Source organism: Collinsella aerofaciens (assembly GCF_015546965.1).
GTDB classification, from domain to species: domain Bacteria; phylum Actinomycetota; class Coriobacteriia; order Coriobacteriales; family Coriobacteriaceae; genus Collinsella; species Collinsella aerofaciens_X.
Map to the genome: position 1 here is coordinate 183251 of NZ_JADMUF010000002.1, position 163027 is coordinate 346277.

Annotated in this window: 157 protein-coding genes and 6 tRNA genes (1 of these 163 only partly in view); 86 read left to right on the top strand and 77 right to left on the bottom strand. The window is 58.5% G+C overall.

What is annotated here, in order from left to right:
- From I1M21_RS02490 to rsfS, 9 genes are all read left to right on the top strand, one after another.
- Positions 1 to 438, top strand: the final stretch of a protein-coding gene (locus tag I1M21_RS02490) for a YcjF family protein (protein ID WP_006236071.1). 492 nt of this gene lie to the left of the window's left edge; only the last 438 of its 930 coding nucleotides appear in the window; the start codon falls outside the window, past its left edge; it ends in the stop codon at positions 436 to 438.
- 10 nt (positions 439 to 448) lie between these two features.
- A complete protein-coding gene (locus I1M21_RS02495; protein ID WP_195192290.1) occupies positions 449 to 2326 on the top strand; it encodes a TIGR03960 family B12-binding radical SAM protein in 1878 nt (625 codons plus the stop codon).
- Positions 2323 to 3135, top strand: a complete 813-nt coding sequence (locus I1M21_RS02500) for a TIGR03936 family radical SAM-associated protein (protein WP_195192291.1) — start codon at positions 2323 to 2325, stop codon at positions 3133 to 3135. The genes I1M21_RS02495 and I1M21_RS02500 overlap by 4 nt, the downstream gene beginning before the upstream one ends.
- Before the next feature lie 67 nt (positions 3136 to 3202).
- Entirely contained in the window at positions 3203 to 3577 is a 375-nt protein-coding gene (gene rplU, locus I1M21_RS02505) for a 50S ribosomal protein L21 (protein WP_035138585.1), read from the top strand.
- Between the two features lie 33 nt (positions 3578 to 3610).
- Positions 3611 to 3868 carry a 50S ribosomal protein L27 gene (gene rpmA, locus I1M21_RS02510; RefSeq protein ID WP_089573443.1) on the top strand — a complete coding sequence of 86 codons (258 nt, stop codon included), beginning with the start codon at positions 3611 to 3613 and terminating at the stop codon, positions 3866 to 3868.
- Positions 3869 to 3953: 85 nt separating this feature from the next.
- The gene (gene obgE, locus I1M21_RS02515; RefSeq protein WP_195192292.1) at positions 3954 to 5420 is read left to right on the top strand and encodes a GTPase ObgE; all 1467 of its coding nucleotides are present in this window, start codon (positions 3954 to 3956) and stop codon (positions 5418 to 5420) included.
- Positions 5421 to 5423: 3 nt separating this feature from the next.
- Complete coding sequence (gene nadD, locus I1M21_RS02520; RefSeq protein ID WP_195192293.1) at positions 5424 to 6101, top strand: nicotinate-nucleotide adenylyltransferase; 678 nt, start codon at positions 5424 to 5426, stop codon at positions 6099 to 6101.
- Between the two features lie 87 nt (positions 6102 to 6188).
- Positions 6189 to 6722 (top strand): bis(5'-nucleosyl)-tetraphosphatase (symmetrical) YqeK, encoded by a 534-nt coding sequence (gene yqeK, locus I1M21_RS02525; protein WP_171025201.1) that lies wholly within the window; start codon positions 6189 to 6191, stop codon positions 6720 to 6722.
- Between the two features lie 27 nt (positions 6723 to 6749).
- The gene (rsfS, locus tag I1M21_RS02530) at positions 6750 to 7205 is read left to right on the top strand and encodes a ribosome silencing factor (RefSeq protein ID WP_195192294.1); all 456 of its coding nucleotides are present in this window, start codon (positions 6750 to 6752) and stop codon (positions 7203 to 7205) included.
- A gap of 93 nt (positions 7206 to 7298) precedes the next feature.
- On the opposite strand, the gene dinB is transcribed toward rsfS, so the two are convergent.
- Positions 7299 to 8552 carry a DNA polymerase IV gene (dinB, locus tag I1M21_RS02535; protein ID WP_195192295.1) on the bottom strand — a complete coding sequence of 418 codons (1254 nt, stop codon included), beginning with the start codon at positions 8550 to 8552 and terminating at the stop codon, positions 7299 to 7301.
- Between the two features lie 201 nt (positions 8553 to 8753).
- Between dinB and rpsP the strand changes: the two genes are divergently transcribed.
- From rpsP to I1M21_RS02665, 26 genes are all read left to right on the top strand, one after another.
- A complete protein-coding gene (rpsP, locus tag I1M21_RS02540; protein WP_022094749.1) occupies positions 8754 to 9095 on the top strand; it encodes a 30S ribosomal protein S16 in 342 nt (113 codons plus the stop codon).
- Between the two features lie 42 nt (positions 9096 to 9137).
- Entirely contained in the window at positions 9138 to 9383 is a 246-nt protein-coding gene (locus I1M21_RS02545) for a KH domain-containing protein (protein ID WP_171021534.1), read from the top strand.
- Positions 9384 to 9417: 34 nt separating this feature from the next.
- The gene (rimM, locus tag I1M21_RS02550; protein WP_226812527.1) at positions 9418 to 9909 is read left to right on the top strand and encodes a ribosome maturation factor RimM; all 492 of its coding nucleotides are present in this window, start codon (positions 9418 to 9420) and stop codon (positions 9907 to 9909) included.
- Between the two features lie 10 nt (positions 9910 to 9919).
- On the top strand, positions 9920 to 10678 hold the full coding sequence (gene trmD / locus I1M21_RS02555) for a tRNA (guanosine(37)-N1)-methyltransferase TrmD (protein ID WP_195192296.1): 759 nt from the start codon (positions 9920 to 9922) through the stop codon (positions 10676 to 10678).
- A 2-nt stretch (positions 10679 to 10680) separates the two neighbouring features.
- The gene (gene lepB, locus I1M21_RS02560) at positions 10681 to 11244 is read left to right on the top strand and encodes a signal peptidase I (RefSeq protein WP_195192297.1); all 564 of its coding nucleotides are present in this window, start codon (positions 10681 to 10683) and stop codon (positions 11242 to 11244) included.
- 59 nt (positions 11245 to 11303) lie between these two features.
- Complete coding sequence (locus I1M21_RS02565) at positions 11304 to 12215, top strand: glycine--tRNA ligase subunit alpha (RefSeq protein ID WP_006236091.1); 912 nt, start codon at positions 11304 to 11306, stop codon at positions 12213 to 12215.
- Positions 12216 to 12218: 3 nt separating this feature from the next.
- Positions 12219 to 14315, top strand: coding sequence for a glycine--tRNA ligase subunit beta (glyS, locus tag I1M21_RS02570; protein ID WP_195192298.1), 2097 nt, complete (start codon positions 12219 to 12221; stop codon positions 14313 to 14315).
- A gap of 34 nt (positions 14316 to 14349) precedes the next feature.
- Positions 14350 to 15216, top strand: coding sequence for a pyruvate, water dikinase regulatory protein (locus I1M21_RS02575; RefSeq protein ID WP_195192299.1), 867 nt, complete (start codon positions 14350 to 14352; stop codon positions 15214 to 15216).
- A 250-nt stretch (positions 15217 to 15466) separates the two neighbouring features.
- A complete protein-coding gene (gene ppdK, locus I1M21_RS02580) occupies positions 15467 to 18217 on the top strand; it encodes a pyruvate, phosphate dikinase (protein ID WP_271762419.1) in 2751 nt (916 codons plus the stop codon).
- A gap of 209 nt (positions 18218 to 18426) precedes the next feature.
- The gene (rplS, locus tag I1M21_RS02585; protein WP_117583231.1) at positions 18427 to 18768 is read left to right on the top strand and encodes a 50S ribosomal protein L19; all 342 of its coding nucleotides are present in this window, start codon (positions 18427 to 18429) and stop codon (positions 18766 to 18768) included.
- Positions 18769 to 18861: 93 nt separating this feature from the next.
- Positions 18862 to 19650, top strand: a complete 789-nt coding sequence (gene rnhB, locus I1M21_RS02590; RefSeq protein ID WP_195192300.1) for a ribonuclease HII — start codon at positions 18862 to 18864, stop codon at positions 19648 to 19650.
- Positions 19651 to 19839: 189 nt separating this feature from the next.
- Entirely contained in the window at positions 19840 to 20325 is a 486-nt protein-coding gene (locus tag I1M21_RS02595; RefSeq protein WP_195192301.1) for a YraN family protein, read from the top strand.
- The gene (locus I1M21_RS02600; RefSeq protein WP_195192302.1) at positions 20325 to 21848 is read left to right on the top strand and encodes a YifB family Mg chelatase-like AAA ATPase; all 1524 of its coding nucleotides are present in this window, start codon (positions 20325 to 20327) and stop codon (positions 21846 to 21848) included. Before I1M21_RS02595 ends, I1M21_RS02600 begins: the two co-directional genes overlap by 1 nt.
- Positions 21848 to 22780, top strand: a complete 933-nt coding sequence (locus I1M21_RS02605; protein ID WP_195192303.1) for a DNA-processing protein DprA — start codon at positions 21848 to 21850, stop codon at positions 22778 to 22780. Before I1M21_RS02600 ends, I1M21_RS02605 begins: the two co-directional genes overlap by 1 nt.
- A gap of 14 nt (positions 22781 to 22794) precedes the next feature.
- The gene (gene trmFO / locus I1M21_RS02610; protein WP_195192304.1) at positions 22795 to 24132 is read left to right on the top strand and encodes a methylenetetrahydrofolate--tRNA-(uracil(54)-C(5))-methyltransferase (FADH(2)-oxidizing) TrmFO; all 1338 of its coding nucleotides are present in this window, start codon (positions 22795 to 22797) and stop codon (positions 24130 to 24132) included.
- An 8-nt stretch (positions 24133 to 24140) separates the two neighbouring features.
- Positions 24141 to 25049: a tyrosine recombinase gene (locus tag I1M21_RS02615; protein ID WP_229025549.1), complete on the top strand. Its 909-nt coding sequence runs from the start codon at positions 24141 to 24143 to the stop codon at positions 25047 to 25049.
- A gap of 225 nt (positions 25050 to 25274) precedes the next feature.
- The gene (gene rpsB / locus I1M21_RS02620) at positions 25275 to 26003 is read left to right on the top strand and encodes a 30S ribosomal protein S2 (protein ID WP_006236109.1); all 729 of its coding nucleotides are present in this window, start codon (positions 25275 to 25277) and stop codon (positions 26001 to 26003) included.
- Positions 26004 to 26048: 45 nt separating this feature from the next.
- Positions 26049 to 26918 carry a translation elongation factor Ts gene (gene tsf, locus I1M21_RS02625; RefSeq protein ID WP_022094736.1) on the top strand — a complete coding sequence of 290 codons (870 nt, stop codon included), beginning with the start codon at positions 26049 to 26051 and terminating at the stop codon, positions 26916 to 26918.
- Between the two features lie 117 nt (positions 26919 to 27035).
- A complete protein-coding gene (pyrH, locus tag I1M21_RS02630) occupies positions 27036 to 27758 on the top strand; it encodes a UMP kinase (protein WP_195192305.1) in 723 nt (240 codons plus the stop codon).
- A 2-nt stretch (positions 27759 to 27760) separates the two neighbouring features.
- Positions 27761 to 28297: a ribosome recycling factor gene (frr, locus tag I1M21_RS02635; RefSeq protein ID WP_022094734.1), complete on the top strand. Its 537-nt coding sequence runs from the start codon at positions 27761 to 27763 to the stop codon at positions 28295 to 28297.
- Between the two features lies 1 nt (position 28298).
- Positions 28299 to 29093 carry an undecaprenyl pyrophosphate synthase gene (gene uppS, locus I1M21_RS02640; RefSeq protein WP_195192306.1) on the top strand — a complete coding sequence of 265 codons (795 nt, stop codon included), beginning with the start codon at positions 28299 to 28301 and terminating at the stop codon, positions 29091 to 29093.
- Between the two features lie 2 nt (positions 29094 to 29095).
- On the top strand, positions 29096 to 30010 hold the full coding sequence (locus I1M21_RS02645) for a phosphatidate cytidylyltransferase (RefSeq protein ID WP_271762430.1): 915 nt from the start codon (positions 29096 to 29098) through the stop codon (positions 30008 to 30010).
- The gene (dxr, locus tag I1M21_RS02650) at positions 30010 to 31197 is read left to right on the top strand and encodes a 1-deoxy-D-xylulose-5-phosphate reductoisomerase (RefSeq protein ID WP_195192307.1); all 1188 of its coding nucleotides are present in this window, start codon (positions 30010 to 30012) and stop codon (positions 31195 to 31197) included. The genes I1M21_RS02645 and dxr overlap by 1 nt, the downstream gene beginning before the upstream one ends.
- 25 nt (positions 31198 to 31222) lie before the next feature.
- On the top strand, positions 31223 to 32584 hold the full coding sequence (locus I1M21_RS02655; protein WP_195192308.1) for a M50 family metallopeptidase: 1362 nt from the start codon (positions 31223 to 31225) through the stop codon (positions 32582 to 32584).
- 13 nt (positions 32585 to 32597) lie between these two features.
- Positions 32598 to 33680 (top strand): flavodoxin-dependent (E)-4-hydroxy-3-methylbut-2-enyl-diphosphate synthase, encoded by a 1083-nt coding sequence (ispG, locus tag I1M21_RS02660; protein ID WP_195192309.1) that lies wholly within the window; start codon positions 32598 to 32600, stop codon positions 33678 to 33680.
- Positions 33681 to 35402: a proline--tRNA ligase gene (locus I1M21_RS02665; protein WP_229025535.1), complete on the top strand. Its 1722-nt coding sequence runs from the start codon at positions 33681 to 33683 to the stop codon at positions 35400 to 35402.
- A gap of 179 nt (positions 35403 to 35581) precedes the next feature.
- Here the strand turns inward: I1M21_RS02665 and I1M21_RS02670 are convergent, their stop codons facing one another.
- A complete protein-coding gene (locus tag I1M21_RS02670) occupies positions 35582 to 36346 on the bottom strand; it encodes an aminoglycoside phosphotransferase family protein (RefSeq protein ID WP_195192310.1) in 765 nt (254 codons plus the stop codon).
- Between the two features lie 88 nt (positions 36347 to 36434).
- Positions 36435 to 39083 carry a bifunctional acetaldehyde-CoA/alcohol dehydrogenase gene (gene adhE, locus I1M21_RS02675; protein ID WP_195192311.1) on the bottom strand — a complete coding sequence of 883 codons (2649 nt, stop codon included), beginning with the start codon at positions 39081 to 39083 and terminating at the stop codon, positions 36435 to 36437.
- 330 nt (positions 39084 to 39413) lie between these two features.
- On the opposite strand from adhE, the gene I1M21_RS02680 reads away from it, so the two are divergent.
- Positions 39414 to 40190: a transposase gene (locus tag I1M21_RS02680; RefSeq protein ID WP_195192312.1), complete on the top strand. Its 777-nt coding sequence runs from the start codon at positions 39414 to 39416 to the stop codon at positions 40188 to 40190.
- A 196-nt stretch (positions 40191 to 40386) separates the two neighbouring features.
- Here the strand turns inward: I1M21_RS02680 and rpmB are convergent, their stop codons facing one another.
- Positions 40387 to 40575, bottom strand: a complete 189-nt coding sequence (gene rpmB / locus I1M21_RS02685; protein ID WP_022094725.1) for a 50S ribosomal protein L28 — start codon at positions 40573 to 40575, stop codon at positions 40387 to 40389.
- Between the two features lie 452 nt (positions 40576 to 41027).
- Here rpmB and pyrR point away from each other — a divergent pair, with 452 nt between their 5' ends.
- The 42 genes from pyrR (at position 41028) to hflX (ending at position 86825) form a co-directional block, all read left to right on the top strand.
- Positions 41028 to 41612 (top strand): bifunctional pyr operon transcriptional regulator/uracil phosphoribosyltransferase PyrR, encoded by a 585-nt coding sequence (pyrR, locus tag I1M21_RS02690; RefSeq protein ID WP_195192313.1) that lies wholly within the window; start codon positions 41028 to 41030, stop codon positions 41610 to 41612.
- Between the two features lie 4 nt (positions 41613 to 41616).
- Positions 41617 to 42561 (top strand): aspartate carbamoyltransferase catalytic subunit, encoded by a 945-nt coding sequence (locus I1M21_RS02695; RefSeq protein ID WP_138340350.1) that lies wholly within the window; start codon positions 41617 to 41619, stop codon positions 42559 to 42561.
- Positions 42545 to 43834 carry a dihydroorotase gene (locus tag I1M21_RS02700; protein WP_195192314.1) on the top strand — a complete coding sequence of 430 codons (1290 nt, stop codon included), beginning with the start codon at positions 42545 to 42547 and terminating at the stop codon, positions 43832 to 43834. Before I1M21_RS02695 ends, I1M21_RS02700 begins: the two co-directional genes overlap by 17 nt.
- A gap of 116 nt (positions 43835 to 43950) precedes the next feature.
- Positions 43951 to 44718: a dihydroorotate dehydrogenase electron transfer subunit gene (locus I1M21_RS02705; RefSeq protein WP_195192420.1), complete on the top strand. Its 768-nt coding sequence runs from the start codon at positions 43951 to 43953 to the stop codon at positions 44716 to 44718.
- A gap of 14 nt (positions 44719 to 44732) precedes the next feature.
- Positions 44733 to 45641: a dihydroorotate dehydrogenase gene (locus I1M21_RS02710; RefSeq protein WP_195192421.1), complete on the top strand. Its 909-nt coding sequence runs from the start codon at positions 44733 to 44735 to the stop codon at positions 45639 to 45641.
- A complete protein-coding gene (gene pyrF, locus I1M21_RS02715; RefSeq protein ID WP_195192315.1) occupies positions 45635 to 46351 on the top strand; it encodes an orotidine-5'-phosphate decarboxylase in 717 nt (238 codons plus the stop codon). Before I1M21_RS02710 ends, pyrF begins: the two co-directional genes overlap by 7 nt.
- Before the next feature lie 239 nt (positions 46352 to 46590).
- Positions 46591 to 46899 carry an integration host factor, actinobacterial type gene (gene mihF, locus I1M21_RS02720; protein WP_006236130.1) on the top strand — a complete coding sequence of 103 codons (309 nt, stop codon included), beginning with the start codon at positions 46591 to 46593 and terminating at the stop codon, positions 46897 to 46899.
- Positions 46900 to 47469 carry a guanylate kinase gene (gmk, locus tag I1M21_RS02725; RefSeq protein ID WP_006236131.1) on the top strand — a complete coding sequence of 190 codons (570 nt, stop codon included), beginning with the start codon at positions 46900 to 46902 and terminating at the stop codon, positions 47467 to 47469. It abuts the gene before it with no gap.
- Between the two features lie 5 nt (positions 47470 to 47474).
- Positions 47475 to 47756 carry a DNA-directed RNA polymerase subunit omega gene (locus I1M21_RS02730; protein ID WP_035138532.1) on the top strand — a complete coding sequence of 94 codons (282 nt, stop codon included), beginning with the start codon at positions 47475 to 47477 and terminating at the stop codon, positions 47754 to 47756.
- Positions 47757 to 49001 (top strand): tRNA uracil 4-sulfurtransferase ThiI, encoded by a 1245-nt coding sequence (thiI, locus tag I1M21_RS02735; RefSeq protein ID WP_118289040.1) that lies wholly within the window; start codon positions 47757 to 47759, stop codon positions 48999 to 49001.
- 213 nt (positions 49002 to 49214) lie between these two features.
- A complete protein-coding gene (locus I1M21_RS02740; protein WP_195192316.1) occupies positions 49215 to 49928 on the top strand; it encodes a helix-hairpin-helix domain-containing protein in 714 nt (237 codons plus the stop codon).
- Positions 49925 to 52228 (top strand): DNA internalization-related competence protein ComEC/Rec2, encoded by a 2304-nt coding sequence (locus I1M21_RS02745; protein ID WP_195192317.1) that lies wholly within the window; start codon positions 49925 to 49927, stop codon positions 52226 to 52228. The genes I1M21_RS02740 and I1M21_RS02745 overlap by 4 nt, the downstream gene beginning before the upstream one ends.
- 78 nt (positions 52229 to 52306) lie before the next feature.
- Complete coding sequence (gene holA / locus I1M21_RS02750; protein WP_195192318.1) at positions 52307 to 53269, top strand: DNA polymerase III subunit delta; 963 nt, start codon at positions 52307 to 52309, stop codon at positions 53267 to 53269.
- A 133-nt stretch (positions 53270 to 53402) separates the two neighbouring features.
- Complete coding sequence (gene rpsT, locus I1M21_RS02755; protein ID WP_022094714.1) at positions 53403 to 53669, top strand: 30S ribosomal protein S20; 267 nt, start codon at positions 53403 to 53405, stop codon at positions 53667 to 53669.
- Between the two features lie 96 nt (positions 53670 to 53765).
- Entirely contained in the window at positions 53766 to 55577 is a 1812-nt protein-coding gene (lepA, locus tag I1M21_RS02760) for a translation elongation factor 4 (protein WP_055285150.1), read from the top strand.
- Positions 55578 to 55581: 4 nt separating this feature from the next.
- On the top strand, positions 55582 to 56625 hold the full coding sequence (gene dusB, locus I1M21_RS02765) for a tRNA dihydrouridine synthase DusB (RefSeq protein ID WP_195192319.1): 1044 nt from the start codon (positions 55582 to 55584) through the stop codon (positions 56623 to 56625).
- A 2-nt stretch (positions 56626 to 56627) separates the two neighbouring features.
- Positions 56628 to 57860: a radical SAM family heme chaperone HemW gene (gene hemW, locus I1M21_RS02770; protein ID WP_195192320.1), complete on the top strand. Its 1233-nt coding sequence runs from the start codon at positions 56628 to 56630 to the stop codon at positions 57858 to 57860.
- Positions 57861 to 57918: 58 nt separating this feature from the next.
- Positions 57919 to 59022: a DnaJ domain-containing protein gene (locus I1M21_RS02775; protein WP_195192321.1), complete on the top strand. Its 1104-nt coding sequence runs from the start codon at positions 57919 to 57921 to the stop codon at positions 59020 to 59022.
- Between the two features lie 81 nt (positions 59023 to 59103).
- Entirely contained in the window at positions 59104 to 60252 is a 1149-nt protein-coding gene (gene dnaJ, locus I1M21_RS02780) for a molecular chaperone DnaJ (RefSeq protein ID WP_195192322.1), read from the top strand.
- 9 nt (positions 60253 to 60261) lie between these two features.
- On the top strand, positions 60262 to 61554 hold the full coding sequence (locus tag I1M21_RS02785; RefSeq protein ID WP_195192323.1) for a MiaB/RimO family radical SAM methylthiotransferase: 1293 nt from the start codon (positions 60262 to 60264) through the stop codon (positions 61552 to 61554).
- On the top strand, positions 61535 to 62521 hold the full coding sequence (locus I1M21_RS02790; RefSeq protein ID WP_195192324.1) for a PhoH family protein: 987 nt from the start codon (positions 61535 to 61537) through the stop codon (positions 62519 to 62521). The genes I1M21_RS02785 and I1M21_RS02790 overlap by 20 nt, the downstream gene beginning before the upstream one ends.
- Positions 62518 to 63027, top strand: coding sequence for an rRNA maturation RNase YbeY (gene ybeY / locus I1M21_RS02795; RefSeq protein WP_117654802.1), 510 nt, complete (start codon positions 62518 to 62520; stop codon positions 63025 to 63027). The genes I1M21_RS02790 and ybeY overlap by 4 nt, the downstream gene beginning before the upstream one ends.
- Positions 63028 to 63036: 9 nt before the next feature.
- The gene (locus tag I1M21_RS02800) at positions 63037 to 63414 is read left to right on the top strand and encodes a diacylglycerol kinase family protein (RefSeq protein WP_117797781.1); all 378 of its coding nucleotides are present in this window, start codon (positions 63037 to 63039) and stop codon (positions 63412 to 63414) included.
- A 12-nt stretch (positions 63415 to 63426) separates the two neighbouring features.
- The gene (gene era, locus I1M21_RS02805) at positions 63427 to 64494 is read left to right on the top strand and encodes a GTPase Era (RefSeq protein WP_195192325.1); all 1068 of its coding nucleotides are present in this window, start codon (positions 63427 to 63429) and stop codon (positions 64492 to 64494) included.
- 12 nt (positions 64495 to 64506) lie between these two features.
- A complete protein-coding gene (recO, locus tag I1M21_RS02810) occupies positions 64507 to 65256 on the top strand; it encodes a DNA repair protein RecO (RefSeq protein WP_195192326.1) in 750 nt (249 codons plus the stop codon).
- 138 nt (positions 65257 to 65394) lie between these two features.
- Positions 65395 to 65673, top strand: a complete 279-nt coding sequence (rpsO, locus tag I1M21_RS02815) for a 30S ribosomal protein S15 (RefSeq protein ID WP_006235963.1) — start codon at positions 65395 to 65397, stop codon at positions 65671 to 65673.
- Positions 65674 to 65823: 150 nt separating this feature from the next.
- Positions 65824 to 68070 (top strand): polyribonucleotide nucleotidyltransferase, encoded by a 2247-nt coding sequence (locus I1M21_RS02820; protein ID WP_022094703.1) that lies wholly within the window; start codon positions 65824 to 65826, stop codon positions 68068 to 68070.
- Between the two features lie 637 nt (positions 68071 to 68707).
- Positions 68708 to 70378, top strand: coding sequence for a ribonuclease J (locus I1M21_RS02825; RefSeq protein WP_195192327.1), 1671 nt, complete (start codon positions 68708 to 68710; stop codon positions 70376 to 70378).
- 1 nt (position 70379) lies between these two features.
- Positions 70380 to 73160, top strand: a complete 2781-nt coding sequence (locus I1M21_RS02830) for an FtsK/SpoIIIE family DNA translocase (protein WP_229025537.1) — start codon at positions 70380 to 70382, stop codon at positions 73158 to 73160.
- Positions 73160 to 74665 (top strand): helix-turn-helix domain-containing protein, encoded by a 1506-nt coding sequence (locus tag I1M21_RS02835; protein ID WP_195192328.1) that lies wholly within the window; start codon positions 73160 to 73162, stop codon positions 74663 to 74665. The genes I1M21_RS02830 and I1M21_RS02835 overlap by 1 nt, the downstream gene beginning before the upstream one ends.
- A gap of 26 nt (positions 74666 to 74691) precedes the next feature.
- Positions 74692 to 75189 carry a YajQ family cyclic di-GMP-binding protein gene (locus tag I1M21_RS02840; RefSeq protein WP_117770334.1) on the top strand — a complete coding sequence of 166 codons (498 nt, stop codon included), beginning with the start codon at positions 74692 to 74694 and terminating at the stop codon, positions 75187 to 75189.
- A 26-nt stretch (positions 75190 to 75215) separates the two neighbouring features.
- Complete coding sequence (gene rimO / locus I1M21_RS02845; protein ID WP_195192329.1) at positions 75216 to 76565, top strand: 30S ribosomal protein S12 methylthiotransferase RimO; 1350 nt, start codon at positions 75216 to 75218, stop codon at positions 76563 to 76565.
- Between the two features lie 99 nt (positions 76566 to 76664).
- A complete protein-coding gene (pgsA, locus tag I1M21_RS02850) occupies positions 76665 to 77213 on the top strand; it encodes a CDP-diacylglycerol--glycerol-3-phosphate 3-phosphatidyltransferase (RefSeq protein ID WP_229025554.1) in 549 nt (182 codons plus the stop codon).
- Between the two features lie 12 nt (positions 77214 to 77225).
- Positions 77226 to 77756 carry a CinA family protein gene (locus tag I1M21_RS02855; protein WP_195192331.1) on the top strand — a complete coding sequence of 177 codons (531 nt, stop codon included), beginning with the start codon at positions 77226 to 77228 and terminating at the stop codon, positions 77754 to 77756.
- Between the two features lie 257 nt (positions 77757 to 78013).
- The gene (recA, locus tag I1M21_RS02860; protein ID WP_271741986.1) at positions 78014 to 79162 is read left to right on the top strand and encodes a recombinase RecA; all 1149 of its coding nucleotides are present in this window, start codon (positions 78014 to 78016) and stop codon (positions 79160 to 79162) included.
- Between the two features lie 11 nt (positions 79163 to 79173).
- Positions 79174 to 79866 (top strand): regulatory protein RecX, encoded by a 693-nt coding sequence (locus tag I1M21_RS02865; protein WP_195192332.1) that lies wholly within the window; start codon positions 79174 to 79176, stop codon positions 79864 to 79866.
- 268 nt (positions 79867 to 80134) lie between these two features.
- A complete protein-coding gene (rny, locus tag I1M21_RS02870) occupies positions 80135 to 81685 on the top strand; it encodes a ribonuclease Y (protein ID WP_115596193.1) in 1551 nt (516 codons plus the stop codon).
- 1 nt (position 81686) lies between these two features.
- Complete coding sequence (locus I1M21_RS02875; protein WP_156062775.1) at positions 81687 to 82772, top strand: ATP-binding protein; 1086 nt, start codon at positions 81687 to 81689, stop codon at positions 82770 to 82772.
- Between the two features lie 74 nt (positions 82773 to 82846).
- On the top strand, positions 82847 to 83164 hold the full coding sequence (locus I1M21_RS02880; RefSeq protein WP_195192333.1) for a stage V sporulation protein S: 318 nt from the start codon (positions 82847 to 82849) through the stop codon (positions 83162 to 83164).
- Positions 83165 to 83227: 63 nt separating this feature from the next.
- A complete protein-coding gene (gene miaB / locus I1M21_RS02885; protein ID WP_195192334.1) occupies positions 83228 to 84598 on the top strand; it encodes a tRNA (N6-isopentenyl adenosine(37)-C2)-methylthiotransferase MiaB in 1371 nt (456 codons plus the stop codon).
- Entirely contained in the window at positions 84598 to 85536 is a 939-nt protein-coding gene (miaA, locus tag I1M21_RS02890) for a tRNA (adenosine(37)-N6)-dimethylallyltransferase MiaA (RefSeq protein ID WP_195192335.1), read from the top strand. The genes miaB and miaA overlap by 1 nt, the downstream gene beginning before the upstream one ends.
- On the top strand, positions 85536 to 86825 hold the full coding sequence (gene hflX, locus I1M21_RS02895) for a GTPase HflX (RefSeq protein ID WP_195192336.1): 1290 nt from the start codon (positions 85536 to 85538) through the stop codon (positions 86823 to 86825). The genes miaA and hflX overlap by 1 nt, the downstream gene beginning before the upstream one ends.
- Here hflX and I1M21_RS02900 read toward each other — a convergent pair.
- Both I1M21_RS02900 and lexA read right to left on the bottom strand, forming a co-directional pair.
- A complete protein-coding gene (locus tag I1M21_RS02900) occupies positions 86810 to 87514 on the bottom strand; it encodes a heparan-alpha-glucosaminide N-acetyltransferase (RefSeq protein WP_195192337.1) in 705 nt (234 codons plus the stop codon). The two genes, hflX and I1M21_RS02900, sit on opposite strands and share 16 nt — an antisense overlap.
- Complete coding sequence (gene lexA, locus I1M21_RS02905; RefSeq protein ID WP_195192338.1) at positions 87514 to 88158, bottom strand: transcriptional repressor LexA; 645 nt, start codon at positions 88156 to 88158, stop codon at positions 87514 to 87516. Before lexA ends, I1M21_RS02900 begins: the two co-directional genes overlap by 1 nt.
- A 163-nt stretch (positions 88159 to 88321) precedes the next feature.
- Here lexA and I1M21_RS02910 point away from each other — a divergent pair, with 163 nt between their 5' ends.
- Genes I1M21_RS02910 through dut form a run of 3 tightly spaced genes read left to right on the top strand, consistent with a single transcriptional unit; the run spans position 88322 to position 89714 of the window.
- Positions 88322 to 88771 (top strand): LysM peptidoglycan-binding domain-containing protein, encoded by a 450-nt coding sequence (locus I1M21_RS02910; RefSeq protein ID WP_229025538.1) that lies wholly within the window; start codon positions 88322 to 88324, stop codon positions 88769 to 88771.
- Between the two features lie 51 nt (positions 88772 to 88822).
- A complete protein-coding gene (gene nrdR, locus I1M21_RS02915; protein ID WP_055285168.1) occupies positions 88823 to 89266 on the top strand; it encodes a transcriptional regulator NrdR in 444 nt (147 codons plus the stop codon).
- A 4-nt stretch (positions 89267 to 89270) separates the two neighbouring features.
- Positions 89271 to 89714 (top strand): dUTP diphosphatase, encoded by a 444-nt coding sequence (dut, locus tag I1M21_RS02920; RefSeq protein WP_195192340.1) that lies wholly within the window; start codon positions 89271 to 89273, stop codon positions 89712 to 89714.
- A 453-nt stretch (positions 89715 to 90167) separates the two neighbouring features.
- On the opposite strand, the gene I1M21_RS02925 is transcribed toward dut, so the two are convergent.
- Positions 90168 to 91469 (bottom strand): MGDG synthase family glycosyltransferase, encoded by a 1302-nt coding sequence (locus I1M21_RS02925; RefSeq protein ID WP_195192341.1) that lies wholly within the window; start codon positions 91467 to 91469, stop codon positions 90168 to 90170.
- 119 nt (positions 91470 to 91588) lie between these two features.
- Between I1M21_RS02925 and I1M21_RS02930 the strand changes: the two genes are divergently transcribed.
- Positions 91589 to 92527: an NAD(P)/FAD-dependent oxidoreductase gene (locus I1M21_RS02930; protein ID WP_195192342.1), complete on the top strand. Its 939-nt coding sequence runs from the start codon at positions 91589 to 91591 to the stop codon at positions 92525 to 92527.
- Positions 92528 to 92681: 154 nt separating this feature from the next.
- A complete protein-coding gene (locus I1M21_RS02935) occupies positions 92682 to 93293 on the top strand; it encodes a DUF1836 domain-containing protein (RefSeq protein ID WP_195192343.1) in 612 nt (203 codons plus the stop codon).
- A 72-nt stretch (positions 93294 to 93365) separates the two neighbouring features.
- Here I1M21_RS02935 and I1M21_RS02940 read toward each other — a convergent pair whose 3' ends face one another.
- From I1M21_RS02940 to I1M21_RS02965, 6 genes are all read right to left on the bottom strand, one after another.
- Positions 93366 to 94232, bottom strand: a complete 867-nt coding sequence (locus I1M21_RS02940; RefSeq protein ID WP_195192344.1) for a DegV family protein — start codon at positions 94230 to 94232, stop codon at positions 93366 to 93368.
- Between the two features lie 178 nt (positions 94233 to 94410).
- Complete coding sequence (locus tag I1M21_RS02945) at positions 94411 to 95526, bottom strand: coiled-coil domain-containing protein (protein ID WP_195192345.1); 1116 nt, start codon at positions 95524 to 95526, stop codon at positions 94411 to 94413.
- A 32-nt stretch (positions 95527 to 95558) separates the two neighbouring features.
- On the bottom strand, positions 95559 to 96089 hold the full coding sequence (locus I1M21_RS02950; protein WP_195192346.1) for an adenine phosphoribosyltransferase: 531 nt from the start codon (positions 96087 to 96089) through the stop codon (positions 95559 to 95561).
- 40 nt (positions 96090 to 96129) lie between these two features.
- A complete protein-coding gene (gene ftsR, locus I1M21_RS02955) occupies positions 96130 to 97008 on the bottom strand; it encodes a transcriptional regulator FtsR (protein WP_195192347.1) in 879 nt (292 codons plus the stop codon).
- Positions 97009 to 97011: 3 nt separating this feature from the next.
- The gene (locus I1M21_RS02960; RefSeq protein ID WP_195192348.1) at positions 97012 to 97446 is read right to left on the bottom strand and encodes an FHA domain-containing protein; all 435 of its coding nucleotides are present in this window, start codon (positions 97444 to 97446) and stop codon (positions 97012 to 97014) included.
- 65 nt (positions 97447 to 97511) lie between these two features.
- A complete protein-coding gene (locus I1M21_RS02965) occupies positions 97512 to 98216 on the bottom strand; it encodes a CDP-alcohol phosphatidyltransferase family protein (protein ID WP_195192349.1) in 705 nt (234 codons plus the stop codon).
- Positions 98217 to 98881: 665 nt separating this feature from the next.
- On the opposite strand from I1M21_RS02965, the gene I1M21_RS02970 reads away from it, so the two are divergent.
- Positions 98882 to 99673, top strand: coding sequence for a 7beta-hydroxysteroid dehydrogenase (locus I1M21_RS02970; RefSeq protein ID WP_006236005.1), 792 nt, complete (start codon positions 98882 to 98884; stop codon positions 99671 to 99673).
- Between the two features lie 1145 nt (positions 99674 to 100818).
- On the opposite strand, the gene I1M21_RS02975 is transcribed toward I1M21_RS02970, so the two are convergent.
- Positions 100819 to 101244 carry a hypothetical protein gene (locus I1M21_RS02975; protein ID WP_195192350.1) on the bottom strand — a complete coding sequence of 142 codons (426 nt, stop codon included), beginning with the start codon at positions 101242 to 101244 and terminating at the stop codon, positions 100819 to 100821.
- A gap of 1 nt (position 101245) precedes the next feature.
- Positions 101246 to 103060: an ABC transporter ATP-binding protein gene (locus I1M21_RS02980; protein WP_229025539.1), complete on the bottom strand. Its 1815-nt coding sequence runs from the start codon at positions 103058 to 103060 to the stop codon at positions 101246 to 101248.
- A 220-nt stretch (positions 103061 to 103280) separates the two neighbouring features.
- On the opposite strand from I1M21_RS02980, the gene I1M21_RS02985 reads away from it, so the two are divergent.
- Positions 103281 to 103904 carry a DUF1648 domain-containing protein gene (locus I1M21_RS02985; protein WP_195192352.1) on the top strand — a complete coding sequence of 208 codons (624 nt, stop codon included), beginning with the start codon at positions 103281 to 103283 and terminating at the stop codon, positions 103902 to 103904.
- Between the two features lie 911 nt (positions 103905 to 104815).
- Here the strand turns inward: I1M21_RS02985 and I1M21_RS02990 are convergent.
- The 36 genes from I1M21_RS02990 to I1M21_RS03170 all read right to left on the bottom strand — a co-directional run bounded on the left by I1M21_RS02990 (position 104816) and on the right by I1M21_RS03170 (position 134285).
- Positions 104816 to 104892, bottom strand: a tRNA-Pro gene (locus I1M21_RS02990).
- An 80-nt stretch (positions 104893 to 104972) separates the two neighbouring features.
- Positions 104973 to 106187 (bottom strand): bifunctional phosphopantothenoylcysteine decarboxylase/phosphopantothenate--cysteine ligase CoaBC, encoded by a 1215-nt coding sequence (gene coaBC, locus I1M21_RS02995; RefSeq protein WP_229025540.1) that lies wholly within the window; start codon positions 106185 to 106187, stop codon positions 104973 to 104975.
- A 2-nt stretch (positions 106188 to 106189) separates the two neighbouring features.
- Positions 106190 to 106909 carry a zinc ribbon domain-containing protein gene (locus I1M21_RS03000; protein ID WP_195192353.1) on the bottom strand — a complete coding sequence of 240 codons (720 nt, stop codon included), beginning with the start codon at positions 106907 to 106909 and terminating at the stop codon, positions 106190 to 106192.
- On the bottom strand, positions 106906 to 107715 hold the full coding sequence (locus tag I1M21_RS03005) for a Nif3-like dinuclear metal center hexameric protein (protein WP_195192354.1): 810 nt from the start codon (positions 107713 to 107715) through the stop codon (positions 106906 to 106908). The genes I1M21_RS03000 and I1M21_RS03005 overlap by 4 nt, the downstream gene beginning before the upstream one ends.
- A complete protein-coding gene (locus I1M21_RS03010) occupies positions 107712 to 108890 on the bottom strand; it encodes a cysteine desulfurase family protein (protein ID WP_195192355.1) in 1179 nt (392 codons plus the stop codon). Before I1M21_RS03010 ends, I1M21_RS03005 begins: the two co-directional genes overlap by 4 nt.
- A 6-nt stretch (positions 108891 to 108896) precedes the next feature.
- A complete protein-coding gene (rpe, locus tag I1M21_RS03015) occupies positions 108897 to 109568 on the bottom strand; it encodes a ribulose-phosphate 3-epimerase (protein WP_195192356.1) in 672 nt (223 codons plus the stop codon).
- Between the two features lie 18 nt (positions 109569 to 109586).
- Positions 109587 to 110594, bottom strand: a complete 1008-nt coding sequence (locus tag I1M21_RS03020; RefSeq protein ID WP_195192357.1) for an NAD(P)H-dependent glycerol-3-phosphate dehydrogenase — start codon at positions 110592 to 110594, stop codon at positions 109587 to 109589.
- A gap of 9 nt (positions 110595 to 110603) precedes the next feature.
- Entirely contained in the window at positions 110604 to 111287 is a 684-nt protein-coding gene (gene plsY / locus I1M21_RS03025; RefSeq protein WP_195192358.1) for a glycerol-3-phosphate 1-O-acyltransferase PlsY, read from the bottom strand.
- Positions 111280 to 112614: a ribosome biogenesis GTPase Der gene (gene der / locus I1M21_RS03030; RefSeq protein ID WP_195192359.1), complete on the bottom strand. Its 1335-nt coding sequence runs from the start codon at positions 112612 to 112614 to the stop codon at positions 111280 to 111282. Before der ends, plsY begins: the two co-directional genes overlap by 8 nt.
- Positions 112615 to 112624: 10 nt before the next feature.
- Positions 112625 to 114067, bottom strand: a complete 1443-nt coding sequence (locus I1M21_RS03035) for a DUF512 domain-containing protein (protein WP_195192360.1) — start codon at positions 114065 to 114067, stop codon at positions 112625 to 112627.
- A gap of 2 nt (positions 114068 to 114069) precedes the next feature.
- The gene (locus I1M21_RS03040) at positions 114070 to 114966 is read right to left on the bottom strand and encodes a 4-hydroxy-3-methylbut-2-enyl diphosphate reductase (RefSeq protein ID WP_195192361.1); all 897 of its coding nucleotides are present in this window, start codon (positions 114964 to 114966) and stop codon (positions 114070 to 114072) included.
- A gap of 2 nt (positions 114967 to 114968) precedes the next feature.
- Positions 114969 to 115697 (bottom strand): lysophospholipid acyltransferase family protein, encoded by a 729-nt coding sequence (locus I1M21_RS03045; RefSeq protein ID WP_195192362.1) that lies wholly within the window; start codon positions 115695 to 115697, stop codon positions 114969 to 114971.
- Positions 115698 to 115700: 3 nt separating this feature from the next.
- A complete protein-coding gene (cmk, locus tag I1M21_RS03050) occupies positions 115701 to 116387 on the bottom strand; it encodes a (d)CMP kinase (protein WP_195192363.1) in 687 nt (228 codons plus the stop codon).
- Between the two features lie 66 nt (positions 116388 to 116453).
- Positions 116454 to 117425 carry a pseudouridine synthase gene (locus I1M21_RS03055; RefSeq protein ID WP_195192364.1) on the bottom strand — a complete coding sequence of 324 codons (972 nt, stop codon included), beginning with the start codon at positions 117423 to 117425 and terminating at the stop codon, positions 116454 to 116456.
- Positions 117412 to 118131 carry an SMC-Scp complex subunit ScpB gene (scpB, locus tag I1M21_RS03060; protein WP_195192365.1) on the bottom strand — a complete coding sequence of 240 codons (720 nt, stop codon included), beginning with the start codon at positions 118129 to 118131 and terminating at the stop codon, positions 117412 to 117414. The genes I1M21_RS03055 and scpB overlap by 14 nt, the downstream gene beginning before the upstream one ends.
- 11 nt (positions 118132 to 118142) lie before the next feature.
- Positions 118143 to 118952 (bottom strand): segregation and condensation protein A, encoded by an 810-nt coding sequence (locus I1M21_RS03065; RefSeq protein ID WP_195192366.1) that lies wholly within the window; start codon positions 118950 to 118952, stop codon positions 118143 to 118145.
- 84 nt (positions 118953 to 119036) lie between these two features.
- Positions 119037 to 119720 (bottom strand): site-2 protease family protein, encoded by a 684-nt coding sequence (locus tag I1M21_RS03070; protein ID WP_195192367.1) that lies wholly within the window; start codon positions 119718 to 119720, stop codon positions 119037 to 119039.
- A 9-nt stretch (positions 119721 to 119729) separates the two neighbouring features.
- Complete coding sequence (locus I1M21_RS03075; RefSeq protein ID WP_164473297.1) at positions 119730 to 120026, bottom strand: hypothetical protein; 297 nt, start codon at positions 120024 to 120026, stop codon at positions 119730 to 119732.
- Positions 120013 to 122046, bottom strand: a complete 2034-nt coding sequence (locus I1M21_RS03080) for an ABC-F family ATP-binding cassette domain-containing protein (protein ID WP_195192368.1) — start codon at positions 122044 to 122046, stop codon at positions 120013 to 120015. Before I1M21_RS03080 ends, I1M21_RS03075 begins: the two co-directional genes overlap by 14 nt.
- Before the next feature lie 75 nt (positions 122047 to 122121).
- Positions 122122 to 122194, bottom strand: a tRNA-Ala gene (locus I1M21_RS03085).
- Between the two features lie 498 nt (positions 122195 to 122692).
- Positions 122693 to 122768 (bottom strand) — tRNA-Ile (locus I1M21_RS03090).
- Positions 122769 to 122966: 198 nt separating this feature from the next.
- Positions 122967 to 123039, bottom strand: a tRNA-Ala gene (locus I1M21_RS03095).
- Positions 123040 to 123584: 545 nt separating this feature from the next.
- The gene (locus tag I1M21_RS03100) at positions 123585 to 124742 is read right to left on the bottom strand and encodes a putative endonuclease domain-containing protein (protein ID WP_195192369.1); all 1158 of its coding nucleotides are present in this window, start codon (positions 124740 to 124742) and stop codon (positions 123585 to 123587) included.
- Between the two features lie 394 nt (positions 124743 to 125136).
- Positions 125137 to 125211, bottom strand: a tRNA-Val gene (locus I1M21_RS03105).
- A 138-nt stretch (positions 125212 to 125349) separates the two neighbouring features.
- Positions 125350 to 126138: a DUF3825 domain-containing protein gene (locus tag I1M21_RS03110; protein ID WP_195192370.1), complete on the bottom strand. Its 789-nt coding sequence runs from the start codon at positions 126136 to 126138 to the stop codon at positions 125350 to 125352.
- A gap of 45 nt (positions 126139 to 126183) precedes the next feature.
- Entirely contained in the window at positions 126184 to 126699 is a 516-nt protein-coding gene (locus I1M21_RS03115; protein ID WP_195192371.1) for a Fic family protein, read from the bottom strand.
- A gap of 301 nt (positions 126700 to 127000) precedes the next feature.
- The gene (locus tag I1M21_RS03125; protein WP_195192373.1) at positions 127001 to 127309 is read right to left on the bottom strand and encodes a type II toxin-antitoxin system RelE family toxin; all 309 of its coding nucleotides are present in this window, start codon (positions 127307 to 127309) and stop codon (positions 127001 to 127003) included.
- A 2-nt stretch (positions 127310 to 127311) separates the two neighbouring features.
- Complete coding sequence (locus I1M21_RS03130; RefSeq protein WP_195192374.1) at positions 127312 to 127680, bottom strand: hypothetical protein; 369 nt, start codon at positions 127678 to 127680, stop codon at positions 127312 to 127314.
- Positions 127681 to 127765: 85 nt separating this feature from the next.
- Complete coding sequence (locus I1M21_RS03135) at positions 127766 to 128455, bottom strand: helix-turn-helix domain-containing protein (RefSeq protein ID WP_195192375.1); 690 nt, start codon at positions 128453 to 128455, stop codon at positions 127766 to 127768.
- Complete coding sequence (locus tag I1M21_RS03140) at positions 128436 to 129104, bottom strand: DUF3990 domain-containing protein (protein WP_195192376.1); 669 nt, start codon at positions 129102 to 129104, stop codon at positions 128436 to 128438. The genes I1M21_RS03135 and I1M21_RS03140 overlap by 20 nt, the downstream gene beginning before the upstream one ends.
- A 197-nt stretch (positions 129105 to 129301) precedes the next feature.
- Entirely contained in the window at positions 129302 to 129601 is a 300-nt protein-coding gene (locus tag I1M21_RS03145) for a nucleotidyltransferase family protein (RefSeq protein WP_195192377.1), read from the bottom strand.
- 154 nt (positions 129602 to 129755) lie between these two features.
- Positions 129756 to 130433, bottom strand: coding sequence for an RloB family protein (locus I1M21_RS03150; protein ID WP_195192378.1), 678 nt, complete (start codon positions 130431 to 130433; stop codon positions 129756 to 129758).
- Complete coding sequence (locus tag I1M21_RS03155; RefSeq protein WP_195192379.1) at positions 130426 to 131721, bottom strand: AAA family ATPase; 1296 nt, start codon at positions 131719 to 131721, stop codon at positions 130426 to 130428. The genes I1M21_RS03150 and I1M21_RS03155 overlap by 8 nt, the downstream gene beginning before the upstream one ends.
- A gap of 372 nt (positions 131722 to 132093) precedes the next feature.
- Positions 132094 to 132459, bottom strand: a complete 366-nt coding sequence (locus tag I1M21_RS03160) for a hypothetical protein (RefSeq protein WP_195192380.1) — start codon at positions 132457 to 132459, stop codon at positions 132094 to 132096.
- Between the two features lie 130 nt (positions 132460 to 132589).
- Positions 132590 to 133402 carry an Abi family protein gene (locus I1M21_RS03165; protein ID WP_195192381.1) on the bottom strand — a complete coding sequence of 271 codons (813 nt, stop codon included), beginning with the start codon at positions 133400 to 133402 and terminating at the stop codon, positions 132590 to 132592.
- Positions 133308 to 134285, bottom strand: a complete 978-nt coding sequence (locus tag I1M21_RS03170; RefSeq protein WP_195192382.1) for a hypothetical protein — start codon at positions 134283 to 134285, stop codon at positions 133308 to 133310. Before I1M21_RS03170 ends, I1M21_RS03165 begins: the two co-directional genes overlap by 95 nt.
- 150 nt (positions 134286 to 134435) lie before the next feature.
- Between I1M21_RS03170 and I1M21_RS03175 the strand changes: the two genes are divergently transcribed.
- The gene (locus tag I1M21_RS03175; protein WP_195192383.1) at positions 134436 to 135437 is read left to right on the top strand and encodes a DUF3644 domain-containing protein; all 1002 of its coding nucleotides are present in this window, start codon (positions 134436 to 134438) and stop codon (positions 135435 to 135437) included.
- Between the two features lie 375 nt (positions 135438 to 135812).
- Here I1M21_RS03175 and I1M21_RS09990 read toward each other — a convergent pair whose 3' ends face one another.
- From I1M21_RS09990 to I1M21_RS03305, 26 genes are all read right to left on the bottom strand, one after another.
- Positions 135813 to 136304 (bottom strand): S1 family peptidase, encoded by a 492-nt coding sequence (locus I1M21_RS09990; RefSeq protein WP_411160863.1) that lies wholly within the window; start codon positions 136302 to 136304, stop codon positions 135813 to 135815.
- Positions 136301 to 137437 (bottom strand): reverse transcriptase family protein, encoded by a 1137-nt coding sequence (locus I1M21_RS03185; protein WP_195192385.1) that lies wholly within the window; start codon positions 137435 to 137437, stop codon positions 136301 to 136303. Before I1M21_RS03185 ends, I1M21_RS09990 begins: the two co-directional genes overlap by 4 nt.
- Before the next feature lie 596 nt (positions 137438 to 138033).
- The gene (locus I1M21_RS03190) at positions 138034 to 139101 is read right to left on the bottom strand and encodes a hypothetical protein (protein ID WP_195192386.1); all 1068 of its coding nucleotides are present in this window, start codon (positions 139099 to 139101) and stop codon (positions 138034 to 138036) included.
- 476 nt (positions 139102 to 139577) lie between these two features.
- A complete protein-coding gene (locus I1M21_RS09995; RefSeq protein ID WP_195192387.1) occupies positions 139578 to 139877 on the bottom strand; it encodes a type II toxin-antitoxin system RelE/ParE family toxin in 300 nt (99 codons plus the stop codon).
- Positions 139874 to 140149 (bottom strand): type II toxin-antitoxin system RelB/DinJ family antitoxin, encoded by a 276-nt coding sequence (locus I1M21_RS03200; protein ID WP_055310766.1) that lies wholly within the window; start codon positions 140147 to 140149, stop codon positions 139874 to 139876. Before I1M21_RS03200 ends, I1M21_RS09995 begins: the two co-directional genes overlap by 4 nt.
- 188 nt (positions 140150 to 140337) lie before the next feature.
- Entirely contained in the window at positions 140338 to 141462 is a 1125-nt protein-coding gene (locus I1M21_RS03205; RefSeq protein ID WP_195192388.1) for a hypothetical protein, read from the bottom strand.
- Between the two features lie 303 nt (positions 141463 to 141765).
- Positions 141766 to 142296 (bottom strand): hypothetical protein, encoded by a 531-nt coding sequence (locus I1M21_RS03210; protein ID WP_195192389.1) that lies wholly within the window; start codon positions 142294 to 142296, stop codon positions 141766 to 141768.
- 30 nt (positions 142297 to 142326) lie between these two features.
- Positions 142327 to 143232, bottom strand: coding sequence for a hypothetical protein (locus I1M21_RS03215; RefSeq protein WP_195192390.1), 906 nt, complete (start codon positions 143230 to 143232; stop codon positions 142327 to 142329).
- Between the two features lie 687 nt (positions 143233 to 143919).
- Complete coding sequence (gene rfbB, locus I1M21_RS03220; RefSeq protein WP_195192391.1) at positions 143920 to 144939, bottom strand: dTDP-glucose 4,6-dehydratase; 1020 nt, start codon at positions 144937 to 144939, stop codon at positions 143920 to 143922.
- A 2-nt stretch (positions 144940 to 144941) separates the two neighbouring features.
- Complete coding sequence (rfbA, locus tag I1M21_RS03225; RefSeq protein WP_195192424.1) at positions 144942 to 145829, bottom strand: glucose-1-phosphate thymidylyltransferase RfbA; 888 nt, start codon at positions 145827 to 145829, stop codon at positions 144942 to 144944.
- Positions 145830 to 146007: 178 nt separating this feature from the next.
- Entirely contained in the window at positions 146008 to 147006 is a 999-nt protein-coding gene (locus I1M21_RS03230; protein WP_195192392.1) for an NAD-dependent epimerase/dehydratase family protein, read from the bottom strand.
- Between the two features lie 2 nt (positions 147007 to 147008).
- Positions 147009 to 148220: an ATP-grasp domain-containing protein gene (locus I1M21_RS03235; protein ID WP_195192393.1), complete on the bottom strand. Its 1212-nt coding sequence runs from the start codon at positions 148218 to 148220 to the stop codon at positions 147009 to 147011.
- A complete protein-coding gene (locus I1M21_RS03240; RefSeq protein ID WP_195192394.1) occupies positions 148217 to 149356 on the bottom strand; it encodes a DegT/DnrJ/EryC1/StrS family aminotransferase in 1140 nt (379 codons plus the stop codon). The genes I1M21_RS03235 and I1M21_RS03240 overlap by 4 nt, the downstream gene beginning before the upstream one ends.
- Before the next feature lie 75 nt (positions 149357 to 149431).
- The gene (locus I1M21_RS03245) at positions 149432 to 150892 is read right to left on the bottom strand and encodes a lipopolysaccharide biosynthesis protein (RefSeq protein ID WP_195192395.1); all 1461 of its coding nucleotides are present in this window, start codon (positions 150890 to 150892) and stop codon (positions 149432 to 149434) included.
- Position 150893: 1 nt separating this feature from the next.
- Positions 150894 to 151916, bottom strand: coding sequence for a glycosyltransferase (locus I1M21_RS03250; RefSeq protein WP_195192396.1), 1023 nt, complete (start codon positions 151914 to 151916; stop codon positions 150894 to 150896).
- 404 nt (positions 151917 to 152320) lie between these two features.
- Complete coding sequence (locus I1M21_RS03255; RefSeq protein ID WP_195192397.1) at positions 152321 to 153439, bottom strand: EpsG family protein; 1119 nt, start codon at positions 153437 to 153439, stop codon at positions 152321 to 152323.
- 11 nt (positions 153440 to 153450) lie between these two features.
- Complete coding sequence (locus I1M21_RS03260; protein ID WP_195192398.1) at positions 153451 to 154518, bottom strand: glycosyltransferase; 1068 nt, start codon at positions 154516 to 154518, stop codon at positions 153451 to 153453.
- A 53-nt stretch (positions 154519 to 154571) separates the two neighbouring features.
- Positions 154572 to 155756, bottom strand: a complete 1185-nt coding sequence (gene wecB, locus I1M21_RS03265) for a non-hydrolyzing UDP-N-acetylglucosamine 2-epimerase (RefSeq protein ID WP_195192399.1) — start codon at positions 155754 to 155756, stop codon at positions 154572 to 154574.
- A gap of 4 nt (positions 155757 to 155760) precedes the next feature.
- Entirely contained in the window at positions 155761 to 156978 is a 1218-nt protein-coding gene (locus I1M21_RS03270) for a polysaccharide biosynthesis C-terminal domain-containing protein (RefSeq protein WP_195192400.1), read from the bottom strand.
- A 1-nt stretch (position 156979) separates the two neighbouring features.
- A complete protein-coding gene (locus I1M21_RS03275; RefSeq protein ID WP_195192401.1) occupies positions 156980 to 158038 on the bottom strand; it encodes a polysaccharide biosynthesis protein in 1059 nt (352 codons plus the stop codon).
- Positions 158031 to 159251: a glycosyltransferase family 4 protein gene (locus I1M21_RS09955; protein ID WP_195192402.1), complete on the bottom strand. Its 1221-nt coding sequence runs from the start codon at positions 159249 to 159251 to the stop codon at positions 158031 to 158033. The genes I1M21_RS03275 and I1M21_RS09955 overlap by 8 nt, the downstream gene beginning before the upstream one ends.
- Positions 159251 to 160024 carry a sugar transferase gene (locus I1M21_RS03285; protein WP_195192403.1) on the bottom strand — a complete coding sequence of 258 codons (774 nt, stop codon included), beginning with the start codon at positions 160022 to 160024 and terminating at the stop codon, positions 159251 to 159253. Before I1M21_RS03285 ends, I1M21_RS09955 begins: the two co-directional genes overlap by 1 nt.
- Before the next feature lie 67 nt (positions 160025 to 160091).
- Complete coding sequence (gene loaP, locus I1M21_RS03290) at positions 160092 to 160637, bottom strand: antiterminator LoaP (protein ID WP_271762495.1); 546 nt, start codon at positions 160635 to 160637, stop codon at positions 160092 to 160094.
- A 772-nt stretch (positions 160638 to 161409) separates the two neighbouring features.
- Positions 161410 to 161485: transfer RNA gene (locus tag I1M21_RS03295), tRNA-Ala, on the bottom strand.
- Positions 161486 to 161555: 70 nt separating this feature from the next.
- Positions 161556 to 162197, bottom strand: coding sequence for a thiamine diphosphokinase (locus tag I1M21_RS03300; protein WP_195192405.1), 642 nt, complete (start codon positions 162195 to 162197; stop codon positions 161556 to 161558).
- 9 nt (positions 162198 to 162206) lie between these two features.
- Positions 162207 to 162896 (bottom strand): HAD family hydrolase, encoded by a 690-nt coding sequence (locus I1M21_RS03305; protein WP_195192406.1) that lies wholly within the window; start codon positions 162894 to 162896, stop codon positions 162207 to 162209.
- Positions 162897 to 163027 lie beyond the last annotated feature (131 nt).

Genomic DNA, 163027 nt, shown 5'->3' on the forward strand with positions numbered 1-163027 from the left:
ATCACCTCGTGCGCGCTCACCAATATGGCGACCGGTGCGCTGGTGTTTTTGCCGGGCGCCGATTATCCCGTTATGGCGCTGGCGCAGGTGGGCATGCTCTTTGAGCTCGCTGCCGTCTTTGGACGCGGCATTAAGCCTGAGCGCGGCTACGAGGTCGCTGGCGTGCTTGCCGGCGGTCTTGTGATCCGCGCGGTCACCCGCGCGCTCGTCAAACAGACGCCGCATATTGGGTTTGCCGTCAAGGCGCTCACTGCTGCTGCGGGCACCTATGGCATGGGCCGTGCGCTCGTTTCGCTCTACGAGCGCGATGTCGACTACAGTCGTGCCAACGAGGTGGTCACTGCCACGTTCTCCCGCGTTCGCGATCTGGTGACCACGGTCGCGGGCGCTACCCGTCCTATGGCGTCCTATCAGGACGCATCAGATCTCGCTGCTTAGGGGTTTTCCGTTGCGCGTTGCATACCAAGACTGTTTTCATCTAATTGAGCCGTTGCTCGCCAAGGTCGAGAAGCCGAGCCGCTATATCGATCACGAGTGGGGCACGCTTTCCAAACCCGATGCCGACTACCGTTGCTGCCTGATTTATCCGGATGTGTACGAGGTTGGTCTGCCCAACCAGGGCATCGCCATCCTCTACAACATCCTTAACCAGGCCGAGGGCATCTCCTGCGAGCGTGGCTATGTGCCGTGGCCCGATATGGGTGACGCCATGCGCGAGGCGGGCATTCCGCTGCTCTCGCTCGAGGGTGCAGCGCCGGTCGCTTCGTTTGATATCGTCGGTCTGCATGTGCCGCACGAGATGGCGGTGACGAACTTCCTCGAGGCTCTCGACCTCGCTGGTATTCCGCTGTTGGCGGCCGACCGAGGCGAGGACGACCCCATTATCATCGCCGGCGGCCCCTCGGTGTACAACCCCGAGCCGTACGCGGCCTTCTTCGATGCCATCCTCATCGGCGAGGGCGAGGAATCGCTGCTCGAGACCTGCCAGCTGCATCGCCGCCTGCGTGACGAAGGAGTCCCGCGCGCGCAGATTGTTGAGCAGCTTGCATCCATTGCCGGCAACTACGTGCCGTCGCTCTATGAGGTTCGTCACGACGAGCCCTGCTCGCCGCATGGCTACACCGTGCCGCGTGAGGGCAAGGATGCGCCGACCGTGGTCTACAAGCGCGTCGTCGAGGATTTCGGTGCCACGAATCCGCTGTCGCAGTCGTGCGTGCCCTATGCGCAGCTGGTCCACGACCGCCTGTCTATCGAGATCCTGCGCGGCTGCGCCCGCGGCTGTCGTTTTTGCCAGGCCGGCATGACGTATCGCCCGGTGCGCGAGCGCTCGGCCGACCAGATCGTCTCGTCGGTGATTCAGGGTCTGGAAAAGACCGGCTATGACGAGGTGTCGCTGACCTCGCTCTCCACGACCGACCATTCCTGCATTCGCGACGTGCTCGGCAGGCTCAACCGTCGCCTGGAGGATACGGGTATTCGCGTGTCCATTCCGTCGCAGCGTCTGGATTCGTTTGGCGTGGATATGGCCGAGTCGGTCGCCGGCGAAAAGAAGGGCGGCCTGACGTTCGCGCCCGAGGCCGGCAGCCAGCGCATGCGCGACATCATTAACAAAAACGTGACCGAGGAGGACCTGGACCGTGCGGCCAAGGCAGCCTTCGAGGCCGGCTGGAACCGCATGAAGCTCTACTTTATGATGGGCCTTCCCGGCGAGCGCGACGAGGATATCGTGGCCATCGCCAATCTGGCCGATCACGTGCTGGAGCTCGGTCGTTCCGTGGTGCCCAAGGCTCGTCGCGGCTCGATCTCGGTGTCCATCTCGGTTTCGGTCTTTATCCCCAAGGCTGCCACGCCGTTCCAGTGGTGCCCGCAGCTCGACTACGACGACGTCAAGCGTCGCCAGAAGCTGCTTGTCACGAGCGTTCGCAACCGTGCCGTCCGCGTGCATTACCACGATGCCGAGACCTCGCTCATTGAGGCCGCACTGTCCCGCGCCGGTCGTGACATGACGCCCGTCATCATCGATGCTTGGCGCGCGGGCTCTCGCTTTGACGCCTGGGTAGAGCATTTCTCGCTCGATAACTGGAAGGAGGCTGCTGCGAAAAACGGCATCGACCTCAATGAGCTTGTGCACCTGCCCTACGAGTTGGACTGGCGTCTGCCGTGGGAGCATGTGAGCCCCGGCTGCACGCGCGGCTTCCTCGAGCGCGAGTACCGTCGCTCGCTCGAGGGTGTCACGACTCCCGACTGCACCCGCACGTCGTGTACCGGCTGCGGTATCTGCCCCACGCTCCACGCCAAGAATGTATTGATGGGTGATCGCGCATGAGTGAGCGCCTGACCGACAACCCCTCGCTCTTTAGGCTTCGTGTTCGCTATGGCAAGCGCGATCGCCTTAAGTACCTGGGCCATCTCGAAGTAATCCATACCATTGAGCGCATCGTGCGCCGTGCGGGACTTCCCTATGCCGTCACGCAGGGCTTCTCTCCGCACATGCGCGTGGGCTTCTCTTCGGCGCTACCGGTTGGCACGTCGTCGACCTGCGAGTGGTATGACCTGTTTATGACCGAGTTCGTGGCGCTCGACGAGGCGTTTGGGCGCCTGTCTGCGGCGTCTCCGGCCGATCTGGCGCCCATCGAGGCCGCGTACATCGACGTGCGCACGCCGGCGTTGACGGCGCAGCTCACGCGCCTGTCGTATCGCATCGACCTGCACTTGGATCCCGAGGCGCCCGTAAGCGCCGACGAGGTGCGTCGTGCGATCGACACGTTGCGCGCGGACCATGGCATCGACTACGCGCGCGGAAAAAAGAGCAAGCGCTTGGATTTGGATCACACGCTCGTTGGCTATGAGCTCACGGCGGGGGAGCGCCCGGACCATTTGGTACTCATGCTCGACACCCATGCCGACAACGAGGGCTCCATGCGTCCGGAAATTTTGCTTTCCGCTGCTGATGTTTTGTTGCAGGGCTTGACCCCGGGCGTGGATGCACCTATTGTTTCCACCGGTATGCAAGACCTCGTGACCATCTGCTCCTACGATGTCGAGCGTCAGAATCAAGCATGCGAGGACGACGAGGGCCGACTCGTCAGCCCCATACCTGTGCGAACTTGTGGATTTGCTCCACATACTCGTTGACGGGGGTATTTTCGCCTGCTACTATATTCGGCTGTTGCACTAACTGATGCATGAAGGGCAAGTAAACATGTACGCAATCGTTAACACGGGCGGCAAGCAGTACAAGGTCGCCACCGACGATGTCATCACCGTCGAGAAGATCGAGGGCAATGAGGGCGACAAGGTCACCCTGCCGGTTATCTTCCTCAACGATGGTAAGAAGATCGTCACCGATCCCGACAAGCTGGCCAAGGCCAAGGTTACCGCTCAGATCGTTGAGCAGTTCAAGGGCGAGAAGCAGCTGGTCTTCAAGTTCCACAAGCGTAAGCGCTATCGTCGTCTGAAGGGTCACCGTCAGCAGCTCACCAAGCTGAAGATCGTGAAGGTCCAGGCTACGTCCCGCGCCAAGAAGGCTGTCAAGGCAGAGGCCGAGGCTGTTGCCGAGGCTCCCGTCGCCGAGTAGATTACACTCGTAACGAAAGAGTAGGTATACACAATGGCACACAAAAAAGGACTCGGTTCCTCCCGTAATGGCCGTGACTCCCGCGGTCAGCGCCTTGGCACGAAGCGCTTCGCCGGCCAGACGGTAACCACGGGCACGATTCTCGTCCGTCAGCACGGCACGCACATCCACCCGGGTGAGAACGTTGGCCGTGGCAAGGACGACACGCTGTTCGCGCTGGTCGACGGTACCGTTGAGTTCCACAAGGGTATCAAGCACAGGGTCAGCGTACGCCCGCTCGCGAACGCGTAATTCACCCTTCATAGAGCACATATGTGGGAGGCACTTGAGTTTTAGGATTCAAGGGTCTCCCTCTTTTTTGTAGGAGGCGATTCTGTTGTCACAGTTCACCGATATCAGCCGCATCAACGTGTGCGGCGGCGACGGCGGAGCCGGATGCATGTCGTTTAGGCGCGAGGCATTTGTTCCCAAGGGCGGCCCCGATGGCGGCGACGGCGGTCGTGGCGGCAATGTCGTCATCCAGGCCGACGCTCAGCTTTCCTCGCTGATCGATTACCGCTTTAAGCATCACTTCCGCGCCGAGCGCGGCACGCACGGGCAGGGTGCCCGTCGTAACGGTAAGAGCGGCGAGGATCTGATTCTCAAGGTCCCTATGGGTACCGTGGTACGCGAGCTCGACCCCGAGACGCAGACCCCGATGTTCGAGATTGCCGACCTGGTGCACGACGGCGAGCGCGTCGTCGTGGCGCCCGGCGGTGCCGGCGGTCTGGGCAACACGCACTTTGTGACGTCGGTACGCCGCGCTCCGGCCTTTGCCCAGCTAGGCGAGCCGGCCGAGGAGCACTGGATTGAGCTTGAGATGAAGCTCATGGCCGATGCCGCGCTCGTGGGCTTTCCCTCGGTAGGTAAGTCATCGCTCATTGCGCGCATGAGTGCCGCCCGCCCCAAGATCGCTGACTACCCGTTTACTACGCTCGTGCCGAACCTCGGCATGGTGCGTGCCGGCGAATATTCTTACGTCGTTGCCGACGTCCCCGGTCTTATCGAGGGCGCGAGCGAGGGCAAGGGCCTGGGTCACCAGTTCCTGCGCCACATTGAGCGTACGGCCCTGATCATGCATGTCGTCGACATGACGGGCGGTTTTGAGGATCGCGATCCGGTTGAGGACTATCGCATCATCAACCGCGAGCTCGAGCAGTATGGCGCCGAGCTTTCGGAGCGTCCGCAGATCGTCGTTGCCAACAAGTGCGACGCGCCGGGCACGGCCGATAGGATTGCCGACCTCAAGCGCGCAGCGCTCGACGATGGACATATGTTCTTTGCCGTGTCTGCTGTTACGGGCGCCGGTCTCAATACGTTGATGCTTGCCGTAGGTGAGCAGGTGGCCAAGCTCCGCGCCGAGCTGGCGGTCTCCGATGAACCGGTCGACCTGCGCGACGATGAGTGGGAGCGCCGCCGCCTGCAGCGTGAGAAGCGTTTCCGCATTGTCCAGGAAGAGCCCGGTGCCTTCCGCGTGGTCGGTCGTGCCATCGAGCGCATGGTCATTCAGACCGACTGGGAAAATGAGGAAGCCGTCATTTACCTGCAGCATAAGTTTGCGCGTATGGGTGTTGACGACGCGCTCGAGAAGGCCGGTTGCCGTGCGGGCGACGAGGTTCGCATTTGCCAGCGCACCTTTGACTTTGAGGGCGCCGAGGACTTCTCGGAGTACGAGGAGCTTGAGGATGCTGGCGAGGACGTTGCCGTTGAGGCCATTGACGTAACTGATGCTGCGGATGAGGGCGTCGAGGTTGTCGATGCGGCGGATGCCGAGGACGATGCCGAGACCTCGGAGGGCGAGTAAGCCATGTCGTTGCGCGGTGGAATCGGTTTGCCCGAGCTTCCTCTAGAGGACGGGCAGGAGTTTAGGCTCGGCATTATGGGTGGCACCTTTGATCCCATCCATTACGGGCACCTGGTGACCGCCGAGCAGGCGCGCGAGTCGCTCGACTTGGACGCTGTGCTCTTTATGCCGGCGGGCTCTCCTGCCTTTAAGCTTGACAAGCCGGTGTCGCCTGCCGAGGACCGTTATGCCATGACGGTCCTCGCCACCGCCGCGAACCCGGCCTTTTTGGCGAGCCGGTTCGAGATCGACCGTCCGGGCGTAACCTATACGGCCGATACGCTTCATGCCCTTCGCGACTTTTACCCGCCGCAGGTAAAGCTCTACTTTATTACGGGCGCCGACGCGATTATCGATATTGTGACCTGGCATGATGCCGAACGAATCGCTGAGCTTGCTACCTTTATTGCGGCGACACGACCGGGCTTTGATATCGATACGGCGCGTGCCCGAATCAAAGAGTCGGGGCTGCCGTTCGACGTGCGCTATATTCAGATTCCGGCGCTGGCGATCAGCTCGACGAACATTCGCAAGCGAGTTGCCCGCGGTATGAGCGTGCGCTATCTTACGAGCGAGTCCGTGCTCGGCTACATTCGCAAACGCAGGCTATATGCCGATTTGGGCCAAGAAGATTTTGAGTGATGGGGGTCTACGTTGTCGGTAGAGGATCAGTTTGAGGGCGATGAGCACGCGCTGCTCAAGCACATTCAAGAGCTGCTCGATGTTCGCATGAAGGATAAGCGCAAGCGCTATGTGCATTCGCTGGGTGTTGCCGAGACCGCACTTCATCTGGCCGAGGTCTACGGCGTTGACCGCTTTGATGCCGCTGCTGCCGGTCTGATCCACGACTGGGACAAAGTGCTCTCCGACGACGAGCTGGTTACGCGCGCTCTGCATTACGGCATTAAGATTGCCGGCTCTCCTTCCGCCGCGACGCCGCTTTTGCATGGTCCTGTTGCCGCCTATGAGCTTCCGCAGCTTTTCCCCGAGCTGTCGCCGGCCGTTTTCCAGGCTGTCGACCGTCACACCGTGGGTGCCTGCGACATGACGCCGCTCGATATGGTGGTCTTTGTGGCCGATGCCATTGAGCCCAACCGCCACGGCGACTATGCCCATGCGCTGCGCAAGATGGTGGGGGAGTCGACGCTCGACGAGTTGTTCTTCTCCTGTTTTGCGCAGGGTTTGGTCTATGTGATCCAGTCCGGGCGCTATCTTTATCCCACGGCTATTTCGATTTACAACCATTACGCCCAGCTACGCTAGCTCGGGCTGTCTAGAAAGAGGTATTCCATGGCCGACGAGACCATGACCGACGAACAGATTCTTGAACGTGTGGAGCACAAGAGCTTCGCCGCCACGTCCGACCGCACTGCCGCCTCGCTGTCCGCGAGCGGTGTCGCCGCCGAGGATGTCGCCCGCGCCGCCGCGCAGGCCGCCTACGACAAGAAAGGCGAGGACGTTCAGGTGCTCGACCTGACTGAGCTTTCCGATGTGTGCGACTACTTTGTCCTTGCTACCGGCACCAACAACCGCCAGGTTGATTCGATCGTCGACGAGATTGAGGAGAAGGTCGCCGAGGCTTGCGGCGAGCACCCGTTTTCCATCGAGGGCCGCGAGCAGAAGACCTGGATGCTCATGGACTACGGTTCGGTTGTCGTCCACGTCTTCACTCCCGAAGCCCGCGACTTCTACCGCCTCGAGAAACTCTGGGGAGACGCCCCCCAGCTCCCCCTCAACCTCCTCTAGGAGCTCATTTGGGACGGGGCTATTTAGCTACCTTCTATCGTTCGCCGGGCAGTTGCACCATTCGCAGCTGCCCGGCTTTTTTTGCCTTAGGGACTAATCGTCGAAGCGGGATTGGCGGCCGAAGGATAGGGCGGTGTCGCCGAACTTGTCTCGGACGGCGTCGATAGCGACGGAGAGGTCGCGACGGTCGCTCGATTGGGCTCCGCGGTCGTCGACTTCGCAGAACAGGTCGGTTTGGATCCCGCCTTGGTGGTCGAAGTCGCTCATGCCGATGCCCGCCAGGCGCACATGCATGCCTTCCTGCCAGATGTTGTCGAGCAGATCGAGCGCTACGGCAACAAAGATATTCTCGTCATCGGTGGGGTGTGGAAGTCGACGCTGCGCCGTTCGCCCGCTTCCATACGAATACTTGAGCTTGAGCGTCACCGTGGCGCCTGTTAGTCCCTGACGGCGCAGACGGCGTCCCACTGACTCTCCCAACAGCGCAATCGCCGCCTCAATATCCCCACGCTCAGTCAAATCTTTAGCAAAGGTGCGTTCATTGCTGACCGACTTGACCTCGCGCTCTTCATCGAGGCTCGTGACTTCGGAGATTTCGAGTCCCAGCGCACGCTGACGCATGCGCTCGCCGTTGACGCCAAAAATAGAGGCCAAGGTGGATTCCGGTGCACGTGATAGCTCGCCGAGGGTGTAGATGCGCATGCGGCGCAGTCGCTCCTCGGCCGAGCGACCGATGCCGCTCATGGCAGATACCGGCAGCGCGGCCAAAAAGCGCTGCTCGGTTCCGGGGCGCACGATGGTCAGCCCAAACGGCTTATCCCGCTCGCTTGCGATCTTTGCGACCGTCTTGTTGCAGCCCACGCCGATGGAGCACGTCACTCCCAGCGCTGCCACGCGGTCGCTTATACGCCGCGCAACTAGCAGCGGGTCTTCGGGCGCAAAGCGGCCCGGTGTGATATCGATAAAGGCTTCGTCGATGGATACGCGCTCCACGCGCGGCGTCTCCTCGGCAAGAATCGCCATGACCTGCGCGCTCACCTCGCGGTAGCGATCAAAGTGCCCGTGCGTCCAAATGGCTTGCGGGCACAAGCGCCGCGCCTCGGCCGAGGCCATGGCAGAGTGCACGCCAAAGCGACGTGCCTCATACGAACACGTGGACACGACGCCACGCGAATCGGCGTCTCCGCCCACGATGAGCGGCTTTCCGCGCCATTCGGGATGATCGAGCATCTCCACGCTCGCAAAAAACGCATCGAGGTCCATGAGGCCCACCGCCGGACCCGTCCAGGGAGGCGGCGTGACGCCCATGGCATCCTCATAACCGTATGTATGTTCGCGTCTTTCCATGTCATGAGTATACCGCGCAGCTCATGTGGGGTGCGTGTATGTGCTTGCAAATCCCGAATTCTTGTCTAAGATATGGATTTGCCCTCGACTACACCGAAGAAGTTGGTCTCACGGACTTCACCTGCCCGCGTCGATGGCGTATTATGTTCAACTGTTTGTTTGTAGTTGCAGCCTAAAGCTGCTTGGTTGGAGGAGTTTCCTTTGGCAGTCAAGATTCGCCTTGCTCGTCACGGCGCTAAGAAGCGTCCGTACTACCGTGTCGTCGTCGCCGATTCCCGCGCCCCGCGTGACGGTCGTATCATCGAGGAGGTTGGCCGCTACAACCCGATGACCGCCCCCAAGACCATCAACCTCGACCTCGAGAAGATCGCCGACTGGCAGTCCAAGGGCGCTCAGCTCACCGACGCCGTCGCCGCTCTGGTCAAGGCCGCCAACGAGGGCGAGAAGACCGAGACCGTCGTCAAGAAGTCCAAGAAGCAGCTCGCCAAAGAGGCCGAGGCCGCTAAGGCTGCCGCTGAGGCCGCTGAGGGCGCCGAGGAGTAAATCGTGCCTGAGGTTGACGCTGCACAGCTCGAGGGTGAGGCAATGCTCTCAGATCGCATCGCCGATCTCGTCGAATATCTCGTTGTTCAGATCGTCGACGACCCGGATTCCGTGAGCCTTGAGGTCATCGACGGTGACGACGCCTCTACGATTGAGGTTTCGGTCGCCGAGGATGACGTCGCTAAGGTCATCGGCCGTCGTGGCCGTACCATCAAGGCCATTCGCACGCTCGCCCGTGCACTGGCCGCTCGCCTCGACACTGCTGTCGAGGTAGAGGTTCTGGGCTAGGACCTTGAGGTCCCAGTACAAAAACATCGCCCGTGTGGTCAAGCCGCACGGAAGGAAGGGGGAGGTCCTCGCGCAGCCGCTGCGGGGGCTTCCTTCTGTATTAGAGCCGGGTATGCGCGTCGCCCTGACGCCGCCGGCGCTCAAGCGCGACCGCTTTTGCACGGTCGTGTCCGTCACCGATACGGGCGATGGCGATCTGGTCTCGTTTGAGGGCATTGACGATTTGACGGCCGCCGAGGGCATCACGGGATGCTACGTGCTGGCAAATCGTGACGACTTTGAGCTCGATTCGCTTGACGCTGCCTATACCGACCTGATGGGTCGCGAGGTGGTCGACGAGCGCTTCGGTTCGCTCGGCACGATCGTCGAGATTATGTCGACGCCCGCTAACGATGTTTGGGTTGTCGAGGGTGATCGGTACGGCGAGGTACTGATTCCCGTGATCGAGCAGGTCGTGCTCGATCTTCCCGACACAGGAACAATTTCCGTCCACGTTATGGACGGCCTGATCGATATGGACAAGTAGGGAGGAAAACATGCTGATCGAGACCCTTTCGGTCTTTCCCGAGATGTTTGAGCCCGTCATGTCCACGTCGATCTTAGGCCGCGCCCGCAAGGCCGGCCTTTTTGATTTTAAGGCGTATAACCTGCGCGACTGGACGCACGACCGCCATCGTACCGTCGATGACGAGCCGTACGGCGGCGGGCAGGGCATGCTCATGAAGGTCGAGCCTATCGCAGAGGCCATCGAAGCCATTAGCGCAGAGGGTCCCAAGCCCACTGTGGTGTTCTTTACCCCCTGTGGCGAGCCTTTTACGCAGCATGTGGCCGAGCGCCTGCTCAAAAACGAGCGCCTGCTGTTTGTGTGCAGTCGCTACGAAGGCGTCGACGAGCGCGCGTATGCGTATGCCGACGAGCGTCTGTCGATCGGCGACTATGTGCTTACGGGTGGCGAGCTACCCGCCATGGTCGTTGCCGATGCCGTCGTGCGTCTCATTCCCGGCGCCTTGGGCGACGAGATGAGCAACGTAGACGAGTCGTTCTCGACTGCCGAGGACGGTGGCCTGCTGGAGTACGCGCAGTACACCCGTCCCGCCGAGTTCAAGGGCGAGGGTGTGCCTCCGGTACTCGTGAGCGGCGATCACGCCAAGGTCGATGCCTGGCGCCGCAAGAATGCCATCGAGCGCACCTGCCGCTGGCGCCCCGATCTTCTCGAGACGGCGCGGCTTACGCCCGAGGAACGTGCGTTTGCTCAGGAAATCCTGGACGCTTCGTATTCGCAGAGCGAGGAGTGAGTATGGTTCCATCGCAGCATTCCGCGCTGAGGGGCGCTTTTGAGTGGATTGCGGTCATCGTAATCGCGCTCGCCGCCACCTTTTTGATCCGCACGTTTGTGGTCGAGCCCTTTGTGGTGCCCACCGGCTCTATGGAGGACACGATCGAGATCGGCGATCAGATTCTGGCACAAAAGGTCTCCCTTGAGTTCGGTCAGCCCGTCAAGCAGGGTGACATCGTGGTGTTCCACAACCCTGATGGCACCTCCGAGCATGATGTGCTCGTAAAGCGCGTTATTGCCACGGCCGGCCAGACGGTCGATCTGCAGGACGGCAAGGTGGTCGTTGACGGCCAAGCGCTTGACGAGGACTATACGACGGGCATGAGCTGGCCGCTTTCGGTTCAAGCGCCCAGCGCCCAGGTGAGCTATCCCTACACCGTCCCCGATGACTGTGTGTGGGTGATGGGCGACAACCGAGAGAACTCAGCCGACTCCCGCTACTTTGGGCCGGTCGACCGCTCCGATTTAATGGCCGTGGCACTCGTTCGCTACTGGCCGCTCAACCGCATCGGCGCTATCGACTAAAAACCGCTATAGTACAGTACCTAACCGTGTAATCGTTTCGACGAGGGGATATTAGAGGCATGAACGCTTCATCGCTTTCCTTCCAAGACATCATCCTGCGCCTCCAGCAGTACTGGGGCGAGCAGGGCTGCGTCATTATGCAGCCCTATGACTCCGAGGTCGGTGCCGGTACCTTCCATACCGCGACCACGCTGCGCTCGCTCGGTCCCGCCGAGTGGCGCACCTGCTATGCGCAGCCTTGCCGCCGTCCCGCCGACGGCCGCTACGGTGAGAACCCCAACCGCATGCAGCACTACTATCAGTTCCAGGTGCTCATCAAGCCCTCGCCGGTCAACGCCCAGGAGCTCTACCTGGGTTCGCTGGCCGCCATTGGCCTGGACCCCAACGACCATGACGTCCGCTTTGTCGAGGACGACTGGGAGAGCCCGACGCTCGGCGCCTGGGGTCTTGGCTGGGAGGTCTGGCTCAACGGCATGGAGGTCACGCAGTTTACGTACTTCCAGCAGGTGGGCGGCATCGAGGTCGACCCCGTGCCTGTCGAGATCACCTATGGCCTGGAGCGTATCGCCATGTATGCGCAGGGCGTCAACTCCGTCTACGACCTGGTGTGGAGCTACCTGCCCGACGGCACGCCCATGACCTATGGCGACGTGTTCCTCGAGAACGAGCGCGAGTTCAGTGCCTATAACTTTGAGGTCGCCAACGTCGAGATGATGCGTCAGAAGTTTGACGACTACGAGGCCGAGTGCCATTCCTGCCTGGAGCGAAAGCTGCCGCTGCCGGCGTACGACTGTGTCATGAAGTGCAGCCACGCTTTTAACCTGCTCGATGCCCGCGGCGCCCTGTCCGCGGTCGAGCGTGCCAACTACATCCTGCGCGTCCGCGCCGTCGCCAAGGCGTGCTGCGAGGCCTACATGGCCGAGGTCGCCGGAGTCAACGAGAATGCCGACCAGGAAGGCGAGGTGGCGTAAGCCATGGCAGACGCTAAGGATTTCCTGTTTGAGATCGGTACGGAGGAAATGCCCTCCGCGCCGCTGAACAATGCCGTCAAGCAGCTTGGCACCATGATCGCCAAGGGTCTCGACGAGGCCGGTCTGGCCCACGGCGAGGTCCGCGTGATCTCGAGTCCGCGTCGCCTGGCTGCGCTCGTGGCCAGCGTCGCCACCGCGACCGATGAGGTCCATGAGGTCAAGCGCGGTCCCGCGGCAAACATTGCCTTCGACGCTGACGGTAACGCCACCAAGGCCGCCCAGGGCTTCGCCCGCAAGTGCGGTGTGGCTGCCGAGGACCTGGTCCGTCGCGAGGACACTGACGGTCGCGAGTATGTGTTCGCAGAGAAGAACATTCCCTCCGCACCGGCTACGCCGATTCTGACCGCTCTGTGCGAGAAGACCATCGCCGGCCTGCAATGGCCCAACTACCGCTCCCAGCGCTGGGGCCACGAGCACGCGACGTTCGTTCGTCCGGTCCGCTGGATCTGCTGCCTTCTGGGCGAGGATGTTGTGCCCGTGTCTTTTGCCGACGTGACGAGTGGGAACACCACGCGCGGTCATCGCGTACTTGGCCCTGGTGACCATGTGGTTGCCAGCCCCGCCGTCTACGAACAGGTGCTCGAGGACGCCGGCGTGCTTTCTGCCGAGCGTCGTCGCGAGGCCATCCTCGCCGGTATCGCTGAGGTCGAGGCTGCCCGTCCCGGCTGCCATGTCGATACGCCCAAGAAGGTCTTCGAGGAGGTTATCAACCTCTGCGAGTGGCCGACGGTGCTCGTCGGCACCTTCGACGAGGAGTTCCTCAAGGTCCCGCATGAGATCATCTGCGAGTCCATGCTCACCAACCAGCGCTACTTCCCGATCTATGACGGCGAGGGCAAGCTCACGCGTGAGTTCGTGGTCGTCTCCAACAGCAAGCCCGAGAATGCCGAGCGCGTGATCGACGGTAACGAGCGCGTCGTGCGCGCCCGTCTGGACGACGCAAAGTTCTTCTACGAGGAGGACCTGAAGATCTCCCTCGACGAGTTCCGTGAGCGTTTGGCCAAGGTCGCCTTCCAGGAGAAGCTCGGTAGCGTGCTCGCCAAGTCCGAGCGCATCGAGCAGCTCGCGCTCGCTATCGCCCGCGAGGCTCACCTGGGCGCCCATCTTGCCGCCGACGCTGCTCGCGCCGCGCACCTGTGCAAGGCAGACCTGGTGTCCAACGCCGTCGTCGAGTTCACGAGCCAGCAGGGCGTGATGGGCGGTTACTACGCCACCGCGATGGGGGAGAACGACGAGGTCGCCCATGCTATTCGCGATCACTATCGTCCTCGCTTTGCCGGTGACGAGCTGCCCGAGGGCACCGCTGGCTGCATCGTCGCCTGCGCCGACAAGCTCGATACCATCGCCGGTATCTTTGCCATCGGCGAGCCCCCGACCGGCTCCTCCGACCCCTACGCGCTGCGTCGTGCCGCTATCGGCATCATCAACATCCTGCGCGACCGTCTGCCGATCGACCCCACGTCGCTCATTGACTTCGCTCTCGAGCTCTATAGCGAGCAGGGCATTGAGTTCAATGCCGCCGAGGTCGCCCAGCAGGTCCGTGACTTCTTCCATGGCCGCTTGGTGAGCATGGCCCGCGACGAGAAGATTCCTGCCGATACCGTCGCCGCCGTCTCCGCGGTGCACATCATCGCCCCGTCCGTCTTCTTCGCCCGCTGCGCCGCGCTCGACGAGGCCCGCAAGAACGATGCCGAGACCTTCGACAACCTGGCTACCGCCTATGCCCGCGCCGCGCACATCTCCAAGCCCGAGCTGGGTGCGGAGTACGATCGCAGCCTGATGGGCGAGGCCGAGCTCGCGCTTGCCGATGCGTCCGAGGCTGCCCAGACCGCTGTCGATGCCGCCCTTGCTGCCGAGGATTACCCGGCCGCATTTGCCGCCCTTGCCGCCCTGCGTGCCCCCATCGACCGCTTCTTCGATGAGGTCATGGTCATGGACAAGGACGAGCAGCTCCGCGATAATCGCCTTAAGCTGCTCAACCGCTTCGAGGCCGTTTTCTCCGGCATCGCCAACATCGGTGAGCTTGCCCGCAAAAAGTAAGCCAGCCTGCGCATAAGCGCAAAAGGAGCCCCGCATGGATTGCCCGGTCACCGCTCGTCCCACCGTTATCGTTATCTCCGACTCGCTCGGTGATACCGCTTGTGAGGTGGTGCTTGCGGCGTCCGGGCAATTTGATGAAGGGGCTTTTCGCGTTTTGCGCCTGCCCAAGGTGGCCTCCGTGGAGCAGGTCAGGTCATTTGTGGGGCCGCGCGTCGATTCCGACCATCGCGATATCGCCGTGTTCCACACCATTGTCGATCCGGCCCTTCGTGCTCGTGTGCTCGACTACTTGGGCATGCTGCACATTCGCTCGGTCGACCTGATCGGTCCGACGCTCGCCGTGCTGTCGTCGCTTATCGGTGTGTCGCCCAAGGGCGTTGCGGGTGTGATTCACAAGACCGATGACCGCTATTTCCATCGCATCGAGGCCATGGAGTATTTCGTTGAGCACGATGATGGGCGCGGCTGCGACGATCTGTCGGGTGCCGATATCGTGCTGCTGGGTGTATCCCGTACGTCCAAGACGCCGCTGTCGATGTATTTGGCCTATCAAGGTTATAAGGTTGCCAATGTTCCTTTGGCCCATGGCATGGAGCCGCCGAAGTCGATTTACGAGGTTGACCCGATGCGCCTGTTCGGCCTGATTTCGACCGTCGATGTGATTTCCGAAATTCGCGATAGCCGCTTGGGCGATGACTACGCTCGTGCCGTTGCCGGCTCTTATGCCGAGCCCGAGAGCGTGCGCAGCGAGCTCGAGGAAGCTCGTGCCCTCATGAAGCGCCTAGGCTGCTTTGTGGTGCGTACCGACGGCAAGGCCATCGAGGAAAGCGCTGCCGAGATCATTAGCCACTTGGAGGAAATCCAAGAAGCTCGCGCCCGCCGCGCCGCCCGTCGAGCCTAATATTAGTAGCATTTTGATAAAGCGATTTAGCAAAAACATCGCATCTGACCTGCTTTTTTATTGTAGTGGTATCTTCATAAGGTAACCAACTTTACCTACCGTTTACCGCCAGTTTTAGCACGTTTACCAAACCGCGTATCCTCTGCTCAAGCCCGTTCAAATCCGGCCGTATAGTTCCCTCACGGCCCGCATCCGGCGGGTCGATTCGTTACCACGGTCGTGCGCGTAAGCGCATGGAAGGGGAAGTATCGTGAGCGATTGCAAGAGGGTTTACCGTTTTGGAACCGACGCCCAGGGCACCTGTGTCACCGAGGGCGACAAGTCCATGAACTTCGTGCTTGGCGGCAAGGGCGCAAACCTTGCCGAGATGAGCCGCATCGGCCTGCCGGTTCCCGGTGGCTTTACTATTACCTGCCAGACCTGTGTCGAGTACTCCGGTGCCGGCAACGTCTGGCCCGAAGGCGCACTCGATGAGATTGTTGCCGCCGAGGCAGACCTCGAGGCCCGTTGCGGCAAGAAGCTCGGCGACGCCTCCGACCCGCTGCTCGTGTCGGTCCGCTCGGGCGCTCCGTTCTCCATGCCCGGTATGATGGACACAGTCCTCAACCTGGGCCTCAACGACGATTCGGTCCAGGGCCTTATCGCCCAGACGCAGAATCCGCGCTTTGCCTGGGACAGCTATCGTCGCTTTATCCAGATGTTCTCCAACGTCGTCATGGGTGTTGACGCCGACCTGTTCGAGAACGCCCTGACCCAGGCCCGCCTGGTCGCCGGAGTTCGCGTCGACTCCGAGCTTTCGGTCGAGGACCTGCAGGAGCTCGTCGAGACCTTCAAGGGCATCTTCTCTGATAACGTCGAGGCCGCCCTGTATCCCGAGCTTGAGGTTGCCGACGGCAAGCCCGTCTTCCCGCACGATCCGGAGCTTCAGTTGCGCCTTGCCATCCAGGCCGTCTTTGGCAGCTGGATGAACGAGCGCGCCTGCATCTACCGCAAACAGCACGGCATCTCTGACGAGCTCGGTACTGCCGTCAACGTCCAGGCCATGGTCTTTGGCAATAAGGGCGAGACCTCTGCGACCGGCGTCGCCTTTACGCGCAACCCGGCAGACGGCACCAAGGAGTTCTACGGTGACTTTTTGGTTAACGCCCAGGGCGAGGACGTCGTCGCCGGCATCCGCAACACCGAGCCCATCGCCGACCTCAAGGCCACCCCGGGCCTTGAGTCCGCGGGCGAGGAGCTCGAGCGCGTCTTCCTGACGCTCGAGGATCACTATCGCGATATGTGCGATATTGAGTTCACCATCGAGCAGGGCAAGCTCTGGATGCTCCAGACCCGCGTGGGCAAGCGTACCGCCACTGCCGCCCTGCGCATCGCTATCGAAATGGTCGAGGAGGGACTGATCACCCGCGAGGAGGCCGTAAGCCGCATCGATCCTGCGCAGCTTGACCAGCTCCTGCACCCGCAGTTTGACGCCTCCAAGAAGTACGAGGCGCTGGCCTGCGGTCTTAACGCCAGCCCTGGTGCCGCCGTGGGCGAGGTCGTGTTCTCGAGCGACGATGCCGTCGCGCGTTCCGCCGAGGGCCGCAAAGTCATTCTGGTTCGCTGGGAGACCAACCCCGACGACCTGAAAGGCATGGTCGCCGCCGAGGGCATTCTGACAAGCCACGGTGGCAAGACGAGCCATGCCGCCGTTATCGCCCGCGGCATGGGTACGCCCTGCGTCTGCGGCGTTGAGCGCTTCCACATCGACGCCGCCGAGAAGGTCGTGCGTATCGAGGGCAGCGATCGCGTGCTGCACGAGGGCGACATCATCTCCATCGACGGCACCCAAGGCATCGTCGTCGACGGCGCGGTCGACTTGGTCTCTGCAGAGCTCACCGGTGACCTGGACACCATCCTGTCCTGGGCCGACGAGATCCGTCTGGACGAGACCGACGGTCACGCCAACCACGTGCGCGTCAACGCAGACAACCCCGAGGATGCCGCACTCGCGCTCGAGTTTGGCGCCGAGGCCATTGGCCTGTGCCGCACCGAGCACATGTTCCTGGGTGACCGCAAGAACATTATCCAGAGCTTTATCCTGTCTGACGATGAGGCCGTGAAGCAGCAGGCCCTGGCCGACCTACTCAAGGTTCAGACCGAGGACTTCCTGGCGATGTTCAAGACCATGTCCGGTCGCGATGTGGTCGTCCGCCTGCTTGATCCGCCGCTTCATGAGTTCCTGGATAATCCTCGCGAACTCGAGGTCGCCATCACCAAGAAGGAAGCCGCTGGCGCCAGCGAGGAAGAGCTTGCCGTCCTGCGCACCCGCCTGCGTCGTATCGACGGCATGGTCGAGTCGAACCCCATGCTCGGCCTACGCGGCGTGCGCCTGTCCGTCGTCTTTAGCGATCTGCCGCTCATGCAGGTCCGCGCCGTCGCCACGGCTGCCGCCCGCCTTATCAAGGAGGGCGTCGACCCGCGCCCCGAGATTATGGTCCCGCTCGTTTCCATTACGGCCGAGCATGTCCAGACCCGCGAGGTCATCGAGCGCGTGATCGCCGAGGTTTCCGCCGAAGAGGGCGTCGAGCTCAACATTCCCGTGGGCACGATGCTCGAGCTGCCGCGCGCCTGCATGGTCGCCGACGAGATCGCCCAGCATGCCGACTTCTTCTGCTTTGGCACCAACGACCTTACGCAGACGACCTTCGGCTTCTCCCGCGACGATGCCGAGGCCAAGTTCATCTCGCTGTACATGCACAAGAAGATCTTGAAGGACAACCCCTTCGAGACCATCGACGCGGCGGTGCTCGAGCTGGTGCGCATGGCCGTCGAAAAGGGTCGCGCCATCAACCCCGACATGCACTTTGGCGTGTGTGGCGAGCACGGCGGCGACCCCAAGTCCATCAAGGGCCTGTTTAACGTGGCCGATGTGGACTATGTGTCCTGCTCGCCCTACCGCGTGCCCCTCGCACGCCTGGCTGCCGCCCAGGCCAAGCTCGAGGCGAAGCGCTCCGCCTAACGTTTTGGGTATAGACGCCTAGCGTAGCCCCCTTCATGCCGCCCGCCTCATTCGTGAGGCGGGCGGTTATCATGTGCGGGTTTTGTCTTTTTGTCTGCGTAAAAAATTGTTCTTGCAGCAGAAACCCGCGCGTGTATACTCGAATACGTTTGTTCAACTACGTGCCGGCCAAGGTGGTACGGCACCTCTAGAAGAGTAAGGAATTGCACATGGATTACATCCGCGCAATCGAGCGTCAGCAGATCCGCGAGGACATCCCGCAGGTCCGCGTTGCCGACAACGTCAAGGTTCACTACCGCATTAAGGAAGGCGACCGCGAGCGCATCCAGGTTTTCCAGGGTGACGTCATCCGCATGGCCGGCGCCGGTGCCCGTGAGACCTTCACCGTCCGCAAGATTTCCTTCGGTGTCGGTGTTGAGCGTACCTTCCCGCTTCACAGCCCCAAGATCGCCAAGCTCGAGGTCGTCCGTCATGGTCGCGTCCGTCGCGCCAAGCTGTACTACCTCCGCGACAAGGTGGGCAAGGCTGCTCGCATCCCCGAGAAGCGCTAAGAAGATCGCAGCGTCTGTCCACTCGTTTGGACAAAAGGGTCACCTTCGGGTGGCCCTTCTTTTTATCTGATTTGCATGCAAGGAGGCCCCGATATGGCCAATATGACGAGCTCGGTTTCGGCATCGCAGGTTGCCGGCGAGCTGGCGAGCGCCACGTTTGAGGAGATTCCCGCCCTCGTGGAACATTATCGTGAGGATCCGCGCCAGCAAGTGATCAAGGCTTGCGAGCGTGCTCTTAAGCGCCATGCCAAGGAACTTGCCGAGCGCGAGCGCGTCAACGGCATGTACGAGCTGATGCGCGAGCTCGGTGGGGATGGCGTGGTCGTGGGTGTTGACGAGGTGGGTCGTGGCTCGGTGGCCGGTCCTTTGACGGTGTGCGCCGTATGCCTTCCCATGGAGCCGCGCGTCTGGGGCATCAATGATTCCAAAAAGCTCACGCCGGCGCGCCGCGAGCTGCTCTCGGTGAAGATTGCCGAGGTCGCGACGGCGATTGGTTTTTGCCATATCGCACCTGCGGATATCGATGATATGGGCATGGCCCGCGCCATCCGCGCTGCCGTCGCGGGCGCCGTGGCCGATACGGGACTCGAGCCCGATTGCGTGCTTATGGACGGTAACCCCTTGGGTGCCGTTCCCAACGAGCGCGACGTGGTGAAGGGCGATGCCAAAATCGCCTGTATCGCCGCGGCGTCCATCATGGCCAAGGTCACGCGTGACGAGATGATGGTCGAGTACGACGCCGAGTATCCCGAGTATCATTTGGCCGAGTCGAAGGGCTACGCAAGCCCCGAGCACATCGAGGCGATCCGCAAACACGGACTTTGTCCGCTGCACCGCGTGAGCTTTTGCGGAAACTTTCTGCAGACTGAGCGCCTTTTTTAGGTCAATTGTGGAGACGGGGACCTCTGGCGTTTTATAAACCTGCTGGTAGCGGGCCGTGTGCAACGTGATTGTTGCGTACGGCCCGTTTTTTGTCGGCATTTGGTCAGCTTTTGGTTTGCTTCCGGTACTTACCCGCATGAAAGGTGCCCTCATCATCGGGGCAATGCAGTGTGCGGGAAAGGAGACCCCATGTGTGCCGCAAGCAAAAAGAGCAAGACGCAGCAACTCAAGGAACGCTGGGAAGACGGCGAGCTCGACTGCGGGGCGATGACGCCCGAGTTTATCAAGGGGCTCAGTCCCCGCGAGCTCGGCATGCTGGGCGAGCTGATCACCATCGATTACTTTAACGAGCGTGGATACACCTTGTTGGAGCAGGGCTATCGTTGCATTGAGGGCGAAGCCGATCTGGTGCTGCTCGATGAGCTCGACGATGTCGTGGTGATGGCCGAGGTCAAGACGAGGCGCGTCGCCCTGGATTGCGCCACGCGGGTCTTTCCCGAGGAGGCCGTGGACGCCCAAAAGCAGCGTCGGTATCGCCGTATCGCAAGTTGCTATCTCATGGAGCACTATCCGCTCAGGTCGATTCGCTTCGATGCCGTGGGCGTCACCATCCGCGGCGGGCATATCGCCGAGATCGAGCACCAGTACAATGCGTTCGATTGGCAGGTGTCGTGATGGCGTTCGAGACGTTTGCCGTACACGCGGCCTGCATCCGCGGCGTCGAGGCAATTCCCGTCACCGTCGAGGTCTCGCTTGCCGGTGGCGTTCCGGGCATCCAGATGCTCGGCATTCCGAGTATGGAGGTGATGGAGTCACGCGGGCGTATCCGGTGTGCCATGCGCTCGGCCGGCTTCGAGATCCCTCGGTCTGGCATTACCGTCAACCTGGCACCCGGCGATATCCGTAAAACCGGCAGCGGTTTTGACCTGCCGATTGCCATCGCGGTTCTGGCGGCCGACGGGCAGATTCCCCGTGACAACCTCGATCGCTGCCTTATCGCAGGTGAGCTTGGTCTGGACGGCACGGTGCTGCCCGTCAAGGGCGAGGTGGCGTTTCAGCTGTTGGCGCGCGATATGGGGCTTTCCTTTATCGCCGGTAGGTCCGATCAGCATGTGCCGCTTGCAGGCGTTGACTGCGGCTTTATCGAACACCTATCTCAGCTTGCCCATGGCATGGGGGATGCCGCACGGCATTACCTGGATTCTGAAGTGCTCGAGGCGACCTTTGAGCCCGAGCTCGATTATGCCGACGTGCTGGGGCAGGAGGTCGCCAAGCGCGGCATGGCGCTTGCGGCCGCCGGCGAGCTCGGCCTGCTCATGATCGGCTCGCCCGGTTCGGGCAAGACCATGCTTGCGCGGCGCATGACAGGCATTTTGCCCGAGCTTTCTCTCGAGGATCAGCAAGAGGCACTGTGCATCCATTCGGTCTTGGGCGAGAACATCGATGGACTGCTTGCGGGGCATCGCCCCTTCCGCAGCCCCCATCACAGTATTTCGACCGCGGGACTCATCGGCGGCGGGCGTCCGGTGCATCCGGGCGAAATTAGCCTAGCTCATGGCGGCGTGCTCTTTTTGGATGAGCTCGCCGAGTTTCCCACCGGCGTGCTGCAGACGCTGCGTCAGCCCATCGAGCGCGGTTACGTAAGGATCGTGCGCGTTGACGGGGCCTTTACGTTCCCGTCGCGCTTTCAGCTGCTAGCTGCGAGCAATCCCTGCCCCTGCGGATTTTTGGGAGATCGCGAAGTGCCGTGTCGCTGTTCCGCGTCGATGGTCGAGCGCTACCGGGGCAAGTTGCGCGGTCCTTTGGCTGATCGTATCGACATGATGATCGATGTGACCCGCCCCGATCCTCAGGTGATCATTGAGGGCGCGGAGGGTATGTCATCGGCCGAGCTGCGCGATTACGTCGTGCGTGGGCGCGCCTTTCGCGCCTGGCGTGAATCCCGTATGGACGATGCGGACACCGAGGCCGAGGAAGACGAGTCGCGGTCCATTGACGGCGTCGTTTCGACCTTTGGGCTTGATGAGGCTGCCGAGAAATGCGTGCTCGGCCTGTCGAGGCGCACACATCTCACGGGTCGCGGCATCGTGCGCCTGGTACGTATCGCACGCACGATCGCCGATGTCGCCGAAAGCGAACGGGTATCGCTGGATCACGTGCTCGAGGCGGCGATGTATCAGGGAAGGAGGGACCAATAATGGGCGAGAAGAGCTTTGAACTGCATCCCACGGATGCGTTGTATCCCGACACCGTATTGGAGCTTCCGGATGTGCCCGAGACCCTCTACGTTCGCGGCGACCCTGCCGTTTTATCGACGCCCGCGCTTTCTATCATCGGTGCTCGCAAGGCATCGCCGTACGGTCTCGCCGTGGCAGAGCTTGCGGCAAAGGTGGCGGTGGAGGCGGGGGTGACGGTGGTCTCGGGCGGTGCGGTCGGCTGTGACCAGGCGTCAGGTTGGGCTGCGGTCAACGCCGGGGGCAAACACGTCGTGGTACTGGGGACGGGTGCCGATGTTGTCTATCCGCGCTCGAGTGCCGGCCTCATCACGCGCACACTCGATACGGGCGGCGCGGTCGTTTCGATTTCGCCGTGGGGTATGGGACCGCGTAAGTTCGCCTTTCCGCGGCGCAATCGCGTAATCGCCGCCTTGTCGCAGGCGCTCTTTGTTTCCGAGGCGGGCATGCCCTCGGGTACATTCTCCACGGCGGAGGCCGCTATGGACTTAGGCCGAGAGCTCCTTGCGGTGCCGGGCTCTATCCTTTCGCCCGAGTCGCGCGGGACTAACTATCTCATCGCTAACGGAGCCTGCTGCATCATCGATGAGGAATCAATCGAGATGGCCATCTCGCGCATCTACGGCACGCTGCGCTACTCGCGTCCCGATGCACCTGGCATTGCCGATCTGGACCCAACACAGCAGACCGTGATGCACGCGCTTATCGCCTCGCCGCTCAAGGTCGACGACATTGCCGCGCTCGTCTCGCTTGATGCTGTCGGCGTGCTCAAGCTTTTGGGCTCGCTCGAGCTCGAGGGTCTTATCGAGCGCATGATGGATGGAAGGTATGCGCCCTCAAAGTTTGCGCTTCACGCCCAGACGCCCTTCGGTCACAATGGAAAGCGTGTCAATTAGAAAGGTGTTTGCAGATGCAGTTCGATCAGGTGACGGTTATCGGTGGCGGTCTGGCGGGTTCGGAATGTGCGATCCAGCTGGCAGATCGCGGGTTTGCCGTAAAGCTGTGCGAGATGCGCCCCCAGGTGAGCTCTCCGGCCCACCATACCGACCACCTGGCCGAGCTCGTCTGCTCCAACTCGTTTAAGTCGACCCGTCCGGACTCTGCGGCGGGCCTGCTGAAGGCCGAGCTCGAGCGCATGGGCTCGGTGCTGCTCGATTGCGCCCATCGTGCGGCCGTTCCCGCCGGCGGTGCCCTGGCAGTCGACCGCGTCAAGTTTTCCGAGCTTGTCGAAGCCGAGGTTGCCGCACGCCCCAACATCGAGGTCGTTCACGGTGAGGTGACCCAGATTCCCGAGGGTCATGTGGTCATTGCCGCGGGTCCGCTGTGCTCGCCGGCGCTGAGCGAAGAGGTCATGAAGCTCGTCGGTGGTGACGCCCTGGCGTTCTTTGACGCGGCAGCCCCGATTGTCGACGCCTCCACCCTCGACATGGACGTTCTGTTCTCGCAGTCGCGCTACGAGGAGCAGGGGAGCGGCGACTATCTCAATGCTCCGCTCAACAAGGAAGAGTACGAGGCCTTTATCGAGGCGCTCACCACGGCCGACCGCGTGGTGCTCAAGGATTTTGAGGGCGGCGACCTATTCCAGGCCTGTCAGCCCGCCGAGGAGGTTGCCCGCACCGGCAAGGACGCCATCCGCTTTGGCGCTATGAAGCCCGTCGGACTCACCGACCCGCGAACTGGTCGTCGGCCCTGGGCTGCGATTCAGCTGCGCGCCGAGAACAAGGAGAAGACCGCTTATAACCTGGTGGGCTTCCAGACCAATCTGACCTTTGGCGAGCAAAAGCGCGTCTTCCACATGGTCCCCGGTCTCGAGAACGCCGAGTTCTTCCGTTATGGCGTCATGCACCGCAATACCTTCGTCGATGCGCCCCACGTGCTCGACGGGACCTTTGCCGTGCCCGGCACGAACGTGCGCCTTGCCGGCCAGATCACTGGCACCGAGGGGTACATGGAGGCGGTTGCGACCGGTCTGCTCGCGGCAATCAATACCTATGCCGAGGCTATCGGGGCCGCCCCCGTCGAGCTGCCGCGCGTGGGCGCCTTAGGCGCGCTCGTGGGCTATGCGACCGATCCGGCAACCGTGGGCTACCAGCCCATGCATGTCAATTTTGGCCTAGTGCCGCCGCTCGAAGACGGCAAGCGCCGCAGTAAGCGCGACCGCTACCAGGCATATGCGGATCGCGCCCTCGAGGCCCTCGATGCCTACTTGGCCACGCGTTCCGACTTGTTTGGAGGCGACCGGTCATAGCCTTTGACCTGTACGATACCGTCGACTCGTTTATCGCCTACATCGCACGTGTCGAGGGGCTCTCTCCCAATACGGTGACTGCCTATGGATCGCGGTTGGAGCGCTTTGCTGCCTGGTGCGAGCGTACGGGTGTCGATGCGCGTATGGCCGACGTGCGTACCGTCCGCGCATATTTGGCCGAGTTTTCGCGCGAGCAGGTGGCGCCTCGCACCATTGCCGCGCATTTGTCGGCTATTCGGTCGCTCTATCGTTGGATGGCTGCCGAGGGGATTGTCGAGGGCGATGCGGTCTCGGCGATCGCGTCGCCCAAGCTGCCGCGCGACCTGCCCGGTGTGCTGACGAGCCAACAGGTCGAGGCGCTGCTCAAGACGCCTGATACTTCGACGCCCGTGGGACTGCGCGATACGGCGATGCTCGAGCTGCTCTATGCCTCGGGTGCCCGCATCTCGGAGCTTGCCGCGCTTAACGTGGAATCCATCGCTTGGTCGGAGCGCGTGGTTCGCCTTTGGGGCAAGGGGAGCAAGGAGCGCATCGTTCCTCTGTATCGTCGCGCACTCGAGGCGACGCGCACCTATGTCGAGGAGGGGAGACCGGTGCTGCTCGCCCAGGCAAAGCACCGCGACGCCGCAGCCGGTCTGCATCCGCTGTTTATTTCTGCGCGCGGTAATCGCATGAGTGCCGCTATGCTCAGGCGACGGTTCCATATGCTGGCGACGTGCGCCGGCATTCCGGCCGACATCGCGCCTCATGCGATGCGTCATACGTTTGCGACCGATCTGCTCGAGGGCGGCGCGGATCTGCGTTCGGTTCAAGAGCTGCTGGGGCATGCGAGCCTGTCCACGACGCAGATCTACACGCATCTTACGCCCGATCGGCTTAAGCGTGCCGTTGCTCAAGCTCATCCCCGTGGCGAATAGCCTTTCGCGCCCGAGGACGTCGACGCACATTCAGGTGTGTGGTTTTGATTGCGGGTTGGCAGAAAGAGGCAATCCTGCTATCATTCATCGGGTTGCTTCACGGCAACAGGTTTTTATCACGCACGCGCGGCTACTTCATACCGTGGTGCCCGGGCTTTGGTAGCACATGTCCGGGTTGGTTTTGGAGGATGACCCCGCGCGGAGGCAAACCACAGGAGGTTTAACATGGCTACCAAGATTAATATCCGCACCCTGCTCGAGGCCGGCTGCCACTTCGGTCACCAGACCCGTCGCTGGAACCCCAAGATGAAGCCGTTCATCTTCGGTGAGCGCAACGGAATCTACATCCTCGACCTCAAGCAGACCATCCTTGACGCCGACCAGGCCTACACCTTCGTCAAGAACGTCGCCAAGGGTGGCAACGTGCTGTTCGTCGGTACCAAGAAGCAGGCTCAGGAGGCCGTCAAGAACGCCGCTGAGCGCGCCAACATGCCTTACATCAACCAGCGTTGGCTCGGCGGCATGCTGACCAACTTCGTCACCATCCGCTCCCGCATCAACCGCATGGAGGAGCTCGAGGCCATGGTCGAGGACGGCCGCATGGCAGTGCTCCCCAAGAAGGAGCAGGCTGTGCTCGGTAAGGAGCTTACCAAGCTCCAGACCAACCTCGGTGGCGCCCGCGACATGAAGGGTCTGCCCCAGGCTCTCTTCGTTATCGACACGAAGCGCGAGGAGAACGCCATCAAGGAGGCTCAGCGCCTGAACATCCCCGTCGTCGCTCTGATCGACACCAACTCCGATCCCGACGAGGTCGAGTACGGCATCCCCTGCAACGATGACGCTATCTCCGCTGTCACCCTTATGTGCGAGCTCATGGCTGACGCCTGCCTCGCTGGCTCCGGCAAGGAGCAGGTCTCCGAGGCCGAGATGGCCGCTGAGCCCAAGGCCGAGTAAATCAGTCTTAGTTAATTCTTTTTCATCTCTTTGAAAGGAACCACAATGGCCCAGATTACCGCCGCTATGGTCAAGCAGCTCCGCGAGATGACCGACTCCCCGATGATGGAGTGCAAGAAGGCTCTCGTCGAGGCTGACGGCGACATGGACGCCGCTGTCGACGTTCTGCGCAAGAACGGCCTCGCCAAGGCTGCCAAGAAGGCTGGCCGTGAGACCAACGAGGGCGCTGTCGCCGCGTTCGTCTCCGAGGACGGCAAGACCGGCGCTCTGCTCGAGCTCTCCTGCGAGACCGACTTCGTCGGCTCCAATGCTAAGTTCACCGGCTTTGCTTCCAAGGTCGCTGAGGTTGTCGCTACCACCGAGCCTGCTGACGTCGACGCTCTGCTCGAGAAGCCGATGGGCGAGGAGACCGTTTCCTCCGAGCTCACCGAGATGATTCACATCATGGGCGAGAACATGAAGATCTCCCGTTTCGCCGCCCGCAAGGCCGAGAACGGCGCTCTCGCTTCTTACATCCACATGGGTGGTAAGATCGGCGTTCTCGTCGAGTTCGCTTTCGAGAAGGCCGAGACCGCTCAGGCTGAGTCCTTCAAGACCTTTGCTCACGACGTTGCGCTTCAGGTTGCCGCCGTCGCCCCGATCTGCGCTACCCGCGATCAGGTTCCGGCTGAGACCGTCGAGCACGAGAAGCAGATCTACATGGCTCAGGCTGCCGAGTCCGGCAAGCCCGAGGCTATCCAGGAGAAGATGGCTGTTGGCCGTCTGGAGAAGTTCTACAAGCAGTCCGTGCTCACCGAGCAGGAGTTCATCAAGGACAGCTCCCTCACCATCAAGAAGTACGCTGAGCAGGTCTCCAAGGAGCTCGGCGACACCATTACCGTCGTTGCCTTTGACCGTCTGGTCCGTGGCGAGTAAATAAGCTCTTGTAGCTGGTAATGAGCAGGCTGTGGGTTTTACTCACAGCCTGCTTTTTCATGGCTCTCCGTTAAGCCTTTGATATTATGTTATGAGTCTAATTAAAGGAGGATCGCTTTGTCCGACATCCGATATAAACGCGTGCTTCTGAAGCTCTCCGGTGAAGCGCTGATGGGCGATGGCAACTACGGCATCGACCCCAAGGTTACCGATCATCTTGCCAAGCAGGTCAAGGAGCTGCTCGCCGTTGGTCATGAGGTTGGCGTCGTTGTCGGCGGCGGCAATATTTTCCGCGGCATGGCCGGCGCCGCCGGTGGTATGGACCGCGCCCAGGCCGATTACATGGGCATGCTCGCTACCGTTATGAACGCGCTTGCCCTGCAGGATGCCTTCGAGCACAACGATGTTCCCTGCCGCGTGATGAGCGCTATCCAGATGAACGAGATCTGCGAGCCCTATATTCGCCGTCGCGCCATCAACCACCTGTCTAAGGGCAACGTCGTTATCTTTGCCGCCGGATCGGGTAATCCGTACTTTACGACTGACACCGCCGCGGCCCTTCGCGCCTGTGAGATCGGTGCCGAGATTCTCATTAAAGCCACCAAGGTTGATGGCATCTACGACAAGGATCCCGTCAAGTGCGCCGACGCCGTCCGCTTTGACAAGATCACCTATCATGAGGTGCTCGTTCGCGGCCTGCAGGTTATGGATTCCACGGCTACGTCTCTTTGCCAGGACAACCGTATGCCCATTTTGGTCCTCAACATCGATGGCGAGGACACCGTCAAGCGCGCGCTCGCGGGTGAGCCCGTCGGCACGCTCGTCTATCAGGAGGATTAAGCATGGCAGAGAACATCACCGCCCACATGGACAAGTCACTCGAGTCCCTCAAGCATAACTTCTCCAAGGTCCGCACTGGCCGCGCCAACGCTAACATTCTGTCCGACATCACCGTCGACTACTACGGTGTTCCCACGCCCGTCACGCAGGTTGCCGCCGTTAAGACACCCGAGGCCCACATGCTGCTTATCGAGCCGTGGGATAAGGCGCTCATCAATGCCATCGTCAAGGCTATCAGTGCCTCCGACCTGGGCATTACCCCCAACTCCGATGGTACCGTCGTGCGTCTGCCGTTCCCGGCTCCCACCGAGGAGCGTCGTCGCGAGCTCGTTAAGGAGTGCCGCGAGTACGCCGAGCAGGCCAAGGTCTCCATCCGCAACATCCGCCGCGACTTTAACAACAAGCTTGAGCGCGACGAGGAGCTCACCGAGGACGATGTTCGTCGCGAGCAGGCCAAGGTTCAGAAGCATACCGACGAGTATGTTGCCAAGGTCGAGGAGCTTCTGAAGGAAAAAGAAGCCGAGGTCATGGAGATCTAAGGTGCAATACGACGAGCATAAACTGGTCGAGTACTTTGCCGACGCCCCTGCGGGCGTCGGTTTTTCCGACCTTGACCTCAATAACATTCCGCACCATATTTCGTGCATCATGGACGGCAACGGCCGTTGGGCCACGTCGCGCGGTCTTGCCCGCACCGAAGGCCACAAGGCCGGCATCGTCTCGCTGCGCGAGATCATTACCGCCTGCGTGCGCCTGGGTGTCGACGTGCTTTCGGCCTATGCGTTTTCGACCGAAAACTGGAATCGCCCGCAGCACGAAGTCAACGTTCTGATGCACCTGTTTGCCAAGACGTTTATCGATGAGCTGCCGCTGCTTAAGCGCGAGAATGTTCGCGTTGTCTTTTTGGGCGATATTTCCGCGCTGCCCAAGAAGACCCGCGACGTCTTTGAGCGCGGCCTTGCCGAGTGCGCCGACCATACCGGTATGACGCTGGCGCTGGCCGTTAACTACGGTGCCCGTGCTGAGATCACCCGCGCTGTCCGCCAGATCGCGCTTGATGCGACTGCCGGCAAGATCGATCCTGCCGCTATCGACGATGATATGGTGTCTTCGCACCTGTACACCGCTGGGCTGCCCGATCCGGAGCTTGTGATTCGCACCTCCGGCGAGCTTCGTCTTTCGAACTATCTGCTGTGGCAGGTTGCCTATTCCGAGTTCTATGTCACCGATACCTATTGGCCCGACTTTGACCGCTGGGGCCTTGTCGACGCCATTTTGGCTTTCCAGGGTCGCGACCGCAGGTTTGGTGGACTGAGTAAGACCGAGGAGGCTTAATCGTGTCCGAACGTCCCAAGGCTTCCGCTCCCAAGGCGCCTACTTCCGCGACGCCCGCGCGTAAGGCTGCCCCTGCAGGGGCGCCTGCAGCGAAGGGCAGCTCCGGTTCATGGCTGGCGGGCTTTATCACCCGTGCCGCCGCCGGTATCGTCTATGCCGTTGTCTTTATCCTGTGCCTGGTTTTGGGTATTGTGCCCACGGCCATCTTCGTGTCCGTCATGAGCGGTCTGTGCTGCTACGAGTTCTTCCGCATGACGAGGCTCGACGGCAAGGTTGCCAACGAGCGCCTTGGTATCGCTGCCGCCGTGCTCTTTCCGCTCTCGGCACTGGGCGATTCGCTGCTGTTGAACGCCCTGCTGTTCGCTTTGATGCTCGCGGTTGGTATCTGGTACGTCTGGTCTCCGCGCACCCGCATCTCTGACGTTGCCGTGACGCTCATGGGCCCTATCTACACTGGCTTTATGCTGTCGGCTATCGTGCTGCTGCGCGATGCCGTGCCCGGTTTTGCCGGCGCCCTGCTTTCGGTGGGCGTTTGTGCGTCCCTTTGGGTCTCCGACTCGTTTGCCTACATCGTGGGCAGCCGCATCGGTAAGCATAAGATGGTTCCTAAGATCTCTCCCAAAAAGAGCTGGGAAGGCTTTGTCGGCGGCATTTTGGGCTCGGTTCTCATCTGGCTCATTTTATGGGCGACGCATTTCTATAAGCTGAGCTTGCCCTATGCGCTGCTGTGCGGCGTGGTCGTCTCCATCCTGGGCGTTATCGGCGACCTCATCGAGTCGCGTATCAAGCGCGGTGTGGGCGTCAAAGATTCCGGCAATCTCATACCGGGCCACGGCGGCATGCTCGACCGCAGCGATTCGCTCATCTTTGGCTGCATTACCGCGCAGCTGCTGCTGATGATCGGAGGCGTGCTGTAATGGCTTATCAGACCACCTACGGTCCCGATGGGCGTCTTCGTGTTGCCATTCTGGGCTGTACGGGTTCTATCGGCACTCAGGCGCTCGACGTGTGCCGTCAGCATGCCGATCGTCTGCAGGTTACGGCGCTGTCCGTCAACTCCGGCACCCCCGAGCTCGTTGCCGCTGCCCGTGAGTTCTCGGTCCCGGCGGTTGCCGTGGCGGACGCCTCCCATGGCGCCGACGCGGTACTGCAGGAACTGCCCGAGGGCACGGAGCTCGGCGTTGGCGCGCAGGCCGTGTGCGAGCTCGCATGCCGCGATGATGTCGACTGCGTGCTCGTTGCCATCGTGGGCGCTGCCGGTCTCGAGGCGAGCCATGCTGCTCTGACCTCGAACAAGCGCCTTGCCCTGGCCAACAAGGAGTCGCTCGTCGTCGGTGGCGATCTGCTTATGCCGTTGACGCAGCCGGGCCAGCTTATCCCGGTCGACTCCGAGCATTCTGCCATCTACCAGTGCTATCTTGGCGAGAATCCGCGCGAGGCTCACTGCATTTGGCTTACCTGCTCGGGCGGCCCGTTCTTTGGCCGCACGCGTGACGAGCTCGATCGCGTGACGCGCGCCGATGCCCTGGCGCATCCTACGTGGGCTATGGGTGCAAAGATCACGATTGACTCCGCCACCCTCATGAACAAAGGTCTGGAGCGTATCGAGGCCATGCATCTGTTTGGATGCGATCTCGATTTCATTAACGTGGTCGTGCAGCGCCAGTCCAAGATTCACTCCATGGTCGAGTTTGCCGACGGCTCCGTGATGGCGCATCTCGGTGCCTCCGACATGCGCATTCCCATCCAGTTTGCTTTCTCGTATCCCGAGCGTTGGGATACTCCGGCTCCGCGTATCGATTTCCGCGAGTTGGGACAGCTTACCTTTGACGCGGCCGATATGGATACCTTCCGCTGCCTTGCGCTGGCCGAACGTGCCGGCAAGACGGGCGGCACCATGCCGTGCGTGCTCAATGCCGCCAACGAGGTCGCCGTCGATGCCTTCCTGCATGATGGCTGCAGCTTTACCGATATCGACCGCATTGTGGAATCCTGCATGGATGCTCACGATGCGCAGACGGTCGATTCGTTTGAACAGCTTCGCGACATCGATGCGTGGGCGCGTGAAAAGGCCGCGCAGGTGCTCGCCGCAACCCGTTCTTAACCCATAAGGATTGCTTTTTCGTTTTATGGATACTGTTCTGAGCGTTCTCTCATCGGTCTTTTGGGGCCTGCTGATGCTTTCCGTCCTCGTGTTTTTGCACGAGGGCGGCCACTTTTTGGCGGCGCGTGCCTGCGGCGTCCGGGTGACTGAGTTCTTTTTGGGTCTGCCGTGTCGCTTTGATATCCACCACACGTCTCGTCGTATCGGCACCAAGTTTGGCGTGACCCCACTGTTGCTGGGTGGGTATGCTGCCATCTGTGGCATGGATCCGACCGATGTCTCGTGTGCCGATCGCGTGCTTGCTGCCGTCTATCGCCACGGCCGTGTGACGGTGGCCGATCTTGCCGTCGAACTCGAGCTGTCCGAGGAGGATGTGCTCGAGGCCTGTGCTTTGCTGTTGGGCTGGGGCTCCATCGCTCCCTGGTATGAAGAAGGAGAAAAACCTTCGCCCAGTTACTATCCCACCAAGTACCAGACCCTGCCGCGTGATGCGGCGGGTTATACCACCTTTGATGGCCGTCGGTTCGATCGCGAGCACGCGACTGCCGAGGGCGATGTATGGGAGCTGCCGTGCGGCGAGGCCGAATTCCTTGCACGCGAGCGCTCGCACACCTATTTGGGCCAGGGCTTTGTCAAGCGTGCCTTTATGCTGCTTGCGGGCATTATCGTCAATATCCTGACGGGCTTTTTGCTCCTTATGAGCATCTATTCCATCGCGGGTGTCACGGTGCCGGTGGATACCAATGTTATCGGCCAGGTTGACGAAGGCTCGATTGCCGCCGCGGCGGGAATCGAGGGCGGCGATGCGATCCTTTCGGTCGACGGAGTATCGTGCTCTACCTGGATGGACGTTTACGATGCCATCGGTAAGGCTGCCGGTAAGGACGATATCGCCATCGAGTACGAGCGTGACGGTAAACAGCATACGACCACGGTTGCGCTCAAAGAGGACGAGCGTCTGGGTGTGTATGCCTCTACGCAGGTGGTCCGTTTAGACCCCATCACGTCGGCTCGCCTGTCGTTCTCCTATGTCGTGCAGACAGCGGAGGGTGTGATGCGCCTGCTCCAGCCGCAACATACGATGGAGATTCTCGATCAGTCCTCTTCGATCGTGGGTATTAGCGTTATGTCCTCACAGGCTGCTGCTGCCGGCCCTGCCACGTTCCTTTCGTTTGCCGCCCTCATTTCGTTCTCGCTTGGCTTTATGAACCTGCTGCCCATCCCACCGCTCGATGGCGGCAAGCTGGTCATCGAGATCATTCAAAAGATTGCGGGCCGCGAGCTTCCGCTCAAGGTCCAGACGATTGTGAGCTATGTGGGCATTGCGCTCTTTGCGCTGCTGTTTGTCTATATGCTTCGTTCCGACATCCTTCGATTTATTCTGTAGGGGAGTGTTTGGATTGTCTTTATCCCATCCTTTACCTCGCGAGCTGACGCGTCCCGTACATGTGGGCGGTGTGCAGATCGGTGGCGGTGCGCCGGTGGTGGTCCAATCCATGACCTGCACCGATACCGCTGATGCCCAGGTAACACTTGCGCAAGTGTGCGCGTTGGCGCAGGCTGGCTGCGATATCGTGCGTGTGAGCGTGCCCACCGAGGCCGCGCTTGAGGGTTTCCGCACCATCTGTGCCGAGTCTCCGGTGCCAATCGTTGCCGATATCCACTTTAACCACAAGCTGGCCATTGGCGCTGTGGAGGCCGGTGCTGCCAAGCTCCGCATCAATCCCGGCAACATTGGCGATTGGGCCAAGGTCGATGCCGTGATCGATGCCGCGGGCGCCGCTGGGTGCGCGATTCGCATTGGCGTGAATGCGGGCTCGCTTGAGCAGGATATCGCCGAGCGCGAAGACCTCACGCAGCCCGAAAAGCTCGTGATGTCGAGCGAGCGTTTCGTCAAGCATTTTGAAGACCGCGGCTTTACGAACATTGTGCTTTCGGCCAAGGCCCATAGCGTGCAAACGACGCTCGATACCTATCGAGCCCTGTCGCGTGAGATTCCTCACGTTCCGCTTCACTTGGGCGTAACCGAGGCGGGTACCAAGCTTCAGGGCACCATTAAGAGCTCGGTGGGCCTTGGTATTCTGCTGTCTGAGGGTATCGGTGACACCATGCGCGTCTCTCTCACGGCCGATCCGGTTGAGGAGCCGCCGGTTGCCTGGGGTATTCTGCAGTCGCTGGGCCTGCGTCGCCGTGGCCCCGAGATTGTCTCGTGCCCCACGTGCGCCCGCTGCCAGGTTAACCTCATTCCCATCGCCGAGGAGGTCACCGAGCGGCTTAAGAACTACTCCGCGCCGCTTTCTATCGCTGTGATGGGATGTGCCGTTAATGGCCCCGGTGAGGCTTCTGATGCCGACCTGGGCGTTGCTTGCGGACGTGGTCAGGCCTTGCTCTTTTCGCATGGCCAGATCATTGGTAAAGTAGCTGAGGACCAAATTGTCGACGCGCTTATGGCAGAGGTCGACAAACTTATTGAGGAGAAATAAATGACCCGAGCAATGTATATGTCTAAGCTCTATGCGCCGACGCTTAAAGAGGATCCGGCGGACGCTGAGCTCGCCAGCCACCGCCTGCTGCTCCGTGCCGGAATGATTCGCAAGGAGGCCGCCGGTCTGTATTCCTACCTGCCGCTCGCATGGCGCTCGATTCGCAAGATCGAGAACATCGTGCGCGACGAGATGGATGCCGCCGGCGCCCAGGAGCTCATGATGCCCATTATGGTCGACGCTGAGCTATGGCGCGAGTCCGGCCGCATCGACGCCTATGGCAAGGAACTCGTGCGCTTTGATGACCGCCACGGCCGCGAGTTCGTGCTGGGCCCCACCCACGAGGAGACTGTCACCGCCCTGGTGCGCAATGAACTGCGCTCCTATAAGCAGCTTCCCGTCAACCTCTACCACATCCAGGACAAGTTCCGTGACGAGTTCCGTCCCCGCTTTGGCCTGATGCGCGGTCGCGAGTTCATCATGAAGGATGCCTACAGCTTCTCTGCCACGCAGGAGAGCCTGCAGGAGGAGTACGACAAGATGAAGCAGGCCTACGCCAACATCTGCGAGCGCTGCTACATCAAGGCCCTGCCCGTTGTTGCCGACTCCGGTGAGATCGGTGGCGATACCTCCGTCGAGTACATGGCTTTGGCCGACGCCGGCGAGGCTTCGCTCGTCTACTGCGATGAGTGCGGCTTCGCTGCCGACGATGAGGCCGCAAGCACCAAGGTCGTTGTGACCGAGGGTCCTGGCGATGGTACGCTTACCAAGGTCGAGACTCCGGGCATGGGCACCATCGAGGCCGTTTCAAAGTTCTTCGGCTTCCCCGAGAACGGCACGCGCAAGTCGCTGGCACTCATCGACGCCGAGGGCAAGCCCGTCGTGGCCATTGTCCCGGGCGATCATGAGCTCAATGACTGCAAGGCCGAGCACGTCTTTGGCAAGGGCTATCGTATGATGACCGATGAGGAGCTCCAGACCTACGGTCTGCATAAGGGCTTTATCGGACCGGTTAACCTGCCCGAGGGCATTCGTCTGGTGTGCGACGAGAGCCTGCGCGAGTCCAAGCAGTGGGCCTGCGGTGCCAACGAGGTCGATTATCACTTTACCGGTGCCTGCCCCGAGCGCGACTTTACCGTCGACGAGTGGGCCGACTTGGTAACCGTCGTTGCCGGCGATCCCTGCCCGCACTGCGGCAAGCCGCTCTCTGCTGCTCGCGGCATCGAGGTCTCTCAGGTCTTCCAGTTGGGCACCAAGTATTCCGAGGCCATGGGTGCCACCTTTATGGACGAGGACGGCAAGGAGAAGCCGCTGATCATGGGTTGCTACGGCGTGGGCGTTTCTCGCTCGCTCGCTGCCGTCGTGGAGCAGCACAACGACGAGCACGGCATCGTCTGGCCAGTCTCCGTTGCCCCGTACGAGGTTGCGGTGATTCCGCTTGATCCCAAGAAGGAAGAGTGCGCTACCGTTTGCGACCAAATCGTCGAGGGCCTGTGCGCCGAGGGCATCGAGGTCGTCGTCGACGATCGCGATGAGCGTCCCGGCTTTAAGTTTGCCGACAACGACCTTATGGGCTTCCCGTATCAGGTGGTGCTCGGCAAGCGCGGCCTTAAGAACGGTACCGTTGAGCTCAAGGACCGTGCTACGGGCGAGCGTGAGGACGTGGCGATTGACGAGGTCGTCGCCAAGGTTGCCGAGCTTGTTAAGGCGGCCCGCCGTTAATCGACGATTTCGCTTGTAGTTCGATATACGGGACGGCCCCGCATTTCTCCAGAACGGGGGGATGCGGGGCCGTCCTTTTATCTTGTAGCATCCTCGATATCTAAAAGGAAAACCCCACAGCCCATATGAGCTGCGGGGTTTTCCTTTGTGCCTCCGATGCGAAATAAATCGCTCAGATATTACTGATAATCGACGACGTCGATCCAGTTCTTCAGGAACTCATCGTTCACGTTGCGCTTACGAGCGAGCTCGGAAGCGGCGACGATGCTCGTCCACTGACGCACGACCTGCATGGGCATGTCGGCGCGGTCGCAGTAGAGCTCCAGGTAGGCCTCGGCCTGGTCCTTGCTGTTGAGGGCGAAGAGCAGGTAGGTGGTGGCAACGTCGGCAGCAGGGGAGCCCTGGGTGGCGTGTGCCCAGTCGCACACATAGAGCTGGCCGTCGTCGCCGACGATGACGTTGGAGGGGTTGAAGTCGCCGTGGCAGACCTTGAACTCCTTGGTCATGCCGTCCAGGCGCTCCTGAAGGTTGTAGCGCGTGGTGGCATTGAGCTGATCAAGGCTGTCGATCATGCGGGCGAACTTGTCGCGTTGACGGTTGAGCAGCGGGGAGGTGTAGCCGTGGATCTCGATCTGGAGGTCGACGAACACCTCGAGGTGCTCACCAAAGCGCTGGGGCTCGGCAGTCATCTTCTCGGCAAGGGTGGTGCCCGGAACCTTCTCGGTCACGAGCGCCCAGCCGTTGGCGTTCTCGAGCTGGGAAACCTCGAGAGCCTTGGGGCTGCGGATGCCGCACTCATTGATGCGGGCAAGATTCAAAGCCTCGTTGAACACGTCGGAGACAGGCTTGGTCTCGTTAAAGACCTTGACGATCTTGTCGCCCAGGTCGTAAACGACCTTGTTGCCACGGCGGACGAGCTCGGTCTTGGAATCGGGTAGCAGCATGGTTGCATCCTTTCAACGATGCGATAGAAGCGACGGCGGGGGTGTGTGAAACACCCGTGCACCCCCGCCGTTAAAAACCGTGCTAAAACTAGCAGACGGCGTAGTCCTGAGGCTCGCGGCCGTAGTAGGCGTCCAGGTAGAGCTCCTTGATCTCGCTCATGAGCGGGTAGCGCGGGTTAGCGCCGGTGCACTGGTCGTTGAATGCCTGCTCGGTCATCTCGTCGAGGGTGTCGAGGAAGTACTGCTCGTCAACACCGTAGTCGGCGATGGTCTTCTTGACACCGATGAAGTCCTTGAGCTCCTCGAGCTTCGTGATGAAGTTCTCGAAGACCTCCTTGTCGTCCTTGCCCTCGATGCCGCAGTACTTGGCCATCTCGGCGTAGTTGTGCAGCGCGTTGGGGTAAGGATACTGGGAGAACGTGCCCATCTTGACGGGAGCCTCGGCGGCGTTGTAGCGCATGACGCGGGTCAGGATGACGGCGTTTGCGAGGCCGTGGGGCAGGTGATGGAAGGCGCCGAGCTTGTGGGCCATGGAGTGGTTGAGGCCCAGGAAGGCGTTGGCGAAGGCCATACCGGCCATGCAGGAGGCGTTGTGCATCTCCTCGCGGGCATGCGGGTCCTTGGCGCCGTTCGTGAAGCTGGAGGGCAGGTTCTCGAAGACGAGCTTAGCAGCGCGCTCGGAGAGGCCCTTGGTGTAGTCGGAAGCCATGATGGAGACGTAGGACTCGATGGCGTGGGTCATGACGTCGATGCCGGAGGCGGCGGTCAGGCCGCGCGGGGCGGTCATGCAGTTGTCGGCGTCGACGATAGCCATGTTGGGGAGCAGCGCGTAGTCGGCGAGCGGCCACTTGATGCCGGTCTCCTTGTCGGTGATGATGGCGAACGGCGTGCACTCGGAGCCGGTACCCGAGGAGGTCGGGACGGCGACGAAGTAGGCCTTCTTGCCCATCTCGGGGAAGGTGAAGATACGCTTGCGGATGTCCATGAAGTCCATGGCCATGTCCTCAAACTTGCACTCGGGGTGCTCGTACATCATCCACATGATCTTGCCGGCGTCCATAGCGGAGCCACCGCCGACGGCGATGATGACGTCCGGCTCAAAGAGAGCCATCTGCTTGGCGCCACGACGTGCGCACTGCAGCGACGGATCGGGCTCGACGTCGTAGAAGCAATCGTGGGCGATGCCCATCTCGTCGAGCTTGGCCTCGATGGCGCGGGTGTTGCCATTCTTGAAGAGGAACTGGTCGGTGACGATGAAGGCGCGCTTCTTGCCCATGACATTGCCCAGCTCGTCGAGGGCGACGGGCGTGGAACCCTTCTTGAAGTAGACCTTCTCGGGAGCGCGGAACCACAGCATGTTCTCGCGGCGCTCGGCCACAGTCTTAACGTTGATCAAGTGCTTCACCCCAACGTTCTCGGAGACGGAGTTGCCGCCCCAGGAGCCGCAGCCCAGGGTCAGAGACGGCTTCATGCCAAAGTTGTACAGGTCACCGATGCCGCCGTGCGAGGACGGGGTGTTGATGACGATACGGCAGGCCTTCATGACGTGCTCGAACAGGCTGATCTTCTCGGCCTGGGCGGGGTGCACGTACAGAGAGGCGGTGTGGCCCGGGCCACCGGCGAGCACCAGTTGCTCGGCCTTGTCGACGGCCTCCTGGAAGTCCTTGGCGTGGTACATGGCCAGGACCGGGGAGAGCTTCTCGTGGGAGAACTCCTCCTTGGCGGGGTCGGTGGAGGTGACCTCGGCGATCAGGATCTTGGTCTTGGCGGGAACCTCGATGCCGGCGAGCTCGGCGATCTTAGCGGCAGCCATGCCGGGGATGCGGTGATCGAGGGCGCCGTTCTTGAACATGGCGGCACGCAGGGCCTCCATCTCGGCACCCTGCTTGACGAAGTAGCAGCCGCGCTTCTGGAACTCAGCCTTAACCTGGTCATAGATAGTGTCGATGACGGTCACGGACTGCTCGGAAGCGCAGATCATGCCGTTGTCGAAGGTCTTGGAGTGGATGATGGAGTTGACGGCGAGCAGCACGTCGGCGGTGTCATCGATGACGACCGGGGTGTTACCGGCGCCAACGCCCAGGGCGGGCTTGCCCGAGGAGTAAGCGGCCTTGACCATGCCCGGGCCACCGGTGGCGAGGATGATGTCGACGTCGCGCATGACCATGTTGGTCAGCTCGATGGAGGGGACATCGACCCAGCCGATGATGCCCTCGGGGGCGCCGGCCTTGACGGCGGCGTCAAGCACGAGCTTGGCAGCGGCGATGGTGCACTTGGCGGCAGCCGGGTGCGGGGAGATGATGATGGCATTGCGGGTCTTCAGGCTGATCAGTGTCTTGAAGATCGCGGTGGAGGTGGGGTTGGTCGTCGGGATGACGGCGCCCACGATGCCGATGGGCTCGGCGATCTTGGTGATGCCGTAAGCCTCGTCGCGCTCCAGAACGCCACAGGTCTTGGTGTTCTTGTAAGCGTTGTAGATGTACTCTGCGGCGTAGTGGTTCTTGATGACCTTGTCCTCAAGAACGCCGCGGCCGGTCTCCTCGATGGCCATCTTCGCCAACGGGATACGAGCCTTGTTGGCGGCCATGGCGGCCTCATAGAAGATCTTGTCGACCTGCTCCTGCGTGTACGTAGCAAAAAGCGCCTGGGCCTCTCGCATCTGAGCGAGCTTAGCCTCAAGCGCCTCTACGTTGTCCACAATTGCGGGAGTAGTGTTTTCCGGTGACTTTTTCACCATTTGTGTCTCCTTGCGATCGGAGATTTACCCTACGCCTTGCATGATAGCAAGAAATAATTCGGTGAACGGTCAGATTCCTCTAAAAGGCACACTAAAACGCTTCAATCAAATGAACCGTTTCAACTAAAACTATCTGCTTGCCATCGCCCCGCTCATTAGGGACAGACTTACATGAGTGCTTTCACTTATTTGGGACAGACATCGATTTGCCATTTTGCCGTTCTGGGCCTGTTATTGCCGCTTATTGGATATAAATAGGTTGCAGGCTCAGCATTTCGCGTTGCTTCTCTCCTTTTAGGTGTTGCCTGAACAGTTTTGAAAGGAGAGATTATGCCCCGATGCGCCCGCCCCGTTTCGATCACCGGCTATTACCACGTCTTTGACCGCGGCAACTCCAAACAGATTATTTTTGAAGATGACTCCGACCGTTATCGTTTCTTATCGGATATCTCGGACAGGTTTGCGCGCCATGAAGTGGCGGTGTTGGCTTGGTGCCTTATGGACAATCACTTCCATTTGATGGTTGATGACCCATTTGACAACCTTTCAAAGGCAATGCAGTGCGCGCTGACGGCATATGCTAAGTATTTCAATGGGAAAACGGGGAGAACGGGGCATCTGTTTAACAATCGCTATTCGCGGGTCGCGGTTGAGTCCGACATGCAGGCGGTGCAGCTGCTCGATTATATCCATCTCAATCCGGTGAAAGGTGCGATCAGCTCACTCGAGGTGTACCGTTGGTCAAGTTACAAGGCATACCAGCTGGGCTACGATCCCTTTGACATCTGTGATGCGGCCCCTATGCTCGATATTGTCGGCGGGTCTCGTCGATATTGCGAGCATCTCGAGGAAGTTGCCGGGCGCATCTGGTCAGTGGAGGTTCTTCCACGCCGGCGGATCCCCGATGAGGAGGCCTTTTCCGTTGCGCGCGAAGTCCTGCCGAGCATAGATCCTGCGCTGCTCAAGGCCCTGCCACGCCCCGAACGCGATGCCTGCCTGCTGAGGCTCAGGCGGGCACATCTCACGGTTAAGCAAATTGCTCGTATCACCGGTATCGGCGCCACGAGCGTGACCAAGGCAACTGCAGGCTGGAAGGATGCAGCGTGAGGCAGGGGCCGGAGCCAGTCGGTGTGCCGCTTGCGTGCGCCATGTCTGTCCCCAATGCGTGCAAACACTCATGTAAGTCTGTCCCCAATGAGTGCAAAAAAGCGCCCTCCGTAGGGGAGGGCGCCTTTGGTAAGTTCTATGTGAACGCGAGGTCTTTGACCCGGAGAGTCCGAGGTACTTGTTGGTAAGACCTTATTTAAGAGCGCGCAACCTTGCCGGACTTGAGGCAGGTGGAGCAAACGTTCATCTTGCGACGGTGACCATCGACGACGACGTAGACGCGCTGGATGTTGGGGCGGAACTTACGGTTGGTGACGCGGTGAGAGTGGCTGATGGAGCGACCGGCAACGGGGTGCTTACCGCAAACTTCGCAAACTTTGGACATAACTGACCCTCCTTGGGCGACAAACGAACATGTCGCGTTAACAAACAAGCCTGAACTATAGCACAGAAGCAGCTCCCTGTGCGTAATCTACACAGAGATATTCCTCTTTTGGCGATAGTGCTCACGCTACGGCCCTGGACGTAGATCCGATTTGCGTGCAGCAGAGGGGATTATGCCAGCTCGTGCGTGCGTTTTCAAGCTCGTCCCACAAATATATATAGGTTTATTGAGCGTTGGGCTCCGTTTACGGATTGCTCTGTATTTATGCTCGCAATTAAGCTCGAGGTTGGCTACACTATCCCTTGACCATTAAAGGGGTACGAGATACCCACATGGAATTACATAGCTGCCATAGAGCAGCCCTTCCTTGTGGGTGTCTGGTCCGCTTTGAGCGGTCGGGCATCTATTTTTTTGACTGTGTCAGCAGTCAAGACATGTGAGGAAGGAGATCGATGGGCACGACTTCCCCCAAGGCGGTCATCATGGACGAGACCGCCGTCAACCGAGCGATGACCCGCATCGCGCACGAGATTCTCGAGCGCAACGAGGGCTGTGAAGACCTCGCTCTGGTCGGCATCGTCACGCGCGGCGACCTTCTGGCAAAGAAGCTCGCCGAAGAGATCAAGGAGATCGAGGGCGTCGAAGTTCCGCTCGGCAGCCTCGACATCAGCTTCTACCGCGATGACTATGCGACCAATTTCGCTCCCGCGATCCACGCTACCAACATTCCCTTCAGCGTCGACGGCAAGCGCGTCGTGCTGGTGGACGACATCCTGTACACGGGTCGTACCATCCGCGCCGCTCTGGACGCCGTCATGGACCTGGGCCGCCCGAGCCGCATTGAGCTGGCAGTTCTCGTTGACCGCGGTCACCGCGAGCTTCCCATCTCGCCGGACTTTGTCGGCAAGAACGTTCCCTCGTCTCACGAGGAGAACGTGCACCTATATATGAAGGAAGTCGACGGCCGTACCGCTGTCGAGATCAGCGACGTCGCGCCGGGTTCCCACGTGGGCTCCGCGCCGCTGGGAGGTGAGTAGTACCGTGGCGTTCAACCATAAACACCTGATCGACATTACCGAGTACTCCGAAGAGGACATTAAGCTCATCCTCGAGACCGCCAAGGCGTTCTCCGAGGTCAACGAGCGTGCGATCAAGAAGGTCCCCACGCTCAAGGGCAAGACCATCGTCAACATGTTCAACGAGCCCTCGACGCGTACCCGCAGCTCCTTCGAGCTCGCTGAGAAGCGTCTTTCGGCCGACAGCCTCAACTTTGGCGGCTCCTCGACCTCCACGGTCAAGGGCGAGAGCCTCGTCGATACCGTCGAGACCCTCAACGCCTACAAGATCGACTGCATCGTCGTGCGTGACAAGCACGCCGGCGCGCCCTACATCGTCACGCAGAACTCGCCCGCGAGCGTTATCTGCGCCGGCGATGGCAAGCATAACCACCCCACGCAGGCCCTGCTCGACCTGTACACCATTTGGCAGCACAAGGGTGACTTCCATGGTCTGAAGGTCGCCGTCGTCGGCGACATCTCCCACTCCCGTGTCTGCGGCTCGCTGATCCCCGCGTTGAAGATCATGGGCTGCGAGACCTACGCCGTCGCCCCCGGCACGCTGCTGCCGCCGGCACCCGAGGTCCTGGGCTGCGACCACGTGACGAGCGATCTCGATTCCGTCCTGCCCGAGCTGGACGTCGTCTACATGCTGCGCGTGCAGCAGGAGCGCCTCGAGGGCGCACCGTTCCCCACGATTCGCGAGTACCACAAGCTCTTCGGTCTGACCAAGGACCGCGAGAAGCTCATGAAGCCCGATGCGATCATCTGTCACCCGGGCCCCATCAACCGCGGTGTCGAGTTCGACTCCTACATGGCCGACCACCCGCAACGCTCCGTCATCCTGGAGCAGGTCTACGCTGGCATCTGCGTGCGTATGGCTATCCTGTATCTGCTGCTTGGAGGTGCCGATAATGGCCTTGCTTCTTAAGAATGCCCACGTCGTCGATCCGTCTGTCGAGCTTGACGGTGTCGTCGACGTCCTGATCGACGGTGACAAGATCGCCGAGGTCGGCGAGAACCTCGCCGCCGAGGGAGTCGAGGTCCGCGACCTTTCCGGCAAGTACCTCGTCCCCGGCCTGGTGGATATGCACGTTCACCTTCGCGAGCCCGGCTACGAGGTCAAAGAGGACATCGAGAGCGGCACCCGCGCAGCTGCAAAGGGCGGCTTTACCGGCGTGTGCTCCATGCCCAACACCGATCCCGTTACCGATAACGGTACCGTCGTGGAGTTCGTTAAGTCCCGTGCTGCCGAGGTCGGTCACTGCCGCGTCTATCCGTCGGGCGCCATGACCCGCGGTCTTAAGGGCGAGGCCATGTCCGAGATGGGCGATATGGTCGCCCACGGCGCCGTCGCCTTCACCGACGATGGTCGCGGCGTGCAGGGCGCGGGCATGCTCCGTCGCTGCATGGACTACGGCAAGATGTTCGGCAAGGTCTTTATGAGCCACTGCCAGGACGAGGATCTGGTCGGCCACGGCCAGATCAACGAGGGCAAGGTCTCGACCCGTCTGGCCCTCGAGGGCTGGCCGGCCGCCGGCGAGGAGCTTCAGATCGCCCGCGACATCGAGATCGCCAAGCTGACCGGTGCCAAGCTGCACATCCAGCACATCTCCACCGCTCACGGTCTCGAGCTCGTGCGTGCCGGTAAGGCCGCCGGTGTCCAGGTGACCTGCGAGGCCACCCCGCACCACATGTTCCTGACCGAGAACGACTTGGACGAGACCTACAACACCTCGCTCAAGGTCAATCCGCCGCTGCGCACCGACGAGGACGCCGAGGCCATTCGTCAGGGTGTCATCGACGGTACCGTCGACGTGATCGTTACCGATCACGCTCCCCATACCCCGTGGGAGAAGGCCCGCGAGTTCGAGCTTGCGCCCTTTGGCATGATCGGTCTCGAGACCTCGCTGTCGCTCGTGCTCACCGAGCTGGTCAACACGGGCAAGATGAGCATGGGCCGTATGGTCGAGCTCATGGCCATCAAGCCGCGTGAGATCCTGGGCCTCGACCAGGTTCAGGTTAAGGCGGGCTCCGTTGCCGACCTGACTGTCTTCGACGCGTCCGCCACCTGGACGGTCGGCGAGGACGGCTACGAGTCGCGCGCCGAGAACTCCGGTTTCGCCGGCCGCACGCTTACCGGTCGTGCCACCGATGTGTTTGTCGGCGGTAAGCAGACGCTCGCCGACGGCTGCATCTGCTAGCATAGCCTTATCGCTTTTGTGCGCGGCGCCCTTGCGGTGCCGCGCTTTCTGTTCGTTTGGACCATGCAACCGCATGGGGGATTGGAGCGTCTATGCCCACACCTTCCACTGCACGCATGCACGACTTCGAGGTCGTCTCGAACCAGGAGATCGCCGATGGCATCTTCTCGCTCGTCATCTCGGCCCCCAAGCTTGCAAGTGCGCTCAAGCCCGGTCAGTTTGTGAACATCGCCGTGCCCGGCGATGCGTCCTCGCTGCTTCGTGTGCCCCTGAGCTTCTATCGCGCCGACGCCCAGGCCGGCACCGTCGAGCTGTGGTACGCCGTCGTGGGTGACGACACCCGTCGTCTGTCGCAGATGGCCCCCGGCTCCAAGTCCAACCTGTTGGGCCCTGGCGGCCGCGGCTGGCTTGTTCCCGAGGGCACCAGGAAGGCCCTGCTCGTCGCCGGCGGCATCGGCGTTCCGCCTGTGCTGTGTCTTGCCGGTATGCTTGCCGAGCAGGGTGTTGATGTGGACGTATGCCTGGGCTTTGGCACCGCTTCCAAGGCCGTGGGCGTCGATGAGTTCCGCGCTCTGTGCGATACGGTCGACGTATGCACCGACGACGGCTCGTTGGGCACGCACGGCTTCTGCACCGATCCTGCCGCCGAGCTGCTCGGCGAGGGCGGTTATGACTACGTCGCCAGCTGCGGTCCCGCCGTCATGATGAAGAAGGTCGCCGCCGCTGCCGCCGAGGCCGGTGCGTACTGCGAGGTGTCGCTCGAGCGTATGATGAGCTGTGGCTTTGGCGCCTGCAACACCTGCAATGTAGAGACGGTCGACGGTATGAAGGGCGCCTGCATGTGCGGCCCCGTGTTCGATGCTTCCAAGGTGGTGGTCTTCTAGTGGGTACCGTGAACATGGCCGTCGATTTCGGCGGCGTCAAGATGCAGAACCCCATCAACACCGCAGCCGGTACCTTTGGCTACGGTTGGCAGTTCCAGAACTTCTTTGATGTCTCCCAGCTGGGCGCCATCACCACTAAGGGTTGTGCTGCCGAGCCCTGGCCCGGCAACCCCGCGCCTCGCATGGCCGAGATCCCGGGCGGCATGATCAACTCCGTGGGGCTTCAGAACCCCGGTGTGGCTGCCTTTGCCCGTGAGTCCGGTCCGTGGCTCGAGCAGCTCTCCAAGGACGGCTGCCAGGTCATCTGCCAGGTCGCCGGTCACTCCGTCGAGGAGTTTGTCCGCGCGCTCGAGATGTATGTCGAGCTGTGCCCCTGGGCTGCCGGCTACGAGATTAACGTCAGCTGTCCCAATATCGCCGCCGGCGGTGCCGCCATGGGCTCCACGCCTGAGGGCGCCTCTTCCGTTATGGCTGCCTGCCGCAAGGTGACCGATAAGCCGCTGTTCGTGAAGATGGCGCCGGTCAACGTCGCCGAGATCGCCAAGGCCCTCGAGGCTGCCGGCGCCGACGGCCTTTCGGTCATCAACTCCATCCAGGGCATGGCCATCGATGTGCACACCCGCAAGTCCCGCGTTGCCAAACCCAAGGGCGGCCTTTCGGGCCCTCTTTGCCACCACATCGCCGTGCGCATGGTCTGGGAGGTCGCCCAGGCCGTCGATATCCCCATCAACGGTGTCGGCGGTGTCATGACCGGCGGGGATGCGGCCGAGTTTATTCTGGCCGGCGCCACCTGCGTGTCGGTCGGCATGGCCAACTTCGTCGATCCGTGCGCTTCGCTCAAGATCGCGAACGAGCTCGAGGCCTGGGCAGAGTCCCAGGGCGTAAAGGACATCAACGAACTGGTAGGTGCGTTCGAATGCTAGAGACCGATGCCCGCGACCGTGTTATCGTCGCTCTCGACTGCGACCGTGAGCGTGCGCTCGAGCTTGCCCACGAGCTTTCGGGCCATGCCGCCTGGCTCAAGGTTGGCATGACGCTCTATTACGCCGAGGGTCCTGAGATCGTCAAGACGTTCAAGGATTTGGGCTTTAGGGTCTTCCTTGACCTTAAGTTCCATGATATTCCGCATCAGGTTCGCGGTGCCGCCCGTTCGGCCTCGCTTGCCGGTGCCGACCTGCTTTCGGTTCACGGCTTGGGTTCGGGCGCCATGCTCGCTGCCTGCCGCGAGGGTGCCGAGGAGGCGCGCGAGGACCGCGCCAAGCTCGTCGCCATCACCGTTCTCACGAGCATGAATCAGGATGCCCTGAGCGAGATCGGCGTCGAGTCGCCCGTGTCCGAGGAGGCCGCCCGCCTGGCAAAGCTCGCTCAGGCCAACGGTATCGATGGCATCGTGTGCTCGCCGATGGAGGCTCACGACATGCGTGAGCTGCTGGGTCCTGAGGCCCTGATCGTGACTCCGGGCGTGCGTCCGGTGGGTGCCGCCCTTGGTGACCAGTCCCGCGTGGCGACGCCTTCCCAGGCTATCGAGCGCGGTGCAAGCCACATTGTGGTGGGCCGTCCCATCACCGGTGCCGACGATCCGGTTGCCGCCTTTGACGCCATCGTCACCGAGCTGGTCGAAAACGTCGCGTAAAAGATTCCCCTAAGTCACCACTTTTGGGTCTCATTAGCACAAAATAGCCCCTGTGCCTGCGTAAACTTTCCCATCCTTTGTGTGGAATCGCAGGTCAGGGGCTTAACTTTGGGCGCAGTATATTGCACTTTTTGCGGGTATCGTCTAACCTATGGAGCCGCGATTGGGCATTTTGTACGTTCTACGTGCTAAAATGCCAATTATTGAATCAGATATAACCCAACTTTTTGGAGGTACGAATGGCACTCCCTCAGCTTACCGATGAGCAGCGCAAGCAGGCTCTTGAGAAGGCTGCTGCCGCACGTCACGCCCGCGCTGAGCTTCGCGAGCAGATCAAGAAGGGCGAGAAGTCCCTCGAGTCCGTGCTCAACTCCGATGACCCCATCGCTTCCCGCATGAAGGTTTCCACCCTCATCGAGTCTCTCCCTGGTTATGGCAAGGCCAAGGCCGCCAAGATCATGGAGGAGCTCGGTATCTCCGCTACCCGTCGCGTCCAGGGCCTCGGCGTCCGTCAGCGCGAGCAGCTCCTCGAGCAGCTGACCAAATAAGTGAGCGCTCAGGATTCCAAGCTCTTTGTGATTTCTGGACCGTCAGGCGCAGGCAAGGGTACGCTCGTCACTCGTGTGCGCGAGCGCCGCTCGAACCTGGGCCTGACGGTTTCGGCTACCACGCGAGCACCACGCAAAGGTGAGGTCGACGGCGTCAACTACTTTTTTCTGACGCGCGAGGAGTTCGACCGCCGCGTGGCAAACGGTGAGTTTGTTGAGTGGGCCGAGGTCCACGGTAACTGCTACGGCACGTTGGTGAGCGAGGTCACATCCAAGCTCGCCTCTGGCGCATCTCTGATTTTGGAGATCGATGTCCAGGGCGCCCTGCAGGTGAAGGAGCGTTTCCCCGAGGCCGTGCTGATCTTTATCAAGCCGCCTTCGCTTGAGGTACTCCGCGAGCGTCTGGTCGGTCGCGGTACCGAGACGCCCGAGACGATTGAGCTGCGTATGGCAAACGCCGCCGATGAGCTTGCCCTTGCCGACCGCTACGACGACGTCGTGGTTAATGACGATCTCGACCGCGCGACCGATGAGCTCGTTCGCGTTCTCGATATGCATGAAAGGATCTGAGGTCCGTGTCCGTTGTTAAGCCTTGCATTGACGATCTTCTGGAGAAGACCGATCACAACCGCTTCCTGCTTGCTTCGCTTGCCTCCAAGCGCGCCTGCGACATTAACAGCATGCTGCGTGGCCAGCACAACCGCGTGCTTGCCGTCCAGGATGTCGATGACATCACCATCGGGCTTTCCGGTGCCGATACCATCTCGATGGCTATGGACGAGATTGTCGACGGCGACATCTCTTACGACGAGGCCCGTTACGAGAAGGCACTCGGCCACAAGGTTGCTGAAGCCTAAATGGCGGCTCGCGTCTGCCTGGTCCACTATCACGAGGTTGGACTGAAGGGTAAGAACCGCGCACATTTTGAGCATATCCTCATGGATAACATCAAGGCGGCCTTGGCCGCCTTTTCCGTGAATGCCGTGTCTCGAATTTCCGGTTATATCCTCGTGACCTTTAACGAGCATCAGGCCGACGATGCGGCGCGTGTCATTCGCACCGTTCCCGGCGTTGCTCGCGTGTCTTTGGCGTATCACACCAATCGCGACCCTCAGGAGTACTGTGCCGCCGCCGTCAAGGCGCTGCGCGAGTTTGGTTCTTTCGATTCGTTTAAGGTGCATGCCAAGCGCTCCAATACCGACTATGAGCTCACTTCGATTGACATCAATCGTCAGGTGGGCGAGGTGTTGTGTGAGGCCTTCCCCGATAAAAAGGTTCAAATGCACGACCCCGATGCCATGGTGCACGTACTGGTGGTTCAGGGTAGCGTTTATGTGTACGCGCGCTCCGAGCGCGGCGTGGGCGGTCTGCCGGTGGGTTCTGCCGGCAAGGTCGTGACGCTGCTGTCGTCGGGTATCGATTCTCCGGTGGCGACTTGGATGCTCGCGCGTCGCGGTGCGGTGTGCGTGCCGGTACATTTCTCCGGTCGTCCGCAGACGCCCGATACGAGCGAGTATTTGGTGCAGGACATCATCCGTGCGCTTGAGCCGGGTGTCCAGATCGGCCGCCTGTACGTGGTGCCGTTTGGCGACTGCCAGCGTGAGATTTCGGTCACCTGTCCCAGCAACCTGCGCGTGATCATGTATCGCCGCATTATGTATTCGGTTGCCGAGCGCATTGCACACATCGAGGGCGCCAAGGCCATCGTTACGGGTGAATCGCTTGGGCAGGTTGCCTCCCAAACGCTTGAGAACATCATGGCCGTCAACGAGGCCGTGAAGATCCCCGTGTTCCGTCCTCTCATCGGTTCGGACAAGCAGGAGATCATCGCGCGCGCCGAGGAGATCGGTACGTTCGATATCTCGACTGAGGCCGCTCCCGACTGCTGCACGCTGTTTATGCCGCGCCGTCCCGAGACGCACGCTAAGCTCGATGCCGTGCATGAGGCCTGGGAGCTGTTCGATCACGAGGAGATGATCGAGCGCCTGCTCAAGCAGACCGAGTACATCGACTTCGAGAGCAACACGTATAAGGCCCCTAAGACCTTAAAACGTAAACATTCGGAGCTTGCTCCGCGTGAGATTTACCAAGATCACGAGTAAATTTGTGCATAGACCGACGATGCGCTTGCATCGTCGGTCTTTTGCTATCTGGGCATTTTGCGACTAAGTGCTCATTTGCTGACGTGTGCCTGAATAAATGGACATTATTTCGCAAGGTTTTGGTCGGCTTTTGGTTTGACCGCGAAAACCGGTTTTGGAGAATGGCTGTTGCAGGACTCTTTTCCTGACACGATGTTGTTGGGAGGTTTTGCTATGGCGCAGCGCGAACAACACGAACGGGTCAAACGGATGGACCGCTTGGCGGACAAGCTGCTCGGTCATAAGGCAGTGGTGATGGCGATACTGGTCGTCATTGCGATGGCGAGTGGACTGGCGATGGCGAACCTTGGCGGCGGTGCCGGCAGTGTGTCGTTTGAGCACACTGATGGTTCGGGTTCGTTAGTGGAGCCGGGATCCGGCGATGCCTCGAGCGGAAAGACATCCGAAGGCTCTTCGCCTAAGGCGTCTGCCGCGGCAGAGGTTTATGTCGATGTTGATGGCGCCGTTGTGTCGCCCGGTGTATATCGTCTCAAGGACGGCGCGCGGGTGGCTCAGGCGATTGATGCCGCCGGCGGGCTGGCGCCCGAGGCAGACGTTACGGGGCTCAATCGGGCATCTAAGGTCGTCGATGGACAGAAGATTCACGTTCCAACGGTAGGGGAGCAGCAGGCGTCCATTGCGGAAGTTGGTGTTGATGGTGGGGCTTCCGCATCATCGGGCGTGAGTGGCGCAACAGGCCTAGTAAATATTAATACGGCAAGCGCGGCAGAGCTGCAGACGCTCTCTGGCATCGGTCCCTCCATGGCCCAGTCGATTATCGATGAGCGGACAAAGAACGGTGCTTTTGCCTCGGTTGACGATCTGATGCGTGTGTCGGGAATCGGCGAGAAGAAGCTTGCCAAAATCAAAGATTCCATCTGCGTATGAGTGCGACCGAGCGCGAGCATGTGATGCCTCCGCGGCCTCTGATGCCGTGGACGATGGCCCTGTGTGCCGGCATGTGCATGAGCTGCGCCTTGGTGCTCAACGTGGCCGCCGATGCGCTGCTGTGGGAGCGGGCTTCGGCGGTCGGGCCGCTATGGGCCATTCCCGTTACGGCGGCGGTATTCGTTGTGCTGGCTCAATCTTGTGCGCGGCTTGCCCCTTGGAAGCGGTGGCTGTATGCCGCGTCCGTCGGTCTCGTGGCGGGAGCGGTCGTCTCGGCGTGGTGGGCTGTGGGCGTGCTAAGCGCCTCGAAGGCGCTCGACGGTCGAGCGGCAAGCAGCCTTGAGTTTGTCGTGCAGGGTGACCCATCCATAAACGACGACGTGTATTCCTATACCTGCGAGGCACGCGCGGACGGTAAGAACTTGGCAATGGTTCGCCTATCGTGCGACCTCGAGCTCAAGGTCGGGGCGCACGTGCGTGTTATCGGTCGCGTTTCACGTTTTGAGAACGATGCGTATGGACGATCGCGCGTGCTCCGAGGCGAGGTGCGCAAGGTTAAAGTCGTTCGGATTTTGTCGGTCGATGAGGACTCTCCGGGGTCGCTTCTTCGGATGCGAAATGGGCTGCTTGCGTCCATCGCGCCTGCGACCGACCCGGCGCGTGCACTTATAGCCGGTGTCGTCTGCGGTCGTTCGGCCGAGCTGCGCGCCCAGCCGGCGGGCGACTGGTTTTCGGTGACGGGAACGGCGCATCTTATCGCCGTCTCGGGCAGCCACTTGGCAATCGTGGGGTTTGTAATCGAGGGTGTATTGCAAAAGACTCGGTGCTCACGCGGTCTTCAACGGGCGATATTGGCGATAACGCTTGTGGGCTACGCTGCCTTTACGGGCGCGTCTCCCTCGGCCGTGCGCGCGTGCTGCATGGTGTTCGCGACGCTTGTCGTAAACGGCGCGGGGCGGCGCCGGCATGGCGCATCGGCGCTCTTCGTAACCATGTCCATCTTTGTGCTGCTGCGGCCGACGGTTCTGTTCGAGATGGGCTTTCAGCTTTCATGTGCCAGCGTCTTAGCCATTCTGTGCTTTTGCCCCTATGCGACCTACGCTTTGGGTGAGCTGGGTGTGCCATCAGACGTTGCCAGCATGCTTTCCGTCACGCTGTGCTCGCAACTGGCGACACTTCCCATTACCATTCCTGCCTTCGGTACGTTCTCGCTCATTGCTCCGCTGGCAAATGCGGTCATCGGTCCGGTGGTGAGCGTACTGCTTGCCGTGTCGATCGTGCTGGTTCCCTTTTCGCTCGTGGCACCGTTGCGGACTTGGGCGCTCGTTGTGCCCATGATTGCCTCCCGTTGCGTGCTGTTCTTCGAGCAGCTGTTTGCCGCCGTGCCGGGTGCATCCGTGAGCGTGCCGCCCGATAGCATGTGGATTTATCTAGTGCCGTGTTTGCTGGCGGTGCTGCTGGTCTGGTGGCCGCGTCCCCGTGCACGTCCTGTGGCGGTGGGGCTTGCATGTCTGGTGTTCCTGGCTGCGATTCCGTACGTCTACTGGGATCGATTTGCTCCGCCTTCTGTGACGGTGCTCGATGTGGGCCAGGCCGATGCGATTCTTATCCGCCAGGGCGGTGCAGTGGCACTCGTCGACTGCGGGCTCGACGAGCGCGTGGTGGCGGCGTTGGTTCGCAATAACGTGCACCATATCGATGCCGTCTTTGTGACGCATTGGGATGAGGATCACTGGGGTGGTCTGCCTGCCGTGCTCGAACAGTTTTCGGTCGGTACGATTGCCGTGGCGGCGGATGCGCTGGAGGATGCTCCTGCCGAGGTATTGAACCGACCTGGCGTGGAGTATCGGCAGGTGCGCCGTGGGGATACGGTCGATATCGGCTCATTTTGCGCCCGCGTGATGTGGCCATTCGAGTCCGTGGATGGCGAGGGAAATGAGGACTCGCTTGTCCTGCTGCTCTCATATGTTCAGGAAGGCAAGGGCCTGCGTATGCTCCTCACCGGTGATGCCGAGATCGACCAAGAACGGGAATTCGTGCAGGAGGTGGGGGATATCGATGTCCTTAAACTTGGGCATCACGGCTCCAAGGTTTCAGTCGATGGTGAGTTGCTGGACGTCCTGAAGCCCGAGCTTTCCCTCGCGAGCGCGGGCGAGGGGAATCGATACGGCCATCCGTCCGATGCCTGCATCGATGCCGTTAAGGAAGCGGGCGGCGTGTTCGCGTGCACCATCGAACACGGCGACATTACCGTCACGCCGACTGCGAATGGCTTTGCGATGCGATGCCAGCGACCGTGACGACGTCGTTGGCGTGTGGTGGGCCCCTGGGCTAGAATGGCACGGAACGAATATGAAGGCCTGCGGGAGGGGAGCGCAATGTCCGAAACCGGTCTGCTGCCGGCATATCTGATTGTCGGTACCGACGGAGTCAAGCGCGATCACGCCGTCTCGCGTATGAAAGCGCGTCTGAAAAAGTCGGGTATGGTTGAGTTCAACCTCGACGAGCGCGACATGACCAAGGACCCCGATATCGAGTCCATTATCGGATCGCTTAACACCTTTCCGATGGGCAGCGAGTTTCGCCTGGTAATCCTTGACGGCTGCTCAAAGCTCGCCAAGGCGGTCTCGGAGCCGCTCGTCGAGTATCTGGCGAGTCCCAGCCCCACAACGGTCTGCCTCATCATCGCCGACTCGCTTGCCAAGAACACGCGCCTGTATAAGGCGATCGCCAAGATCGACAAGAAGGCTGTGATCGATTGCTCCGGCACCAAGCGCTGGGAGCTACCGCGCCGCGTGCAGCAGATGGCGACGCAGCACGGCAAGTCGATCTCGACGGCCGCCGCCGAGGAGCTCGTTTCGCGCTCGGGCGAGAACACTCGCATGCTCGATAACGACTTGGCCAAGCTTGCCCAGATGGTCGAGGCGCCGCAAATTGAGCTTGCCGATGTGGAGCGCTGGATCGTGCGCACGGCCGAAGTCCAGCCCTGGGACTTTCTCAATGCGGTCTCGGCCCGTGACATGCGCCGCTCGCTCGAGCTCTTCAATCTACTGCCCGCCAAGAGCTACGTGTGGATTTACACATTGCTGTGCGGGCGCATTCGCGAGCTTATCGTTGCCAAGGCGCTCGATGCGCGCGGACAGGGTCGTGAGCTGGCCGCAACACTTAAGCTCCAGTCCTGGCAGGTCAAGAATCACCTGACCTGGGCACGTCGCTTTTCGATGGCAGAGCTCGTTGCCGCGCTCGAGGGCGCGGTCGATGTGGAGCTCGCGCTGAAGGGTTCGGCCGATTCTCAGACCGCGCTTTTGCTCTGGATTACGAACATCTTGAGAAAATCGTGATGATACCTGCCTATTTGACAAATTCGTTCTATCCCTTTGAGGGGGAGCGTGCTATAGTAGGCGCTTGCATGACCTCACCGTGTCTCAGAGGTGTCATACATTTTTTGCAAGGAACTCGAAAGGAACTCCAGAAGTGGCAAACATCAAGTCTCAGAAGAAGCGTATCCGCACCAATGAGGCAGCTCGCATGCGTAACAAGGCTGTCAAGTCCGAGCTCAAGACGCTGACCAAGCACGTCCAGTCCGCCGTCGCCGAGGGCGACGCCGAGAAGGCCCAGGCTGCCCTCAAGACCGTCACCAAGCGTCTCGACATGGCTGCCGCCAAGCATGTTATCCACAAGAACCAGGCTTCCAACCGCAAGTCCGGTCTTGCCAAGCTTGTGAACAGCATCAACGCCTAAGTTGTAAATTTCACACCACACAGATTACGCGCATAAATGGAGCCTGTTTTATGGAACAGGCTCCATTTTTTGTATCGCTCGGGTAAGATAGTCCGCATGAATACTTCAATTGACATTTCCCACATCCGCAACTTCTCAATTGTTGCGCACATCGACCATGGCAAGTCCACGATCAGTGACCGTATCCTCGAGCTCACCCATACCGTCGACGAGCGCGACATGGAGTCGCAGCTGCTCGACACCATGGATATCGAGCGCGAGCGCGGCATCACGATCAAGTCCAACGCCGTCCGCGTGTCCTATGACGCCGACGACGGCGAGACGTATCAGTTCAACCTCATCGATACGCCGGGCCACGTGGACTTTACCTATGAGGTCTCGCGTTCGCTGGCCGCCTGCGAGGGCGCGGTGCTCGTCGTCGATGCCACCCAGGGTGTCGAGGCGCAGACCGTCTCCAATGCGACGCTCGCCATGAACGCCAATCTGGACATTGTGCCGGCCATCAACAAGATCGACCTGCCCTCGGCCCATCCCGATGAGGTCAAGACCGAGATCGAGGATGACTTGGCGATCCCTGCCGATGATGCCGTGTGTGTCTCGGGCAAGACCGGAGAGGGCATCCACGATCTGCTGGAGTCCATTGTCTTTTTGATCTCTCCGCCCAAGGGCGATGCGAACGCGCCGCTCAAGGCGCTCATCCTGGATTCGTACTTCGACGAGTATCGTGGTGTCGTCGCCACGGTGCGCATCTTTGACGGTTCCATCAAAAAGGGCGATACCCTGCGCATGATGCAGGCAAAGGGTGACTTTTTGGTCGATGGCGTGGGCGTCAAGCGTCCCGCCGAGACTCCGGTCGATGCGCTGACGGTCGGCGAGGTGGGCTACGTGGTCACGGGCCTGAAGGACCCCGAGGCCGTGCGCGTGGGCGATACCCTCACGTGGGCGTCGAATCCCTGCCCTGAGCCGCTTCCCGGCTACCGCGAGGCTAAGCCCATGGTCTATACGGGCCTGTTCCCGATCGATAACAAGGACTACGAGAACCTGCGTGACGCGCTCGATAAGCTGCACGTCAACGACCCGTCGTTGGTGTGGGAGCCCGAGACCTCGGTGGCGCTCGGCTTTGGCTTCCGCGTGGGCTTCCTGGGCCTGCTGCACATGGAAGTCGTTAAGGAACGCCTGGAGCGCGAGTTCAACTTGGACCTCATTGCCACGAGTCCCTCGGTCGACTATCACGTCTACAAGACCGACGGCGAGATGATCGATGTCCGCAGCCCGCAGGACCTTCCCGAGGCCACGCGCATCGAGCGTATCGAGGAACCCTACCTCAAGGCAAAGATCATCTGCCCGCCTGAGTACACGGGCGCCGTCATGCAGCTCGCCATCGAGCACCGCGGCGTTACGACCGACATGATCCACCTGACGAGCAAATCGGTCGAGATGCGCTTTGATATGCCGCTTGCCGAGCTCATCTTGGACTTCTTTGACCAGCTCAAGAGCCGCACTAAGGGCTATGCCTCGCTCGACTACGAGTTCAACGAGTATCGTCCTTCCGAGCTTGTGAAGCTCGATATCTTGCTTTCGGGCGATGAGGTGGACGCGCTGTCGTTTATCGTGCACAAGGACAAGGCCTATGGCCTGGCCCGCGGTCTGTGCGACAAGCTCAAGGAGATCATCCCGCGTCAGCTGTTTGAGGTGCCCATCCAGGGTGCTATCGGCAACAAGATCATTGCCCGCTCCACCGTCAAGGCGCGTCGCAAGGACGTGCTTGCCAAGTGCTACGGCGGCGATATTTCGCGTAAGCGCAAACTGCTCGAGAAGCAGAAAGAGGGCAAGAAGCGCATGAAAGCCATCGGCTCGGTCGAGGTCCCGCAGGAGGCCTTTATGGCGATTCTCAAGGTGGACGAGTAGGCCTATGGCGCTTTCCGAATACAGCGAGCGGTTGCTGGGCGCCTATGCCGAGCAACCGTTCCTTATGGCTCCCATGGCGGGCGTGACCGACCCTGCCTACCGCATCATGTGCCGCCGCCGCGGTGCCAACCTTGCCTACAGCGAGATGGTGAGCGTGGCAGGCCTTGCCTATGCCAGCAACAAAACGTGGCGCCTGGTGCTGCCGGCCGACGAGGAGCAGCAGATTTGTGTGCAGCTCTTTGGCTCCAAGCCCGATCAGTTTGCGAGTGCCGTCGCCGCCGTCGAGGAGCGCGTTGGCGATCGCCTGTCGCTCATCGATATCAATATGGCATGCCCCGCCCGCAAGGTCGTTACCAAGGGCGAGGGCTCGGCGCTCATGCGCACGCCCGATTTGGCCGAGAAGATCGTCGAGGCGGCGGTGGGCGCGGCGCATGTACCCGTGACCGTCAAGATTCGCAAAGGCTTTTATGCCGAGGACCGTAATGCCGCGACGTTTGCCCAGATGCTCGAAGGCGCCGGTGCCGCCGCGGTGGCGGTGCATGGCCGCTGCGCCACGCAGCTCTATACGGGCCAGGCCGATTGGTCGGTCGTCGATGAGGTTGCCGACGCCGTTGAGATTCCCGTGATCGGTTCGGGCGACGTGTTTACCGCCGAGGATGCCGCGGAGCATCTGCGCAACTCGGGCGCCAGCGCGGTGTTTATCGCGCGCGGTATCTATGGCAACCCCTGGGTGTTCGGCGATGCTCGCGCCCTTGCACTTGATGGCACGCCGGTTCCTTCTCGCTCCTCGGTCGAGCGCCTGGACGCCCTGCGTGAGCACCTAACGCTGACGCATGAGCTCCTGCCGCTCATGTCGCGTGCCCGCACGTACGCAAGCTGGTACTTAAAAGGCATGCCCCATGCCGCTGCTTGGCGTGCCCATGTGGTGCGCTGCTCCACGTACGAGGAGTTTATGGCGCTGGTCGATGAGATCGAGCGTGATGTGGTGGTCTGCGAGGCCGCGCTTGCCGCCGGTGAGTCGGTGCCCGCTCATCCGCTGGAGGCTTAAGGGTGGCCGTCACCGCGCTGTACGTGCACGTGCCGTTCTGTGCCCAAAAGTGCCGCTACTGCGACTTTGACTCGCGCAGCTTTTCCCCGTGCGACCTGGACGCTTCACTCGATGCCTATTTTGAGCAGTTGTTCGCGCGCCTCGATGCTTTTGGCAAGGCTGGGGCCCTTGACCATATCCGCACCGTCTATGTTGGCGGCGGTACGCCGTCGCTGGCGGGGGAGCGCCTGGTAGAGCTGGCGCGTCGTATTCGTGCGTGGTGCGCCTCCGTTGAGTTTACCTGCGAGGCCAATCCCGAGTCGCTGACCGCCGAACTTGCCGCTGCGCTTGCCAAGGTTGGTGTCACACGCGTCTCTCTGGGCGTGCAAACGCTCGATAACGCCGAACTTACCGCCATCGGCCGTATTCACGATGCCGATCGGGCGCTCGCCGCCATCGCGACGGTCAAGAACGCTGGGCTTGACGTGTCGTGCGACCTGATGTGCGGACTTCCCGGGCAGACTGCAGCGAGTTGGAAGCGTACGCTCGATGGCGTGCTGGCGGCGGCTCCGCATCATGTGTCGGTCTACCCGCTCACGCTCGAGGAGGGGACGCCCCTTTATCGCATGGCGTGCCGCGACGAGTCGCTCGAGCCTGATGAGGATTTTCAGGCAGCATGCATGGATGTGGCGCGTGAGCGCCTGGGCGCGGCCGGTTATCACCCCTATGAGGTGGCAAGCTATGCGCTTGACGGTCATGAATGCGTCCACAACATTGCCTATTGGACCGGACAGGGCTATCTGGGCTTGGGTCGCTCTGCCGCCGGTATGCTCGACGCCGAGGATTTCGATCGCTTGGCCGGGCTGTTTCCTAGCGTGCCCGCTCGCGGCGATGCGTATCGCGTGCGTCTGGTGCAACGCGACGATGACGCGAGTGCGTTCGAGGCCGAATATCTCTCGCAGCGCGAGGCTGCGGCCGAAGACCTGATGCTCGCTTGTCGCATGACGCGCGGTGTCGCGTCCGACCTGTTGGTACGTGCGGCTTGCGTCATCCCAACGGGCGAGCTGGCAGCTGCCTGCGATCGCGCGCTCGAATTGGGTCTTGCCACTTGGGTGTCCGAGACGCTCGGGGTCCATGAGGGACCCTTCACTTCGGCAGATGTCGTCGCGGGCCATGTTCGAGCTCGTCTGGCGCCGACCCACCTGGGCTGGCTCGATGGAAATGTTCTGTTCGAGCTGTTTTGGGATCTAGCTTAGGCCGCTCGGGTAGAATTACCGGAATATATACGCTGCTGTGAGCAGGAGGTTGCCGCGCATGGCGACGATGAATGAAAAAGATTACTACGAGATTCTGGGTGTCTCCAAGGACGCCACCTCGCGTGATATTCAAAAGGCCTTTCAGCAAAAGGCCCGCAAGCTCCATCCGGACGTCAACAAAGAGCCGGATGCCGAGGAAAAGTTTAAAGAGGTTTCCGAGGCCTATGCCGTGCTTTCGGATGAGCAAAAACGTGCGCGCTACGACGCCATGCGTTCTGGCAATCCCTTTGCCGGTGCCCCTACGGCTTCACCCTATGGTGGCGGCTACGCCGGCAGCGCAGGCTATGGCAATCCTTTTGAGGGCGGCTTTCCCTTTGGTGGCGCCTGGGGCCAGCAGCGTCGCGGGCAGGCTGCCTACAATCCCGAGAACGGCGCCAATGTGGTCGTCGATATCAAACTCGACGCCAAGGAGGCCAAGGGCGGTGCCCGCAAGACCGTCCGCTACACGCGCTTCGATACCTGTAGTCACTGCGGAGGCTCGGGTTCTGTCTCCTCCGAGCATGCACATACCTGTCCGAGCTGCGGCGGTCGCGGCCACATCGACGTCGACCTGTCCTTTCTGTTTGGTGCGGGCACGTTCCAGTCGGTCTGCCCCGAGTGCGGTGGTTCCGGTAAGGTCGTAGCCGACCCCTGCCCTGATTGCGGTGGCAGCGGTCGTACTCGCGTAACCTCCGAGCAGACGATTGAGTTTCCTGCCGGCACGCACGATGGCGATGAGGTCCGCATTAGCGGCATGGGTCATGCTGGCACCAACGGTGCCGCGGGCGGCGACCTGGTCGGTCGCGCCCATGTTGAAGCCGAGCGCTTGGAAGGCAAAGCTCGTACCGGTTTTTACCTGATGGGCATCGTGGCGCCGTTTTTGGTACTCTCGGCCATCTCGGGCGTGTTCTCGGCCTTTGCCGTGATGTGCTTTATTCCGTTTACCATGGGCCTGTTCATGGTGCTTTCGGACGGTGTGCTTCATCGCAGCCTGCTGTGGTGGAAGCGCGGCGCGATGCAGTTTGCCAACGGTTTTGCCAACGGATTTATGTTCGCTCTCGTGTCGGTTTGGTTTGCGAGCTGCTCGCAACGTGCCATGCTTTCGCCCTACGCAATGCAATAACATCTAGCCCTCTGTTTGCGGCCGGCCCAGCTTGGGTATAGGACGCACTGTGACAAGAATGAAAGTCGGAAGGATTCGGTCGTGTCGGAAAATAGGGATTACTACGAGGTACTTGGCGTCGACAAGGATGCCGATGCGCGGACGATTAAGCGCGCGTTTCTAAAGAAGGCCCGTACCGTACACCCGGACGTTTCGGACGACCCCGAGGCCGAGGCCAAGTTCAAGGAGCTCAACGAGGCCTATTCCGTTCTTTCCGATGAGCAGAAGCGTGCTAACTACGACCGTTACGGCACTGCCGACGGCCCTGGTGGTTCGGGCTACGTCGATATCAACGATATTTTTGGTGGCATGGGCATGGACGACCTGTTCTCTTCGTTCTTTGGCGGCGGTGCCGGCGGTGGCGCCCGAAATCGCCGCGAGCGTCGTCGCGGCCGCGATATGGCCATCTCCCTTTCGGTGACCCTTGAGGAGGCGGCACTCGGTTGCAAAAAGACGATCAGCTATGACCGCCTTGCCCCCTGCGAGGATTGCAACGGCACCGGTAGGGCCGAGGGCGCACAGGAAAAGCAGTGCAGCCGTTGCCATGGCACGGGCTATGTGACGACGGTCCAGCGTTCTTTCCTGGGGCAGGTTCAGTCCTCTTCGCCCTGTCCCGACTGCCACGGCGAAGGCACGGTCATCGACCATCCCTGCGAGACCTGTGACGGTCAGGGCCGCACGCCTTCGCACGAAAAGATCGATATCGATATTCCCGCCGGCGTTTCGACCGGTCGCCAGCTGCGCGTGAGCGGTTTTGGCGAGGCCGGCCTTCGCGGCGAGCCTTCGGGTGACCTGATCGTTAACGTGCGCGTCGCCGACCACGAGCGTTTTAAGCGCAACGGCGACGACCTGTACCTCGTGAGCGATATCTCGATTGCGCAGGCTGCGCTCGGATGCGAGATCGAGGTCGAGGGCATTATGCCTGACGAGGTCGTCAAGGTGTGCGTCCCCGCCGGCGCCCAGTACGGCGACACCGTGAGCGTCAACAATTACGGCATGCCGCGTATCGGCGGTGGCGGTTCGCGCGGTCGTCTGATCGTGCAGCTGCGTGTGGTCGTCCCCACGAACCTTTCCAATAAGCAGCGCGAGCTGCTTCGCGCCTTTGCCGACGAGATGGGCGATGACGTCGCATCCGGTAAGAAGTCGGTGACCGACCGTATCAAGAGTGCCCTCGACGACATCCTCGATTAAGGAGCCCGCGTGCTCGCACCCCATATTTCCGTCGTCAACCTCGGCTGCCGTGTCAACCGGGTTGAGTCTGACCGTATCACTGCCGATCTTATGCGCCTGGGCTTTGCTATTGTGGAGCCTCAGGATGCCGATCTGATCGTCATTAACACCTGTGCCGTTACGGGCGAGGCCGAGGCCAAGACCCGTAAGGCCGTCCGTCATGCGCTGGCCCATCCAAACGAGCCCTATGTGGTCGTGACCGGATGCGTGGTCAATCTGCATCCCGAGGAGCTGCTGGAGCTTTCGGACCGCGTGATCGCCGAGCCGTCCAAGATCGATGTCGCCGAACGCGTCTGCGAGGTGCTGGGCGTTGAGTCCGATAACGTTCCCGCCTGCAGCGACGGCGAGGTTGTCGACGCACTCGGTCGCTCGCGTCTGGGCGTGAAGATCCAGGACGGCTGCAACCATCGTTGCACCTATTGCATTGTGTGGAAGGCTCGCGGCCCCGAGCGCTCCGTGCCGGTCGAGTCCGTGCTCGAGCAGGTTCGCGAGGCTCAGGTGGCCGGCGTGCCCGAGGTGGTGCTGACGGGTGTGAACCTTGGCGCCTACGATGGCAAGAGCGCGACTGACGAACACGTCGAGATCGATGAACTGCTCGAGGCGATTATGGAGCGCACGTCCATTCCGCATGTGCGCATTTCCTCGGTCGAGCCCATGGATATCTCCGAGTCCTTGCTTAAGGTCATGGCGCGCTATCCGCAGCGCATCGCTCCGTTTTTGCACCTGCCCGTGCAGTCCGGCTGCACAAGGACACTGCATCGTATGGGCCGTCCCTATAGCGCCGAGGACTTCGAGGAGACGGTGCGCATGATTCGCGCCAACTTGCCCCAGGCGTCTCTTTCGTGCGACGTCATCGTCGGTTTTCCCGGCGAGACGGACGAGGAGTTTGAGGAGTCGCTGGCGCTGTGCCGTCGCGTGGGCTTTTCGCGCATGCACGTGTTTCGCTATAGCAAGCGTCCCGGTACCCTTGCTGCCGATATGCCCGACCAGGTGCCGCCCGAGGTCATGGCCGAGCGCAGCCGCCGTATGCGGGCCGCGGCACAGGAGCTCGCTATTGCCGACGCTCGTCGTCGCGTGGGCACGGTCGAGCGTGCCGTGCTCGAGTATGGTGACAACCTGACGCTCGGCTCGTTCCATCATGCCCGTCTTGACGATACCTGTGGACTCACAGCCCCGTGCCTGCTCGATGTTGCTATCATCGTAGTCGATGATTCCGGCTTGGTCCATGCGCGCAGGGAGGTTCATGGAAGCCTCGAAGATTAGACTTACCGTTCCCGAGGGTATCGACCCCTCGCGCGTTTTGGGCGCCGGCGACGGCGTCCTTCGTGCACTCGAGAACTTGGTTCGCGCCCATGTGGTCGCCCGTGGCGATAGCATCGCCGTGAGCGGTGACCCGGATGAGGTCGAACTCGTGGCGCGTTTTTTCGAACATGCCTTTCGTGAGGCTGCTGCCGGGCGCACGCTTTCTGCCGACGATGTCTCGCGCTGTCTGGCCGTTCTGCGCGACGGTGAACACGAGGCTACGTCGCTTCGCGATGACGTGCTGCTTTCGTATCGCGGTCGTGCCATTCGCCCCAAAACGCTCGGGCAAAAGCGCTATGTGGATGCCATTCGCTCGCATACAATCACCTTTGGCTTGGGTCCTGCCGGTACCGGTAAGACCTATCTGGCTATGGCGCTCGCCGTTGCCGCGCTCAAGCGTCACGAGGTGGGCCGTCTGATCTTGACGCGTCCGGTTGTCGAGGCGGGGGAGAATCTGGGCTTTTTGCCCGGTACCCTTGAGGAAAAGATCGATCCCTACATGCGTCCGCTCTACGACGCCCTTTTTGACATGATGGATCGCGAGCGCACCGATGAGCTTATGGAGCGCGGCGTGATCGAGATCGCCCCGCTTGCCTATATGCGCGGCCGCACGCTGAGCGACGCCTTCGTGGTGCTCGACGAGGCGCAAAATACCACGCCTGAGCAGATGAAGATGTTTCTGACGCGCTTGGGTTTTAACTCCAAGTTCGTGATTACCGGCGACCTGAGCCAGCGCGACCTGGTGGGTCGTCGTGGCGGTCTTGCCGACGTTGAGCAGATTTTGGGCCGTGTCGACGATGTCGCATTTTCGCACCTCGAGCGCGCCGACGTGGTGCGCCATGCCTTGGTGGGACGTATCGTCGAGGCATACGACACTTATGATGACGTGCGCGAGCAGCGCCCGCGCGACCGAAAGGAGTCCCGTTGAGTGTATTGATCAGCAACGATGCCGAGCTCGATACGCTGCTCGATGCGCAGGAGGTGGAGCACATCTGCGAGGTCGTGCTTGCCGCCGAGGGCGTTGAGCGTGAAGTCGAGATTTCCCTTTCGTATGTCGACGAGGACGAGATGCACGAGCTCAACCACGAGTGGCGCGGTATCGATCGCACCACCGATGTACTCTCGTTTGAGTGCGATTCGGCCTTTGACGATGACATTCCCGCCGATGAGACGCTCGAGCTCGGCGATATTATCTTGGCCCCGCAGGTTATTGCCCGTCAGGCCCCCGGTTTTGGCAATAGCCCCGCTGACGAGTGCCGTCTGATGCTCGTTCACGGCATGCTGCACCTGCTGGGCTATGACCACATCGAGGACGACGAGGCCGAGGTCATGGAGGCCCGCGAGGACGCCATCCTGCGCGATCTGGCGCTCGAGCGCGGCGAGGACCCTAAGCTAGTCCACGTCGGCCCCATCACCAACCACGCCCACGACTAGGAGCCGTCTATGATTCCCGGATCGAACAAGGACCATCCGTCCTTCTTAAAGTCGTTTTCCTACGCCATGGAGGGCTTCGTCACCGCCGTCAAGACCGAGCGCAACATTAAGGTCATGCTCGTGGCGGGCGTGTGCACTGTCATTGCCGGCTGTATCGTGGGGCTCGACATTGCCGAGTGGGCCACGATTATCATCTGTTGTGGCCTGGTGATTCACGGCGAGCTGTGCAACACCGCTATGGAGGCCATCGTCGACCTAGCGACCCAGGAGCTCCATCCGCTGGCCAAGCGTGCGAAGGACATCGCCGCCGCCTCCGTATACGTTCTTTCCATCACCGCCGCGATTGTGGGCGTACTGGTATTTGCCCACGCGCTCGACTTTATTTAGAAAGGGATTCCCATGTCCGACAATATGCAGCCTACCGATGAGATTTTGGACGACGAGTCCCTGGACGCGGTGGATACCGAGGAGCTCGAGGATGTCGAGGAGTTCGACCCGTTTGAGGGTATGAGCGACGAGGAACTCGATGCACTGTGCGACGAGGATGAGAGCCTCGCGGGATTTGGCGACGTGGAACCCGGTTTCCGCAGCGGCTTTGTGGCCCTGGTCGGTCGCCCCAACGCCGGCAAGTCCACGCTGCTCAACGCCTGTTACGGCAAGAAGGTCGCCATCACCTCTCCGGTGGCCCAGACGACCCGCCGCCGTATGCGCGCCGTCGTCAACCGCCCCGGTTACCAGCTGGTTTTTGTCGATACTCCGGGTATCCACAAGCCCAAGGACGGCCTGGGGTCCGAGCTCAACAAGAGCGCGTTGTTCGAGCTGAACGATGTCGACGTCGTCGCGTTTTTGATTGATGCCACCAAACCGATTGGCAGGGGAGACGCCTGGGTTGCCGAGCGCGTCAAAAACGCCCGTTCCAAGAAGGTCCTGGTGCTCACCAAGGCCGATGAAGCCGATCCCGCACAAGTCATGGAGCAGCTTAAGGCCGCCCACGAGCTCATGGAATATGACGATGAGATCGTGACGTCGTCGGTCAAGAACTTCAACGTCGACGCCTTTATCGAGACCGTTGCGCACTTTTTGCCCGAGGGTCCGCGTTGGTTCCCCGAGGACATGGGCACCGACGCGTCCGACGAGACCCTCGTGGCCGAGTTTGTGCGCGAGAAGGTCCTGCGTCGCACCCGCGACGAGATCCCTCACTCCGTGGGCGTCATCTGCGACGCGCTCGAGCAGACTAAGAAGGTCCTGCGCGTGCACGCCACGATTTACGTCGAGCGCGAGGGGCAGAAGGGCATCATCATCGGCAAGGGCGGCGAGATGATCAAGCATATCGGCATCGATGCCCGTCGTGACCTTGAGCGTATCTTTGGCACCCAGGTCTTTTTGGAGCTCGACGTGAAGGTCAAGGCTGGCTGGCGCGATGACGAGGCGCAGATCCGCCGCTTTGGCTATAATGCCGAAGATTAAGCCTCGGCGTTCATGGCAGGCTCTCGCACATATCGCACGAAGGTGCTCGTCCTCGACAAGACCAAGCTCAAGGAAACCGACCTGATCTTGACGATGCTCGACGAGCGGGGACGGCAGGTGCGTGCCGTGGCTAAGGGCGCACGTAAGCCTGGCGGTCGCCTTGCGGCCCGCTGCGAGCTCTTCTGTACCGTCGATATGCTGTTGGCCCATGGTCGCTCACTCGACGTGGTCTCGCAGGCGGAGCTTTTAGAGGCACCGCTCGGTGCTGCTCCTGACTACGAGACGACCTGTGCCGCCAGCGCGATTGCCGAGGTTGCGCGTGTGTGCTCGTTCGAGGATGCCGAGGATCCATTTACCTTTGCCATCACGCAGCGGGCGCTCACGCTTGTTGGCAGTGGGCTTGACTCGGCTCATATGGACCTGCTCGTGGCAGCGTTTGTCTTTAAGCTGCTGTCGCACGTTGGCTACCGGCCCGATTTCTCGGCTTGCGTCTCGTGCGGCGATCCCATGCTCTCGTATTTCTCGGCCCAAGCCGGCGGGCTTCTGTGCGGGTCGTGCGCCTCGAGCGTGCCTGGCGCCGAGTTGGTATCGGTCGGCGAGGTCGCATGGCTGCGCGCCCTGATGTCCATGACGTTCGATGCCCTTCTGGCCGAGCGAATCGATCCGCATACGGCCGCGTTTTTGCTGGGGCTTTCGCATATTTGGGCCGCCACGCACACCGATCAGCGGCTCCGTGCGATGGAATTCATGTTGGGTCGGTGATGATACGCAGGCGCGCTCCGCTTGTGGTAACATACCGACCTGTTGGTACCTCGACCTTGGATGTTCGCTCCACCGGCGGCTTCCCAGTCCGAGGCGAATAGAGTCGTCCGCGGGCGACGCGAAACGAAAGGTGAAACAATGACTGTTTCCAAAGAGCGCAAGGCGGAGCTGACCGCCCAGTTCGGTAACTCCCCGGTCGATACCGGTAACCCCAAGGTTCAGGTCGCCATCCTGTCCGAGCGCATCAAGGAGCTGACCGAGCACATGAAGTCCCATCAGAAGGACTTCCACACCCGTCGTGGCCTGCTCATGCTCGTCGGCCGTCGTCGTCGTCTTCTCTCCTACATCAAGAAGAACGACATCGTCGAGTACCGTGAGCTCATCAAGGCTCTGGGCATCCGCGACAACATCCAGTAAGGATTTGTACATGCTAAGAGCGTCCTGCGCAGCGGGGCGCTCTTTTTGTGTAAGGGCGTGAACAATCACGCTCTGAAGCGTGGCGGGGGCAGGGGGCCCGCGTCACATGAGAAGCCCGCAGGCAAGGGGCCTGTGGGGTAAAGGAGAACAATGACACTCGTATCCAAGACCTTTGAGCTGTACGGCAAGACCTACACCTTCGAGTCCGGCGAGCTTGCCAAGCAGGCCACCGGCGCTTGTCTGGTCAAGCAGGGTGACACCACGATGCTCGACACCGTGGTCGTCTCCAAGGAGCGCAAGAATTACGACTTCTTCCCGCTGACCGTCGACTTCAACGAGAAGATGTACGCCGCCGGCCGTATCCCGGGCGGCTACCTCAAGCGCGAGGGCCGTCCCAGCGAGAAGGCCACGCTCACGGCTCGTATGATCGACCGCCCGATCCGCCCGAGCTTCCCGGACGGCTTCCGTAACGAGGTGCACATCGTCGCCACCTCGCTCGTCGCCGACCAGGTTAACCCCTTCGACGTTATCAACGTCATGGGCGCCTCTTTGGCTATGACGCTCGGCGGCGTGCCTTTCGAGGGTCCGCTTGCCTGCGTGCGCATCGGCCGCAACGTGGAGACCGGCGAGTTTATCGTCAACCCCACCTATGAGGAGCGCGAGAACTCCGACCTGGACCTGGAGCTGGGCGGCTCTGCCGACTTCATCTCGATGGTCGAGGCCGGTGCCGAGGAGATCTCCGAGGACGACATGCTCGCCGCTATGAAGTTTGGTCAGGAGGCCCTCGCTGCCTTCTGCCAGGCCCAAGACGAGTTCGTTGCCGAGTGGGAGCAGGTCAACGGCGCTATCGTCAAGAAGGAGTACCCGCTCGACCAGCCCGTCGAGGAGGTCCAGGAGCGCATCTTCGCCCACTACGACGAGATGGCCGCTGCCCTGCGCGACGCCGACAAGCTTTCCCGCATCGGTAAGGTCGAGGCTCTGAAGGAGTCCATCCGCGCCGAGTTCACCGACGAGGAGCAGGCCGCCTGGGAGCGCGAGATTCCCGTGGCGCTCAAGAAGCTCGAGAAGAAGGCCATGCGCACCATGGTCGTCGAGACCGGCGAGCGCGTCGACGGCCGTGCCGCCGACGAGATCCGTCCCATCATGGTGAAGGACAACTACCTGCCGCTCGTTCACGGCTCCGGCCTGTTCCAGCGTGGTCAGACCCAGGTGCTCTCCGTCCTGTCGCTCGGTATGCTCAACGAGGGCCAGCGTCTGGATACCATCGAGCCCACCGAGGGCAAGCGCTATATGCACCACTACAACTTCCCGCCGTTCTGCACCGGCGAGACCGGCCGCATGGGCAGCCCCAAGCGCCGCGAGATCGGTCATGGCAACCTGGCCGAGCGCGCTCTGCTCCCGGTGCTTCCCGACGAGAACGAGTTCCCCTACGCTATCCGTGTGGTCTCCGAGGTCATGGAGTCCAACGGCTCCTCTTCGATGGCTTCGACCTGCGGCTCCACGCTCGCCCTTATGGACGGCGGCGTGCCCATTAAGCGCCCGGTCTCCGGTATCGCCATGGGTCTGATCCAGGAGGAGGGCAAGACCGTGGTCCTGTCCGATATCCAGGGTCTCGAGGACTTCCTGGGTGACATGGACTTTAAGGTCACCGGCACCACCGAGGGCATCACCGCCCTGCAGATGGACAACAAGGCCACCGGCCTCACCTTCGACATCTTGGCCCGCGCCCTGCAGCAGGCCAAGGAGGGTCGCGCCTTCATCCTGCAGAAGATGCTCGATGTGATCCCCGAGCCGCGTCATACCACGCGCAGCACCGCTCCGCGCATCGTCTCCATCCAGGTTCCGACTGATAAGATCCGCGACGTCATCGGTTCCGGCGGCAAGGTCATCCGCGGCATCCAGGACGAGACCGGCGCTTCGGTCGACATCCAGGAGGACGGCACCGTCTTTGTCGGCGGCACCGGCGAGTCCGTCGATCAGGCCGTCGAGCGCATCAAGCTCATCATCAAGGTTCCCGAGCCGGGCGAGGAGTACACCGGTCGCGTGGTCTCCATCCAGCCCTTCGGCGCCTTCGTGAACCTGCTGCCCGGTAAGGACGGCCTGCTGCACATCTCCCGCGTCGCCAAGGGTCGCGTGGAGAAGGTTGAGGACGTCCTCAACGTGGGCGACGAGGTCAAGGTCGTCGTCATCGAGGTCGACGATCGCGGCAAGATCTCGCTCGATCGTCTCGACAAGCCCGAGGCCCCGGCTCGCGCCGAGGGTGCCTCCGAGGGCGACGGCGAGCACTTCCAGCGTCGTGAGCGTCCGCGTCGCGAGCGCTCTGAGCGCAGCGACCGTCCGCGCCGTCCCGGCGACAACGGAGGCCGAAAGCCTCGCCGTCACCACGACGCCGAGTAACAGCTACACATAAGCAGCTCAACAAGGGCGACTCCTAAGGGGGTCGCCCTTTTGCTATTCCCGGCGGGGCCGCAGGTAAAGTTTCCTGCTCTACAGTCCTGCGCAAGACGGAAAGCACATTAAGTGCTTTCCTTTGCGTGCGGAACTCGCGATAAACTTCATATGCGGCCCTCCCGGGCGCAAGCAAAAGGGCTGGTTGGTGCCGCTTGCTATTTAGTTAGACAGTCTATTCAGTGGTCAGATTTCAGATCAGTAGATAGCCGCAGCAGCATCTTCCCAGATAAAACGACCAAAATAAACCTGTCCCTTTTTGGCAGGTTTCCCGTGGGGCGGGCACTGATGAAGTTTATCGCGAGTTCCGCACGAACAGGAGGCCACTTAATGTGGCCTCCGTCGTGAGCAGGACTGTAGAGCAGGAAACTTCATCAGTGCCCGCCCCACGGGAAACCGGCGGGATGGACCAGTTCAGATGGGGCTTTGATGCATGGGTGGTCTGTTGTTGTGCAAATGGGTATCATATTTTGGTTATTGCATCGACTCTGTGATGCATGTTTGTACGTTCCCGGCGGTCGGTTTGCCAGAAGCGCCCCGTCGGTTGTTCCAGACCCGTTTCGAAGAAAGGAAACAACACTCACCTATGGCAGCTAAAAAATCATCTCCCTTGAAGATCATCCCGCTCGGCGGCCTCGACGGCATCGGCAAGAACATGACGGTCTTCGAGTGCGGCGACGACATGGTGCTCGTCGACGCCGGCCTCATGTTCCCCGACGACTCCCAACCCGGTATCGACCTGGTGCTTCCTGACTACACCTACGTTCTTGAGAACGAGGAGAAGCTCCGCGGTATCGTCGTCACCCACGGCCACGAGGACCACACCGGTTCGCTTCCGTATCTGCTGCAAGACCTCAACAACAAGGTGCCCATCTTCTCGAGCATGCTGACGCTTGGCTTTATCGAGGGCAAGCTTTCCGAGTTCCGCATTCGTGCACCCAAGTTCCGTGAGGTCAAGGGCGGCAGCCACGTCAATTTGGGTGGCATCTCGCTCGACTTCTTCTCGATGACGCACTCCATCCCGGGCGCTCTGGGCGTGTTCATCCGCACTAACCAGGGCACCGTTATGCACACCGGCGACTTTAAGCTCGACCAGACGCCCATCGACGGTGTCACGCCCGACTATGCCGCTATCAGCCGCTTTGCCAAGCAGGGCATCGACCTGCTGCTGTCCGACTCCACCAACGCTACGGTCCCCGGCTTTACCAAGTCCGAGGCCGAGGTCGGTCCCAATTTGCTGCATGCTATCAAGAATGCTCCGGGCCGCGTGTTCGTCGCGTCGTTCTCGAGTCACATCCATCGTCTGCAGCAGATCTGCGACGCCGCTCGCAAGTGCGGCCGAAAGGTCGTCGTGACCGGACGTTCCATGCTCACCAACACCCGCGTGGCGCGCGAGCTCGGTTATCTCAACATCGATGATGCCGATATCATCGATGCCTTCGATATTGACAACCTGCCCGACGACAAGATCGTCGTCATGTGCACCGGTTCGCAGGGCGAGCCTCTGTCGGCCCTTTCGCGCATGGCCAACGGCGAGCACAAGACACTCTCCATCCACGAGGGCGATACCGTCATCCTCTCGGCAACGCCGGTCCCCGGTAACGAGAAAGCCGTTCAGCAGGTCGTCAACAGCCTCGCCAAGCTTGGCTGCGACGTGTGGGATAAGAACCGTGCCCTCGTTCATGTTTCGGGTCACGGCAGCCAGGAGGAGCTCAAGCTTCTGATGGCCATGGCCAAGCCCACGTACTTTATGCCGGTCCACGGCGAGGCCGTGCACCTGCGTGCCCATGCTCAGCTGGCTCGCAAGATGGGCATCAAGGACGATCACATCTTTATTCTGGATAACGGCGACACGCTCGAAATGCGTGGCGGCATTGTCAAGCGTGGCACGCCCGTCGAATCCGGCGTGGTCTACGTCGACGGCCTGCGCATCGGCGATACCGACCCCATCGTCCTGCGCGATCGCCAAAAGCTCGCCAACGACGGTATGGTCACGGCCGTTGCCATCGTTTCGCTCAAGCATAAGAAGATCGAGGCCATCGAGTTCTCGGGCCGCGGCGTTTCGTTTGCCATCGACGACCAGTTCTCCGAGGACGCCTCCGCGTCCATCATGAAGACGATCGAAAAGGGCAAGTTTAGCTTTACCAGCAGCGGCTCCGACGCCATCCGTAAGGCGGTGCGCGACTCGCTGTCCAACTTTATCTGGAGCCGTACCCGTACCCGTCCGATGATCATCCCGGTCGTCATGGAGGTTTAGTTTGGCGCGCGGATCTGCACAAAACGCCAAAGGCAATAAAGCCAACAACCAACCGGCATCTCCTAAGGGTGCCGGTTCCCATCTGCGTGCCAATAAGGGCCACGAGGCCGAGTTCGAAGACTTTGAGCCCTTGGTCGAGCCCTCGGCCAATCGCGATATCGCCGGCGTCGTTATCGCCGTGCTGGCGATCGCGTCCTTTATCGCGGTGATTTCTCCGGCAACGGCGCCCGTGACGGCCGCGGTCGCCGGGTTCTACCACCTGGGCTTTGGCTTGGGCGCCTACGTGCTGCCGATCGTCATCTTGCTGTTTGCCGCCACGCTCTTTTTGGGTGAGGACTCGCCGCTCAACGTGCGCTCGGTTGCGGGCGGCGCCGTGGTCTTTATCGCCGTCGTCTCCATTCTTTCGCTGATGGTGCCGGGTACGAGCGACTCGTGCGACCTAATGTTCACGCCGCAAAACCTGTCCGCCTCGGGTGGCTACATCGGTGCGTTTATTGCGAGTGCGCTGCAGAATGCCCTGGGTAAACCTATCGCGATGGTGGTCCTGTTGGGTCTGGCCGTCGTTGGCTTTGTCATCATCGGCTTTTCGGTGGGCGGAGTTTTGCGCTCTGCCCGCGACCGTGCGGCCGATTTTGCCGAGCGCCGTCGTGCCGATGTAAACGCGAGTCCGTGGGGTGACGACGAAGCCCTGTCGGTGCCCGGCGTTGCCCGTCCGCACCTGAGCATTCTTCGTCAAAAGGGCTCCGATATGTCCGTGACCACGGTCATGGGCAACGATGCGGACCCGGTTCTGGACGATGACGACGAGGACGAGGATCCGTTTGTCGACGTGTCCGACGCCGTGGAGGCCGAGCGTGCTAAGACGACGCTGCTGCCGCGCCGTCATGCCAAGAAGGGCAAGAAGGCTCCCAAACTCAATACGAGTGAGCCCGATCCGTCTTGGTCCGAGAGCGAGATTGAGCTTACCGAGGGTGATGACGAGGACGACGAGTCCCCGCTCGAGACTGCTAAAACCACCTTGCTGCCGCGTCGTCAGGCAAAGCGCGGTCAGGTGACTGGCCAGCTTTCGATGGAGGACGATCCGGACAAGGTCGACGAGTCCGAACCGCCGTTTGCCGTGAATCCCGTTTCGGCCGCCCCTCAAATTCCTGATTTCGTCAAGCATCCCAAGGTTGCCGATACGGCTGTCGCGAGCGCTGCCGAGGCGTCTACTTCGAGCGATGGGGGAGCGGACATTGCCCCCGCGGATAACGAGGGCGAAGAAGAGGACGGCCTTAAGCTTCCGCCGCTCGAAATCCTGCATGCAAACCCCCAGTCCGCTTCTGCCGCGTCTTCGGACAAGGAGCTGGAACAGACCGCCGAGTCGCTGCAGTCCACACTGCTTGAGTTTGGCCGTAGCGCTCGCGTCGTCGGCTGGATTGCCGGCCCCACGGTGACGACTTTTAAGCTGCAGCCCGGCGAGGGCGAGCGCGTGAGCAAGATTTCGAGCCTTGAGGACGACATCGCGCTTTCACTTGCTGCTCAGTCCGTGCGTATCTTTGCGCCGATTCCCGGCACCTCGCTCGTGGGTATCGAGATTCCCAATCGAAAGCGTCAGAACGTCAACTTGGGCGACGTGCTGCCCTATGTTAAGGGCGGTCCGCTTGAGCTTGCCATCGGCCGCGATGCAGAGGGCACGCCGGTCGTCGCCGACCTTGCCAAGATGCCCCACCTGCTGATCGCCGGTACCACGGGTTCCGGTAAGTCGGTCATGATCAACTCCATCATCACGACCCTGCTCATGCGCGCCCTTCCCGAGGACGTTCGCTTGATTATGGTCGACCCTAAGCGCGTCGAGCTCGCAGGCTATAACGGCCTGCCGCATCTTTACGTGCCCGTAGTGACCGAGCCCAAGCAGGCCGCGAGTGCCTTGCAGTGGGCGGTGTCCGAGATGGAGCGCCGCCTGAAGGTCTTCGAGCGCCTGAACGTGCGCAAGATCTCGACCTATAACGAAAAGCAGGCCGCCGGCGAGTTTGAGCATTACGATAACCCGCCGCAAAAGATGCCCTACCTGGTCATCATCATCGACGAGCTTTCGGACCTGATGATGGTTGCCGGCAAGGACGTCGAGGCGTCGATTGTGCGTATCGCCCAGCTGGGCCGTGCTGCCGGTATCCATCTTATCGTGGCGACTCAGCGTCCCAGCTCTAACGTGGTGACAGGTCTCATCAAGGCAAACATTACCAACCGTATCGCCTTCAACGTCGCAACGGGCATCGACTCCCGCGTCATCATCGACCAGATGGGTGCCGAAAAGCTCACCGGCTTGGGTGACATGCTGTTCTCTAAGGTCGACTGGGGCAAGCCCCGCCGTATCCAGGGCTGCTTTGTTTCGGATGACGAGATCAACGAGATTGTCGAGTTTGTTAAGTCGCAAAGCGAGCCCGACTACCATGAGGAGATCCTGTCGGCTGTGGCGCCTGCCTCCATGTCCATGGCAGGTGGCGGCGGCATTGTTCGCACCGGCGTTGCCGAGCCTCAGGACGACGATCCGCTTATCTGGGAAGCCGCCCATATTGTGGTGGAATCGCAGCTGGGCTCCACATCTGGCCTGCAGCGCCGCCTGAAGGTTGGCTATGCGCGCGCCGGGCGTATTATGGACATGCTGGAAGAAAAGGGTGTCGTCGGTCCGCCCGACGGTTCCAAGCCGCGCGAGGTCCTGCTGGATGAAGAAGGCCTTGCCACGCTGGAATCCGTCGACGCTGAGATGGCACGTGAAGATCGTGAGTTTGGAGGATTCTGATGGCTGCACGCTTTGGTGACATGCTGCTCGAGCAGCGTCGCCGAATGGGCCTTTCCATTCAGCAGGTCGCCAACACCATCAAAATCAGGCCGCAGATCATCGAGTTTTTCGAGAATGGCAATTTTGCATCGATGCCTCCGCGCGGCTATGCGCAGGGCATGATTTCGAGCTATGCACGCTTTTTAGGCCTAAACCCGCGCGAAGTGGTCAACGCCTATTTTGACGATCTGATGGCATACGAACGCGAGACGTCTCAGCAGGGCGGTCGTTTTCAGGACGCCGCCGGCTACGTCAATTCGCGCTCCTCGGTCGACAACGGCCGGTTTCTGATGGTTCAGGGCGGGCGTTCGACGCGTTATGCCCAGCGCCCTCAGCAGGCTGGCTATGTTACCGAGACGGGCTCGAGCGAGGAGATTCGTTCCCAGCGCGATCGTTTTCGCAGCACGCCGGCACCCGAGGAGCGCGCACTCCCCGCTGCCCGCGGTATCGCACGAGACCCTCGTGCCGGCTACGGCGATGGTGGTTATTCCGATCGCGGGTACCGTGGCGTTTCTTCCGGTCGTCCGCGCGGCGGCTATGCAGACGCCGACACTACGCAGGTGACGCCTCGCCTTCGATCTCAGTCACAGCCTTATAGCCAGCGCTCCATAGCGCCTCGTTCGGGTCAGCGCAACTACCAGGGTCGCGGCGAGCTCGCCCCCCGCTCAGGCCAGCGCAATATGCAGCGCCAGGGTAGCTATCGCGGACGTTCCGACAATAACCGCGGTCGCATGCCCCAAGGCACTGGTCGCGGTGGTTCCAATCGTGGACGCGGCGGTGGGCGTGCTCCCCAGAACAACGGTCTCGATCCTCGTATCGTTTACGCCGGTATCGGTGCCGTGGCGCTGCTGCTGATCGTGCTCATCGTGGTGCTCCTGCGTGGCTGCGGCGCCTCGGCGCCCGAGAAGACGCCCGAGACGCCCGTTGCCACCAAGACCACGACCAAGAAATCTTCCAAGGAGACCGAATCCGTCGATGATGACACCGATGAGGCGACGGACCAGTCGACCGAATCGGGCACCGCCAAGACGACGTCCAAGAAGGAGGAGAGCGAGGTCACAAAGGTCAAGATCTCCGTTGCCAAGGGTAAGACCGCTTGGATTGAGGTCAAGGTTGATGGCAAGTCGGTCTATGGCGCCCAGGCGACCGGCCCCTTTGAGCAGGAATACACGCCCGAGTCCTCGATCGAGATCACCACGTCCAAGCCTTCCGATGTCACCGTTACCAAGAACGGCGAAAAGGTCCGCTACGACACTAAGACGTCGGGCGTGGCGCGCGTGACGATCACCGTTCCCAAGAAGGAGACGACCGAGTCCAAGGACGGCGAGAGCACTGACGGTTCCGATGGCACCGAAAGTACCGACGGAACCGATGGAACCGACGCCCAGTCCACGGACGGCACCGATACCGCCACCGACGGTCAAACGACGACCGATTCTACCGATTATTCGTACGACAGCTACTAAGCCGCTTGTAGGCGAAAGGAAAAACCATGGCTAAAGATTCCAGCTTTGACGTTGTGTCCGAAGTCAATATGCAGGAGGTCGACAATGCCTTCCAGCAGACCACGCGCGAGATTTCCCAGCGCTATGACCTGAAGGACTCCGGCGCCACGATCGAGCTTTCGAAGGGCGACAAGCTCTTTACGATCAGCGCTCCGGCCGACTTCGTCTCCAAGCAGATTATCGACGTTTTGAGCTCCAAGCTCATCAAGCGTGGCATCGATCTTAAGGCTGTGTCCTGGGACGCTCCGCAGGCCGCTTCGGGTGGCACCGTGCGCGTGCTCGGTCACATTGTCGAGGGCATCGACCAGGCTACCGCAAAGAAGATCAATAAGGACATCAAGGATCAAAAGCTCAAGGTCAAGGTGACTATCGAGGCCGATAAGCTGCGCGTTTCCTCGGCATCCAAGGATGCCCTGCAGACCGTGATCCAGTTTCTGCGCGACCAGGACTATGGCCAGCCGCTGCAGTTTACCAACTACCGCTAATTTATTCGAAAGGACCGCTTTCCAACATGGATACACCGTTGGGCTCCGTGCTCTATATCACCCTCGGTTGCGCCAAAAACGAGGTTGATACCGACCGTATGCGCTCGCTGCTGACCGCTGCGGGCTACGAGGAGGCATTCGATCCGCAGGATGCCGATATCGCCATCGTCAACACGTGCTCCTTCCTTGCCTCGGCTACGTCCGAGAGCATCGAGACGACGCTCGAGCTTGCCAATGAGGTGCAGGACGGCGTTCGCTCGTGCCCGATCGTTATGTGCGGCTGCGTGCCGTCTCGCTACGGCGACGATCTGCCCGACGAGCTTCCCGAGGTCGCCGCGTTCGTGAAGGCCGACGAAGAGGACGGCATCGTTGCGGTCATCGATGGCGTGCTGGGTGTCGAGCGTGAGGTTGCGGCATATATCCCGCAGGTCAAACGTACCGTCGAGGGCGCGGTTGCCTATGTGAAGATCTCCGACGGCTGCAATCGTTTCTGCAGCTTCTGCATGATCCCGTATATCCGCGGTCGCTATCACTCGCGTGATGCGCAAAGCATTATCTCGGAGGTGCGCGACCTGGTTGCCGGGGGCGTGCGCGAGATCGTGCTGATCGGTCAGGATACGGGCATCTGGGGCAGCGACTTTGACGCCGCCGACGTTGACGAGGGTTCGCCGCGCAACCTAGCCCAGCTGCTGCAGGCCGTATCCGAAGCCGTGCGTCCGCATAACGTGTGGGTCCGCGTGCTCTACCTGCAGCCCGAGGGCATGACTGACGAGCTTATCGAGACCATTCGCGATACGCCCGAGGTGCTGCCCTATATCGATATCCCCGTGCAGCACTGCGACGCGCGCATCCTCAAGGCCATGCGCCGCTCCGGTTCGCGCCAGGAGCTCGAGGGCCTGTTCCGCGACCTGCGCGAGCGCATCCCCGGTATCGTGATCCGCTCCACAGCCATGGTAGGGTTCCCGACCGAGACCGACGACGAGTTCCGTGATCTCATCGACTTTATGGATACCGTGGCCTTTGACTACACGAGTGTCTTTGCCTACTCGCAGGAGGAGGGCAGCCTGGCAGCCAAGATGGAAGGCCAGGTCGATGATGAGATTAAGCTCGAGCGCGCGCAGGAGGCTATGGACCTGGCCGAATCGCTCGGCTTTGCCGCGACCGCCGCTCACGTTGGCGAGCGTGCCCAGGTGATCGTCGACGGCATCGAGGAGACCGAGGACGGCGCCGAGCTCATCGGCCACGCCTGGTTCCAGGCGCCCGATTCCGACGGCGCGGTGCACTTGGATGCCAGCGAGGCCTCCGTGGGCGATATTCTGACGGTCGAGTTTACCGATAGCTTCTGCTACGAGCTCATCGGTCATGTGGTTGAGTAGGAGAGCGTTGTGGCTAACGAGAGCAATAAGGAACTGACGAGTGTCTGGACTCCCGCCAATATCGTGACGTGCGTGCGCATCGTCTTTATCCCGGTGTTCATGATCGTGTCGGCCCTGTCGCACACGGGCGTTGCCGGCACGGACTGGAGCACCTTCGACGGCCCGCTCGCCGCCGCCGCCTTTATTCTGTACGTCATCCTGTCGTGCACAGATAAGGTTGATGGCTACCTGGCTCGTTCACGCAACGAGATCACCGACTTCGGTAAGTTCTTGGATCCCATCGCCGATAAGTTGCTCGTGTTCTCGGCTCTGCTTCTGTTCTTGGATTTTGGTACCGTAACCGTGTGGTCGGTGTTCATCATCCTGTTCCGCGAGCTGCTGGTGAGTGCCCTGCGCATGGTCGCGAGTGCGGCCGGTGTGGTCGTTGCGGCCGATAAGCTCGGCAAGTACAAGACGGCGACCACCATGGTTTCCATCTGCGGCTATCTGTGCGTCTTTGCGATGGCCGGCCTTAACCTGGCCCCGGTGGCGCTGACGCTCGGTATCTATGGCGTCTCACGCTTCCTGTACGCCGTGGCCGTTATCCTGACCGTTATCTCGGGCGCTCAGTACTTTTGGAACTGCCGCAAGATCGTCTTTTCGGTCTAGGTCCTGGTAGGTATGACGGAATCATTTGAGCAGATTGCCGCGCATAACGAAGAGCTCGCACGCGATATTGTCGAGCGTGCAGGTGTTCGTGGCGTGACGGTTTCGACGGCTGAATCTCTGACGGCGGGCATGATCGCCTCGACGGTTGCCGATATCCCCGGTGCCTCGGCGGTTCTCCGTGGCGGTGCCGTAACGTACTGCGACCAGATTAAGCACCGTGTGCTGGGTGTTGAGCAGGAGACGCTCGTTCGCTATACCGCGGTGTCGTATCAGACGGCGCGTGAGATGGCGGCGGGCTCGCTTGAACTTTTTGGCAGCGATATTGCCGTGAGCGCGACGGGCTATGCCGGCCCCGGTGGTGGGACCGAGGACGATCCAGCTGGCACTTTTTATATTGGCTGGGCGTATCGCTCGGCCGATGGGGGAGTGCCGGTCGTGGACTCCATTCGTTGTCACTATGAGGGCGATCGTTCGTGTGTCCGTGCCCATGCGGTCGCGGAGGCATTGGGTCGCATCGTCTGCGTGCTCGATTCTATGGAATAGACGTGTTTTAAGGGGCCTCCGGGCCCCTTAATTGTGGAGATAGGGACCTCTGGCGAATTTGCTCTTTGTGCAGGTGGTTGGCGTATCCTTCCCCGTCATGCCTTGCTTGGTTCGCCTTCGGTCAAGTTTTTGGTCAGTGTTTGGTCGGCGTTTGGTTGGGTTTTGGAAAGGTCGGCTGCATATGATTTATCTGAACGGTTGACCACGAACAGCCGTTCGTTTATTATCGATGCAGGTTGTTAAGAGGAGGGCTATTCATGGCCAAGAATTCAGGTCCCGTACGTACCGTTCATGCTCGCACGACGGGTAAAGAGCGCGATGAGATGATCGCCACCACCAAGGCCGAGATCGAGAAGAAATTCGGCCAGGGTTCCATCATGAGGTACGGCGACGGTGGTCCCGAGCTCGAGGTCGAGGCCATTCCCACAGGCGCCCTGGCCCTCGATGCCGCGCTGGGCATCGGCGGCGTGCCGCGCGGCCGTATCGTCGAGATTTACGGTCCTGAGTCCTCCGGTAAGACAACGCTTTCTCTCGAGATTTTGGCAGAGGCCCAGGCTATGGGCGGCGTCGTGGCATTTATTGATGCCGAGCACGCGCTCGATCCCACGTATGCCGCGCGTATCGGCGTGGACATCGATGAGGTCCTCATTTCCCAGCCCGATACGGGCGAGCAGGCGCTCGAGATCGTCGACATGCTCGTGCGCTCTGGCGCCATCGACGCCATCGTCGTCGACTCTGTCGCTGCTTTGACTCCGCGTGCCGAGATCGAGGGCGAGATCGGCGATACTACGGTCGGCCTTCAAGCCCGTCTGATGAGCCAGGCGCTCCGTAAGCTCGCCGGTTCGCTCGCCAAATCTAAAACGACCTGCATCTTCATTAACCAGCTGCGCGAGAAGATCGGCGTCATGTTCGGCAACCCCGAGACTACGACGGGCGGCCGTGCCCTCAAGTTCTTCTCGTCGGTGCGCATCGATATTCGCCGCATCGACAGCATCAAGCTCAAGGACGAGGTCATCGGCAATCGCGTGCGTGCCAAGGTCGTTAAGAACAAGGTGGCCGCTCCGTTCCGCTCTGCCGAGTTCGACATCATGTACGGCACGGGCATCTCTAAGGAGGGCTCGATTCTTGACATGGCCGTCGAGTGCGGTATCTGCAAAAAGATGGGCTCTTGGTTTGCTTACGGTGAGGACAAGCTCGGTAATGGTCGCGAGGCCGCTAAGGCCTTCCTGCGCGAGCATCCCGATTGTGCTGACGAGATCGAGCATAAGGTTCGCCTCGCCTGCGGCCTTGAATTCGATGACGATGCTCCGTCCGAGGTCGAGCTGACCGATCAGCCCGAAACTGAGGAGTTCGATGAGCTTTACGCCATCGATGGCTCCGCGATGCTCGATGACGACGACGAGTAGCGGTTGCCCTCATGTCGTATACGGTGACCGAGGCCACGGTCGTCTTTCCCGATAAGAAGGCGACCTCCTCGTTCTCGAGTGGGTCTGCATCAAAAAAGCCTTGTGCACATATCGACTGCGAGCTCGAGGGTGGTTTTGAACGATCCATCTGGATTCCTGTTCGTGTTGCGCGTCTGTTTCTTAAAAATCGCCCCGATCTTCCCTGCGATTGGGATGAGTTTCGCGAAGCGGTACAGCTCATTGAGTGTAAATGCGCGCTTACCATGGTGACTGAGATGCTGTCGCGCCGCGACCATGCCACGGGTGAGGTCCGTGACAAGCTGGCTCGTTACGGATTTCGCCAGCCCGCAATTGATTTTGCCGTCCAGCGTGCCACTGAGTATCACTTTTTAGATGAGAACCGCTTTTGCTCGTACTTTATCGAGGAACGCAAACGACGCGGCTGGGGACAGCGCAAGATTGAGACCGAGCTCAAGCGCCGCCATGTCGTACTCGATGATATCCCCGGCTATCCCGAGAATTATTTTGCCGCGGATGACGACTTGGCTCGCGCATCGGCTCTACTCGCGAAGCGTCGTGTTCCCGAGACACGTGGATTCGAAAAGCTCGTCCGGTTTTTGATGGGCAAGGGCTTTTCGTACCACATCGCCGCCGATGCCGTTAAGGCGCGTCTCGATGCCGAACGTGAGGAATGTGCAGTTTAGACACATGCTAGACGCATGCGTTTTGCGTACCCGCCGTTCACCGCGTTTAAGTCGCCGTACCGAGTCCATTTATTTGACAGTTGTTACGGTTCAACGTACGATAAACACTGTCATTTGCTTTGTGATATGTGCTCATCTTTGATGAGTTTGTTTATATGTTTATCTGTATCCGACCCGCATAAGCTGCGCCCATATTACTCAAATGTCGCGAGCCGTTCGTAAGGACGGTTCGCTTTGTTGTGTAACGAATCCATAAAAAGGAGTGAGCATGCCTATCATCGCAGCGCTCGTTGGCATCGTTTTGGGTGCCATCGCCGCCATTGCCTACATGCGCACCGCCAAGCAGGGTAGTCTTCACGAGGCCGACGAAAAGATCCAGTCGGCTCACGCACAGGCTGAGTCCCTTATCGGTGATGCAAAGCGTCAGGCCGAGACCCTCAAAAAAGAGGCTCTGCTTGAGGCCAAGGAAGAGATTATCAAGAACAAGCAGGCTGCCGAGGCCGAGGACAAGCAGCGTAAGAGTGAGATTCGTACGCTAGAGAACCGCGTGATGCAGCGCGAGGAGTCCCTCGATCGCCGCAACGATGCCCTCGACAAGCGTGAACATCAGCTGTCCAGCCAGGCTGGCCAGGTCGAGAAGCGCTCTCGCGAGCTTGAGGAGCTCTGCGCCAAGCAGACCTCGGAGCTCGAGCGCATCGCCGACCTGACCCGCGAGGATGCTCACAAGGAACTCCTCGACAAGGTTCGTGGCGAGGTTACCCACGAGGCCGCTACGATCATCCGTGAGTCCGAGCAGCAGGTTCGCGCCGAGTGCCACAAGACCGCCCAGGAGATCTTGTCCCTGGCGATTCAGCGCTGTGCCGCCGATCACACCGCCGAGGTCACCGTTACCTCCGTGCATATTCCGTCTGACGACCTGAAGGGTCGCATCATCGGCCGCGAGGGTCGCAATATCCGCACCTTCGAGCAGGTTTCCGGCGTCAACCTCGTGATCGATGATACGCCCGAGACCGTCGTGCTTTCGAGCTTCGATCCGGTCCGTCGCGAGACCGCCCGCGTCGCCCTCGAGAACCTTATTGCTGACGGCCGCATTCATCCTGCCCGTATCGAGGAGATGTATCACAAGGCCGCCGACTTGGTTCAACAGCGCGTGCGCGAGGCTGGCGAACAGGCTGCCTTCGATACCGGTATCCACGATCTGCACCCCGAGATCGTTAAGACCCTTGGTGCTCTGCGCTACCGCACCTCGTTTGGTCAGAACGTGCTCCAGCACTCCCTCGAGGTTTCCGACCTGTGCGGCGTGATGGCTTCCGAGCTTGGCCTGGACGTTGTGACCGCCAAGCGTGCTGGTCTGCTGCACGATCTTGGCAAGGCTATCGACCATGACGTCGAGGGTCCGCATGCCGTTATCGGCGCCGAGCTCGCCCGTCGCTATGGCGAGAAGCCCGTTATCGTTCACGCTATCGAGGCTCACCACGCCGACGTCGACCCCAACACGGTGCTCGATGTTCTGGTCCAGGCTGCCGATGCCGTTTCTGCCTCTCGCCCCGGTGCCCGTCGCGAATCGGCCGAGAACTATATCAAGCGCCTTGAGAAGCTCGAGGAGATTGCCAACTCCCATGACGGCGTCGAGCGTACCTATGCCATGCAGGCTGGTCGCGAGGTCCACGTCATGGTTCAGCCGGACAAGATTTCCGATGCTCAGTCCACGGTCTTGGCTCATGACATCGCCCATCAGATCGAGGAAGAGATGGAGTATCCCGGTCAGGTGCGCGTCGTCGTGATTCGCGAGAGCCGCGCTGTCGATATCGCTAAATAACATGAACGACGCGAACGAGCTCATCTCATTTATCGCGTCGATGTCGGGGGAGGGCAACCTTCGCGTCGAGGAGAACCTTGGCGAGGGGTATGTCCGCCTCCGCGTTTCGGAGGCCGAGCGGCGCCAGGCAAAGCACGACATTCAGCATGTCGAGGATATTGTCATCGAAATGCTGCGCAACGCTCGTGATGCCGGCGCCGACAAGGTCTATCTCGCCACGACCAAGGAAGATGGCGTCCGTACGCTCGTCTTTCTGGATAACGGCTCGGGTGTGCCGCAGGATATGCAGGAGCGCATCTTCGATGCCCGCGTTACCTCCAAGCTCGAGAGCATGAAGATGGATCGTTGGGGCGTTCACGGTCGAGGCATGGCATTGTTCTCGATTAAGCAGAACACCGACGAGGCACGCGTTGTCGCGTCGGATGTTGACCTTGGCTCGGTCTTTAAGGTGAGCGTCGCTACTGACCGCCTTGGCGAGCGCGCCGATCAGTCCAGCTGGCCTCAGGCCGTGAAGGACGAGGACGGTCACTATGTCTGCGCCCGTGGCCCTCACAACATCATTCGCGCCGCCTGCGAGTTTGCCCTCGAGGAGCTGCGCGCCTGTGATGTCTATCTGGGGTCTCCGTCCGAGATCGCCGCGACGCTGCATGCACAGGCCTCCAGCCGTCTCGATGCTTCCCGTCTTTTGTTTATCGATGACGAAGCCGAGCTTCCCGTGGTGGATCGTCTGGGTCTTGCTTCGGATGCGGAAGACTTTATCCGTATCTGTTCGGGTTTGGGCCTTGAGATGTCCGAGCGTACGGCGCATCGTATCTTGGCGGGCCAGATTAAGCCCGTTCGCGGTGTGACCGCACGCCTGCTTCGCGAGCGCGATTCATCTTCACATGCATCTGCTCCGGTTGATCTCGCCAAAGATCGTCGCGGGTTGCGTATTGCCAAGGACGACATGGCGCAGTTCTCGCGAGCCGTGGAGCGCGACTTTAACGATCTTGCATCGCGGTACTATCTCAACCTTTGCGGCGACCCCAAGATTCGTGTTTCACGTGATCGCATCACTGTGACGTTCGATCTTGCCAAAGAGGAATAGCATCTTTACCGAGTCCGTTCGGTACGATACAGTTATTGCAGTTAAAACGTACTTTTAAACGCAGGAGTTTCTTCATGGATTGCCTGAAGGTATCAAGCAAATCATCGCCCGCGTCCGTTGCCGGCGCCATTGCCGGCATGGTCAAAGATGGTGTTCCCGTTAATATTCAGTGTGTCGGCGCGGGTGCCGTCAATCAGGCCATTAAGGCTGTGGCCATTGCACGCGGATTTTTGATTCCGACCGGGTTTGATATTTCCTGCGCGCCGGTGTTCTCCGACATCCTCATCAACGGGGAGTCGCGCACGGCCATCCGTCTTTCTATTTACGTTCATCAGATTAATCGTGCCGCTATGGATAGCGTTGTGATGGACGACGTTAAGCCTGTGGCATAGATTGTTTACTCTTTGCCCGCGCTCTTTGATTCCGCCTATTCCACCTCGTTAGGACTTATACACATGGACCAGGGTTCCGTACGCGATATTCTTGCCGGTAAAACCTACTTCATCCGCACCTTTGGCTGCCAGATGAATCAGCACGACTCCGAGCGCGTGAGTGGCCTGCTCGACTCGTATGGCTGCCTCATGGCGCTCGATCCGGAGCATGCTGACATTGTCGTGTTCATGACGTGCTGCGTTCGTGAGGCCGCTGACACCCGTCTGTACGGTCAGTGCAACTCTTGTAAGAGCCTCCCGCCTTCACCCTCGGGCAAGCGCGTGGTCGCCGTGGGCGGCTGCATCGCGCAGCGCGACGGCGAGGGCCTGCTCACAAATGTCGATAACGTCAATGTTATCTTTGGCACGCATTCTATCGCGCATGTTGCCGAGCTCATTGCCGAGGCATTCATGGACGGCAAACGTCATATTCGCACCAACGAGCACGAGGACACGGATGCTATGAGCATGCCGTGGCATCGTGAGACTCAGTATCATGCCTGGGTCCCCATTATGACGGGCTGTAATAACTTCTGCACCTATTGCATCGTGCCGTATGTGCGCGGTCGCGAAAAGAGCCGTCCTTTCGAGGAGATTGTCGACGAGGTAACCGGTCTAGTACGCCAGGGCGTGCGTGAGGTTACGCTTTTGGGTCAAAACGTCAACTCCTATGGTCGCGATCTGTTTGGCAAGCCGCGCTTTGCCGACCTGTTGCGTGCCGTGGGCGATACGGGTGTAGAGCGTATTTTCTTTACTTCCTCGCATCCCAAAGACCTGCTGCCCGAGACTATCGACGCTATGGCCGAGACGTCTGCCGTCATGCCGCAGCTGCACTTGGCAGTTCAGTCGGGCTCGACTCGAATCCTTAAAGAGATGAATCGTCGCTATACGCGCGAGGATTATCTGGGCCTGGTCGATCGCATCCGCAATCGCATGCCCGATATCGCGCTTTCGACCGATATCATCGTGGGCTTCCCCGGAGAGACCGAGGAAGACTTTGAGCAGACGCTCTCGCTTGCCGAGACGGTCCGTTATGCTCAGGCCTATACGTTTATCTATTCCAAGCGCGCCGGTACTCCGGCAGCCGAGATTGACGATCCCACGCCTCATGAGGTGATTCTTGAGCGCTTCAACCGTCTGGTGAAGGTTATCGAGACCACTGCGCACGAGTATAACCAGGGTGAGCTCCACACTGTTGTGCCGGCGCTTATTGAGGGTACGAGTAAAAAGAATGACGCGGTGCTGTTGGGCAAGAGTCCTAAGAATCAGACCGTTCATGCACCGATTCCCGAGGGCTACAGCATCAATCAGTTGATTGGCAAGATTGTCGATGTTGACATCGATGTTGCCAAGACGTGGTATCTGTCCGGATCCGTTGTGGGCGAGCCGCGCTAATGATTTCTCACGGGGCAGGCCTTTCCGCCGTTGCGATTGTCGGTCCGACCGCGGTTGGTAAAAGTGATGTCGCAGATCGTTTAGCGGCTCGTCTTTCGTCCGAAGTGCTGTCGTGTGACGCGATGCAAATCTATCGAGGTATGGATATCGGCACTGCCAAGATGACACCAGAGGAATGCACGGCGCCTCTACGCCTGGTTGATATTGTTGAACCGGGCGTTGCATATTCTGCAGCGTTGTATCAGGCAGACGCTCGTGTACATGTTGAGCGCTTGCTGGGCGAGGACCGCCTACCGGTGTTTTGCGGGGGTACGGGCTTGTATCTCAAGGCGGCCCTGGATGAGATGGATTTTCCCTCGGGCGAACTTGAGGACGATCGCCGCGCGGGGTATCAGGAGCTTGCCGAGCGCATTGGCGAGGAAGCGCTGCACGCGCTGCTTGCCGAGCGTGACCCCGAGTCCGCCGCGGTCATCCACCCCCATAATGTTCGTCGCGTGATTCGCGCGCTGGAAATGCACGATGATGGCGTGTCCTACGCGCAACAAAAGTCGCAGTTTAGTGTTCCGCGCGAGCATTATCACGCTCTGTGGTTTGGATTGATGCGTAATCGCGAGGTGCTTTACGAGCGAATTAACCTACGCGTCGATCTGATGTTTGAGCAGGGTCTTGTTGATGAGGTCCGTGGTCTTATGGACCAGGGGCTGAGAGATGCCCTAACTTCGATGCAAGCGATTGGCTATAAAGAGATTATCGATGCCTTTGACGGCGTGATTTCTATGGATGAGGCTCGCGAACTCATCAAGATGCGTTCGCGTCGCTATGCCAAGCGTCAGCTCTCGTGGTTTAAACGCGATGACCGCATCGTGTGGTTCGACATGGACGAGTTTACGATCGATGGGGTCGTTAAGGATATCCTTCACCGTATCGAGGCGGCCTAATGGCTCGATTTCCCCTCGTTCCCACGGCGCCTGAGCCCGAACGTGCCGTTCTTGTCGGAGTTGAGTGGCGCGATAACGCCTGGCCGCTTGATCGTTCGCTTGACGAGCTTGAGCGCCTGGCCCATACGGCTGGCGCCCAGTGCGTGGCGCGTTTGTCACAACGCCTGGTTAAGCCGTATCCAAAATCGTTTATTGGCTCCGGAAAGGTTGAGGAGCTTTGCGGGCTCGTGCATCGTATGGATGCCGATGTTGTTATCTTCGACGACGATTTAACGCCCTCGCAGCAGTCGTATCTTGAGAAAGCCGTGGGCGAACCGGTTAAGATTATCGATCGCACGGCGTTGATTCTCGATATCTTTGGCCTGCACGCTCAGACCCGTGAGGGCCGCCTGCAGGTGCAGCTGGCCCAATTGCAGTATTTGTTGCCCCGCTTGCGTGGTATGTGGAGCCATCTTGCTAAAGAGCAGACACGCGGTGGCATTGGCTCGCGCTTTGGCCAGGGCGAAAGCCAGCTCGAGGTTGACCGACGTTTGATTCGCAACAAGATTGCCGCGCTTCGTCGTGAGCTTAAGCAGGTCGAACAGCGCCGCGATGTCCAGTCAAAGAGTCGTATCGAGTCGCCGGCGTTTCGCGTTGCCCTAGCCGGTTATACCAATGCCGGTAAGTCGACGTTGCTCAATCGCCTGACCGGGTCCACGGTGCTTTCTCAGGACAAATTGTTCGCCACGCTCGATCCGACGACGCGCTCGTATCGCTTGCCCGGTGGTCGCGGTATGACCATTACCGATACCGTTGGCTTTATTCAAAAGCTGCCGCATGGTCTCGTTGATGCCTTTAAGTCCACGCTGTCCGAGGTCCTTGGTGCCGACCTGATCCTTAAAGTTGTGGATGCCTCTGACGAGGACTACGAGCGCCAACTCGAGGCAGTCGATCGCGTTCTTGACGAGATCGGTGCCGGTGAGCGTTTGACCCTTACGGTGTTCAATAAAATCGACCTACTCGATAGCGTCGACCGATTAAGTTTCCATCGTCGCTATCCCGAGGCCGTGCTGTTCTCGGCCCAGACGGGCGAGGGGCTCGACGATCTCGTCGACCGTATTGCTCGAGAGGCGGCTGCCACCGATGTGTTGCTTTCTGCGGATATCCCGTATCGCGAGGGCGCCCTCATCACGCTGGTGCATGAGCAGGGGACCCTTCTGCATGAGGAATATTTAGGGGACGGGGTTCGCATTGTGGCGAAGTTGCCGGCCCGTATCGCGCCGCGTCTTGGGCGCTATCGTACGGAGTAAACGAGCTCAAGCACGCCTAGAATGATAGGCTGATGAAGCAGATAGAACGGTAAGGCATGCCGACCGAGGACTGTGAGCGTCGGGATGGGATTGGCGTATGCCCATGCCGGCGCTTCGTGGCTTGATGCTTGTGCTGCCTGGGCAGTAAAGAAGCCGGTAAGGTACATAAAGACAAACGGAATGAGCGGATAGTAGTCTCCCGAAACAAAACCCGGGCCCGGGAATCCAAGCCATGCCAGGTAGGGGAGTGGGTAGACCGCTTTTGGAATGCCCCAGGTTAGGGCAAAAAGAACAAGGCACGCTGCGATGCCCCACGAGCCCGGCATTTTTTGAAGTAACGGACGGGTGAGTGCAACCACCGCGGTGCACGCCGCCATGCAATAAATGATGCCAAAGTTTACCGAATCGTCGACTGATACCAGTGTAGTTGCAATCCATACGACCAAAGCTGCGGCCGCGTACTTGAGGGCGCGCTTAACGTTATTACGCGAGAGCGTGCTCATCCAACCGGCGATAAACAAAAATACCCAGCTGATACTTGCGCGCCAGATATCCTGGAAAACCGTTTCGGTAAACCATGGCATATCCCATCCATATAGGTAGGCCAAATCGTAGCAGGCGTGAAAACCTGCCATCGACAGCATCGTAAACCCGCGGACGGTATCAAAGATGGTGATGCGTTTTTGCATTACGAGAACCGGCGCATCAAGCCGACGACTTTGCCCAAGATAACGGGATTCGTTGCATAGATAGGCTCCATGGTGTCATTCTCTGGCTGCAGGCGTACGCGTCCCTGCTCCTTGTAGAACGTCTTGACGGTCGCTGAACCATCAATCATGGCCACGACAATTTCGCCGTTCATGGCACTCTTTTGTTCACGGACGATGATGTAATCGCCATTGAAGATGCCGACATTGATCATTGAGCTCCCATGCACCTCAAGGATAAAGGAGCCCTGGTCTGTGGCGATTTCGGTCGGGATGGTAAAGGTGTCTTCGATATTTTGCTCGGCCAGAATGGGAATCCCGGCCGCGACGCGACCGACGAGCGGCAGCGAGACCGTTCCGCGGGGCGCTGTGGGTTCATCGGATTTGGAAATCGAGACAGAGGATCCGTCCTCATCAAAGAGCTCTAGGGCGCGAGGCTTGGTGGCATCGCGCTTGAGCAGTCCTCGAGCCTCCAGGGCAGAGAGATGAGCATGCACCGTGCTGGGGGAGGAGAGGCCTACGGCCGATGCCATCTCGCGCACACTGGGCGGATAGCCCTTCTCCTGCTGATATTCCTTGATGAAGTCGTAAATCTGCTGCTGACGCTTGGTAATTTTGCGAGCCATCAGGGGATCCTCTCTGCCAATGTCAAACAAATGTTCGATTTTTGCTTGACAGGAACAACTGTTCGAAGATAATAATAACCGAACATTCGTTCTCGCGCTAGACATTTTTGTCCGCGCGGCTTGATAAAACTGTTCTCAGCAAAACACGCGAGAGGAGAACATGATGAACGCAACGAATATGGTCCAGGGAAACCTTGCCCTTAAGCTCGAGACGCCTGCAGAACCCACTTTTACGGTTGTTCAGGGTGGCCGCTCCGGCTTTCAGCCTTTGACCGTAAAGCCTGCTCGCAATCAGCAGGCTGTAGTCGCGCCGGCTCGCGTTGCCCTGAAGGTTCCGACGATTGTCGCCGTTGCCGTTGCGCTTACGCTCTTCGTTGTCCTCGCTACGTCGGTCTTTAGCGCTCGTCACGCCGCGTATGCCGAGTCCGTTTCCAACGTTACCTACGAGACTATTCGCGTTCAGCCTGGCGATTCTCTTTGGTCTCTTGCCGAGGAATATCCAATCGAAGGCCTTTCCACGCAAGAGACTTCCGACATGATCCGCAACGTCAATCACCTGGAGCATGGCTCGATCGATGCCGGTGCGCATCTTAAAGTTCCCGCTCGTTCCTAAGATTTAAGCACCGTCGCATGGTACCCTTGTAATCGTTTTAGAGGAGGTACCATGCGCTGTCCCAAGTGCGGCAAGGCACATACCCGCGTCGTTGATTCCCGCATGCAGGAATCTAATAACACCATCAAGCGCCGTCGCGAATGCTGCTCATGCAATTATCGCTTTACGACATTTGAGCGTTGTGAAGACCCTATCGAGGTCATTAAGTCAGACGGATCCAAGCAACGGTTCGATCGCAATAAGTTGCTGGTCGGTTTGATGCGCGCCACGATCAAGCGAGATATCGACACTAAAAAGCTCAACGAGATCATTGACGATATTGAGGTTGAGCTTCGCTCCCGTACCCTCACGGCCGTTACGTCTCACGAACTGGGCGATATGGTTCTTAAACGGTTGGCCAAGATTGATAAAGTGGCCTACATCCGCTTTGCCTCGGTCTATCGCGATTTCAAAGACGTCGACGAGTTTCTGCAAGAGCTCGACAAGCTAAGGTGATTTCATGTCCAACATTACCGTTAACATTAAACGTCTCGACCCAACCGTCGAGCTTCCCAAATACGCCCATCCTACGGATGCCGGTTTGGACCTGCGTTCCAACGAGGATTGCATTCTGAAGCCCTTCGAACGCCGTCTGGTCTCTACTGGGCTTGCCATCGCCCTGCCCGATGGCTACGCCGGCTTCGTCCAGCCCCGCAGCGGCCTGGCCATTAAGCAGGGCCTGTCTATAGTCAACACGCCCGGTCTCATCGATGCTCACTACCGAGGAGAGCTCAAAGTCATCCTCATTAACCTAGACCCCAAGAACAACATCAAAATCAACAAAGGAGACCGCATCGCCCAGCTCGTCATCCAAGAAGTCCCCACGGTCAATCTCGTAGAAGTACAAGAACTAGACGAAACCGACCGAGGAGCCGGCGGTTTCGGCTCTTCCGGTTTAGCTTAGATTGTTATGTCCGCTCACCCGTTGGAGGGCCCTATATATCATCCCATGCTCAAACATTCTCGCTTCGCTGCGAAACTGCGCGTGGGACGATATATAGGGCCCTCCAACGGGTGAGCTTCGTTTACATGTTAGCTACGGTAACGGCTTCTCCAGCAAAAGGTGATAAGATTGAACCTTCTAGCAAGCCGATCCGACAAAGGTGCTGTTTCTTTGTCTGATCGGCTTGCTAGAAAGATTGCTATTTGTTCTCAAGCAAAAAGGCCCCCGTCCGGGGCTCACCCATATCGTTCCACGCGCAGTTTCGCAGCGAGCGCAGCGAAGCGAGAATGTTTGAGCATGGAATGATATGGGTGAGCCCCGGACGGGTGGGATTAGTGCGCCACTGCGAAGCGAGAATGTTTGAGCACGGGATGATATATAGGGGCCTCCCACAGGTAAGCGGACATTAAGACGCTAGCGGATGTGCGCGGGTTTTTCGCCCCAGTAGAAGCGGCAGAAGGCTCGTTTGCGCTTTTGGGGTTTGTCTACGAGCTCCATCGTGGCGATGGCGATGTCTTCGGCTGCGCGGGGACGGCGCAGCACTTCGCCGTTGATGAGCAATGCCTTGAGCGACTCCGGATGATCGTGGAGATGTCGCAACGTCACGATGAGCTCTCGTGCCGTGGTGACGTGCATGCTGGCGCCCATGCCGGTGAGCATAGTGGTGTTGGCTTTTTCCTGGCCATATGACTTGCCCAGCAGGATCATCGGCAGGTGTGCGCACAGGCATTCGGTAACAGTTAGCCCGCCCGATTTGAGGATTGCCAGGTCGCAGCCGTGCATGAGGGCTGCCATGTCGTCGACATAATCCAACACCGTGACGTTCTCGAGCTTCATGGCATCGAAGAGCGTCTTCAGCCGGGTGGCATACTCCACGTCTTTGCCGGGCAAAAAGACAAAGTGCATGTCTTCGAAGCTTCGCAGGAAGGGGAGTGTGTGGTCCATCGCCGCGCGAAAGCGGACGTAAGGCTGAGGCAAGCTGGCACCGGCCATTACCAGCACGACGGTCTTGTCGGTGGGGAGGTTGAACTTGGCTAGCTCTTCCTCGCGATCGTAATCCGTGTCGAATCCGGCGCGAATAGGAATGCCGGTAATGCGAATCTTTGACTCGGGTACCTTGCGCGGACGCAGCGTTTCGGCCATAAATTCGTTGGCAACACAGAACAGATCGGTGTCCTTGTGGGGCCACCAGCCCTCGACTTCGTAGTCGGTCGGTACGCAGATGACGGGATAATCGATACCCGTAATTACGCGGGCGCCCACGGCAACATTGGCTGCTGTGATGTGCGTTGCGACCACAGCTATGGGCCTGCGGCTACGAATATATTCGTTGAAGGCGGGGAACATAATTCGCGACCATGCCGTGCCGCCACCCCAGAGAAGATGTCCCGTAAGCGTATATCGCCAGGTCAGGTCGTAAATGGGGCGCGTGGCTCCCGTAAAAGAAGCCGCGGTCTTATTGCCGTCGAATTTAATACGTCCAAAATCAAGGATATCGAGCACTTCAATCTCAACATCCTCGGGGATGCCATTGGTGCCGCGGATGAGGTCGAATGCTTGCGCAATCGCATTTGCGGCGGCCTTGTGACCCGAGCCGACCGAGGCGTGCACGATGGTCACGAGAGGTTTTTGCTGTGCCAAGAGCGTGGTTTGCTCCGATTGAGGAGTGCTGTGCGTGAGCAGGGGAGCGTCGTCGCTCGTCTGCGTCTGATCCATCGATAACTCCCCTTCGACGTTGTAACACGGAATTTATCATTGTAGTGCATGAGTGTCACGTTCACGTAAATTTGGGTATGAGCGCAAAGAACGACAACGTTTCGACGAGAGGACTCTTCATGACTACCGATCAGACAATCGATGTTGCGATTATCGGTGGCGGCCCTGCGGGCTATGCTGCAGCCATTTATGCGGCGCGTGCCAACCTAACGACGACTGTCCTTGAGCAGGGCATGTCGGGCGGACAGATTGCCACGAGCAACGAGATTGAGAATTATCCTGGTATTCCACTGCTGAGCGGCGCCGAACTTGGTGAGCGGTTTCAACAGCATGCTGAAGGCCTGGGGGCTCAGGTTGAATGGAGTATGGTAACAGGCGTCGATTACGATGCCGATGCGGGTCAATTTACCATCCATCATGATATGGGCGACACAGCGGCCAAGAGTGTCATTGCGTGCATGGGCGCCACGCCACGTCCTGCGGGTTTTGTTGGCGAGGACACGTATCGCGGTCGTGGCGTTTCGTATTGCGCGACGTGTGACGGCATGTTCTTCCGTAGCAAGCAGGTCTTTGTTATCGGAGGCGGCAATTCGGCATGTGAGGAGGCGCTGTTCCTGTCCGACATTGCCAGCAGCGTGACCATCGTGCTGCGTCGCGATCAGTTCCGTGCACCCGAGGGCGTTGTGAATAAAGTGCTTGCTAAGGACAATATTTCAGTTAGGTACCAAACTAGTATTGTTGAGCTTTCTGGCGAAGCGATGCCCACGACAATTACATTCAAGGAAAATGCGACTGGTGAAATGTACACTGAATCCTTTGAACCTGGCTCATTTGGCATTTTTGTCTTTACCGGCACGCAGCCACATACCGAACTTGTTGAGCATCTAGTCGATCTGGCTCCCGACGGCGGCATCCTTACCGACGATTCGATGGCTACCCGTACGCCCGGCTTATTCGCAGCCGGCGATATCCGTTCCAAGCGTTTACGCCAGGTTGTGACCGCCGTTTCGGACGGAGCCATAGCAGCAACCAGCGCATACGCTTTCCTACGCGGATAAGTACGATAATATATCTTATGTAAGGTTGCTATCTTTAAACAAAGTGGTTGAACGGTGCTTCAATGTGCTGTCCAACCACTTTTACTTAGCGGCTATGTGATATGCAAAACTAGATAACCTAGAATACAATATATAAAACGAACGGAGGCCCTTTATGAACCACGTCAAACATGTTATCCCGATGTCCGATACATCGGTCAGTATTAAGCCGGATGATATTCAGCCGACGGTGCTGCCGGACGCATTTATTCAGTCCGATATGGTGGGTAAACTCAACGCTTTGAGCCTGCCACGCTATGACCAGCTGCCCAATGTAACGCTCTATCGCGATCAGGTTATTGAATATGTTGCTCTGTGGATGGAGCCGCTTTCGATTTGCGTAGAGCAGCCTGTTATCACGCCTTCAATGATCAATAACTACGTGAAGGTCGGTCTCGTTCCTGCTCCGGTTAAAAAGCAGTATGGCCGTGAGCAGATTGCGCGTCTCATCGCCATTTGTATTTTTAAGCAGGTGCTGCCCATCGCTGCGGTTCAGGCGCTTTTTAATATTCAGCGCTTGAGCTACGACGCTCCGACCGCCTTTGATTATGTTGTCGATCAGCTCGAGGCATCGATTCGTTCGGCGTTTTCCGTCGAGCAGACTCCCGTGCCCGATACCGCACATCAGGTTACGCGCGAGTCGCTGCTCGTACGCAGTGCAGTATCGTCCTTCGTTTCGAAGGCGTACCTGATGAGCTATCTCAAGTTTAATGGGTTTAATAGCTAACTGAGGTATAAGACGGGCGGGATAAAGAGCCACTGGCCCCTTATCCCGCCCGCGCGTTTGACTAGTTGGACATTATCGGCCCGAAGCTACGCCCATGCCGTAACCGATGATGAGACCGCGCATCTCGGCGTAATAGGAATCTAGCCCGTTACAGGGCATGATGATAGTCTTGGAGCCGGGCCAGTGCTCGACAATGCGATCGGCAAGCGCCTGGGCTCCAGCTTCGTTCTCAACGTGATCGATGATGACCTCGCCGCCCGTGAAACCCTCGGCCTCCATGGTGTCGACAATCTTGGTGAGCATCTTCTTTTCGCCACGCGTGTGCCCAACGAGTTCAATTTTGCCCGCGTCGCTCGCCGTGCCCAAAATGCGGATATTGAGCTTGTTGGCAATGACGCCGGCTGCCTTAGGAATGCGTCCGGCCTTCGCAAGGTTTTCGTAATTACACAGGCTAAAGAGAATCTTGCTGTTTTGCTCGAGACTATCGAAGTAAGCGCAGGCGTCTTCAAAGGAAACGTCCGGGTTGCTCGCAAGATAGCGGTCGAACAGCAAGAAGATCAGATCCATTTTGCCACCTGCGGCTCGCGAGTTAACCAAATGAATCTGACGGTTGGGCTCTTCGGCAAGCACCATGTCACGCGCGGTGGCCGCGGCATTGTAGCTACCCGAGACGCCCTCGGAGATGGGCATGCAAATCGTCTTGTCAGCGAGCTTAAAGAGCTCAGCCCACTCCCCTACGCTTGGGCAGGCGCTCGATGATGCGTCGGCTTCCGATTGAATGGCAACATTAAGCTCGTGAACATCGAGCGAGAGGTCGTCAACGAATTCACGCTCCCCCACTCGGATCTTAAGGGGTGCAAATGCAAAGGTGGTATGAGGTGCGGTTGGTTGCCAATCGCGAAGATTGCAGCTCGAATCGGAGATGAGTGCCCAGCTCATTGAGGGTCCTTTCTAATTGTTCCCCAACAATTATAGCCATCTTTTTGATTGTTTGGACGGCTATCTAGTTTTGAATACTAGATAGCCGTACTGATCTTATGGCAAACGGTAGGGGCAAAAAGAATGGGCCTCGTGATTCAAGATCGCGAGGCCCACGTTCGTTCGCTGTAGTAATAAATTAATAGCGTACGAAGATGTAGTTGTTGTTCATACCGGCTGCGACGGAGCTGATGATAACGCCCGTGCTGTAGTCGGAAGCATGGATCATCTGGCCGTTGCCAATGTAGATGCCGGTGTGGTAAGAGTTAACAACGACGTCGCCAGGCTGGGGATCGGACACACGGGTCCAGCCCATGAAGGTACCAGTGGTGCCAAGGCGGCAATAACGGCCGGTGAGGCAGTAGCTTACAAAGCCGGAGCAGTCAAAGCTGTTCGGGCCAATGCCGCCCCAGGAATAAGCGCAACCAAGCTTGCTATAAGCGCGAGAAACAACGGAACCGCCGTCAACGGACTGGCTCGGTGCCGAAGGCGTGGGAGCAGGAGCAGGCGTAGAGGGCTGCGGCGTGGGAGCGGGCGCGGGCGCGGGCGTGTTGCCGCCGCCGTTGTTGGTCGTACCGCCACCATTGTTGGTGTTCTCGGTCGTACCGGCGGTGTCATTGCTCACCGTGGCCTTTTCGGCGGTGCTGGCATTAATGCCAGCCTGCAGCGCAGCGTTGGCCTCGGCCTCGGCAGCAAGCTCGGCCTGCAGCTGCGAATCCAGGGAGTTCACGACACTCTGGGCCTCAGCCTGCTGGGCGTTGAGCTCGTCGACCTTCTTCTGCGTCGCGGCGACGTTCTTCTCCTGTTCGGTCTGCTTATCGGTGAGCTGCTGCTTAAGGTCCTTGACCTCCTGAATGGTCTGGGCCTGCTTGTCGGACACCTTACCGTAGTAGAAGAGACGGTTGAGCATGTCGCCCAGATCGTCGACGCCCGTCAGAACCTGAAGGAGACTCAGACCGCCGGTCTTGTACTCACCGGCAACATAGCTCGAAAGCTTTGCCTGACCTTCGGCAATCTCTTGCTGCTTTTGCGTGATCTCGCCTGCAGTCTGATCAAGCTCCTGCGTCTGTGCGGAGAGTTCTTCATGAATTTGCTGGGTTTGGGTGCCAATCTGCTCGAGTTTAGTTCGAGCAGCGGCAAGGTCGGATGCGGTATCGGCGTAAGCCGGAGCCACGAGGCCCAGGCCCAAAACACAAGCGAGGGTTGCCGTAGCAGCGCAGCGTGCCATGTTTTTGTGCGTATTTGCTGTGCGCATGTAGCTTCCTTTCCGGTATCTAAGGGTAGCGGCTAGTCAACCGTTACCAGGCTAAAGAGCTCCACATCGTCATCAGACGGCGTGAGCTTCTCGCGCGGGTTGAGAAACGCAAGCTCAAGGATACAACCGTAACCGACAAGCTTTGCGCCCATATCTCGCACCAGTTTACCTGTTGCCTCGACGGTTCCGCCCGTCGCGACCAAGTCGTCCAGAATCAACACGGTATCTTTAGAGCTGATAGCGTCGGCATGGATCTCAATGGAATCCGTTCCGTACTCGAGCTCGTAGTTCTGGCTCACGGTCTCGCGCGGCAGCTTGCCCGGTTTACGTGCGGGAACAAAGCCGGCGCCAAGGGCTACAGCCACCGGTACGCCAACCATAAAGCCGCGAGCCTCGGGACCCACGACCTTGGTGATTCCCATGCCGGCAAAGTGCTCGGCGAGGGCATCGGTCATGGCTTTGAGCGCCTCGGGATTGCCGAAGAGCGGCGTGATGTCTTTAAAGATGACTCCGGGCTCGGGATAGTCGGGGATGTCGACGATTTGAGATTCGAAGTCGTACATTACATGACCTTTCAATGGGTTGCCGAAACTTCGGCAGCGGTTATTTGCCCGCGGTGGCGGTGCCGGATTGCGAAGGGGCGACGACCTTGAGCGGTTTTACGAGAGAATCCTCGTGCGAAGCCGGAGCGGCTGTCTCTTCGTTTTTGGCCTTGGTGGACTCGGAGCGAGTGATTTCCTCATCGAGTGCATCGATGTCGGCGTCCTCGACCACGGCGTTGAGCGACTCAAAAACGCGGTTCTTGAGCAGCGCAGTGTGCACACCTTCCGTCAGGTCGTGAAGCTTCTTAAACGCACGCTCGAGCTTGGCATCGCGCTCGTCATCGGAGGTATCCATGCCGAGCATGCTCACGAGCACCTGCTCAAACATCGAGGACTCGCGGTTGGCGGAAGACACGTACTGACGCAGGTTGCGCGGCTCGATATGGAAGCGTGACAGCTCGGAGCAGTAACGGATGATCGGAAAATCGCGACCATCGACGAGCTCACGATTCTGCGGACTCTTGATGATGCGAATGAGGTCGTTCTCGGCGAGCGAGCGGATAAACGAAATCTCGATGCCCAGCATATCGGGAATGGTCTCGATGGGATGTAGCTTTTGCTTAGTCTCCTTGGGTTCCGTCTTGAGTGGAACATCGGACAGCAAGCCCACCTCGTAGGCGAGCGTTGACAGGTCCGTGGCGTTTTCCAGGCGCTGCTTAATCACGTTGAGCGGCATGTAGCGGGTCTTCTGCAGGTGCAGAATGACCTCCAGGCGATCAACGTCCTCCTTGGAGTACTGACGGTATCCCTTAGGCGTACGATGAGGGGTAATGAGCCCCTCATCTTCTAGAAATCTAATTTTGGAGTTTGAAAGATCGGGGTATGCGCCTCGAAGCAGGTTGACGACTTGGCCGATACTCAGATAGTTGCGTTCGGCCATGCCCTACTCACCGGTTTCGATGCGCTCCGGCGTGCTCTCGTGGTAGATGAGCGTAAACGTACCGATCTGGACGGAAGAACCGTCGTGCAGCGGGGCGGCGTTGACGATAGCGCCATCGACCCACGTGCCGTTGAGCGAACCCAGGTCCTCGATGCGAGCGCCCATGCCCTCACGAATAATGCGCGCGTGGCTGCGTGACACGGTCATATCGTTGAGGAAAATGCCGTTCGCCGGATCGCGCCCGATCGTGGTCACGTCGTCCTCGAGCTCAAAGGCGGCACCGGTCTGCGGGCCCTTGACGATGGACAGGACGGGAGCGGTGATGCGCACGTTGGCCATAAGGTCGGGAACGGTGACATCGCTCGAAGGCACCCGGAATACGCAGGTAGCGTCGGCGGCCTTATCGTTTTGAGGCGTATTGTTAACCATGTTATCCATGACTACCCCTAACTAACGCGGACATGCCGCAAATAATGAACCGTACGTAATCATACCCCAACGAATCAGTCTTCGATTTCAGGGTTCAGAAAGTCGATGTCCTCGTCCTCGGGATGCGCGAGAGCCTGTTTAATGGTCACTCCGCCCTTAATGGAGTAGATGACAGCCGTGAGCATGGAGAAGATCACGCCGCCGTACACAAAGAAGATGCCGAGGGGCACCGAGCTTCCGTTGAGGCCCGGGAAGGCCGTAAGGGTTGAAGGTAAAAGATGCAGGCCGTCAATAACGGGAAAGCCCAGCAGCATGAGCGAGAAACCGGTCATGAGCAGCGCCGTGGCAATCTTGCCGGGAAAGACGACGTCAATGGGGCGAGGGTGGTAATGGCGCACAATGAGCGTGCCGATGCCCAGGTAGATATCGCGACCGATAATGAGCACGCAGACCCAGATGGGAAGCTCGCCGCGGACTACCAGGCCCAGCACACCGGTAAACAGCAGCGCACGGTCGCAGATGGGATCCATGACCTTGCCGAGCCACGAGACCGTTTTGGTCATGCGGGCAATCTGGCCGTCCATCCAGTCGGTGGAAGCCGCGATGGCATAGATGACAATGGCGACGACACGGTTGTTGTCCGTCACAAACAGGTACAGGAAAACAAGCGTGAGGACCAGGCGCGTAAAGGTAATGAAATTGGAGATCGTAAAGATCTTATTCGACGGGTAATCGGAAGTGCCGATAAGCTCCTTTTTGATCTTCTTCTTGATGCCCACAGGACTCCCCCGCTGGTAAACGACAAAACTTTCGATACTATACCCGTTCTAGCGATGTCTATCCAGCGCAAGCATAGAGAGTCCAGACATGTGGAGGACGTTGCTGGTCGGCACGTGGAGTCGCATCTGTGTACATCAGCCCCCAAAGATGCCAAAAAATAACGGCGCTGGTGAGGTGCTCTTCGCGTCAAGTCACTTTGCTTTCGAGCGCAAGGGACGCTCGAGCCAGGATGGAGAGGGCGAAAGCTACACCCTCACCGACCTCGACGGGGTCAATCGCATCGACTGCAAAAGCGGCTTCGGGTTCTACGCAGAGCCGAGGGCCGAGTCACAGTGGGCAGCAGCAAAGCGTGGTCCTGGACCTTCGCCAACGTTTCGCTGCGCAAGCTCTTTGAAGCATCGCTTGCGACGGGAAACCCGATAAGGTGGAGCTAGAGATGGCGGCGTTCGCCTTTTGGTTCCACCCGCCAGCACCTCCCCTCTCGATACTGCAAGGGTTTCATTGTGGTGATAGACCGACACCGTTCATCGTTGTTTTGGGTTCGTTCGCAGAGTCGTGAACGCACTCCCCTCTTGTTCAGCGCATAATGGCGCACCGTATGCGGCTGAGCGGCCGCACGCTAAAGGAGAGGTGCCCGCATGGGCATCGAGAGAGAGGATGCAGTATGAACCTGAGGGAGAAGTACGGTGAGTGGGGCCTGATCCTGGGCGCGACCGAGGGCGTCGGCAAGGCGTTCTGCGAGAAGATCGCCGCCGGCGGCATGAACGTCGTCATGGTCGGCCGTCGCGAGGAGAAGCTGAACGTGCTCGCCGGCGAGATCCGTGAGACCTACGGCGTGGAGACCAAGGTCGTGCGCGCCGACTTCAGCCAGCCCGGCGCTGCCGAGACCGTCTTCGCCGCGACCGAGGGCCTGGACATGGGCTTCATGAGCTACGTGGCCTGCCTGCACAGCTTCGGCAAGATCCAGGACACCCCCTGGGAGAAGCACGAGGCCATGATCAACGTCAACGTCGTGACCTTCCTCAAGTGCTTCCACCACTACATGCGGATCTTTGCTGCCCAGGACCGCGGCGCCGTGATCAACGTCTCGTCGATGACCGGCATCAGCTCCAGCCCCTGGAACGGCCAGTACGGCGCGGGCAAGGCCTTCATCCTCAAGATGACCGAGGCCGTGGCCTGCGAGTGCGAGGGCACCGGCGTCGACGTCGAGGTCATCACCCTCGGCACCACCCTAACCCCCAGCCTGCTGTCCAACCTCCCCGGCGGCCCGCAGGGCGAGGCCGTCATGAAGATCGCCCTCACCCCCGAGGAGTGCGTCGACGAGGCCTTTGAGAAGCTGGGTAAGGAGCTCTCCGTCATCGCCGGCCAGCGCAACAAGGACTCCGTCCACGACTGGAAGGCCAACCACACCGAGGACGAGTACATCCGCTACATGGGCTCGTTCTACCGCGACTAGCGGCTGCCGCGGCGCGTGCGCGAGGGCACGTGCGGGTTCGCAGGTAGAGATGCGAGTGCGAGGGTTTCTTTGCGGGGGCGTGCGGATGCGGCGCCTGCGAGGGAACCCTCTTTTCGTGGGTGGGCGCGACGGTATCTCTGCGCTCATCGTCGAGGGCGACCTGCCCGGCTCCCTCGCGATCTCCCCGCACGGGACCCCGCGCTCCGGCATCCTCTGGACCGTGTCCCGCTCGTGCCCAGTGGGCCGGCCGGTCCGGTCCCCAGGGTATCGGATTCCCGCATTCACCCGTACATGTACGGGTGAATGCGGGAGGTGTTCGGTTGAAGTTGATATTCAAGGATGTAGACCGTTTTCTCGGTAGTCCTCGAATGCGGCAGGGTTTTTCGAGTTTGTAGATGCTAATATAACCCTGCTCTCGAAAGAGGGCTCAGTCCCGGCTGGTAAACCTGACGTTTGGCGTGGTGTGCGTGACATGCATAGCGGGCATGGCCGCGATAGAATTTTCCATGCGGAGGGGCTCGACCCCATAGCGCCCCGAGGGTTTCGGGGAGGGCGAACTGGCAGGCAGGGAACCGGGATGCAGGCTGTCCAGAAGGAGGAGCGTAATGCCTCTCCTTCTTTTTTGTCAGATCAACCGGTCTTATATATTCCGCCGCTGACTTGATGCTTCCGAGATTGCGGAAATGTGTTGGATGCCACGGCGGCATGAGAAGATGAAATCCAGTTTTTCGGTCAATCCTTGTCGAATAGACAAGGAGGACGACATGAAGGCGAACAAGAGAGATGTCAGGCGAACCATCAATCTCGCCCGAGGATATGGCCGCAATCTTTGCGGCAGGGATTTCCTGATTTGCTACGGTTCGGTCAGTTGAGAAAGACCATCCCATCATTATAGACGAGGCTTTGGGACGGCAACCGAACGTGAACGTGGGCATCGATGAGCTCGCCCGAGAGCAAGACGGCACTTACGAAAGGGCTCAACGATCTCAATCGACAGCGTGAGCAATTCGATGTCGCGCACAGGAACAGGGTATAGGAATTGCATCGGTACTGCGATTCCGTTCACGAACTGGACGTTTGGCCGTAAAAGGAAGAGGGGGCTGGCAAGGCCAGTCCCCTCTTCTCTCATGACGCTCGATTTGCATTTACGGCACGACGAAAGCCGGGCCGCTGGTTACCTTGTCAAATTCGAGCACCGACGTTCCGGTGTTCAAATAAAGGCTTCCTTGGTTTCCGTCTGCGGAGGCGTAAGCCAGGTGGACAAATCCGTAATCATCTCCTGATTGGTCGGCCAACATGAAGATGTTCGGATCGCCGGTTGTCTCAAATGAACCGTCGGTCACATTTCCATTGCTGTCGACGATTTGCCACCTGTTTTCGTCTTCCCCAAGGAAGGAGAGCTGGGTTAAGCCGGTATCCCGGTCTCGGTACACTCCGTCTAGGCGGAACCCTTCGGAAATGCCACGTTTCAAGTTGTTCGCATCTTTTATGGATACGGCGGAGACTGCGATTGCGATTATCGCGACCAATAACGCCAGCGCAATGGGTATTTTGGCGGAGCCGGTCTTCATGTCATTCACCTCCCTCGTATGTATCGAGGTATTCCTGCTTGAGCGTTTGCGAGGACGACTCGATCTTTTCCACGAGTGTGCCGGCCTCGATGAAGTAGAACGAGTTGGTGAGGTCTGCCAGGTCGTCGAGTAGATGGCTTGAAATGAGCACGCTGCGTCCCCGCGCCACTTCGCTGCGCATCGCGTCGCAGGAGGTTTTCCGTTTTCCCGGGTCGAGGCCGTTCAGCGGTTCATCGAGGATGAGGTACGGGCAATCGGTCGCTATCGCCATGGCAAGCTTTACCTGCTGCTTCATTCCTGTCGAGAGTTTACGGGTCGGCTTGTCGAGATATGGGGAGATTCCGAGGGAGTCGCAGAGCGAGTCGATGTCGGCGGCCGATTTCCACGCCTCCCTAACGAAAGCAAGGTGCTCGAGGGCCGATAGCGTGGGGTAGAGATCCGCGCTGCCTGAAGAGCTCAGGTAGACGAGTTCTGCAAATTCGGCTGATTGACGCTGGCAGATTCCGTCTGCCAACAGGCTTCCCGAGCGGATGCGGGTGGGAAATTGGCCCGACAGCGCTTCAAGAAGGGTGGTTTTCCCCGAGCCGTTGGGAGCGACGAGGCCCGCCGCCGTTCCCGGGCTCAGGAGAAGCGATCCGATTGAAAGTATCGTCGTGCTCCCGTATCCCACGCTCGCGTCTAGAAGCTCGAGCCCATGGTGCTTTTTAGCGGGTCCAGCCTGTTTGGGCGAACGTGCCGCAACGGCTCCGACCGCAAAAAGGACCGCGACGTATGCCAGGGCCACGGCAAGCATCGATGCGCTGCCTGAACCGGAGCCAATGAATTCTGTCGGGAAGCATCCTACGTAGCCCGTTGCCTCGATAGGCGAGAACACGGCCAGCGGCAGGAGCTTGAGCGCGGCATTATGCCCTAGTGCCGAATCGGACAGTAACGGGAATGCCGGGGCCGCGACAAGCAGCGCTGAGGCAAGGGGGCCTGCGAGGACGCGCCTCGTTGCGGTCGATAGGACGACGGAGCAAACGGATATCAAGGTTCCGCCCGCAAGCAGCGCGAGAAGCAGGGTCGTGAAGACGTTTCCCGCGGTCGTGGTGGCAAGCGCGCCGTTATGGAAGAGGGCGATCGGGTACCCGATTTGCCCGAAGCCGTTTAGGGCCAAGGCGTAGATACCCCCGGGCGCAAGGCCGGCGATGAGCATCGCGGTCCCCGCGCCGATTATCGAAAACACGATCTGGATAAGGCGCCGGAATTTGGCCACGGGCGCCTTTGCCGCCAGGGTCCCGGGCCTTGTGGCGCCGAGCGCGAGTATCGACGAGAGAAGGAAGGGGATGAAGGGAAGGAAAGACGGCGCCGCGGCAATGGCGTAAGGCAGGAAGGAAAGGAATGGCAGGTCGTTTGCGGAGGCCGGGATATCCGTGATGCCGGAGCTGCTCAGGGCACGGCAATATGCGAGCGCTGCGTCATTGGTCTCTCGGTCTCCCACGATGGACCCGGATTGGAAGCCTTCGTCCATGAGCGCGTAGTAGCTCTCGGCAGAATCGAGAAAGGCGGCGTCGGTTTGAGCGGCAAGGGCGGCGTTCGCGTATCTTGCAAGCTCCGCGTCAGCTTGCTGCTCTGGCGATAGGTCTGTGCCGTTGGCCTGGGGTGCGCGCGTATTGAATGCGTCGACAAAGCTCTGCATGCCCTGCTTCATAAAGAAGGGCCCGTAGATGGGTGAATTGAACGAGATGGGGATGGAGAAGGCTGCGGCAAGAACGAGCGTGGAGATCCATACGGCCTTGTCTCTTAGGATTAGTTTGAGAAGAAGTCGACAGTACATTTAGAAGCACCTACGTTCCTCAAAGAATTGTTAGATTAAAAGTAACAGACCGGATGAAGATACGTGCGACGGGGGCGAGGCGAATGGCTGAGCGGTATCGATATGCGGGTTTAACGGCATATCGACCACATAGATTTTTAACTTGAATTTGCATGCAAGTTATTATTTCAGTTGTTTTAAGACGGAGTGGAATGCGAGCGCACAAGGAGATGCGGAATCCATGAGGGTCTCAAAAAATACTGCAGTGTTATCATCCTTCATCCTCTCTATTCTTCCATTTCTAATTCTATGGGTGGCTTGGTCGGCCCTCCCTGATACAATTCCAGCTCATTGGAGTGGGGGTGTGGTTGATCGGTGGGGAAATAAGTTTGAATTGCTGGTCGTTCCGCTGCTTTCTCTGATTGGTTCTATTGCAATTTCTACGTACCTTATTGTTTCCACGCGGCGAAGAGAGTTCGCGGATCTCTCTGTTCGAATGTGGCGGGACTTTCTTGCGTGCTATATTTCTGGCCTTCTTTTATCGACAACCTGTTCAGTGATAACTGTCGTGTGGGTTCAGTTGATTCTTACGCAAAACGCTGCGGTAGATGGAGGAGTTGGACTATCGATCCCGTATTCCCTTCCCGGACTATATATGATTTTGTGCGCTTTGCCTCCTTTTTATGCGAGCGGCGGGAGCAAAAAGGCAGAGCGCCTGATAACAGTGCTCATTGGCGGCGCGGAGATTGTTCTTTGCGGAATAGTGCTTGAAGGTTCGGCTGCCTCTTATGCGATGATCGGACTGATGATTCTGTTCTGTGCGTTTGGGATTGTGTCACTGGTTAGGGATAGCCAGTCCTTATGAGTTGAATTACTCATAAGGACATAAAGATTGGCACGTTGAGCTGGTCGTCTGGAGACCTCCTCGAAGTCATAAGCGAAGAGGATGTCCGAAAGGAGTTCGGACTCGATTGGTCCGCCGAGGATTAGAGGGCGCGAATCCCATCCCTCCACCTCCATCCCGCTTCCGGGCGCCCCGGGCCTGTCGTGCGGGATGCCGCCGCCACGAAACCGGCCCATCTACTACGTTTAACCCCGACCTGCCGACCATGCCCTGGATTTCGCAAAATCCGCAGGCCGTCTACCTGCAGTTTTCTTTTTGCCAAAAACGGTATGGTCGGGGGATGCCGAACAAACGTAGTAGATGGGCGGCTTTCGTGGCGGGCGTTCCACGGGGCGGTCGCTGCCGTCATTTCCTGCCGCTCCTCGACTCGATGTAGGCGTCCACAGACTCCCTCGACACCAGGAGCTACCTGCCGAGCCTGTACGAGTCAATCTCTCCCGACCTGATGAGGTGGTACGTCTTGCTCCGGCCGTGGCCGAGCTCGAAACCGAAAAATTTTGACCCTCAATTTCGAAAAAGGACGTGAGCAAATCCGCAATCACGACGTTAACAAACACAACCACACAGCCATGCCACGTGCGACAGGGCGCCCGACCTGCTGACCGCGTCGCGCCGTCTTGAGGGGTCTTGCCGTAGGCGCACGGCGCAAGCATAGAGAGTCCAGACATGTGGAGGGCGTTGTTGGGCGGCACGAGGACTCGCATTTGTGTACATCAGCCCCCAAAGATGCCAAAAAATGTTGGTTTTGGAGGGTGATGTACAGGTTTTGATGCGCGAATCGTATTGATTAAGCAAGTTGTTGCCCTAAGCAAGATCACGCCGTTGCTTTAAACAAAAAAGGTCAGGCACTAGGTGCCTGACCTGCAAACTTCTGGTCGGGACGACTGGATTCGAACCAGCGACCCCTTGACCCCCAGTCAAGTGCGCTACCAAGCTGCGCCACGTCCCGAAGCTTTTGTTTGTTGCTCTGCTCTCGCTCGCAACAGGGAGTATATTAACCCGAAACTTTACCCTTGCGCAAGAACTTTTTTAATTATTTTTGAGCAAGTCCAAAATTGTATCTGCGAGCTGGGGTTTTGTGAGTACGGGAAGTTCCCGCACGCCCATTGTGCTCACAATCCACGCCTTGTTGGTATCGGTTCCAAAACCCGAATCGGCACGCGAGACGTCGTTGGCGATAATGGCATCGCAGCCCTTGCGGGTCAATTTACGCTCGGCGTACTCGACGACGTTATCAGTCTCGGCCGCAAACCCGATCACACGGCGATCGCCCTTCTGGCGCGAGAGCTCGGCCAAAATATCAACGGTCTCGACGAGCTCGATACGATCCAAGCGTTCGTTGGCCTTTTTGAGTTTATGGTCGGCAGGGGCCGCGGGGGTGTAGTCGGCGACAGCGGCCGCGCAAATGGCCGCATCGGCCGTCTGGAAGGCGTTTAACGCCGCCTGCAGCATCTCTGCGGCGGTCTGCACCCGCACGCACTCTACACCTCGGGGAACATCGAGCGATGTCGGTCCCAGCACAAGCGTGACCTCAGCACCGCGGCGAGCAGCCTCCCCCGCCAGGGCGATGCCCATCTTGCCCGACGACCGATTGCCGATAAAACGCACCGGATCGATTGACTCATGCGTGGGGCCGGCGGTGATCACGATGCGCTTGTCCGCCAGGTCCTGCGGCACGGGATTGAGCACCTCGCAGATGGCTTCGACAATGTCCTCGGGCTCGCTCATGCGTCCCGTGTCCACGTCGCCGCAGGCAAGGTAGCCGTTGCCGGGTCCCACCACATGGACGCCACGGTCGCGCAGCGTGGCCATGTTGGCCTGCGTCGCCGGCGCCTTCCACATGCCGCTGTTCATGGCGGGTGCAATCACGATGGGTCGCGGCGTGGCAAGCAGCGTGGTGGAGATGAGGTCATCGGCGATGCCGTTGGCCATCTTGGCGATGATATTGGCCGTCGCAGGCGCCACGACCACCAGGTCGGGCTCCTGCGCAAGCGAAATGTGGTGGATGGGGTCGGAGGGGTCGTCGAACAGACCTACGGCGACGGGCTCGTTGGTGAGCGCACGGAAGGTGAGCGGCCCCACAAACTCCGTGGCATGCTCGCTCATAACGACCTTGACGCGTGCGCCGCGCTTTTGGAGCAGGCGCACGATATTGCACGACTTATAGGCGGCGATCCCGCCGGTAATACCCAGCAGGATCGTTTTCCCCTCAAGTTGCATTGAATTGTTGGGTGCCGCCGTCATCGTTAGGCTTCCTTGCTGGGAAGCACCAGCAGGCGGTGGCAATACGGGCAGTGCGCGATCTCACTACCGTCGTGGTTGAGGTCGCTCATGGACGATGCCTGCAGCGCGGTGTGGCAGATGGTGGGAATGTTGCCCTGGATGGTCTCGACGGCCAGGCCGCGGAACTGCTTGAGCAGGCGCTCGTAGTCGGTGAGCACGTCGGTCGGCAGCGTGGCGGCAAGGGAGGTGCGCTCCTTGGTGGCGGCGTCAATCTGGGCCTGCAGGTCGGCGGCCTTGGCGCGGGCGGCCTTGGTATCGGCCTTCACGCCCTCCTCGAATTTGGCGATGATGGCCTGAGCGCGAGCCTCGCGGTCGAGCGCCTCCTTATGGGCGATGACGACGTCCTTGCGGGTGTGCTCGATCTTGTCCAGGCGCTTGGCCAGGGTGGCGAGCTCGTTCTCCAGGTCCTGAACCTCGCGGTAGTCAGAACCGTCGACGTGACGCTTCTTGGCAGCCTCGATGGCGTTGTTGGTCTGGATTTCAGTGGTGTTGAGATCGTCGAGCTCAATGTCCAGATCCTTGCGCTGGGCGTAGAGCTTGGTCATCTCGGCCTTGAGCTTAACGTAGGTCTTGCGCTTGGAAGCGAGCTCCTTGAGCTCCGGCATATTGGCAAGTTCGCTCTTGTTACGGGCGAGCTCCAAATCGATCTGTTGCAGCTTGAGTAGCGTAGCGCCGGCGCTCATAAGTTCTCTCCTTTTGTCACAGTCCACCATTGGCAAGGGTTCAGTATTTTAATCGCATGACGGGGGTCGACCCCGGCGTCAACTGCAGAGTTCATCAATATATCAACGAACGGCTCCTCGGAGCGGTCGTGGCCGAGCAGAATCACGCTCAGTCCGCGCAGGGCAAGGTCCTGCGCCACGTGGTAGCCCGCCTCGCCCGTCACAATAACATCTGCGCCTGCGGCGATGGCAAGCTCTCCAAAATCGCCGAGGGAGCCGCCCAGAATGGCGACGGTGCGGCACGGGCGCTCGGCATCGCCCCATACGCGCGGGTCGCTGCCGAGCGCCGTGGCGGCACGGTTGGCGAAATCACACAGGTTGCAGGCGTCGTGGAGGGTCGCGAGCGCGCCCAGACCGGTGAGCTCAGGCTCGTCCACATGCTCCAGCGAGCTCATGGGCTCAGCGCCCAGCAACTCACTCAGGCGAACGCGCGCTTCGTGCGAGCGGTCCAGGTTGGTATGGAGCGAGATAATGCTCACGCCGCAACGAGCTGCCTCGTACAGCGCAGCGCTACACTGTGGGCGCGCGGAATCGGCCGGACAAAAGGCCTCGGGCGCTTTGATGTAGATGGGATGATGCGTCAGCAGCACGTTGGCGCCGGCCTCGAGAGCGCGGCGTACGTTGGCCTCGGTCGCGTCGAGCGCGCAGGCAACACCGCGGATCTCTGCAGCGGGATTGCCCACAGATAGCCCAACATGATCCCAGCCCTCGGCATCCGCCTTTGGGTAGCGTGACAGCAGCGCACGTTCAAGCTCGGCGACGATCATGCGGCACCTACGATCGAGAGCAGCGTCTGGGCAAAGTCGTCCAGATCGCCCGGATTCACGCGGTCATCGAAGGAAATACGCAGTGCGCCCAGCGCCTGCTCGCGACCGATGCCCATGGCGCTGAGCACGTGGCTCGGATCCATGTTGCCGCTCGAGCAAGCCGATCCGGCCGAAACCTCAAAGCCGGCGGCATCGAGCTTGATGATGAGCTCCTCGGAGTCCATGCCGTCGACGTAGATCGAAACCATGCCCGGCAGACGATCTGCCTGCGCGTAGTCGCCCATCGTAGCGTGAATGCGAGGATGGGCCGTAAGTGTGGCGTAGAGCTTATCGGACAGGGCCTGCAGCATCGCGCGCTCCCGGCCTACATTCGGCAGCAGTACGGAAGCGGCAGCGGCAAAAGCCAGCTGCGTGCGCAGATCCTGCGTACCGGCGCGACGGCCGGCTTCCTGTCCACCGCCAAAGATTCGGGGGCGCAGCGGCGTGCGGTTCTTAAGGTAGAGCGCACCGGATGCCACGGGGCCGCCGATCTTGTGCGCGGCAACGGTCATGGCATCGACGCCCAGCTCGGTGACATCGAGCGGAATATGCAAGTAGCCCTGGATGGCATCGGTATGAAACAAGGCGCCGGCAGCATGTGCGGCGGCGGCCAGCTCGCGGATGGGCTGCACCACGCCGGTCTCGTTGTTGGCGACCATAATGCTCACAAGCGCCACGTCGTCGCCGAGCAGCTCCGTGAGCGCAGCGGGCTCAATGTATCCTGCGCGGCAGGGCTGTACCAGGTCGACGGTAAAGCCGGCGGCACGCAGCAGTGGCAGGTTATCCAGAATCGAATCGTGCTCGATGGCCGAAACGATGACACGATCGCGTTTGCGATCGCGCTGACGGGCGCCCTCGGCAAGACCGAGCAGCGCCAGCTGGTTGGCCTCGGTGCCGCCGTTGGTAAGGATAATCTCGGACGGGCGAACACGTACGCCAAAGCTACGGGCGATCTCGCGACGGGCAACTTCCAGGCGTGCGGCGGCCTTGCGGCCGAGCGAATGCAGCGAGTTGGGGTTGACGCCGGCAAGCTCGCTGTCGTCATATTCGCGCTGCGCAAGGAGCGCCTCGGCGCGCATGGGCGTCGAGGCGGCATAGTCAAGATTCACGGGTATGCGGTTTTGACCTGCGGTCATAAGGGTTTATGCCTCCTGTGCAGCCTCGTTGCCCAGCTTCTGCAGCAGCGCAACCTCGGCAGCGGGATCTTCGGACTTAAATACGGCGGAGCCGGCTACGAGCACGTTGGCGCCGGCCTTGACGACGTCTGCGATGTTCTTGGAAGAAATACCACCGTCGACCTCGATGAGGGGCGAAACGCCGTGACGCTCGCACATGGCCGTAAGCTCGTGCAGTTTGGCGATGGTACCGGGGATAAAGCTCTGGCCGCCAAAGCCAGGGTTTACGCTCATCAACAGCACCATATCCACGACGTCGATGATGCTCTCGAGTACGCAGACGGGGGTGGCGGGGTTGAGCACCACGCCGGCCTTGACGCCGCGCTGCTGCAGATGCGTGAGCGTGCGGTGCAGGTGCGTGGAAGCCTCGTAGTGCACGGTGATCATATCGGCGCCGGCGTCGGCGTACCAATCGACCGTCTCGTCGGGGTTCGACACCATCAGGTGCGCGTCGACCGGCACGTCGGTGGAGCGCTTGACGGCCTTAAGGATGTCAACGCCAAAGGTCAGGTTGCCGGTAAAGTGACCGTCCATGACGTCGAAGTGCACGTAGTCGGCACCGGCGATCTTGTTGAGCTCGCCCTTGAGGTTGGCCATGTCGGCCGAAAGGACGGACGGAGCGATTTTGATGGAACCCATGGTAGTAGCCTTTCTGCGCTAGTCAGCGAGTCCGTAGAACTCTTGAGAGGGGACGCGGTCGGTAAGAATCTCGAGTGCCCTATCCAAAGTAACACCGTTGTAGAGCGTTTGCTCCACGGCAAAGGTGAGCGGGATGTCTACGCCCAGTGAACGGGCGAGTTCGCTGACGCTGCGGGCCGCGACGGCACCCTCGACCACCATATGCGTGCGCGCCTGGTACTCGTCGAGCGACACGCCGTGGGCGAACTCGTAGCCAAAGGTGCGGTTGCGCGAATGCTCCGAAGTGCAGGTGGCGATAAGGTCGCCCATACCGGCAAGTCCCATGCAAGTCATGGCCTGGCCGCCGCGGGCGTGAACCAGGCGGCTGATTTCGGCCAGACCGCGCGTCATGATGAGGGCAAGCGTGTTGTCGCCCGCGCCCGAGCCGGCGGAGATGCCGCACACGATGGCGATGACGTTTTTCATGGCGCCGCAGACCTCGACGCCAGTCATGTCCTGCGACAGGTAGATGCGGAAGGCCGTGGAAAGCAGCAGCTCCTTAAAGGTCTCCCCCACCTGCTGGTCTTTACTGGCGATTACGGCGGCAGAAAGCCCGCCGCGGCAGATCTCCTCGGCATGATTGGGGCCCGAAAGCGCAGCCACACGACGCTCATTGCCGATCTCGCTGGCGATGACCTCGCTCATGAGCAGACCGGACTCGGGCTCGATGCCCTTGGTGAGGCACAGAACCGGCGTCTCGTCAGCGATGAACGGCGCCGCCTGGTGGCAGACGTCGCGAAGGTGCGTCGAAGGCACGGCAAAGATGATGGCCTCGGCGCCGTCGAGCGCCTGGGACAGGTCCGTCGTGGCGACAACGTTTTCCGGCAGCACGTAGTCCACCAGATAGCGGGGATTACGGTGCTCGCCGTTAATGCCGGCGGCCGTCTGCTCGCTATGAGCCCACATGGTCACGCGCGCGGCTCGCGCGGCGGCAAGGCCGGCGACGGCGGTTCCCCAGGAGCCGGAGCCAATCAGCGCAACATTCATGACTCTCTCCTACTTATCGTCGGGCTCGGTGACGCGCTTGGTAAACGAGAGCTTGGACTCCTTACCGGCCATGAGCTTTTGGATATTCGAGCGATGGGCCCACACCACGGTGATGCCAATCATCGCCATATAAAACTTGAGGCCCAGGCTGCTGTACGGAAAGACCGCGCAGGCAGCGATGGGAAGACCGATGGCGGCGGCAAGCGAGCCTACCGACACGTACTTGGTGATGGCAACGGCCACGATAAACATGCCCAGCAGCGACAGGCCAATGGGCCAGTACCAGGCAAGAATCACGCCCAAGCCCACGGCGATACCCTTACCGCCGTGGAAGTTAAGGTAGGGAGAAAAGATGTGACCCCACACGGCAGCCAGGCAAATGACGCCGAGCATCCAGTCGCCGGCGGCACCGGGAGCCATGATGCTCACGGGGAAGCCATAGCCCACGCTCGCGATGAGCGGACGCGCGATAAGGACGCAGATGGCGCCCTTAAGGCAGTCGAGCAGCAGCGTGAGCGCGGCCACCTTGGGGCCGGCCACGCGCAGCGCGTTGGTGGTGCCGATGTTGCCGGAGCCCGCCTTGCGAATGTCCGTGTGGTTGAACACGCGGCCCAGGATCAGGCCAAACGGAATCGCTCCGATAAAGAACGAGACCACGGCGCAGATGGCGGTCAGCAGGATCGGATTAAGCATCCTTTTGCTCCTTCTTCCTAAAGAAGAGTCGAATGGGCGTACCGGAAAAATCGAAGGTCGAGCGCATGCGGTTCTCCACGTAGCGCTGGTAGGTGTCATTGACCAGGTCGCTGTGGTTGACGAAGAACGTGAACGTCGGCGGATTGACGCCCGTCTGGGTCACGTAGTGCATGCGCAGGCGGCGTTTGCCGTCCACTACGGTGTGGCCAAACTCGCGCAGGTCGGTGAGGAACGTGTTGAGGCGCGAGGTACTGATCTTTTGCGAGCGCGTCTTCTCGGCAGCGTCGACCATCGCCCAGATCTTCTCGACGCTGCGGCCGGTCAGGGCAGAGATGCGCAGGTACTGGGCCCAGGGAGCCATGACGCCCAGACGGCGGTCGACGGTCTCCATGCAGGCCTCGCGCTTGCGGTCATCGTCGAGCAGGTCCCACTTGTTGAGCAGCACCACGATGGCGCAGCCGCGCTCGATGGCAAGACCCATGACCTTCTGGTCCTGCTCGGTAACGCCCACGGAGGAGTCGACGACGAGCAGCGCCACGTCGGCGCGGTCGATGGCGCGCAGGCCACGGACCATGGAGTAGTACTCGATGTTCTCGTACACGGTGCTCTTCTTGCGAATGCCCGCGGTGTCGACCATGCGGTAGTGCTTGCCGTCGCGCTCGACGACGGTATCGATGGCATCGCGCGTGGTGCCGGCAATGTTCGACACGATGGAGCGGTCGGCTCCCAGGATGCGGTTGAACAGCGACGACTTACCGGCGTTGGGGCGGCCGATAATGGCCACGTTGAGCGCGTCGGGGAACTCGTCGGCGACCTCGTCCTCCTCCTCGGGGAGCAGGGCCACGATATCGTCGAGCAGGTCGCCCGTGCCGTGGCCGTGCAGAGCCGACAGCGGCGTGGGCTCACCGATGCCGAGCGAATAGAACTCCCAGATGTTGTCGTTCTCGCGATCGGGGTTGTCGAGCTTGTTCACCAGCAGAAAGACCGGCTTGTCTGAGCGCTTGAGCATGCGGGCGACCGACTCGTCCTCCTCGGTGACGCCGGTGCGGCCGTCGACCACAAACAGGATGACGGCGGCTTCCTCGGCGGCGGCGAGTGCCTGGTCACGGATGGACGTGGCAAAGACGTCGTCGCTCTTGAGCGGCTCGATACCGCCCGTGTCGACGATGGTGAACTCGCGGCCGTTCCAATCGGCCGTGTGATACGAGCGGTCGCGCGTGACGCCGCGGGACTCATGGACGATGGCGTCGGAGGTCTGGGCCAGGCGGTTAACGAGCGTGGACTTGCCCACGTTGGGGCGTCCGACGACGGCGACGATAGGTTTCATCTGCTCTCCTTTAATGGGTGGGGTCAGTGGAAATAGTGGAGTCGGCAGGCACAATGCCAAGGATGTGCTCCAGGGTATCGAGCAGCTCATGCGGCATGGTCGACACCACATGAACCTCGGCACCGCGACTGGTAAGGCTTGCGAGTAAATCGTCACGATGATACTCGTCAAGCGTCATGCCGTCAGCGTTGAACATGAGCTTAGGCACAAAGAGCATAACCCCTGACAGGTCTTGCGGCAGCTGCTCAAGGATATCGCTCGCGACGATGAGGCCGGTCACGTCCACGTTGCCGCCGAAGTAGCGGTTTTTGATGGCCGTGACGGTGCCGGCAAGGCCCTGTGGAGACTCCACGAAGCGCGCCACGGTATCGCGTGCGCTGGCGCCCGAAAGACATACCAGGCGCTGGTCGCGGGCGGTCATAGCCTTGCGAACGCTGGCAAGGCGCTCGGCGTCGGCGGCAAGAACATCGTCTGTCTCGTCCAGATACGAGCGGATCATGCCGATGCCGTCGTAGTACTGCGGGTAGCCGTCGTAGAAATCGGCCTCGGGAGGCTCGATGCCGGCGTCCAGGTAGAACTCATCGCTCATCTGAAAGGTGTGGCGGCCAAAGCGCTCGTACGCGCGGTCCTGGAAGGGTCGGATCATGGCGATAGTCTCGCGCGCCAGCTCGGGCTTGTCGCTGTAGGACCAGCTAAAGCGATTTTGGTGCTTGGTAAAGCCGAGCGGCACGATGCCCAGGCTCGTGATCTGTTCGTGCTCCTCGCAAAAGCGCAGGGTCTTTTCCAGCTCCTCGCCGTCGTTCATGCCGGGGCACAAAACGATCTGCGCGTGAATCTCGATGCCGGCGGCCATGATGGCCTCAAGCACGTCCATGCCGCGCTGGGCGTTGCGGCCCATCATTCGGCGGCGGACGTCGGGGCTCACGGCGTGGACCGACACGTTCATCGGACTCATGTTGCGATTGATAACGTTTTGCACGTCCTCGTCGGAAAGGTTCGTGAGCGTGACAAAGTTGCCCTGCAAAAAGCTCAGGCGATAGTCGTCATCGCGGATGTAGAGCGTGGAGCGACCGCCCTTGGGCAGCATGGTCATAAAGCAGAACACGCAGGCGTTTACGCAGGTACGCATGCCGTCAAAGATGGGGCCGTCGAACTCAAGGCCCCAGTCCTCTCCCGGGAAGCGGTCGAGCTCCACGGGGGTGACAGTGCCGTCGCGCGGATCGAATACCTCCAGCTCGACGGTGTCGTCATCTGCCTCCCAGAGCCACACGATCATATCGGTCAGCCGCTCGCCGTTGACCGTGAGCACGCGCATGCCCGGCTCGATACCCACATCCCATGCGGGCGATTCGGGACGCACGTTTTTAACGAGCGCGCCCTCACCCGGCTCGGGGTCGCGGCTGCGCCCGTAATCGGCCAACTCGGCGGCGTATGCGGGTACGGTCTGGTCCATGATTAGCGGCAAAGCTCCTTGATGCGCGCAACGGCGCGTTCGATGTGTTCTTGCGGGGTGGAGGCTCCGGCAGTGATGCCGATGTGGCGCGCGTTGGCAAACCAGGTGGCCTCAAGCTCGGAAGCTTCCTCGATATGATACGTACACGCGCAGGCGTCTGCGCAAATCTGCGCCAGGCGGCGGGTGTTGCCCGAGTTCTTGCCACCCACCACGACCATACAGTCGCAGCGGTTGGCAAGTGCGGCTGCTGCCTGTTGACGCTCACTCGTGGCAGCGCAGATCGTGTTGATCACGCGCAGCTCCTGCACGCGCGGGGTGATGGAGGCCACAACCTCGGCCAGGTTTTGCGCGGTTTGGGTGGTCTGCACAACCAGGCCCACCTTGCCCTTGAGCGGCAGCGCGTCCGCATCGGCGGCGCAGCTCACGACTTGAGCGTCATCCCCGGCGTGGCCCAGAATGCCCTCGACCTCGGGGTGGCCCGGCTCGCCCACGACGATCACGCGGTAGCCCTCGCGCACCAGGCGCTCGGCCGCCACATGAACCTTCTTCACGTAGGGGCAGGTGGCATCGACCACGGTAAGGCCGCGCTCGCGAGCGGCTTCGATGACCTGCGGCACCACACCGTGCGCGCGAATGATCACGGTGCCCGACGCGGCGTCATCCAGGGTGTCGGCCAGGCCTACGCCTGCCTCGGCGAGCTCGCGTACCACGATGGGGTTATGGATGAGCGGACCCAGCGTGTGAACCTGAGTGCTCTCCCCCGCCTGCGGGGCGGCCGCCAATGCCATATCGAGTGCACGCTGCACGCCGTAGCAGGTGCCGGCGTGGGCAGCGATTTCGATGGTGGGGACGACTCCCTCAGCGGCGGCCGCGGCGGTATTCATGACGTTCTCACCCATAGCTAGAACCTGCCCGGATGCTCGTCGCACAGCTCGTCGCGCATGGCGTAGACGCGATTCATGGCCTCGGACTCAAACCAAGCCAGGCGCTCCTTACGCTTGAGCTCGGCCGGTGCATCGGAAAGCGAGATGGCCTTGCCGGCACGGATCCAGCACTTTTTGGGGCGCATTAGCTTTTTGCCCGCAGGCGTGATATCGGACCAGCCACAAATAGCGAGTGGATTAACGGGTGCCTTGCCCATCTGAGCGATGAGCGCAAAGCCGCCATGGACCTCGGGCTTGATCTCGCGCGAGCGGATGCGCGTGCCCTCGGGGAAGATCAGGACGTCCTCACCGCGCTGCAGTGCATGCTGGGCGGCACGCAGACACTTCATGTCGGCGGTACCGCGCTCGACGGGAATGCCGCCCACGCGGCTAAAGGCCCAGCGTACGATCTTGCTCTTGGCAAACTCGGACTTAAAAATGGGGCGAATGCGGCGGCCGCCAAAGAACAGCGCCGTTTCTACAGCCAGTAACTCGGCCATCGAGGTGTGGTTGCAGATGACCACGCTGCCGTGGCCCTCCTGGCGCTCAAACAGCAGGTCGGCGTCTTCGACTTTCCAGCGCCACATGAGCTTGGAGAAGGCCCAAAGAATAGCCATGACCACGACGACGGTGCCGCGGATGAGCGCCGGGAACTCGGCGTAGGGGGCGTTGTAATAATCCTCGGGCGTCTGCTTAAACAGGCGCATGGGCTACCTCCTTTGGTTGATGAGGCCCTCGATAATGCGGACGACCTCATCGATGGTGTGGGCGGTGGAGTCGACGTGCACGGCGTCCTCGGCGGGCACGAGCGGCGCGACCTCGCGGCTACTGTCGAGTTTGTCGCGCTGTTTGAGGGCGTCGAGGGTCTCGTCGACCTCGGCCTCGAGTTGCTCTGCGCTGAGCGGCTGGGCGTCGTTTTGGTGGCGCTGCAGCACGCGGCGACGGGCGCGCTCACGAGGGTCGGCGGTCAGGAACACCTTGACCTGCGCGTTGGGGAACACGACGGTGCCGATGTCGCGACCCTCGGCCACGATATCGCGATCCTCGGCGGCGCGGCGCTGATGGATGAGCATGGCGGCGCGTACGCCCGGGTAGGCCGAGACCTTGGAGACGTTGGCGTCCACCTGCGGGGTACGGATGGCAGCCGATGCGTCCGCACCGTCGATGGTCAGGCGCGTGTCCTCGCCAGTGCCGTTGGTAAAGCGGATCTCGATCTGTTCGGCGAGGGCGTCGATGGCCGCCTCGTCGTCCAGATCAATGCCGCGGTCGAGCGCGGCAAAGGTGACGGCGCGATACATGGCGCCCGTGTCGAGCTTGTTAAAGCCCAGCTGGCGGGCAATCTCCTTGGCGATGGTGGACTTGCCGGAACCGGCGGGGCCGTCGATGGCGACGATCATGCAATGCTTCCTTTCGGTGGTTGACGTGCTGATATGGGACGCGGGCGCTGCTTGCTGGCGGACTGGCTAGCCCGTGTAGCGCTCGCGGTAGGTGTTGCGCTTGGGTGCGGAGCCGTGGCTGCCGTGGTGACGCGTGCGGCTCGCGGTGTTGGTCGCGGGCGCGGCGCCACGCTTGGCGCTGGCCTGCTTGGGCGGAATGCCGCCGGCCTTGAGGATCTGCACCTCGCGGTCGGTGAGCTCGCGCCACGAGCCCTTGGCCACGTCCTTGAGCTCCAGGCCGGCAAAGTTGCAGCGGTGCAGGCGGATCACCGGATGGTGGATCTTGCTCAGCATGCGCTTGACCTGGTTCTTGCGGCCTTCGCGGATGATGACCTCCACGGCGGTGGTGCCGGGCTTTACGCCTTGCGGAGCCACGGCCTCGGCCTCGCGCGCGGTAATAACGCGGCAGATCGCCGGCTGGCACAGGCCGTCGTCGAGCTCGATGCCGCGACGGAGTGGTTCCAAGTCGCGATCGGTCAGGTGGCCGTCCACGAGCGCCTGATAGGTCTTATAGACGTGCTTGCTGGGGTGCAGCAGATCCTGCGACAGGTCGCCGTCGGTGGTAAAGAGCAAAAGGCCCGTGGTGTCGCGGTCCAGGCGGCCCACCGGGAAGAGCCCAGGAAAGCGGTCGCGCGGGACCAGGTCGGCCACGCAGGGGCGCTCCTGCGGATCGCTCATGGTGGTGAGGTAGCCGGTCGGCTTGTAGAGCATCAGGTACACGGCGCCCTGGTTGAGCTTGACGGGCATGCCGTCGACCTCGATATGGTCGCGGTCGACGTCAACCTTGGTGCCCAGTTCGGTCGCGACCTGGCCGTTGACGGTCACGCGGCCGGCGGTCATCAGGTCCTCCGAGCCGCGGCGACTCGCCACGCCCGCGCGCGCCAAAAAGCGCTGCAGGCGCATGGTGTGCGGATAGACGGGCTGGGCGCCGCCTGTGGGCGCCGTAGCGCCCGCGGCGCGTGAGATACGCGTCTCCCCCGCTTCGTTAGTCCTCGTCATGCATGTCCTCCGAGTTATCGCCGGTGGGCAGAAGCTCTGCGTCATCGGCGTCCTCAACATCGGTATCGATCAGTTCGCGCTCTTCGTCCAGGTCCTCGGCCTGCTCCTCGAGCGTGGACTGAATGCTGCGGCCGCTCAGACGCTCGCGGATAAACTGTCGCGACTGCTCGTCGGGGGCAAACTGCTCCAGATCGGGCAGGTCGCGAGTGGAGCGCAGACCGAACTTTTCCAAGAAGGCGTTGGTCGTACCGTAGATGATGGCCTGACCGCGCTCGGGGTCGCGGCCGAGCTCGCGCACCAGGCCCTTGTCAACAAGCGACGCGATAACGCCGTCGGAGTTGACGCCGCGGATGCCCTTGACCACCTCACGCGTGACGGGCTGGTGATAGGCGATCACGGCCAGGGTCTCGAGCGCCGCCTGCGACAGCTTTTGCGTGTCCCAGCTCAGCACGTAGGCCTCGACCACGTCGTGGTAGGCAGGGTGTGTAAACAGACGCCAGCCGCCGGCGACCTCGCGAAGCTGAAAGCCGCGGTTGGCCTCCTCGTACTCAACTTTGAGCTCGGCCAACAGCGATGCGCACTCGCCGGGGGCGATGTCGAGCGCGCTTGCCAGCGCGGGCGCGCTCACGGGGTCGCTCGACACCAGCAGCAGCGCCTCGAGGGCGCCTTTGAGGCTGTTTGCCTCCAGCGTGGAAAGGGTTGACATGGTTACCGCTCCTATTCGGTGAGCTCGGGGCCCTCGCCGGGCACATAGGCCTCGGCGCCCTCGACGCGGTTGATTTGAATGGTTCCAAAGATCTCGTCCTGGCTCAGCGTGAGCGAGCCGCGTTTGGCGAGCTCGAGCATAGCCAGGAAGGTGACGACGAGCTGCTCAGTCGTGGCGTCGCCGTCCAGCAGCTCGCGGAAGGTGCAGGTTTGGTGCGCCATGGTAAAGCGGTCGACCGAGGCCACCGTCAGATCGAGCGGCACGCGATGCGGCGCCACGTGCTCGGCCTCCAGCAGGAAGGTCTGGCGCTTGCCGTCCAGGTCGGCACAGATGACGGCCAGGCCGCGCAGGGTAATGCCGGCCAGGTAGTCGGGCATAAGGCCCAAGAACTCGGGGTCGGGGCCGGCAACGCGCGAATGCATGCGGCTCTCGGCCCGCATGCGCGCGCCAAGGGCCGCTGCCGCGCCCTTAAACTGCTTGTAGGCGATCAGGCGCTGGATCAGGACCTCGCGCAGGGCGTCGCCGTCAAGTGCGCTGAGTTCCTCGAGGTCTTCGTCGTCCTCGTCATCGTCGACGGATTTGCTGGGGGCCTCTTGGGGTACCAGCGAGGCGGCCTTGATGTCCAAAAGGGTTGCCGCGACCAGCAAAAAGTCGCTCGCCACGTCTAGGTCCAGCGCCTCGATGCGCTCGGCCTCGGCAAGGTATTGCTCGGCCACCTCACTGATCGAGATGGCGCCGATATCTACTTTTTGGCGGGTTACCAGCTGCAGCAGCAGGTCGAACGGTCCGCTGTAGACCTGCGTCGACACGCGATACGACATCTTCGACCTCCTTTGACGGCGCCTTCGCGGCGCGGTTTGGGTGCATGTTGCGACCGTTTTACACGGTCGACCTGTAAGTTTACCTTAGATGCCGGCGATTGCGAAGTTAAGCAGCCGCTCAGCCAGCGGATACACGGTAACGTCGAAATAGCGGCCGATCACGTCGATGCCGGTCCACATGGGCAGCAGATACAGCACGATGATAAGGATCGGCATGGCGTACTGCTGCAGACGATAGTAGTTGGCGAGCGCCTTGCCTTTGAGGAACGGCACGATGATCGACGAGCCGTCGAGCGGCGGGATCGGGATAAGGTTAAAGAACGCAAGCGACAGGTTGACCACAATAAAGGTGGCGCCGAAGTTCATGATTTGGGAGGCCACGGCAAAGGACATGCTGGCGTAAAGGCTGCCATAGGCTGCGTGCATGAGGGCCGCGGCCAGGCACGCGAGCGCGATGTTCGATGCGGGGCCGGCCACGCTCACCAGGACCTCGTCGCGCTTGGGGTGCTTAAGGTTATTGAGGTATACGGGCACGGGCTTGGCAAAGGCGAACACCGGGCCGCCGGCGGCGAGCATCAGCAGCGGTAGGAGAATGGTACCGAACGGGTCGATATGGTTGAGCGGGTTGAGCGAGACGCGACCACGCGAGCGGGCCGTCTTATCGCCGAGCGCCCAGGCCGCAGCGGCATGCGCGCTCTCGTGGATGACGATACCAACGATGACGGCAACGGCGCTGGCAAGCAGGTTCATGAGGTAGCTGCTGGACATGGCGCTCCCCTAGCGGACGCGGCGCGAGGCGCGCGTGAGCAGATAGTCGGCCACAAACAAGATGACGGCCACGATAGCGTAATCCAGGCGGAACACGCCGCCAAAGGGCGACGTGATGACGCCGTAGCCGGCGATGGCACTCGGCAGGGCACGCGAAAGCTCAACGACAAAGCCAACGATCTGCAGCTTGGCGGTGAGGCCGCTAAAGCACAGCAGCACGGTCATCGCGCTCATAAAGATGCCGCAGATGCGACAGGCGATGGCGATGATGCTCATCGCCACGGCGGCGGCCTTACGAGAGTTCACGCGCGGTCTCCTCTTCGATCTGGGTGGAAAGCTCGAGCCATTCGTCCTCGAGCTTGGGCAGCTCCTGCTTAAGGCCGTTATATTCCCCCAGCGCGGCGTTGAACTTATCCTGATCGGCATAAAGCTCTTCGCTCGCCATCAATTCCATAAGCTCGTCATAGCGGGCGCGCTTTTTGTCCAGCTCTGCCTCGATCTTCTTGAGCTGGTTGCGCACACCCTTGAGCTTTTTGTTGAGCGCGGCGCGGGCCTGGGCCTCGGCGCGCTTTTGCTCCTTGGTCTTTTTGCCCTCGGCTGGCTTGGGGGCGGCAGCGGGGGTGTCGGCCTGGGCGGCGTTGGCTTTGGTTGCCTTGGCCGCGGCGGAAGCGCTCTCCCCTGCAGCCTCGGCGGCGGCGCGGGCTGCGAGGTCCTCGCGCTTGTAGAGGTAGTAGTCGTAGTCGCCGTCGTAGACCGTGACCTTGCCGTCGCGGATGTCGATGACGCGGTTGGCAACGGCGCGCACCAGGTGCTCGTCGTGGCTGATTAGTACGATGGTGCCGGGGAAGTTTTGCAGGGCGTTCTCGAGCATGTCCACCGAGTCGATATCCAGGTGGTTGGTGGGCTCGTCCAGGCACAGGAGCGCCTCGGGCGCCACAAGCATCTTGGCGAGCGCCAGGCGCGCCTTTTCGCCGCCGGAGAGGACGCGGACCTGCTTTTCGATGGAATCGTTATCGCTAAACAGGAAGGCGCCCAGCAGGCTGCGCTGCTGCGGCACGGTCCACTTGGGCGTGACGGTGTCGATCTCTTGCAGGACGGTGTTGGACTCGGTCATGCCCTCGAGCGCGTGCTGGGCGTAGTAGGCAACACCCACGTTGGTGCCCAGGTCGCGCGTGCCGGTAGTGGGCGGCTCCAGACCGGCGATGATCTTCATGAGGGTGGACTTGCCGGCGCCGTTAGGGCCGACGAGCGCCACATGTTCGCCGCGGTAGAGCTTGAGGTCGATGCCGCTGTAGATGTGCTTGTCGCCGTAGGATTTGGATACGCCCTCCAGGCCAACGACCATGTCGCCCGAGCGCGGCGGGTCGGGGAACTTAAAGTCGATGTGCTTGTGGCCTTCGGGCAGGATAACGAGCTCCTTTTTGATCTGCTCGATCTTACGGATGCGCTCCTGGGCCTGGGCCGCCTTGGTGGGCTTGTAGCGGAACTTGTCGACGAAGACCTGCATGTGGGCGATATCGCGCTCCTGGGCAGCACGCTTGGCGCGCATCTGTTCCAGGTTGTCCTCGCGCTGCTTAAGATAGCTGCTGTAGTTGCCGGTGTAGGTGGTCACGCGGCGGTTCTCGAGCGCGGCGACGTGGTCGACGCAGGCGTCCATGAAGGCACGGTCGTGGCTGACGATAAGCACGGCGCCGTCGTAGTTCGCGATAAAGCCGCGCAGCCACTGGACGCTTTCGAGGTCCAGGTGGTTGGTGGGCTCGTCCAGAAGCAGCAGGTCGGGGTGGCGCAGGAAGAGCTTGGCGAGCGCGATGCGCATCTGCCAGCCGCCCGAGAACTCAGAACACGGGCGCTCAAAGTCGGTGACCTTAAAGCCCAGGCCGGACAGGATTTTGCGCGCGTTGCTCTCGAGCTCGTAGCCGCCCAGGTGTTCAAAGCGGTCCTGGACCTGGCCGTACTCGTTAAGAAGCGCGTCGACGTCCTTGCCCTGCTCGGAGAGCTCGGTAATTTGGGCCTGCAGCTCGTTGGCGCGCTCGCCCATGCGGCGGATTTCCTTGGCGGCCGCCATGACCTCGGCGAGGATGGTGGTGTCCTTGTGCTCCAGGTTGGTTTCCTGCTCTAGGTAGCCCACCTGGCAGTCCTTGGCATACTGGACCTGGCCGGCGTCGGGGCTATCGATGCCCATGATGATCTTGAGCATGGTGGTTTTGCCGGCGCCGTTGGGGCCCACGAGCGCAAAGCGCTCGCCGGGGTTGATCTGGAAGGACGCGCCGCTAAAGAGGACGCGCGCGCCGAAGCTTTTTTCGATCTTGTCGACCAGGAGGATCATGGTGCCGCCTTTGACCTTGTGTGCCTATATGAAAAAAGGCCCCAACTTACGTTGGAGCCTCATTCAATGCTCGGGTGGAGACGAGGGGGATCGAACCCCTGACCTCTTGACTGCCAGTCAAGCGCTCTCCCAGCTGAGCTACGCCCCCGTGCGAAGAAGTACTATACGGGAACTCGGACGGCGATGCAAGGACAATTTCGGAAAAACTTTCGGCGGCGCGGCGCCGGGGCGCCCGACCGAGCGCGCGAGACCCGCCCTCCGCTTCCGCGGCGCGGTCCGCCATCCGCCCAACGGCTGTCCCGCCGGCGCCGGGCCCATTATCGGGGCCAACCACGCCCCCGCACACCCGACGATTTCAAAACCATGCCGGTTTACGGGGCCAGGCCGGGAACCCCCGAGCATGGCGCAATCGGTAAAATCAAAACCGCAGGTAGACGACTCGCACATTCCGCGAAATGCAGGGTATGGACGGCCTGTCCTGGTCCAGCCCCGTAATCCGACATAGTTTTGAAATGATACTTGTCAAACAGCACTAACAATTACGTGGATTTGAACCGGAAACGTTTATCAAAGCAATTTGGCAGGCATGTGAAGTGGGAACTTTGACAAAAAGAGGCCGGGCTATTTGCCCGGCCTCTTGATTCTCTGGTGGGCCCTCCGGGATTCGAACCCAGAACCCAGGGATTATGAGTCCCCTGCGCTAACCGTTGCGCCAAGAGCCCTTATAAAGTAGCTGTCGCGGTTGGGTTGGAAGAACAACTTCCAACGTTTTAAACTACGTCGTGAAATACTACCATGCACGCGGCACCCGTTCAACGCACGATCTTGTCGACCAGGAGGATCATGGTGCCGCCTTTGACCTTGTGTGCCTATATGAAAAAAGGCCCCAACTTACGTTGGAGCCTCATTCAATGCTCGGGTGGAGACGAGGGGGATCGAACCCCTGACCTCTTGACTGCCAGTCAAGCGCTCTCCCAGCTGAGCTACGCCCCCGTGCGAAGAAGTACTATACGGGAACTCGGACGGCGATGCAAGGACAATTTCGGAAAATATTTTGCGGGCGGCGGCGAGGGAACGCAGCCCGGCCGCGGACGCAGGCGCGGGAACGGGCCGCGAGGCCCCGCGATGCCCTTTTCGCCCGCGGGGGCGCGCCCCGAGGGCGCGCGGCGTTGCCGCCGCCCTCCTCTCCGGCGCCCTTGGGACATCTCGAATCCCGCGGACCGCCGTTTCTCGCATCCGCGGCGCGGTCCGCCATCCGCCCAACGGCTGTCCCGCCGGCGCCGGGCCCATTATCGGGGCCAACCACGCCCCCGCACACCCGACGATTTCAAAACCATGCCGGTTTACGGGGCCAGGCCGGGAACCCCCGAGCATGGCGCAATCGGTAAAATCAAAACCGCAGGTAGACGACTCGCACATTCCGCGAAATGCAGGGTATGGACGGCCTGTCCTGGTCCAGCCCCGTAATCCGACATAGTTTTGAAACGACACTAGTTCACTAGCAGGCAAACTAGGTCGTTCTAGCTCCTTGTCGCCGGCTAATTTCCGATTTCCAACCAGTTGCACAATACACTTGCGCGCAGTCGCGTCTCGGCGCACTTCATTGCTTCTGATTTAGCTTTATATCGAATTCCCAAACGACTGCAGACGCTTTTGACTATGGTGTCTAGCTGCTTTTTGTCGTTAAGCATATCGTGGGTTACCAGGAACACGTCGAAACCCATGCTCTGGAGCGCAGTCATGCGCTCCGCATCGTGGTCAAGTATCGCGCCTGATCCATGGATGACTTCACCTTGGATTTCGATAATTACTGCCTTCATTAGGATTGGGTTTACAATCACAATGTCGCCGTAGCAAACCTTTTGGTCTGCGATGCTTTGGGCCGCCTCGGATAGAGGGGTTAAATCGTTGAGGTACACGTATCTGAATCCTGAACCACCTAGACGTCGGGAACGACTTAGAAGAAGGACCCCCGCGACCTCGAGTGGAGAAGCAGCAATGCCGATAACCTGTTGAGCGGCATCATAGAACTGCTTTCCCCACATTTGGCTTTTAACCTTGTCGGCGAATCGATGCAGGTCGCTCAGTTCGATGAGCGGCTTTCTCATCCAAAGAGAAGTACCTTTGAGTTTTGTAATCTCTCTTCCGTCCTCACGCTTATTCGATTGGCCTTCAAAATCTGGGGCTTTTACGGTTGCGCGGGCATAAACTCGTTTCCAAGGGACCTCGTCTTCGCCCTCTCCAAGTTCGAACAGATCCTGCGTGCTGGAATTGCGATTCTCCTCTTCCGCCATTTTTAACTGCATTTCGACAGCGAGGGTCGGCTCGAAAACAGAAAACCAACCGCAAAGTTCGTACATAGCCAGCACAAGATCCATCTGGGACACAAAGCGTGTCATAGTAAATAACGTGTTTAGCGGATTGGTGACACTAAAGCCTAAATGAGTGTCGATTGTTGTGCCGGCATCCGATACCCCTTCCCAGCGAATAGTGGAGCGCAATCCCGAGTGGTGATTACAACAACCTGGCGAAGCAACAGCGATAATCGGGGTCTTGAGAACGTCGGTTACGAAAGGGGCTTGGGATAGAGCTCGCCAGCCGTCTTCGGAGTTGGGTAGGCGCGGGTAGCGGTCGCGCACTTGCGGCGGGCAGCGCCAGTAACGGAATGCGGTGTTTGCGCAGACGATTTCGTCCATTTGCGCCTCCCCTGGTTTCGGCTGCGGGCCGTGCGGATTTCGGGCAAGGTCGATTATCTACTGGGTCATCATGCGGGTAAGTACCGGAAGCTGACCAAACGCTGACCAATAGCTTGACGAGTTCTGCCGAAAAAGCGTCGTGTGATAGAAATCCGCTGGAAGGAGCTCTGGGCGTGTGGTCCCTGTCTTCACATTTGCGTATGAATCACATGGGGAATTCAATGAAAATACGCATGCGTTATATACAAAACAAGCAATGGCGTCGGTAAAAAGGGTGCGATAAAAAACGACGCCTTAGACGACTACGATTTGATTTTGATGTCAGTTTTGGTGTCACCCTTGGTGTCAAAAAGAAAAAGGCCAGAGGCTCAACACCTCTGACCTGCGCTTTTGATGGTGGGCGATACAAGATTCGAACTTGTGACCCCATCCGTGTGAAGGATATGCTCTACCCCTGAGCCAATCGCCCGTCGCCTTTCGGCAAAAGAGATACTAACATAGCCGCGCGTGGTTTACCAAGAACTTTTTGCCCTCGATTTTAAATTCGTGGGTGTCAGTCAAGCAAAAGTGACAAAAGCAATCGGCAAACCCGCAGCTAAACAAGCATTTATCGCTTAATCCACGAAGTCTCGGGGCGGCAAATGAGTCGCGCGTTGTTGTAGGCCATATCGAGCGTGAGGCAGGTGCGCGCGGCGTAAAAGCCGTCCTCGCGCTGGATGGTCAGCGCCAGCTCGGGCTTGTCGCCGGTCAGGCACAGCGGCAAGAGCAGCTGGATCCGGCCGCCATAGAACTGCGGTACCGCGAGCGTGTAGTTGGCTGCGGCGCGGCGGGCGGCCTCGACGACGGCTCCCTCAAAGGCGCGGCGCAGCAGCAGCGAGTTGTCCTCCCCCATCAGGCTGGCGGGGATGCGCGTGAGGTTTTCCTCGTCGCCCAGAATGTGGTCGATGTTGGAGCGGATGGGCAGGCGGTAGTCAAAGACCAGCTCGGAGGGGTCCTCGGCAAAGCGCACGCGGCATGGCAGGTACTCAAACGAGACCAGCATGGGGTCGCTTTCCTTAAAGAAGCCCTTCAAAAACCAGCGCTGGCGCGCGTCGGGCTTGGTGTTGGGCTCAAACAGGCCGTAGATGGTCTCGTAGCGGCGCGTGTACAGGCCGGTGTTGAACAGGCAGCGGTCGTCGTCGAACACCAGCGGCAGGTTGGACGGCGCGGTCTGGTCCACGTCGCGCTCGGTCAAAAACACCGCGCGGCTAAACGAAAACGACAGGTAGTTTTTGAGGATGCGGTTGCCGGGGCCCCAGTCCTCGGGGTCGGCGAGGTCGACCAAACGGTCGTAACAGGGCTCGGGGCAAAACGCGAAGTCGTAGACATTACTGCACAGGGTGCTGGGGATCTCCATGTGGCTTCCAATCAAGATAATGGCCGGCGTGCGGATGCTTTGATTCTATACGTGCGACGGGTCGCCCATGCCCGCAATGCAACCGCGGCGCAGCTCCTCGGCGAGCCCGCTGGTCGTACGGTTTCCGGAAACGAGGTCCTGAATCCAGGCGTAGTACTGGTTGTCTTTGGGCTCGGAGCTGTCGGACAGCACGACCGGAGTGCCGGCGAATCTTAGGACAGACAACGCAAAGACAAGGCTGGTGCGCTTGTTACCGTCCTCAAAGATGTGGTCCTTGACCATGTGCTCGGCCACGTAGGTGACCTGGTCAAAGATGTCTGCGAAGCGGTCGGCCGGCGATTGGCCGAATATCGTACAGAATGCACCCGCAAGCACGGACTCGACGCGTCCAAGCTCAAGCGCGGCCCGGTCGCCTGCGGCGTCAGTTGTATAGCAGCGCCCGACCGTCATCAGCGTGCTGTGTAGGCGCATCACAGCCGCGGCAATAGCTTCGAGCGAACCGGCATCATCAAGCACGAGCGGCACGAACGGATGAGCGCCCCGCTGCGTAGCCGCCATCATGAGTTCTCCAAGAGCCTGAGCGCGTTGGGCATTTCCGCAATAGTTGACCGAATGGCTTCGTCGATCAAGGCGATGTTTTCAAGATCATCGTGTAAAGTGTGGAGTGCTTTCGGCGCGATAGGGTCGGTTGCGTCTGCTTTACAGTTGTCAAAAGTCATGCTTTCAGGATAATTGCCGCAACAACTATCAGGGCATGTCGTTGCATTTAATGTTTTCATCACGCCGTCCTCCTGCTAGCTAAATCCGAGCGTTTAACCCGGGCATTTCGACCATGCAACCTAAATTGATATTCTTGAGGCAATCAATCATCGCTGTCCAAACGTCTAGATGCCAGGTCGAATACCTTGCCCTTGTCCCTTGCACCTATTGCGATGATTTGAACTACTTCGACGTGCCCATCACGGATGCGATAAATTACGCGAATGCCATCAGTGCGAAACTTAAGTTCCCTACAACCTGCAAGAAGACCCGAAAGTGGCTTGCCAATTTCATCGGCTCGAAGTGCAAGACGCGCAATACCTTTGTCCACCATAGCGCGAACCGAGCCATCGAGTGACAAATACTCTTTCTCGGCAGTCTTATCGTAAAACTCAACCTTAAACCTAGCCACGTTCACTCGAACAGCTCCTCGTCGGAAATGGGATCGGTCGTCTCGGCTTCTAGCATGGCCTCGAACCTCTCACGTCCCACGGTATCGGAGAACGGGATGCCCTTGCGATTCGAATCAGCGTCGCCCTGCGCGAGCCTTGCAGCGGCTATGGCGTGCAGGCGCTCCTCTCGGAGCTGTTCGAGTTCAACCGCCATCGCTTCGAACTCGTCGAAGCCGACGATAACAGTATCGATGCCATCGTTCCTGTCTGAGACAAATTGCGGCTCCCTTCGAGCGCGACGTCTCGCTTCGCCAAAATTTTTGCTTGCCTGCGTCGAAGTCAGCACCTGTTCGCGTCCAAAAACGAGTTTCTTGTCTATCACGGCAACCATAGCAACCTCCTTTATAATCTGTCTCTAATACGTATTATAGTCCCTCTTAAATACGTACTAAAAGGAAAGTTAAACAGCAATATTCCTAGTATTGATTTGAAGAACAGGGTTTCGAGTCGTACTCCAGGGCGATCGGTTGCCAGACGAGGTCTTCGATGGCGCAGCTTAGGGTGTTTGCGAGCGCCAATGCCGAGGAGACTGAGGCGCGGCGTAGGTCGAGCTGGTTCTGCTCGTAGAGTTGTATGGCGCGAAGTTTAACCCCCGATTGGGCGGCGAGCTGTTTTTGCGTTAGGCCGGCCGCCTTTCGTGCCGCTTTGAGGCCCTTTTTGTCTGCCTGGGCGTTGTTCCATTTTTCGATGACAATCTGGGCGAATTTGTCTTCGGAAGCCTCGTGAAGCGGATGGTACGAGCCGATGATCCAATCGAGCGGGGCGACTTCAAGAAGGTCGCTAAAACACAAGCTGCACATCCATTGCGCATAGGCCAAAACCCACCCCGCCCAATACTGAGGCGAACGGTCGAACGGATAGGTCTCCCTGCATTCGACGGGGCTCAGTCCCGCATGGGCGATAATATCGCGCGCGAGCTCGTCGCCCGACATGCCGCAGACGACGCGAGGCATACCGCGCTCAAACTGTTTCATCTCAAAAGCGTTCGACAGGATCGCCGTCAACTCGGCTGGATTCAACCCTTGGTCGCAGAGAGCGAAATCGACTGCCTCGCCCAGCGTTCTCATGGCATCCTCGAGATACATCTCACTGTAGGCGTGGGTCATTTTCTGTCATCCCCTCTCGAACGATATCGACGATACGAATTCCCTCAAACGGGTTTTCGGTAAGCAATTCCCGATACCGCGCCCTTGCCAACTCATCTCGGTCCTTGGCCAATGGGCCATATAGAGCTTGCGGCGCACGTTCAAATCCAGCAAAACGAATGCTCTTAAACGCACGCTCGCTTTTGAGCACAATCTGTTCTCCAAGGTTGCCGAGCCTCATCGCTCGACCGAGCTGGTCAATGGTGATCGTATTGTTTACAAACGCTCTGGCATAGCTGAAGTACGAGTCATCCGCACGCCACCCTCTAATCACATCGCAAGCGTTAGCATCAGGCAAAAAATGATCGCGAAGGTATTCGCATGCCCCCATAGCGACGGCGGTGTCCTTTCGGAATGAACGATGCTCTACAAGCAACGCTATCCAATGAAGAACTGAATATTGCGGCGATAGCAGGTCGAGTACCTTGAGATCGGCCATGTCGAGTTCATATCGATTTGCAAAGCCGTCTGCGTCCCTAGAGCATGCCCATTCCCTTGCAAGGTCGAGGCTCTCTGTGCAATAGAATCCCCGTCCATAGTCGTTATGGACTTTCCCCAGGCCAAGCTGGGGAGTCTCAATGATTTTCTGAGAACCATGCCACAGTTCCACGCGAGTCTCCTAACAGATATCGCTCTAGCGATAGTATAACACACTATCGCTAGAGCGATACCTGCATTCAAAGAGCAAGAGGATGTATGGAACGGAGTTTGAGTTCAATACTGGCTTCTAAGACTCTCCGAGTCCGGAAGTAAGCGGCAAAAATCAGACTCGTTGACCACGCCGAAGCACACCAACGCCTCTGCCTGCTACAGCGCTTCATAGATGCACACCTCATCCTGCTCGATGCTTTTGCTGAAGGCCGGGCGCATGTGCTCTGGTGGGTTGGTGACTATATCAACCTTTCGCCCAAGTTCCTTTTCGAGCTCAAGTGAAAGTTCATATAGCGTGCCAAACGTCATCGTGGCGCCGCAGGCTAGACGCAAGTCGATATCGCTATCGGGCGCTTGCTCGCCTCGGGCGAACGAGCCAAACAGATATGCCTCGCGGGCGTCGTAGCGAGCCAGCACGCGGCAGACCGCAGTGGATATGTCGGTTAACGAGATCATGAATAATTGCCGCTCAACAGTAAAACATCAGGGGACCAGCGCCGAAACCTCCGGTCCAACTTTATGGCGTTCGGCAAGCTCGAAAATGTATGGGGATTTTGATCTGAGGTTCTTGGGAAATAGTGTGACTGGCCGTAGCACGGGATAAATCACACTATTGGCCCGACCCAAATACATCATCTACAAGATCAGGCAAATCTGTCCATACCTGATAGGCGGCAACGTTGTCCGGATTTGCTTCTCTTGCGCGGCGTTTATCATCGGTATTGTGCTTTGCGGCATTGGCCAAAGCCTGGTCCTTTTTGCCATCAATCATTTCTAGATTTACAGACTTGAACTTAGACGCAGACGACCTGTTGGGGTCGGTGGTCTTTAATACACCAAGGTTGCGCGCCCTTTTCTCACATTGGGGAGTCGATGTAAAAGTTTCCGGGCATGGTGAAACATGATCGATGAGCCATACTTCAAAGCATGGATTGGAGATCGCGAGCTTAACCCCTGTTGTCTTAGCTTCTCGTTCTGCCTTGGCCAAATTCCTGAACTCATCCGAATCGACAACAATCCATGCGGAACTCAATGCTTCGATTTCACCTGTTTTAACTGCCTTTTTATCATTCTCAAGCTCTCGGGACAGTTGCTTGGCCACCTTCAAGGGGTCTCCGTCTATATGCCGATACCGCACGCTTCCGCGAACATCCATCTCACTAATTAAGTGGTTGAAGTATTCGGTTTCGGTCACCTTGCCATTGGACACAATTAAGTGGCGCTTTCTTTTGGCTCTTGTTTGCTTTTTGCGGCCAAGAGCAAGCCCTCTCCTTTCTGCCTTAGCCATTTATGTCAGCGTCTTCCTTCATGAGTCGGGCCACAAGTTGATGAAAACTTGGGTTGGGCAGCGGCACATAGACACCGTTTAAGTAATTGCGCCCCAGATTCTCATTTGCACGAGGGGAATACTCCATCGCTGCAATTAATTGCGAAGTACCTTCAGAGTCCTTTTCCACAAACCAGACCTGGTCACGTTCGAGCACCTCTTCCATGGGGCTGGTTCGCGTCATCAAGGTGACATCATGGGTTGAGAAGATGAGCTGCGCGCCCTTTGGATTTGTGTCAGGATCGGCGAACAGTGAGACGAAGTCGCGCAGGAGCGTAGGATGAAGACTCGAATCAAGCTCGTCAATTACTGTTGTGGCCCCGCTGCTTAAAGAGCGTATGGCTACCGAGAAAAACGCCAGCGCAGCTTTTGTGCCCTCCGATTCATGGGCGGAGTCCAGCCAAAAGCCATCTCCCGAGCCTTTATGGTGGAAGAACAGGTCATAAGCGAACGACCATTTAAAGTCTTCTGCAATTTTATTACGTGCCTCTTCCGGAATCTCATCGAGTCCAACGAGCGAGTCTTTTAAACTCATGACGCCTTCCGCTTGACGGACATCCATTCCGTCAATTCCGATATCAGCATATTTAATGAGCTGAGATAACATCTGAGCTCGTGCGTCATCGTTGATAAACAGCTTTTTTATGGTGGCAAGCTCTGCTAGATAATGCGTTGCATCGTAGAGATTGATGTCATTGGCAAGAGCTGCGAATGCGGATTGAATTACATCACTTCCAGCCGCCGCGGCGGCAGATAAGAACAAAGAATTATTGCGCGTGATATCCCAAAGTTGTTTTTTGGCGCCTGTAAAGGTGCTACCAAATTTAATTGACTGTTCCCCGTTTATCGATGAGCGGTCATAGAGAAGGGACGGCTGTTTTGATCGATACACGGTGAGATTCTCATATGTAACCTCATTTTTGTTTACACCAAATGAAAATTCATACTTTAAGTTGCTGGCGATAAAATCTATCGAGAATTCTGTGTCATTTGATCGCGATTCCGAGTCAAGTAAAAAGGGGACGATGGGTATTTGAGATTTCGCATCGCCTGCCGCGTAACCGGTACGAACAAAGTAAGAGACAAAGTTAAGAGCGTTTAAGAAATTTGATTTGCCCGAAGCGTTTGCACCGTAAATCGCAGCCACTCGCACAGGACCAAGTTCCTTTTTGCTTGAAATCGGTTCGAAAGAGAACTGCTGCGTATCCCGAAAACTGAGGAAGTTCTTAAAAGAAAAGTTGAGGATCATCTTTAGAATCCTTTTCGCAAAAGTTGATTTACCACAGACATCCTTTAATAACAAGGACAATTATATAGTTTTAAAACCATTATTTGTTAGCTTTGAACAAATATCTGCTTTAAATTGAAATCTATTCAAGAGGCCCTATTAGCATTGCAAATTGTTCCATTGCCGCTGCGACAAGAATGGCAAGATTGTCAAAACGTCTTTTTTGCCAGATGCCAGGAATGCGTCCCCTTCGCGAATGGCCTCAAGGCTTTCGGAATTAGGTTCCTCGGGGGCAAAAGTCAACGCGATGCGATGAGTGTTGCCCATTTGCTTGAAGAAGAATCGATATCGTAGAAGCTGCCTCACTCAGGAGCAATCCGGAAAGCGAGCGTTTTAGCAGCGAATCGCGGCGCATAGGAGCGCTATGCCGAATAAGAAAAGCGTTAGGGATGCGGCAATCCAGCAGCTATCACCTGTCTTGGGGAGCGAGGCAGTCGTCGCGGTGGTGGCTTTGGGCCTAGAGGCCTTGGCGGCCGTGGTGTTGGTCACTGTGGTCGTGGTCACCGTCTTAGTCGCGGCTGCGGGCTTTTGTGTGGGATTCGTCGACGGATCCGCAGCTGGCTCGCCGGTAGCGGAGTCAGTGCCAGGGGCGGACGGACCATCGCCCGGCACCTCGGGCCCACCGGTCTCCCCCGCCGACGACGTGGTATCCACGGGTTCGATCGTCACATGCGCTGCCGCGGACCCATCGGCTTCCACCACGCCGCCTGCGCCAAAGGCCCCAATGTGACCTCTGATTACGACAACGCGTCCGCACCAAGGTATTCACACTCAATTCCATCGTAAATAATTTCCTAAAACAAGTGATTTACTTTTAGGCGGGTCGAATCTAAATTTTATACCTAGTTATTTTTTTCCATTCGGCTGTAAAACCCATGGCCTCAAGGAGGCGCTCCTCGCCGATGCTCTCATCCAATGACAAGTATCCGTTAACGCACTTGACGAGCTTGGCCTTGAATGTCTTGAACTCGTCGTCGCGAAGGAGGTATCGAAGGGTGATCACTGCCGAGAAAACGTCTACCTTGCCGCAAGCGTAATCCGGCCCAATCTTTTCGATGCCGAGCTTGGCGTGCAAGGCCGTGTCAGGAATCTCGACGTGACACCTGTGGGAGAAGAGGCGCTCTCCATGCGCGCAGACGTTCCTGTAGAGGGCGAGTACGCGGATAAACGACGAGAGTTCTTTCGGGTTTCCGACCCCGAACCGCTTAGCAATCTTGGCCTTCTCATTGTCTCTAAGTGCCGTGAGCATTTTCGAAATCTGTCCGAAGGTCATGGCGTTCACGGCAACCCATAGCGGCACGTTCTTATATGCCCTGCGGTAGTAGGCAAGGTATTCGTGGCTGGTATCCTTGTTGGCGATATAGTCAAGCATGTTCAGCAGCTTTGGGAGAACACGCTTCGCGCCCTTCGACGTCGCGTAGCAGCGGGCGTCTAGATACTTGCTCCGGGACTCGCCATATGCAGCGCAGAACTCGTAGGCCAGCGCCGACCTGATCTTCGCCTCGACCTTGAGCAGCGCATCGAGCATTATCTCTCTAAGCTCGACGTCAAACTCGTAAAGCGCTAGGATGTCTCCAAAAGTGGCACCTTCGCGGTATACCCGGGTGCTCGGGTCGCGGAAAAACGACTGGTAGCCGTTCACGACCGGGAAATACTGTACCAAGCAGGAAAAGCGTCACGGAAGCGGCGATCCAGTTGCTGTCGCCGGTCTTAGGGAGCGCTGTTGTGTTCGCGGCGATGCTCTTGGGCTTGGACGGCGTAGACACCGTGGTCTTGGTCACCGTCGTCTTGGCCGTTATGTTTGTCTTGGGAATCGCAGCTGCGGGTTTCACTGTGGGGTCCGTCGCGGGTTCTGCACCGGGCTGCCCCGCAGCAGGATTACCAACAGTCTCACCCGTCCCGCCGCCTGGCACGCCTTCTCCACCGGTCTCCCCCGCCGGGGGCGTGGCGCTCTCGGGCTCAATCACCACGTGCGGTGCCACCGCACCGGAGGTATCCACCACGCTGCCAGCATCAAAGGCCCCGCCAGCAGGCGCCACAAACCGCGCAGACATAAGCGACCCACCCAGGCACGCAACGTCGCCGTCGGCACCGGCCGCATCAAGCCACGAGGCATCGACGGAAAGCCGACAGCCGGCCGCGCCATCGCCAAGACCCGCGTCCTGCAGATACACGCCGTAAGCGCGCACGCCCGCACCGGACCCGGCGCCCGCGGCAACGACGCGCCCGCCGCCGCGCACGGCCATGTCGCCGGCGATTACGCCCGCCACGGCCTCGTCCGTAATATCGGCCCCGTCCGCCCGGGCATCGACGGTGCAGCCGTCCACCACGAGCGCCTGCGAGGCGTGGATCCCGCACTGCGAGCCCATCGCCGTTAGGGTCCCGGAGCCGCGAAGCGTCAGACAGCCCCACACCTCCATGCCGCACAGCGTGATGTCCACCACGAGCGCCTGCGACTCCGTTGCTGACTTCATTGGGGAATCGTAGTCCACCGCAAGCATGTCCTTGGCCTTCATATGATTCATAGAGCCTTGAAAGAAGCTAGCAGGTAGCTATTAGCGTCCTGAAAAATGGACGAGCAGATAAGCTGCTACCCCTGAATTCAACAGAAAACGATCTTATGTTCGTAATTGCGGTACACTACTCTTATAGAAAGCGCTGCCGATTGGAACAAGATGAATAATATCGACTCGTTAACCGTTCAACGTCTTTGTGATAAATCGCAAGAAGCTTTTATATTGTCAATCGAGCTTTATAACAGACCAACACTTAAATATAGAGTTGAAGGATGTGCTTTCTTTCTTTGCAACGCATGGGAATTGCTCCTGAAAGCCCATCTCGTACAACGTAACGGCAACAGGGTCATATACTATTCTGACAAAGCCGATCGAACCTTGTCCCTAGAAGACTGTGTTAAAAAGGTTTTCACTAACGAAAAAGATCCCTTGCGGCGAAATTTGAGCAAAGTAATAGACTTGCGAAATACTAGCACCCATTTCGTTGTTCAAGAATATGAAGGAATCTATGCTCCGATCTTGCAAGCGTGTGTTGAGAATTACGATGAAAAAGCGCGCGAGCTCATGGGGATTGAGATAAGCGACCGCATCCCGGAAAACTATCTCGTGCTTTCGGTTAGACGCTCAGATGCAACGATTGAGGAATGTCGAGCGCGCTACTCTCCGGAAGTCATAAGTCGAATGATCGATGCCAGAAGTGGCGTGTTGACCTCGGCGGACGAAGAGGGCAATCGCCGATATGCACATACCTACACAACGGAACTACGTTTAACCAAAAAGAAAGATGCGGACCTGACTGTTCGTATTGACAAAAATGGAAATACGCCAGTTTCTATCATCAAACAGCTTGTTAAGCCTGAAGATAAATATCCCTATCGAACGAATTATGTAGTTGAAGAAATCCAGCGCAGGCTAAATGCAAATAGCATCCAGCTAAAAAGAAATGGCTGTCCTCAAGAATTCAACAGCTGGGTTTTTAACCTGTTTATAAAGATGTATGGGATGAAGGACGATCCTCGCTTTTCAATTAATACTTCGATGAAGGGAGAACAGCCGCGGTATGCCTATTCACAACAGACAATCGATGATATCTATGAGCTGATTAAACAGAATCCAGATGGAATCATCGAAGATCTAAGGTCAAAGGCGACGAACAAATAAAAACAGCCTTAGTAAGGGATGACCCCAGGAGCAAAGGAATTCTAAATCCAAAGGATCTACTCCCATTCGGGAACCCAGCTTTTACCCTTCCCAAGTCAACCCTTACTAAGGCTGTAACTTTATTATCCCAAATATGATTAGCATTCATACGCTAAATCTAAAAAATATCAAATAGGGGCGCTGCTGATCGGATTAAGAATCAATGCGCTTAACGGCCACACTCCCTATCAGGGCTTGAGACTTGGCCCCCTGTATGATATTCACGAATTGCTATTCTTCGAATGAGCATCTATTGGCCGAAATCTTACCCTACTGTTGAGCGAGGCCTGATTGATTTTTATAAGCCGTAATGCAGGAACTTATTTCATGTCCTAGTTAGAAGAGGAGCCACCTTCCATAGACTTCAGTTGAGCGGATACAATCCTTTAAAGGGAGAAATGATCCAAGTTGTCCATGTTCAGTTGCAGTATGTACTATGCCAACGACCTGGCCCAAACCATTAAACACTGGCCCACCACTCATTCCATGCCGAAATGAGCAATTCGTATAACAAAGTGTGCCCTCTTCACTTGGTTCTCCGACCCTGAGCAAATCTCCGCTGTGTAGTTCAAAGCTGAATCTAGATTCGGAAAAATGGTGTTGGTAAGCAGAAATCCTGTCGCCCTTGGTAAGCAACTCCATATTTGATGGAAGAAGGGGAATGTTCCTTAAGATCGCAGGAGGAACATCTTGTAATATTGCGGCATCGTGTTTGTTGTCCTGAACTACCTCATTCCCAAACCTAAATATTGCAAGCGGCGTCTTATCCGAGCTGAATAATTTAATTTCCCTGCTAGTTTTATCATGGGAAACGGCATCGCATATCACATGCCATGCCGTAACAAGACCGTAGCCAGGCAAAAAAACCCGAGACCCTCAAATGAGTTTTCTTCGCCATCATCTCCTTCGAGATACAGAAGTGAGTCTTGTTGAAGTGCGACTGGGAAAGTAGGCATATTTTCTGGTTTCGTTTTGTTGTACAAACTGCCCAAACGCATAAGTGGTCCTGATGTCCAGGGGTCCTTAATCAGAGACTTGTAAAAATCAAGACTTCCGCGAAGAGACGCTTCAAACATCCCTCTTTCTGCATCAGTAAGTTTGGCGATGGTTTTACCGTAATAGCAGCCCATCGCGCCTTCAATGTCGCCATTGCTTAGTCGATGGAGCGTTGAGCGGAGTCGCCGATATTGCTCGCGTTTTATATTTGTCTTTTGATTGCAGACAACGCCCGTGACCAGTTGTCTTGAAAAACTGCAACTGTAAAACGATTTATCCTCGTTGAGCTCAAACGATTCGGTTCCATGGAAGTTAGTGATTGCGTTTCGTAGCTTATTGGGCAACCTGAGCTTTCCACCTGAATAAAAATTTCGATAAAAGAAGTAAGAACTATTAAATGAGAACGTAAGATCATCGGCATATCGAGAGTATTGGTATCGATATTCTCGCGATAAGTGCATTAGCTGTTTATCCATACCGAGGCAAATCATGTTCGAAATAATAGGAGATGAGGGAGCGCCTTGAGGGAGTCCTTTCGGTGTCGCAACAATCCTTGAAATACAGAATGCAACTTCAGGGGTTAGACCTAACTTCTTGGAAACAAGAAGCCCGTACACTCGTCTTGACGAGATAGAAGGAAAGAAGTCCTTAATATCCAGGCCAACAATTACTTGTGAGCCAATGTGATTTTCAGCATTTGTTTTTATCGACCGTCCTTTGATAAAACCATGGACACAAGGCAATGGCTTATAGCCTTTTTCAAGCTCAGAGGCGATGATTCTTTGAGCCCTTTTTAAATCAGACCTTGGGATTAATAGTTCTCGATAGCCACCGTTTCTTTTTGGAACCAACCTATTTCTATATAGGTCATACATGGAAGTTGGATATACAAAGAAATCAAGCTTTTCCAAGGTCAGGCCAAGAAACCCAGCCAGATCGGCTTTCGACTGAAGTTCGTTGAGCATCAGATTATCCTTAAAGTTAATAGCCGGTTCCTCCGTAGAGTCGTACCTGATAGACACGTAGCAGAATATAATGTGCAAACAAAGCACTTCCGATTGCGATGCGCAAACGCTAATTCGAACCGGCTATAGGGGTCATTTTACCAGTCTTTAATTTTGCGCAAAGGCCGAACTGCGCATCATTAATCCGTAATGGGGCAAGCATGATGTTGGCGCGCCTTCCACGGCGTCGTCTGTGCAATGAGCCCTCTTGTTACCTATCAGGTAGAAACAGCAGCCTCCAGATTTCATCTATGTTGCAATCTGAGTTTTTGTGCTCACGTGTTTACCTCGGATTTCCGTCCAGAATAGGCTTTCAGACGATGTTGTCCTTGAAGATGATTATGAATGGAGAGCAGAAATCTTTCTTGTTTGTCATAGGGCGCTATCAATGTCGCGAATTAAACTTATAACCGACATGTGCACCGCAAATGCTGAGAGATGATCTTCTTGGTGATGCGACGGCATGCTGCCAGTTGTAAGGTCATCGATTAGCGATAATCGGTGATTAGCAAATAGATGAGAAATCGGTCACCGCATACTTCTGATAAATTGGCACCTCAGCAGCGATATGCGGCACCAAAAAGTGCCAATCCCAGCAGGAATAACGATAAAGAGGCGGCGATCCAGTTGTTGTCGGCGGTCTTGGGGAGTGTCGCTGCGGTCGCGGTGGTGGCTTTGGGTTTGGAGGACGTGGACGCCGTGGTCTTGGTTACCGTCGTCTTGGTCGTTATGTTTGTCTTGGTTGACGCGGCCGCGGGCTTTGGCGCGGGATTTGCCGAGGGTCCTGTGGTGGGCTCTCCGGCAGCGGGGGTAGCATCGGCGGGAGACTTGCCCGCGCTATCGCCAGACACCTCGCCCCCACCGGTCTCCCCCGCCGGCGGCGTGGCCACATCGGGCTCAACCACCGCATGTGGTGCCACAGCACCGGAGGCATCCACCACGCCACCAGCACCAAAGGCCCCACCAGTGGGCATCGCAAACCGCGCAGACATAAGCGACTCACCCAGGCAAGCAACCCCGCCATCTGCACCGGCCGCATCAAGCCACGAGGCGTCGACGGAAAGCCGACAGCCGGCCGCGCCAGCGCCAAGGCCCGCATCCTGCAGATACACGCCGTAGGCGCGCACGCCCGCTCCGGACCCGGCGCCCGCTGCAACGACGCGCCCGCCGCCGCGCACGGCCATGTCGCCTGCGATCACGCCGGCAACCGCCTCGTCAGTAATATCGGCCCCGTCCGCCCGCGCATCGACGGTGCAGCCGTCCACCACGAGCGCTTGCGAAACGTGGATACCGCACTGGGAGCCCGTCGCCGTAAGGGTCCCGGTGCCGCGAAGCGTCAGGTTGCCCCACACCTCCACGCCGCACAGCGTGATGTCTGCATCGGGCGCATGCGACTCCGTCACGGAGTTCTGCCCGGCAAGCGTCAGCACCAGGTCGCCCTCGGCGCCGATGGCCTCGCCCGCGTAGCCGTTAAGCTCCAGGTGGTCGGCATCGGTCCAGGCCCAGCCGGAGCCCGACACGCCCGGCTCGCAGTACGTCGCGCCCGCGATGATGAGGCTCTCCGCGCCCGCGGCATAAGAAGGCCCGCCTAGCAAAACGCATAGGCAGGCCATGGCGGTAAACATCTTGCAGTCCCTTTTAATGAGAAGGCAAATCGCTATAACCGAGTTTGTCCGAACATCGCGTAAGGCATGAGTCAGGTCGAAGGTGTTCATCGAGACGACAGGGACAGAGATGCCTTAATAGGTCGTCTCGATCTGGGCGAACCCCTCGTACCTAGGATCGACGCACCTCGATAGAGAACGCGGGGGCGCAGTTTGCCGCATTCCGCTCATCGACAGTGTTGGGCCATCGCTTTAAGGAACCTGTCGATGAAAAGGAAGAGTCTGGTAGCGTATGGCCACACGCAGGATCTACCGGCGAGCACATTGCGCAACATTTTGCAGAGCAAACCGCTGCCAGGGCCTGGTTTGGAGACGATATTCCAGCCTAGGATGGGAGGCAATCATCATTGCGCAGCTAAATCTCCAACAATGTTGAACAAATAGGATGTCATTTGCTTGAAATCCGGATAGCTTTGGTGGTGTCGATATTAAGGGAGCTATCGGAACAGCTCATCATGGCTGCCGGTGCGTTCGAAGAAAGCTACCTCTTCGTTTGATGACCATATGACAAGCCAGTCGCCAGAGTTTGCTACGTGACATTCGTTTCGCCCTGCCCAGTTGCCGCTTAGCCGGTGCATATTATGACGTCGTTTTAATATGTCCATTGACTCGGGTGTATTCTGTAGCACCAGGTCAATTAGCTTTTGAAGCTCGGATAGATCCCATTTACGGCGCCTTGCTTTTTTCTTTAAATCGCGGGAGAAGGCTGCAGAGAACTCTGCGGTTAACGTGCTCATTGTGCCATCGCCGCAGCGATGAGATCGGCGCCATTGTCAAAACGTCCTTTTTTGCCAGATGCAAGAAACGCGTCCCCCTCGCGAATGGCCTCAAGGCTTTCGGCATTGGGCTCCTCAGGGGCAAAAGTCAACGGGATGCGATGGGTGTTGACCATTTGCTTGAAGAATGCGCGCGTCACGGACGACAAATCAAGTCCATAGTAATCAGCCACTTCTGCTGCCTCGCGTTTGAGGTCATCGTCAACCCTAATGGTTAATGTTGAGCTTGCCATTTTGGACCCTCCAATCGTGTGAGTGCAACCTTAGTATAACGCACATACACTAGTAGATTGTGTAATTACAATCAATTAACTAAGCCTTTTAGTGGTACGGCACGTCATACATTGCATGCAGTAAAAAGGCAACGCTCCCTTTCGGAAAGCGTTGCCTTTAAAGCTTCAACTGGGATCTTGTATTGCAGCTAGGTATGCCGCACGCCCCAACAGCGATATGCGGCACCTAGAAGCCCCAGGCCCAACAGGAGTAGCGTAAAGGACGCTGCAATCCAGTTGCTGTCGGCGGTCTTGGGGAGTGCCGCCGTTGTCGCGGTGGCGGCCTTGGGCTTGGAGACTTTGGCGGCCGTGGTCTTGGTTACCGTCGTCTTGGTCGTTATGTTTGTCTTGGTTGACGCGGCCGCGGGTTTCAGCGAGGGATTTGCCGAGGGCCCCGTGGTGGGCTCTCCGGCAGCGGGGCTTGCATCGGCGGGAGACTTGTCCGCGTTATTGCCAGGCACCTCGCCCCTGTCGGTCTCCCCCGCCGGTGGCGTGGCCACATCGGGCTCAACCACCGCATGCGGTGCTACCGCACCGGAGGCATCCACCACGCCTCCAGCATCAAAGGTCCCTCCGGCAGGTGCTACAAACCGCGCGGACACAAGCGACCCGCCCGTGCACGCAACGCCGCCATCGGCGCCGGCCGCATCGAGCCACGAGGCGTCAACGGAAAGCCGACAGCCGGCCGAGCCATCACCAAGGCCCGCATCCTGCAGATATACGCCGTAGACGCGCACGCCCGCTTCGGACCCGGCGCCCGCGGCAACGACGCGCCCGCCGCCGCGCACGGCCATGTCGCCTGCGATCACGCCGGCGACCGCCTCGTCCGTAATATCGGCCCCGTCCGCCCGGGCATCGACGGAGCAGCCGTCCACCACGAGCGCTCGCGAGACGTGGATCCCGCACTGCGAGCCCGTCGCCGCTAGGGTCCCGGTACCGCGAAGCGTCAGGTTGCCCCACACCTCCATGCCGCACAGCGTGATGTCCGCATCGGGCGCATGCGACTCTGTCACGGAGTTCTGCCCGGCAAGCGTCAGCACTAGGTCGCCGTCGGCGCCGATGGCCTCGCCCGCGTAGCCGTCAAGCTCAAGGTGGTCGGCATCGGTCCAGGCCCAGCCGGGGCCCGACACGCCCGGCTCGTAGTACGTTGCGCCCGCGATGATGAGGCTCTCCGCGCCCGCGGCATAAGAAGGCCCGCCAAGCAAAACGCATAGGCAGGCCATGGCAACAATCGCAATGTAATGACGGCTGGTGTAGGACTCGGCAGCAAACATACCCGCTCCGATCTTCGAGGAGCCAATAGAATGTGCACCAGAAAATGCCCTGGTAGCAGCAGTTATTAGTTTAGCGAGATCAAGCCGTAAACGAAGAAAATGTCCCTGTACAGTGTCAATAATTAGGTGTAAATCGTTTTGCCAATCGGTGAAAGGAAGGAGCCATGTCAAGCGATGTGCGTAAATCATCGCGCGTACAAACGAGATCGCTGGCTGCATCTGTAAAGCTCTAATTCGATTTGGATTCTTCTGCGCATGTGAGACTCGTAAAGCATTATCTAAGATAGCTCATAGACTTGGTGACTACATTTTCCAGCCACGTGAAAAAGTCGTGTACGCAGCACTGATTCGCTTTAAAGCCATGAGCGTGACAAATAGAAAGTTAAGAAGAAAGAAGGCGGCGAGACAAAATAAGATTCTCGATAATAGTTCACTGATGCTCTTGGCCAATGGGGCCATACATAGCAAACCAACAGCGAAGAGCCCATCCAAAACCGTCCACATAGATATATGAAAAGACTCGTCAACTAACACAAACTCGCGATCGAGTGGTTTTGGATCATTTTGTGAGCTCATTTGCAAGCGCAACTGAAAGAGGAGAACGGCAACACCACACATAAGGCCAGAAATAATAGAGATACAGCTAATGAGATTCGATATTAAATCGTCAAGGTTAATGCAACTATCAGGCCATTTAAAAAATAGAGCCACCGACAGCAAAGCTGGAACAACTAGTTGCACAAATATATCGATGAGCGATATTTTATTAGTCTGATAATTGCGGAGCGTATCAATATATTTGATTAGCAGTGGCCAGAAGTCAATTTTGCCCATACTATCGACCCTCCGGAGTAACCTAATAGACTATTTATCTCTATTGAAGACATCCTCTGCTCTAGCGAAACTATCAAGACAAGCAGCGACAAACTGATCATCAGAAAGTGGCGGCTGTCCTGATTCATTCAACACTTCAGTTATGGGAACTGCAAATTCTTTATCAAGCATAAACGTCTTAGTTTTTCCGTCACGTTGCTTTAGCGTGGCTAAAACTTCTTCTCGGCCAGAATAGTTGCTTGTAACGCCAAAATACTCCGCGACAGCTTTCTTGTCTTTAATCATATCAATTATCGCTAGAGGGATGCGAAGGCCTCTTTTATGCTTCGCTACGAATGACATAGTTCCTACGTTTGCCACGGTACCGTCTTCAATGTTTTTGGAGGGGCGATAACGCCTAAGTTCAAATTGTTCTACTCCTGTAAACGCGTCTAGTGCAGACCTTTCCTGCACGCGCTCTGATTTTAAGGATATTCCGGTAGAATGGCTGGCAATATAATTCTTTAGTGCTGTAACGGGTACTGAGGCGCCTCCGCCATTTGGAACTGATTCAACCCCAATCAACGCATAGCCAAATCCGGGGGTACATTTTATAAGAAGTCTAGAAGGAACCATGCCGGCCATTTCTTCTGTGTAGGAAATGCCGCTATCGGTCATTGTTCTTGTATCAACGACATCAACCCGTAGTCCTGCTCGACCAGATTTCAGATTGATCAAAACACTGTCATTAATTTGTCGATAAGAATTAAACTGTATGAAGCGCTCGCCTTCATTCACTTGGAAAGGTACATTGTTGTCGTTTACAAAGCTGAAAATGTAGTCCGCTAAAGGCTTATCGCCGTAATTCGAGACATCAAGTCTTTCTTCTTTGTGCCTATATGTGTTTGCCCAAAGCCTATAGACGACAAGTGAGTGCATTGCGAATAATCCGGGCATTAGAGCATCTCCTAAAGCGATCAAATTAAAATTGATGCAATTTTATTCCTGCTGGTGGACAATTAAAAATACAATGCTGCATGCTAATTAAATTAATTTCAGCATTGGGAAATACCATTTCAACCCCTCGGCTCTCGTTAATATATTCTCCTAAACATAGGTTGCGGTTCAAGACACAGTCTGGGTCAACACTACCGTAGTCAACATATGGGATCGTCCAATGGTTCTCAAGCAAGGAGTAATATACGGGTAATAGCATCGCTTGCTCTAAAGGCAACAAACGATTCTCGGTTTAGAAGCCTGTATAAATAAGGCCGGACCGCTTTGTTAACTAGTAACAAAGCGGTCCGGCCTCAAAATGTCAGCATTAGCAAGCGGAATGATAGATGACCCTATCGTATATGTCGCTACTCTTATTGACCCTTCTTCATTGAATCTGTAAGGGAATTTACGAGGAACTCCCGCATCTGTGGCGTCGACATCACATTGCCGATCATTGATTATCTAAATCAACTTCATGCTGCTTCATGAGCTTTTCGATTTCATGCTCATTTGATTCTTTGAGCTTTTGAACATCTGAGGCGGATATATTGCGAGCAACTGAATAAGAGCTGATACCGGAAATTATCGAGGCGAGTATTGAAACGATTTACGACGCAATTATTGATGGCTCCATGATGTTATTCCTTACTGCCCCTGTGCGCGGTAGCGTGCCTCGGTGGCCTCCTTGGCGGGGCGCCACCAGGACTCGTTGGCCACGTACCAGTCGATGGTGGCCTTGAGCCCCTCGGCGAAGTCGGTGTGGGCCGGCCTCCAGCCGAGCTCGCGCTGGAGCTTGGTGGAGTCGATGGCGTAGCGGCGGTCGTGGCCGGGGCGGTCGGCGACCCAGTCGAAGTCCTCGGGGTCGCGCCCCATGGCCGTGAGGATCATGCGCAGGACCGTGATGTTGTTCTTCTCGCCGTTTGCGCCGATGAGGTAGGTCTCCCCCGTGCGGCCCTTGGTGAGGATGTCCCAGACGGCCGAGGAGTGGTCCTCGGTGTGGATCCAGTCGCGGACGTTCTCGCCGCGGCCGTAGAGCTTGGGGCGGACGCCGTCGACGATGTTCGTTATCTGCCTGGGGATGAACTTCTCCACGTGCTGGTAGGGGCCGTAGTTGTTGGAGCAGTTGGAGATCGTGACGCGCAGGCCGTAGGTGCGGGTCCAGGCGCGGACCAGCATGTCGGAGCTGGCCTTGGTGCTCGAGTACGGCGAGGACGGGTGGTACGGCGTCTCCTCGGTGAACTTGGCGGGGTCGTCGAGCGCCAGGTCGCCGTAGACCTCGTCGGTGGAGACGTGGTGGTAGCGGATGCCGTATTTCCTCACGGCCTCCAGCAGGCGGAAGGTGCCCTCCACGTTGGTGCGCAGGAACGGCTCGGGGTCGGCGATGGAGTTGTCGTTGTGGCTCTCTGCGGCGTAGTGCACGATGGCGTCGTGGCCCGGGACGATCCTGTCCAGCAGCTCCGCGTCGCAGATGTCGCCCACGACGAGCTCCACGCGGTCCGAGGGCAGCCCGGCGATGTTCTCGGGGTTGCCGGCGTAGGTCAGCTTGTCCAGGACGGTGACGTGCACCCCCGGGTGGTTGTCCACGACGTAGTGCACGAAGTTGCTGCCGATGAAGCCGCAGCCGCCCGTTACGATGATGTTCTTGGGTTCGAAAATCTCAGACATATTTACCCCCTCTTTGCCTCGTTTGCGACATTCAAAAGATACTTACCATACGCAGTCTTCTTCAGCGCTTCGCCCAGTTCGTGTAACTGATTATGGTCGATGAAACCTCGGCGATAAGCGATTTCTTCCAGGCACGCAATGTAATACCCCTGGCGGCTCTGCACGACCTCTACGTATTCTGCGGCCTTCAAAAGACCCTCGGGCGTGCCCGTATCTAGCCACGCCATGCCTCGCCCCATCAGCTCAACCGATAGTTGGCCTTGATCTAGGTAGGCATTGTTGATGCTCGTGATCTCCAGCTCTCCACGCGCGCTTGGCTTAACGTTTGCTGCGATATCGGAAACCTGTCCATCATAGAAGTACAGTCCCGGCACTGCATAGTTCGACTTTGGAACCTCGGGTTTTTCCTCGATGCCAACCACACGATGGTTCTGGTCGAACTCAACCACACCGAAGGCCCTAGCGTCCTGCACGGGGTATCCAAACACAACGGCCCCACCATGGCATTCGACCTTCTCCTTTGCGCGTGTAAGCACGCGAGTGAGGTCTTGACCATGGAACATGTTGTCGCCCAGAACCAGCGCACACGGTTCGCCGGCAAGAAAATCGCGCCCGATGGTAAAAGCTTCGGCTAGACCGCGAGGTTTGGCCTGTTCTGCGTACTCTAGGCGCATGCCTAACTCGGATCCGTCCCCGAGAAGTTCCTTGAACGCCGGCAGGTCACGTGGTGTCGAGATGACAAGCACCTCTCGGATTCCAGCGAGCATCAGAACGCTTAAAGGGTAGTACACAAGTGGTTTATCGTAAATTGGCAGAAGCTGTTTGCTAAGGGCTTTAGTAATCGGATGCAGTCGAGTGCCAGACCCACCTGCAAGAATTATGCCTTTCAACGTTTTCCCTTCAGCGGCAGCCGAAATAAAGTGCGCATTGCTGCTCAAGTCACTTATGGCTGCTTGGACAAATAATATATCGGTCGTAAATCTCTTAGGAGTCTGATACCGTTCTTGCTAATTTCCGTGATTGGATTCAGCGTTCGGTTCAGATTTAGCTTTGGTGATGGCTTTGGTTCTATCTCAGATCTTTAAACCTATTGAGAGCCATTTCAGTCTTGAAGTCTTCGAGAAAGTCTAAGAAGTCATATTTCGGCTCGTAGCCTAATAGCTCACGACAGTTTTCGATATCCATTACATAAGAAGGACCGCTTGGCATTTCAGGACGGTAAACAATCTTCGATTCAACGCCATCTGGATTGAATACCTTCGCGATACCGCGAATCCAGTCCTCGTTTGAAGTTCCAATACCGGTACCCACATTAAAGAAGCCGCCGTCAACGTTCTCTACGGTCACAGCTTTACGTAAGAGCTGACAGAAGTCCTTGACGTTTACAACATCTTTGGCACGGGTGGGATCGCCCCAGATTTCAAGCGTTTCTCCTGCCATGGCTCGATCAATCAGCAATCGATATCCAAGTGTCCGACGCACGCCATCGACGTTGTATGTCTTGTCGGGGGTAAAGGCGTAGACAGTGGGAAGCCTGAACACAAAGCCTTTTAATCCGTACTCAGCCTGATAATGCTTGATCAAATCAACGGCGAAGCATTTGGAAAGAGCATAGACGGTGTGATCGCCAGTCATAATAATATTGCGATCATCGTAAGGATGAATTACGGGGTTTTCCGGAGTAACGGAACCCAGCACATCGGATATGGTCTGAGCATAAAGAATGCGACCAGCACCCGTCTTACGGCAATACTCGAGTACGTTAAGGGCTCCACGGCTGTTTACGTCAATATAATCGGAAGGGTTATAGCCGCTCATATATGCTGGCAGTAAACCGGCAAGAAGAATCACCGCATGGACGCCCTCTTGGGGGAGCTGCTCTAGAGTAGAAGCATCGGACATATCTACACTTGTATAACCAATGTTGTAGCGATTGAAAAAATTCGTCTCTCTACGACCGGCGGCAAACACCTCATATTCATCTGCAGGCAGGTGATTTACTAGATCTTCGGTAAGGTATGCGCCAGTGTTGCCGGTTGCGCCGATTACTACAATCCTCTTTTTCACGGTTAGCTCACCTTCGCCCTCATGAACTCACTAGGCTCCGCACGGAATGCGTCAAGCTCGGCTTGCGTGTCGAACCTAAGGAATACCGATCCAAATGCGTGATTTGCTGCCGTGAACGCCTCGATTTTGGCTCCGGGCTCAATCCACAGCTGCTCTTCGGCAAGATAAGAGACGGCGAAATCAGCTGCATACTCCATACCTGTGAACACCCCGTCGCGATCAGAGTGAAGCATCTGCTGAAACCAGAAACCGTCATAAGCGGGCATCGAAAGATTGCCAACGGGTTCGCCGAGCGCGGCCTTCACCGCCGCCATGACAAGATCGGTCTTGCCGTCGGTGGCATATTTGAGCATCTCGCACAGTCGATTGCCGCCGCCGCGCGGAGAGCTCTCCATAATGTAGGCCCTGCCATCGGTTGCCACGCGGGTCTCAATGTTGAATACGCCGTCACGAAGGCCCAACAGATCGGCCAGGCGCTGCAATTCCGAGACAAGCTCTATTTGTGCCCATGCTGGCAATGATGCTGGCATTGCATACGCAGCGGGCGTGTAGGGATTTGGAACGGAGGGATCGAACAGCTGCGAGGTAAAGCTCACGCACGAGAACTTTCCGCCGCTAACGAATCCGTCGGCATCGGAGGAGTCCCCCTCCTTCTCCAAAAACTGCTCGACGATACAGCGCCCATCACGCGAAAACTCGAGAGCGTACTCAACCGCCGCCTTAAGATCCTCGGGGCCATCCACGCGCGAGCAGCCCTTCGATCCAGCCGAATCAACCGGTTTGGCAATCACGGGATAAGCAATCGAATCGGCTTCTTTCATGGCCTCGTCGGCAGAGCGGTAGATATGAAGCTCGGGACAATTAAAGCCATTGTCGCGAAGGAAGGCGCGGTAGCGCTCTTTATCTTGAAGAATGCTGACCGCCTCATAGCTTCCCTGGAACGGCAGCCCCAGTTTCTCGGCAGCATAGGACGCGGACACTACACCGGGATCGGCAGCGAATGACATAATTCCGTCGGCCTTGCATTTTTTAGCGGCGGCAAGCACAGCCTCGTTATCGATGATGCTCGCATTGATGTAGTCATCCGAGAAGGCATGTGCATAGTTATGCGGCAAATAATCGCATGTAACGACCTTCGCGCCCAACTCGTGCGCTGCCTTAATAACCGGCAGTGCATAACGTGCCCCACCAAGAAGGAGAAGTGTCTTGCTCATCGGTTTTCCTTTCCTGCATCCAGAACGGTATTGCAGATGCGGTCAACGTCTTCCAACGCCAAATCGGCGTACATGGGAAGCGTGATCACCTGGGATGCCGCCTTCTTTGCCACTGGCGTGCGGTCGCTTGAGTACACGCTTCGATAGCATGCGTAATCGTTGACCAGAGGATAGAAGTATTTGCGCGCGCCGACGCCAGTCTTGTCCAGGGCATCGAAAACGTCATCGCGCGTGGCGCCGAAGACACTCGGATCGAAAAGCACGGGAAGGTACGCATAGTTGTGGCGGATGTTCTTGGCGGGACGGAAAACGGTCACGCCGGCTGTGCCATCAAGGTTATCCCAATAACGCTCAGCAACGGCCTTGCGCTTGCCGATCTCGGCGTCCAGGTGACGAAGATTGCAGACGCCCATAGCCGCGCAGAACTCATTCATCTTGGCATTGCCACCGACGTACTCAACGTCCTCGGGACCTGTAATGCCGAAGTTCTTCCATTGGTTGAGCAGCGGATACAAATCTTCATCCTTGAAGCAGACGCAACCGCCCTCGATGGTGTTGAATACCTTGGTCGCATGGAAGCTGAACATAGACGCGTCGCCGAATGCCGCCGCACTATCGCTGCTTCCGTCCTCGTTCACGCGCTCGACGCCGAAGGCATGAGCGGCATCATAGATGACCTTAAGCCCGTGACGATCAGCGATCTCCTGGATGGCATCAACATCGCAAAGATTGCCGTAAACATGCACAGGCACGATGGCGCAGGTGCGCGGGGTGATTAATCGTTCAATGCTCTCTGGATCCAACGTTAGATTCACGGGATTCACGTCGGCAAACACGGGAGTAAGTCCCTTTCGCACGATAGCGTGAGTGGTAGAGGCAAAGGTGAACGGTGTAGTGATGACCTCTCCACCGGTCGGAAGAGCCATGGCCTCGAGGATGCACTCTAGGGCATTGTGACCGTTTGTGAACAGCGCAAGGTTGTTAATTCCCAAACGCTCCTTGAGGTCAGCCTCAAGTTTCTTATGCTCAACACCCATATTGGTAAGCCAATGGCTTTCCCAAAGAGGCGCAACCTCTTCAAAGTATTCCTCCATAGGAGGCATGGATGATCGTGTGACAAGAATGCGGTTACCCATATCAGGTACCTTCCCTTCGCTATGCTGCTTTCAAAGAACGATGACTAAAACGGATACTGTATTGACACAACGTCTTTAACGACGTTTTGCACCCAAGAAATCCCTAGCGGTATTGATGAGGTATTCAAAGGCTTCGAGTTTAAAAATGCCTGCGATACCAAAATAGGTAATTGCCATTACGGCAACTTCGACAGAAATTTGAAGTCCAGGCGAGGCGACAAATGAACCGCAAAACAGCGCAAGTCCTCCTGCAATTGCTGAAATCACAAATGCAGGAGCGATATCGCGTAATTGCTCAGAATACGAATAACCGATAACTCGTTTGTTAGGATATGCGTTAACAAATGTAGAGATAACGCCAGTAATCATATACATGGCGACCATTAAGTAAACGTCATGTAAACCAAACGCCGCAAACAAAATGAAGCAAATGCCATATGCCTTTTTTATTAGTTCTAACTTTAGAAATAAATCTGAACGTCCCATCCCGTTTAGAGCTTGCAAGTTAGTGGAATGTATGGGAAGCAATGCATAGATAAAGCAATACATTTGCAAAAACGGTACACAAGGTAGCCACTTTTCTCCTAAGAGGATGCCCACAATTGGTTCGGCAGCCACAGCGAACAACGTCATGGCGGGCACGATGAGAAAAGTTGAGGTCTTGAGTGCACGTCGAACTAAGCGCCTAACCTGCTTTACATTCGTGCGGACACGAGCAACTGCCGATAGCATAACAGGTTGTATCGCGCCATCGAGAATGTTACCAACAGCCTGGGGGTACTTTTTACCTTGTGAAACAAGACCAAGACTGGACGCATTAAATTGTTTGCCGATGAGAAGATCAGATAGAGACTGATAGCCTTGATCCAGTAGACCTGAGACGAGCAGTTTCCAGCCGTAGCCGAAATGATTTCGTGCCTTCTCAACATTGAACAAAAAACTTGGAAACCATTTCACTTGAAGTCCCAGTACAAAGCAATTGGAAACTTGGTAAACAAGTTGCTGTAAAATAAGTGCCCATAAACCTGCGCCGAGCAAAGCGGCGCCGACGCCAAAAAAGCCCGAAATAATTACAGCAGTAATGGTGGCGTTAAATACTTTGCGCAGTTGCAGCCCGCGCTGGACAATGGCAACCTGTACCGAATTAAACGCAGTTACAAGCAGCAGAAAGCCCAGCGATCGCATGGGCCAGACAATTCCAGGAATATCATAGAAAGCAGCGATGACAGGGGCAAACGCGAATACAGCCGCAAACAGAATAAGGGAGACGCCAAAGCTCAACCAGAACACGGTAGACAAATCCGTTTCGTCAATTTCTTCCGCCTGAACAAGCGCGGTATTCAAGCCTGAAGTAACGATAACGTTTCCGATATTCACGAATACCAACATAATGGCGAGCGCACCAAACTCTTTTGGAGAGAGGATGCGTGCCATAACAATTTGTACAGTGAGCTCTACAATGGCACGCCCACCTTTTTCGAATAGTTTCCAAAAAAGAGAAGATACGGTCAGCTTTTTCAGTGAGGAATCGTACATTTTACGACAACTTCCCCTGAATTCGACGACACCATTTTCGCACGGTTAGATACAAACTCGGTGAAATACGGAAGAGTATATACTTGAATTTGCCGCTTAACCCCCGCTTGCTTGCCACAGCCAAGGCTTTCTTCGTCGGCAGTGCTGTCTTGTCGCCGCATATTAACATTGTGTCATAGATTTTCGCATTTATAGCTTCCTGAACTGCGTCGTGGAAGATGCCGTCAGAATCTCGATCGAAGCATTTATACAACACAATATAGGAGTTCAAAATATCGAGTAGTTTTTTGTTCGATTTTGCCCATGATCCCATCATTGATTGAGCGTTGTTAACCCTATATGCGCTGGTTACCCTATCAAGGAAGAAAGCACTGCCACTTAAGGAAAGATATATTTGGTGTGCTCTGTCACCTCGAAACGCATCTTCTGGGAGCTCAGGCTGATCAAGCCAAGCGTCTCTCCTTGAAAAAAATGACGCTGTAGGGATAAAGGCGAGTTCCAATAAGTCTTTGGTGCCAAGAATCCGTTTGGCTAAAATCCCGGACTCAGATGGAAACACGGGAAGCATTTTTCCATAATTCTTCCCAGTTCGCGAATCCACCTTGATAGCGTTAGAAAAGCAATACGATAAAGAATCGTCTTTTTCTAGTTCGTTGTGCTGTAGCTCAAGCTTATCTGGTGAAACCCAGTAGTCATCACCCTCACATAGGGCAATATACTTGGCTTTACTATTTCTTAAATAGTCGAGATACCAGAAGAGAGATCCTTGCTGATACTGATTCTCGTCTTCATAAATACCTTTTATAATGTCTGGATAACGCGTTTCATATTCTCTGATAACGTCAGCCGTACCATCAGTAGAAGCATCATCGTGTACGAGAGCTAGAAAAGGGAAAGAAGCTTTCTGTGAAACAAAACCCTCTAGCGCATCTGCAAGAAATTTTTCCTGATTATAGGCTGAGCAAACGATCAGGACCTCGCAGTCAATACTCGATATATCACTGACTTGAAAACCTCTTCTCATTAAAACAGCACCTCACTAATAAATTAAGAAGTCCAAAAATTACCATGTATTTTTTAAAACGAACTTACAAGAAATTAATAATCAATCTTTTCGTTTTGACAAAAAGAAGGTAGTCACACGGATATACTCCACTTGGTTAAAGGCCATACAAACTACGCTAACAAGCGGTTGCAATTTACAATCCTCTATTTCGATTTCGTATGTTCTTGGTCAAAAGCGCTGTAAGGAAACACACCATTGCCGTAATAAATAAACATAAGATAAAAGCAACAGGCGAGCAGACGTACCAACGAAATGCAGCGAAAGCTACGCAATAGGTAACAAGCAATATGGAATAATCAGTCAAATAAAATATCGAAATAGGATGCGAATGGTATTTTGGAGCGCCTATATTCTTCAAAGGTTTAAATCGGCTTTAAGAATGAAAGGTAATAGCTCGTAGAGTAGTGGTATATGTCGTTCGTATTGAACACAGAAATATATGGATAATTAAGAACGCTTATTTCCTCGATATATTTAGATTGATCGATTGCAGCAGATATATTCTTTAAGTACATAACTAAACACATTGAGATGATACAGAGCAGTAGCACAGAGCCTTGCCTTGACTGGCCTTTTAAGAGTGCTGGCAATAATGCGCACTCAATTGCCAGCAAAGGCGCTGCAAGACGCGACGAAATTAGCTCGTTGCTCATAAATACGAGATAAATGCAAAACCCAATCGAATAACATTTGAATAAGAGCTTTGAAGATGTATCAACACTATTCCGTCCCGAATAAAGCATCACGGTTATGGAATAAATTGCCAGCCTATAAATCAAGGCCAAAAGATTGACACCGCTTGTCTCATATGAAATACCAATAAATGAAACAATGTATTGAAGTACAAAAGAAAGACCAACTCCGATACAAACCGAAGCTACTATTAAAGTAAAAATATGCTTGATTTGAATTTTTTGAACAACCAACAGTAGCAATAACACTAAAGCTCCGCTATGAATCGTCGAAAGCAGTAAATCGAGCAATATGAACTTGCCATGTTGCTCATTTTCAAGCATGGGAAGCATTAACCCAAGGAATACGGCTACCACCAATCCTTGTCTTAATGCAGAAAAGAAGTAAACAAAATATATTACAGGACATGCAAGCACTAAACTCAAAGCTCTATTTGGAGAATATCGTTTCAAGAATCTGCCCAGAAAGTACATTTCTATTACTGAAATCAATATGGACAAAGAAATGAAATCGAAGCCAAGGCAACGCCATAAATTGTTAATTATTTTCCATCCAAATTCTGAGTGAAATGCTTCTGTGTAATAGATGCTATTTAAGTTAATAGTGACAGGCGCAGACACAAAAATATAATTATACGCCAACCAATCAGTACCTTGCGCGTATCGAAGGGTTAGGAAAGAAGTTAAACAAAGAAACGAAAGTCCGTAAGAGATACGCTCCCATTTTGGATCAGATCCAAAGGCCGCGCATACTGCAGCGAGCAGAAATAGCCAAAGATATAAACTCATGGACACTCCCGTTATGTCAATCTAATATGATTGAAAATAGAAAGATTGGATTCAACGCTCTGGTTGGCCTCGATGACAATCGATTCCTTTTTCCGGATTGTTTCCCTACACCCGCCCGTGTCGTAGGTAACTACAGGCGTCCCGCACGCCTCGGCCTCAAGGTTCACGGTGGGGTAGTTGTCCTCAGTCGTGGGGTTGAAGAAGACGTCTGCCGCTGTATAGATCGTGGCGAGCTGCTCGCGCGAATCGGTACGGCGAATGCCGATGACACCTGCTGGGAGCCGCCTGATCTGCTTCTCAGAAAGTCCCACGAGCACGATCGCGTACTTCTCGTTATCTAGCTCGCCTGCTAGACGTATGAAGTCGCCGAGTCCCTTGCGCTCAGTCCAGGGGCTCGCGACTCCTAAGATCATGAAACGGTTGCCAATGCCATAGCGCTCGCGGAAGTCACTCGGCGTTGGCTTGAATACGCTCGTGTCAATAGTGTTGTGACGTACCTCGACGGGATAGTTCTTGAGGAAGCTCTCCCCCACCAGATCGGCGAGCCACTGCGACGGCGTTATCAGCTTCATACGCTCTGCCGGCACAAGGTTAAAGAAATGCTTCTTTGCATCAAAGTTCCACGCGCAAGAAGCCTTGGAGAATGTTTTGGGATAGGTATGTAGTTGCGAGCACGGCTCGCCGTACGCGCAATGAGACTGCCATTGCGCGTACTTTACATATGTAAAGTACGCGCAATGGCCCGTAAAGGCCCAACAATCATGCAGGGTCCATTCGATCTTGCACTCGTGCGCTGCAAGCCACTTAAAGAGCATCTCAACGTTTACATAGTACCCATGGATATTGTGCAGATGCACTACGTCGGGGTTGATCTCGTCTAAGCGAACAAGCAGGCGCCTTGTCGCTGCCTTGGAGTGGAAGCCTGCCTTGCCGTCGATTCGCGTCTGCAGCGCATCCAGACGCGAATCGATATCGGTCGAAAATCGACACTCGTGCTCGCCCTCGGCTGCACGGCCGCGGCCCCAGAAAACGAAGGAATCATTGCCCGCCGTTAGCAACTTACGGTGCTCCTTCATCATAATGCCGCCTGTAGAGCCATTTGGCACCGTGTTTATGTGGGCATAAACGGTCACTACAGACTCTTCCTCCACACCATCTTGTCCACGACGCCGGTGTAGCTCTGGATAATCTTGACCACCTTGGTGGACACGGTCTCGTCGGCGTAGTCGGGCACGGGCGCCTCGGGCAGCGACCCTTCCGCGTCGAGCTCGACGGCCGTATGGACGGCCTGCAACAGGCCCCTCTCGGAGATACCGGCCAGCGTGAAGCACGCCTTGTCCAGCGCCTCGGGGCGCTCGGTCGAGGTGCGGATGCACACCGCCGGGAAAGGCTTGCCGACGCTCGCGAAGAAGCTGGACTCCTCGGGCAGGGTGCCGGAGTCGGACACCACCGCGAAGGCGTTCATCTGCAGGCAGTTGTAGTCGTGGAAGCCCATGGGCTCGTGCATGTGCACGCGCGGGTCGAGCTGGAAGTCGGTGGCCTCCAGGCGCTTGTGGGAGCGCGGGTGGCAGGAGTACAGGATCGGCATGTCGTACCTCTCCGCCAGCGCGTTGATGGCGGTGAACAGGCTCGTGAAGTTGGCCTCGGTGTCGATGTTCTCCTCGCGGTGCGCCGAGAGGAGCATGTAGCGCTTGGGCTTCAGGCCGAGCTCGGAGAGGATATTCGAGGCCTCGATCTTGTCCAGGTTCGCGCGCAGGACCTCCGCCATGGGCGAGCCCGTGACGTAGGTGCGCTCCGGGGCGCAGCCGGTGTCCCGGAGGTAACGGCGGGCGTGCTCGGAGTAGGCCAGGTTGACGTCGGAGATCACGTCGACGATGCGGCGGTTGGTCTCCTCGGGCAGGCACTCGTCCTTGCAGCGGTTGCCCGCCTCCATGTGGAAGATGGGGATGTGCAGGCGCTTGGCCGCGATGGCGGACAGGCAGCTGTTGGTGTCGCCCAGGATTAGGAGGGCGTCGGGCTCGACCTGGACCATGAGCTTGTAGCTCGCGGCGATGATGTTGCCGACGGTCTCACCCAGGTCGGCGCCCACGGCGTCCAGGTAGACGTCAGGGTCGTCCAGCGATAGGTCGCGGAAGAAGATGCCGTTGAGCGTGTAGTCGTAGTTCTGCCCGGTGTGCGCCAGCAGGCAGTCGAAGTGGCGGCGGCACTTCTTGATGACCTCGGACAGGCGAATGACCTCGGGGCGGGTTCCCACGATGATGAGTAGCTTCAGGCTGCCGTCGTCCTTGAATGCGATATCGGAATAGTCTCTGCCCATGCGGCTAGACCTCCTCGTAGTAGGTGTCGGGGTTCTCGGGGTCGAAGGGCTCGTTGGCCCACATGACCGTCACGAGGTCCTCGATGTCGGACAGGTTGGTGATGGAGTGCGTGTAGCCGGGGATCATCTCAACGGCGCGCATGTCTGAACCGGAGACGATGTACTCGTCGACCGGGAACGGGTTGCCCTCGGCGTCCTCCCCCACCTTCCTCAATTTGATGGACGCGGTGCCGGAGACCACCAGGAACCTCTCCCACTTGCTCATGTGCCAGTGGTTGCCCTTGGTGATCCCGGGCTTGCTCACGTTGACCGAGACCTGCCCGCGCTCCGGCGTGCGCAGGAACTCGGTGAACGAGCCGCGGCCGTCGACGTTGGGCTTGAGGCCGTAGGCGAAGTTACCCGGCTCGTAGTAGGACAGGAACGTGCTCCAGAGCTTCTTGGAGAAGGACTCCTCGGATAGGTCGGGAACCGAGAGCGTCTCGCGGCTGTCGCGGAAGCAGCCCAGCAGGTAGACGATCTCGCCCAGGGTCTTCACATCGGTCTCCGGGACGTAGCAGAACCCGTCCCCATCGACGCGCTCCAGCCCCTCGTAGCCGCAGCGGTGCTCCTGCCCCAGCAGGGCGCCCAGCATCTCTTCGACGAGGTCGTCGATATAGAGGAGTTCCAGCTCCACGCTGGGGTCATTGACGGTGTAGGGGCGGCCGTTAGCGATGGCGTCGCAGAATGTGGCCACGGCGGAGTTGTAGCGCGGGCGGCACCACTTGCCGTAGAGGTTCGGGAAGCGGTAGATGAGCACCGGCGCGCCGGTGCGCTCACCATACTTCCGGAACAGGCCCTCACCCGCCAGCTTGGACTCGCCGTAGACCGAACCCTCGAAGCGGCCAGACAGGCTCGCCTGCGCGGAGCTGGAGAGCATGACGGGGCACGTGTTGCCGTGGCGCTCGAGCGCCTCGAGCAGCGTGGAGGCGAACCCGAAGTTGCCCTCCATGAACTCCGCCTGGTCCTCGGGGCGGTTGACGCCGGCCAGGTTGAAGACGAAGTCGGCGCGGGAGCAGTAGCCGTCCAGCTCCCCGGGCGTCGAGTCGACGTCGTACTCCATGACCTCGAGCGGGAGCAGCCCCTGATACTTCTCGCGGCGGTCCTTGCCGTCGCGGATGTTTTTCAGCGCGCAGCAGAGGTTCCTGCCGACGAAGCCCCTGGCGCCGGTGACGAGGACGCGCACCCTACTGCACCGCCTCGTGCTCGCGGCCCTCGAGCGCCAGCTGCACGTACTCGGCGGTCTTGATCTTGGCGATGGTGCCCTCCACGTCGAGCCTCTCGGTGTTGTGGGAGGTGTAGGACTCGTCGGCCTGGGTCTCCACCTCGCCGTCCACGACGAACTTGTCGTAGTTGAGGTCGCGCGAGTCGCATGCCACGCGGTAGTAGCCGCCCATGTCCTCGGCCCTCAGGCGCTCCTCGCGGGTCATGAGGGTCTCGAAGAGCTTCTCGCCGTGGCGGGTGCCGATGACCTGGGTCCCCACGCGGCCGAAGACCTCCTGCACGGCCTCGGCGAGGTCGCCGATGGTGGAGGCAGGCGCCTTCTGGATGAACAGGTCGCCGGGGTTGGCGTGCTCGAAGGCGAACTGCAACAGGTCCACGGCCTCGTCCAGGTTCATGAGGAAGCGGGTCATGTTGGGGTCGGTGACCGTGAGCGGCTCGCCCTTGCGGATGCGGTCGATGAACAGCGGGATGACCGAGCCGCGCGAGCACATGACGTTGCCGTAGCGGGTGCAGCAGATGGTGGTGCGGCCGGCGCCGTTGCGGGCGTTGGCGTAGATGATGGACTCCATCATGGCCTTGGACTTGCCCATGGCGTTGATGGGGTATGCGGCCTTGTCGGTGGACAGGCACACGACGCGGTCCACGCCCTCCTCGATTGCGGCGTGGAGCACGTTGTCCGTGCCGATGACGTTGGTGCGAACGGCCTCCATGGGGAAGAACTCGCAGGAGGGCACCTGCTTCAAGGCGGCGGCGTGGAAGATGTAGTCCACGCCGTGCATGGCGTCGCGCACCGACTGGGCGTTGCGCACGTCGCCGATGAAGAAACGTACCTTGGAGGCGAGCTCGGGCGACTTCTCCTGCAGGAGGTGGCGCATGTCGTCCTGCTTCTTCTCGTCGCGCGAGAAGATGCGGATCTCAGCCAGGTCGGTGTTCATGAAGTGCTTGAGCACGGTGTTGCCGAAAGAGCCGGTGCCACCTGTGATCATCAGGGTCTTGTCTTTAAAAGCGTTGGTGTTAACCATTATTATTCTCCCCAGCAAGTTCCTTAAGGATTGATTCCAATTTGTCGAAAAACATCTCTTTGGAGAAATGGGATTCGTAATAGGAGCGGGCGTTTTTGCCCATTAGTTCTTTGTCGTTGCGTTCAACAAATTCATCGCAGATACGTGCCAAACCTTTGGCATCCTCAATAGCGCAACAAAGGCCGCAATGCGCTTCGTCGAGTACACGCTTAGTTTCACCGGAGAGTGCAGCTAAGACAGGCTTACCAGCCGCAAGATATGTCGTAACTTTTCTGGGCAACGTATACGTGGCCATGGGGCTATCCTCAAACGTAACCAGCATGGCTGAGGAAGCTGCATAATACCGAGGCATTTTCTCTATGGGTTTACGCCCATGAAAGACAACATTCTTAGCCTTTAACGTCTCAGCGAGTCGTTTACAATCATCGAGTCTAGAACCCGACCCAACAACATGGAAAACAATTCGATCGTTGTTGCAAAGACTGGCAGCACGGACAATAGTTGCGACAGACTGAGCCTGTCCAACGTTTCCCGCAAACGTTAGATTTACCTTTGTCGGGTCATAGCCATCGCATCCGCCAGAAGCCCCTACCGTCCCAAAATTATCGTCTGCATATTGAGGAAGGTAGTCAGACGGTTCTCTATTCAAGGAAAGACTGCTTGAGAAATATTCGTCAAACAGCGGCGAAGTGACAGCGATCCTGTCAGCCCGACTATAAATCCGCCTACTTACAGAAGACATCCATTTATAAGGGAGAGACTCCTGGCTAAAGCCGCCCGCAGTTAAACTTATAGGCCAAAGATCAAAGCAATATAGAAGCATCTTCTTGTGATGCTTCTTGGCATAAACCAAACCGGGATCAACTTGCATAACAGGTGAAAACTGGTAACCAAGAACAACATCAAACTCATCTTTAATATCTCGTGCAAGCTTATCTGCGTTGTACCAAAAGGAAAGATAGTTTTTAACCCTGTTTGCGGCACCCGTTTTTCGAGGTGCTAAATTTGCACGCAGAATAGTTACGCCGTTACGCTTTTGAACCCGATTTTTGCCATTTCTATACTCATCGGGAATATCGGAATTTGGCATTCCCGTATTAGGCAGACCGGTTAATGCGGTCACCGAATGGCCACGCTTAACAAGCTCTTCGCATACGTCAGAGGTGTTAAAGGGCTCAGGCCAATAATGTTGGCAGACGACGAGAATATTCACTATCTCGCACCGTCTCCCGTGCTCACAACGCCAAGCGTCTTGAGCATAATCACAAGGTCCGTCTTGATATTTCTTGATTTAATGTACTGGAGGTCAAACATGACCTTTTCGCTGGGAAGCAAGTCATAGCCACCCGTTACCTGGGCAAGACCGGAAATGCCCGGACGGACCATAGTGTGGTAATGCCATCCGTGAATACGCTTCTCAAACGCATCGCAGAACGCAGGACGCTCGGGGCGCGGACCGATAAGACTCATATCGCCCTTAAAGACATTCCAAAACTGCGGAATCTCATCCAGACGCGTCTTGCGCATAAACTTGCCAAACGGTGTTACGCGCGGATCTTCGTCCTGTGCCCACTGGGCACCACGAGATTCAGCATCGGTATACATACTGCGGAACTTATAGATATTAAAGACCTTGCCATCTTTGCCAACGCGACGCTGCGCGTAAATGACGGGGCCTTCGGACTCGGACTTAATCTTGATGGCAATAACAGCCATCGGAATCGCGAGAATAACGAGCGCACAACCGCAAGAGACAACATCGAAAGAGCGCTTGATAAAGCGGTAGAAAAGTCCACCGTTTACGATGGGTTCTTCTAGTTCAATGATGTCGTCACCAGGCAGCAGTTTTTCCAGCACATCGGTCGGAATGCCGTTCTCGGATAGCTTCGGCTCATGTTTGCCAACGCTGTTAAGCTTTGCAGCCTCGCGCCTGTCCTCAAGCGTGACAGTAAGCGCTGCCGCATCCCCCATTTGATTGTTATGCACGTTCTCTTCCAACACTATCTCCCCGCCCCCGAGGATCCTCCCTGTCCCGTTAAACAGTCGCCTGCAGCTAGGCGATCGCTTTTTTAAGGTTTCGCATTACGCGCTGCTCGGCCGAAAGCACGGCAAGGCCAACGCGCGTAGTTACGCGTCGGCCGCACAGGTCAAGCTCCAAATAAGCAGTGCTCTTGCGTCTGTTAATGGTTTTGATAAGGCCTTCGTGGCCCAGTAGCGGGCCTGCCGTCACTACGACCTTGTCACCGTCTTTTAGGGCCTCGCTCATGGGCACTATGCGGTCTCCCCTATACGTAAAGCCGCCAATAAGCTGGACCTCTTCTTTTGCCAACGGCACAAACTGACCGTCCTGGGATAACACCCTGGCAAAGTCATCCATGCGCAGCAGATACTGTTGCACGGTACGGGGATCTGCCGTATCGCAGATAAGATAACCGGGAAAGAGCGGCTTGGTCGTATTGACCCATTCGCCGTGTACTTTGATCTCGGTTTGAAATTGGGGATAAAAGAGCTCCTGCATGGCACCAGCCGGCACCATACGCTCAATGCGCTCGCGCATTACGTCTTCGCGACCGTTAATGACCTGGATCACATACCACACGAGCACCACCCCCTTGCTGTCTTACGTGTGGCTCACGGGGTTTGTGTATGGCTTCGCCAGGGCGCTTGTGCGCGAAGGCGCTCCATATTCAAACCCTGAGCCCAGTTAGACAAGCACGTGGCTCTGCCCCACCGTGAACGGTATGTATAAGCGCAGTTGCTAGAGACGCGGACGTGTATCGCAAAATGACCGCGTCCCCAGCTGACTGCGTGCGACCCAGTCAAGTGGGAACAAAACTGGACCGCACGCAAACAGCTGAAGAACTGCTACGCTTTGGCATGCAAGCGAATAAATGCATCTTAGAATTAACTCAGTGCAAATACATAACGTTGCATGACATCTATATTGGAGCTCGTGGTGTTTCTGGCACCGCCGTTACGGCCGGATGCTGATTTACCCTGCGCTTTGTGATCTGCTGGAGCCTTGAGCACAGTTGAACTCATGTAACGTTAGTTATCCTAGCACAAGCTGGTAGAGAAACTGATTTGGGTTGCGTTGGACAACATATCGTTCATTTGACGTGCTTAAGGGGGTTGTTTTAGGATGTTGTTCACGTTGGCGCAGGTTATTGGGGTGCTGGCAATAATTGGGAGCGTTCCTGAAGCCCAAACGGAGCAGCGAGCTGCACTGGTAATTGCGTTTGGATAACAAACTATGTACAGACATGGGAAATAAATTGTGCAACTTTTTGTTGGCGTAGGTGGGGTTTGTGGCGCGTGGTGTTTTGGCATGAAAAAAGCCCTCGGAATTCCGAAGGCCTTTGCATTCACGATGGTGGAGACGAGGGGGATCGAACCCCTGACCTCTTGACTGCCAGTCAAGCGCTCTCCCAGCTGAGCTACGCCCCCGTGACGAGGAGATACTATAGGGGAAGTTGGCGCGACGTGCAAGGACTTTTTTGGGTCAGACTCTAAATGCCTATTGATATAGGTAAGCGATGGCGGTTCCGGTGTGGACTTGGATCGTGGCTGTTGACCTGACGACGTTGCTGATGCCCGTGTCGGCCAAAAAGCCCAGGGGGCTGTGGTCTAGCTCCCATTCTAGGCCGTGTTCGCTTACCTCGGTGCTGGGGGCTATGGCGATGATGGAGAACGTCTTGCCTTCGGCACCTTCGATGGTCCACGATTCGCCTGCGCGAAGGAAGCGGGCGACCACCTTATCCTCGGCGATCCAGATAGGGGCATCCTCGTAGCCTGCAAGCAGCCCCAGTACGGAAAGCGCCATGTCCGGACGGCCGCCAGTGGCGCAGGTCGCAACTACTTCGGCACCTGGCCAGCGGCGACGGACGGAATCGAGCGCCAGTGCCAGATCGGTATAGTCCTTGTACGGGTCGTGGCGCTCAACTTCAAAGTCCTCAGCGGCATCAACAAGAGCGCGACCGGCTTCGCTTACCGTATCGGCGTCCCCTACATATACGTCGCAGCCCAATCCCGCGCCCAGCAGCGCGTCGAGTCCGCGGTCCACGGCGACAACGTGATCGCACTCCCCTGCTAGCCGACGCAACAGATCCGCGCTCGCCACCACGGGCGAGCCGCAGACCACTAATACCTTGCAAGCCACAGCCCTCGCCTATCCCTCAAACGAAAGCACGCGGGCCAGATCCAGCTCCTCGTAGCTGTCGATAAAGATATCGCAGTTGGCGAGCACGTCGTCGCGCTTCATGCGGCCGTGCGGGTCATAGATGCCCACGCGCTTAAAGCCGGCAGAGCCAGAGCTCTTTAGGCCAAAGACGGCGTCCTCAAACACCCAAGCGCGCTCAAACTTGCGCCCATGGCGCTCCTCCAAGCGACGCAGCGCAAGTTCATACACATCCGGGAACTGTTTGGAGCGTCCCGCCTCGCCCGTCGTGGTAACAAACTCCATGTACGCGTCAAGCCCGGCACCAGCGAGTGCAGACTTTACCAGCTCGGCCGGCGTGGACGTAGCCACGCACATGGCGATACCGGCCTCCTGCGCCTGCTTCAAAAATGCCAGAAGCCCCTCGCGCGGCGGCACCTTGGAGTAGCCGTCGATCAGGATGTCGCTCAGTTCGCGATACAACTCTTCGCCATCTGTGCCAATGCCCCAAGTGTCGTGGTAGGCCTGGCACTCGTCCTCGAGCGACAAGTGCTCAAATTGGGCAAAATCGTCGACCGTCACGTCAACTCCGTGGCGGTGCAATAACTCGGGCTGGGCATAGGCCCAAACGGGGGTGCTATTCACCAGTGTGCCGTCGCAATCGAAAATAAAAGCGACATTATGGGCGGCGGTCTGGGACATAAACGTACCTTTCGATGTCAAATGGTAAACAACCTGCTAAAAACGTTTTACCAAGGTCGCGCGCGCAGACGTGGTGTAAGAGTGTCCTGAGGTCCGTCGCTGCAAGCCCCGATGTTACTCCTTCTTGAGGC

What these genes read in the sequence shown, in the direction of transcription:
- I1M21_RS03240 (WP_195192394.1), bottom strand. Translation starts at nt 149,356, where the DNA reads ATGGGTAACCGCATTCTTGTCACACGATCATCCATGCCTCCTATGGAG.
- rpmA (WP_089573443.1), top strand. Translation starts at nt 3,611, where the DNA reads ATGGCACACAAAAAAGGACTCGGTTCCTCCCGTAATGGCCGTGACTCC.
- pgsA (WP_229025554.1), top strand. Translation starts at nt 76,665, where the DNA reads ATGATCGTGTCGGCCCTGTCGCACACGGGCGTTGCCGGCACGGACTGG.
- I1M21_RS03210 (WP_195192389.1), bottom strand. Translation starts at nt 142,296, where the DNA reads ATGGGCAAAATTGACTTCTGGCCACTGCTAATCAAATATATTGATACG.
- recO (WP_195192326.1), top strand. Translation starts at nt 64,507, where the DNA reads ATGGCAGGCTCTCGCACATATCGCACGAAGGTGCTCGTCCTCGACAAG.
- I1M21_RS03145 (WP_195192377.1), bottom strand. Translation starts at nt 129,601, where the DNA reads ATGATCTCGTTAACCGACATATCCACTGCGGTCTGCCGCGTGCTGGCT.
- I1M21_RS02910 (WP_229025538.1), top strand. Translation starts at nt 88,322, where the DNA reads ATGAACGCAACGAATATGGTCCAGGGAAACCTTGCCCTTAAGCTCGAG.
- lepA (WP_055285150.1), top strand. Translation starts at nt 53,766, where the DNA reads ATGAATACTTCAATTGACATTTCCCACATCCGCAACTTCTCAATTGTT.
- I1M21_RS03020 (WP_195192357.1), bottom strand. Translation starts at nt 110,594, where the DNA reads ATGAATGTTGCGCTGATTGGCTCCGGCTCCTGGGGAACCGCCGTCGCC.
- dusB (WP_195192319.1), top strand. Translation starts at nt 55,582, where the DNA reads ATGGCGCTTTCCGAATACAGCGAGCGGTTGCTGGGCGCCTATGCCGAG.
- I1M21_RS02820 (WP_022094703.1), top strand. Translation starts at nt 65,824, where the DNA reads ATGACACTCGTATCCAAGACCTTTGAGCTGTACGGCAAGACCTACACC.
- I1M21_RS03200 (WP_055310766.1), bottom strand. Translation starts at nt 140,149, where the DNA reads ATGGCAAGCTCAACATTAACCATTAGGGTTGACGATGACCTCAAACGC.
- holA (WP_195192318.1), top strand. Translation starts at nt 52,307, where the DNA reads ATGTCCGAAACCGGTCTGCTGCCGGCATATCTGATTGTCGGTACCGAC.
- I1M21_RS03255 (WP_195192397.1), bottom strand. Translation starts at nt 153,439, where the DNA reads ATGAGTTTATATCTTTGGCTATTTCTGCTCGCTGCAGTATGCGCGGCC.
- I1M21_RS02700 (WP_195192314.1), top strand. Translation starts at nt 42,545, where the DNA reads ATGGCCTTGCTTCTTAAGAATGCCCACGTCGTCGATCCGTCTGTCGAG.
- I1M21_RS02960 (WP_195192348.1), bottom strand. Translation starts at nt 97,446, where the DNA reads ATGGATAACATGGTTAACAATACGCCTCAAAACGATAAGGCCGCCGAC.
- hflX (WP_195192336.1), top strand. Translation starts at nt 85,536, where the DNA reads ATGGCTCGATTTCCCCTCGTTCCCACGGCGCCTGAGCCCGAACGTGCC.
- I1M21_RS02840 (WP_117770334.1), top strand. Translation starts at nt 74,692, where the DNA reads ATGGCTAAAGATTCCAGCTTTGACGTTGTGTCCGAAGTCAATATGCAG.
- rpe (WP_195192356.1), bottom strand. Translation starts at nt 109,568, where the DNA reads ATGGGTTCCATCAAAATCGCTCCGTCCGTCCTTTCGGCCGACATGGCC.
- I1M21_RS02900 (WP_195192337.1), bottom strand. Translation starts at nt 87,514, where the DNA reads ATGCAAAAACGCATCACCATCTTTGATACCGTCCGCGGGTTTACGATG.
- I1M21_RS02665 (WP_229025535.1), top strand. Translation starts at nt 33,681, where the DNA reads ATGACCCGAGCAATGTATATGTCTAAGCTCTATGCGCCGACGCTTAAA.
- I1M21_RS02930 (WP_195192342.1), top strand. Translation starts at nt 91,589, where the DNA reads ATGACTACCGATCAGACAATCGATGTTGCGATTATCGGTGGCGGCCCT.
- I1M21_RS02940 (WP_195192344.1), bottom strand. Translation starts at nt 94,232, where the DNA reads ATGAGCTGGGCACTCATCTCCGATTCGAGCTGCAATCTTCGCGATTGG.
- der (WP_195192359.1), bottom strand. Translation starts at nt 112,614, where the DNA reads ATGAAACCTATCGTCGCCGTCGTCGGACGCCCCAACGTGGGCAAGTCC.
- I1M21_RS02865 (WP_195192332.1), top strand. Translation starts at nt 79,174, where the DNA reads ATGTCGTATACGGTGACCGAGGCCACGGTCGTCTTTCCCGATAAGAAG.
- I1M21_RS03250 (WP_195192396.1), bottom strand. Translation starts at nt 151,916, where the DNA reads ATGAGAAGAGGTTTTCAAGTCAGTGATATATCGAGTATTGACTGCGAG.
- I1M21_RS02775 (WP_195192321.1), top strand. Translation starts at nt 57,919, where the DNA reads ATGGCGACGATGAATGAAAAAGATTACTACGAGATTCTGGGTGTCTCC.
- rpsB (WP_006236109.1), top strand. Translation starts at nt 25,275, where the DNA reads ATGGCTACCAAGATTAATATCCGCACCCTGCTCGAGGCCGGCTGCCAC.
- recA (WP_271741986.1), top strand. Translation starts at nt 78,014, where the DNA reads ATGGCCAAGAATTCAGGTCCCGTACGTACCGTTCATGCTCGCACGACG.
- I1M21_RS03245 (WP_195192395.1), bottom strand. Translation starts at nt 150,892, where the DNA reads ATGTACGATTCCTCACTGAAAAAGCTGACCGTATCTTCTCTTTTTTGG.
- I1M21_RS03000 (WP_195192353.1), bottom strand. Translation starts at nt 106,909, where the DNA reads ATGAGCGCCGGCGCTACGCTACTCAAGCTGCAACAGATCGATTTGGAG.
- dxr (WP_195192307.1), top strand. Translation starts at nt 30,010, where the DNA reads ATGGCTTATCAGACCACCTACGGTCCCGATGGGCGTCTTCGTGTTGCC.
- yqeK (WP_171025201.1), top strand. Translation starts at nt 6,189, where the DNA reads ATGAAGGATAAGCGCAAGCGCTATGTGCATTCGCTGGGTGTTGCCGAG.
- I1M21_RS03010 (WP_195192355.1), bottom strand. Translation starts at nt 108,890, where the DNA reads ATGACCGCAGGTCAAAACCGCATACCCGTGAATCTTGACTATGCCGCC.
- I1M21_RS03155 (WP_195192379.1), bottom strand. Translation starts at nt 131,721, where the DNA reads ATGATCCTCAACTTTTCTTTTAAGAACTTCCTCAGTTTTCGGGATACG.
- I1M21_RS03070 (WP_195192367.1), bottom strand. Translation starts at nt 119,720, where the DNA reads ATGTCCAGCAGCTACCTCATGAACCTGCTTGCCAGCGCCGTTGCCGTC.
- tsf (WP_022094736.1), top strand. Translation starts at nt 26,049, where the DNA reads ATGGCCCAGATTACCGCCGCTATGGTCAAGCAGCTCCGCGAGATGACC.
- I1M21_RS03185 (WP_195192385.1), bottom strand. Translation starts at nt 137,437, where the DNA reads ATGCTCAACGAACTTCAGTCGAAAGCCGATCTGGCTGGGTTTCTTGGC.
- I1M21_RS02875 (WP_156062775.1), top strand. Translation starts at nt 81,687, where the DNA reads ATGAACGACGCGAACGAGCTCATCTCATTTATCGCGTCGATGTCGGGG.
- era (WP_195192325.1), top strand. Translation starts at nt 63,427, where the DNA reads ATGTCCGACAATATGCAGCCTACCGATGAGATTTTGGACGACGAGTCC.
- I1M21_RS03035 (WP_195192360.1), bottom strand. Translation starts at nt 114,067, where the DNA reads ATGGACCAGACCGTACCCGCATACGCCGCCGAGTTGGCCGATTACGGG.
- ftsR (WP_195192347.1), bottom strand. Translation starts at nt 97,008, where the DNA reads ATGGCCGAACGCAACTATCTGAGTATCGGCCAAGTCGTCAACCTGCTT.
- I1M21_RS02575 (WP_195192299.1), top strand. Translation starts at nt 14,350, where the DNA reads ATGGATTGCCCGGTCACCGCTCGTCCCACCGTTATCGTTATCTCCGAC.
- rpmB (WP_022094725.1), bottom strand. Translation starts at nt 40,575, where the DNA reads ATGTCCAAAGTTTGCGAAGTTTGCGGTAAGCACCCCGTTGCCGGTCGC.
- I1M21_RS02925 (WP_195192341.1), bottom strand. Translation starts at nt 91,469, where the DNA reads ATGGATCAGACGCAGACGAGCGACGACGCTCCCCTGCTCACGCACAGC.
- I1M21_RS02800 (WP_117797781.1), top strand. Translation starts at nt 63,037, where the DNA reads ATGATTCCCGGATCGAACAAGGACCATCCGTCCTTCTTAAAGTCGTTT.
- I1M21_RS03275 (WP_195192401.1), bottom strand. Translation starts at nt 158,038, where the DNA reads ATGGTTAACACCAACGCTTTTAAAGACAAGACCCTGATGATCACAGGT.
- I1M21_RS03205 (WP_195192388.1), bottom strand. Translation starts at nt 141,462, where the DNA reads ATGTTTGCTGCCGAGTCCTACACCAGCCGTCATTACATTGCGATTGTT.
- rfbB (WP_195192391.1), bottom strand. Translation starts at nt 144,939, where the DNA reads ATGTCTGAGATTTTCGAACCCAAGAACATCATCGTAACGGGCGGCTGC.
- pyrR (WP_195192313.1), top strand. Translation starts at nt 41,028, where the DNA reads ATGGGCACGACTTCCCCCAAGGCGGTCATCATGGACGAGACCGCCGTC.
- I1M21_RS02835 (WP_195192328.1), top strand. Translation starts at nt 73,160, where the DNA reads ATGGCTGCACGCTTTGGTGACATGCTGCTCGAGCAGCGTCGCCGAATG.
- I1M21_RS02825 (WP_195192327.1), top strand. Translation starts at nt 68,708, where the DNA reads ATGGCAGCTAAAAAATCATCTCCCTTGAAGATCATCCCGCTCGGCGGC.
- rsfS (WP_195192294.1), top strand. Translation starts at nt 6,750, where the DNA reads ATGGCCGACGAGACCATGACCGACGAACAGATTCTTGAACGTGTGGAG.
- mihF (WP_006236130.1), top strand. Translation starts at nt 46,591, where the DNA reads ATGGCACTCCCTCAGCTTACCGATGAGCAGCGCAAGCAGGCTCTTGAG.
- I1M21_RS03235 (WP_195192393.1), bottom strand. Translation starts at nt 148,220, where the DNA reads ATGAGCAAGACACTTCTCCTTCTTGGTGGGGCACGTTATGCACTGCCG.
- I1M21_RS02705 (WP_195192420.1), top strand. Translation starts at nt 43,951, where the DNA reads ATGCACGACTTCGAGGTCGTCTCGAACCAGGAGATCGCCGATGGCATC.
- rpsO (WP_006235963.1), top strand. Translation starts at nt 65,395, where the DNA reads ATGACTGTTTCCAAAGAGCGCAAGGCGGAGCTGACCGCCCAGTTCGGT.
- I1M21_RS03130 (WP_195192374.1), bottom strand. Translation starts at nt 127,680, where the DNA reads ATGGTTGCCGTGATAGACAAGAAACTCGTTTTTGGACGCGAACAGGTG.
- scpB (WP_195192365.1), bottom strand. Translation starts at nt 118,131, where the DNA reads ATGTCAACCCTTTCCACGCTGGAGGCAAACAGCCTCAAAGGCGCCCTC.
- I1M21_RS03005 (WP_195192354.1), bottom strand. Translation starts at nt 107,715, where the DNA reads ATGATCGTCGCCGAGCTTGAACGTGCGCTGCTGTCACGCTACCCAAAG.
- I1M21_RS02945 (WP_195192345.1), bottom strand. Translation starts at nt 95,526, where the DNA reads ATGCGCACAGCAAATACGCACAAAAACATGGCACGCTGCGCTGCTACG.
- I1M21_RS02985 (WP_195192352.1), top strand. Translation starts at nt 103,281, where the DNA reads ATGAGGGTCTCAAAAAATACTGCAGTGTTATCATCCTTCATCCTCTCT.
- I1M21_RS03080 (WP_195192368.1), bottom strand. Translation starts at nt 122,046, where the DNA reads ATGATCCTCCTGGTCGACAAGATCGAAAAAAGCTTCGGCGCGCGCGTC.
- I1M21_RS03215 (WP_195192390.1), bottom strand. Translation starts at nt 143,232, where the DNA reads ATGCCCGGATTATTCGCAATGCACTCACTTGTCGTCTATAGGCTTTGG.
- I1M21_RS03260 (WP_195192398.1), bottom strand. Translation starts at nt 154,518, where the DNA reads ATGATGAAGGAGCACCGTAAGTTGCTAACGGCGGGCAATGATTCCTTC.
- frr (WP_022094734.1), top strand. Translation starts at nt 27,761, where the DNA reads ATGGCAGAGAACATCACCGCCCACATGGACAAGTCACTCGAGTCCCTC.
- I1M21_RS02655 (WP_195192308.1), top strand. Translation starts at nt 31,223, where the DNA reads ATGGATACTGTTCTGAGCGTTCTCTCATCGGTCTTTTGGGGCCTGCTG.
- I1M21_RS02935 (WP_195192343.1), top strand. Translation starts at nt 92,682, where the DNA reads ATGAACCACGTCAAACATGTTATCCCGATGTCCGATACATCGGTCAGT.
- cmk (WP_195192363.1), bottom strand. Translation starts at nt 116,387, where the DNA reads ATGATCGTCGCCATCGACGGCCCCGCCGGTTCCGGCAAGTCCACCATC.
- I1M21_RS02975 (WP_195192350.1), bottom strand. Translation starts at nt 101,244, where the DNA reads ATGAAGACCGGCTCCGCCAAAATACCCATTGCGCTGGCGTTATTGGTC.
- glyS (WP_195192298.1), top strand. Translation starts at nt 12,219, where the DNA reads ATGGCAGACGCTAAGGATTTCCTGTTTGAGATCGGTACGGAGGAAATG.
- I1M21_RS02980 (WP_229025539.1), bottom strand. Translation starts at nt 103,060, where the DNA reads ATGTACTGTCGACTTCTTCTCAAACTAATCCTAAGAGACAAGGCCGTA.
- I1M21_RS02790 (WP_195192324.1), top strand. Translation starts at nt 61,535, where the DNA reads ATGGAAGCCTCGAAGATTAGACTTACCGTTCCCGAGGGTATCGACCCC.
- I1M21_RS03065 (WP_195192366.1), bottom strand. Translation starts at nt 118,952, where the DNA reads ATGTCGTATCGCGTGTCGACGCAGGTCTACAGCGGACCGTTCGACCTG.
- thiI (WP_118289040.1), top strand. Translation starts at nt 47,757, where the DNA reads ATGGCGGCTCGCGTCTGCCTGGTCCACTATCACGAGGTTGGACTGAAG.
- rplS (WP_117583231.1), top strand. Translation starts at nt 18,427, where the DNA reads ATGGATTACATCCGCGCAATCGAGCGTCAGCAGATCCGCGAGGACATC.
- rnhB (WP_195192300.1), top strand. Translation starts at nt 18,862, where the DNA reads ATGGCCAATATGACGAGCTCGGTTTCGGCATCGCAGGTTGCCGGCGAG.
- I1M21_RS02710 (WP_195192421.1), top strand. Translation starts at nt 44,733, where the DNA reads ATGGCCGTCGATTTCGGCGGCGTCAAGATGCAGAACCCCATCAACACC.
- I1M21_RS02950 (WP_195192346.1), bottom strand. Translation starts at nt 96,089, where the DNA reads ATGTACGACTTCGAATCTCAAATCGTCGACATCCCCGACTATCCCGAG.
- rny (WP_115596193.1), top strand. Translation starts at nt 80,135, where the DNA reads ATGCCTATCATCGCAGCGCTCGTTGGCATCGTTTTGGGTGCCATCGCC.
- I1M21_RS02595 (WP_195192301.1), top strand. Translation starts at nt 19,840, where the DNA reads ATGTGTGCCGCAAGCAAAAAGAGCAAGACGCAGCAACTCAAGGAACGC.
- nadD (WP_195192293.1), top strand. Translation starts at nt 5,424, where the DNA reads ATGTCGTTGCGCGGTGGAATCGGTTTGCCCGAGCTTCCTCTAGAGGAC.
- I1M21_RS02970 (WP_006236005.1), top strand. Translation starts at nt 98,882, where the DNA reads ATGAACCTGAGGGAGAAGTACGGTGAGTGGGGCCTGATCCTGGGCGCG.
- wecB (WP_195192399.1), bottom strand. Translation starts at nt 155,756, where the DNA reads ATGGGCAGAGACTATTCCGATATCGCATTCAAGGACGACGGCAGCCTG.
- pyrF (WP_195192315.1), top strand. Translation starts at nt 45,635, where the DNA reads ATGCTAGAGACCGATGCCCGCGACCGTGTTATCGTCGCTCTCGACTGC.
- dinB (WP_195192295.1), bottom strand. Translation starts at nt 8,552, where the DNA reads ATGGAAAGACGCGAACATACATACGGTTATGAGGATGCCATGGGCGTC.
- I1M21_RS02545 (WP_171021534.1), top strand. Translation starts at nt 9,138, where the DNA reads ATGCTCTCAGATCGCATCGCCGATCTCGTCGAATATCTCGTTGTTCAG.
- I1M21_RS03135 (WP_195192375.1), bottom strand. Translation starts at nt 128,455, where the DNA reads ATGACCCACGCCTACAGTGAGATGTATCTCGAGGATGCCATGAGAACG.
- I1M21_RS03115 (WP_195192371.1), bottom strand. Translation starts at nt 126,699, where the DNA reads ATGATGGCGGCTACGCAGCGGGGCGCTCATCCGTTCGTGCCGCTCGTG.
- miaA (WP_195192335.1), top strand. Translation starts at nt 84,598, where the DNA reads ATGATTTCTCACGGGGCAGGCCTTTCCGCCGTTGCGATTGTCGGTCCG.
- rimO (WP_195192329.1), top strand. Translation starts at nt 75,216, where the DNA reads ATGGATACACCGTTGGGCTCCGTGCTCTATATCACCCTCGGTTGCGCC.
- lepB (WP_195192297.1), top strand. Translation starts at nt 10,681, where the DNA reads ATGGTTCCATCGCAGCATTCCGCGCTGAGGGGCGCTTTTGAGTGGATT.
- I1M21_RS03150 (WP_195192378.1), bottom strand. Translation starts at nt 130,433, where the DNA reads ATGGCTAAGGCAGAAAGGAGAGGGCTTGCTCTTGGCCGCAAAAAGCAA.
- I1M21_RS02500 (WP_195192291.1), top strand. Translation starts at nt 2,323, where the DNA reads ATGAGTGAGCGCCTGACCGACAACCCCTCGCTCTTTAGGCTTCGTGTT.
- dut (WP_195192340.1), top strand. Translation starts at nt 89,271, where the DNA reads ATGTCCAACATTACCGTTAACATTAAACGTCTCGACCCAACCGTCGAG.
- trmD (WP_195192296.1), top strand. Translation starts at nt 9,920, where the DNA reads ATGCTGATCGAGACCCTTTCGGTCTTTCCCGAGATGTTTGAGCCCGTC.
- I1M21_RS03305 (WP_195192406.1), bottom strand. Translation starts at nt 162,896, where the DNA reads ATGTCCCAGACCGCCGCCCATAATGTCGCTTTTATTTTCGATTGCGAC.
- coaBC (WP_229025540.1), bottom strand. Translation starts at nt 106,187, where the DNA reads ATGACGGCGGCACCCAACAATTCAATGCAACTTGAGGGGAAAACGATC.
- I1M21_RS03055 (WP_195192364.1), bottom strand. Translation starts at nt 117,425, where the DNA reads ATGACGAGGACTAACGAAGCGGGGGAGACGCGTATCTCACGCGCCGCG.
- I1M21_RS02565 (WP_006236091.1), top strand. Translation starts at nt 11,304, where the DNA reads ATGAACGCTTCATCGCTTTCCTTCCAAGACATCATCCTGCGCCTCCAG.
- I1M21_RS02880 (WP_195192333.1), top strand. Translation starts at nt 82,847, where the DNA reads ATGGATTGCCTGAAGGTATCAAGCAAATCATCGCCCGCGTCCGTTGCC.
- I1M21_RS02855 (WP_195192331.1), top strand. Translation starts at nt 77,226, where the DNA reads ATGACGGAATCATTTGAGCAGATTGCCGCGCATAACGAAGAGCTCGCA.
- lexA (WP_195192338.1), bottom strand. Translation starts at nt 88,158, where the DNA reads ATGGCTCGCAAAATTACCAAGCGTCAGCAGCAGATTTACGACTTCATC.
- I1M21_RS03100 (WP_195192369.1), bottom strand. Translation starts at nt 124,742, where the DNA reads ATGGACGAAATCGTCTGCGCAAACACCGCATTCCGTTACTGGCGCTGC.
- I1M21_RS02680 (WP_195192312.1), top strand. Translation starts at nt 39,414, where the DNA reads ATGCCCCGATGCGCCCGCCCCGTTTCGATCACCGGCTATTACCACGTC.
- I1M21_RS02670 (WP_195192310.1), bottom strand. Translation starts at nt 36,346, where the DNA reads ATGCTGCTACCCGATTCCAAGACCGAGCTCGTCCGCCGTGGCAACAAG.
- I1M21_RS03170 (WP_195192382.1), bottom strand. Translation starts at nt 134,285, where the DNA reads ATGAATCATATGAAGGCCAAGGACATGCTTGCGGTGGACTACGATTCC.
- I1M21_RS02740 (WP_195192316.1), top strand. Translation starts at nt 49,215, where the DNA reads ATGGCGCAGCGCGAACAACACGAACGGGTCAAACGGATGGACCGCTTG.
- adhE (WP_195192311.1), bottom strand. Translation starts at nt 39,083, where the DNA reads ATGGTGAAAAAGTCACCGGAAAACACTACTCCCGCAATTGTGGACAAC.
- I1M21_RS03190 (WP_195192386.1), bottom strand. Translation starts at nt 139,101, where the DNA reads ATGTTTACCGCCATGGCCTGCCTATGCGTTTTGCTAGGCGGGCCTTCT.
- I1M21_RS09995 (WP_195192387.1), bottom strand. Translation starts at nt 139,877, where the DNA reads ATGAGCACGTTAACCGCAGAGTTCTCTGCAGCCTTCTCCCGCGATTTA.
- I1M21_RS02600 (WP_195192302.1), top strand. Translation starts at nt 20,325, where the DNA reads ATGGCGTTCGAGACGTTTGCCGTACACGCGGCCTGCATCCGCGGCGTC.
- I1M21_RS03045 (WP_195192362.1), bottom strand. Translation starts at nt 115,697, where the DNA reads ATGCGCCTGTTTAAGCAGACGCCCGAGGATTATTACAACGCCCCCTAC.
- nrdR (WP_055285168.1), top strand. Translation starts at nt 88,823, where the DNA reads ATGCGCTGTCCCAAGTGCGGCAAGGCACATACCCGCGTCGTTGATTCC.
- trmFO (WP_195192304.1), top strand. Translation starts at nt 22,795, where the DNA reads ATGCAGTTCGATCAGGTGACGGTTATCGGTGGCGGTCTGGCGGGTTCG.
- I1M21_RS02605 (WP_195192303.1), top strand. Translation starts at nt 21,848, where the DNA reads ATGGGCGAGAAGAGCTTTGAACTGCATCCCACGGATGCGTTGTATCCC.
- plsY (WP_195192358.1), bottom strand. Translation starts at nt 111,287, where the DNA reads ATGCTTAATCCGATCCTGCTGACCGCCATCTGCGCCGTGGTCTCGTTC.
- rplU (WP_035138585.1), top strand. Translation starts at nt 3,203, where the DNA reads ATGTACGCAATCGTTAACACGGGCGGCAAGCAGTACAAGGTCGCCACC.
- I1M21_RS03175 (WP_195192383.1), top strand. Translation starts at nt 134,436, where the DNA reads ATGAATAATATCGACTCGTTAACCGTTCAACGTCTTTGTGATAAATCG.
- I1M21_RS03040 (WP_195192361.1), bottom strand. Translation starts at nt 114,966, where the DNA reads ATGGGTGAGAACGTCATGAATACCGCCGCGGCCGCCGCTGAGGGAGTC.
- miaB (WP_195192334.1), top strand. Translation starts at nt 83,228, where the DNA reads ATGGACCAGGGTTCCGTACGCGATATTCTTGCCGGTAAAACCTACTTC.
- I1M21_RS02745 (WP_195192317.1), top strand. Translation starts at nt 49,925, where the DNA reads ATGAGTGCGACCGAGCGCGAGCATGTGATGCCTCCGCGGCCTCTGATG.
- I1M21_RS03110 (WP_195192370.1), bottom strand. Translation starts at nt 126,138, where the DNA reads ATGGAGATCCCCAGCACCCTGTGCAGTAATGTCTACGACTTCGCGTTT.